174 protein-coding genes, 2 tRNA genes and 1 riboswitch (1 of these 177 only partly in view) are annotated in these 176,627 nt (G+C 66.3%); of the genes, 82 read left to right on the top strand and 94 right to left on the bottom strand.

The window, feature by feature from the left end:
- Window positions 1–318: 318 nt before the first annotated feature.
- Both ACU0DV_RS02185 and ACU0DV_RS02180 read right to left on the bottom strand, forming a co-directional pair.
- Window positions 319–1,575 (bottom strand): ABC transporter substrate-binding protein, encoded by a 1,257-nt coding sequence (locus ACU0DV_RS02185; RefSeq protein WP_283982804.1) that lies wholly within the window; start codon window positions 1,573–1,575, stop codon window positions 319–321.
- Window positions 1,576–1,599: 24 nt separating this feature from the next.
- The gene (locus ACU0DV_RS02180; protein ID WP_100927286.1) at window positions 1,600–2,586 is read right to left on the bottom strand and encodes an ABC transporter ATP-binding protein; all 987 of its coding nucleotides are present in this window, start codon (window positions 2,584–2,586) and stop codon (window positions 1,600–1,602) included.
- 270 nt (window positions 2,587–2,856) lie between these two features.
- Here ACU0DV_RS02180 and ACU0DV_RS02175 point away from each other — a divergent pair, with 270 nt between their 5' ends.
- The gene (locus tag ACU0DV_RS02175; RefSeq protein ID WP_370312396.1) at window positions 2,857–3,534 is read left to right on the top strand and encodes a GntR family transcriptional regulator; all 678 of its coding nucleotides are present in this window, start codon (window positions 2,857–2,859) and stop codon (window positions 3,532–3,534) included.
- On the top strand, window positions 3,531–4,346 hold the full coding sequence (locus tag ACU0DV_RS02170) for a GNAT family N-acetyltransferase (RefSeq protein ID WP_446241991.1): 816 nt from the start codon (window positions 3,531–3,533) through the stop codon (window positions 4,344–4,346). The genes ACU0DV_RS02175 and ACU0DV_RS02170 overlap by 4 nt, the downstream gene beginning before the upstream one ends.
- 3 nt (window positions 4,347–4,349) lie before the next feature.
- Here the strand turns inward: ACU0DV_RS02170 and ACU0DV_RS02165 are convergent, their stop codons facing one another.
- The 12 genes from ACU0DV_RS02165 to ACU0DV_RS02110 all read right to left on the bottom strand — a co-directional run bounded on the left by ACU0DV_RS02165 (window position 4,350) and on the right by ACU0DV_RS02110 (window position 18,946).
- Window positions 4,350–6,161 (bottom strand): AMP-binding protein, encoded by a 1,812-nt coding sequence (locus ACU0DV_RS02165; protein WP_446241992.1) that lies wholly within the window; start codon window positions 6,159–6,161, stop codon window positions 4,350–4,352.
- A gap of 13 nt (window positions 6,162–6,174) precedes the next feature.
- The gene (locus tag ACU0DV_RS02160) at window positions 6,175–7,467 is read right to left on the bottom strand and encodes a TRAP transporter large permease (RefSeq protein WP_100927290.1); all 1,293 of its coding nucleotides are present in this window, start codon (window positions 7,465–7,467) and stop codon (window positions 6,175–6,177) included.
- Complete coding sequence (locus tag ACU0DV_RS02155) at window positions 7,457–8,023, bottom strand: TRAP transporter small permease (RefSeq protein WP_446241993.1); 567 nt, start codon at window positions 8,021–8,023, stop codon at window positions 7,457–7,459. The genes ACU0DV_RS02160 and ACU0DV_RS02155 overlap by 11 nt, the downstream gene beginning before the upstream one ends.
- A gap of 68 nt (window positions 8,024–8,091) precedes the next feature.
- The gene (locus ACU0DV_RS02150; protein ID WP_100927292.1) at window positions 8,092–9,111 is read right to left on the bottom strand and encodes a TRAP transporter substrate-binding protein; all 1,020 of its coding nucleotides are present in this window, start codon (window positions 9,109–9,111) and stop codon (window positions 8,092–8,094) included.
- 183 nt (window positions 9,112–9,294) lie between these two features.
- Complete coding sequence (locus ACU0DV_RS02145) at window positions 9,295–10,308, bottom strand: ABC transporter ATP-binding protein (RefSeq protein WP_446241994.1); 1,014 nt, start codon at window positions 10,306–10,308, stop codon at window positions 9,295–9,297.
- On the bottom strand, window positions 10,296–11,552 hold the full coding sequence (locus ACU0DV_RS02140) for an MGH1-like glycoside hydrolase domain-containing protein (RefSeq protein ID WP_446241995.1): 1,257 nt from the start codon (window positions 11,550–11,552) through the stop codon (window positions 10,296–10,298). The genes ACU0DV_RS02145 and ACU0DV_RS02140 overlap by 13 nt, the downstream gene beginning before the upstream one ends.
- 58 nt (window positions 11,553–11,610) lie before the next feature.
- A complete protein-coding gene (locus ACU0DV_RS02135) occupies window positions 11,611–12,825 on the bottom strand; it encodes a carbohydrate ABC transporter permease (protein WP_446241996.1) in 1,215 nt (404 codons plus the stop codon).
- A gap of 79 nt (window positions 12,826–12,904) precedes the next feature.
- Window positions 12,905–14,152 (bottom strand): ABC transporter permease subunit, encoded by a 1,248-nt coding sequence (locus tag ACU0DV_RS02130; RefSeq protein ID WP_446241997.1) that lies wholly within the window; start codon window positions 14,150–14,152, stop codon window positions 12,905–12,907.
- Between the two features lie 58 nt (window positions 14,153–14,210).
- Window positions 14,211–15,557: an ABC transporter substrate-binding protein gene (locus ACU0DV_RS02125; protein WP_100927297.1), complete on the bottom strand. Its 1,347-nt coding sequence runs from the start codon at window positions 15,555–15,557 to the stop codon at window positions 14,211–14,213.
- Between the two features lie 347 nt (window positions 15,558–15,904).
- Window positions 15,905–17,443 (bottom strand): tripartite tricarboxylate transporter permease, encoded by a 1,539-nt coding sequence (locus tag ACU0DV_RS02120; protein WP_446273469.1) that lies wholly within the window; start codon window positions 17,441–17,443, stop codon window positions 15,905–15,907.
- Window positions 17,444–17,446: 3 nt separating this feature from the next.
- Entirely contained in the window at window positions 17,447–17,878 is a 432-nt protein-coding gene (locus ACU0DV_RS02115; protein WP_100927299.1) for a tripartite tricarboxylate transporter TctB family protein, read from the bottom strand.
- Window positions 17,879–17,971: 93 nt separating this feature from the next.
- Window positions 17,972–18,946: a Bug family tripartite tricarboxylate transporter substrate binding protein gene (locus ACU0DV_RS02110; protein ID WP_446241998.1), complete on the bottom strand. Its 975-nt coding sequence runs from the start codon at window positions 18,944–18,946 to the stop codon at window positions 17,972–17,974.
- 185 nt (window positions 18,947–19,131) lie between these two features.
- Here ACU0DV_RS02110 and ACU0DV_RS02105 point away from each other — a divergent pair, with 185 nt between their 5' ends.
- The 3 genes from ACU0DV_RS02105 to ACU0DV_RS02095 are packed head-to-tail and all read left to right on the top strand — an operon-like array spanning window position 19,132 to window position 22,230.
- Entirely contained in the window at window positions 19,132–19,803 is a 672-nt protein-coding gene (locus ACU0DV_RS02105) for a response regulator transcription factor (RefSeq protein WP_283982796.1), read from the top strand.
- Window positions 19,796–21,196, top strand: coding sequence for a sensor histidine kinase (locus ACU0DV_RS02100; RefSeq protein ID WP_446241999.1), 1,401 nt, complete (start codon window positions 19,796–19,798; stop codon window positions 21,194–21,196). The genes ACU0DV_RS02105 and ACU0DV_RS02100 overlap by 8 nt, the downstream gene beginning before the upstream one ends.
- Window positions 21,193–22,230: an ABC transporter substrate-binding protein gene (locus ACU0DV_RS02095; protein WP_446242000.1), complete on the top strand. Its 1,038-nt coding sequence runs from the start codon at window positions 21,193–21,195 to the stop codon at window positions 22,228–22,230. Before ACU0DV_RS02100 ends, ACU0DV_RS02095 begins: the two co-directional genes overlap by 4 nt.
- Window positions 22,231–22,277: 47 nt before the next feature.
- On the opposite strand, the gene ACU0DV_RS02090 is transcribed toward ACU0DV_RS02095, so the two are convergent.
- The 6 genes from ACU0DV_RS02090 to glpK all read right to left on the bottom strand — a co-directional run bounded on the left by ACU0DV_RS02090 (window position 22,278) and on the right by glpK (window position 29,982).
- Window positions 22,278–23,069, bottom strand: coding sequence for an amino acid ABC transporter ATP-binding protein (locus ACU0DV_RS02090; RefSeq protein ID WP_283982793.1), 792 nt, complete (start codon window positions 23,067–23,069; stop codon window positions 22,278–22,280).
- A 10-nt stretch (window positions 23,070–23,079) separates the two neighbouring features.
- Window positions 23,080–24,465, bottom strand: a complete 1,386-nt coding sequence (locus ACU0DV_RS02085; protein WP_446242001.1) for an amino acid ABC transporter permease — start codon at window positions 24,463–24,465, stop codon at window positions 23,080–23,082.
- 13 nt (window positions 24,466–24,478) lie between these two features.
- Complete coding sequence (locus ACU0DV_RS02080; protein WP_446242002.1) at window positions 24,479–25,732, bottom strand: amino acid ABC transporter permease; 1,254 nt, start codon at window positions 25,730–25,732, stop codon at window positions 24,479–24,481.
- A gap of 123 nt (window positions 25,733–25,855) precedes the next feature.
- Window positions 25,856–26,869, bottom strand: coding sequence for an amino acid ABC transporter substrate-binding protein (locus tag ACU0DV_RS02075; RefSeq protein ID WP_100927306.1), 1,014 nt, complete (start codon window positions 26,867–26,869; stop codon window positions 25,856–25,858).
- A 501-nt stretch (window positions 26,870–27,370) separates the two neighbouring features.
- Window positions 27,371–28,492, bottom strand: a complete 1,122-nt coding sequence (locus ACU0DV_RS02070) for an iron-containing alcohol dehydrogenase (RefSeq protein WP_446242003.1) — start codon at window positions 28,490–28,492, stop codon at window positions 27,371–27,373.
- Window positions 28,489–29,982, bottom strand: a complete 1,494-nt coding sequence (glpK, locus tag ACU0DV_RS02065; protein WP_446242004.1) for a glycerol kinase GlpK — start codon at window positions 29,980–29,982, stop codon at window positions 28,489–28,491. The genes ACU0DV_RS02070 and glpK overlap by 4 nt, the downstream gene beginning before the upstream one ends.
- 311 nt (window positions 29,983–30,293) lie before the next feature.
- Here glpK and ACU0DV_RS02060 point away from each other — a divergent pair, with 311 nt between their 5' ends.
- On the top strand, window positions 30,294–31,196 hold the full coding sequence (locus ACU0DV_RS02060) for a 5-dehydro-4-deoxyglucarate dehydratase (protein WP_446242140.1): 903 nt from the start codon (window positions 30,294–30,296) through the stop codon (window positions 31,194–31,196).
- 24 nt (window positions 31,197–31,220) lie between these two features.
- On the opposite strand, the gene ACU0DV_RS02055 is transcribed toward ACU0DV_RS02060, so the two are convergent.
- A complete protein-coding gene (locus ACU0DV_RS02055; protein WP_446242005.1) occupies window positions 31,221–31,739 on the bottom strand; it encodes an N-acetyltransferase family protein in 519 nt (172 codons plus the stop codon).
- 11 nt (window positions 31,740–31,750) lie between these two features.
- Window positions 31,751–32,311, bottom strand: coding sequence for a helix-turn-helix domain-containing protein (locus tag ACU0DV_RS02050; protein WP_283982787.1), 561 nt, complete (start codon window positions 32,309–32,311; stop codon window positions 31,751–31,753).
- A gap of 530 nt (window positions 32,312–32,841) precedes the next feature.
- Between ACU0DV_RS02050 and ACU0DV_RS02045 the strand changes: the two genes are divergently transcribed.
- Genes ACU0DV_RS02045 through ACU0DV_RS02030 form a run of 4 tightly spaced genes read left to right on the top strand, consistent with a single transcriptional unit; the run spans window position 32,842 to window position 36,837 of the window.
- Window positions 32,842–34,263 (top strand): aminotransferase, encoded by a 1,422-nt coding sequence (locus ACU0DV_RS02045; protein WP_446273468.1) that lies wholly within the window; start codon window positions 32,842–32,844, stop codon window positions 34,261–34,263.
- Window positions 34,264–34,321: 58 nt separating this feature from the next.
- A complete protein-coding gene (locus ACU0DV_RS02040; RefSeq protein WP_446242007.1) occupies window positions 34,322–34,600 on the top strand; it encodes a hypothetical protein in 279 nt (92 codons plus the stop codon).
- A complete protein-coding gene (locus ACU0DV_RS02035) occupies window positions 34,593–35,861 on the top strand; it encodes a hypothetical protein (RefSeq protein WP_446242008.1) in 1,269 nt (422 codons plus the stop codon). The genes ACU0DV_RS02040 and ACU0DV_RS02035 overlap by 8 nt, the downstream gene beginning before the upstream one ends.
- Window positions 35,862–35,916: 55 nt before the next feature.
- Window positions 35,917–36,837, top strand: a complete 921-nt coding sequence (locus ACU0DV_RS02030; protein WP_446242009.1) for a hypothetical protein — start codon at window positions 35,917–35,919, stop codon at window positions 36,835–36,837.
- 55 nt (window positions 36,838–36,892) lie between these two features.
- Here ACU0DV_RS02030 and ACU0DV_RS02025 read toward each other — a convergent pair whose 3' ends face one another.
- The 4 genes from ACU0DV_RS02025 to ACU0DV_RS02010 all read right to left on the bottom strand — a co-directional run bounded on the left by ACU0DV_RS02025 (window position 36,893) and on the right by ACU0DV_RS02010 (window position 40,489).
- Entirely contained in the window at window positions 36,893–37,966 is a 1,074-nt protein-coding gene (locus ACU0DV_RS02025; protein WP_446242010.1) for a 4-oxalomesaconate tautomerase, read from the bottom strand.
- A 37-nt stretch (window positions 37,967–38,003) separates the two neighbouring features.
- Window positions 38,004–38,675, bottom strand: a complete 672-nt coding sequence (locus ACU0DV_RS02020; protein ID WP_446242011.1) for a 4-carboxy-4-hydroxy-2-oxoadipate aldolase/oxaloacetate decarboxylase — start codon at window positions 38,673–38,675, stop codon at window positions 38,004–38,006.
- 93 nt (window positions 38,676–38,768) lie between these two features.
- On the bottom strand, window positions 38,769–39,737 hold the full coding sequence (locus tag ACU0DV_RS02015) for a VOC family protein (protein ID WP_446242012.1): 969 nt from the start codon (window positions 39,735–39,737) through the stop codon (window positions 38,769–38,771).
- A gap of 17 nt (window positions 39,738–39,754) precedes the next feature.
- Complete coding sequence (locus ACU0DV_RS02010) at window positions 39,755–40,489, bottom strand: PIG-L deacetylase family protein (protein ID WP_446242013.1); 735 nt, start codon at window positions 40,487–40,489, stop codon at window positions 39,755–39,757.
- A gap of 241 nt (window positions 40,490–40,730) precedes the next feature.
- Here ACU0DV_RS02010 and ACU0DV_RS02005 point away from each other — a divergent pair, with 241 nt between their 5' ends.
- The 3 genes from ACU0DV_RS02005 (at window position 40,731) to ACU0DV_RS01995 (ending at window position 44,099) form a co-directional block, all read left to right on the top strand.
- Entirely contained in the window at window positions 40,731–41,726 is a 996-nt protein-coding gene (locus tag ACU0DV_RS02005) for an SLAC1 anion channel family protein (RefSeq protein ID WP_446242014.1), read from the top strand.
- A gap of 317 nt (window positions 41,727–42,043) precedes the next feature.
- A tRNA-Ser gene (locus tag ACU0DV_RS02000) sits at window positions 42,044–42,133 on the top strand.
- A 346-nt stretch (window positions 42,134–42,479) separates the two neighbouring features.
- Window positions 42,480–44,099, top strand: a complete 1,620-nt coding sequence (locus ACU0DV_RS01995) for an FAD/NAD(P)-binding protein (RefSeq protein ID WP_446242015.1) — start codon at window positions 42,480–42,482, stop codon at window positions 44,097–44,099.
- Window positions 44,100–44,279: 180 nt separating this feature from the next.
- On the opposite strand, the gene ACU0DV_RS01990 is transcribed toward ACU0DV_RS01995, so the two are convergent.
- Window positions 44,280–45,677 (bottom strand): NAD-dependent succinate-semialdehyde dehydrogenase, encoded by a 1,398-nt coding sequence (locus tag ACU0DV_RS01990; RefSeq protein WP_446242016.1) that lies wholly within the window; start codon window positions 45,675–45,677, stop codon window positions 44,280–44,282.
- A 413-nt stretch (window positions 45,678–46,090) separates the two neighbouring features.
- Here ACU0DV_RS01990 and ACU0DV_RS01985 point away from each other — a divergent pair, with 413 nt between their 5' ends.
- Window positions 46,091–46,636, top strand: a complete 546-nt coding sequence (locus tag ACU0DV_RS01985) for a YaeQ family protein (protein WP_446242017.1) — start codon at window positions 46,091–46,093, stop codon at window positions 46,634–46,636.
- 90 nt (window positions 46,637–46,726) lie between these two features.
- On the opposite strand, the gene ACU0DV_RS01980 is transcribed toward ACU0DV_RS01985, so the two are convergent.
- Genes ACU0DV_RS01980 through ACU0DV_RS01950 form a run of 7 tightly spaced genes read right to left on the bottom strand, consistent with a single transcriptional unit; the run spans window position 46,727 to window position 52,648 of the window.
- Window positions 46,727–47,938 carry a hypothetical protein gene (locus ACU0DV_RS01980; protein WP_446242018.1) on the bottom strand — a complete coding sequence of 404 codons (1,212 nt, stop codon included), beginning with the start codon at window positions 47,936–47,938 and terminating at the stop codon, window positions 46,727–46,729.
- Window positions 47,932–48,579 carry a hypothetical protein gene (locus ACU0DV_RS01975; protein WP_446242019.1) on the bottom strand — a complete coding sequence of 216 codons (648 nt, stop codon included), beginning with the start codon at window positions 48,577–48,579 and terminating at the stop codon, window positions 47,932–47,934. The genes ACU0DV_RS01980 and ACU0DV_RS01975 overlap by 7 nt, the downstream gene beginning before the upstream one ends.
- Window positions 48,576–49,505 carry a vWA domain-containing protein gene (locus ACU0DV_RS01970; RefSeq protein ID WP_446242020.1) on the bottom strand — a complete coding sequence of 310 codons (930 nt, stop codon included), beginning with the start codon at window positions 49,503–49,505 and terminating at the stop codon, window positions 48,576–48,578. The genes ACU0DV_RS01975 and ACU0DV_RS01970 overlap by 4 nt, the downstream gene beginning before the upstream one ends.
- Window positions 49,502–50,458: a VWA domain-containing protein gene (locus ACU0DV_RS01965; protein WP_446242021.1), complete on the bottom strand. Its 957-nt coding sequence runs from the start codon at window positions 50,456–50,458 to the stop codon at window positions 49,502–49,504. The genes ACU0DV_RS01970 and ACU0DV_RS01965 overlap by 4 nt, the downstream gene beginning before the upstream one ends.
- Window positions 50,455–50,823 carry a hypothetical protein gene (locus ACU0DV_RS01960; RefSeq protein WP_446242022.1) on the bottom strand — a complete coding sequence of 123 codons (369 nt, stop codon included), beginning with the start codon at window positions 50,821–50,823 and terminating at the stop codon, window positions 50,455–50,457. The genes ACU0DV_RS01965 and ACU0DV_RS01960 overlap by 4 nt, the downstream gene beginning before the upstream one ends.
- The gene (locus ACU0DV_RS01955; RefSeq protein WP_446242023.1) at window positions 50,820–51,674 is read right to left on the bottom strand and encodes a DUF58 domain-containing protein; all 855 of its coding nucleotides are present in this window, start codon (window positions 51,672–51,674) and stop codon (window positions 50,820–50,822) included. Before ACU0DV_RS01955 ends, ACU0DV_RS01960 begins: the two co-directional genes overlap by 4 nt.
- Complete coding sequence (locus ACU0DV_RS01950; protein ID WP_446242024.1) at window positions 51,671–52,648, bottom strand: AAA family ATPase; 978 nt, start codon at window positions 52,646–52,648, stop codon at window positions 51,671–51,673. Before ACU0DV_RS01950 ends, ACU0DV_RS01955 begins: the two co-directional genes overlap by 4 nt.
- A gap of 153 nt (window positions 52,649–52,801) precedes the next feature.
- Between ACU0DV_RS01950 and ACU0DV_RS01945 the strand changes: the two genes are divergently transcribed.
- The 3 genes from ACU0DV_RS01945 (at window position 52,802) to ACU0DV_RS01935 (ending at window position 56,184) form a co-directional block, all read left to right on the top strand.
- Complete coding sequence (locus ACU0DV_RS01945) at window positions 52,802–54,139, top strand: HAMP domain-containing sensor histidine kinase (protein ID WP_446242025.1); 1,338 nt, start codon at window positions 52,802–52,804, stop codon at window positions 54,137–54,139.
- Window positions 54,136–54,777: a response regulator transcription factor gene (locus ACU0DV_RS01940; protein WP_446242026.1), complete on the top strand. Its 642-nt coding sequence runs from the start codon at window positions 54,136–54,138 to the stop codon at window positions 54,775–54,777. Before ACU0DV_RS01945 ends, ACU0DV_RS01940 begins: the two co-directional genes overlap by 4 nt.
- Window positions 54,778–55,077: 300 nt before the next feature.
- Window positions 55,078–56,184, top strand: coding sequence for a hypothetical protein (locus ACU0DV_RS01935; protein WP_446242027.1), 1,107 nt, complete (start codon window positions 55,078–55,080; stop codon window positions 56,182–56,184).
- A gap of 117 nt (window positions 56,185–56,301) precedes the next feature.
- On the opposite strand, the gene ACU0DV_RS01930 is transcribed toward ACU0DV_RS01935, so the two are convergent.
- The 4 genes from ACU0DV_RS01930 to ACU0DV_RS01915 form a co-directional block, all read right to left on the bottom strand.
- A complete protein-coding gene (locus tag ACU0DV_RS01930; protein WP_446242028.1) occupies window positions 56,302–57,252 on the bottom strand; it encodes a 2-hydroxyacid dehydrogenase in 951 nt (316 codons plus the stop codon).
- Window positions 57,253–57,264: 12 nt separating this feature from the next.
- Window positions 57,265–58,776 (bottom strand): tripartite tricarboxylate transporter permease, encoded by a 1,512-nt coding sequence (locus ACU0DV_RS01925; protein ID WP_283982753.1) that lies wholly within the window; start codon window positions 58,774–58,776, stop codon window positions 57,265–57,267.
- A 7-nt stretch (window positions 58,777–58,783) separates the two neighbouring features.
- A complete protein-coding gene (locus tag ACU0DV_RS01920; RefSeq protein WP_370313808.1) occupies window positions 58,784–59,257 on the bottom strand; it encodes a tripartite tricarboxylate transporter TctB family protein in 474 nt (157 codons plus the stop codon).
- A gap of 88 nt (window positions 59,258–59,345) precedes the next feature.
- Complete coding sequence (locus tag ACU0DV_RS01915) at window positions 59,346–60,317, bottom strand: tripartite tricarboxylate transporter substrate binding protein (protein ID WP_446242029.1); 972 nt, start codon at window positions 60,315–60,317, stop codon at window positions 59,346–59,348.
- Window positions 60,318–60,590: 273 nt separating this feature from the next.
- On the opposite strand from ACU0DV_RS01915, the gene ACU0DV_RS01910 reads away from it, so the two are divergent.
- Window positions 60,591–61,523 (top strand): LysR family transcriptional regulator, encoded by a 933-nt coding sequence (locus ACU0DV_RS01910; protein WP_446242030.1) that lies wholly within the window; start codon window positions 60,591–60,593, stop codon window positions 61,521–61,523.
- Between the two features lie 80 nt (window positions 61,524–61,603).
- Here ACU0DV_RS01910 and ACU0DV_RS01905 read toward each other — a convergent pair whose 3' ends face one another.
- A complete protein-coding gene (locus ACU0DV_RS01905) occupies window positions 61,604–62,470 on the bottom strand; it encodes a MurR/RpiR family transcriptional regulator (protein ID WP_446242031.1) in 867 nt (288 codons plus the stop codon).
- A 306-nt stretch (window positions 62,471–62,776) separates the two neighbouring features.
- On the opposite strand from ACU0DV_RS01905, the gene ACU0DV_RS01900 reads away from it, so the two are divergent.
- From ACU0DV_RS01900 to ACU0DV_RS01860, 9 genes are all read left to right on the top strand, one after another.
- Entirely contained in the window at window positions 62,777–63,844 is a 1,068-nt protein-coding gene (locus ACU0DV_RS01900) for an extracellular solute-binding protein (RefSeq protein ID WP_100927337.1), read from the top strand.
- Window positions 63,844–64,875 (top strand): ABC transporter ATP-binding protein, encoded by a 1,032-nt coding sequence (locus tag ACU0DV_RS01895; protein ID WP_446242032.1) that lies wholly within the window; start codon window positions 63,844–63,846, stop codon window positions 64,873–64,875. The genes ACU0DV_RS01900 and ACU0DV_RS01895 overlap by 1 nt, the downstream gene beginning before the upstream one ends.
- Entirely contained in the window at window positions 64,872–65,723 is an 852-nt protein-coding gene (locus ACU0DV_RS01890; protein WP_370313812.1) for an ABC transporter permease, read from the top strand. Before ACU0DV_RS01895 ends, ACU0DV_RS01890 begins: the two co-directional genes overlap by 4 nt.
- Window positions 65,720–66,505 (top strand): ABC transporter permease, encoded by a 786-nt coding sequence (locus ACU0DV_RS01885; protein ID WP_446242033.1) that lies wholly within the window; start codon window positions 65,720–65,722, stop codon window positions 66,503–66,505. The genes ACU0DV_RS01890 and ACU0DV_RS01885 overlap by 4 nt, the downstream gene beginning before the upstream one ends.
- On the top strand, window positions 66,502–67,728 hold the full coding sequence (locus tag ACU0DV_RS01880; RefSeq protein ID WP_446242034.1) for a diaminopropionate ammonia-lyase: 1,227 nt from the start codon (window positions 66,502–66,504) through the stop codon (window positions 67,726–67,728). The genes ACU0DV_RS01885 and ACU0DV_RS01880 overlap by 4 nt, the downstream gene beginning before the upstream one ends.
- Window positions 67,725–68,960: a Zn-dependent hydrolase gene (locus ACU0DV_RS01875; RefSeq protein ID WP_446242035.1), complete on the top strand. Its 1,236-nt coding sequence runs from the start codon at window positions 67,725–67,727 to the stop codon at window positions 68,958–68,960. The genes ACU0DV_RS01880 and ACU0DV_RS01875 overlap by 4 nt, the downstream gene beginning before the upstream one ends.
- A complete protein-coding gene (locus tag ACU0DV_RS01870; RefSeq protein ID WP_446242036.1) occupies window positions 68,957–69,946 on the top strand; it encodes an N-carbamoyl-D-amino-acid hydrolase in 990 nt (329 codons plus the stop codon). The genes ACU0DV_RS01875 and ACU0DV_RS01870 overlap by 4 nt, the downstream gene beginning before the upstream one ends.
- 261 nt (window positions 69,947–70,207) lie before the next feature.
- Window positions 70,208–70,462 (top strand): hypothetical protein, encoded by a 255-nt coding sequence (locus ACU0DV_RS01865; RefSeq protein WP_446242141.1) that lies wholly within the window; start codon window positions 70,208–70,210, stop codon window positions 70,460–70,462.
- A 178-nt stretch (window positions 70,463–70,640) separates the two neighbouring features.
- The gene (locus ACU0DV_RS01860) at window positions 70,641–72,005 is read left to right on the top strand and encodes an amidase family protein (RefSeq protein ID WP_446242037.1); all 1,365 of its coding nucleotides are present in this window, start codon (window positions 70,641–70,643) and stop codon (window positions 72,003–72,005) included.
- 79 nt (window positions 72,006–72,084) lie between these two features.
- On the opposite strand, the gene ACU0DV_RS01855 is transcribed toward ACU0DV_RS01860, so the two are convergent.
- Genes ACU0DV_RS01855 through atpD form a run of 9 tightly spaced genes read right to left on the bottom strand, consistent with a single transcriptional unit; the run spans window position 72,085 to window position 78,591 of the window.
- Complete coding sequence (locus ACU0DV_RS01855; protein WP_446242038.1) at window positions 72,085–72,930, bottom strand: F0F1 ATP synthase subunit gamma; 846 nt, start codon at window positions 72,928–72,930, stop codon at window positions 72,085–72,087.
- On the bottom strand, window positions 72,927–74,456 hold the full coding sequence (locus ACU0DV_RS01850) for a F0F1 ATP synthase subunit alpha (RefSeq protein WP_446242039.1): 1,530 nt from the start codon (window positions 74,454–74,456) through the stop codon (window positions 72,927–72,929). The genes ACU0DV_RS01855 and ACU0DV_RS01850 overlap by 4 nt, the downstream gene beginning before the upstream one ends.
- Window positions 74,443–75,183, bottom strand: a complete 741-nt coding sequence (locus ACU0DV_RS01845) for a F0F1 ATP synthase subunit delta (protein WP_446242040.1) — start codon at window positions 75,181–75,183, stop codon at window positions 74,443–74,445. Before ACU0DV_RS01845 ends, ACU0DV_RS01850 begins: the two co-directional genes overlap by 14 nt.
- Window positions 75,184–75,195: 12 nt before the next feature.
- A complete protein-coding gene (locus ACU0DV_RS01840; RefSeq protein WP_100927348.1) occupies window positions 75,196–75,444 on the bottom strand; it encodes a F0F1 ATP synthase subunit C in 249 nt (82 codons plus the stop codon).
- Window positions 75,441–76,142 carry a F0F1 ATP synthase subunit A gene (locus ACU0DV_RS01835; protein WP_446242041.1) on the bottom strand — a complete coding sequence of 234 codons (702 nt, stop codon included), beginning with the start codon at window positions 76,140–76,142 and terminating at the stop codon, window positions 75,441–75,443. Before ACU0DV_RS01835 ends, ACU0DV_RS01840 begins: the two co-directional genes overlap by 4 nt.
- Window positions 76,139–76,426 carry an N-ATPase subunit AtpR gene (locus tag ACU0DV_RS01830; RefSeq protein ID WP_283982736.1) on the bottom strand — a complete coding sequence of 96 codons (288 nt, stop codon included), beginning with the start codon at window positions 76,424–76,426 and terminating at the stop codon, window positions 76,139–76,141. The genes ACU0DV_RS01835 and ACU0DV_RS01830 overlap by 4 nt, the downstream gene beginning before the upstream one ends.
- Window positions 76,423–76,707 carry an AtpZ/AtpI family protein gene (locus tag ACU0DV_RS01825; protein WP_446242042.1) on the bottom strand — a complete coding sequence of 95 codons (285 nt, stop codon included), beginning with the start codon at window positions 76,705–76,707 and terminating at the stop codon, window positions 76,423–76,425. The genes ACU0DV_RS01830 and ACU0DV_RS01825 overlap by 4 nt, the downstream gene beginning before the upstream one ends.
- Complete coding sequence (locus ACU0DV_RS01820; RefSeq protein ID WP_446242043.1) at window positions 76,697–77,170, bottom strand: F0F1 ATP synthase subunit epsilon; 474 nt, start codon at window positions 77,168–77,170, stop codon at window positions 76,697–76,699. The genes ACU0DV_RS01825 and ACU0DV_RS01820 overlap by 11 nt, the downstream gene beginning before the upstream one ends.
- Entirely contained in the window at window positions 77,167–78,591 is a 1,425-nt protein-coding gene (gene atpD / locus ACU0DV_RS01815; RefSeq protein ID WP_446242044.1) for a F0F1 ATP synthase subunit beta, read from the bottom strand. The genes ACU0DV_RS01820 and atpD overlap by 4 nt, the downstream gene beginning before the upstream one ends.
- Window positions 78,592–78,877: 286 nt before the next feature.
- Here atpD and ACU0DV_RS01810 point away from each other — a divergent pair, with 286 nt between their 5' ends.
- From ACU0DV_RS01810 to ACU0DV_RS01770, 9 genes are all read left to right on the top strand, one after another.
- Window positions 78,878–79,183, top strand: a complete 306-nt coding sequence (locus tag ACU0DV_RS01810) for a ribbon-helix-helix domain-containing protein (RefSeq protein WP_100927354.1) — start codon at window positions 78,878–78,880, stop codon at window positions 79,181–79,183.
- Window positions 79,184–79,290: 107 nt separating this feature from the next.
- Window positions 79,291–79,686, top strand: a complete 396-nt coding sequence (locus ACU0DV_RS01805; RefSeq protein ID WP_100927355.1) for a VOC family protein — start codon at window positions 79,291–79,293, stop codon at window positions 79,684–79,686.
- Window positions 79,687–79,722: 36 nt separating this feature from the next.
- Window positions 79,723–80,247, top strand: coding sequence for a Twin-arginine translocation pathway signal (locus tag ACU0DV_RS01800; RefSeq protein ID WP_446242045.1), 525 nt, complete (start codon window positions 79,723–79,725; stop codon window positions 80,245–80,247).
- A 114-nt stretch (window positions 80,248–80,361) separates the two neighbouring features.
- Window positions 80,362–81,933, top strand: coding sequence for a GMC family oxidoreductase (locus ACU0DV_RS01795; protein ID WP_446242046.1), 1,572 nt, complete (start codon window positions 80,362–80,364; stop codon window positions 81,931–81,933).
- 146 nt (window positions 81,934–82,079) lie between these two features.
- A riboswitch (TPP riboswitch) is annotated at window positions 82,080–82,174 on the top strand.
- A gap of 58 nt (window positions 82,175–82,232) precedes the next feature.
- Window positions 82,233–83,021, top strand: a complete 789-nt coding sequence (thiM, locus tag ACU0DV_RS01790; protein ID WP_446242047.1) for a hydroxyethylthiazole kinase — start codon at window positions 82,233–82,235, stop codon at window positions 83,019–83,021.
- Window positions 83,018–83,629, top strand: coding sequence for a thiamine phosphate synthase (gene thiE, locus ACU0DV_RS01785; protein ID WP_446242048.1), 612 nt, complete (start codon window positions 83,018–83,020; stop codon window positions 83,627–83,629). Before thiM ends, thiE begins: the two co-directional genes overlap by 4 nt.
- Entirely contained in the window at window positions 83,626–84,426 is an 801-nt protein-coding gene (gene thiD / locus ACU0DV_RS01780; protein ID WP_446242049.1) for a bifunctional hydroxymethylpyrimidine kinase/phosphomethylpyrimidine kinase, read from the top strand. Before thiE ends, thiD begins: the two co-directional genes overlap by 4 nt.
- The gene (gene tenA / locus ACU0DV_RS01775) at window positions 84,423–85,133 is read left to right on the top strand and encodes a thiaminase II (RefSeq protein WP_446242050.1); all 711 of its coding nucleotides are present in this window, start codon (window positions 84,423–84,425) and stop codon (window positions 85,131–85,133) included. Before thiD ends, tenA begins: the two co-directional genes overlap by 4 nt.
- Window positions 85,134–85,473: 340 nt before the next feature.
- On the top strand, window positions 85,474–89,991 hold the full coding sequence (locus ACU0DV_RS01770; RefSeq protein ID WP_446242051.1) for a beta strand repeat-containing protein: 4,518 nt from the start codon (window positions 85,474–85,476) through the stop codon (window positions 89,989–89,991).
- Window positions 89,992–90,023: 32 nt separating this feature from the next.
- Here ACU0DV_RS01770 and ychF read toward each other — a convergent pair whose 3' ends face one another.
- Complete coding sequence (gene ychF, locus ACU0DV_RS01765; protein ID WP_100927362.1) at window positions 90,024–91,121, bottom strand: redox-regulated ATPase YchF; 1,098 nt, start codon at window positions 91,119–91,121, stop codon at window positions 90,024–90,026.
- A 124-nt stretch (window positions 91,122–91,245) separates the two neighbouring features.
- Between ychF and ACU0DV_RS01760 the strand changes: the two genes are divergently transcribed.
- A complete protein-coding gene (locus tag ACU0DV_RS01760; RefSeq protein WP_100927363.1) occupies window positions 91,246–91,665 on the top strand; it encodes a VOC family protein in 420 nt (139 codons plus the stop codon).
- A 61-nt stretch (window positions 91,666–91,726) separates the two neighbouring features.
- On the opposite strand, the gene ACU0DV_RS01755 is transcribed toward ACU0DV_RS01760, so the two are convergent.
- Window positions 91,727–92,116: a DUF805 domain-containing protein gene (locus ACU0DV_RS01755; protein WP_100927364.1), complete on the bottom strand. Its 390-nt coding sequence runs from the start codon at window positions 92,114–92,116 to the stop codon at window positions 91,727–91,729.
- A 127-nt stretch (window positions 92,117–92,243) separates the two neighbouring features.
- Entirely contained in the window at window positions 92,244–93,593 is a 1,350-nt protein-coding gene (locus ACU0DV_RS01750) for an MATE family efflux transporter (RefSeq protein ID WP_446242052.1), read from the bottom strand.
- A gap of 134 nt (window positions 93,594–93,727) precedes the next feature.
- Between ACU0DV_RS01750 and ACU0DV_RS01745 the strand changes: the two genes are divergently transcribed.
- The gene (locus ACU0DV_RS01745; protein WP_446242053.1) at window positions 93,728–94,366 is read left to right on the top strand and encodes a TIGR02453 family protein; all 639 of its coding nucleotides are present in this window, start codon (window positions 93,728–93,730) and stop codon (window positions 94,364–94,366) included.
- A gap of 17 nt (window positions 94,367–94,383) precedes the next feature.
- Here ACU0DV_RS01745 and ACU0DV_RS01740 read toward each other — a convergent pair whose 3' ends face one another.
- On the bottom strand, window positions 94,384–95,277 hold the full coding sequence (locus tag ACU0DV_RS01740) for an NAD-dependent epimerase/dehydratase family protein (RefSeq protein ID WP_446242054.1): 894 nt from the start codon (window positions 95,275–95,277) through the stop codon (window positions 94,384–94,386).
- Window positions 95,278–95,370: 93 nt separating this feature from the next.
- Between ACU0DV_RS01740 and trpA the strand changes: the two genes are divergently transcribed.
- Window positions 95,371–96,162, top strand: a complete 792-nt coding sequence (gene trpA / locus ACU0DV_RS01735) for a tryptophan synthase subunit alpha (protein ID WP_283982720.1) — start codon at window positions 95,371–95,373, stop codon at window positions 96,160–96,162.
- A 237-nt stretch (window positions 96,163–96,399) separates the two neighbouring features.
- Here trpA and ACU0DV_RS01730 read toward each other — a convergent pair whose 3' ends face one another.
- Window positions 96,400–97,743 carry an ATP-binding protein gene (locus ACU0DV_RS01730; protein WP_446242055.1) on the bottom strand — a complete coding sequence of 448 codons (1,344 nt, stop codon included), beginning with the start codon at window positions 97,741–97,743 and terminating at the stop codon, window positions 96,400–96,402.
- A 1-nt stretch (window position 97,744) separates the two neighbouring features.
- Complete coding sequence (locus tag ACU0DV_RS01725; RefSeq protein ID WP_370312001.1) at window positions 97,745–98,278, bottom strand: heme NO-binding domain-containing protein; 534 nt, start codon at window positions 98,276–98,278, stop codon at window positions 97,745–97,747.
- Window positions 98,279–98,404: 126 nt separating this feature from the next.
- On the opposite strand from ACU0DV_RS01725, the gene ACU0DV_RS01720 reads away from it, so the two are divergent.
- Together ACU0DV_RS01720 and ACU0DV_RS01715 are read left to right on the top strand one after the other, a co-directional pair.
- The gene (locus tag ACU0DV_RS01720; RefSeq protein WP_100927371.1) at window positions 98,405–99,568 is read left to right on the top strand and encodes an alpha-hydroxy acid oxidase; all 1,164 of its coding nucleotides are present in this window, start codon (window positions 98,405–98,407) and stop codon (window positions 99,566–99,568) included.
- Window positions 99,569–99,825: 257 nt separating this feature from the next.
- Window positions 99,826–100,725: a hypothetical protein gene (locus ACU0DV_RS01715; RefSeq protein ID WP_446242056.1), complete on the top strand. Its 900-nt coding sequence runs from the start codon at window positions 99,826–99,828 to the stop codon at window positions 100,723–100,725.
- Between the two features lie 138 nt (window positions 100,726–100,863).
- Here the strand turns inward: ACU0DV_RS01715 and ACU0DV_RS01710 are convergent, their stop codons facing one another.
- Window positions 100,864–101,115 carry a hypothetical protein gene (locus tag ACU0DV_RS01710; RefSeq protein WP_100927373.1) on the bottom strand — a complete coding sequence of 84 codons (252 nt, stop codon included), beginning with the start codon at window positions 101,113–101,115 and terminating at the stop codon, window positions 100,864–100,866.
- The gene (locus ACU0DV_RS01705) at window positions 101,112–101,318 is read right to left on the bottom strand and encodes a cold-shock protein (RefSeq protein ID WP_100927374.1); all 207 of its coding nucleotides are present in this window, start codon (window positions 101,316–101,318) and stop codon (window positions 101,112–101,114) included. Before ACU0DV_RS01705 ends, ACU0DV_RS01710 begins: the two co-directional genes overlap by 4 nt.
- Before the next feature lie 490 nt (window positions 101,319–101,808).
- Between ACU0DV_RS01705 and ACU0DV_RS01700 the strand changes: the two genes are divergently transcribed.
- Together ACU0DV_RS01700 and ACU0DV_RS01695 are read left to right on the top strand one after the other, a co-directional pair.
- The gene (locus ACU0DV_RS01700) at window positions 101,809–103,710 is read left to right on the top strand and encodes an NACHT domain-containing protein (protein WP_446242057.1); all 1,902 of its coding nucleotides are present in this window, start codon (window positions 101,809–101,811) and stop codon (window positions 103,708–103,710) included.
- 265 nt (window positions 103,711–103,975) lie between these two features.
- Entirely contained in the window at window positions 103,976–104,605 is a 630-nt protein-coding gene (locus ACU0DV_RS01695; RefSeq protein WP_446242058.1) for a 50S ribosomal protein L25/general stress protein Ctc, read from the top strand.
- Window positions 104,606–104,683: 78 nt separating this feature from the next.
- Here the strand turns inward: ACU0DV_RS01695 and ACU0DV_RS01690 are convergent, their stop codons facing one another.
- Window positions 104,684–104,995, bottom strand: coding sequence for an antibiotic biosynthesis monooxygenase family protein (locus ACU0DV_RS01690; RefSeq protein WP_100927377.1), 312 nt, complete (start codon window positions 104,993–104,995; stop codon window positions 104,684–104,686).
- 71 nt (window positions 104,996–105,066) lie between these two features.
- Between ACU0DV_RS01690 and pth the strand changes: the two genes are divergently transcribed.
- From pth to ACU0DV_RS01675, 3 genes are read left to right on the top strand one after another with little or no spacing between them, the layout of a single operon-like run.
- Entirely contained in the window at window positions 105,067–105,753 is a 687-nt protein-coding gene (gene pth, locus ACU0DV_RS01685; protein WP_446242059.1) for an aminoacyl-tRNA hydrolase, read from the top strand.
- Window positions 105,753–106,916, top strand: coding sequence for a serine hydrolase domain-containing protein (locus ACU0DV_RS01680; protein WP_446242060.1), 1,164 nt, complete (start codon window positions 105,753–105,755; stop codon window positions 106,914–106,916). Before pth ends, ACU0DV_RS01680 begins: the two co-directional genes overlap by 1 nt.
- Window positions 106,913–107,302, top strand: a complete 390-nt coding sequence (locus ACU0DV_RS01675; RefSeq protein WP_100927380.1) for a DUF2237 family protein — start codon at window positions 106,913–106,915, stop codon at window positions 107,300–107,302. The genes ACU0DV_RS01680 and ACU0DV_RS01675 overlap by 4 nt, the downstream gene beginning before the upstream one ends.
- Window positions 107,303–107,478: 176 nt before the next feature.
- Here ACU0DV_RS01675 and ACU0DV_RS01670 read toward each other — a convergent pair whose 3' ends face one another.
- From ACU0DV_RS01670 to ACU0DV_RS01645, 6 genes are all read right to left on the bottom strand, one after another.
- The gene (locus ACU0DV_RS01670; RefSeq protein WP_306418221.1) at window positions 107,479–108,006 is read right to left on the bottom strand and encodes a helix-turn-helix transcriptional regulator; all 528 of its coding nucleotides are present in this window, start codon (window positions 108,004–108,006) and stop codon (window positions 107,479–107,481) included.
- Window positions 108,003–108,542, bottom strand: a complete 540-nt coding sequence (locus tag ACU0DV_RS01665; protein WP_446242061.1) for a hypothetical protein — start codon at window positions 108,540–108,542, stop codon at window positions 108,003–108,005. Before ACU0DV_RS01665 ends, ACU0DV_RS01670 begins: the two co-directional genes overlap by 4 nt.
- 292 nt (window positions 108,543–108,834) lie before the next feature.
- The gene (gene trpB / locus ACU0DV_RS01660; RefSeq protein ID WP_100927383.1) at window positions 108,835–110,055 is read right to left on the bottom strand and encodes a tryptophan synthase subunit beta; all 1,221 of its coding nucleotides are present in this window, start codon (window positions 110,053–110,055) and stop codon (window positions 108,835–108,837) included.
- A gap of 64 nt (window positions 110,056–110,119) precedes the next feature.
- A complete protein-coding gene (locus ACU0DV_RS01655) occupies window positions 110,120–111,445 on the bottom strand; it encodes an MATE family efflux transporter (protein ID WP_446242062.1) in 1,326 nt (441 codons plus the stop codon).
- 88 nt (window positions 111,446–111,533) lie between these two features.
- Window positions 111,534–112,046 carry a PaaI family thioesterase gene (locus ACU0DV_RS01650; protein WP_100927385.1) on the bottom strand — a complete coding sequence of 171 codons (513 nt, stop codon included), beginning with the start codon at window positions 112,044–112,046 and terminating at the stop codon, window positions 111,534–111,536.
- Entirely contained in the window at window positions 112,043–112,495 is a 453-nt protein-coding gene (locus tag ACU0DV_RS01645) for a PaaI family thioesterase (RefSeq protein WP_100927386.1), read from the bottom strand. The genes ACU0DV_RS01650 and ACU0DV_RS01645 overlap by 4 nt, the downstream gene beginning before the upstream one ends.
- A 128-nt stretch (window positions 112,496–112,623) precedes the next feature.
- Between ACU0DV_RS01645 and ACU0DV_RS01640 the strand changes: the two genes are divergently transcribed.
- From ACU0DV_RS01640 to ACU0DV_RS01600, 9 genes are all read left to right on the top strand, one after another.
- On the top strand, window positions 112,624–112,995 hold the full coding sequence (locus tag ACU0DV_RS01640) for a MerR family transcriptional regulator (protein ID WP_283982709.1): 372 nt from the start codon (window positions 112,624–112,626) through the stop codon (window positions 112,993–112,995).
- A gap of 239 nt (window positions 112,996–113,234) precedes the next feature.
- Entirely contained in the window at window positions 113,235–113,639 is a 405-nt protein-coding gene (locus ACU0DV_RS01635) for a MerR family transcriptional regulator (protein ID WP_100927388.1), read from the top strand.
- Between the two features lie 56 nt (window positions 113,640–113,695).
- Window positions 113,696–115,477 (top strand): acyl-CoA dehydrogenase C-terminal domain-containing protein, encoded by a 1,782-nt coding sequence (locus tag ACU0DV_RS01630; protein ID WP_446242063.1) that lies wholly within the window; start codon window positions 113,696–113,698, stop codon window positions 115,475–115,477.
- Window positions 115,478–115,519: 42 nt separating this feature from the next.
- Entirely contained in the window at window positions 115,520–115,732 is a 213-nt protein-coding gene (locus ACU0DV_RS01625) for a hypothetical protein (protein WP_446242064.1), read from the top strand.
- Between the two features lie 81 nt (window positions 115,733–115,813).
- Window positions 115,814–116,947, top strand: coding sequence for an acyl-CoA dehydrogenase family protein (locus ACU0DV_RS01620; RefSeq protein ID WP_446242065.1), 1,134 nt, complete (start codon window positions 115,814–115,816; stop codon window positions 116,945–116,947).
- A gap of 320 nt (window positions 116,948–117,267) precedes the next feature.
- Window positions 117,268–117,906, top strand: a complete 639-nt coding sequence (locus ACU0DV_RS01615; protein ID WP_446242066.1) for a glutathione S-transferase family protein — start codon at window positions 117,268–117,270, stop codon at window positions 117,904–117,906.
- A 146-nt stretch (window positions 117,907–118,052) separates the two neighbouring features.
- A complete protein-coding gene (locus tag ACU0DV_RS01610) occupies window positions 118,053–119,264 on the top strand; it encodes an acetyl-CoA C-acetyltransferase (protein WP_446242067.1) in 1,212 nt (403 codons plus the stop codon).
- Between the two features lie 113 nt (window positions 119,265–119,377).
- Window positions 119,378–120,304 (top strand): cupin domain-containing protein, encoded by a 927-nt coding sequence (locus ACU0DV_RS01605; protein WP_100927394.1) that lies wholly within the window; start codon window positions 119,378–119,380, stop codon window positions 120,302–120,304.
- A 60-nt stretch (window positions 120,305–120,364) separates the two neighbouring features.
- Entirely contained in the window at window positions 120,365–122,563 is a 2,199-nt protein-coding gene (locus ACU0DV_RS01600; protein WP_446242068.1) for a 3-hydroxyacyl-CoA dehydrogenase NAD-binding domain-containing protein, read from the top strand.
- 64 nt (window positions 122,564–122,627) lie between these two features.
- Here ACU0DV_RS01600 and ACU0DV_RS01595 read toward each other — a convergent pair whose 3' ends face one another.
- Window positions 122,628–122,822, bottom strand: coding sequence for a hypothetical protein (locus tag ACU0DV_RS01595; RefSeq protein ID WP_446242069.1), 195 nt, complete (start codon window positions 122,820–122,822; stop codon window positions 122,628–122,630).
- A 329-nt stretch (window positions 122,823–123,151) separates the two neighbouring features.
- Here ACU0DV_RS01595 and ACU0DV_RS01590 point away from each other — a divergent pair, with 329 nt between their 5' ends.
- The 11 genes from ACU0DV_RS01590 to selD all read left to right on the top strand — a co-directional run bounded on the left by ACU0DV_RS01590 (window position 123,152) and on the right by selD (window position 132,784).
- Entirely contained in the window at window positions 123,152–123,640 is a 489-nt protein-coding gene (locus ACU0DV_RS01590; RefSeq protein WP_370323390.1) for a tetratricopeptide repeat protein, read from the top strand.
- Window positions 123,641–123,924: 284 nt separating this feature from the next.
- Window positions 123,925–124,209, top strand: coding sequence for an STAS domain-containing protein (locus ACU0DV_RS01585; RefSeq protein ID WP_198521808.1), 285 nt, complete (start codon window positions 123,925–123,927; stop codon window positions 124,207–124,209).
- A complete protein-coding gene (locus ACU0DV_RS01580) occupies window positions 124,206–124,580 on the top strand; it encodes a response regulator (RefSeq protein ID WP_100927399.1) in 375 nt (124 codons plus the stop codon). The genes ACU0DV_RS01585 and ACU0DV_RS01580 overlap by 4 nt, the downstream gene beginning before the upstream one ends.
- Window positions 124,580–126,700 carry a chemotaxis protein CheA gene (locus ACU0DV_RS01575; RefSeq protein WP_370312016.1) on the top strand — a complete coding sequence of 707 codons (2,121 nt, stop codon included), beginning with the start codon at window positions 124,580–124,582 and terminating at the stop codon, window positions 126,698–126,700. Before ACU0DV_RS01580 ends, ACU0DV_RS01575 begins: the two co-directional genes overlap by 1 nt.
- Window positions 126,693–127,160: a chemotaxis protein CheW gene (locus ACU0DV_RS01570; protein ID WP_254698309.1), complete on the top strand. Its 468-nt coding sequence runs from the start codon at window positions 126,693–126,695 to the stop codon at window positions 127,158–127,160. Before ACU0DV_RS01575 ends, ACU0DV_RS01570 begins: the two co-directional genes overlap by 8 nt.
- Complete coding sequence (locus ACU0DV_RS01565; protein ID WP_446242070.1) at window positions 127,157–128,029, top strand: CheR family methyltransferase; 873 nt, start codon at window positions 127,157–127,159, stop codon at window positions 128,027–128,029. The genes ACU0DV_RS01570 and ACU0DV_RS01565 overlap by 4 nt, the downstream gene beginning before the upstream one ends.
- Before the next feature lie 12 nt (window positions 128,030–128,041).
- The gene (locus ACU0DV_RS01560; RefSeq protein WP_100927402.1) at window positions 128,042–128,428 is read left to right on the top strand and encodes a response regulator; all 387 of its coding nucleotides are present in this window, start codon (window positions 128,042–128,044) and stop codon (window positions 128,426–128,428) included.
- 5 nt (window positions 128,429–128,433) lie between these two features.
- Entirely contained in the window at window positions 128,434–128,784 is a 351-nt protein-coding gene (locus tag ACU0DV_RS01555; RefSeq protein ID WP_446273467.1) for a chemotaxis protein, read from the top strand.
- 61 nt (window positions 128,785–128,845) lie between these two features.
- Window positions 128,846–129,949 (top strand): CheB methylesterase domain-containing protein, encoded by a 1,104-nt coding sequence (locus ACU0DV_RS01550; RefSeq protein WP_446242072.1) that lies wholly within the window; start codon window positions 128,846–128,848, stop codon window positions 129,947–129,949.
- A complete protein-coding gene (locus ACU0DV_RS01545) occupies window positions 129,946–130,479 on the top strand; it encodes a chemotaxis protein CheD (RefSeq protein ID WP_100927405.1) in 534 nt (177 codons plus the stop codon). The genes ACU0DV_RS01550 and ACU0DV_RS01545 overlap by 4 nt, the downstream gene beginning before the upstream one ends.
- Window positions 130,480–130,645: 166 nt before the next feature.
- Window positions 130,646–132,784 (top strand): selenide, water dikinase SelD, encoded by a 2,139-nt coding sequence (gene selD, locus ACU0DV_RS01540; RefSeq protein ID WP_446242073.1) that lies wholly within the window; start codon window positions 130,646–130,648, stop codon window positions 132,782–132,784.
- On the opposite strand, the gene mnmH is transcribed toward selD, so the two are convergent.
- On the bottom strand, window positions 132,766–133,824 hold the full coding sequence (mnmH, locus tag ACU0DV_RS01535) for a tRNA 2-selenouridine(34) synthase MnmH (protein ID WP_446242074.1): 1,059 nt from the start codon (window positions 133,822–133,824) through the stop codon (window positions 132,766–132,768). The genes selD and mnmH overlap by 19 nt on opposite strands.
- A 153-nt stretch (window positions 133,825–133,977) precedes the next feature.
- On the opposite strand from mnmH, the gene ACU0DV_RS01530 reads away from it, so the two are divergent.
- Together ACU0DV_RS01530 and ACU0DV_RS01525 are read left to right on the top strand one after the other, a co-directional pair.
- Window positions 133,978–134,052 (top strand) — tRNA-Phe (locus ACU0DV_RS01530).
- A 153-nt stretch (window positions 134,053–134,205) separates the two neighbouring features.
- Window positions 134,206–134,652, top strand: coding sequence for a hypothetical protein (locus ACU0DV_RS01525; RefSeq protein ID WP_446242075.1), 447 nt, complete (start codon window positions 134,206–134,208; stop codon window positions 134,650–134,652).
- A 362-nt stretch (window positions 134,653–135,014) separates the two neighbouring features.
- On the opposite strand, the gene ACU0DV_RS01520 is transcribed toward ACU0DV_RS01525, so the two are convergent.
- The 20 genes from ACU0DV_RS01520 to ACU0DV_RS01425 all read right to left on the bottom strand — a co-directional run bounded on the left by ACU0DV_RS01520 (window position 135,015) and on the right by ACU0DV_RS01425 (window position 150,845).
- Window positions 135,015–135,908, bottom strand: coding sequence for a hypothetical protein (locus tag ACU0DV_RS01520; protein ID WP_446242076.1), 894 nt, complete (start codon window positions 135,906–135,908; stop codon window positions 135,015–135,017).
- A gap of 104 nt (window positions 135,909–136,012) precedes the next feature.
- The gene (locus tag ACU0DV_RS01515) at window positions 136,013–136,438 is read right to left on the bottom strand and encodes a helix-turn-helix domain-containing protein (protein ID WP_446242077.1); all 426 of its coding nucleotides are present in this window, start codon (window positions 136,436–136,438) and stop codon (window positions 136,013–136,015) included.
- Window positions 136,435–136,827: a hypothetical protein gene (locus ACU0DV_RS01510; RefSeq protein ID WP_446242078.1), complete on the bottom strand. Its 393-nt coding sequence runs from the start codon at window positions 136,825–136,827 to the stop codon at window positions 136,435–136,437. The genes ACU0DV_RS01515 and ACU0DV_RS01510 overlap by 4 nt, the downstream gene beginning before the upstream one ends.
- Window positions 136,824–137,819 carry a hypothetical protein gene (locus ACU0DV_RS01505; RefSeq protein WP_446242079.1) on the bottom strand — a complete coding sequence of 332 codons (996 nt, stop codon included), beginning with the start codon at window positions 137,817–137,819 and terminating at the stop codon, window positions 136,824–136,826. Before ACU0DV_RS01505 ends, ACU0DV_RS01510 begins: the two co-directional genes overlap by 4 nt.
- Window positions 137,820–137,848: 29 nt before the next feature.
- A complete protein-coding gene (locus ACU0DV_RS01500) occupies window positions 137,849–138,403 on the bottom strand; it encodes a hypothetical protein (protein ID WP_446242080.1) in 555 nt (184 codons plus the stop codon).
- On the bottom strand, window positions 138,400–138,987 hold the full coding sequence (locus ACU0DV_RS01495; RefSeq protein WP_446242081.1) for an HK97 family phage prohead protease: 588 nt from the start codon (window positions 138,985–138,987) through the stop codon (window positions 138,400–138,402). The genes ACU0DV_RS01500 and ACU0DV_RS01495 overlap by 4 nt, the downstream gene beginning before the upstream one ends.
- A 1-nt stretch (window position 138,988) precedes the next feature.
- On the bottom strand, window positions 138,989–140,248 hold the full coding sequence (locus tag ACU0DV_RS01490; RefSeq protein WP_446242082.1) for a phage major capsid protein: 1,260 nt from the start codon (window positions 140,246–140,248) through the stop codon (window positions 138,989–138,991).
- Window positions 140,242–140,595, bottom strand: coding sequence for an HNH endonuclease (locus tag ACU0DV_RS01485; protein WP_446242083.1), 354 nt, complete (start codon window positions 140,593–140,595; stop codon window positions 140,242–140,244). Before ACU0DV_RS01485 ends, ACU0DV_RS01490 begins: the two co-directional genes overlap by 7 nt.
- The gene (locus tag ACU0DV_RS01480; protein WP_446242084.1) at window positions 140,595–142,151 is read right to left on the bottom strand and encodes a terminase TerL endonuclease subunit; all 1,557 of its coding nucleotides are present in this window, start codon (window positions 142,149–142,151) and stop codon (window positions 140,595–140,597) included. Before ACU0DV_RS01480 ends, ACU0DV_RS01485 begins: the two co-directional genes overlap by 1 nt.
- A gap of 141 nt (window positions 142,152–142,292) precedes the next feature.
- On the bottom strand, window positions 142,293–142,901 hold the full coding sequence (locus ACU0DV_RS01475; protein WP_446242085.1) for a hypothetical protein: 609 nt from the start codon (window positions 142,899–142,901) through the stop codon (window positions 142,293–142,295).
- A gap of 3 nt (window positions 142,902–142,904) precedes the next feature.
- Window positions 142,905–143,387, bottom strand: coding sequence for a hypothetical protein (locus tag ACU0DV_RS01470; protein WP_446242086.1), 483 nt, complete (start codon window positions 143,385–143,387; stop codon window positions 142,905–142,907).
- Window positions 143,384–143,599, bottom strand: coding sequence for a helix-turn-helix transcriptional regulator (locus ACU0DV_RS01465; RefSeq protein WP_446242087.1), 216 nt, complete (start codon window positions 143,597–143,599; stop codon window positions 143,384–143,386). The genes ACU0DV_RS01470 and ACU0DV_RS01465 overlap by 4 nt, the downstream gene beginning before the upstream one ends.
- 101 nt (window positions 143,600–143,700) lie before the next feature.
- Window positions 143,701–144,888 carry a tyrosine-type recombinase/integrase gene (locus ACU0DV_RS01460; RefSeq protein WP_446242088.1) on the bottom strand — a complete coding sequence of 396 codons (1,188 nt, stop codon included), beginning with the start codon at window positions 144,886–144,888 and terminating at the stop codon, window positions 143,701–143,703.
- Window positions 144,889–145,087: 199 nt separating this feature from the next.
- Complete coding sequence (locus ACU0DV_RS01455) at window positions 145,088–146,170, bottom strand: tyrosine-type recombinase/integrase (RefSeq protein ID WP_446273466.1); 1,083 nt, start codon at window positions 146,168–146,170, stop codon at window positions 145,088–145,090.
- A 292-nt stretch (window positions 146,171–146,462) separates the two neighbouring features.
- Window positions 146,463–146,792: a DUF2190 family protein gene (locus tag ACU0DV_RS01450; RefSeq protein ID WP_446242090.1), complete on the bottom strand. Its 330-nt coding sequence runs from the start codon at window positions 146,790–146,792 to the stop codon at window positions 146,463–146,465.
- 1 nt (window position 146,793) lies between these two features.
- Entirely contained in the window at window positions 146,794–147,015 is a 222-nt protein-coding gene (locus ACU0DV_RS01445) for a phage head-tail joining protein (protein WP_446242091.1), read from the bottom strand.
- The gene (locus ACU0DV_RS01440; RefSeq protein WP_446242092.1) at window positions 147,015–148,778 is read right to left on the bottom strand and encodes a prohead protease/major capsid protein fusion protein; all 1,764 of its coding nucleotides are present in this window, start codon (window positions 148,776–148,778) and stop codon (window positions 147,015–147,017) included. Before ACU0DV_RS01440 ends, ACU0DV_RS01445 begins: the two co-directional genes overlap by 1 nt.
- A complete protein-coding gene (locus tag ACU0DV_RS01435; protein WP_446242093.1) occupies window positions 148,765–148,950 on the bottom strand; it encodes a hypothetical protein in 186 nt (61 codons plus the stop codon). The genes ACU0DV_RS01440 and ACU0DV_RS01435 overlap by 14 nt, the downstream gene beginning before the upstream one ends.
- A complete protein-coding gene (locus ACU0DV_RS01430) occupies window positions 148,940–150,322 on the bottom strand; it encodes a phage portal protein (RefSeq protein WP_446242094.1) in 1,383 nt (460 codons plus the stop codon). Before ACU0DV_RS01430 ends, ACU0DV_RS01435 begins: the two co-directional genes overlap by 11 nt.
- Window positions 150,323–150,326: 4 nt before the next feature.
- Window positions 150,327–150,845: a hypothetical protein gene (locus tag ACU0DV_RS01425; protein ID WP_446242095.1), complete on the bottom strand. Its 519-nt coding sequence runs from the start codon at window positions 150,843–150,845 to the stop codon at window positions 150,327–150,329.
- A gap of 534 nt (window positions 150,846–151,379) precedes the next feature.
- On the opposite strand from ACU0DV_RS01425, the gene ACU0DV_RS01420 reads away from it, so the two are divergent.
- Complete coding sequence (locus ACU0DV_RS01420; protein WP_446242096.1) at window positions 151,380–151,928, top strand: YfbU family protein; 549 nt, start codon at window positions 151,380–151,382, stop codon at window positions 151,926–151,928.
- Between the two features lies 1 nt (window position 151,929).
- Here the strand turns inward: ACU0DV_RS01420 and ACU0DV_RS01415 are convergent, their stop codons facing one another.
- Together ACU0DV_RS01415 and ACU0DV_RS01410 are read right to left on the bottom strand one after the other, a co-directional pair.
- Window positions 151,930–153,702: a phage terminase large subunit family protein gene (locus tag ACU0DV_RS01415; RefSeq protein ID WP_446242097.1), complete on the bottom strand. Its 1,773-nt coding sequence runs from the start codon at window positions 153,700–153,702 to the stop codon at window positions 151,930–151,932.
- The gene (locus ACU0DV_RS01410; protein WP_446242098.1) at window positions 153,695–154,243 is read right to left on the bottom strand and encodes a DNA packaging protein; all 549 of its coding nucleotides are present in this window, start codon (window positions 154,241–154,243) and stop codon (window positions 153,695–153,697) included. The genes ACU0DV_RS01415 and ACU0DV_RS01410 overlap by 8 nt, the downstream gene beginning before the upstream one ends.
- Window position 154,244: 1 nt before the next feature.
- Between ACU0DV_RS01410 and ACU0DV_RS01405 the strand changes: the two genes are divergently transcribed.
- On the top strand, window positions 154,245–154,562 hold the full coding sequence (locus ACU0DV_RS01405) for a hypothetical protein (protein WP_446242099.1): 318 nt from the start codon (window positions 154,245–154,247) through the stop codon (window positions 154,560–154,562).
- A gap of 271 nt (window positions 154,563–154,833) precedes the next feature.
- On the opposite strand, the gene ACU0DV_RS01400 is transcribed toward ACU0DV_RS01405, so the two are convergent.
- The 6 genes from ACU0DV_RS01400 to ACU0DV_RS01375 form a co-directional block, all read right to left on the bottom strand.
- Complete coding sequence (locus ACU0DV_RS01400) at window positions 154,834–156,915, bottom strand: AAA family ATPase (RefSeq protein ID WP_446242100.1); 2,082 nt, start codon at window positions 156,913–156,915, stop codon at window positions 154,834–154,836.
- Between the two features lie 334 nt (window positions 156,916–157,249).
- Window positions 157,250–157,726, bottom strand: a complete 477-nt coding sequence (tsaA, locus tag ACU0DV_RS01395) for a tRNA (N6-threonylcarbamoyladenosine(37)-N6)-methyltransferase TrmO (RefSeq protein ID WP_446242101.1) — start codon at window positions 157,724–157,726, stop codon at window positions 157,250–157,252.
- Between the two features lie 81 nt (window positions 157,727–157,807).
- On the bottom strand, window positions 157,808–159,196 hold the full coding sequence (cysG, locus tag ACU0DV_RS01390) for a siroheme synthase CysG (protein WP_446242102.1): 1,389 nt from the start codon (window positions 159,194–159,196) through the stop codon (window positions 157,808–157,810).
- Window positions 159,197–159,461: 265 nt separating this feature from the next.
- Window positions 159,462–160,262 (bottom strand): TIM barrel protein, encoded by an 801-nt coding sequence (locus ACU0DV_RS01385; RefSeq protein WP_446242103.1) that lies wholly within the window; start codon window positions 160,260–160,262, stop codon window positions 159,462–159,464.
- Between the two features lie 82 nt (window positions 160,263–160,344).
- The gene (locus ACU0DV_RS01380; RefSeq protein WP_446242104.1) at window positions 160,345–161,595 is read right to left on the bottom strand and encodes a Tm-1-like ATP-binding domain-containing protein; all 1,251 of its coding nucleotides are present in this window, start codon (window positions 161,593–161,595) and stop codon (window positions 160,345–160,347) included.
- Between the two features lies 1 nt (window position 161,596).
- Complete coding sequence (locus ACU0DV_RS01375; RefSeq protein ID WP_446242105.1) at window positions 161,597–163,084, bottom strand: aldehyde dehydrogenase; 1,488 nt, start codon at window positions 163,082–163,084, stop codon at window positions 161,597–161,599.
- Window positions 163,085–163,266: 182 nt separating this feature from the next.
- Here ACU0DV_RS01375 and ACU0DV_RS01370 point away from each other — a divergent pair, with 182 nt between their 5' ends.
- From ACU0DV_RS01370 to ACU0DV_RS01335, 8 genes are all read left to right on the top strand, one after another.
- The gene (locus ACU0DV_RS01370; RefSeq protein ID WP_100927412.1) at window positions 163,267–164,202 is read left to right on the top strand and encodes a tripartite tricarboxylate transporter substrate binding protein; all 936 of its coding nucleotides are present in this window, start codon (window positions 163,267–163,269) and stop codon (window positions 164,200–164,202) included.
- A gap of 69 nt (window positions 164,203–164,271) precedes the next feature.
- On the top strand, window positions 164,272–164,805 hold the full coding sequence (locus ACU0DV_RS01365; RefSeq protein ID WP_370311951.1) for a tripartite tricarboxylate transporter TctB family protein: 534 nt from the start codon (window positions 164,272–164,274) through the stop codon (window positions 164,803–164,805).
- Entirely contained in the window at window positions 164,805–166,409 is a 1,605-nt protein-coding gene (locus ACU0DV_RS01360; RefSeq protein ID WP_446242106.1) for a tripartite tricarboxylate transporter permease, read from the top strand. The genes ACU0DV_RS01365 and ACU0DV_RS01360 overlap by 1 nt, the downstream gene beginning before the upstream one ends.
- The gene (locus ACU0DV_RS01355; RefSeq protein WP_446242107.1) at window positions 166,390–167,646 is read left to right on the top strand and encodes a cytochrome P450; all 1,257 of its coding nucleotides are present in this window, start codon (window positions 166,390–166,392) and stop codon (window positions 167,644–167,646) included. The genes ACU0DV_RS01360 and ACU0DV_RS01355 overlap by 20 nt, the downstream gene beginning before the upstream one ends.
- 143 nt (window positions 167,647–167,789) lie before the next feature.
- Window positions 167,790–169,079, top strand: coding sequence for a glutamine synthetase (locus ACU0DV_RS01350; RefSeq protein ID WP_446242108.1), 1,290 nt, complete (start codon window positions 167,790–167,792; stop codon window positions 169,077–169,079).
- Entirely contained in the window at window positions 169,079–169,783 is a 705-nt protein-coding gene (locus tag ACU0DV_RS01345; protein WP_446242109.1) for a type 1 glutamine amidotransferase, read from the top strand. Before ACU0DV_RS01350 ends, ACU0DV_RS01345 begins: the two co-directional genes overlap by 1 nt.
- Window positions 169,783–170,574, top strand: a complete 792-nt coding sequence (locus ACU0DV_RS01340; RefSeq protein WP_446242110.1) for an IclR family transcriptional regulator — start codon at window positions 169,783–169,785, stop codon at window positions 170,572–170,574. Before ACU0DV_RS01345 ends, ACU0DV_RS01340 begins: the two co-directional genes overlap by 1 nt.
- 10 nt (window positions 170,575–170,584) lie before the next feature.
- Window positions 170,585–171,940: an aminotransferase class III-fold pyridoxal phosphate-dependent enzyme gene (locus ACU0DV_RS01335; RefSeq protein WP_446242111.1), complete on the top strand. Its 1,356-nt coding sequence runs from the start codon at window positions 170,585–170,587 to the stop codon at window positions 171,938–171,940.
- A 42-nt stretch (window positions 171,941–171,982) separates the two neighbouring features.
- On the opposite strand, the gene uxuA is transcribed toward ACU0DV_RS01335, so the two are convergent.
- Window positions 171,983–173,155, bottom strand: coding sequence for a mannonate dehydratase (gene uxuA / locus ACU0DV_RS01330; RefSeq protein WP_446242112.1), 1,173 nt, complete (start codon window positions 173,153–173,155; stop codon window positions 171,983–171,985).
- 227 nt (window positions 173,156–173,382) lie between these two features.
- Between uxuA and ACU0DV_RS01325 the strand changes: the two genes are divergently transcribed.
- The 4 genes from ACU0DV_RS01325 to ACU0DV_RS01310 form a co-directional block, all read left to right on the top strand.
- Entirely contained in the window at window positions 173,383–174,411 is a 1,029-nt protein-coding gene (locus ACU0DV_RS01325) for an iron ABC transporter substrate-binding protein (RefSeq protein ID WP_446242113.1), read from the top strand.
- Entirely contained in the window at window positions 174,384–175,430 is a 1,047-nt protein-coding gene (locus ACU0DV_RS01320) for a FecCD family ABC transporter permease (RefSeq protein WP_446242114.1), read from the top strand. The genes ACU0DV_RS01325 and ACU0DV_RS01320 overlap by 28 nt, the downstream gene beginning before the upstream one ends.
- Window positions 175,430–176,254, top strand: coding sequence for an ABC transporter ATP-binding protein (locus ACU0DV_RS01315; RefSeq protein ID WP_446242115.1), 825 nt, complete (start codon window positions 175,430–175,432; stop codon window positions 176,252–176,254). The genes ACU0DV_RS01320 and ACU0DV_RS01315 overlap by 1 nt, the downstream gene beginning before the upstream one ends.
- Before the next feature lie 369 nt (window positions 176,255–176,623).
- On the top strand, window positions 176,624–176,627 hold the start of the coding sequence (locus ACU0DV_RS01310) for an FGGY-family carbohydrate kinase (RefSeq protein ID WP_446242116.1). The gene runs 1,565 nt beyond the window's last position; the window shows 4 of its 1,569 coding nt (coding positions 1–4); its start codon is at window positions 176,624–176,626; its stop codon lies off the right edge, out of view.

The raw sequence follows: 176,627 nt of genomic DNA, 5'->3' as shown, positions 1-176,627 counted from the left end.
TGGTGGTGTTGGTCCTGACCATCAATACAGCACCCCCCCCCCCGCCGCGCGCCGTGCGGTGTTTGTTTTTTTTGTTTGTGGGGGTGTGGGGGGTGGTGTGTGGGTGGTGGGGGGGGGGGGGGGCGGGGGGGGGGCCCCCCCCCACCCCCCCCACCGGCCGGGGGGGGGTTGGGGGGGGGCGCCCCGGGGGGGGGGCGCCCCCCCCCCCCGCCCCCCACCCCCCCCCCCCCGGGGGGCGGGGGGGGGCGGGGGGGGGGGCCCCCCCCCCCCCCCCCCCCCCCCCCCGCCGGTCGCCGCCCGCAGGGGCGGCGAAACCGTTTACGAGGCGATGAACTCGTTCCACTTGCGAACCATGTACTGGTTCTCGTCCATGACGGCATTCCAGCAGGCGACGGCACCCATGCGGTCCTCGAACGATCCGCCGTCGCGGATCTCCCCGGCCTGCGCCATGACATCGCCGAAGGGGTTGGTGATCGGCTCGGCCGCTTCCTTGCCTTCGAACCAGTAGCCCCACTCGTTCTCGGACATGTGGTCCTTGGAGGTTTCCGGCACCGCCGAGTAGTAGCCCTGGCGCATCAGGAACCCGCCGACCCAGCCGGAGAGGTACCAGTTGATGTATTCGTATGCCGCGTCCAGCTCGAGGCCCGACAGCGACTTCGACAGGCCGATGCCGCCGCCCCAGGACCGGTAGCCTTCCTTCAGCGGCTGGTAGACGCAGGGGATGCCCTTCGACTTCACCGCGGTGATCGCCGGCGACCACATCGACTGGATCACCACCTCTCCCGAGGCCATCAGGTTCACGCTCTCGTCGAAGGACTTCCAGAAGGCGCGGAACTGGCCGTTCTGCTTCGCCTCGGTGAAGATCGCCATGGTCTTGTCGATCTCCTCGCGGGTCATGTTGCCCTTGTCGCCGTACTGGATCTCGCCCATGGCCTCGCAGACCATGGCCATGTCCATGATCCCGATGGAGGAAATGTCGAGGATCGAGGCCTTGCCCTTGAACTCCGGGTTCAGCAGCTCGGCCCAGGTGTCGATGGGACGGCCGATCAGGTCGGGGCGGATGCCCAGCGTGTCGGCGTTGTAGATCGTCGGGATGAGCGTCATCCAGTTGGTCTGCTCGTCCGCAAAATCGGTGCCGTCCGGGCCGGTGGTGAAGCCCACGGTGTGCGGCGCCGTGCCCTGCGCGATCACCGACTCGGGCGTCAGCTTGCCGTCCTTGAAGATGCCGACGATCTTGTCGTAGTTGGCAATCTTCGACACGTCCATCGCCTGCAGGTTGCCGGTCGGCCAGACCTTCTTGCAGATCCAGTACTCGATGTCGGCGATGTCGAAGCTGTCGGGCTGGGTCGCCGCGCGCTGCGTCACGCTGTCGGAATCGAGCGCCGTCATCTCGAGCGTGAAGCCGAGGTCTTCCTTCACCTTCTGCGCCACCTCGTTCAGGTTCGACACGCCGGTGCCGAACTGGCGCAGCGTCACGTCCTTGATGTTCTGCGCCCAGATCATCGGTGCGCCAAGCGTGCTGGCCGCGGCGGCGGCCGTGCCGGTCTTCAGAAGCTGTCGTCTGGAAATGGTCATTCTGTTGGTCTCCCTATTGTCAGGTCAGGCCTGCAGCGGGTGCTGCTGGTCGTTTTCCCAGGTCAGGCCGACAGGCTCGCCCGGGTGTCTTGGTTGCGCGAAGTACAGCGCGTCGGGCAGGAGTGCGGTCACCTCCTGCTCCCCCGCCACGGCGGCGGTGACGTTCACATGTGTGCCCTGGTACTCGACCGCGGTGATCTGCGCGGGCATCCGTCCGGCGCCCGCATCGGTCATGCGCACCGCGTCCGAGCGCACGGCAACCTTGCCCTCGGGCAGAGCGATGACGTTGTGCCCGCCAAGGAAGCGCGCGACGAAGGCGGTCCGCGGCGCGTTGAAGACGTCCCGCGCCGACCCGGCCTGCTCGATGACGGCGTTGTTCATGACAACGATCTCGTCGGCCAGCGCCAGCGCCTCGTCCTGCCCGTGGGTCACGTGGATGAAGGAGATCCCCAGCTCGCGTTGCAGCTTCTTCAGCTCTGCCCGCATGCGGATGCGCAGGAACGGGTCGAGCGCCGAGAGCGGCTCGTCCAGCAGCAGGACCTGCGGGCGGGTGATGAGCGCCCGGGCCAGCGCCACGCGCTGCTGCTGCCCGCCCGACAGTTGATCGGGAAAGCGGTCGGCAAGCCGCGACAGGTCGACAAGCTCCAGCATCTCGCCCGCGCGCTTCAGGCGTTCGGGCCTGTCCACGCCCTTCATCTTCAGGCTGAAGGCGACGTTCTCGGCCACCGAGAGGTGCGGGAACAGCGCGTAGCTCTGGAACATCATCGCGGTGCCGCGCTTTGCCGGCGGCAGGTGGGACACGTCCGTTCCGCCCAGCACGATGGAGCCATCCGACACCGTCTCGTGGCCCGCGATCATCCGCAGGGTCGAGCTCTTGCCGCAGCCCGACGGCCCCAGAAGGCAGGCGTAGGTGCCGGGCGCGAAATGGTGATTGATGGCATCCACCGCCACGGTCTCACCGTAGCGCTTGGTCACGTTCACCAGTTCCAGGTCCTTGCCGGTCGCGCCCATGTCCGTCCCTCGTCCGTTATTGGGTCATCAGTGCGGCGAGACCCTTGATCGGGGAAGCATTCACCCTGTCGGGGACGGGCATTTTCTTTTTCTGCCGCCAAATGAGGCTGACGGAAGAGGGCGCGGATCAGATATTGGGCACAAAGTTGTATACAATCACCATTCCACACCCATACAACACCGGCGAATCTTGAGCACGTTCTCCCGACCTGCGACAACCGAGTCGCCATGAACGCTGAATTCGAGAAAACACCATCGGGCGCGTCTGCCATGCAGCCCCGCCTGCCCCAGTCGGACCGCATAGCCGGTGCGCTGACGCTGGCCATCCACCAGCGGCGGCTGGAACCGGGCACAAAGCTGGGCGAGGACGAGCTGGCAGAGATCTACGGCGTGTCGCGCACGATCATCCGCGCCGCCCTGCAATCGCTCGCGCATCACCAGCTGGTCGAGATCAGGCGCAACCGCGGCGCCTTCGTCGCGCAGCCCTCCACCCGCGAAGCGCACGAGGTCTTCGAGGCACGCGCCCTGCTGGAACCCTTCATGGCCCGGCGCGCGGCGCTTCGCATCACGGATGCGCACCTCGCAACGCTGGAACGGCACATCCACGAAGAGCACGCGGCGCTGGCCGATGGCGACCACGGCAAGGCCCTGCACCTCTCGGGACAGTTCCATATCGAGATCGCCCGCATCGCCGACCATGGCACCATTGCGGATGTCATCACCGCGCTCATCGCCCGGTCGTCGCTGATCATCGCGCTCTACTGGCGCCGCGAAAGCGCCCTGTGCGAGAAACACGCGCATCACGCGTTGCTCGACGCGCTGGAAAAAGGCGATGGCCCGCGGGCGGAGGAGCTGATGAAAAGCCACCTCGTCGACCTGCATTCGCAACTCGACCTGCGCGACCGTCAGGCCTCGTCGCGGTCCCTGAAAGAGGCATTGGCGCCGTGAAGATCAAAGCGATGACCGAGGGCGAGCTGGCGATGGTGCTGGACTGGGCACAGGCAGAGGGCTGGAACCCCGGCCTCGACGACGCCCCGGCCTTCCATGCCGCCGATCCCGGGGGCTTCTTCCTGGCGGAGATCGGAGGCGCCCCGGTGGCGGCGATCTCGGTGGTGAACCACGACGACGCCTACGCCTTCCTCGGGCTCTACATCTGCCGGCCGGAGTACCGCGGACAGGGCTACGGCTTTGCGCTGTGGCAGGCGGCGCTGGCACATGCGGGCGGCAGGACGGTCACACTGGACGGCGTGGCCGAACAGCAGGCGAATTATGCCCGCTCCGGCTTTGTCTTTGCCGGACGCACCCTGCGCCATTGCCTTGAGGCCGTCCCGCAGGGGAACGGCACCGCGCGCCCCGCGCAGGCGGCGGACATGGCTGCGCTGATGCAGATGGACCGCGCCGCCTGCGGACACGCCCGCGACGGCTTTGCCAAGGCGTGGTTCGAGGGGGCGGAGACGCGCCGGACTTGGGTCATCGGTCCCGAAGGGGCACCCGCCGCATTCGCGACCCATCGCCTCTGCCACTCCGGCACGAAGATCGGGCCGCTTCTTGCGCAGACGGAGGCAGAGGTCCGCACCCTGCTCTCCTGCGCGCCGCGCGGGCCGGTGTTCATCGACGTGCCGGAGGGGTCGGCGCTTGAGACTCTGGTCCGCACCATCGGGTTCGAGCCGGTCTTCCAGACCGCGCGGATGCACTGCGGCCCTGCCCCGCAAGGCACAGCGCCCGCCTATTACGCCGTCGCCACGCTGGAGCTTGGCTGACGCTCAGCCCGCCTCCACCGTGAAGGTGATCGGCATGCCCGCCAGTGCGTCGGACAACCGTTCCACATCGCCCGCCGAGGTGGTGATGCGCGTCTCCAGCGTCGGGGAGACGTCGACCTTGGCAACGATGCCCAGCCTCTCGGCGACGGCGGCAATCGCCCAGCGGATCGCCTCCGCCCGGAGCGACGGCTTGAAGATCTTGCCGATGGGTGTCAGCGGCAGCGCCTCGACCACCGCGATGCGTTTCGGCAGCGCCACCGGGTCCTCTATCCGCTGCCCGAGGAAGGCGATCACCGCGGCCTCTGTCACCGTGCCGGTGACGAAGGCGACCGGCAGTTCGCCCGCGTAGGCGTCCGGCATCCCCACGGCAGCGGCATTCGTGACCTCCGGGTGCGCCAGCAGCGCGTCCTCGATCATCTGCGGGTCGATGTTGTGCGCCCCGCGGATGATCATGTCCTTCTTGCGCCCGGTAACGAACAGGCGCCCCTCGGCATCCAGCCGTCCCAGATCGCCCGACACCAGCCAGCCCCCCGGCAGGAAGGTGCCCGCGTTGCGCGACGGATCGGAATAGCCCGCCGCGACGTTCGGTCCGCGCGTGGCGACGATGCCGGTTTCGCCCGTGGGCAGGGGGTGCGCGGGATCTGCCTCACCCTCCGTCTCGCCAAGGATCGCCATTTCGGTGAACGGCAGGCGCAGCCCGCAGGACAGCGGCGTGCGCCCGCCGTGCACCGGCTCAACCGCGATGGCCCCGGCGCTTTCGGTCATCCCGAGGATGTTGCGCACCGGAACTCCCGTGTGGCCTTCGACGGCCTCGGCCAGTTCCGTCGGCAGCGGCGAGCCGCCGGTCAGCAGCCAGCGGAGCGAGGAGATGTCGGCATTCACCGGCCGCGCCCTGAGGGCCGAGAGGACCGTGGGCACCGCCCCGATGACGGTAACCCCGAGCCGCTCCACCTGCCCCCAGATATCCGCCATGAAGGCCGGGTTGCGCATCCCCAGACGACCCGGCGCGACCAGCGTGCCCCCTGCCGACAGAACCGACAGGCCGTAGACGAAGGCGCCGGCGACATGGAACAACGGGAAGCCGTTCACCATCACGTCCGACGGCGACAGATCGTGCATGACCGCGCAGGACCGGGCGACATGCGCCTCGTTCAGTCGGCTGTGACAGACCAGCTTGGGCTGCCCCGTGGTCCCGCCGGTGTGGTAGAAGGCGGCGATGGCACTCTCGTCGCCCGCAGGCGTCACCTCAGGCCCGCCCATGGCGATCAGCGTCTCGAACGTCCCGTCCGAGCCGGGACTGGCGTGATCGGCGTCACAGGCAAAGATCGGCAGGTCCATGCCCTCGGCGCGCAGGGCCGGGACAAGCTGCGCCCAGACCGCCATCTCGTCGCTCATCCCGGCGATCACCACGGCTGCGGCGTTGGACGCGCGGATCAGGGCGGCCACGTGGTCGGGCTTCAGCATCGGGTTGATCGGGCAGGCCCGCCCGGCGACCTGCGCGCCCCAGAGCGCCACCTGCCCCGACACGCTGTGCGGGGTCAGAAGGGCGACGGAGCGGTCGGGCGTGACCCCGTGCTGCCGGAACAGCCGCGCCGCGCCCATGATGCGCCCGGCGAGGTCGGCATAGCTCACCACCTCGTCGCGTGACGGGTCCGCCGCATCATGCAGGTAGCGGATCGCGGTGGCGCCCGGCTGCCGCTCCGCCTGTGCGCGCAGGATATCCCACGGGCTGCGGCGCGGCAGGAAGGCGTCGAGACCATGGGCCTCCAGCGCCTCCAGATCGGCAATCGTCCGGATGCGCCCCTGCCCTGTCATCCCTGCCCCGCCATCAGTTCATGCTGGCCGGCAGCGCCAGCACGATGAATGGAAAGGCGATCAGCAGGGCCAGCCGCAGCACATCCGCCACGACGAACGGCAGCACGCCCTTGAAAATCGTCGTCAGGCTGACCTTCTGCGCGATGGAGTTGATGACATAGACGTTCATCCCCACCGGCGGCGTGATCAGGCCAAGCTCGACGGTCATCACGATGATGATGCCGAACCAGATCGGGTCGAAGCCAAGCTGCTGGATCACCGGAAAGACGATGGGGATCATCAGGATGATCATCGCCATCGCGTCGAGGAAACAGCCCATGACAAGGAACAGGAGCAGGATCAGCAGCAGCGTGCCGTACTTGCCCGCCCCCAGCGTCGTGAGGAAAGAAGTCAGTTCCTGCGGGACCTGCGTGATCGCCAGGAAATAGCCAAAGAGTGTCGCGCCGATCAGCACCACGTAGATCGAGACGGAGGTGCGCAGCGCCTCCACAAGGCTGTCGAGCAGCGTGGTCATGGTCAGCTTGCGCCGGGCCAAACCGATCAGCGCGGTCAGGAGCGCACCGACAGCGGCGGCCTCCGTCGCTGTGACGATGCCGAAGTAGATCGACAGGATGACCGCGACGAACAGCAGACCCACGGCCCAGACGCCCCTCAGCGCGGCCAGCCCTTCGGACAGGGTGAACTTGTCGGCGGCGGGCAGGTCGCGCCCGTACCACAGGCGCACGGTCGCCATGTACATCACCACGGCGAGGATGCCCGGAACGACCCCGGCGATGAACAGCTCGCCGATGTCCGTCTCGGTCATGAAGCCGTAGATCGCCAGCACCACGGAGGGCGGGATCAGGATGCCCACGGTGCCGCCCGCCGCGATGATGCCGGTTGCGGCGGCGTCCGAATAGCCCGCCTGCTTCATCTCCGGGTAGGCGATCTTGGTCATCGTGGCGGCGGTCGCCACCGACGATCCGCAGATCGCCGCAAAGCCGCCGCATGCCCCGACAGAGGCAAGGCCAAGCCCGCCCTTGAACCCGCCCAGCCACGCCCGGCCCGCGCGGAACAGTTCCGACGACATGCCGGAGTTGGTGGCCAGCACCCCCATCAGCACGAAGAACGGGATGAGCGTCAGGTTGAAATCGGTGATGGTGGCGATGGGCGACTGCGACAGCAGGTTCAGCGCGGGACGCCAGCCCACGACACCCGCGAAACCGCCGATGCCGACCAGTCCCATGGCGATGCCGATGGGCACCCGCACGGCCATCAGTCCGAAGAGGGCGACAAAGCCCAGCGTGGCGATCAGTTCACCGCTCATTGTTGCGTTCCCCGACCGTCTGGTCCTTCAGAAGTTGTTCATCGATACCGTCGAATTCGCCCAGGTCGCTGCCGAAGCGCACGATCCGCCAGAGCCGCACGGCCGTGGCGAAGAAGGCCGCGACGGTGCCCAGCCAGATGGCGCCGAAGAACGGCCAGTGCGGCAGGCGCAGGTCCATGGTGGCGTCCCCGCCCGACATCGCAGCCATTGTCCGTTCACCGATCTTCCACACCAGAAGCGCGGTGAAGACCAGCAGCACGAACCAGGCAAAGCCGTTGACGGCCGTCCGTGCGCGCGGCGACAGCGCCTGAGCCAGCAGGTCCACCTTGATGTGGGTGCCGTGCCAGGCGACCGACGCCAGCCCCCAGGCCACGGCGACGCCCAGCACCAGCCGCGACAGGTCGAAGGCATCCGGAACCGGCCGTGCAAAGCCGTAGCGCCCGATGGCAGACGCCACGATCAGGATCGTGACCAGCCCGAGAACGATGCCCGCGATGCGTTCAATGACCGAGATGACCCGGCGGACCGGCCGCCCGGATGGATGACGTTCGTACATGGGGTCTCCGGAGAAAAGGCTTGGCTGGGGCGGGCGCGCAGATGGAGCGCCCTGCCCCGTCAGTCAGGTCAGTAGTCCGCGTCGTACTTCTGCAGCGCGGCCTTGTAGGCCTCGAGGATGGCATCGGCGTCGCCCCCCTTGGCAGAGACGGCCTGCTTCCACTCCTCGACCAGCGGCTGAGCGGCCTCGCGCCACGCCGCGACCTCTTCCTCGGTCGGGGTGTTGAAGGACTGGGTGTCGTCCGCCTTCAGCTTGTCCTTGGCGGCCATGTCGTCCTCGGCCCAGCCCGCCGACACCTTGCCCGACCATTCCGGCGTGCAGTGGGAGTCGATCACGGCCTTGTTCTCGTCCGAGAGGCCCTCGTAGCTGTTCTTGTTCATCACGAGGACCTGTGCGGACAGGTAGAACGGCATGTCGAGGTGAACCGGCACTTCCTCGGTCAGCTTGAAGTCGTACATGGCGCCCCACGGGAAGGTCACGGCCTCCGCGGTGCCCTTGGACAGCGCTTCACGCACTTCCGGCGCGGGCACCTGCACGGGGCCGCCGCCCAGCAGAGAGATGAAGCGCGCGATGGTGGCATGTGCCGGGCGCACGTTCATGCCCTTCACCTGCTCGGGGCTGGTGACCGGCACCTTGGAGTGGAAGGCACCCGGCGCGTGGGAATGCACGAAGCAGACCTTCACGTCGGACATCTCCGTCTCGGCGCCGTTCGCGAGGTACCACTCGTGGATGGCCTTCGTGCCGTTGACGTTGTCGTCGGACATGAACGGCAGTTCGGTGGCAGAGTAGATCGGGAATCGGCCGGCGGTGTAGCCAGGGTTCACCCAAGCGAGATCGACGATGCCCTGCGCGGCCATGTCGTAGTGATCGGGCGCCTTGCCAAGCTGCTGCGCCGGGAAGACCTGGATCGCGATGCGACCCTCGGAGGCTTCCTGCACGGAGGCCACCCACGGGTCGACGCCCTTCGTGGCGGGCGCGATGGTCGGCGGAATCCAGTGCGACAGGCGCAGCGTGACTTCCTGGGCTTGCGCCGAAAGCGGACCCACGACGGCGAGAATCGCGGCAAGCGCGACGGACGTTCTTTTCATGATGTTCCTCCCTTGGGCCGGATTTCCCGTCCGGCCTCATGAAGGAATGCGTATCAAACGAAGGGCGAAAATCAAATAAAATGTTTACGAATGAACGAAACCGGGCGTGATCGGCAGCACCCCTCCGCCGCGTTCCAAGGGTCGCGTCAGGCGCAGGACCATAGCCCGCCAAGGCATTCGCAGTCAGATCGCCAGCCCCTCGGCGTCAAAGGCATGGACCTTGCCGGGCGCGAAGTGCAGGCCCACCGGGTCGCCCGGGCTGCGTGCCGACTCGCCGTCCGTGCGCACGGTGATCCGTCCCGCATCGCCACAGTCGACGATCAGGAAGGTGTCGGCGCCCAGATACTCGATCACATCCACCGTCCCGTCCATGTGCCCGTCGGCGGGTTCCACCAGCGTGATGTGCTCGGGCCTGATGCCGATCTGCGCGGCCCGCGCGCCCTCGTCTATCCCGCGCGCGAGGCTGGCGGAAAAGACGTTCATCTTCGGGCTGCCGATGAACTGCGCGACGAACAGGTTCGCAGGGTGTTCGTACAGCTCCCGCGGGGCACCGATCTGCGCGATCCGCCCGCCTTCCAGCACCACGATCCGGTCGGCCAGCGTCATCGCCTCCACCTGGTCGTGGGTGACATAGATCATCGTGGCGCTCAGCGACTGGTGCAGCTTGGCGATCTCGTACCGCATCTCGACACGCAGCGCGGCGTCGAGGTTCGACAGCGGCTCGTCGAAGAGGAACGCGGTCGGGTCGCGCACGATGGACCGGCCTATGGCCACCCGCTGCCGCTGCCCGCCCGAGAGGTCCTTTGGCCGCCGGTCGAGATAGGCGTCCAGCTTCAGCACATCCGCCGCGTGGTCGACCTTGGCCGCGATCTCCTCCTTCGGCACGCCCGCCGCCTTCAGCGAAAACCCCATGTTGTCGCGCACCGACATGTGCGGATAAAGCGCGTAGCTCTGGAACACCATGGTCAATCCGCGCTGCGAGGGCGCCTCGGCGGTGGCGTCGCGCCCGTCGATCAGGATCTGCCCGCGCGAGGTTTCCTCCAGCCCCGCGATCATCCTGAGCAGGGTCGACTTCCCGCAGCCCGAGGGGCCTACGAAGATGATGAACTCGCCCTCCTCAATGGCGAGGTCCACGCCCTTGATGACCTGCACGTTGCCGAACCATTTCTCGACGGCCTTCAGCTCTATGCTTGCCATGGGAATCCTTTCGCAGTCGGTGAGGCCCAGGCCAGCCAGGTGGCCGCGGTCCAGGTGAAATCGCGCCCGCCCGCCGGCGACGCGTCGCGCGGGTCGAAATACTCGGCAAACCCGCCGGTCGAAATCATGCTCCGCGTGGTGTCACAGAGCGCGGTGGCGCGGCCGTCGTGGCCCGCGTCGCGCAGCCCGAGGGCGATCAGCCAGTTCATCATTGCCCAGACCGGCCCCCGCCAGTAGCGCTTTGGCTCGAACCCCGGCTGCTGCGGGTCCGCCGAAGGCACGCCGTAGGGCAAGACGCCGGCGATCCGGTCAAAGTGGTCCAGCATCCGTTCGGGCCTGACACCCGCATACCAGTTCAGGAAGGACGCGTTGGAGATGACGCCGGAGTGCTTGCCCGCCCGCATGTCGACGGTGTCGTAGGCGCCGATCTCCGCATTCCACAGCCGTTCAGATCCGGCTTCGATGGCGGCGATCCAGCCCTCGATCTCTGCCGTCTCCGCCCCGAACCGCTGTGCCAGGGCCAGGAGGTCCCGGTTGGCGCGCAGCAGGGTGAAGGTCATCGTCGGATCGGCCACCCGGAAGGGAGAGACTTCCCGCAGGTGCGCCTCGTCCCAGCCGCAGTCGTGCCCCCGCTTCACCAGAGTCAGGTAACGGTCGTAATCCCAGCGGCGCGGGCGTTCGTCCTCTGCCACATGGGTGGTGTCGCGCCGGTAGTAGGCGTCGAGGTTGGCGGGCTCGATGGCGGCAAAGGGCGCGTCCCAGTCCGGGGAATTGTCGCGCCCCGTCTCCCAAGGGTGGCTGACGCAGATCGCGCCGTCCTCCCCCCGCCAGTCGAAGAACCAGCGGTGCCAGTCGGTGAGCGGACCGACCATCGCCTTCGCCCGATCCGCGCCCGACGGGTCCAGATCGGCCAGGTACCGGATGAAGGTGGCGGCGATCGGCGGCTGCGATATCCCCGAGGACGGCACAGGACCAACCCCACCCCAGACGTCCGGGCCCGGGAAATACGTGGGCTCCACCTTGTGGAACAGGATGTGCGGAACCATGCCGTTCGGCCACTGTCCAAACAGCAGCGTCTCCACCTCCTGCCAGGCGCGGTCGGTGTCGAAGGTGGCGAACCCCATGGCGGCAAAGACGCTGTCCCAGTTCCACTGGTAGGGATAAAGCCCCGCCGTGGGCACGGTGTACCCGCCCCGGTCGTTGCCCTGCAGGATGCGGCGCGCGGTGGTGTCGAGGTCGGTCATGCCGCCCCCCTCATCCCGGTCACGCACCCCGCACCCCTTATGCCCCGATGCACACCGCTCATCCCTTCACGCTCCCCGCCGTCAGGCCCTTGGTCATGAACCGCTCCAGCCCGAGGAACAGCGCCATGATCGGCACCGTGGCGATCACCGATCCGGCCATCAGGTGCTGGCGCGGGATCTCCGACGAATTGAGCGAGGCGATGCCGCGTGTCAGCGTGAACTTCGATGGATCGTCGAGCAGCATGAAGGCCAGCAGGAACTCGTTCCACGCGATCATGAAGACATAGAGCGACACGGAGGCCAGCGCCGGCAGCGACAGCGGCAGCGTGATCTTCCAGATGACCATCAGCCGCGACAACCCGTCCATCAGCCCCGCCTCCTCGATCTCCGCCGGCAGGCCGCGGAAGTAGCCCTGCAGCATGTAAAGCGCCACGGGAATGGTCGTGACCGGGTAGATCATCACGATCCCGGCGATGGAGTTCCTGAGCCCGGTCATGGAAAAGGCGATGTAGATCGGCAGGGCGAGGACGATCATCGGCACCATGTAGATCAGCAGGATCGAGCGCGAGAACATCGCCCGCCCCGCGAACCTCAGCCGCGCCACGGCGTAGGCGCCAGGAATGGCGAAGGCCAGCGTGATCAGCACCGTCAGCACCGAGATGTAGAACGAGGTCCAGAGATAGCGGCCGAAGTTGAAGTCCCGGATCAGCTCGACGTAGGACCGGAACAGCCCCCAGCCCTGCGACAGGTCGATGGAGAAGTCGAGCGGGTTGGCGATCAGCTCCGCCTGGTTCTTCAGCGAGGTCATCACCATCACGTAGAAGGGAATGACCACGATGGCGGTGAAGAAGACGTAGCCGAACCCCATTAGCGCCCGGATCACCGCCCCCTCGAACTGGTGCCGGGTCAGCGCGCCCGGGGGCAGCCCGTCAAGGTAGCGCACCAGCGGAATGCCCGTGGCCGCCGCCCCGAAGATCAGCGCCGCCGCCCTCAGGCCCATCGCCGTATCATCGCCGAAGCGCAGCGCACCCACCCCCACGGCCGCCAGCATCAGTGCCGCAGCCAGCGCCGCGCCGTCGGTCAGCCAGCGGTTCTGCCAGCGCACGGCCACCAGCCCGGCAATCGCACCCACCAGCACCGCGCCCGAGCCCGAGGGCCGCACGCTTTCTCCGGTGGCAAAGCTCATGACCACGGCCACGGTGATGAAGGCCACCACCGCCCAGAGCGCGCCCAGAAGCGCGCCGGTCACGTATCCGACCCTCAACGCCTTCATGCGCCCGCTCCTTCATCTTGGCAGAAATACCTGAACGGCGCCGCAGGCGCCCGGGGCGCAGCCCCGCCTGTTGCGCAGCTCATAACCCTTCCTCCCGGCTGATGAACTTGAAGAAGAAGACCGAGAAGATCAGCAGGCAGCCGAAGACCACCACCGCCACCGCAGCGCCCGCCCCGATGTTCGACAGGGCAAAGGCCTGCTCGTAGACGTTCACCGTCAGGGTCCGCGTGCCCGCGTTGCCCCCCGTCAGCAGGAAGATGTCGTCGAACTTGTTGAAGGTCCAGATGAAGCGCAGCAGGAACAGCACGCTCAGGATGCCCAGGAGCATCGGCAGCGAGAGATACCAGAACTGCTGGAAGGGCGAGGCCCCGTCCATCTCGGCGGCCTCGTACATGTCGCTGTCGATCGACTGCATCCGCGCGAGGATGAACAGGAAGGACAATGGGAAGTACCGCCAGACCTCGAAGGCGGTGACCATGATCAGCGCCAGCGGCTTCTGCCCGAAGAAGTTGATCGACTGCTCGGTCACGCCCATCTGCACCAGAAGCGCGTTGGCCGAACCCGAGAACGGGTCGAAGAGCAGGATCCACGCAAAGGCGACGGCGATCACCGGCGCCACGTAGGGAAAGAGGTAGAGCCCCCGCAACAGCCCCTGTCCCTTGAACGAATGGTTCAGAAGCTGCGCCGCGAAGAGTCCCATCACCAGCGCACCGATGGTGCCGAAGACGGTGTAGAACAGCGTGACGCCAAAGACCGACAGGAACTCCTCGCCGTCGAAGACGCGGGCGAAGTTCTCCAGCGTGAAATTGCCCGATGTCAGCACCGATTGCGCCCGGCCGGTCATCACCGGGTCGGTCTCTTCGATGTCGGTTTCCTGCGCGAGGAAATCGGCGGAGACGGTCACCGGGATCTCCAGCCGCTCGCTGTAGCCGGCCTCCCAGTCGCCCAGGTCGCAGAAGAAGTCGGCCCCCTCCAGCGTGCAGCGCGGATCGAGGTCGCCGATAACGGTCAGCCCGTCCGGCCATGTGTCGGTCAGTGTGACGCCGGTGATAGACTGGTCCTGAGAGGAATTCCGCAGGCGGTAGCGCACCGTGGCCTCGTCGCCCGCGGCCTCGGGCTTGCCGCGCAGATCCTCGCGGATGACCACCTCGGGCGCCCGCAGGTCGCCCAGTTCCACGGGTTTGAAGCTGATCCAGAACACCGCCAGAAGCGGCAGGACGACCACCGCCGCAACGGCGAAGAGCGTCGGGAACAGGAGCGACCACGCCAGCCGCGCCTCGCGCCGGGCGAGCGGGCCGGTTCCGGTCGGCGGAATCGCCTGTGACATGGCCGTGATCCTCCGTGGCGCAGGCGGGCGGACCACCGGGGCCCGCCCGCCCGTGACGTCATTCGATCTTCGAAAGCTCGTCGTTCATCGCCGCAACGGCGTCGGCCACCTCGATCTGGCCGTCGATGTACTGCCGCACGATCCGGTTGATCGCCTGGCTGTTGATCATCTTCGAGGCCAGCGCCAGCTGCCCCTCGGTCACGCCCCAGCGCTGCGCCACGTCGAGGCCGCTGACGATCTCGTCGATCTTCGACTGGTCGTAGAGGTCCCCGAGCGGCGCCTTCCGGTCGACGCCCACCGGCAGCTCGGCCCATGCCTTCTGGAAGGCAGTCGGGTCGTCGGCGGTGCCGCGGCGGGTCGGGAACTTGCCCTCCGGCGCGATGGCCAGCGTCTGGGTGTAGCCCTGGTCCATGGAGTAGGCGACGAACTCTTCCGCGATGTCGGTATCCGCGTCGGAGGTGATCCCGAAGTACCGCATGTCGCCCCAGGCCGCGCCGTCCGGGTTGGACGGACCGGCAAAGGTCGTCACGATGCCCGTCTTCGACGCCAGCTCGGGCGAGGTCGGGTCGTCGTTGATTGTCGGCGGGGCACTGTCGCGCAGGCCAGCAAGCTCATCGAGGATGAAGGGCGACCAGATGATCATCGCCGCGTTGCCCGAGAAATAGAGCGAGCGCGACTGGTCCCAGTAGAGGTCACCCGGCGGCGAGGCGTCGGCCAGTTTCTTGTAGAACTCCAGCACCTCGGTGGTTTTCGCCTCGTCGAGCGGCGCGAACCCGTCCTCCCCCACCGGCGTCACGCCGTTGGCGAGGAAGACATGCTCCAGCACCTGGCTCATGAAGGGTTCGTCGACCTTGGTGGCGGCAACGAAACCGTACATCTCGGGCGGGTTGTGCAGCTTGTCCAGCGCGGCCTCGACCGCGGCATAGGTGGTCGGCGCCTCCAGCCCTGCCTCGTCGAACAGGTCCTTGCGGTAGAGGATCATCTGCGTCCAGCCGTCCACGGGGACCGCCGCGTAGCCCTCCCCGAAGGCGGCCATCTTCAGGGCACCCTCGGCAAAGGTGTCCTCGCCCAGGTCCTCAATCACGTCGGTCGCGGCCTCGGGGTCGAGGATGCCTTCCTCCGCCCAGGGCAGGGACCATTGCAATGTGTGGTAGATCACGTCCGGCAGGTCGCCCGCCGCGAAGGCCGCCGTCGCCCGTGTGCCGAGGTCGCTCTCTTCGACAGGGATGACCTCGACCTCGTTGCCAGTCGCCTCGGTGAAGTCGGCGGCCATCTGTTCCTGCCGGGCCAGCCGTTCGGGCTGCGTTTCTGTCGTCCAGAACCGTATCGTGTCGGCCTGCGCCGCACCCGCGATTGTCAGCGCAAGCGCCGTCCCGGCCAGCAGCCGGGCTTTGTTCGTCGCCATGGTATCCTCCTGTTGAACACGGGAGGCATCGTGCGGGGCAAGGCGCCCCTCCGGACCCTCTGGCCGGCTTGCCGCGCGGGCACCTCGCGGTGTCCGGCAGCCGTGGCTTTGTGCGCGAAATGCTGCACTGCCACATTTATCACTTCGAAAATCGACAACGATTCCCTCCCCCTGCAAGGTTGAGTTAACGCGCACGACAAGCCAAGTTTAAATAAAAGGCACTTTGTGAACGCCGGTATCCGGCTGTCGGGGCGGTTTCGGACGCCCGGCACCGCTTTCCAGAAGCCAAAAAAGAACCCGGCGCGGGGGGCGCCGGGTTCGGTGTTTCGCAGGCTCGTGGCTCAGGTTCAGTCGCGGAGCGACCCTTCTTCGTCGCCCTGCCGCCGCATGCCGGCCTTGACCCGTGCGCCGATGATCAGCGGGAGGATGAACCCGACGATGGCAACCGTCCAGAGACCGATGGCGAGCGGGCTGTCGATCAGCGTCCACCAGTTGCCGTTGTCGATGGTGATGGCACGGCGCAGGTTGTTCTCCATCGCGTTGCCCAGCAGCGTGCCGAGGATGATGGGCACCAGCGGCACGTCGAACTTGCGCAGCACCCAGCCCATGACGCCGAAGCCGATCATCACCATCAGGTCGAAAGACGACCCGGAGATGCCGTAGATCCCGACAAAGCTGACCATCGCCACGATGGGCATCAGGATGCGCGACGGGATCATCAGCACGCGGGTAAAGATGCCGACCATCGGGATGTTCATCGCCAGCAGCATGAAGTTCGCGATGAAGAGGGCCGCGATCAGGCCCCAGACCACGTCCGGGTTCTGGGTGAACAGCAGCGGTCCGGGCGTGATGTTCAGCGCCAGGAGCACCGCCAGCAGGACCGCGGTCGTGCCGGAACCGGGCACGCCAAGCGCCAGCATCGGCACCAGCGCTCCGCCCGCGGCGGCGTTGTTGCCCGCCTCGGGGGCCGCGACACCGCGCGGGGCGCCCTGGCCGAAGGTGCCTTCCTTGTCGACCAGCCGCTTTTCGAACGAATACGAGATGAACGACCCCAGCGAGGCCCCTGCCCCCGGCAGCACCCCGGCGAGGAAGCCCAGGAACGAGGTCCGCAGCATCGTGGGTATGCACTGCTTGATCATCGACATCGGCGGGTAGAGTTTGCCGATCTTCAGCTTGGTCTCGTCCGCGTCCGCCCCGCCGTGGCGGTGTTCGAGGAAGATGAAGACCTCGGACAGCGCGAACAGGCCCACGATGGCCACGAGGAAATCGAGGCCGTCATAAAGGTGCACCTCGCCGAAGGTGAAGCGCGGCACGCCGGTCTGGGTGTCGACGCCGATCATCGCAAGGCCAAGCCCCAGCGCCGCGGCAAATGCCGACTTCGCCTGGTTGGTGGAGGACACGCCGCCAAGCGTCATGAACGCAAGGGCGAACAGCGCGAAGTACTCTGCCGGGCCGAAGAGCAGCGCGATCTTCACGAGCTGCGGCGCGAGGAAGATCAGGCCCCAGGTCGCAAAGAACGCGCCTACAAAGGAAGCAATCCCCGAAAGCGAGAGAGCTTCACCGGCGAGCCCCTTCTTGGCCATGGGATGCCCGTCGAGACAGGTCATCATCGCCGGTTCGTCGCCGGGAATGTTCAGCAGGATCGACGAGATCCGCCCGCCGTACATCGCGCCGTAGTAGACGGACGTGAGCAGGATCAGCGAGGGCGTGGCGCCCAGGCCAAGGGTAAAGGCCAGCGGGATCAGTATCGCCACGCCGTTCGACGGGCCGAGGCCGGGCAAGGCGCCCATGATCGTGCCGAGGAAACAGCCCAGCAGCGCCAGCAGGATGTTCTGCCACGTCAGTGCGATGGCAAAGCCGTCGGCGAGATTGGAAAAGGTCTCCATGGTTCAGAACCCCCAGGGGCCGCGTGCGAGGGAGAGGCCCAGCACGAGGTGGAAGATGACGTAGATGCCGACCGAAGTGCCGACGCCGGTCAGCACGGCCTCGACCGGGCCGGAGCCAAGGCGCCACGCTAGGTATCCTGCGGCAAAGGCGGTGGCGAGGACGAAGCCCGCGACGGGCAGCAACTCGGCGTAAAGGATCATCACGACGATGGCGGCGCCGATCTCGACCAGGCGGCCAAGCGCGGGCCACTGCGGTTCGGGATCGGGACGGAAGGCTATCACGGCGCTCGAAATGCCGAGGATAGCGGCAATGATCAGGGGGAAGGCCTTGGGACCCACGGCATCGGAGAGAAAGCTTTCCTCGATATACAGCGCCGAAATGGCGAAACCGATGGCGAGGAGAATGCCGAAGACCCCGAAGATGCGATCACTCATGGGGATCTCCAGTTCGGGATGTCAGGGGGTATCGGGTAAGGATCGGGCGCCGCCTCGTGCGGCGGCGCCCTGTAGGAAGCGCGCGGGGGACGCTTACTTGATGATGCCGATTTCCTTGGAGATCGACTGGATCTTGGCCACGGATTCCTCGACGAAGGCCTGGAAGTCAGCACCCTGCAGGTCCAGCGGCGCGAGGCCGTTGGTCTCCATCACGGCTTTCCATTCGTCGGAGGCATAGAGCTCGCCGATCTTGGAAACCCATGCGTCATATGCCTCGTCGGACATGCCGCCCGGGGCGTAGAAGCCGCGCCAGTTGGCACCGATGGCGTCGACGCCCTGCTCTTTCGCGGTCGGCATCTCGGAGAACTCGCCGCCCAGACGCTCGGGCGCGAGGACCGCGATCACCTTGATGTCGCCCGAGTCGACAAAGCCCTTCGCTTCGGAGATGTCGCCGGTGAAGGCCTGGACAGAGCCCGCCAGAAGTTGGGTCACCGCCTCGCCACCGCCGTCGAAGGCGATGTACTTGATCGAACGCACGTCATCGATGCCATAGGCGTTGGCCGCGATCAGGACCTTCAGGTGGTCCCAGCCGCCCACGGCCGAACCGCCCGCAACGGAGATCGTGGTCGGGTTCGCCTTGATCTGGTCGAGCAGCGCGGGGAGCGTGTCGATCTCGGAGTCGGCGGCGACGGCGATCACGCCGTAATCCGCGCCGACCGACGCGAGCCAGCGCACCTGGTCCATTGTGTTGCCCGGATACGCGCCCTGCGCGAGGCGGGTCGCGGTGGCCGAGGATGCCGCGACGATCAGGTCGTTGCTGTCGTTACGCTTGTTAACCACTTCGGCGTAGGCCACGCCACCGCCGCCACCGGCGAGGTTGACGACCTGCATGGTCTTGTCGATCAGGCCAAGGTCCTGCAGCGACTTGCCCACCTGACGGCAGGTGAAGTCCCAGCCACCGCCCGGGTTGGCCGGTGCGATACATTCCGGGTTTTCCTGCGCGCTGGCGGCAAGGGCGGATACGCCCACGAGTGCCGCGGCCACGACGAGCCGGGTTGCTTTGATCATGTCATTTTCCTCCACATTGGCAGCCGCGAGAGGCGGCCGCCCGACATTCCCCGTAGTCACGACTGCCTTTGCAGCCTCCCTCGTTACGGGTTAGACAAAGGACGTAGCGAAGGAAGCTGTCGTGAAGCTGTCAAAGGCCGGAAAGCGGCGCGGAATTCGGCAGAAATGAAAGGGACGTCCCGGACATGCGGGTGCTGATGGTCGAAGACGCCACGGACCTTGCCGAAGGGGTCATCGCGCGCCTGAGCCAGGCCGGCATCGTGGGCGACCATGCCGTCGACCTCGAAGGCGCACGCGACCACCGGGCGGTCCAGACCTACGATGCCGTGATCCTCGACATCAACCTGCCGGATGGCTCCGGACTGGCGCTGCTGCGCGAGATGCGGGCGGGCGGCGACCGGACGCCGGTGCTGATGCTCACGGCGCTCGGGACGGTGGACGACCGGGTCGACGCGCTGGACATCGGCGCCGACGACTACCTCGTGAAACCCTTCGAACAACGCGAACTGGAGGCGCGGCTGCGGGCCATCGTCCGGCGCGAGACGGGGCCGAAGGCCGACCTGATCCAGCTTGCGAACCTCGGTTTCTCTCCGTCCGAGATGACCGCGACCATCGGCGACCGCCGGCTCGACCTGACGCGGCGCGAGGCGACCGTGCTGGCCACATTCCTGCGGCATCCCGGTCAGGTCCTGTCCAAGCAGCGCCTCTACGACTCGCTTTTCGGGTTCGACGACGCGGACGTCGGGATCAACGCCATCGAGTTGTATGTCGCCCGGCTGCGCAAGAAGCTGACCGGCAGCGGCGTGTCGATCTCGACCCAGCGCGGCGTCGGCTATCGGATCGGGACGGATGATTGACCTGCACCACCCGATCCGCAGCCTGACCGGCCGCGTACTGTCCGCGGTCATCCTGCTGCTGCTGCTGGGTGGCATGCTGGTCTCGGTCTGGACGTGGATCAACGGTCGCTCGGCGGCGCGGCAGACCTACGACCGCCTGCTGTTGGGCGCAGCGAACGACATCGCGGAATCGATCCGCATTCAGGACGGCAAGGCGGTGGTTGACTTGCCCGTCTCCGCCTTCGAGCTGCTGGCCCAGGCACCCGACGACCGCATCCACTACGACGTGCGCGGCCCCGACGGGCAAATCGTGACCGGCCTCTCCGACAGGTTCGAACCGTCGGAAAGCTCGGATCGTGCCGCGCTCCTCCAGTTCTTCGACGACCGCATGCAGGGCGAGGCCGCGCGCTTTGTCCGTGTCGTCCGCCGCTTTGCCGAGCGCGACTTTTCCGGCAACGTGTCGGTCACCGTAGGGCAGACGCTCTCGGCACGGCAGGCAATGACCTTGGATCTTGCGCTCGACGCGCTGGTGCCGCTGGCCTTTGCCGGGATCGCGCTGCTGGTCATCGCCTGGTTTGCCGTCCGCTCGGCCGTGCGGCCGCTGGAGGCACTGGCCTCCGACCTCGCGCGCCGCGACCCCTACGACCTGACGCCGATGCCGGTAGAGGGGCGTCCGCAGGAACTGCGCGTGATGCTGGAGTCCCTCAACCGTTTCATGCAGCGCCTCGACAAGCAGATCGACGGGATGCGCAACCTGATCTCGGACACGGCGCACCAGTTGCGCACGCCCGTCGCCGCGATCCGGGTGCAGGCAGAGACCATGGCGGGCGACGGCACACCGCCCAGCCGTCCGCTTGGCATGCTGCTGGCGCGGACGCGGTCGCTGGGCGACCTGCTGGACCAACTGTTGTCCCGGGCCATGGTCATCCACCGCGGCGACAGCGTGCCCCGCGTGGCCTTCGACCTGCGCGAGGTGGCGCTGGACCTGATCGAGCGGCGCGACCACGAACTTCTCTCCCCGGGGGCGGAGGTCCGGCTGGCCATCGGAGAGGACCCCGTCATCGCCGTGGCGGACCCTTTTTCCGTGGGTCAGGCGGCGAAGAACCTCCTGTCGAACGCGCTGAAACATGGCAAGCCGCCAGTCACCGTCGGCACCGAACTCAGCGGGGCAGAGGCCGTGATCTGGGTGGAAGACACCGGCACCGGCCCGCACGAAGCGGTCATCGCCTCCCTCGGCGCGCGGTTCGAACGGACCAAGACATCGCGGGAGGACAGCGTGGGTCTGGGGCTTTCCATCGTGGCTGCCGTGGCGACGGCCTCCGGCGGGCGGGTGGACATGAATCGCACCGATCAAGGGTTCCGCGTGGCGCTTGTCCTGCCCGCAGACGACACCGCGCGGGAGGATCCGGCATGACGCGCTTGCTCTGCCTCATCCTGATGTGCGCGCTGTTCCCCCGGGCCGCGGCCGCTCAGGAAGACCGGACCACCTTCGGCACCGGGGCAAGCCGTCTGGACGTCCGGTCGACGACGGACATCGACATCATCCGGCCTGTGATGGAGCGGTTCGTCGAGGCCAATCCCGATCTGTCGGTGAACTACGAACAGTGGGGCTCCAACAACCTGTTCCGCAACAGCCGCGACGCCTGCGCGGGCAAGATCCCCGCCGCAGATGCGGTCCTGTCCTCCGGCGTGCATCAGCTTGTCTGGCTGGTGAACGCCGCCTGCGGACACACCTATCGGTCAGAGAGCACCGCCGCCCTGCCCGCCTCCCGCCGGTGGCGCGACGAGCTTTGGGGCATCACCGAGGAACCGGCGGTCATCATCTACAACCTCGACGCGTTCAAGGGGGACGACGTGCCGCGCAGCCGGTTCGCCCTGCTCGACATGATGCGCAACCGCCCCGACCTCCTGCAGCGACGCATCGCGACCTACGACATCGCGGCCTCAGGGCTTGGCTATCTCTTCGCCCATGCCGACAGCCTCGAGGCCACGACCTTCGGCGCCATGCTCGAAGGGTTCGCCCGCGTGCAGGCGGTGGCCACCTGCTGCTCGTCCGAGATCATCGACGCTGTGGCGGAGGGGCGGTTCCTGATCGCCTACAACGTCCTCGGGTCCTACGTCGCAAGCGACAGTACGCCCAACGTGGGCGTGATCCAGCCGGAGGATTACACCCTGATCCTGTCGCGCGGTTTCATGATCCCGCGCACCGCGCCCAACAAGGCCGCCGCCGTGCGTCTGCTGGACTTCCTGCTGTCGCCGCAGGCGCGCGACGCCCTGCGCGCCGCCGGGCTGGTGATGGAGCATGACCCGTCCGAGACCGCGCTGCTGCAAAGCGCCCGCCGCCCGATCCCCCTGTCGCCGCCGCTGCTGGTGGCGCTGGACCAGCAGCGGCGCGAGACCCTGCTGTCGCTCTGGCAGGGCGCGTTCAACCTCGGCGTTCTGCCATAGGAAAAGGGCGGCCCCTGGACCGCCCTTCCCTGTCGTGTCCGCCGCAGTCAGTGGCCGATGATCTGGCTCAGGAACTGCTTGGTGCGTTCGCTCTGCGGGTTGTTGAAGAAGCGCGTGGGTTCGTTCTGTTCGACGATCTGGCCGTCGGCCATGAAGATCACACGGTTCGCCACCGCCTGCGCAAAGCCCATCTCGTGGGTCACGCAGAGCATGGTCATCCCCTCCTCGGCCAGTTCGATCATGGTGTCGAGCACCTCCTTGATCATCTCCGGGTCGAGCGCCGAGGTCGGTTCGTCGAACAGCATGATGCGCGGCTTCATGCAGAGCGAGCGGGCGATGGCCACACGCTGCTGCTGACCGCCCGAAAGCTGCCCGGGGTACTTGCCCGCCTGATCGGGGATCTTGACCTTGTGCAGGAAGTGCATCGCGGTCTCGATGGCCTCTTTCTTCGGCGTCTTGCGGACATGGATCGGGGCCAGCGTGCAGTTCTCGAGGATCGTCAGATGCGGGAAGAGGTTGAAGTGCTGAAAGCACATGCCGACCTCGGACCGGATCTTGTCGATGTTCTTGAGATCGGACGTCAGCCGCGTGCCGTCCACCACGATGGAGCCCTTCTGGTGTTCCTCCAGCGCGTTGATGCAGCGGATCAGCGTGGACTTGCCGGACCCGGAGGGCCCGCAGATCACGATCCGCTCGCCGCGGAAGACCGTCAGGTCGATGTCGCGCAGGACGTGGAACTGGCCGTACCACTTGTTCATGCCGCGGATTTCGATGGCCACCTCGTCGGAGACTTCCAGCTTCCTGGCCGCCGGGGCCTCCATTGTCATTGGTTCTGTCATGATGTGTTCCTCAGCGGTTCGAGCGGTCGAGCTTGCGTTCCATGTGGACCGAGTACCGGGACATGCCGAAGCAGAAGACCCAGTAGATCAGCGCGATGGTGAGATAGCCGGTATAGGCCGTCGTGGGCGTGGACCATTCGGGGTCCTTCAGGGTGTTGTTCAGGATGCCCAGCAGGTCGAAGATCGAGATGATCAGAACCAGCGTGGTGTCCTTGAACAGGCCGATGAAGGTGTTCACGATCCCCGGGATCACCGTGGTCAGCGCCTGCGGCATGATGATCAGCCGCATCTGCTGCCAGAAACTCAGCCCCAGCGACATGCCGCCTTCGTACTGGCCCTTCGGAATGGCCTGAAGACCGCCCCGGATGACCTCTGCCATGTAGGCGGAGGCAAACAGCACCACGCCGATCATGGCGCGCAGCAGCTTGTTGAAGTCCACTCCCGGTTCGAGGAAGTAGGGCAGCATCGCCGAGGCGAAGAACAGCACCGAGATCAGCGGGATGCCCCGCACCACCTCGATGAAGATCACCGAGGTGTACTTGATGATCGGTGCGTTCGACCGCCGACCAAGTGCCAGCAGCATCCCCACCGGCAGCGAGATCACGATGCCGAAGATCGCCACCACCAGCGTGATGGTCAGGCCGCCCCACTTGTTGGTCTCGACCACTTCGGTGCCGAGCGCCAGGTCGATGGCCATTGTCACCAGCGGCAAGCCGCCCCAAAGCGCCAGCCCGCTCGCCGCGATCAGCAGCGCCGGAGCAAAGGCCGACCCCACGTCCCCGAAGCGTCCGGAATTGGCCAGCCACCATGCGGCGAAGATCACCGCCGCCAGCACCAGCGGGAACCATGCACCGGCAAAGATGTGGCCGAGGTCGCCGTCTTCCTCGACCGGCATGCCGTTGAGCAGGACGAAGGCGAGGACCGGAAACCCGGTCAGCATGAAGGCCGCCACCTTGCCGCGATGCGGCAGCGGGAAGATCAGCCACGCGATGCCGACCGCGAGGATCAGCATCGACAGCTTCACCCGCCAGACGTTCTCCTCCGGGTAGAAGCCGAACATGAACTGGTACCACTTCGCCTGGACGAACGGCCAGCAGGCCCCGGTCGGGTTGACGAAGCAGGCCTCGCGCTTCAGCCCCTCCGGGTCGGAGAAGGTCGCGTTGAAGACGGCGAAGTCCAGCAGCGTCCATGTCATCCACACCAGCGAATACGCGGCGAAGACGGTGATCAGGATCATCATGACCGAGCCCACGGCCTTGCCGGGGCTGGTGAAGTCCGACATCGAGGCGAAGATGTTCCGCCACAGCCAGCCGCGAAGACCGACCTCGGTCGGCGGAGCAGGCAGAACGGGCGCTTCGTGGGTGCGGACCCAGTGATCTGTTTCGTGTTCTTGCATCAGATCGTCCCCCTTACCGTTCGACCAGCGCGACGCGGTTGTTGAACCAGTTCATGAAGGCCGACGTCAGCAGCGAGATCGTGAGGTACACGAGGATCACCACGGCGATAATCTCGATCGCGCGTCCCACCTGGTTCAGGATCGTTCCCGCGAAGGCTGCGACCAGTTCCGGGTAGCCGATGGCGGCCGCCAGAGAGCTGTTCTTGGTCAGGTTCAGGTACTGGGAGGTCAGCGGCGGCACGATCACGCGGAACGCCTGCGGCAGAACCACCTTGCGCATCGTCAGACCGTCCGGCAGACCCAGCGCGCCTGCGGCCTCGGACTGGCCCTCCGGCACGGCCTGGATCCCGGCGCGGACGATTTCCGCGATGAAGGCCGCCGTATAGGTGAAGAGCGCGAGGAAGAGCGCCATGAACTCCGGCGCAATGTAGCTGCCGACACCCATCTCGAAGCCCTGGCGGAAGATCGGCCCCTCGGTCACGTAGTTCGGCCACTCGATGGTGACCGGGCGCCCGGAGACCAGGTAGACCAGCGTCGGGACGACGACGATCAGGCCCAGCGTCACAAGGAGGACCGGGGACGGCTGACCCGTCTTGTCCTGCCTCTTCTTGGCCCATCTGGCGTAGGCCCAGGCCCCGACGCATGCGGCGATGAAGGCCAGCAGCGTGAAGATGAACCCGTCCTCGACGATGGGGAACGGACCGTAGATGCCCTTCGCGTCGAACTGGAGCAGGCCGGGCACGAGCGTGTAGTAGACGCCGCGCTCGGAGGGCGCCACGATCCGCATCACCGCCGTCCAGAAGAAGATCTGGAGCAGCAGAGGCACGTTGCGCAGAAGCTCGATGTAGACGGTGGCAAAGCCGCGCAGCACGAAGTTGCTCGACAGCCGGAAGATCCCGAGCAGGAAGCCCCAGATCGTCGCAAAGAAGATGCCGGCAATCGCCACGATCAGCGTGTTGGCGATGGACAGGAGGAACACGTCGAAGATCGTGCTCTGCCCCGGTTCGTAATCCAGAAGCCAAGTCCCGAAGGTGGTCAGGATCTGGATATCGGACGGCCTGTCGAAGAAGTCGAAGCCGAATTCCTTGTTCTGATCGGCCAGGTTCTGCGCGGCGTTCTGCAGCGCGAGCCAGATCAGCCCGATGATGATGAGGGCGAGCACGCCCTGGAAGAAAAGCGATCTCGCGCGGCTGTCGAAGACCAGCGCCGCAAGACCCCTGCGTTCCTCTGTCCCCTGCTGGCCGTCGCTGTCGGTCACAGATGTCATGGATGTTCCCCGCTTGTTTTATTGGAAAAGGGGCAGAGGCATGCCTCCGCCCCTTTCCGTTCTTGATGGGTCGCGGTTCAGTTCAGGCCGGTCGGTGGACGACCGGCCGTTCGCCTCGTCCGATCAGCGGATCGGCGGTGCGTACATGAAGCCGCCGTTGTTCCACAGGTTGTTCACGCCGCGGTCCAGCTTCAGCGGGGTGTCGGGGCCGACGTTGCGCTCGTACATCTCGCCGTAGTTGCCGACCTGCTCGACGGCCTTCTTGATGAAGTCCGCTTCGAGGCCGAGCGACGCGCCGTAGTTGTTGTCGCCAACACCCAGGATGCGCTGCACGGACGGGTTCTCGGAGCTCATCATCTCTTCGACGTTCTCGGAGGTGATGCCGTACTCTTCGGCTTCGATCACGCCGAACAGCACCCACTTGGCGATCTTCATCCACTGCTCGTCACCGGCGCGGACGGACGGCCCGAGCGGCTCCTTCGAGATGGTTTCCGGCAGCACGACGTGCGCTTCCGGATCCGCCAGCTTCAGACGCTCTGCGGCCACACCCGAACGGTCGGTGGTGAAGACGTCGCAACGGCCCGCGCCGTAGGCCGCGATCACCTCGTCCGAGTTCTCCAGCGCGACCAGTTCGAAGGTCATGTCGTGCTGCTGGAAGTAGTCGGTGATGTTCAGCTCGGTGGTGGTGCCGGTGTTGGTGCAGATGGTCGCGCCATCCAGTTCCAGCGCCGACTTGATGCCCAGACCGGCCGGAACCATCATGCCCTGACCGTCGTAGTAGTTCACGCCGACGAAGGTGATGCCGAGGTCGGTGTCACGGGTGATGGTCCAGGTGGTGTTGCGCGACAGCACGTCGATCTCGCCGGAGGACAGCGCGGTGAAGCGGTCCTTCGCGGAGAGCGAGACATACTCGACGGCATTCGCATCGCCCAGAACCGCAGCGGCCAGCGCCTTGCAGTAGTCGACGTCGATGCCGGTCCATTCGCCCGCGTCGTTGGTGGCAGAGAAGCCCGGAAGGCCTTGGCTCACGCCGCATTTCAGAGAGCCTGCTGCCTTCACGTCGTCGAGCGTGGCAGCGCCGGCGGCACCGGCGGCCATGGCTGTTGCGACAGCGACGGTCATCAGTTTGGTTTTCATGTGGTCCTCGCTTGTTGGATTGTCGATGCATGCCCCGTTAGCCGGGGATCGGTCTTTGAAGGTTTTCCTTTGCCCCGGTTTCCGGTCACCGAACGGCCACGTGCAGCACAGCCAAGGACGGCTTGCGACACGGCCCGCTCACGGCGGCTTGGAAGCGGAGTTTCGATCTGCATCATCAAAATCGGTAAACCATTTGACTGCCGGGTGTAAATTGCAACTTGTTTCATCGCGGGGACCGCAACTGGTGGAACCCGTCTGCGGATTTCAAGTATCTCCTGCAGTATGTTGATTTTACTATTAAAATTACGCGGCACCGCGAATAGCCATCCAATCGGACTTGTTCACGAGCATGAGAATATGATCATTTTTTCATCACGGAGGCGCATTTACAGGATTTAACAGTGTACTATTAAGCCCTATTCCGGTCGCAATTGCGCGCGCGGCAACCTTGAGTTGAATCCGGATTCGACCGCGGAAAATGCTAACGGTAACAGGGCTGTCTCAGGCCGCAGATCCGAGAACGGAAACCAGTTGCGGTACAGTCAGTTGGACCGGGTTCCCCTTCATGGAGGAAGATTGCAGCGACTCCTCGGCCACCGCCTCCGCATCGAAGGCGCCAAGGCCCGGGATATCCGTTCCCGACATCAATTCGCGCAACAGGTCCGCAGCGGTTTCGCCCGGCCGCCGCATGCCACGCGCCACCATCTCGTCGACCTCGTCGAAGCGCCCGGTGTCGAGACCCGCAGCCAGGCAGGCCTCCCGGTTGACCTTCAGCACAGGGGGCAGGAGCCGCGCGCATATCGCCCCGTGCGGCGCCTTCGTGCGTCCGCCCAACACCCCGGCCAGCCCGTGCACCGCGCCCAATCCAGCGTTCGCGAGGGCTATGCCGCTCAGATGAGCGGCGACAAGCATCGTCTGCCGGGCGTCCGGGTCTTCTCCCTTCGAAAGGCGGGACATGGCGCCTGCCGCCAACGGGATGGCCGCACGGCACAGGACATCGGTTTCGGGCGTGGCCCTGATGGACACGAACGCTTCGATCAGTTGCGTCAGCGCGTCCATGCCGGTGCTCAGCGTCACCGGCCAGGGCGCCCTCTCCGTCAGATCGGCGTCGAGCACCGCCAGCCCCGGCACCATGCGCGGATCGCGCAGGCTGACCTTGCGGCGGTGGTCCGGCACGTCGATCACCGCGTTCTTCGTGGCCTCTGCGCCGGTGCCCGCCGTGGTGGGGACCGCGATCAGCGGCAAGGGAGGCTCAGCCAGCGGTTGCCCGGCACCGACCACTTCGAGATGGTCGAGAACCCCGCCCGGCGCGGGCACCAGTGCCGCCAAGGCCTTGCCCAGGTCGATGACCGAACCGCCGCCGATCGCCACCACGATCCCCGCCCCCGACTCGCGCAACTCGGAGACCAGTGCCTCGACCCGAGGCAGAGAGGGCTCGCCCGTTGCGATCACCGGAAACACCGGCCGGCCCGCCGCCATCAGTTCCGCGAGCAGCACGTCGACCCAGGGGACCGACTGCCCGCGCACAACGATGATGGCGCCCCGCAGCGGCGTGACGGCCTCGAGTACCGCACTGCGGCTGCCGCGGCCCGAGACGGTTCTGGCCGGGACGATCAAGCTCAAGACGCGAAGCCGATGGTGGCCTCCACCGCCCTCTTCCACGCGGCATAGCTGGCGCTGCGCCGATCCTCCGCCATGTCGGGTTCGAAGCGTTTCTCGGCGCTCCAGCCCGCCGCGAAACTCTCCATGTCGGGCAGGATGCCGACCGCGGTGCCGGCGAGCCACGCCGCGCCGGTGGCCGTCGTCTCCAGCACCGGGGGCCGCTCCACCGGTGCGCCGATGATGTCCGACAGGAACTGCATCGCGTAGTCCGAGGCGCTCATGCCGCCGTCGATGCGCAGCGCGGTGTCGTCGCCGCCCGACGACCAGTCGGCTTTCATCGCCTCCAGCAGGTCGCGGGTCTGGAAGCCCACCGACTGCAGCGCGGCGCGGGCGAACTCCTCCGGTCCCGAGTTGCGCGTCAGGCCGAACACGGCGCCCCGGCACTCGGCGTTCCAGTAGGGCGCGCCAAGCCCGGTGAAGGCGGGCACGAGGATGACCTCCTGCGCATCGTCGGCGCGTTCGGCCAGCGGTTGCGTCTCGGCGGCGTTGCGCACGATCTTCAGCCCGTCGCGCAGCCATTGCACCACGGCCCCGGCGATGAAGATCGACCCTTCGAGCGCATATGTCGGCTTGCCGTCCAGCTGGTAGGCGATGGTCGTCAGAAGGCGGTTGTTCGACCGGACGGGTTCGTCCCCGGTGTTCAGCAGGGCAAAGCAGCCAGTGCCGTAGGTCGACTTCAGCATCCCCGGCTTGAAACACGCCTGCCCGATGGTCGCCGCCTGCTGATCGCCCGCGATGCCGCGGATCGGGATCGGCTGACCGAACAGGTCCGCGCGGGTCTCGCCGAAATCGGCGGCGCAGTCGCGCACCTCGGGCAGCATCGACATGGGGATGCCCAGCTTGTCGCAGATCGTCTTCGACCAGCGGCCCTTGCGGATGTCATATAGCATCGTCCGTGCGGCATTGGTCGCGTCGGTCAGATGCTCCGCCCCGCCGGTCAGGTGCCAGACCAGCCAGGTATCGACCGTGCCGAAAACAAGTTCGCCCGCCTCTGCCCGTTCGCGCGCGCCTTCGACGTTGTCGAGCAGCCAGGCCAGTTTCGTGCCTGAGAAATAGGGGTCGAGCAGAAGCCCGGTGCGGTCGGTAACAGTGTCCTCGAAACCCTCCGCCTTCAGTCCCTTGCAGAACTCGGACGTGCGGCGGTCCTGCCAGACGATGGCGTTGTGAATGGGTTTTCCGGTCTTGCGGTCCCAGACGAGTGTCGTTTCGCGCTGGTTGGTGATACCGATGGCGGCAATGTCCCCGGCGCGCACGCCTGCCTTTTCCATCACGCCGCGACAGGTCGCTGCCGTCGTCGTCCAGAGGTCGGAACAGTCGTGCTCCACCCAGCCGGACGCGGGATAGTGCTGGTCGAATTCCTCCTGTGACGTCGCCACGATCTTCAGATCGGTGTCGAAGAGGATCGAGCGGGTGGACGTGGTGCCTTGGTCGATGGCCAGGATGAGGGTCATGGAACCTCGCTGTTTGTTGGGGCGGGGGGCCGCAGCCGGACCCGTCATTTCCGCCAGAAGACAGGCCTTGGCCCCGGAAATCAAGGGATGCAGGCCGGAACCTGTCACACAGGCCGTGTGGCGCCGGAGGCCGGGAACGCGTCTCGTCCTGCCCCGGCGGTCCAATCGCCCGGTGGCCTTTGGCGGACCCGGCATCTTGCAATCGCGCCAAGCGGGGTGCAGCCTGCGACCAACCTGATCCCGGCCCATGATCCTGCCCGCCACCGGCGGCGGATGCCATTTTGCGCCCTGCCAAGAAAGTTCGTCCCATGATCGCCCCCAGCGCGCTGCGCGACATCATCCGCTCCGGTCTCCTGTCCTTCCCCGTCACGCCGTTCGACGCGGACGACGCTTTCAACCCCAAAGCCTTTGCCGCGCATCTCGAGTGGCTGGCGCCGCATCCGATCGCCGGGCTGATCGTTGCCGGCGGCACCGGAGAGATGTTCTCCCTCACCCCGTCCGAGATCGTGGAGGTCGTCCGCACCGCCCGCGCGGCACAGCCAAACGATCCCATCATCGCGGGTTGCGGCTATGGCACACGGATGGCCTGCGACCTCGCCCGAGAAATCGAGGCGGCGGGCGGCGACGGGATCCTCTTGCTGCCGCACTACCTGATCGGTGCGCCGCAGGACGGGATCGAGGCGCACATCCGCGCCGTCTGCAAGGCGACGCGCATGGGAGTGATCGTCTACAATCGCGGTCAGTCGGTGGTGTCGGCAGAGACGCTGGCGCGGCTGGCCGAGGACTGCCCCAACCTGATCGGCTTCAAGGACGGGACCGGCGACATAGACACGGTCAAGCGCATCACCGTCGGACTGGGCGACCGGCTGGCCTACATCGGCGGCATGCCCACGCATGAGCTCTTTGCACAGGCCTATCGCGGCGCGGGCGTGGACACCTATTCCTCTGCCGTCTTCAATTTCGTCCCCGAGACCGCATTGAAGTTTCACAACGCGTTCCTGGCGGGCGACGATGCCACCTGCGAGGCGATGCTGCGCGACTTCTACTATCCGTTCGCCAGGGTCCGCGACCGCAAGACCGGCTATGCCGTATCTGCCATCAAGGCGGGCGTCGCCCTGCGCGGGTTCGAAACGGGGCCTGTCCGGTCTCCGCTCACCGACCTGACGGGCGAAGAGCGCGAGATGCTGCGCGCCGTCATCGGCGACCGGACCTGAGCGGCGATGCGGTGGCCCCGAACCTCACAGCTTCATGTACATGTAGGTCGTCGGGTGCAGCGCGCCGCCATCGGGATCGAAGGCGAAGTCGGGGATAACCCCGGCCACCTCGAACCCGACCGAGGCATAAAGCGGCTCTGCCCGGTCGCCGGTCCGCGTGTCGAGCGTCACAAGCGTCTTCTTCCGCGCCCGGGCTTCCTCCAGTGCCGCCAGCATGAGCCTGCGCCCGATGCCCTGACGGCGGCTGCCGGGATGCACGATCATCTTCGCGATCTCGGCCCGGTGCGGCTGGTTCGGGGGCATGGCGACCAACAATTGCACGGTCCCCACCACCTCGCCGTCCTTCAGCGCGCCGAACAGGACGCGCCCCCCGGCGGCCACGTCCGGGAAGACCGAGGTCTCGAACCAGCGCGCGCCTTCCTGTGCCGTGAAGGGCTGCATGAAGCTGATGGCCGCCCCGTCGGTCACGCTGTCGGCCAGCACCCGCCCCAGCCCGGAGGCGTACCGATGCATTTCCGTTATCTTGGCGATCTCCAGTGTCACGGTCGTCTGTCCTATCTGATGCAGAGGATGTACCGGGCGCCGTCTTCCCCGGCTTCGAAAAGCGTCGCACCGTAGAGCGCGTAGCGCAGGCAGTCCCGGGGGCGCAGGTCATGCGCCTCCCCCCCGACCGTCAGCCTCAGCCGCCCTTCGAGCAGGACGAGGTGATGCTCCTGCCCCGCCACGGACGGGCTGTCATAGGAAATCCGCGCGGACGGCTTCAACGTGCCTTCGATCACCTCGAAACTCAGCGCCCCGGTGCGCGGAGAAACGACGCGGCGCGTGAAGCCTGCCTCCGCGTCCGTCCAGACCGTCTGCATCTCTCCCTTGACCAGCGGCACGAAGACATCGTCGAGCGGCGCGATCAGCCGGGATATCGGAACCGAAAAGGCGGTGGCCAGCTTGCCCAGCGTCTCGGCGGTCGGGCTGGCCTCGGCGTTTTCGATCCGCGACAGCGTGGCCCGGCTGACGCCCGACCGCGCTTCGAGATCGTTCAGGGTCATCCCGCGGTCCACCCGCATGGACTTCAGGTGCGAGGCGAGACTGACCGAGTCGGATTGAAGCGCGATTCCCATATTCGGGACAATTCCCAAATCTGACAAATGCGTCAATCGGGAAGTTGCACCGTTTCACCAAACTCTGCGTTCGCGCAGCAAGCGGCGGCGCGGAACGTGGTCCCGGCAGTTCGGCATATGCGGGAAAAAGACACAGGCAAATGGACCCGCGGCGTATCCTGACCTGCGCCGACGGGACAATTCCTGCCTAAAGATCGTGCAGGAGCGTGGATATTGCGGCCAATCGGGCCGCTTGCCGAAAAACCTTGGCGCGGCGGGTTCAGTTCTCGCCTCAGACGGGTAGTCTGAACGCACGGCAGGAAGGCCCGCGCGGGACACTGATCCCGCACATGAGAGGCCTCTCATGCAGCGGTGACACGCGCGGCACGCCTTTCGGCACCCGGCCCGCGCAATGCAGCGAAGACGCGAACGCGCGCCTGCGGAACCGCATCACAGCGAAGAGGCCGTTCAAGGCCGACGATGGAACGAGGCGGTCCGGCAGGGCCGGCGAGAGGGCGTTCGCGCGCCCCAACGAGAGGCGAAACCGCACCATGGAGACACTGGCCCATTCACCGTCCGAAATGGAGACCGCCGAGACGACACCGGCAGAGACGGCCTCCGAGGCCGACGCACGGCACGTCCTGCATCCCTGGGCCGATCTGAGCGGGTTGGGCGAACAGACCTCACTGGTGATCAGCCAGGCCAAGGGCGTGCGCGTCCGCGACAGTTCAGGCAAGACCTACCTCGACGCGATCGGCGGCATGTGGTGCATGACGCTGGGCTATGGGCGCGAGGAACTGGCGGAGGCAATGGCCGACCAGGCCCGCCGCATGGCCTATTACACCCCCTTCGGCGATCTTTCGAGCGAACCCGCCGCGCGGCTGGCCGAACGGCTCTCGCAGCTTGCGCCCGGCGACCTGAACCGCGTGCATTTCACCACCTGCGGCTCGACGGCAGTGGAGTCGGCGATCCGCATCGCTCATTACCACTTCGCTGCACAGGGACGGCCCGAAAAGCGGCATGTCCTGTCGCGCATCAACGCCTACCACGGCGGCACCTACCTGACGCAGTCGCTCTCCGGCAAGGACGCCGACCGCACCCATTTCCAGTACGAGACCGACTTCGTCCACCACCTGTCGAGCCCGGGACACGACCTGGACCGGTCCAACCTGTCCGGGGCGGAGAAGCTGCAGCAACTTCTGGACGAGATGGAGGCAATGATCGCCCGCATCGGCGCCGACAACATCGCCTGTTTCATCGCGGAGCCGATCCTCGCCTCGGGCGGCGTGCTGACCCCGCCCGAGGGCTACCAGAAGGCGACCTTCGATCTCTGCCGGAAGCACGACATCCTCTATATCTCGGACGAGGTGGTGACCGGCTTCGGACGTCTGGGGCACTTCTTTGCGTCCGAGGCCCGCTTCGGCATCCAGCCCGACATGATCATCACCGCGAAGGGCCTGACCTCCGGCTACCAGCCGCTTGGTGCCGTGCTGATCTCCGACCGGATTTCCGACGCGCTGGCCGAGGCCGCGCCGAAGGACAAGCCGGTCTTTTCCAACGGGTTCACCTATTCCGGTCACCCGGTGGCCTGCGCCGTGGCACTCGCCAACATCGAGATCATGGAGCAGGAGGACATCTGCGGCCACGTGCGCGACGTCGGCCCCTACTTCATCCAGCGACTGCGCGAACTGCGCGACAATCCCATCGTCTACACGGTGCGCGGCGATCACCTGATGGCCTGCGTCGAATGCTGGACCGGAGAGGAGGCCGGACCCAACGCCGCCAACATCGCGCTTGCCCAGAAGGTCGACGCCTATTGTCAGAAGGCCGGGCTGTTGGTGCGCCCCTACGAGAACCTCTGCATCCTGGCGCCGCCGCTGATCATCGACCGGCCCGATATCGACCGCATCATCGCGACACTGTCGGACGCCCTTGCACAGGCGAAGGCCGACCTCGCTGCAGGCGACATCTGAGACTACCACCCCTCATTTCCATCGCGGCCAGTGCCGCACAACGTATCAGGGACACCACATGACACAACAACCGACCAGCTTCATCGATTGCCGTGGCCTCTCCGCTCCGCTGACCGTTCTCCGCATCAAGCAGGCCGTTGTCGGCCGCAGCGACTGCGGGCTGCCGCTGGACGTGCTTGTCGATGGCGATTTCACCGACAGCGACCGCGTGACCGCCTGCCTGACCGGCGAAAGCACCGACATCCGCCTGCTCTACTCCTCGCCCGACCTGCGCGAATTCGCCCTCGTGGCCGCGGTCTTCGCGAAAGGACCCGAGCAGAGCGCGACGCATGTCTGAAACCACCGTTGCGACACCCGCGACCGGGGCAACCACGAAGACGGCGGCGCCCCCTGCCCCGTGGTGGCAGCGCGAAGACCTGGCCTACCGTCACGGGCGCCTGCACCTCGGGACCGCAGACCTTGACGCGCTGGCCCGCAAGACCGGCACGCCCGCCTACGTGATCCGGGCGCCGCGGGTGATCGACAAGCTGCGCAGCCTGCACCGGGCGATGGACGCGGCCCTTGCGCCCGCCGGTCTGGGCCACCGCTTCTACTACGCGATCAAAGCCAACCGCACCCCGCAGTATCTGTCCTACCTCGCGGCGCAGGACCTGTGCGGGGCCGACATCTGCTCGCCGGAAGAGCTGCTGCATGCCTTGTCCTGCGGCTTTCGTGAAGAGGACATCTCCTTCACCGGAACGTCGCTCGGCACGGAGGACATCGCCTTCCTGTCCCGCTTCGACGCGATCAACGTGAACTTCGACAGCCTGTCGGCCCTGCGGAAGTACGCGCGCGCCTGCCCGGGACGAAAGGTCGGCCTGCGCATCAACCCGGATCGCGGCATCGGCTACGGCGGCAGCGACATGCTGCAATACAGCGGGATCGAGGCGACGAAGTTCGGCATCTACCTCGACCGCCTGCCCGAGGCCATCGCCATCGCAGAGGAGCACGGCCTGCAGATCACCCGCCTGCATTTCCACGCGGGCTGCGGCTATCTCGACCGGGAGATGGAGCAGTTCGCCGCGGTGCTCGACGCCAGCCGCGCCTTCATCGACCGACTGCCCGGCCTGACCGAGGTGAACATCGGCGGCGGCCTCGGCGTGCCGCATCGCTCGGGCGACGCCCCGCTGGACCTGAACCGCTGGGCCGCGACCATCGCTGAGGCGTATGGCGGCTACGACTTCACCGTGGCTGTGGAGCCGGGCGATTTCCTGATCAAGGACGCGGGCGTCCTGTTGACCCGCGTGACCTATCGCGAACGCCGCAAGGAGGTCGAGTTCCTCGGCCTCGACGCCGGGTTCAACCTCGCCATGGAGCCGGCCTTCTACGGCCTGCCGTGCGAGCCGGTGCCCGCCGCGCCGCGCAGCGCGCCCGAAGGACGGTTCACCGTGGTCGGCAACGTCAACGAGGCCCTGGACAAATGGGCCGTCGACCATGCGATGCCCGCCCCCGAAGAGGACGACGTGATCGTGCTGCTGAACGCCGGGGGATACGCCGCCTCCATGCGGTCGGACCACTGCCTGCGCGGCGCGGCCCGCACGGTTCTCTTGCTCGAATGATCCGGCGCGGCGCCGTCCCGGCCCCGTGCACCACGACGAAGCTACGGAAAAGCCCATGACCGACACAGACTTGTCCGGCGCCCGTCAGGTGTCGGAAACGGACACCGGCGTCACACCGCATTCACCGGAGTACGCCTTCGACCCGTCCGACCCGTGGACGCAGACCTTTCAGATCGCGCTGGAGCGTGCCGGGCTCGAGGACAGGACCGTCTACGAGGTGGGCATGGGCACCGGCGTCAACGCGGCCTTCCTGTTGCGGATGTGCGGTGCCAAGCGCGTCGCGGGCAGCGACCTCGACCCGCGCATGGCGGCGCTGGCCGAACGCAACGTCGGCAGCCTTGCCCCGCAGGAGGCCCATCGGTTCCATCCCATCGAGGGCGCCGTCAGCCTGATCGACGCCCCCGCCGCCCTGAGCGAGGTGCAGAAGGCGGATGTGGTCATCGGGTGTCTGCCGCAGGTGGCCGATCCCGGCGACCCGCGCTTCGGCGCCTTCCGCAAGGCCAGCAAGACCGACCTGCCCGACGGCGCCGACGTGCAGGAGGACGACCACATCGCCCACTACTATCCGTGGAGCGCCTTCGAGGATTTCCCTTTCAATGCCGTGGGTCTTGGTCTGAACGAGGCGCTGCTTCGCCGTCTGCGGTCCTGCGCCCCCTCTGCCGACGTGATCCTGAACTTCGGCGCACGGATCGGCGTGCCGGTTCTTTTCGACCTCTTCGCGGCCAACGGCTATCGTCCCGAAAAACTGCACGCCCAGATCGTCAGGCAGCACGCCGGGACGGACATCTCCTTCTTTGTCGCGCTCGAAAGGTCGCTTGGCGGCACCGGGTTCGACAAGGACTTTGCCTGCGCCTTCTACACCGACGCCGGGGGCAAGTCGCATATCTCCGCGACCGAAGCCCAGGCGCTGATCGAGGCGGACCCGGACGCGGCGATATATCACGAAGTCTGCACGATCCGGGGCCGGCCCGTCTGATCGGCGCGCATAGCCGGGAGGGTCCGTGGCCGTGCGTCCGGCGCACTCCGCCGCGTCATTCCTGCCTCGGCCGCGGAAACACCCGCCCGTCGAACAGGAGCCGCGCCGTCCTCACGGAGCCGCCCCGGAACCCGTCCTCGACCGAGCCTTGCAGCAGGACCTCCGTCACGCCGGACGGATGGCCGATGCGGAACCTGCCATCCGGTGCAGGGCGCGCAATGGCCTGAGCCGGTGTGCCTGCGATCATGCAGGCCGTTGCCACGGTCTGGGCCGCGAACACCCCGATGCTTGCATGACAGCGGTGCGGAATGAAGGACCGCGTGTCTATGGTGGCCCCCGCAGCCGAGGGCGACACCAGCGTCATCTTCGGCACGCTCTTCGATGCCACGTCACCGAGGTTCATCATGGGGCCAGCCTTCAGCCGGATCGCCTCAAGCCGCGCCTTGAGGCCTTGGTTTTCGTCCAGTTCCGCGCGTGTTTCGGCCCCCGTGATCCCCAGTGCCTCTGCCTGCAGGATCACACAGGGCATCCCGTTGTCGATCAGCGTGCAGGCCACACCGTCTATGTGGTCGACGGCGCGGCCCGTGGGCAGCAGGCGCCCGCACATCGACCCGGCCACATCCCCGAACATCAGCCGGACCGGGGCGTGCCTGCCCGGCACGCCGTCGATCTGCGCCTCTCCGGCGTAGCTGACCCGCCCTCCCGGCGTCGAGACGAATGCGGTCGCCGTCTCGCCGGTGTTGACCATGCGGATGCGGACCGGTGTCTCATCTCCCGCCACGGCAACCAGTTCGCGTTCGATGGCAGCCGGTCCGACACCCGCAAGGATGTTCCCGCAGCCCTGCGCGTCGCTGACCACCGCCCGGTCCACGAAGACCTGCAGGAACAGGTAGTCGACATCGGCATCCGCGCGCGATGACGGCGACAGGACCGCGACCTTGGAGGTCAGCGGATCGCCCCCGCCGATGCCGTCGATCTGGGCCGGGTCCGGCGACCCCATGATCCGCAGCAACAGGTCGTCCCTCTCAGCCGCCCCGTGCGGCAGGTCCTTCGCCATGAAGTACGCCCCCTTCGACGTCCCGCCCCGCATCCACAGGCAGGGAATGCCGCGGCTTTCGTCCATCCTCATGCCGGCCCCGTTGGCCCGGATCGCGATGCTCTGGCCATCAGACGTATTTCAGCCCCTTCTGCGCAAGCCGCCCCCGCATGTCGTAGAGGTCGAGCCCGCATTCCCCCGCCGCCAGCCGCGCGCGCTTGTCCTCCTCCGCCGCAAGGCGGGCGCGGGCCTTTTCGAGCACGTCCGGAGCCGAGGCACGCGGCACGACGCAGACACCGTCGTCATCGGCGACGATCACGTCCCCCGCCTCGATCGCCTGCCCCGCGCAGACGATCGGCACGTTCACCGAACCGAGCGTCTCCTTGACCGTGCCCTCGGCCGAGACCGCCTTCGACCAGACCGGAAATCCCATGGCGGCCAGGTCGCGCACGTCGCGCACGCCCGCCTCGATCACCAGGCCCCGGCAGCCGCGCGCCATGGCCGAGGTCGCCAGCAGGTCCCCGAAATAGCCGTTGTCGCAGGGTGATGTGGGTGCCAGCACCAGCACGTCCCCCTCCTGCAGTTGTTCGATGGCCACGTGCAGCATCCAGTTGTCGCCCGGCGGCGCGCTGATGGTGACGGCAGAGCCCGCGATCTGCGCGCCCGGCCAGATGGGCCGCATGTACGGACGCAGACACCCCTTGCGGCCCTGCGCCTCGTGCACCGTCGCGACACCCGCCGCCCCCAGCGCCGCGATCACCTCGGCCGAGGCGCGTTCGATATTCTGTCTGACAATGTTCATCGCGGTCTCCCTTCGTATCGCATCGCGGCCCGGCGCGCCCTGCAAATGCCGGTCAACGACACCCGCTCCCTGCTGTCCCGTCGTATTCCGCCTTCACTGCCCCTGTCGCTTCACCGGCGGGGTGCCGTGGGTGTGGAAGGTGTCGATGGTCTTCAAACCCCAGGCCTGCCCCTTCCTGCGGTCGGCTTCGGTCCACTTCACCGGCTCCCAGTCCGGGGCGAGGATCAGTCGGGCGCCCGCATTGGCCAGTTCCACCCGGTTGCCCGCAGGTTCCCAGACATACAGGAAGAACGTCCCCTGTATGGCGTGCTTGTGCGGCCCGGTCTCGATGTGGACGCCGTTCTGCAGGAAGACGTCGGCGGCGCGCAGGATGTCCTCCCGCTGGTCGGTGGCGTAGGTCACGTGGTGCAGGCGCCCGTCGCCGCCGCCGTGCTCTTCCGTGCAGGCAAGGTCGTAGGTCTTGTTGTTCACCGTGAACCAGCATCCGCCGATCCGGCCGTTGTCGAGCTGGATGTACTCCGTCACCCGGGCGCCCAGACAGGTCTGCATGAAGTCCCTGAAGGCGGCCACGTCCGCGGCCAGCAGGTTCACGTGGTCGATGCGGCGCGGCGCGGCCCCGGTGAAGGCACTGGCGGTGTTCTTCAGCACCGGACGGTCGGCGTCATCCGTCGGGACGTAGCGCCGCGTCTCGTAGTAGAGCTCGAAGACATGGCCGAACGGATCTTCGAAGCGGAAGGCGGACCCGTGGCCCATGTCGCCCTCGACCCAGCCCTGCGTCCTGTAACCGGACGCCTCGATTGCCGCGACCCTCCGCGCCAGCGCCTCCGGCGAGGCACAGCGATAGCCGATATGGCCGACGCCGGTCGTCTCCGCCCGGGTCAGTTTCAGCGAGTGGAATTCGTAGTCGTCCCATGCCCGGAGGTAGGCGGAAGTTGCGTCCACACCCGACAGCTTCAGCCCGTAGACCCGGGTGAAGAAGTCGAGGCTCTCCTCGTACCTGTCGGTCAGCATCTCGACGTGGCCTAGGTGGGCAACATCGAACACCGGCTGCGTGATGGTCATGGCGGGCGTCTCTCCTGTCACAGGCTGTCCACGCAGCGCGGGAAGATGCTCTGGAACCCTTCGGCATAGCGGCAGTCCCGCCCGCCAGACTGGCCGCCGGAGTTGCGCTTGAAGTGGTTGGCCCGCTGCTCGGCGACCCGCGTGTAGTAGGCCCACAGATGTTCCTGCCCCTCCATGCACTCGATGGCGGCGCGCTTTCTGTCCCAGACCGGCGTGATGTCGAGGAAGGTGTCCGGTTTCCAGCCCATCTGCTCAGTCTGGTGCGGCTCGAACAGGTAAAGCTGCGGCGCTCCCAGAACCTTTGCGCCCGGATCGTGGCCCCAGGCCTGCGCGATCATCCGGCATTCCAGGACCGCCTGCGTCGTGTTCATGTGATCGGTGTTGTACGGATCGTATTGCGAATGGCTCAGCATGAAGGACGGCTGCACGCGGCGGATCACGTCGACGATCTTCATCTTGTTGTCTTTCGACAGGTCGAGCGGGTAGTCCCCGAGGTCGAGGCAGACGAGATCATGTACCCCCAGCGCGTCTGCCGCGGCCTCTGCCTCCATCCGGCGCACCGCCTTCACCCTGTCGAGGGTCATCCCCTCCTGCTTCCAAAGCTTGGCACTTTCGCCGCGCTCCCCGAAAGACAGGCACAGCACCGTGACCTCGACGCCCTGCGCGGCATGCAGCGCGATGGCACCCCCGCAGCGCCAGACAAAATCCGCGGCATGCGCCGAAACGACCAGCGCCGTCCTGTGTCCCGCCATCCGGTATCTCCTACGCTCCGGGCGCTGGTCCAGCCGTGCCGTCCCGACGCTCCTCTCCGCGAGTCACGCTAATCCAGCCGCCGCCCGAACGCACGCGTCTTGGCAATGCACCTGAATGGCGGGAACGGCCCGGCAGGCGCGGCGTCCTTGCAAAGCTGATCCCGGGACGCCTCTTGATCCACGTCAACGCGCCGCGCCGAAATATATTCCAAATGCAAAATGCATATTCGGGAGACGGATCATGACGGACAACGCCACACCACAGCTGCACGATACGCCCCATAACAGCACACGGCTCGAGAACCTGCCCGTGACCTTCTTCGCCAGTGTCATGGGCCTCGCCGGTGTCGCGCTGTCCCTGCACCTTGCCGAGACGCGCTTCGGCTGGGGTCACATGGCCAGCCGCGCCGCTCTCGCCCTGACCATCGCGGTCTTCATCGGCGTGTCCCTCGCTTATGCGCTGAAAGCCCTGCGCCATCCCGGCGCCGTCGGCGAAGAGTGGCACCACCCTGTCAAGCTCGCCTTCTTCCCGGCCATTTCCATTTCCCTGCTGCTGATGGCAACCGCCCTGCGCCCCGAGGCCCCGGCCGCGGCCCTCGCCCTCTGGCTGCCGGGCGTGGCACTTCAGGGCGCGCTGACGCTGGCGGTCATATCGGGCTGGATCGGCCGCCGTCCCTTCCAGCCGATGCACATCTCTCCGGCCTGGTTCATCCCGGCGGTGGGCAACGTGGTGGTGCCGGTTGCGGGCGTGCCCATGGGCTTCCCCGAGATTTCCTGGATGTTCTTCTCGGTCGGTGTGATCTTCTGGCTCCTGCTCCTGACGCTGGTCATGAACCGGCTGACCTTCCACGACCCGTTGCCCGGCCGCCTGCTGCCGACGCTGGTCATCCTGATCGCACCTCCGGCGGTCGGCTTCCTCGCCTGGCTGCAATTGAACGGAGGCGTGCTCGATGCCTTCGCCCGGGTCCTCTACAACGCCGCCCTCTGGTTCGCCGCCATTGCCCTGATACAGGTGAAAGGCGTGCTGCGCATACCCTTCGCCCTGTCCTTCTGGGCGCTGAGCTTCCCCGTCGCCGCGCTGACCCTCGCCACCATGCGCTACGCCGACCTGAGCGGCTCGGTCGTGCATGACCGGGCCGGTACAGCGTTGCTGTGCGTGCTTCTGGTGGTGGTTGCCGCCCTCGTGTTCCGCACCATCAAGGCCATCTCCCGCGCCGAAATCTGCCTGCCGGAATGAGCCTTCCGCTCTCGGGTGCACATGAAGGAGGCGGCAAGTTGCAGTCCCCCCAGTGCTTGTACACTTGATGCCTTTGACCACGTTCCTCTCGCGCGCCTTGGTCGTGGCGTCAGAAGAAAACACTGCCGATATGCAGACGGGCAGCCAGCTTCGCACCATCGAGGAAATGCAAAGGGCCATCTTTGCCCACGCTTCCAGGGAGTTTTCCCGTTGCATGACGGCCCAGGCGCCCCACCGTTAAGGCATCAATTGGAACCTGACCAAAGACAGACAAAAAGCCCTTGTTTCCCCTTCCCGGGACCTCTAAACGGGTCGGCGGAGACGTGGCCGAGTGGTCGAAGGCGCTCCCCTGCTAAGGGAGTAGGCGGGAAACCGTCTCGAGGGTTCGAATCCCTTCGTCTCCGCCACCCACACAAATTCCCCCTTTAATTCAGGGGCTTCTTGGTACTTTGGCGAATCTTTTTCGTCGGTGCGCTAGTGTCTTGATCGCCGAACGCTCTACTCCAGACGCGTAATTGAATCTTGAAGCCGTCGTTCGTCTGCGCTCCGCTAAGAGCCAAGGAGGCCAACCGGAAAACCCACGTTTCGCACCTTATGGCTGTCAGCAAGCAGACCAGACGGTTCCTTGCGGGCGGCGGCAACTTGCCGTCGGCGAGCCTGTTCCCAAGAGCCATGGAACCAATCCGCGCTGATCCGGTTGTCGTCATGGTTGAGACGAATGGATCGCGAAACCGCCCTTCGAGAAAGCCTCCGATGACCCATGTTCCTCCGCTTCAGGCGTTGCGCTCCGCGCATGCCGTCCCGGTCGTGCCGGCAAGGCGCCCGAGCGTCGCACTCGTGGGTGGCGGGCCAACGACGCTCTATGCGCTGCAGGTCCTGTCGGAGCACGTCGTGCCCTTCGATATCCATGTCTTCGAGAAGGACGGCCATGCGGGACCGGGCATGCCGTACCGCGAAGGCATCAACCATCCGCAGATGCTGGCGAACATCGGCGGACGGGAACTGCCGCCGCTGCTGGAGCCGCTGCACGACTGGCTCGCCCGGTGCGACGCAGAGGCGTTGCAGGCCATGGGGATCGAACGTGCCGAGATCGGGCCGGACGCATTCTATCCGCGCGTGGTGCTCGGCCGCTATTTCACCGCGCAACTGGCAGGCCTCGTGGCGCGGGCGCGGTCGAAGGGCCACGCGGTGACCTTGCGGGCGCGGCACAGGGTTCTGGATATCAGGCCGGAGCGGCAGATCGAGATAGACTGGGAGTCGCCGTCCGGACGCGACAGTGCAACCTTCGATCATGTGGTGCTGGCAACCGGCCACCACTGGCGAAGCGACGTTACCGATCTGGGCATCCGGATGCAAAGGCCCTGGCCCGTCGAAGATCTTCGGCGGTTCATCGGGGAGAGCGTCGCGATCCTCGGCACTTCGCTGACGGCGATAGATGCGGCGGTGGCGCTGGCCGGGTTTCACGGCCGGTTCGTCGAGGACGGGAGCGCCGCGCGCTGGGAGGCGAATGGCCCGGCAGAGGGGTTCCACCTGACGATGATGTCCCGCAAGGGACTGCTGCCGCCCGCGGACTGGTACTACACACTGCCGCTGCCCGAGCTGGTGCATCTGTCCGGCATGTCGGCGCAACGTGCCATTTCGGCTGGCGCCGACGGGCTTCTGGACCGCTGCCATGAGCTGCTGGTCAGGGATCTGGAGAGTATCGACAGCGCGCTGGCAAAGAGGCTGCAACTGTTCTGCCTCGACGGTCTGGCAGAGCGTTTCTTCGCCGATCGCATGGCCATGGATACTTGGGAAGCCACACGGCTCGACCTCGGGATCGCCGAGGCGGACCGTGGCCTGCACAGGGCCGATCCCTGGCGCATGGCCCTGCTCAGGGCGCACGAGGTGCTGGAAGAAGTCATCCCCCACATGACGGAAGCGGACCGGGAGCGGCTGAACCGGGAACTGACACCGATCTTCACCGATTGTTATGCCTCGGTCCCGCATCGCTCTGTCCGGCGGATGATGGCCCTGCATGAAGCCGGGGTGCTGGACGTGGTGCGCCTGAACGCGGACTACCATATGGCCGACCATGGCCGGGGTGTAGAGATCACGTATGCGTCGGGCAAATTGCAGGTCGCCGGAGTGATCGACGCGCGCGGGCAGCAGTCGGCGGATCTGGTATCGCTCTTCCCCGGCCTCGCGGCGCAGGCATCCGGTCTGTCGTTCGACCCCGTGTCCTGCGCGGTCACTTTGCCTGAGGACTGTCAAGGCACGCTCACCTGCGTCTCCATCCCGGTTCTGCTGCCGACCGATCCCTTTGTGCAAGGTCTGGAACGCGCCCGCGATCTTGGCCACATGGCGGCGCGACGTATCGTGGCATCGGTCTGATCCCCGCCATTGAAAGCCGAGGGCTGTACGCGCCGGACATGCGCCGCCTGTCAGAGGCGACAGCCGTCACCGATGTTCGGAAGGCAAAAAAGGGGGCAATATCTTCGTGGGCGTCGCGGCTGCCCCATCCATGCGACTGTGCATTCGAAAAGCGGGGGCCGAACCGGCCCCCGCATCGCCTTAACCCGGCAGGGTCACGGCCTTGGCATTGATGAACTCCGTCATGCCGAAGCCGCCGTGCTCGCGGCCGTAGCCGCTGTCCTTGACGCCGCCGAAGGGCATCTCGGGCGTGGCGAGGTTGAACTGGTTGATGAACACCATCCCGGTGTCGAACCGCGTCTTTGCAAGCTCCAGCGCACGGTCCTCGTCACGGCTGAAGATCCCGCCGCCGAGGCCGAAACGGCTGTCGTTTGCAATCCGCATGGCGTCCTCGTCGTCCTTCGCACGGATCACGGAGGCGACCGGGCCGAACAGCTCCTCGTCATAAGCGGGCTGGCCAGGCTCGACATCGGTCAGCACCGTGGCCGGGTAGTAGTATCCCTTGCCTTCAGGCAGTTTGCCGCCTGCTGCGATCCTCGCGCCCTTGGCCACGCTTTTCTCCACCTGGTCGTGCAGCGTCTCGCGCAGGTCCTTGCGGGCCATCGGGCCAAGGTCGGTGTCCTCAGCGGTGGGCTCGCCCAAGGTCACGTCGGCCATGGCCTTCACGTAGGCGTCGACAAAGGCGTCATAGACCTTGTCCGTGACGACAAAGCGCTTGGCGTTCACGCAGGTCTGGCCGTTGTTGTAGATCCGGCCCGCGACACAGGTCTTCACCGCGAGGTCGATGTCGGCGTCTTCCAGCACCAGGTAGGCGTCGTTGGACCCCAGTTCCATCACGGTCTTTTTCAGGTGCTCACCGGCCTTTGCGGCGATGATGCTGCCGGACTTGGCGCTGCCTGTCATCGTCACACCGCGCACCAGCTTGTGTCCGATGAGCTCGTCCGACTGGTCGTGGTCGATCAGCATCACCGTGAAGAGGTTCTTGGGCAGGCCCGCCTCTTCGAAGATGTCGCGCAGCATCAGGCCCGATCCGGTGCAGATCTCGGCGTGTTTCAGCAGCACGCCGTTGCCGGCCATCAGGTTCGCGATGGTGTAGCGCACCGCCTGGTACGCCGGGAAGTTCCACGGCTGGATGCCATAAATCACGCCGATGGGCGCCTTGGTGATGATGCCCCTGCGGCCGTCCTGCAGGCTGCGTTCCTCGTCGGCCAGCACGTCTGGGCCGTTCTCGGCAGTCCAGTCGCAGATCGCCGCACAGAGGTCGATCTCGTCGTGGCTGTCCGTCAGGCGCTTGCCCATCTCGCGGGTCATCAGCTTGGCGAACTCTTCCTTCCGGTCGCGCAGCTTCTGGCCGATGGCCTTCAGAACCTCGGCGCGCTCCTTGTGAGACTTGAGCCGCCAGTCCGTGAAGGACTCGTGGCAGGCTTCCAGCGCCGCGACCATCTCGTCGTTGCTCATCATCTGGTAGGTCTCGATGACCTCTTCCGTCGCCGGGTTGGTGGTGGTGAGTGTGCGCTCCGGGCTGTGGGAGTCTTTCATCTCGTGTCCTTTCGCATAAGCTTCGGAAAGAAAACGTGTCCCGAAGGCCGTCGTTCCTCCCCGAACCGGCCTTACGTCCGGGCACCCCGGGGTTTTGACGCAGACGTGATGCCGGGTGTGCGAGACGGGAGCGGTTCGAGGAAATGGCCGCGGGACACGTTCATCGGCGAAACGACCAGCCTCCTGTCCCGCGAGGTCATTCCCGACGACATGCTTGTCCGGAGCGTGAATCTCCCGCGCCGGCCGAGACGGAAGGCAGGTACGCAGAGACCTTCACCGCCACCTTCGGCTGAGCGGTTCCAGAAGGCGCCCTCAACGCATCCTCCCACAAGGCGCTGCCACCCGCGTGCTTTCCATTCCCCCCGGCACGGGGTAGGCATCGCCAATCTTCACGGACCCGGGACACTGGTATCATGGCGCTGAACGCCACCATCTACAAAGTCGAGCTGTCCGTGTCGGACATGGACCGCCACTACTACGAGACCCACAAGCTGACCATTGCCCGCCATCCATCCGAGACGGATGAACGGCTGATGCTCCGCCTTGTCGCCTTCGCGCTGAATGCGCATGAGCACCTCGAGATGACCAAGGGGCTCTCGACAGATGATGAGCCGGACATCTGGCAGAAGAGCCTGAGCGGCGAGATCGACCTCTGGGTGGCGCTCGGCCTGCCGAGCGAGAAGGTGATCCGCCAGTCCTGCAACAAGTCGGGCAGGATGGTCGTCTATCCCTACGGCGGCCGCGCGGCAGAGATCTGGTGGGACAAGGTCAAGGGCAGCACCACGCGCTTCGACAACCTCGAGGTCACGGCCTTCCCGGAAGCCGAAGCCAAGGCCCTGGCCGCGCTTGCCAGCCGGGCGATGAAGATCCAGGTCAACATCCAGGATGGCGAGGTGATGGTCAGCGTCGACGACCAGATCGCCTACATCACCCCGGTGACTTGGAAGAGCGCTTCGTAACGGGGCATTGCCTGCGCCGGACAGGCATTGGATGCTGGCGCGGCTTCCACCCCGCCACCACGACGTTCCGAGCCGGCCCAATCGCAGGGGCTATGTGGTCGGAACCCGCTCTTCGCACGACCGCCTCTCCGTCATCCCTGAGACGACGTTCTCTGTCAGGGCACGGAGCGGCGGCGCATACCCGGCGGCCCCGAAGAGCGCCTTGTCGGCGGGCATGAGGCAGGCCAGGCGTTCGGTTTCGCCAAGGGCCGAAAAGTCCTCCAGCAGGCGTGAGGCCAGCTTGCGGGCGGCTGCGGTCTCTCCCGCGCGAACGAGGCGGCGCAATCTCGACAACAGCACCCGCCTGCGCCACCGGCGGCGCACCCTTCGGAACATGTCGCGTGCCGGGGCGCGGTGCCTTGATGTGACCGCAGCGGTGGCCACGGCTGCGAGGCCCGCCAGTCCCCAGAAGGCCCAGCCCGGTGACCCGATGGGTTGCCAGCCGGACGCAGCATGTGCGCTGAAGCTGGCGTACCCGATGGGCGACGCGGGGATCGTCGCCGACCGCGCTGTCCGCTCGCCGGTATCGAACCACGGCAGGCTGATCGCCGGAATGACCCCCGGTTCACCCGTGACGGGCCGCAACTTCCATGTCCAGACGACCGTGGACACCGGCCCTTCCGGCGTGACCTGGAAGTTGCGCTCCTCCGGCGGGGTGAAGCTGATGAGCCACGGCTGCCTGAGGGTCGGCTGCGGGGGCATCATCTCCGGCGTGGCGCCGAAGGCGCGCAGCACGACGCGGCGCGTGGCCCCCTGCCCGTCCGCCAGCTGCGCCGGATCGACATCCCAGCTGTCCGACACCTCGAGCGTGCGGAGCGGCAGCCAATCATCCCCGACACCGGAAGGTTTCGGCTGCACCGTGAGGGTGACGGGCTCTGACCGGACGAGGATGTCCTGGCGCCCGCCATCCGCGCCGAGGACCTGCAAAGCATGGGTGATCGGCAGTATCTCCAGCGCGCCCGCCCTGCGCGGGTAGAAGGCGATCCGCCGCTCGAACACCCGCGCCGTCAGCCCGTCGACGCGCTCGTCGGTCCATCGGTCCATCCCGAGCCGCACCCAGTCGAAATCGCTCATTGGGCGCAGCTTCACCTCTTCGCGGGTGATGCTCTGCCGGTAGGTGCCGCGCAGGGTGGCAAGGACCATCTCACCCTCAAACGGGGCGGTGTCGCGCGGATCGAGGATCAGTTCGAGCCGGGGCGCGTCGCGATCCTGGGCAAAGGCGGGCAAGGCAGTCAGCAGCAACAGGAACAGCCATCTCACCATCTCTCGGCCTCCTCCTCGTGGGCCTCGCCCTCGGTCACGCGGCGGTCCATCTCGGCGGCGAGCCGGGCCTTGAGGTAGGCGCCGGGGGCATCTTCGAGCGTGTCGAGCCAGGCGCCATCGGCGGCCGCCGTGCGTTCGCTTTCGACCGGGCGCCTGTTGGACTCGCGCTGCGGATCGACCGCGCGTTTCAGGATCGACTGGTCCGGTGCGTCGGGATCGAAGGGCGCGGTGCCGACGCCGGCCTCCGCCAGCATCGCCTCGATCCGCCCGTGCCCCATGGCCTCGCCGATGACCGGGGGCACCAGGGCGTTCACCGTGTCGCGGTTGTGGCGCGCCTCGGCATCGTAGCGGTCGCCGAACAGCACCGCGTCGAAATAGGCCACCGACAGCGCGTAGTCCCCGGTCGCCGCCAGCGTCAGCCCCCGGTCGTAGGTGGCACTGCGCCCAATGGCTGCAAAGGCCGCATCGGCCTCCGCGAAACGTCCGGCGTCATAGAGCACGGCGGCCTGGGCCTCGGGGTCGCCGATGGCCGGGACCGCCAGCGCCGGAAACCCTGCCCGCCACGCGAGCTTGCCCCAGGCCCCGGGACCGGCAGCGAGGGCGCAGGCGATGGCCGCGGCTGTCGCGTAGCGCAGCCTCATGTCTGCCGCCGCCGGAACAGGAGCGCCAGCGGAACCAGCGCCAGCGCGGCCAGCCACGGCCCGAGATCGCGGTATTGCAGGGCGCGCAGGTCGGGAACATCGCGTTGCGGGTCGCGCCGGTCGGGCAAAAGGGTGCCGAGCGCGCTCAGCTCGGTCGCCTCGACCATCCGGCCCCCGCCCGCCTCTGCAACTGCGGCGAGCGTTTCGGGGGCAGCGGCGGGCATGCCGTAGGGAGCCGCGTCCTGCGGGACGAAGATGCCAGACACGCGCACACGCTCGGCCGCCATCTGGCGGGCGATGTCCACGGCCTCCGGCCCCATGCCGCCGCCGTCCGAGACGATGACCACATCGGGCGCCATGGCCCCGGCGTCCTGCAGGGCGCCCCTCGCCATGATCAGCGCGCGGTCGGGGCGGCTGCCGCCCACGGGCATCGTCGCGCTGTCGGCCACCGCGATCAGGCCCCGGACGACACCGGGATCCTCGGCAGGAACGCTGGCAAGGAAGCTCTCTCCCGCATAGACGATCAGGCCGGTGGGCCGGTCGCCTTCGAGGTCGACAAGGCGGGCAAGGGCAGCCTGCGCATCGTCGAAGCCGCCGCCCTCGGTCACAGACGGCGACAGGTCGAGCAGGATCATCAGCGTGTTGGTGTTGCGCAGCACGGGCGCTTGGCTGTCGCGGCTGGCCGGTCCCGCCAGCCCGGCGCAGATTAACGCCACGGCGATCGCCAAAAGCCAGGGGTCGGCGCCGACGCGGGGGGCAGAAACCCAGCCGCGCCCGCGCATGGCGTCCAGCAGGTCGGCGTCGACCACGGCGCGCCACGCGGCAATCCCATCCGCGCGGCGCGCGATCAGCACACCGGCGACCAGCGCCAGCGGCAGACCGATCAGCCACAGAGGACGAAGCAGGATGAACTCCGGCCCGGTCACGCCGTTTCCCTCGCCTGGAGGAACATGGCGACCCCGAGGCACAACGCCGCCAAGGCGGCCAGCCACGGCCAATATGACCGCCACGTTCGCACCGGCGGCATGGCCGCAAGGCTCGGCTCCAGTTGATCGATGGCGGCGGTCACGGCCTGCAGATCGTCGGTGGTGCGGACGCGGAAGGTCTCGCCGCCCGCGGCCTCCGCGATACGGCGCAGGGTTTCGGCGTCCACGGCATCGCGCGCTTTCGGATCGTCCGCCAGGTCGGCCGGCCCCAAAGCTATGGTATAGACCCGCATCCCGAGGTCCCGCGCCGCCTGCGCCGCGGCCACCGGGTCGACCATCCCCGTCGTGTCCTGCCCGTCTGACAGCAGCAGGATCACCCGGCTCCTCGCGTCGCGCTCACGCAGGCGGCGGATGGCGAGGCCCAGACCGTCGGCAATCGCGGTGGCCTTGCCCGAGACCCCGATCTGCAACCCGTCGATCACCTGCGCCACCGAAGTGACGTCATGCGTCGGCGAAGCCGCGACGTAGGCCCGGTCTCCGAACACGACGAGCCCCACCCGGTCCCCTGCGCGGCCCCGGACGAAATCCGCGGCGACCCCCTGCACCGCCGCCAGCCGTGACACGGTCTGCCCGTTCATCGAGAAATCCTCGCGTTCCATCGACCCCGAGAGGTCCAGCGCCAGCACGATATCGCGTCCGGAGGCGGGGACGATGTCGAGGACCCGCTCCTGCCGCGGACCCGCCAGCGCGGCGACCAGAGCGATCCACGCCACACCCAGCGCGATCAGCCGGGCATGGCGGCGCACCGGCGCGGCTTCGGCGGTCTGGAACGCCGCAGCGATGGCTGGCGGAAGATAGAGCGCCCCGCCCCCCACACGCCGCGGCGGCAGCAGGCGCAACAGCACGAGCGGCAAAGGCAGCAGGATCAGCAGCCACGGGGCAGCGAGGGTCATCGGCGGGCCCTCCGGGCGGCGGCCAGAACGGCTTCTTCCAGCGGCGCGGGATCGGTTGTGGCATTCGGGTCGTAAAGAGCGTTGCTCATCGCGGATGGCACGGTCCCGCCCATGTCCCGCAAAAGCCCGGCAAGCCCGGCCACGCGCGCCTGCGGCGGCAGGTGCGTCAGGTCTGCGATCCGGGCGCGCACGTCTTCCACGGTGCGGGCACGTGGCGCCGTCAGCGCACGCAGCAGCACGGAAAGGACGACGCCCGCCAGCAGACCCAGCGCAACGGCGACAAGCGCGTCCTGCAGCCCGAAACGGGCGAAGTCCGCCGGGACACGTACCGGAGCCAGACGGGAGACAAGCTCTTCGGGTGTCATGCCGGCAGGACCTCGTCCGCCTCGGCCCGGACGATCCGGGCCGCTATCCCGCGCTCCGACAGGACCGCCGCCGTGGGCGACGCGCTGAAGCATCCGCGGGACAGGATGTCGCCGATGCGCGCGGTGAACCGGCCCGGAGGCGGCGCCGTTTCCACCGCATCCTGCACCAGCAGGATCTCGAAGCGGTTGCGGCGCATCAGGTCCGTGGCGATGTCGGCAAAGTCTTCGCCGGGCGTGTCCATCCCAGTGGCCAGCAAGACCGCCGCGCCGGAGGGTACACGTGCGGCGATCTCGATCAGTCCGTCGGACAGCGGCGCCACCTCTTCGGGGTGAGCACCCATCGTCGCCGCGTGCGTACGGGCCAGGACCCCGGCAATTTCCAGCATTGCGGCTTCCCTCGGACGGGCGGGCAGCCGGTCGATACCGTCGTCGCGCAGGATCGCCAGACCGACCCGGCCCCCGGCCAGTACGCAGGCCCATCCTTCGAGCACCGCCGCCTCCGCCGCGGCGACGGAGCGGAACCGCCCCCGCGTGCCCCAGAACATCGGCGCGCGGAAGTCGACGACCAGCAGCAGGCTGCGCTCGACCTCCTCGTGGCGGCGGCGGAGCTGCGGGCGTCCGCTGCGCGCGCTGGCGGCGGGGTCGACAAGGCGCGGGTCGTCCCCGTCGATGAATGGCCGCAGATCGTAGAGGTCGCCGCCCTCGCCCCGGCGCGGACCGGACAGGCCCGCGACCCGCCCGTGCGACAGGCCCGCCACGGGCGCCGGGCCGACCTGACCCGCCAGCGCCACCAGCCGTTCCAGCGACAGCACCGCGCCCGATCCCGCCCCCTTGGCCGCCACGTCCCTCACAGCGGCTTCACCACGTTCAGGATCTCTGCCATGATACCGCGCGAGGTCTCGCCCGCGGCGCGGGCGCGCCATGTCGGTGCCATGCGGTGGCACAGTACGTCCGGCGCCAGCGCCGTCACGTCCTCGGGCACCGCGTAGTCGCGCCCGTTCAGCCAGGCCCGCGCCCGCGCCGCGGCGGCCAGCCACAGGGTTCCGCGCGGGCTGACCGCGTGCTGGATGCGGTCGGTGACCGAGAGGCCATCCGTGCCCGTTCGTGTCGCCATCACCAGCCCCACGATGTAGCGCCGGAGCGCCGTGGACAGGTGCACCTGCGCCACCTCCGCCTTCATCGCGGCAAGCGTCTGAAGGTCGAGGCAGGACACCGCCTGCCCGGCGGGCGCGCGCAACTCCCCCTCGACCAGATCGAGGATCGCCAGTTCGGTGTCCTCGTCCGGCAGGTCGAGCAGGACGTGGAACAGGAACCGGTCGAGCTGCGCCTCCGGCAGGGGGAAGGTGCCTTCCTGTTCGAGCGGGTTCTGCGTCGCCACGACCATGAAGGGCTCCGGCAGCGCGCGCGCGATGCCGCCGCTGGTCACCTGCCCCTCCGCCATGGCCTCGAGCAGCGCGGACTGCACCTTGGGCGGGGCGCGGTTGATCTCGTCCACCAGCACGAGCGACTGGAAGACCGGCCCGGGGAGAAAGACCATCTCGCTGGTTTCCTGCCGCCACGCCTGCGTGCCCGTCACGTCGGAGGGCATCAGGTCGGGGGTGCACTGGATGCGGGCGAAGCTGCCCTCCACCGCATCGGACAGCCGCCGGACAGAGCGCGTCTTGGCCAGCCCCGGCGGCCCCTCGATCAGGATGTGACCGCCGGTCAGCAGGCAGATCACCAGCCGTTCGACCAGCGTCGACTGTCCGATCAGCCCGGATTCCATGCGCTGCGTCAGCCGCCGCGCCGCATCCGTCAGCGTGCCTGCAGGTGCCAGATCTTCCATGCGCTCCTCCCATAGGTGCCGGCGCAGGAAGGCACGAACCCGCGGAAGGACAAAGCTTTTCCGGCGAAATCCGGGAATGTCGGGCAATTTGCCCGCGACAAGACGGCACGATTGCCCGATCCTCGGGAACGGGGAGATCGGGGAGGACACACCATGAGTCTGAGGCTGCGGCTGGTTCTGACGCTCTGGCTGGTGACCCTGCTGGCCGGGGTGATCACCATAGGGTTTGCCGCGGCGGGCGCCTACGACGCCGCCGACCGTGCAACCCGCAACACCCTGACGCGCGCGGGCTACGTCCTCGAACGCAACTACCACATGGAGCCGCGCGCAGGCGATCCGCTCTATGCCGAGATGACGTCGATCAAGCTACTGGGGCTGATGGCTCCGGGCACCTGCATCCGGTTCGAACAGCGTCTGATCTCGGAGCGGCGGCTCTGTTCGAGCTGGCAGATGTTCGGGCCGGTCGCGCCGGATCGGTTCCGCAAGACCGTCACGCGCATCTTCGGCGCGATCGAACCGGCGAAGGGCAATGGCAGCGCCTCGCAGGACAGCGTCTTCGGGATCGAGGTGACCTTCGATCCGGTGGCCGCCGCGACGCTGGCGTGGCAGCGGGTGAAGCTGGCGCTCTGGCAGACGCTTGGGATGGCGGCGGGTGTGCTGTGCCTTGGTACGCTGGCGATCTATTCCCGGCTGGAACCCGTCGGTCCGATCGTCCGCGGACTGGATCGCCTGAGCGCCGGTGACCTCGACACCCGCGTGCCCCCCTCCGGCGCGCCGGAGTTCCGCAAGATCGCCGAAGCGGTCAACCGCCTCGCGCAGCAGCTGAAGACCGGCACCGAAGCGCGGCGCCTCCTGACCCGCCGGCTGATCGAGGTCGAGGATGTGGAGCGGCGGCAACTTGCCCGCGACCTGCACGACGAGTTCGGCCAGATGCTGACGGCGACCGCGGCGCTGGCCGCCTCCATCAGCCTTGCCGCGCCCCCATCGAACCCGGCGCTCGCCCGCGATGCCGATGCCATCGGCGCCAACATCCGCGCCATGATGACCTGCCTGCGCGGCGCCTTTGCACGGCTTCGGCCGCCGGACCTCGACGAGGTAGGCCTGATCGCCAGCCTGCGCGGCATGCTGGGGGGATGGCAGGCGCAAAGCGGGGCACGGCTGACGCTGGACAGCACGCTGGACGAGGACGGCCTGAGCGGCGCCGTGGCGCTGGACCTCTACCGGATCGTGCAGGAATGCGTCACGAATGCCATGCGGCACGGCGCGCCGTCCCACGTGGCGGTCGCGCTGCACTCCAGCGGTGACGCCATCGTCCTGACGGTGGCGGACGACGGCGGCGGCGGTATCGACGGGCGCGCGCCTGGCCACGGGTTGATCGGTATGTCGGAGAGGACGGAGGCGATGGGAGGCACGCTGCGGCTCGAGGATACGGGCAGCGGTGTGCGGATCCGCGTGACCCTCCCGGACACACGGGGGCGCTGCGCGGCATGAAGGACTACAGCGTCATCATCATCGACGACCACCCGGTCGTGCGCGAGGGCTACCGCCGCCTGATCGACCTGCAGCCGGGGCTGAAGATCGTGGGCGAGGCGGAGGACGCCCGCTCTGCCTATGCGGCCTTCCGCGACCTGCGCCCCGACGTCGTGGTCATGGACGTGACCCTGCCCGGGGCCAGCGGGATCGAGGCGATCCGCCACATCCGCCAGTACGACGACACCGCGCGCATCGTGGTCTTCACCATGCACCTCAGCGCCGCCTTCGCGCTGAAGGCCATCAAGGCGGGCGCCACCAGCTACATCACGAAAAGCAGCGATCCCAAGGTGCTGATCGAGGCGATCTTCGGCGCGCTGCGCGGGCAGACGGTGATCTCGCCTGACGTGATCGAGGCCATCGCCCGCGACCGCATCTCCGGCGTGGGGACCGGGCTCACCGATCTCAGCCCGCGCCAGACAGAGATCCTCTGCCTCCTGGCCCGGGGATGGTCAGCCGAGCGCATCGCCGGGGAACTGTCGATCAGCCAGAAGACCGTCCGCAACAACCATTACCAGATCAAGAGCATACTGGGCATGGAGACGGACACCCAGCTGGTCTGGTTCGCGCTGGAGACAGGGCTGCTGCAAGCGGTCTGAGATATCCCGGCAATCGTGTTACTGCCATGTGTGGGGGCGCCATTTTTGTGGCTGTCAGGCGGGTTGGCATGTCGCATGACCGGGACGTGATAATCCTGCAGTAAACGTCGATCATCGCGCGCCTTGGGGCCGATCGGACCTCAACCACAAATGCCGGGATTCGCGCCTTTCTCGGCAGTCTCTCATGCCGCTTTCGGGGCCGACCAGACACCGGATAGGAGGCGCTCCGCCTATGCCCGCGGCGGAGGGGAACGCCAAGCATGATTGACGCGTTCACTTACTAAATGAAAGGCTTCTGACATGAACAAGTTCTTGATCGGCAGCGCCGTGGCGCTTGCTTTGACGACAACCTCCCTTTCCGCGGCCCCGATCCATGCAAAGGGCGGCGCCGGAGGTTTCACCGTCGCCCAGGGCGAGCAGGTCTGGCTCGCCAAAGGACCGCAGGGCAACGGTAACGGCAAAGGCAATGGTGGCGGCAACGCCAAGTTGCTGAAAAAGGGCAACGGCAACGGCAATGCCGGGAAGGGTAACCCGGGCAACGGAAACGCCCAGGCCGACAACGGCAAGGGCAAGGACAAGCCCGGCAAGGGCAACGCCCAGGGCAACAAGGGCAATGGAAACGGCAAGGGCAAGCCGGAGAATGCCGGCGGCCCGAAGAACAACGGAAACGGTGTCGCGCAGGCTGCGAACGGCAACGGCAAGGCAGGCAAGGGTCGCAAGGCCTACACCGCCGCCGAGCGTGAGGAAGTGGTGAAGCGCATAGTCTCCACCCCGGCGCCCGCAGGCCGTGACATGACCCGCGTCATCGGTGCCACCGCGCTGGTCCTTGCGACACCGCAGCTTCTCTGGTCCGACGTGACCGACGACGAACTCATCACCTACACCAACTGCCCGCCGGGGCTGGCCAAGAAGGATCCGCCGTGCGTGCCGCCGGGCCTCGCCAAGAAGGGCGTGACCTATGACGAATGGGTGTCCTACGACCGCGACCGCTACGAGGAAATCTGGCTTGAGCGCCGCGACGAATGGCTTGGTCGCGGTGTGGACGTCGACCCGGACCCGGACCTGCTGCTCTTGCAGTCGGACCAGATCGCCCAGCTCTTCAACCTCGCGCCCGCACCGGACGGCCAGCGGTACGCCCTGATCGACGGCCTGCCCGTGCTGCTCGGCGAAGAGGACTACACCTCGCTGCTGCTGGTCAACCAGACGGCACAGGCGGCCGACCTGCTGAACGGAGTGCCGATCGCACCGACGGCGGCTTTGACTCAGGAGGAACTCATCAACCTCTACCGCCTGCCGCAGCTTGGCGCGGACGAGAACTATGCCGTGGTGAACGGTCAGCTCGTGCAGTTGAACGACTCGGAATACGAGCTTCTTCAGATGATCCGCATCGCGCGGGCCGTGCTGTAAACCATGCGTCGCCGCACCCGTACGGTGCGGACGCAACCGGAAATGAAGCAGCCGCCGGGTGACCGGCGGCTGTTTTCTTGTCGGCGGAGGTGGCCGTCCTGCCAGCCCCGCCCGTCGTCAGACCACCGGCGTCAGGACCGGCTCTCCGCGCAGGTGGGCGCGCAGGTTCTTCACCACGAGGTCGCCCATCGCCGCGCGGGTCTTGTGCGTGGCGCTGCCGATGTGCGGCAGCAAGACGACGTTCTCCTGTGTCCGGAGCGCCTCCGGCACATGCGGTTCCTGCGCAAAGACGTCGAGCGCCGCACCCGCGATGGTGCCCTTCGACAGCGCGTCGATCAGCGCCTCTTCGTCCACCAGATCGCCGCGGGCGACGTTCACCAGCCGCCCGTCGGAGCCCAGTGCCTCCAGCACCTCGGCGCTGACGATGCCGCGCGTCTGCGGCGTGCTGGGGGCGATCACCACCAGCCAGTCGACATCCCGCGCCATGGAGACCGGGTCGGCGTAATACTGGTAGGGCTGGTGCGCCTGTTCGGACCGGCCGTGATAGACGACGCGCATGGAGAAGGCCTGCGCCAGCCGGGCGATGGCCTTGCCGATCCGCCCCAGCCCGATGATCCCCACCGTCGCGCCGGTCAGCTCGGCGGTCAGGGGCATGGCGCCCTCGCTCTCCCACCGGCCTGCGCGGACGTATTCGTGGCTGTCGGGCACCCGGTGCGCCAGCGCCAGCATCAGGGCAAGCGTCACCTCCGCCACGCAGTCGTTCAGCACGTCCGGCGTGTTGGTCACGCGGACGCCGTGCTCCTTCGCCGCCTCGACGTCGACCGCATCGTAACCCACCCCGAAGGAGGAGATGATCTCCAGGTCTGGCAGCGCCTCGATGATTTCGCGCGAACAGCCCGTGCCGCCGCCGGTGGCGATGAAGCGGACGCCGTCAGGCAAGGCGGCAAGGAAGGCCGCCTTGTCCTCTGCGTCGCAATAGCGGTGCAGGGTGAAATCCTGGTCGAGCTGGTCGACCACGCGCGGCGTGAGGTTCGCAACAAGGAGAAGATCGGGTTTGGTCATGGTCATATCGGTCTTTGGTCAGTTGGATGTGTCGGTGGCCGCCGTCCCGGGTCCCTTGCGGCGCAGCAGCAGCAAGACGAGCGGCAGCATCCAGACGGCGATGGTGAACAGCCCCAGCCCGGCAGAGATGGGCCGTTCAAAGAAGGCAAGGAAGCTTCCGTCGGACTTGATCATCGAGGTGACGAAGTTCTGCTCCAGCATCGGTCCGAGCACCAGCCCGAGGATCGCGGGCGCGATGGGGATGTCGTTCTCCTCCATCAGGAAACCGATGATGCCGAAGACGAACATCAGCCAGATCCCGAAGACGGAGTTGTTGATGGCGAAGGACCCAACCATGCAGAACATCAGGATGATCGGCATCAGCACACGCTGCGGGATGGACAACACCTGCCGCGCGCCCTTGATCGCCAGCCAGCCCAGCGGCAGCATCAACAGGTTGGCGACGAGGAAGACGATGAACACGGCGTAGATCATCTGCGGCTGGGTGATGAAGACCATCGGGCCGGGGTTGATGCCCTTGATGTAGAGCACGCCGATGACGATGGCGGTGATGGAGTCGCCGGGAATACCGAACACCAGTGCCGGGATCCACGCCCCGGACATGGCGCCGTTGTTGGCCGATCCGGCCTCTACCAGACCCTCCACGTGGCCCTTGCCGAACTTCTCGGGCGTCTTGGAGAACTTCTTGGACACCGCGTAGCTGATCCATGCGGCGATGTCGGCCCCTGCACCGGGCAATGCACCGATGGCGGTGCCAAGCGCACTGCCGCGCAGCGCCTGCACCGGGTACTTGCGCATGTTCTTGAATTGCTCGCGGAAGATCCCGCGGTTGCCGGTCGGGGGCGGCTTCTCGTCGCTGCCACGGTGGATGAAGGCGCGGATGACCTCCGATACGGCGAACAGGCCGATCATCGCGGGAATGAACTGCACGCCGCCCATCAGCTCGACGTTGCCGAAAGTGTAGCGCGGCTCGCCGGCCGGGTTCTCCAGCCCCACCGTGGCGGCGAAGAGCCCGATAAAGAGCGAGATCAGCCCGCGCGCCGGAGAGCCCGGCGAGATGAACACCGCGCAGGAGAGGCCCAGTACGACCAGCCAGAAGTACTCGAAGGACGAGAACTTCAGCGCCACCTCGGCCAGTACCGGCGAGGCGGTGATCAGCACCAGCGTCCCGAAGATGCCGCCCAGAGAGGAAAAGACCAGCGACGCACCGAGCGCCGCCTCGGGCCTGCCCTGCTTGGTCAGGGCGTAGGCGTCCTGCACGTAGGCGGCGCTGGCGGGTGTGCCGGGCATCCTGAGCAAGGTGCCCGGAATGTCGCCTGCAAAGATCGCCATGGCGGTGGCCGTGACAATGGCGGCGATGGCGGGCACCGGCTCCATGAAGAAGGTGACGGGCACAAGGAGCGCCGTGGCCATGGTGGCCGTGAGCCCCGGGATCGCGCCGACGAACATGCCGAAGGCGGCTGCGGCAAGGATGACCAGCAGGACGTATGGCTGAAAGACAAGACCGGCGGCTTCGGCGACTACGGACATGACGGCCTCACCAAAGGAACGGCAGGAAGGGGCTGCGCGGCAGCGGCACCAGCAGCAGCTTGCCGAAGCTCTGCTGGATCGCCAGCGCGGCGATCAGAGCGACCGGCACGGCGATCACAAGGCGCACGCCCAGAACGAGCATCGCCAGCACCATCACCGCAAGCGCCGTCGGCAGGAACCCCAGCACCGGCGACAGCAGGATGTAGGCGAGGATCAGCAGCAGGACGCAGGCCATGCGGATCAGCGAGGCGGTGTTGCCCGTCCATTCTGCCAGTTGCAGGCCCGGCAGCCGTTCGCCCGCCATGACCGCCTTGACGATCAGGAAGAGCCCGGTCAGCACCGTCACCAGCGCGATGGCGCGCGGCATGGTGCCTGCGCCGTAGGCCTGTCCGGGGATTGCCTTGAAGTTCCAGGCCGAGATGTAGATCGCGATGCCCCCCAGCAGGGTCAACAGCCCAAGGGTCAGATCGGTGACGCGCATTCTGCTGTCCTCGTTGATTGGTCCCGGAAGACGGGAAAAGGGCCGGAGGTGATGCCATCATCCCCCGGCCCCCGCTGTCGGTCGGACCTTACTCGGCCGCCAGACCGGCCTTCTTCATGACCTCGCCGAAGGCGGCATCGTCGTCCGCGACGATCTGCGTGGCCTCGTCGCCGCGCGCCCACCGCAGGCCGAAGCCCCGGTCCTTCATGAAGGTCTGGTACTCTTCCGAGTTGTAGGCGGTTTCGATGGCGTCCATCAGCTTGGTCTTCACGTCGTCGGGCAGACCGTCCGGCGCGGCAACGGAGCGCCACACGGCGACCGTCCAGTCAGACCCGGTGGATTCCGCCAGCGTCGGCACGTCGGGGAAGGCGTTCTGCCGTTCCGCCGACATGGTGGCCAGTGCCACGACCCGGTTCGCGTCGATCATCGAACGGCCCTCGGCCAGCGACGACGGCACGATGTCCACGCCGCCCGCGACCATGTCGGTCAGGCCGGGCGCGGCGCCCTGGCTGGGCACGAAGGTCACGTGGTCGGGCGCCAGCCCCTCGGACAGGAGCCACCCGGCGAGGCCTACGTGCCAGATGCCGCCCTGCCCGGTGCCGGACGCCTTGTAGGTGCCCGCAGGCTCGCTCTTTATGCTCTCCAGCAGCGCCTCGACGCTGTCGAAGCCCGAGTCGGCCGAAACCATGACGCCGCCCGGATCGGCGTTGACGATGGCGAGGATGTCGAAGTCCTCGTAGGTCAGCTCGGTCAGGCCCTGCCAGTGCATCATGTCGATCTCGATGGTCATGATGCCGATGGTGTAGCCGTCGGGCTCGGCGTTCGCGATGGCGCTGTGGCCCACCACGCCCGAGCCGCCGGTGCGGTTCACCACGTTGACCGGCACGCCCAGCTCCTTCTGGATCTCGGCGCCCAGCAGACGGCCGACGGCATCGGTGCCGCCGCCCGCGCCCCACGGCACGATCAGCTGGATCGGCCGCTCGGGGTACTCTGCCCAGGCGGCGCCGGTCACGGCGGCAAGTGTCACGGCCGCGGCGGCGGCGATTTTCATGAAGTTCATGGTAATCCTCCTCTTTTCCCTGTTTCCGGCTGCGGGGCAAACGTGCCCGCGCCGCGAATCTGCGAGGGGTCGGAAGTGGATCGGCACGCCCGCGCGGCACATGTCCGCATGGCGCCGATGCTGTCCGTGGTCCCCCCGTAGTCTCCTCCACCGTTGACGCTATCCAGCGCAGTGATAACGTTCCAATGAAACAATCCACTTCTGCGATCGCGAAAAGCGATTGCTTGTCCGGGGAGGCACAGGCTGGACAGGGACATCACCGCCAACCTCAAGGTGCGGCATCTTTCGCTGATCGTGGCGCTTGCCGATCACGGCACGACCCACAGCGCGGCGGACGCGCTCAACATGACGCAATCGACCGCGTCCAAGATGCTGCGGGACGTCGAGGAGATCTTTCAGGCCTCCCTGTTCGAGCGCAGCCCGCGCGGCATGGTCCTGACGCCGCTGGGCCAGTTCGCCGTGGACAACGCGCGGGCGCAACTTTCGCGGCTGCAACGGTTTTCCGAGGAATTCTCCGCGCGGCGCGCCGGCGGTTACGGGACGCTGGCCATCGGCGCCATCACCGGGGCGGCGCCCGATCTGGTGGCCCGCGCCGTGGCCGAGATCAAGGCCCGCCGCCCGCAGCTCTCCGTGGCTCTGCACGGAGAGACCAGCGACGGCATCCTGTCGGCACTGGAGGCCGGGCGGCTCGACTTGGCCGTCGGGCGGTTCAGCGCAGAACGGCACAGGACCGTGTTCTCCTTCGAACCGCTGGCGGAGGAACGGCTGGTCGTGGTGGCGCGCTCCGGTCACAGGCTGGCCAGCGGCGCGCGGCGGCTCGACGACCTCCAGGACTGCGCCTGGGCACTGCAGCCGGAAAGCAACCCCTCACGCCAGGTGCTCGACGCGGCCTTCGACCGGGCGGGCCTGCGGCGTCCGCGGGACACCATCGAATGCTCGTCGATCCTGCTGATCCTGAACCTCGTGCAGGAGTCCGAGGCCGTGGCCCTGCTGCCCGCGGCGGTGGTTCAGGCGCATGTGAAGGCAGGGTTGTTCACCGTTCTGGACATACGGCCGGAGATCCGGCTGTCGGGCTTCGGCCTCGTCACGCGCCGCAAGGAACCGCTGGAGCCCGTCGCGCTGGAGTTCTGCGACATCCTGCGCGCCCGCGCCCGCGGGGACAGCCAGCGCCGGACGACCGGGCGCGCCGGGTCTTCCAGAACCTAGATGGCAGCGCGGTCGGGCATGGCCCTGCCCCGACCCCGCTCTTGCACAGTCCTCGACCGGATCGGGCAGACCGGGCGCTCTCAGCGCGCCTGTTCCAGTTCGGACAGGGCGTCGCGCAGGGTCTCGACCTCGTTGAGGTGGTGCAGCGCGGCGTCGCCCAGGGCTTCGGCGGTATCGGCGGCCAGCAGGCGCAGAACCGTCATCACCCCCACGTAGCTGTCCAGCGGCAAGGCGGTCTCCACCGCGCAGGTCAGCGTCCACGTGGCAAAGGCGGGCGCTTCGCGAAGCCCCTTGTCCGCCACCAGGACAAGCCGCGCGCCGCGCCCGGCCAGCAGCCGCACGAGGTGCCCGAACCGCGCCGGGCGGCGGCGGAGGCCGATCACCACGACCACGTCGCCCGGGCCGACCCCGGCAATGCCCTCCGCCAGCGTCTGCCCTTCCAGCGCAAGGGGCGCGACATCGGCGCGCAACTGCGCAAGCTGGGCGGTCAGGTAATCGGCGAGGAAACGGCTGTTCCGGAACCCGATAAGGCGCACCTGACGCGCCTCCGCCAGCGCCCCGGCGATCTCGACCAACATGCGCGGGTCGATCTGGGCCAGCGTCGCCTCGATCACGCCTGCCTCCGCGCGCAGCAGGTCGGCGTGGCTCGACGCCATCTGCATGTCGCCCTTCATGAACAGCGGAGAGCCGGTCTCGCGCAGGGTGCGGGCGTCCTGGCGCGCGTCCTCGAAACTGCGATAGCCGAGCCGTTGCACGAAGCGGCTGACCGTCGCGTTGGACACCCCCGCCAGCCCGGCCAGTTCCGAGGCGGTCCAGACCGGCATCTCGGAGGGCGCATTCAGGATCGTGTCCGCCACGCGCGTCTCGCGGTCGGGCAGGCTGGCATAGGTCTCGTGGATTCGCCGCAGCAGGGAGCCACGCGCATCGGAAGGGGCGTCAGCGTTCATGTCCCATGACATTTACCCCTTTTCATCGACATGCAAACTCATTTTCACCGCCACCTGCCCCGTCATGCCGACCCCTCTCCCCATATCGAAAACGACCATTTCCCGGGCGCCGGCACGCCCGATCTGCCGCATTTCCGGGCAATCCGCGGCCGCAATTATCTTTTCACCATTTTAACTTATACGAAAATCAGTTTTCATGTCACCCTCGGCACATGGCCCTTCCCGGCAGGAACCGACCCGCCGGCACGGCCCTGCACAACAAGAATGACAAAGACCCGCCCGACAGATCCAACAGAGAGGAAGACCATGCACCGCCGAACCCTCCTTCAATCCGCACTGGCCGGCACCGCGCTTGGCGCCCTGGCCCCCGCCACGCGAGCCTTTGCCGCCACCGACATCCTCTGGATGACATGGGAGAACCTGGCCAAGGACGAGTACCTCGCGCCCTTCCTGTCCGCCCATGACGTGACGCTCACCAAGACCTTCATCGGCACCGACGACGAACAGTTCGCCAAACTGCGCGCCGGCGGCGCCTCGTCGGTCGACCTCATCACGCCCGGGCTCGACAAGGTGGAGTTCTACACCGCCTCCGACCTGCTCCAGCCGATCGACTTCGAGAAGGTGCCGAACGCAGCCCTGCTCTACGACACGTTCAAGCAGACCCCGCTGGGCAAGGTCGATGGCGAGACCTACGGCATCCCGTTCTACTGGGGCATCAACCCCATCGTCTACCGCGCCGACCTGATGGACGAGGAACCCGACTGGTCGGTGTTCTTCGAAGGCGACAAGTACGACGGCAAGCTCGCCATGCGGGACTATGCGCTCGAAGGCATCATGATCGCGGCCATGTACCTCGGCATCCCGGAGTCCGAGATGTTCGACATGGACGACACCCAACTGGCCGAGATCAAGCGCGTGCTGATGATCCAGAAGTCCAAGCTCCGGACCTACTGGAACTCCATTGGCGACCTGACCAACCTGTTTGCCACCGGCGAAGTGGTCTGCGCCTTCTCCTGGGTGCCGCCCTACTACGACCTGCGCGCGCAGGGCATCGACATGGGAATGGCAAAGCCCGAGGCCGGCGTGATCGGCTGGTGCGACACCATCGCCGTGCCGAAGGGCGTCGAGGGCGAGCGGCTGGACGCCACCTTCGCGCTGGTGAACTACCTGCTCGGACCCGAGTACGGCAAGATGCTGGCCACGGGCGGCCCCTATGCGCAATCGACCAGCGCCGCGCGCGACATGCTGAGCCCGGAAGAGCAGTCGAAGATCTTCGTCGACGACCTGTCGGTGATGGACAGCTTCGTCTGGAAGAAGAACCCGCCGCGCTACAACGAGTGGGTCGCGCTCTGGAACGAGGTCAAGGCAAGCTGATGCCGGCCCTCCTGGAAGCGTCCGCGCTGACAAAGACCTACGGTCGCGTGACGGCCGTGGCCGGGGTGGATTTCACCCTGGCCGAAAACAGCTACGTGACGCTTCTGGGACCCTCCGGCTGCGGCAAGACGTCGATCCTGCGGATGATCGGCGGGTTCGAGGACGTGAGCTCCGGCGCCCTGCGCCTTGACGGCAAGCGGCTGGACCAAGTGCCTGCCGCAAAGCGCCCGATCAACACCGTCTTCCAGAACTACGCGCTTTTCCCGCATCTCACGGTGCTGGAGAACGCGGGCTTCGGTCTGGCATACGCGGGCCTCTCGCGGGCCGAGATCGCCACCCGCGCCCATGACGTCCTGAAGACCGTGCAGATGGAAGGGTTTGCCGAGCGCCGCCCCTCGCAACTCTCCGGCGGGCAGCAGCAGCGCGTGGCGCTGGCCCGCGCCATCGTCAACCGGCCGCGCCTGCTGCTGCTGGACGAGCCGCTCTCCGCGCTCGACCGGCGCATGCGCAAGGACATGCAGATCGAGCTGAAGGATCTGCAAAGGCGGCTCGGAATGACCTTCCTGCATGTGACCCACGACCAGGAGGAGGCCTTCGCCCTCTCCGACAGCATCGTCGTCATGCGCGATGGCCGCATCGAGCAGCAGGGCCGCCCGCAGGACATCTATGCCCGACCGCGCACCGCCTGGGTCGCCGATTTCATCGGTGGCGCCACCTGCGTGCCCGGAGAGGTCCGCGCCCGGACCGGCGAGACTGCTACGCTGGACACCCCCCTTGGCACCTTCACCTGCCCGGCGGCGGCAGAGGCCAAGGGCGGCGCGGTGCTCTGCCTGCGCCCCGAGCAGGTGGGGCTGGCGGACGAGGGCATCCCCGCGACCGTCACCCACTGCGTCTTCCGCGGCGCGGACTGGCTGATCGAGTGTCGCGCGGGGAACCTGACCGTGCAGGCGACCCATGCGGGCACCCCTCCCGATCCCGGCGCGACCGTGGCGCTGGCCTTCGATCCGTCCCGCGCGTGGATCGCCGCATGACCCGGCTGGGCACCATATTGGCGAGCCCCGTGGTGGCGGCCCTTCTGGCGCTCTGCCTCGCGCCGCTGGCGATCCTTTTCGTCTACAGCTTCTACCAGGTGGATTTCGTCGCCATCTCGCGCGAACCGACCCTGGCCAACTACGCCAAGATCGCCGGGTCCGCGACCTATCGCAGCCTGATCGCCCGCGCCTTCGGCTCTGCCGCGCTTGTGGTCGTCATCACAGCCGTGATCGCCTACCCGGTGGCGTGGTTCCTGGCCAAGCGGGTGGGCGCGGCGAAGTCGACGCTGCTCACGCTCCTCCTTGTGCCGCTCTACTCCGGGGACCTTGTCCGCATCTTCGCATGGCGCGTTCTGCTCGGGGCCGAAGGCGTCATCAACCGCAGCCTGATGTGGCTCGGCATCATCGAGACACCGCTGCAGAGCCTGCTGTTCAGTCCCCTCGCCACCCATATCGCCCTCGTCTACAACTACCTGCCCTTCATGGTCATCGGGCTCTGGCTGGCGTTCGAGGCGCTGGACGACGCCTGGCTCGAAGCCGCCGCCGACCTTGGCGCCCCGGCCCGGGGCAGGTTCCGCCGCGTGGTGCTGCCGCTGACCCTGCCCGGACTGATCGCCGGCGGGCTGATGGTCTTCCTCATGGTGGCGGGCGACTACCTGACGCCGCAACTGCTGGGCGGCGCGTCGGGCATCACCATCATCTCGGCCATCAACGACCTCTTCGGAACGGCCTTCGACTGGCCGCTCGGGTCGGCCATCGCCTGGACCATGCTCGCGATCCTGATGATGGCCTTCGCCGCCGGGGCGCTTGCGATCCGCCGGTCGAGCCTCGTGGAGGGCCGCACATGACCCGAGCCGCCCAAAGCTGGACCCTGCTGGTCTTCGGCTTCATGTACCTGCCCATCGCGGTTATCCTGATGTTCTCGCTCAACGCGTCGGACATCATGGCCCTGCCGCTGCGCGGCTTCACGATGGAGTGGTACGACGCCATCCTGCACGACGGGCGCCTGGGTCAAGGCTTCCTGACGACGCTGAAGACCGCCTTCCCCGTCGCCATCCTCGCCACCCTCTTCGGGGCGCTCGCGGCACTGGCGCTGACGGTCTACCCGATGCGGTTCCGCGGTCTGATGTTGGTCATCCTCCTCCTGCCGTTCCTCGTGCCCAAGCTGATCCTCGCGGTCAGCCAGTTGATCCTGCTGAAGGAACTCGGGCTCAAACGCGGCCTCTGGACGGTGATCGCCGGACAATCGGTCATCGTGCTGCCGTTCTGCACGATCATCATCGCCTCCGTCCTGATCCGCATCGACCTGCGCCTCGTCGAGGCAGCCGAGGACCTCGGCGCCTCCCGTTTCGAAAGCTTTCGCCGCGTGATCCTGCCGTTGATGCGCAACGGGCTGATGGCTTCCTGGGTGATCGCCTTCGTGCTGTCCTCGGCGGAATACGTGCTCACCGCCTTCCTGGGCGGCCGGGAACAACCGCTGTCGGTGCTGGTGGCCTCCGACTTCCGCTTCAACCTTTCCCCCAGTCTCAACGCCCTCGCCGTGCTGATCGTGCTGGGCAACATCGCGCTCGTGGTGCTGGCAGAGTCGATCCGCCGCCGCTCCGGGCGCGCGAACCGAGGACTTTCATGAAATACGACACGCCTTTCGGGACCTCTGCCGAACTGATCCTGAACCCGCATTTCGACGCAGCGGCAGACTATGGCGCCACGCAGCAGGCGGTGCTGAACGACGCGGCCTTCGACACGGCGCGGGCCACGATTTCCGCCTGGCCCGGTTATGCGCCGACGCCGCTCCACGCATTGCCGGGTCTGGCGGCCGAGGCCGGTGTCGCCGCGATCCACTACAAGGACGAAAGCGCGCGCTTCGGCCTCGGCAGTTTCAAGGCGCTCGGCGGGGCCTATGCCGTACTGCGCCTGCTGGTGCGGACCATCGCCGAGGAAAAGGGGGTGGAAGCCACGGTGGCCGAGATCCTCGCCGGCACGCACGACGACGTGGTGAACGGCATCACCGTCTGCTGCGCGACCGACGGCAACCATGGCCGGTCCGTCGCGTGGGGGGCGCAGACCTTCGGCTGTCACTGCGTGATCTTCATCCACGCCACCGTCTCGGACGGGCGCAAGCAGGCCATCGAGGGCTACGGGGCAGAGGTCCGGCGCTGCGCCGGCAACTACGACGACAGCGTGCGCGAAGCCGACCGCACCGCCCGCGAAGAGGGTTGGACGGTTGTCTCCGACACCTCCTACCCCGGTTATACCGAGATCCCCAAGGACGTGATGCAGGGCTACGAACTCATGGCTGCCGAGGCCGCCCAGGCGCTGCCCCGGCCGCCCACACACGTCTTCATCCAGACCGGCGTCGGCGGCGTGGCGGCGGCGGTCGCAGCGCAGTTCCGGCGGCGGTACGGGACGCAGGCGCCCAAGGTGATCCTCGCCGATCCGGAAAAGTCCGCCTGCTGGCTGGAAACGCTGCGCCACGGCGAACCGACCCCGGTGCACGGCGACCTCGACACCCTCATGGCCGGGCTGGCCTGCGGCGAGATCTCCCTTCTGGCGTGGGACGTGCTGAAGCCGCTGGCCTTCGCCGCCGTGTCCGTCGCCGACGACGATGCCGTGGCCCTGATGCGCCGCCTCGCCGATCCGCACCCGGGCGATCCGGCCATCGTCGCCGGGGAAAGCGCGGTTGCCGGGCTGTCCGCGCTCATGGCCGCCGCCGCCCATGCCCCGGCCCGAACGGCGTTGGGGCTGGACGAAACCGCGCGCGTGCTGGTCTTCGGCACGGAGGGCGACACCGACCCGGCGCTATACACCGAACTGGTGGGCCGCCCCGCCGATGCCGTCCGGGGCGCCGCATGATCGACCTCGACCGGCTCCTCGCGCGCATCGAACACCTCGGACAGGTCGGCGCCCTCCCCGGCGGAGGGTGCAAGCGGCTCGCGCTCTCGCCCGAGGACGCCGCCGGTCGCGCATTGGTCACCGCATGGTTCCGCGACCTGGGGCTCGAGGTGACGACCGACGTGATCGGCAACACCTGGGCCATCCGTCCCGGCCTGCGCGACCTGCCGCCCGTGGTCATGGGATCGCACATCGACACCGTCGCCACCGGCGGGCTGTATGACGGCACGCTCGGCGTGCTGGCGGGGCTCGAAGTGATCCAAAGCGCCATCGAGGCGGGCATCGAGACCGATCACCCGCTGGCCGTCGCCTTCTTCACCAACGAGGAAGGCGCCCGCTTTGCCCCCGACATGATGGGCTCAGGCGTGGCGACGGGGGCGTTGCCGCTCGACGCGATGCTGGCCAGCCGTGGCATCGACGGTGTGACCGTCGGCGACGCACTGACCGCCATCGGTGCCCGCGGCGACGCCCCGGTCGGCGCGCTGTCCCCGGCGGCCTACCTCGAACTGCACATCGAACAAGGCCCGGTGCTGGAAGCCGAAGGGCTGCAGATCGGTGTAGTGACCGGCGTGCAGGGCATCTCGTGGACCGAATTCACCGTAAAGGGCCGCTCGGCGCACGCGGGCACGACCCCGATGCCCATGCGCCGGGATGCGGGCCACGTGGCCGCCGCCATCGCCATGGAGGCGCGCGCCATCGCGACCGACTTCGGCCCGCCGCAGGTGGCCACCGTGGGCCGTCTGTCGTTCTCCCCGGACCTCGTCAACGTGGTGCCCGAACGCGCCACGCTGAACGTCGACATGCGCAACACCGACGAGGACCGCCTGGCCGAGGCCGAGGCGCGGCTCTTCGCCTTCGCCGAGGCCGCGGCGCAGAACGAGGGCTGCACCCTGACCCGCCGCGCGCTGGCCCGCTTCGAACCCGTCGCCTTCGACCCGGCGCTGGTGGACGAGATCGCCACCGAAGCCGGCAGGCTGGGCTACAGCCACCGCCGGATGCCCTCCGGCGCGGGACATGACGCGCAGATGTTTGCGCCGGTCTGCCCTTCTGCCATGATCTTCGTCCCGTCCCGCGACGGCATCAGCCACAACATCGAGGAATACACCGCGCCCGAGGACCTGGCACGCGGCGCACGGCTTCTGGCCCACGTCGCCCTCGCCCGGGCGGGTCAAACGAAAGGACCCCGCGCATGAGCCGCAAGATCGTCGCCGCCACCGCCCAGCTTGGCCCCATCGCCCGGGACGAACCGCGCGCCTCTGCCGTCGCCCGCATGATCGCCCTGATGCGGGAAGCGCATGCCCGCGGCGCGCGTCTGGTGGTGTTCCCGGAACTGGCGCTGACCACCTTCTTCCCGCGCTGGCTGCTGGAAGAGCCGGAGCTCGACAGGTTCTACGAGACGGAGATGCCCAGCCCCGAAACCATGCCGCTGTTCGAGGCCGCGATGGAGATGGGCATCGGATTCTACCTGGGCTTTGCCGAACTGCTGTTCGACGGCGAAAGGGAACGCCGCTTCAACACCTCGATCTTCGTGACGCCCGATGGACAGATCGCGGGCAAGTACCGCAAGGTTCACCTGCCCGGCCACTACAACTACGAGGACTGGCGCGCCTTCCAGCACCTCGAAAAGCGGTACTTCGAACACGGCGATCTCGGGTTTCCGGTGTTCGAGGCGATGGGCGGCACCATGGGCATGTGCCTGTGCAACGACCGCCGCTGGCCCGAGACATTCCGCGTGCTCGGCCTGCGTGGCGCGGAACTCATCATGCTGGGCTACAACACGCCGCAGCACTATCCGCAGGCACCCGAACACGATCATCTGCAGGACTTCCACAACCACCTGTCGATGCAGCACGGCGCCTATGCCAACGGCGCGTGGGTGATCGGCACCGCCAAGGCCGGGCTGGAGGAAGGCTGCGAGCTGATCGGCGGCTCCTGCATCATCGCGCCGACCGGAGAGATCATCGCCCGCACGCAAGGCCGGGGCGACGAGGTGGCGGTGGCGGAGATCGACCTCGACCGCTGTCGCGAGCTGCGGGAAAACGTGTTCAACTTCACCCTGCACCGCGAACCGGGCGACTACGGACCGATCTGCGAAGGCGCGGCCGACCGTGACCGGACGCGGGCCGAGACCACCCGCAACAGCCACTTCACCGGCACGGGACCCGCGACCTCGGAGTGACCATTCCGGGCGGCTCTGCCGGGGTGCGGCGGGACGCCAGACCCGCCCCGCCCGTCCATTTTGCCACCGTTCGATGTACCGGAGACAGCGAAAGGCGCCTTGTCCGGGCCGGGCCGCGCGCCCCTGTCGAGATTGACAATTCTCCGGTTTGAGCCACCTGTTGTGCACGTCGAGCCAGAAGCAGAGCCGGTCAGGCCCCGGGAGACGCCCCATACGACGGTCATGTCCGCCTGCTCCGAACAGACCGAAAAGGAGCGCGCCATCGAAGCTCAAGTGATCGCTATAATCATCGTGTTGCCGTTCGCCCTCGCCTTCATCTACGCGGGGGTTCACGAATACATGCGCTTCAAGTCCGATGGCCGGGCCAACTACGGGCTTGTCTACAACGAAGAGACAGGCACCACCCACATCACCGGCATACCCGAGGACGAAGAAGCCTTCGACCCCGACGAATTCGACCCCAACAACTACAGGGATCTGGAACTCCGGCGCGGGCCCGACGAAGAGAAGTCGTGACCCTGTTCCGCCCGGTCGCCTGACCGGGACCCCGGCAGGTCGCAGATGCGCCCCGGTCCCGCGGATCGCCGCCATCTCGGACCGCCGACACAGCCAGCCAGGCGTGATAGACTGTCGTTGCACGTGGGGCCGGAAGCTCATGGACCTGACACAGATATTGCTTGTCGCAGCAGCGGGGATGATCCGTTCCGGACGGATGTCCTGCCGTGAGTATGTCGAGACGCTGATCCTGCACGCCGAGGAACACGCCGGCCTCAATGCCTTCACCCTGTTCGACGCGGAGGAGGTTCGCCGCGCCGCGCGTGAAGCGGACAGGCTTCAACGGGCCGGTGGTGACTTGGGCGCCTTGCATGGCATACCCGTGGCCATAAAGGACTGCATCGACATCGCAGGCATGGCCACGACCGCGGCGACACCGGCCCTGAAGGACCATGTCGTCGGCCGCACCGCATCCGTCGTACGATCCCTGCAGTCGGCCGGCGCCATCGTCTTCGGCAAGACCAACATGTACGAACTGGCGTTCGGCATCACGGGCAACAACGACCACACCGGCCCGGCGCTGAACCCGCACGACCGGTCCCGCTCTGCCGGGGGCAGCAGCAGCGGATCGGCTGTGGCCGTGGCGGCAGGAATCGTCCCGGCCTCCGTCGGTACGGACACGGCAGGTTCGGTCCGCATTCCGGCGTCGTGCTGCGGCGTGTTCGGCTTTCGCCCCTCAACCGGCCGTTACGGCAGCGACGGGGTCATGCCGGTGTTTCCGACGCGCGACGTTCCCGGCCTGTTTGCCCGCTCGGCCGAAGATCTTTTGCTGCTGGATGCCGTCCTGGCCGATGAAGAGGAGGTTCCCGACATCCCGCTTGAGGACGTCAGGCTCGGCCTGCCCGGTGGCTATTTCCTGTCCGATCTGGAAAGCGGTGTCGCGGCAGCATTCGAAGAAACCCTTGCACAGCTGGTTTCCGGCGGTGTCGAGATCGTCGATGCGGCGATGCCCTACGTCCCGCATTGGCTGAAGGAAATGGCCGGTCCGATCCGCGCGTGGGAGCTGCCGAGATCGCTGGAGGACTACCTGAAGGCGTCGGGCGCGCCTGTCGACTTCCGTTCATTGATCTCCGGCGTTGCAGGCTCATACGTGCGGGAGGAGTTCGAAGAGGCGATGCTAGGCGCCGATGACGCCGACCTGGGCGAAAGATACAGGCACGTGATCTCCGCCGCCCTCCCCGAATACCGGAAAAGGTACGTCGAACACCTCAGGCACAACGGACTGGACGCCATCGTCTTTCCCACGACACCGATTGCAGCGACGCCCTTGGGTCAGGAAAAGGACGTCATCATCGATGGTCAGCAGGTCTCCGTCTGGAAGACCTTGCGGAACACCGAACCGGCGACATTCTTCGGCGCACCCGGGGTGACGATGCCGATGTCACGCAAGGTTCACGGCGTTCCGGTGGCATTCGAACTCGACGGGCTGCCGGGAGAGGACCGAAGACTGCTGGCTGTTGCGGCAAGGATTTCAGAGGGGCTTCGAGGGCTCGACACCGGCTGAAGACCACGCAGGGTCATTGATTGGCCTTGGCAGAACCGGCTTTGTCTCGCGGCACGATGCGAAGCAGACAGGCGCCCGGTCACGTCCTCGCCCGGCCAGCGGCCAGTTCGGCGATCTCCTCCGTGATCTCGTCCTGCCGCAGCCGCCGTGACGTGGCGACCAGGCTGTCCAGCTTGTCGGCCACGTTCTCGTGTGCGGCCACCATCGCACGCATCCGGGCGATGTTCTCGGCGGCAAAGGCAAGCACGACCGACTCGATGAGTTCGGCGACGATGTATTCCTCGGTCAGGGACGCCAGCAGCCTGTCCGGCGGGAGCGTGATCCGCGGCTCACCGGACCGGGCCCCATGGGCAAAGCGCGCATAGTCGAAGGGCACCAGCCGCTTCGTCACGACTTCGAGACCGCCGGCGCTGACCGGGGCGGCGTGGACCACCCGGACCTGTGCCACGGACGCCTCCGCCAGCATGGCAAAGAGCGCGTCGGTCATCCGCGTGACCAGCGCCACCGCCTGCGCCGGATGCACGATCATCTCGCCGCTCCAGCGCACGTGCCGGTGCGCCTCCGCCGCGAGGATCGCGCCCCTGTGACCCACGAGAAGCAGATCGTTGGCGCCTGTCAGCAGCGGGTCCGCCGCTGCGAAGACCTGTTCGTTGTAGGTCCCGACAAAGCCCTGCTCTGCCGCGATGAGGATGACGGCGCCGCGCTTGTCCTGCCCAGGGGCCGTGTCGGCCTCCGGCACCGGAAACATCGCCAGCGCCTCGGCAATCGCCTCGCCGATGGTCCCGGCATAGGCGCGGATGGCGGCGGCATGGTCCCGCGCCTCCTGCACCCGGGCGGTGGCAATCCCGCGCATCGCACCGACGACGGCCCCCAGCTTCTCGACCGAACCGATGCGGCCCTCCAGTTCGGCGAGGCGCCCGGTCATGACGCGCCCACCTTCCCGTCCATGTCGCGGACCAATGCAACCACAGCCTCAGACAGGGCCGCGCGTGTCTGCGCGTCCAGCTGCCGGGTGTCGCGCAGGCTGTCCATCGCGCTCGCCGCATGGCTGCGCAACCACCCCGGCAGACGCGCCCGCAGCGTGACCATGCGCTCAGGCGGCATCCCGTCCAGCGCGCCATCGGCGTGGGCCGCAAGAAGCGCCACCTGCACCGCCATCCCGAGACCCCCGAACTTCGGCTGGGTCAGCAGCGACCGGATGCGCCGCCCGCGATCCAGTTGCTGCCGCACCCGGTCGTTGGTTACACCGCCGAAACGGCTGAACATCTCCAGCTCCTGGAACTGCGCGTAGTCCAGCCGCACCCGGCCCGAAACCTGCCGAAGGGCGGGCCATTGCGCCTTGCCGCCGACCCGGCTCACCGACAGCCCCACGTCCACCGCGGGCCGGTGGTTCGCCGCGAACAGCGCGGTGTCGAGCACGATCTGCCCGTCGGTGATCGAGATCAGGTTGGTCGGGATATAGGCCGACAGGCTGCCCGCGTCGGTCTCGGCAATCGGCAGCGCGGTGAGGGACCCGCCCCCCCGTTCCGGCGCCAGCTTCGCCGCCCGCTCAAGGAGCCGCGCGTGCAGGTAGAAGATGTCGCCCGGATAGGCCTCCCGCCCCGGCGGCTCATGGGTGAGGAGCGCAAGTTCGCGGTGGGTCGCCGCATGGCGCGTCAGGTCGTCGATCACGATCAGCGCATGCCGGCCCGCGTCGCGGAAATGCTCGGCCATGGTCATGCCCGCGAAGGGCGCGATCCACTGCAGGCCCGGGCTGGCAGAGGCTCCGCCGACGACGAAAATGCAGCGCTCCGGCGCGCCATGGCTGCGCACCGCCTCGATCACCCGCTGGACCGCGGCGGCCGGCTGGCCCACGGCGACATAGACGCAGATCACGTCGCTGTCCTTCTGGTTGACGATCGCATCCACGGCGAGGGACGTCTTGCCGGTGGCGCGGTCGCCGACGATCAGCTCCCGCTGCCCCCGCCCCAGAGAGAAGAGGCTGTCCACCACCAGGACGCCCGTCTCCAGCGGTTCCGTCACCTCCGCGCGGTCGATGATGGCGGGGGCCGGCCGTTCTACCGGGAGCCGCATCTCCGCCTCCGGATCGTCGCCACCGTCGAGCGGCCGGCCCAGCGGATCGACAACCCGCCCCAGAAGCGCATCGCCCACCGGCACCTCGAGCACGCCGCCGGTGTCCGTCACCCGCTGCCCTGCCCCTATGCGACTGCCGTCGTCGCAGATCACCACGTCGATCTCCTCCGGCCCGAGGCTGTGGGCAAAGCCCAGCTCGCCGCCCTCGAACTGCAGGAGCGCCCCTATCGCCGCGTCCGGCAGGCCCGACACCTGCGCGATGCCGTCGGCGATGCGCTCGACCCGCCCGACCGCCAGCGCCTCCGGCGCTAGGCGCGCGCGATCCAAGGCGGCACGGCTGCGGGCCAGCCAGTAGGACGGTGCGTCAGGCGTGGTCATCGGCTGCGATCCTCTCCGCCATCCCGTCCAGATCGGCGCGGAGCGTATTGCGGACAACGGCGTGCGGCGTGTGCAACTCCAGCCCGGCGATCAGGCTCTCGTCCGTCTCCACCCGCACGTTCACAGGGTGGCCCAGCACTGCTGCCAGACGCTCCGCCACCTCTGCCTGCTCCCCCGTCGCAAGGTCGCGCGCCGCGCGCAGCACCACCGGACCGTCCGTCCCGATCCGCGCCTGCGCCGCATCTGGCAGCGTCCTCACCGCCTCGGCCAGACCGTCGGCGAAGGCCGCCGCCCGCGCGCCATCGGGCAGGCGATCAAGCAGCCGTTCGGTCATGTCCACCGCCAATGCCGCCGCCTCCGCCCGCCAGCGGTGCGCCTCCGCCTTGTGCAGCCGGGCGAGGTCGGCGCGGGCTTCGGCCTGCGTCCTCTCGGCCTCGGCCCGGGCATCGTCCAGCATCTGCCGCTTGCGGGTCGCGGCCTCCGCCTCCGCTGCAGCGATCAGGTCCGCGCGATCCCGTGCCACCGCGTCCTTCCGGGCCTCAGCCTCCGCCAGCGCCGCCTCTGCCGCCGCGCGCGTCGCCTCGGCCTCGTCCAGCACGGCATGCGCCGCCGCCTGCCGCTCGGCGATGATCCGGCTGACCGGGCGGAACAGGAAGCGCGCCAGAAGCCAGACCAGGACGAGCGCGTTCACCGTCTGCAGGCCGAAGGTCCACCAGTCGAAATCCAAGGTGCTGTCCGATCAGACGAAGGGGTTGGCAAAGAGCAGAAGCAGCGCGACGACCAGCGTGTAGATCGCCATCGTCTCGATCATCGCCAGCCCGACAAAGAGCGTCCGGCTGAGCGTGCCTGCCGCTTCGGGCTGGCGGGCGATGGCGTCCATGGCGGCGGCGACGGCGCGCCCCTCGGCCAGCGCCGGACCGATGGCGCCGAAACTCACGGCGAGCGCCGCCGCGAGGATCGAGACGATTTCGACGAGATTGCCTGTCATTGCGGAATGTCCTTCGGGTTGAGGCGGGGTTCGGGGCGGTCCTCACCGACCGCGGCCCCGATGAAGACGGTTGCGAGAACCGCGAAGATGTAGGCCTGCACGGCCCCGGTCAGCAGGTCGAGCGCCATGAGCGGGATCGGCACGATCAGCCCGGCTAGCGACAGCACGATGCCGACCACGAAGACGCCGCTCATCACGTTGCCGAACAGTCGGACGACAAGCGAGAAGGTGCGCGTGATCTGCTCGACGATGTTCAGCGGGATCATCACCCACGAGGGTTCGGCGAAGGTGGCGAGATAGCCCTTCACGCCGCGCCCGCGGATGCCGAACACGACCGTCGCGACCAGCACCACGACCGCCAGCGCCGCGTCCGTTTCGAGATGTGCGGTCGGCGGCTCCACCTCCGGGATCAGCGCGGACCAGTTGGCGGTCAGCACGAACAGGAAGAGCGTCCCGATCAGCGCGCGGAACGGCGCCGGGTCGCGGCGCATCGTGTCGCCGACCTGATCGTCCACGACGCCCACGAAAAGCTCCAGCACGGTCTGTGTCCGGCCGGGCCGCAAACGGAGATTGCGGGTGGCGAGGAAGGCAAAGAGGCCAAGCGCCGCCATGATCCCCCATGTCACCACCACCGGGGCGCTGATGCCCACGGGTCCCAGGTGGAACAGGATGTCGAGGTCGAGCGGGTTCTCCATCACGGCGCCCCCCTTGTGCGGCGCAGGACGATGGTGCGCCCCGCAAAAAGCCCGAGACTGCCCGCCAGAAGCGGCAGCGCCCCCGCCAGCGCAAGCGCCACGAGCCCGCCCGCCAGCACCGCGAGCCTCACGAGTTGCAGCGTCAGCGCCCGCAGCGCGTTGTCCGCCGAGAGGTACAACGCCGTGACCCTTCGCAGCGTCGCGAAATGGATCAGGCCAAGCACCAGCCCGGCCAGGAAGGCCGTGATGGCGACCGGCACGGGGTTGGCGGCGATCAGGTCGGTCATTGGCGATGCATCCATGTCCAGGCGGAATAGAACCCTATCGCGGCACCGATCAGGATCGCGGGGGCGGTGAAGAAGATGCCGGTCTCGAAATGCCGGTCCGCCGCCCGGCCCAGCAGGATGCCCAGCAGGATCGGCATGAGAATGGCCCATCCGAGGATGCCGATCTGGCCCATGCGCCTGCCGAAGGACGGTTCCGGCACGTCCCGGGCCAGCTTCTCGCGGTCCGCGGAGCGGCGGGCGGCCTCTGCCGTGCGGTCGGGGATGGAGGGGTCAGGCGCCATCGGCACGCCCTCCGTCATCGGGGCCCACCTGGGGCGGATGGTCGAAGGCGCCGGGCCGGTCGGGCCGCAGGTAGCGCATGATCTGCCGCACGGCGCGCGAATGCAGCCGGGTCTGTTCGACGCGCGCGCCGCGCCCTGCGTCCTCCTCCTCGCGGCGCAGCCGCGCCACCCGGGCAATCAGATCGTCGAGGTCGTCGCCCAGAACCCCCTCGCGGCAGGCAATCGCCACGTCCGCACCGCCGGTCACCGTCAACACCCCGGCCCGCAGCGCGCAGTAGCCCTTCCGCCCCGCCCCGTCGCGCCAGCGCACGACGGAGGCCGGCAAGGCCGTCAGGTAGTCCGAATGCCCGGGCAGGATGCCGAAATGGCCGCTCTCGTCCTCCGCCCGGACGGACCGCACGTCCGCCGCATCGACCAGCACCGCCATCGGCGTGGTGATCGTCAGGTGCAGCGCCCCCCTCATGCGACCGCCCGGGCCCCGCGCCCGGCCTCCTCCTTGGCGCGGGCCTCCTCGAAGGTGCCCACCATGTAGAGCGACCCTTCGTCCCAGTCGTCCGCCTCACCGGCGAGGATCGCCTTGCACCCGGCGATTGTGTCGCCGATGTCGACCGACCGCCCCTCGATGCCGGTGAAGGCCTCCGTCACCGTGAAGGGCTGCGTCAGGAACCGTTGCAGGCGCCGCGCCCTGGCCACCGCATCGCGGTCCTCCCGCCCCAGTTCCTCCACCCCCAGCAGCGAGATCACGTCCTGCAGTTCCCGGTAATGCTCGATGGTGCGGCGGACCCGGTTGGCCGTGGCGACATGGTCTTCGCCCAGCACCAGCGGGTCGAGCAGGACAGAGGTCGACGCGATGGGATCAACCGCCGGGTACATGCCCTCCGCCGCCATCGCCCGGCTCAGCACCACCGTGCTGTCCACATGCGACGCGATGGTGGTGACGGCAGGATCGGTGAAGTCGTCCGCCGGCACGTAGACCGCCTGGATGGCCGTGACCGACGCCGACCCGCGTGCCGCGATCCGCTCCTGCAACTCGGCCACCTCGGTCGCCAATGTGGGCTGGTAGCCGACGCGGCTGGACATGCGGCCCAGCACGCCCGACACCTCCGCCCCCGCCTGGACGAAACGGAACACGTTGTCCATCAGCAGAAGCACGTTGCGGTGCCGATCGTCCCGGAAGTGCTCGGCAATGGCCATGGCGGCCAGCGGCACCCGCCAGCGCGCGCCCGGCGGTTCGTTCATCTGGCCATAGACCAGCACCGTCCGGCCAAGCACGCCCGCGCGGGTCATGTCCGACAGCATCTCGTGGCCCTCGCGCGACCGCTCCCCCACGCCGCAGAAGACCGAGATCCCCTCGTAATGCGCGACCATGGCCTGGATCAGCTCCATGACGAGGACCGTCTTGCCGACACCGGCACCGCCGAACATCGCCGCCTTGCCGCCGCGCGACAGCGGGGCCAGCAGGTCCACAACCTTGATCCCGGTACGGAACACGTCGTGACGGCCCGCCTGCTCCGACAGCGGCGGCGGCGCGTTGTGGATCGGCCGACGGGGCATGTCTTCGGGCAACGGCGCGCCCCGGTCCCGCGCCACCCCGGTGACATCCAGAAGCCGACCGAGCACGGCCTCCCCCACCGGCACCCGGACCGGGCCGCCGGTGCGCCGCACGGCCATGCCGCGCCGCAACCCGTTGGTGGGCTTCAGCGCGATGGCGCGCACGGTCGTGGCATCCAGATGCGACTGGACCTCGGCGACAAAGGCCTCGCCCTCCGTGCCGTCTACCTCGACCGCGTCATGGATCGCCGGCAGGTCCTCCGCCCGGAAGACGATGTCCAGAAGCGCCCCGCGGATGGCGAGGATGCGACCGTGATCCGGATGTACCGCCATGCGAAGAAGGGCCCCCTGAACCGATGTGCAACTGCAGCAATCATAGCGGGCCGGTCGAACCGTCACACGATCCAGATCAAATGGCGCCGCATTTCCGGCATCGCTGCCCGCAACTCCGGCTTTCGGGGCCAGCGGGTGACAAGCGGTCCTCTGTCCCCCCGGGGCCATTCGGCCCCGATCCGCAGACACCCGATGACGCAGATCATACCTCTCCGATACTTTTTCATTATGGACGGTCGCGGGCCTCCTTCTCTATCCTGTCGGACACCGATGAAAGGAGAGCACGATGTGCCAAGTTTTTGCCGGCCAGGATCCTGCGCGATACACCTCGACGACGCGGCGTTTGCGGCTGAACGGGCAAAGCACCAGCATCCGGCTTGAAAATGCCTTCTGGGACATTCTCGACCAGATCGCCGAGGCCGACGACATGTCGACACCGGCCTTCGTCTCGCGTCTGCACTCGGAAGTGCTTGAAACCCGGGGCGAACCCGTCAATTTCACGTCGCTTCTGCGCACTGCATGCCTCGTCTTCGTGGGCCAGTCGGGCAAGACCGCCCACCACGACAGAACCACACCGATGGCGGCCGAATAGGCGGTCAGATCACAAAACGTGCATGTAGTACGTCCCTACTACCCGCACGCGCCGAATATCCTTCATCCTGAATTGGTCAATAATTCGAACCGATTCAGGAGGCCCCGTTGGCCAAAGCCATCCACAGCATGATCCGCGTCCTCGACGAGGACCGCTCCGTCACGTTCTACCGCAAGGCCTTCGGGCTGGAAATCGCCGACCGGCTGGATTTCCCGGAGTTCACGCTCGTCTACCTGAGCAACGACGAAACCGGCTTCGAGGTCGAACTCACCGTCAACAAGGGCCGGACAGAGCCCTACGACCTCGGCGACGGCTACGGCCACCTCGCCGTGTCGGTCGACGATCTCGATGCCGAACATGCCCGTTTCGAGGCCGAGGGCCTCGCCCCCCGCAAGCTTGTCGAATTCGCGCCCGCCGGTGAACTGGTCGGCCGCTTCTTCTTTGTCGCCGATCCCGACGGCTACCAGATCGAAGTGCTCGAACGCTCGGGGCGCTTCAAGTGACGCACTGACCCAGATTTTTTCAAGGGAGGAGACCACATGAACACCAACAGCAGCCCCAGGGGGCTCACACGCCGGCAGTTGCTGTCCCGCGCCAGCGCCGCCGGTGCCGCCTTTGTCGCGGGGGCGGGCTTCATCGCCGCGCCGGACGCGGCCTGGGCCTACGAGACCACGCATCTCGACTCCCAGGTCTTCGCGACGCTGGTGCAGATGGCGCGCGACATCTACCCGCACGACCGCATCCCCGACGCCAACTACGTCGAGGCGGTGAAGGGCTATGACACGCCGGAAACCGCGGTGGCGATCACGGCGGGCATCGCGGCGCTGGATGCGGCCGCCCGGGGCAAGGGCTTTGCGTCCTACATCGACACCGGCTGGGAACGCGACCGCGTGGATATCCTGCGCGGCATGGAGGAGAGCGCGTTCTTCCAGCAGGTCCGGGGTGGGCTCGTGACCGGGCTCTACAACCAGAAATCGGTCTGGCCGATCTTTGGCTACGAGGGGGAGAGCTACTCGCAGGGTGGCTACATCGACCGCGGCTTCGACGACATCAACTGGTTGTAATCGGCGGCCATCCTCCCGCCCCGCCTCTCCCGCCGAACGCCGTGCCAGATGCGCAGGGCCCCTTCGACGGATGCAGAAGCGAGACGAGAGGCCGGCTCCGGGAGGAGAATGAACATGACTGCACCCTTTGATCTCAACGACGATAGCGTTGTCGTCATCATCGGCACGGGGGCCGGTGGCGGCACGCTGGCCAACGAACTGGCCCAGAAGGGCATCAGCGTCGTCGCGCTGGAAGCGGGCGGCCGCTACCTGCCCGAGGACTATGTCAACGACGAGTGGGAAAGCTTCGGCCAACTCGCCTGGACCGATCCGCGCACCACGTCCGGCGACTGGCGCGTGGCGAAGGACTTCAGCGGCCTGCCCGCGTGGATCGTCAAGGCCGTGGGCGGCACGACGACCCACTGGGCCGGCGCCTCGCTGCGGTTCCAGGATCACGAGTGGAAGGCCAGGACCACCTACGGCGACGTGACCGGCGCCAACCTGCTCGACTGGCCGATCGACGCCGCCGAAATGGCGCCGTGGTACGACAAGGCCGAGGAGAAGATGGGCGTGACCCGCACGGGCAACCGCCCCGGCCTACCCGGCAACAACAACTACAAGGTGTTCGAGGCGGGCGCCAGGGCGCTTGGCTACACCGAGGTCCACACCGGCCGCATGGCGATCCAGACCCGTGACGACGGCGACCGCATCCCCTGCCAGCAGACCGGCTTCTGCTTTCAGGGCTGCAAGTGGGGCGCCAAGTGGTCGACGGCCTACACCGAGGTCCCGGCAGGCGAGGACACCGGCAACCTCGAAGTGCGCGAGCGCGCCCATGTGGCCCGCATTCTGCACGACGACAGCGGCAAGGTGACGGGCGTCGAGTACTTCGACGCGGACGGCAACCTGCAGATGCAGAAGGCACGGATCGTCTGCGTCGCGGGCAACTCCTTCGAAAGCCCGCGCCTGCTGCTGAACTCCGCCTCGTCGATGTTCCCGGACGGCCTCGCCAACAGCTCTGGCCAGGTGGGGCGCAACTACATGCGGCACATGACCGGATCGGTCTATGCGACCTTCGACAAGCCGGTGCGCATGTGGCGCGGCACCACCATGGCGGGCATCGTGCAGGACGAGGCGCGGCACGATCCGTCGCGCGGCTTCGTCGGCGGCTACGAGCTGGAAACCCTGTCGCTCGGCATTCCGTTCATGGCCGCCTTCCTCGACCCCGGCGCCTGGGGGCGGGAGTTCACCTCGGCCCTCGACAGCTACGAGAACATGGCCGGGATGTGGATCGTCGGCGAGGACATGCCGCAGGAGACCAACCGCGTCACCCTGAACCACGATGTCACCGACCAGCACGGTCTGCCGGTGGCCAACGTCCACTTCAGCGACCACGCCAACGACAAGGCGATGCGCGCCCATGCTTACAAGCAGGGCATCGCCATGTACGAGGCCGTGGGCGCGACCCGCGTGTTCCCGACGCCGCCCTACCCGTCCACGCACAACCTCGGCACCAACCGGATGTCCGAGAACCCGCGTGACGGCGTGGTGAACAAGCACGGTCAGACCCACGACATCGCGAACCTGTTCATCTCGGACGGCTCGCAGTTCACCACCGGCGCGGCAGAAAACCCGACGCTGACGATCGTGGCGCTGGCGATCCGGCAGGCGGATCACATCGCCGCCGAGATGTCGCGCGGCACGCTCTGACGCAAAGCTGATCCCCGGACCGGGCGCGGCCCTGCTGCGCCCGGTTCTGTTTTTCCGGCCCCGCCCGGATGCCTCCTTCCCCTGCCACCCGCAGAAAATCCGATCCGGGCGATTGACGCGCACCGTGACGGATGCAAGTGTCCCCGCACTAGCGACAGGGGCGCTCGGGAAACCGGGCTGAGACGTACCCTTCGAACCTGAACCGGATAATGCCGGCGGAGGGAGGCGCAGCGGAACGTCCGGGCTCTGCCCTGTCCTTCGTCCGATGTCTTCCATGCCGTCCGGCAAAGGAGGACACGATGCAGACACCGGACACATACCTCGACCACATGCGCGCCACCGCACCGCTGGTGCAGAACATCACCAACTTCGTCGCGATGAACGTCATGGCGAACGTCATGCTCGCCGCCGGCGCGTCGCCCGCCATGGTGCACGCACAGGAGGAGGCGGCCGAATTCGCCGCCATCGCCAGCGCCCTGACCGTCAACATCGGGACACTGTCGCCCGCATGGACAGACGCCATGCAGACCGCCGCCAAGGCCGCCAACGACCGTGGCAAACCATGGGTGCTCGATCCTGTCGCCGTCGGCGCAACCACCTACCGGCGGGAGGTCGGCGCAAAGCTCCTCGCCCTGAACCCCACCGTCATCCGCGGCAACGCCTCCGAGATCATCGCCCTCGCCGGTGAGGGCGCCTCCGGCAAGGGGGTGGATGCGGGCGACGCGGTCTCGCAGGCCTCGGACGCAGCCGTCCGCCTCGCGCGCCGGACCGGGGGCGTGGTGGCCGTGACGGGGGCTGCGGACCTCGTGACCGACGGCACCCGCTTTGCAGAGGTCGAGAACGGCCACCCGCTCATGCCGCGCATCACCGCGCTGGGATGTTCCCTGACCGGCATCGTCGGCGCCTTCATCGCCGGTCAGGACCCGTTCGAGGCGACGGTGGCCGCGCTGGCCTACTACGGCCTCGCCGGAGAGAGGGCGGGCGAAAAGGCGAAAGGCCCGGGATCGTTCCAGGTGGCCTTCCTCGACGCGCTCTACACGCTCGACGGGCAGGACCTGGCGCGCGGCGCGCGGATCATCCGGCCATGATCCCGCCGCTCTGTTTCGTCACCGACGCCACGGCCCCTGCCCCAGTCCCAGCGCAGGCAATCGCGGCGGCACAGGGCGGCGCGGGCTGGATCCAGCTCCGCGACAAGACCCGGTCCGACGCCGATCTCCTGCCGCTCGCCCGTGAGCTGAAGGCGGCACTCCTGCCCCTCGGCGCCCGGCTGATCGTCAACGACCGGGTGGAGGTGGCCGTCGCCGCCGGCGCCCACGGCCTGCACATCGGTCAGGGCGACGGCGACCCCGCCGCCATCCGGGCGCGCATCGGGCCGGACATGATCCTCGGGCTGTCGGTCGAGCACGCGGACCAACTGGCGGCCGTTCCGGAGTGCGTCGATTACCTCGGCGTCGGGCCGGTCTACGCCACCGGGTCGAAGCCCGATCACGCCACCCCCATCGGCATCGACGGCTTTGCAGCCATCGCCGCCCGCACCGCGCTGCCCTGCATCGCCATCGGCGGCCTGACCGCCCGAGACGCCGCCGCGCTGAAGGCGGCGGGCGGGCACGGCATGGCCGTCGTCTCCGCCATATCGCGGGCCGCCGACATGACCGGCGCGGCCCGCGCCCTCTGCGACGCATGGAGGACGACATGATCCCCAACATCCTCTCCATCGCGGGCTCTGACCCCTCCGGCGGCGCGGGCATACAGGCCGACATCAAGGCGATCTCCGCCATGGGCGGCTATGCCATGACCGCGATCACCGCGCTGACCGTGCAGAACACAAGGGGCGTCACCGGCGTCAGCCTCTGCGACACGGGGCTGATCGCCGCCCAGATCGCCGCCATCCGCGCGGACATCCACATCCACGCCGTCAAGATCGGGATGCTCGGCGACGCCGCCATCATCGAGACGGTGACCAAGGGCATCGACGGGCTCGACTGCCCCGTGGTGCTGGACCCGGTGATGGTCGCCAAGGGCGGCGACCGGCTGCTGCAGGAACCGGCGGTCAAGGCGCTGTGCGCCATGCTGCCCTGCGCCACGGTCATCACCCCGAACCTGCCGGAGGCCGCCGACCTCCTCGACTGGCCGGAGGCCACGACCCGCGCGGAGATGGTCGCACACGCCCGCGCCCTCCTCGACCTCGGGCCGCGCGCCGTGCTGCTGAAGGGCGGCCACCTGCCCGGCGACACCAGCCCGGACCTGCTGGCCACCCGCGAGGGGGAGACCTGGTTCGACGCCCCGCGCAGCCCGACCCGCAACACCCACGGCACCGGCTGCACCTACGCCTCCGCGCTGGCCACGGCGCTTGGCGCGGGCCTGCCGCTCGACCGGGCGGTGGACCGGGCCAAGCGCTACATCGGCGCGGCCATCGCTGCGGCGGACAGGCTGCGCGTCGGCTCCGGCCACGGGCCGGTCAATCACTTCTACCATATGGATACCTCGAAATGACCTTCACAGACGACCTTGCCGCACAGACCCTCTCGCTCCGGCAGCAGATCCACGACATGCCCTTCAACACGGAAATGGCGACCGGACACCTGCGCCGGGATGTCTTTCAGGGCTACATCGTGCAGGACGCGCTCTACCTCGAAGGGTTCGCCCGGGCGCTGTCGCTTGCCGCCGCCAAGGCGCCCGACTCCGCCGCCGTCGCGCAGCTTGCCGGGTCCGCCGCCGGTGCCATCGCGGTGGAGCGCGAACTCCACACGCATTACATGGACCGTTTCGGCGTGACAGAGGCGATGCTGGCCCGGATGGCCCCCTCTGCCGCCTGCGACCACTACGTGTCCTTCCTGCTGAGAACAGCGGCCCTCGGCCCCTTTGCGGAGGCGGTGGCCGCCCTCCTGCCCTGCTTCTGGATCTATCGCGACGTGGGCCGCGACATCGCGACCCGCAGCGCGCCGGACAATCCCTATGCGGCGTGGATCGACACCTATTCCGGCGAGGCCTTCGACGAAAGCGTCGCCCGGATGATGGCCCTGACCGACCGGCTGGGCGCAGAGGCGGACGGCCCCGCCCGGGCGCGCATGTCGGAGGCCTTCGAACGGGCGTGCTGGCACGAATGGCGGTTCTGGGACAGCGCCTACCGGATGGACGGCTGGACGCAGCCCGCAGACATGCCCGCGCCCGGCCAGCGGGCCGCTGCCCCGACGGCCTGAACGCCACGGGGCGGAGCGTTTCGCCCGCTCCGCCCCACCCGCTTTCCGCGCGGTGCAGACCGCCACCCCGCGAATCCACGCCTCCGCCACGCAGGTCGACGTACCGCCGGGCAGCGCCGCAAGGAACGTCTTCCGCGGCAGCGGGACGACATAATACCCCGATATGAAAACGAAACATTAATTAACGCATTCACAATAAAGCTGATAACCTTTTCACGAGAATAAAATCCCGCCTCGCCCCTGCCGAGGCATTTCAGAACAGCCTTGAATTCCGTCTGTTTCCCGCAACCGGGCAACTTGAGCATTTACCCGCACCCTCCACCGGAAGGTTCATTTCAGCATGGCGTACACCACCCCCCCGGCCCCGATCGATTTCCAGACCATGCTCGAGGCCGGAACCACCTTCGATACAGTCAACCGGATCGGAGACGATGTCTCCCAGGTCGTCGCCGTGAACGACAATGGCGATTTCGTCGTGGCGTGGTCCTACATTTATTCCGCGTCGGATTCCGACGTCGTGTTCCAGGAATACAACGCCGACGGTACGCCCAAGGGGGTGGCTCATACGGTCGCCGACAGCGCGGGTGCCGAAACGGTCACCGACATCGCCTATGCCCCTGACGGAACGGTCCTTGTCGTCTACAGCTCGGTGACGAGCGGTATCGAGAACGTCTTCGTCCAGCGGGTCACAACCACCGGCACCCGCATCGGATCCGCGATCCAGGTGGAAAGCGACGCGGCGACGGTGGCCAACAAGGACCAGTCGAACGGCAAGATCGCGGTATTCGACAACGGCGATTACGCGGTGGTGTACCAGAACGCGTTCTCCAGCACCGACAAGGATGTCCGCCTGCGCCTGTTCAATGCCGACGACACGGCAAAGGCTGCGTCGCAGTACGTCTCCACGGCAGCGTCCGACCAGTCTGATCCGGACATCGCCGCGCTCGCCAGCAAGGACACGGGCGACGGCAGCTTTGCCTTCGCGGTGACCCTGACACAGGAAGAGGTGGACAACACCGGGTCGCCCAACGATGTCTCGCTCTACCGGTACGATTTCGACGGGACGCTTCTCGGCAACACGACCGTGAACACCGTCACGAACCGGTCGGAGGGCAACTCTGCCGTCGCCGTGGACGCGGACGGGCGGATCTACGTGGCCTTCGGCTCCACCGACGGCGCGACCGGAGGTCAGGTCTTCTATCGGCGCTTCGAATCGAACGGGACCGCCGTGGACGCAAGCCAGGTCTTCGTCACGTCGACACAACTGCCGCTGCCGAACACCGATATCGACGTCAGTGACGACGGACGCTTCGTCCTCGCCTTTGACGGTTTCACCACCCAGAACGTCACCGTCAAGATGTATGCGGCCGACGGGACCGCCGACACCACCCGCGGCTTCGACGGTACCGGCAGCGAGCTTGGCCCGTCGGTCGCCATCACCGCCGACGGCGCGCGGACGGTCGTGGCGGCGCTGAGCGACATCGGACTGACGTACGACGAAGCCCGCTTTTCCGTCTACGAGGGCATAGGCTTCCAGGCCGGCACCGGCGGCAGCGACACTCTGGTCGGCACGGACCTCGGCATAGACCAGAAGGATCACCTCGTCGGGGGAAGCGGCGACGACACCCTGACCGGCGGAGAAGGCGCAGACACCCTGGACGGCGGCGGCGACGACGACAGCGTGGCCGGCGGCGCCGGTGACGACCTGATCATCGGCGGGACGGGCTCCGACATGATCGATGGCGGTGCCGACACCGATACGCTCGACTACTCCGCTCTGTCCGGCTCTGTGATCGTGGATGCCAACTCCGGCGAGAGCCAACATTCCCTCGGGGACCTCGACAATTTCACAAGCATCGAACGCTTCATCCTGACCGGTTCCGGCGACGTGTTTTTCGGCGATTCCGGCGATATGTTCGTCAGCGCACTCGGCGGCAACGATCACCTGACAAATGGCCCGGGACGCGACACCCTTCTCGGCGGGTCCGGGAACGACACCATCAATTTCATATATGGCGACGGCCAGTCGGGGCAGAGCTTAGATGGCGGTCCGGACACCGACACGTTGTTCTTCGACGGTAATCTTCCCTACAGCAGCTTCAACCTGCGCGATGACACCGTGGTCGGCTTCGAAGTCATTACGGTCGATCAGAATTTCGGGTATCCCGGCGCGCCGACCCGCATTTCAATGACGGCAGCGCAGATCAGCACGATCAACACGGTCGAGGTCCTCAAGATCGGTAGCGATCTCGTCGGCCTCGACCTCCATATCTACATGGAGGACACCACGGCGCTCGATCTCTCGGCCGTCTCGATCTCGACCATGTCAGACGCGGACGGCACCGGCTTCTCCATCTTTGGCGATGACGACGCCGAAAGCGTGACCGGGACGGCTCTGGGCGACAACATCCGGACCCAGGGCGGCGAGGACACGATCGACGCCCTGGGCGGCGACGACACGATCGAGCTCGGCGGCGGCGGGTCCTACTCGGGCGGAGACGACGACGATCTCTTCATCCTGCTCGACGGGCTTCCCATCGGTGACGGCGTCGGCGACATCGTCAACGGCGGCCCCGGCAACGACACGCTCGACATGAGCGGCGTCACCGGCACCGGCATGAAGGTCAACCGGCCCGGTTTCAGCCTCGACACGAACGTGTCGTCCCTCGACGACCCGGCCCAATCCACCGAAATGATCAGGGTAGAACACTACATCGGCACCGACCAGGGCGACGATTTCCTGATGTACGCCGCAGACGTCTCAATCGAAGGCCGTGGCGGCAACGATACCATCCTGGCTGGCTTCAATTCACAGACGATCAGCGGCGGCGACGGCGATGACGTGATCGACAGCGACTTCGAGCTGGTGTCCAGCATCAGCGACAATCTGAGCGGTGACGCAGGCAACGACACCCTGAGGGGCTCGGAGTCCGGTTCGGACACGATCGACGGCGGCGCCGACAACGACGAGATCGACGGCCGGGGCGGTGAGGACCGCCTGATCGGCGGGCTCGGCGACGACACGATAGATGGCGGCGCGGCCACGGATACAGCGGTCTATGCCGGGGCGCGGGGGGATTTCGCGGTGTCGGTGACGCGGGACGGGACCGTGTTCGTCGAGGACCTGAACCCCGACGACGGCGACGAAGGTCGCGATGTGCTGCAACGGGTCGAGAGGCTGGAATTCGCAGACGGCATCGTGAACGTCAGCACGCTTGCAAGCGGCGCCTTCGGCGAGACCGGGACGGTCGTGCTGACCCACCAGAAGACCACCCTGACCCTGCAGCGCACCTACATCGACCCGGTGGTGATCGCCTTCGTCGCCTCCGACACCGGCGCGCATGAGGTCAACGCGCGCATCCAGCAGGTCTCCGGCAACACGCTGCGGATGTTCGTGCAGGAGCCCGATTACCTCGACGGGATACACCCTACGGGCGAAACGGTGCATTACATGGTGGTCGAGTCCGGAAGCTGGATCCTGCCCGACGGCACGCTCATCGAGGCCGGGACGCTGACCTCCGGCACGCTCGCGGAGGCGGGCTTCGACCAGGTCGCCTTCGACAGCGAGTTCGACAGCGCGCCGGTGGTCATCAGCCAGGTCCAGACGACCAACGGCCCGGCCTTCGTCACCACCCGGCAGAACGGCACAAGCGCCGAGGGCTTCGGCGTGAGCATGCAGGAGGAGGAGGCCGCGACAGACGGCGTGCACAACGCAGAGAAGATCGGCTGGATCGCCATCGAGGGCGGCAGCGGCTCCGTCGCGGGGTTCACATGGGAGGCCGGACAGGTCTCCGCCGTGCAGGCGTCGAACACCGCGGCACAGCTCTCGTTCGCGGCGGGCGTCGTGGTCGCGGGGCTGTCGAGCTACGGCGGCAGCGACCCGGCCTGGGCCGGCGGCACCGGGCTGAACGGCACCACCTTCAACGTCCGGGTCGAGGAGGACAAGAGCGCCGACGGCGAGACGGCGCACGGCCCGGAAACCGTTGATTACTTTGCCTTCTCCGGATCACAGACACTGGCCGCCGCACCGCGTCAGGAGATCCTGGAAACCGACAGCGCGACCCTCACCCACCAGCAGACGACCCTGACCCTCGGCCGCACCTACGACAACCCGGTGGCGCTGGCCTACGTCGAGACCGACAACGGCCTGCAAGAGGTCAATGCGCGCATCACGCAGGTCACCGGCAACAGCGTGACCCTGCGCGTGCAGGAGCCCGACTACCTCGACGGCCTGCATCCTGTGGGCGAGCGGGTGCATTACATGGTGGTCGAGGCGGGCACTTGGGTCCTGCCCGACGGCACGGTGATCGAGGCCGGCACGCTGAACACCGCCAATCTCACGGCGGACGGGTTCGAGCAGGTCAGCTTCGCCGCCGACTTCGACGCGGCGCCGGTTGTGCTGAGCCAGGTGCAGGGCACCAACGGCCCCTCCTTCGTCACCACGCGGCAGCAGGGCTCGACCGTGGACGGCTTCGAGGTGGCGATGCAGGAGGAGGAGGCCTCGACCGACGGCGTGCACAACGCAGAGACGATCGGCTGGGTCGCGATCGAGGCGGGCACAGGCCAATTCGGAGGCTTCTCGTGGGAGGCAGGGCGCCTTTCCGGCGTGCAGGGCTCCGTCACCGCGGCGCCTTTGTCGCTGGCGGCGGACGGCGTGCTGGCGGGCCTCTCGACCTACGGCGGCAGCGACCCGGCCTGGGCGGGCGGCCCGGGCCTCGACGGCACGACCTTCAACGTGCGCGTCGAGGAGGACAAGAGCCTCGACAGCGAAACCGCCCACGGCAACGAAACCGTCGACTACTTCGCCTTCGCGGGCAGCGGCATCGTCTCTGCCTACGACTACGACCTCTTCGTGTAGGGAGGTCGAGGGGCGGCGGCCACCGCGCGGCGTCAGGTGTTGAAGAGGAAATGCAGCACGTCGCCGTCCTGCACCACGTAACCCTTGCCCTCGGCCCGCATCTTGCCGGCCTCTTTCGCCGGACCTTCTCCGCCGAGCGCAACGTAATCGTCGTAGGCGATGGTCTCGGCCCGGATGAAGCCCTTCTCGAAATCGCCGTGGATCACGCCCGCGGCCTGCGGTGCGCCGGTGCCCTTGCGGATCGTCCAGGCGCGCGCCTCCTTCGGCCCCACGGTAAAGTAGGTCTGCAGGCCCAGAAGCTCGTAGCCCGCCTTGATGAGACGGTCGAGACCGGCCTCTTCCAGACCCAGCTCGCCCAGGAATTCCTGCGCTTCCTCGGCGTCGAGCTGGCTGATCTCTTCCTCGATCTTGGCCGAGATCACCACCGCCGAATTGCCCTGCGCCGCCGCCATCTCGAAGACCTTGGCCGACAGGGCGTTGCCTTCCGAGGCGTCGCCCTCGTCGACATTGCAGACGTAAAGCACCGGCTTCGCGGTCAGAAGCTGCATCATCCGCCACGCCTTCATGTCCTCGGCGTCGACCTCGACCACGCGCGCGGGCTTGCCCTGCTCCAGCACCTCCAGCGCCATCTTCATCAGGCGCTCCTGCTGGACCGCCTCCTTGTCGCCGCCGCGCACCTTGCGGACGATGTTCTGCAGGCGCTTCTCCAGCGATTCCATGTCGGCGATGATCAGCTCGGTCTCGATGGTCTCCGCGTCGGACACCGGATCGACCCGGCCGTCGACGTGGGTCACGTCATCGTCCTCGAAGCAGCGCAGCACATGCGCAATGGCGTCGACCTCGCGGATGTTGGCAAGGAACTGGTTGCCCAGGCCCTCCCCCTTCGACGCGCCCTTCACGAGGCCCGCGATGTCCACGAAGGTCATCCGCGTCGGGATGATCTGCTTGGACCCGGCGATCCCGGCCAGCTTGTCCAGCCGCGGGTCCGGCACCGCCACGTCGCCCACGTTGGGTTCGATCGTGCAGAAGGGAAAGTTCGCCGCCTGCGCCGCGGCGGTCTTCGTCAACGCGTTGAACAGCGTGGACTTGCCCACGTTCGGCAGTCCAACGATCCCCATCCGAAATCCCATCACATCGCTCCAAGCCAAGGGTCCGGGGCCTTCTAGGCAGAGCGTCGCCCAAACGCAAGGCGAGGCATTGACCCGGAGGCCCTCCACCGATTACGTTGATATCAAATTAATGAAGGAGACGACCATGCAGATCACCCCGTACCTGTTCTTCAAGGGCAACTGCCGCGCGGCCTTTACCCGCTACGCGGAAATCCTCGACCTGCCCGCGCCGCAGATCATGGACTTCTCCCAGTTGCCGGAGGCGGACAAGGCGAACATGGCCGGTGCGCCCGAGGACGCGGTGATGCACGCCATGCTCATGCTGCCCTCGGGCGCGCTGATGGGCTCCGACGACATCGGCCCGGATGTCCAGCCGATGGCCGGCTGCTCCGTCAACCTGACGGTCGCAACCGCGCAGGAAGCCAACCGCATCTTCGACGCGCTCGCCGAAGGCGGCGAGATTCGCATGCCTCTGGCCGAGACGTTCTGGACCCCCGCCTTCGGCACGCTCACCGACGCCTTCGGCATCCGCTGGATGGTCATGGCCGAAGCGCCGCAGGGCTGACGCAGACGCAAAAGGCGCGGGACACCTGCCCCGCGCCTCCGGTCATGTCCCTTGAAAGGTCTCAGCCGAAACGGTTCGGCGCGTTCTCCGGTGCCTTGGCGAACCAGACGATCAGGATGATGAAACCGATGAGCGGGATGAACACCAGCAGCTGCCACCAGCCGGACCGGTCGATGTCGTGCAGACGGCGGGCACCGATGGCGATCTGCGGCACGATGATGGCCAGCGACCACAGGCCGCCAAGGATCGGCACGCCGATGATCGCGTCGATGATGTTCGCCACGATCGACACGACGAAGCAGGCCAGCCACGCCTTCCAGAATTCGCCGCGGTTCGAGCGGCCCTCGAAGTTGATGTAATTCTTGAAGAACCGGCTCAGCGCCTCGCCGAAAGCCACGTCCTCGCGGTAGTTGCCGCCCCCCGCCGGGGCATGCGCCATGGTGGTGTCCATCAATCTGTCTCCTGTAAATGCATATTCTTGTAAGTGTTTCGCGTTTCCGGCGCCCGCGCGGGGGCCTTCCCCCAGTAAATCACCGGCAGGGGTTTTCGATCAATGGTGAAATACCCCCACCCGGGCCTCAGACCGGCATGGCGATCAGTCCGCGGCCCCGGGTCCAGAAGCGCGTCATCAACAGCACCGCCGCCACCGCCAGCCCGCAGACCAGCCCCAGCCAGACGCCCACGGCGCCGAGGCCCAGCGAGAAGCCGAAGACCAGGGCGGCGGGCATGCCCACGCCCCAGTAGGCCAGCGTCGCCATGATCATCGGCACGCGCGTGTCGTGCAACCCGCGCAGAAGGCCCACGTGGATCACCTGCAGCGCGTCCATCAGCTGGAACAGCGCCGCCATCAGCAGCAGCAGGCGGCCCACGCGCAGGATCTCGTCGCGCAGCGGGGACAGCGGGTCGATGAAGGCGCTCAGCAGCAGGTTCGGCACCGACACGAACAGCAGCACCGACAGCGCCACCGCGACCAGCCCCATCCACAGCGCCACCTTGGCGCCGCGCATCAGGTGGTCGCTGTCGCCCCGGCCAAGCGCATTGCCCGCGCGCACCGTCGCGGCGTTCGACAGGCCAAGCTGCACCATGAAGGTCGCGGTCGAGATCTGCAGCGCAATACCATGCGCCGCCAGCGCCACGGCGCCCAGCCAGCCCATCAGCACCGAGGACCCGGCAAACAGCGCCACTTCGGCCAGCGTGGTCAGCCCGATGGGCCATCCCAGCGCGAAGACGCGGAAGAACATCTCGCGGTCGGGGCGCCACATCCGCACGAACAGCGTGTGCTCCGGCAGCACCCGCACGGCGTAGATCACGATCAGCACCAGCGACAGAATCTGCACGCCGAGCGAGGCGATGGCCGCACCCGCGATGCCCAGCTCGGGCAGGCCCCACTTGCCGAAGACCAGCGCGTAGTTGGCCACGCCGTTGGCCACCGCCGCCGCCACCGTGACCCAGAGCACGACGCGCGTCCGCTCCAGCCCGGCGAGGTAGTTCTTCAGCACCATCACGCCAAGCGCCGGCAGCATGCCCCAGCCCGCGATCCGCAGGTAGTCCTGCGCCAGCCGCGCGATCTCCTCCGCCTGCCCCATCGCCCGCAGCAACGGGTCCGAGAACCACAGGAGCGGCATGACCAGCACGAAGTACATGGTCGAGATCCACAGCGCCATGCGCGTGGACCGGCGGATCATCACCTCGTCGCCCTTGGCGGCGAAGGTCGCAACCATCGGCAGGATCGCCCAGGCGAAACCGGCGCCGAACAGGAACAGCGTGAAGAACAGCGAGGTCGCCAGCGTCAGCGCCGCCAGTTCCGGCACGCCGTACCAGCCCAGCACCACCGTATCGGTCAGCCCGATGGCGAATTGCGCAAGGTGCCCGCCGACAAGCGGCAGGCCAAGGCTCAGCAACGCTTTCGCGTGCTGAGGATATGTCATCACCGTCCGGGTCATGATGTGGCGATTACGTGGGCATTCGTCCCGCCGCAAGCATGTGTTTCCGCACGCTCCAGGTGCGGATATGAGAATTGTGTGTTAACGTAGCGGAAATTACTCCTCGCATTGACACCCGAATGGCCGATCCGATTGACCTCGATCACCTCTTTCAGGATGCGCGCGCCTTTCTCGGGGAGCTGGCGCAGTCCAACTCGCGTGAGTGGTTCCAGATCCAGAAAACCCGCTACGACACGGAGCTGAAGCGCCCCTCCGAGAAGCTGCTGGCCGAAACCGCCGCGTGGCTCGAGGCCGAGACCGGGCAGCAGCCCCGCACCAAGCTCTTCCGCCCCTACCGCGACGTGCGCTTCTCGCCGGACAAGACGCCCTACCACACGCACCTGCACATGATGTGGTCGCTGCGCGACGGGCGGGCGTGGATGCTGGGCATCGCGCCCGACTATGCCACGATGGGCGTGGGCATCATGGCCTTCGGCCCGGCGCAGGCCGACCGCTTCCGCACCGCCATAGCCGGCCCCGAAGGCGAGACGCTGGAAGACCTGCTCGCCCAGGGCTGGCGCATCGATCCCCCGGCGCTGAAACGTGTACCCGCGCCCTACCCCGCCGACCACCCCCGCGCCGATCTTCTGCGGCACAAGGGGCTGGTGGCCTGGGCGGACGGCCTCGACGACGCGCTGACCGGCGACATAGGCACGGGCGTCCGCGACGTCATGATCCGCGCGCAGCCCATCATGGGCTGGCTCGCCACCGTCGCCTGACCGACCGGCCGTCCCACTCAAACCTCGGTCAGAACGTCCCGCCAGGAATGCGCGGGCTGGTAGCCCAGCATCTCCTTGGCCTTGCGGTTCGAATAGAAAGTCTCCCGCTCGCCCATCTCGCGCTTGACCGGCACACCGTCGTAGAAGCGTTTGCGCACCTCTGCGTTGCTCAGTGCCACGGACAGATCGTCGTTCGAGACGTTGAACACCTCGTAGCCCAACCCGTCGGTCTTCAGGCAGCACTCCACCATCTGGCCCAGATCCCGCACGTCGATATAGGCAAAGATGTTGCGCCGCCGGAGCGACGGGTCCGCCACGAAGGACGGGAACATCTCGGCGTATTCGTGCGGCTCGATCACGTTGTTGATCCTGAGCCCATAGATGTCGCGGCCCCAGCGCGCGTGAAAGCTGCGCCCCGTCGCCTCGTTGCAGACCTTCGAACAGGCATAGGCGTCCTGCGGCACGGTGGGATGTTCCTCGTCGACCGGCACGTACTCCGGCTTCACCTCGCCATCGGCAAAGCAGACGCCGTAGGTCGTCTCCGACGAGGCAAAGATCACCTTGGGAACGCCCGCCTTCATCGCCGCCTCCAGCACGTTGTAGGTCGACAGCGTGTTGACGCGGAAGGTCTCGCAGTCGGGCTTGATGAGGATGCGCGGGATCGCCGCGAAATGCACCACGGCGTCGAAGGACGGCAGCCCGGTGCCGGGTTCCAGTTCGTCGAGGTCGGCATAGCTCTGCATGGCAGAGAACACCTGCCCCGGATCGGTCAGGTCGCAGATCATGTTGTCCACGCCCTCCGCCTCGAGCGGCACGAGGTCGAGGTTCAGGACCCGGTGCCCCTGTTTCACGAGGTAGGGCACCACGTGCCGCCCCGCCTTGCCCGCTCCGCCGGTGAACAGAATACGCATGTTGCCTCCCTTGCAGTCCTGTCGCGATGGCGGGGCCATTGATTTTCCCCGCCCGTTCCGGCAACAGACCTAGAACGCTGACCGGAGAGAACCATGACCCGCATCGAATCCAAGTTCGCCCAACTTCGCGAGGAAGGAAAGAAAGCCTTTGTCGCCTACATCATGGCGGGCGATCCGGATGTGGACAGCTCGCTGGCGGTGATGAAGGGCCTGCCCGAGGCCGGGGTCGACGTGATCGAGCTGGGTCTGCCCTTCACCGACCCCATGGCCGACGGCGAGACGATCCAGCTTGCCGGGCAGCGCGCGCTCGAAGGCGGGATGACGCTGGTGAAGACGCTCGACATGGTGCGCGCCTTCCGCGCGGGCGACAACACCACGCCGATCGTGCTCATGGGCTACTACAACCCGATCTATTCGCGCGGGGTGGACCGCTTTCTTGCAGAGGCGAAGGAGGCCGGGATCGACGGGCTGATCATCGTCGACCTGCCGCCCGAGGAGGACGAGGAGCTCTGCCTGCCCGCGCAGGCGGCGGGCCTGAACTTCATCCGCCTTGCCACGCCCACCACCGACGACAAGCGCCTGCCGAAGGTCATGCAGAACACCTCCGGCTTCGTGTATTACGTGTCGATCACCGGGATCACCGGCGCCGCCGCCGCCGAGGCGGGCGACGTGGGCCCCGAGGTCGCCCGCATCAAGGCGGTGAGCGACCTGCCGGTGATCGTGGGCTTCGGCATCCGCACGCCGGAACGCGCCAAGGCCATCGCCGAGGTCGCCGACGGCTGCGTCGTCGGCACCGCCATCGTCGGCCAGATCGCCGAGGGCAAGTCCACGGCGGAGGTGCTGTCCTTCGTGAAGACGCTGTCCGACGGCGCACACAGCGCCTGACGGTCCCTCCCGGACAGTTCCCGGTTTCGCCACAGGTGTCGTCCCGGCTGCGCCTGAAGGATCCGTCGATTGTCGTGCTCCGCACGACCGGGGGCGCCGCCCCCGGACCCCCGAGGTATTGTTGCCAAGATGAAAGGGGGCGACGTGACGACGGGTCCGATCGGGAAGTAGGACGGGTCGGGATGCCGCTGGCCGGGTCGGAGGAATGGCCTGTGAGGGGGACGGCCGAGCCCGGGGTCAGGAGGGGCTGCGCAGGAGGCGGGCCATTTCCTGCACCAGTTCCTCGCGACGGAAGGGTTTGCCCACATGGGCGTCGATGCCCTGCGCGGCATAGTCGGAAACCTGGTGCGTCATCACGTTGGCGGTCAGCGCCATGATCGGCACGCGCGGCCGCCCCGCCCCCGCCTCCCACGCGCGGATCTCGGCGGCGGCGGCGAGGCCGTCCATCACCGGCATGTTCACGTCCATCAGGACGAGGTCGAAGGGCCGCGCCCTGCAAAGCGCCACCGCCTGTGCGCCGTCGGTCACCATCCGCAGGTCGAGGTCGAAGGGCTTCAGCACCAGCCGCAGCACCTTCTGGTTGGTCTGGCTGTCCTCCGCCACGAGAACCCGCCAGCGCCGGGCGTGCAGGATCTGCTCGGCCTCGTACCCCTCGGACCGGTCGACCCGCCGGTCGGCCACGGGCGCCGCGCCAAGTGCCACGGTTGCCACGAAGCACGCGCCGCCGCCGGGGGCGTGTTCGTGCACGAGGTCGCCCCCCAGCAGCCGGCAGAAGCGGCGCGAGATCGCAAGCCCCAGCCCCGTGCCGCCATGGGTGCGCGACACGCTCGGGTCGCCCTGCGTGAAGGGATGGAACAGCCTGCGGCGCTGCGCCTCCGACACGCCGGGCCCGCTGTCGGTCACCCGCATCTCCAGCCGGCCGTCCCGCACCGTCAGCCGGGCAGAGACCGCGCCCTCCCGGGTGAACTTGAAGGCGTTCGACAGGAGGTTCGACAGCACCTGCCGCAGCCGGGTCGGATCGCTGACCACCAGCGCCTGCTCCGCCGTCACCTCCACCGTGAACGCCAGCCCGCGCGAGGCCGCCGTCTCTGCAAAGAGGGCCCGCTCGTCCGCCGCGAAGGCGCGCAGGTCGAAGGGGCGCATCTCCACCTCCATCCGGCCCGCCTCGATCTTCGACAGGTCGAGCAGGTCGTTCAGCAGGTCCAGCAGCACCCGGCCCGACGACAGGATCACCTGCGCCATCTCGTGCTGTTCCGGCGGCAGCGCGCTTTCCTCCAGCCCGGCGGCCATGCCGAGGATCGCGTTCATCGGCGTGCGGATCTCGTGGCTGATGACCGCGAGAAAGCCGCTTTTGGCGTCGTTGGCCGCCTCCGCCTCCGCCCGGGCGCGTTCCAGTTCCTCCGTCCGGCTGCGGACCGCCTCCTCCAGCGCCTCCGCCTGTTCGCGCAGCGCCTTGTTGGCCTCCCACAGGGCGCGGCTCTTCTCTTCCAGCAGGGCTTCGGCCTCTGCGCGGGCCTTCAGCGCGCGTTCGTAGCGGGCGCGGGACACCATGTCGCCCGGCAGGGATGACGGCTCCCCCAAGCTACCGCTCCACCGCCACGTCGAACACCGCCTCGCCGTCCGAGACCCGCGCCACGCCGACCCTCAGCGGTGTGCCGTAATGCGCCCCGCAGGCGTGGATCATCCCCTCGCAGAAGGCCACCAGCGGGCGCGGCGAGACGTAGCGCATCCGCAGCCCCTCCCCCTGCCAGGTAGTTTCGAACCGCGGCAGTTCCGCGTCCGGGTATAGCTTGCGCACCTCGACGTGCACCTCCGTCTCCACTGACTGAAGCAGGTCCAGCGGGCCGTCCTTCGCCGCGAAGACGTCGGGATAAAGCTCCGTGAAGCGGGTGTGCATCCACGCCCCGAAACGCCGCTGGAGGTCCTCCGCCGCAAGACCCGTCCGCCCCGACAGCGCCGTGACGATCGCCAGAAGCTCCGAACAGGGGTAGTTGCCCACGCGGCTGTAGGCCCCGCCCGAGGCGAGCGCCAGTTCGTCCAGAACCTCGTCCACCGCCGCCTCTCCGACGACGCCCTCTGCCATGGCCAGCAGTTCCGTGAACACGATCCCCTTCATCCGATCCTCCCGGCATCACGCGGGCGGAGCCTAGCTGCGGCCGGTGAAGACGGGCTTAAGCCCCTTGCCACGCAATTCCCCGATTGGTAACCAACTCTTACCAAAATCAGCGGAAAAGAGGTCCCCATGCCCGTCATCACCAACATCGAGGACCTCAAGCGCGTCTACCGCCGCCGCGTGCCGAAGATGTTCTATGACTACTGCGAATCCGGGTCGTGGTCGGAACAGACCTTCCGCGAGAACGTCTCGGACTTCGACGACATCTACCTGCGCCAGCGCGTCGCCATCGACATGGCCAACCGTTCGACAAAGACGCAGATGATCGGGCAGGACGTGGCGATGCCCGTGGCGCTCGCCCCGGTCGGGCTGACCGGCATGCAGAACGCCGACGGCGAGATCAAGGCGGCCCGCGCCGCCGAGGCCTTCGGGGTGCCCTACTGCCTGTCCACCATGTCGATCTGTTCCATCGAGGACGTGGCCTCGCACACCTCGAAACCCTTCTGGATGCAGGTCTACACCCTGAAGGACGACGACTACATGCAGCGGCTCTTCGACCGGGCGAAGGCGGCGAAATGTTCGGCCGCCGTCATCACCGTCGACCTGCAGCTTCTGGGCCAGCGCCACAAGGACCTGAAGAACGGCCTCTCGGCCCCGCCGAAGCTGACGCCGAAGTCCGTGGCCAACATGATGACCAAGGTGCCGTGGGGGCTGGAAATGCTCCAGACCAAGCGCCGCTTCTTCGGCAACATCGTGGGCCACGCCAAGGGGGTCACCGATCCCTCGTCGCTGACCACCTGGACCGCCGAAAGCTTCGACCAGTCGCTGAACTGGGACCGTATCCGCGAATTCCGCAAGATGTGGGACGGGCCGCTCATCATCAAGGGCATCATCGACCCGCGCGATGCGCTGGAGGCCTGCAACGTCGGGGCCGACGCCATCGTGGTGTCGAACCACGGCGGCCGGCAGCTTGACGGCGCGCTCTCCTCCATCCGCGCGCTGGAACCGATCCTCGACGCCGTGGGCGACCGGATCGAGGTGCATCTCGATTCAGGTGTCCGCTCCGGCCAGGACGTGCTGAAGGCAGTGGCCATGGGCGCCAAGGGCTGCTGGATCGGCCGCGCCTACGTCTATGGGCTCGGCGCCATGGGCCAGGCCGGCGTCACCAAGGCGCTGGAGGTCATCCACAAGGAACTCGACACCTCCATGGCGCTCTGCGGGCACCGCGACATCAACACCGTCGACCGCGACATCCTCATGGTGCCGCGCGGCTTCTCCGGCGACTGGGCCTGACCTTTGGTCTGCGGCGGCGGCGCGTCACGGGCGCGCCGCCCCGGCCATTGTTTCCCGCCTCACACCAGTCCCGCGGCGGAACATCGTTAACCGCCGAAGTTGGCATCGAAACAATCCGTTTCCAAATGCGCCGCCTTGGTTTTGCCTCAATCTGACGTAATTGCCGAATTGCTGCCGTATTCTCCCCTGCGCGAGCCGCATCTAGCCGCGCTTTCGCCAGAATGTGCCCATTCCGGCCATATTTCAGGGAGACTTCAATGCCAGACCCCAAGGTATTCAACTACACGATGGACGGCCTGTCCTATTCGGTCACCGTCTACGAAGAGGACGGAAAGATCCTCGCCGACATCGAGATGCTCGAAGGCTCGATGGACGTGAACGCCGTCTACTTCGGTGACGACGACTATTCCGGCTCCAGCACATCGCTTGGCGGCCCGCTCAACATGAACGGCGCCCAGTACGACGGCGAGAAGGTGCAGTGGGACGGCGCCTCCTACGTCAGCGACCCCGGCCTCGGGCCCGACGCCGACGAGAAGGAAAGCTACATCCACGCCGGTGACACGCTGACCCTCGAACTCGACGCCGACAGCCTCGACGACATCGACATCTTCGGCATCCGCGCCACCTCCACCACGACCGACGCCGGCTCCATCAAGGCCGTCTCCGGCGATCCGGAGGAACCGGAAGAGCCCGAGGACCCCGATGAGCCGACCTTCGACAAGGTCCTCTTCGGCACCGAGGTCGACGAATCCGGCAACGTGATCGACGGCATCACCCTCACCGCGCTCGACGATCCGGCCTACGGCATCCAGCTCCCCGAGGGGACCGAGCCCACCTTCGACAACTACCTCGCCTTCTTCGACGAGGAGGTCGAGGGCTACGACGTGGAGTCCCTCGAAACCATCCGCTTCTTCACCACCAGCCCCGAAGGCTGGGCGGTCCAGGTCGGAGAGCTCCCCGCCCCCGAGGACGGCTGGACCAGCGTCGACGACGTGCTCGAGGACTACGACGCCCTGGTCGATTCCGGCGCCTTCGATACCGAAGACCCCGGCGCCGAGGGCCTGAGCCTGATCGCCGCGCTCAGCACCGGCGACGAGGAAGAGGACGCCCCCGTCGAAGAAGAGCCCGAACCCGAAGCGGAGATGGACCTCGTCTGACCGCCGCGCGGCCCGGGGCGGCGCAACACCCCCGCCCCCAACACGGACCCGCAAACGAAAAAACCCCGGCCAGCGCCGCAACGCTCCGGCCGGGGCACGTGCCCCCTGACGCATCCGCCCGCGAACGCGGGCCCCGGATCAGCCCTTGCCGCCCGTGCCGTCCGTTCCGCCATCGCTCTCCTGGGCAAGGCGCGCGGCCCGCAGCGCGGCGGTCTTCTCGTCCCGCTTCCGCGTCTCCGTGTCGATCAGCTCCTTGGCGACCTCCGAGGTCTTCTCCATCGCGGTCTTCGGATGCGGCTTCACCGCCTTGAACGCCGATTCAAGACGTGTGCGGCGCGCGTCGGCCGTTTCCGCGCGCGCCTTCATCATGTCTCCGAACGTCGGCTTCACGCCAGTTCCACGTCCTTGGCGGATTCGCGACCGTCGCGACCCTCCTCGATCTCGAACGTCAGAGCCTGGCCGTCTTCCACGGTCCGCAGCCCCGCCCGTTCGAGCGCCGAGATGTGCAGGAACACGTCCTTGCTCCCGCCCTCAGGCTGGATGAAGCCGAAGCCCTTGTTTGCATTGAACCATTTCACGGTGCCTTTGGCCATCGTGGGTCTCCTTCATGTGTGCTGCCCGCAGAATGCGACAGCCCGGCCGGTCAGATCGAGAAGCAGACTGAGGCCGGTGAAGGAGACAGGTGCGGTCGGAATAACGTAGCCTTCTACAGATAAGGCTCCGAGTCTAGATTACAATGGGAGGCGATGTGACGGCGACGAGTAAAAGCGTCCAAGGATCGTTTTGGGCGCCACCATCGACGTTCGAACGAGCTCAAATTCAAGTCGTGCCGAATGTTCTATTGGAAGTCCGCAGGCGACTTGGAGAGGACCCGTTCGACGATGAAACCGAGTCCGAACACGAAACCAACATGAACGGCCACTAGGAACAATGCCCGAGCGCCAGTCATCTCTCGCGACGTGCGAGTTTTGGTGAGCTTTGGCGGCTGCTCAAGCCAAAGTTCAAGTTGAACAATAAGTACAGCATTGCAATAATACTTCAAATTTATCAAACTTCCTGCGAGCTTTCGAAACGAGGTAAAGAATGAACGACGCAAGCACAGAAGTTGCCGCGCACGTAGCCACACAGCTTATAAAAGATACCTTAGCGGCCGCATATGCTCCGATATCAGGCTACTTATCCGTCAAGCAGGGCCAATTTATAGAAAAGTTCTCATCATATTGCGGATTAGTTCACAATCGTAGCAGCCTAGTACGCACGCTTTACTCGAAGAACAAAGCCGTTCCGCTTGAGGAAGTATATGTCAAAACTCGTTTTCTACAGGGACCCAGAGAATTTAGCGACAATGACATAATAAACAGATTTGCTTCGGGACGAAGAATCATCATCAAAGGCAACGGCGGCTCTGGAAAAACCGTATTCCTAAAATACCTTTGGATTTCTAGATTTCTAAATATAGATGGGAAAATACCAATCCTAATTGAACTTCGGAGACTCAACGACCTTCAAAGCATCGACCTAATTTCCTTTTGCCGAAACGAACTGCAATCCGATATGTCATTTGGGAAAGGGGTGTTTGAAAAACTATGCGAAGCAGGGAGATTTGAGTTTATTTTCGACGGATTTGACGAAGTCAACAAAAGCTCTAGAAAGGCAATTGAGCGACAAATCATCCTCATATCCGAGAAATATCGTGACTGCTGTATATTGGTTTCCGGACGGGAGGACGACCGCTTCTCTTCGTGGAGTGATTTTGAGATTTTCTCGGTGTCACCGATGAACTACACAGACGTTAGAGAATTGATTGAAAAAGTTCCATTCGACAAGAAAGTTAAGAAAAAGTTTCTAGAAACCCTAAAAGAGGAATTCTACAATCAACATCGTAGTTTTCTTTCCAGCCCCCTACTGGCGATAATGATGTTAATGACTTTCAATGAAAACGCCGTCATACCCAGCAAACTCACTGAGTTCTACAAAAGCGCCTTCCAGACTCTCCTTACATGGCACGACGCAACGAAAGACTCTTTCGAACGAGACAGGGCTTTATCTGTCGACAACTTTCGGCGAGTCTTCGCCACATTTTGTTTGATTACTTATTACGAGCAAAACTACGAATTTGACGAACATAGTTTCCGAGACTATTTAAAGAAGGCACTGGCCTACCATAGCCTCTCAGTTGAGATTGACGACGTTTTAAATGACATCTGTGAATCCGCAAATCTAATGCAGAAAGATGGATTAAAGTACATATTTGTACATCGATCTTTCCAAGAGTACTTTGCAGCGGAATGCGCGATGCAAGTCATTTCTGGAAAAGCGGAGGACTTTCTTGAAACTTTTTCCAGAAGAGATCGAGACTCAGTATTCGCGATGTGCTATGAAATCCATCCAGAACTTGTTTTTGATAAGTTCTTTGAACGTTCGATAAAGTCAGCAAGATCTAGCGGATTTCTAGACCAGTCCAGCGGGGGAGGCGATAAAGATTTTTGGCTTTGCGAGTCTTGCCAAGTGAACTTTAGAAATTCAGAGGATCATGGGCTATACGCCTTTAGCGCGCGAATGCAGTCAAATGAATGTCACAACGAATTCGCCAGAACTGTTGACCTCGCCAGACGAGTTTCTGGAAAACCTTGGGACGAAAATCCAACGAGTTGGATTTTTGATGCGATGCTTCATAGCACCCGAAGGGCAGCACAAAACACTCGAATGAAAAGAGGGGATGAAGAAGAGCTAAAAGTCGTCGTCAATATTAAACCCAAAGGATACTCCTTTAGCATTAGAAATACAGGCTCAACAAACTTCTCCAAGGAAGATACCAAAAAATTCCGCGCCAAACTACAAAGCTTCTTCAGCGAGGATCTCAAAGCAAGAAAACCGGAAGTGGAAAAATACTACAAGGAGGCCGCCGAAATTTTCGACAGGCTCGAAAATGATAGACGTCAAAAAGAAAGGTCAATTGATGACATCCTTGGGATCAGTTCGTAGAGGCTGGCCAGTACTGTACATCATCATTCCCGCCACCGTCCGCCATTTGCACCAAATCTCAATCTCCACATGAATGAACAAGCAACAACCCATTGTTAACAAAGGGAGGTTTCGCCGCGAAACCTCCCTCCCGGCACCGAGCCTTCATCCGGGGCCCCGTGGGCTCCAGATAAGCCTTGCCAAATCCCCCGATCCGCGCTACCCGCACGACCTCACGCGGGGTGACAGCCTTGGAGGCACCCCGCCCTAACTTATGGAGAAACAAATGGCTGGTGAGATTCCGGATCTTCAGGCCCAGGAACGCACGGGGACGGGCAAGGGCGCCGCTCGCGCCGCACGCCGTGACGGCATGGTTCCTGGCATCGTGTTTGGTGGCGACAAAGAGCCCCTGCCGATCAACATCCCCTTCAACGTGCTGCTGAAGCGCCTGCGTCAGGGCCGCTTCAAGTCGACCCTCTTCAACCTTCAGGTCGAAGGCCACGAGGACGTCCGCGTCATCTGCCGCGACGTGCAGCGCGATATCGTGAAGGACCTTCCGACCCACGTCGACTTCATGCGCCTGCGCCGCACCTCGAAGGTGAACCTCTTCATTCCCGTCGAGTTCCTCAACGAAGAGACCGCCCCCGGCATCCGCAAGGGCGGCGTTCTGACCGTCGTGCGTCCGGAAGTCGAGCTGGTCGTGACCGCCGGCGAGATCCCGGAGAAGGTCGTGGTCGACCTCGGCGGCATGCAGATCGGCGACATCGTTCACATCAACGACGTCACCCTCCCCGAAGGCACGAAGGCCACCATCGACCGGAACTTCGTCATCGCCAACATCTCGGCACCGTCGGGCCTCAAGGCCTCCGACGACGCGGATGAAGCGGCCGAAGAGACCGAAGAAGCCGAAGCCTGACACCGGCCCCGCGGCGACCCGTTTCGCCGCGAACCCGAACGCCAGAGCCCCCGCCCGCAAGCGGGGGCTTTTTCGTGCCTATTCCAGCACCTGCACCGCCTCGAAGATCTCCAGCTCCGGCGGCCCGAGGTACATCCCCGTCGACGCCTTCGCCCCGCCGTGCGCCTTGCGGAAGGCCTCCGACTTCGTCCACGCCACAAAGCTCGCCTCGTCCTCCCACACCGTGTGCGAGGCATAGAGGACATGGTCCTCCCGCTCCGGCCCCTTCATCAGCGCGAAGCTCCGGAAACCCGGCACCTCCTTCAGATGGCTGTCGCGGCTGGTCCACATCTCCTCGAACGCCGCGGCCTGCGCGGGCACGACCTTGAACCGGTTCATCGTCAGATACATCGCTCAACCCCTTGGTAATTCAACGCTCATTGGTCTAGATAGGGTCAGCGAACCAGCCTGCGGAGGGGCACGTGCAGATTTTCGTTGGCCTCGGCAACCCCGGGGCGAAATACGCCGCCAACCGGCACAACATCGGCTTCATGGCGATGGACCGGATCGCCGGGGACCATGGCTTCGGCCCGTGGAAGTCGAAGTTTCAGGGCCAGATCGCCGAAGGGCGGCTGGGCGGCGACAAGGTGATCCTGCTGAAGCCCGAGACCTTCATGAACCTCTCCGGCCAGTCGGTGGGCGAGGCCATGCGGTTCTACAAGCTGGAACCGGGCGACATCACGGTGTTCCACGACGAACTGGACCTCGCCCCTGGTAAATGCCGGGTTAAGATGGCGGGCGGTCATGCCGGGCACAACGGCCTGCGCTCGATCCACGGCCATATCGGCGAGGCCTACCGCCGCGTCCGGCTGGGCATCGGGCACCCGGGCCGCAAGGAGCTGGTCGCCGCCTACGTGCTGCACGATTTCCACAAGGCCGACCAGGAGTGGCTGGACGACCTGCTGCGCGGCATCTCGGACGGGGCGCCGCAACTGGCCGATGGCGACGCGGGCAAGTTCCAGAACGCCGTGGCGCTCAGGACGGCGCCGCCGCGGTCCTCCGGGGGTGCCGCCAAGAAGGATGAAGCGCCCGCCGCAAAGCCCGATCCCGACACGGAAAAACCCGACGCGCGCAGCCCCCTGCAGCGGCTGGCCGACAAGTTCCGGTGATGCGCCGGGTCATCAGACGCACCGGGCAGATCCTGGCGGTGCTGCTGCTGATCCTCGCCGCCCTCGTGGCGTGGAAACACGAAGAGATCAAACGTCTGCGCGCGGTCACCACGCTCTTCGACGAGGACAGGATCGTCCATAATTTCAGCCACATGGATGCGCTTTTCGAAAGCACCCCCATGCCGGTCCCTGCCCCGCCGGAGCCCCTGCCGCGCGGCCCTGCGCTGACCATGCCTGCCGACTGGGACGACTGGCTGGCGCGCCGTGCCGTGACCGGCGTCGTGGTGCTGAAGGACGGCAAGCGTGTGCACGAGGACTACCGGCTGGGCACGCAGCAGTCGGACCAGCGCATTTCCTGGTCTGTGGCCAAATCCTATTTGTCCGGGCTTTTCGGCATCCTGCTGGCCGAGGGTCATGTGGACAGCCTGGACGACCTCGTGACGCGCTACGTGCCCGAACTGGAGGGCAGCGCCTATGAGGGCGTGACGATCCGCAACGTGTTGCAGATGACCTCCGGCGTGACCTTCGACGAGGATTACCTCGATTTCTGGAGCGACATCAACAAGATGGGGCGCGTTCTTGCGCTTGGCGGCTCGATGGACGATTTTGCCGCCGGGTTGTCGGAGCGTGACGGCCCCGCAGGCGAGCGATGGCACTACGTGTCGATCGACACCCATGTGCTGGGCATGGTGGTGCGCGGCGCGACGGGGCGGTCTCTGCCCGACCTGATGGCGGAAAAGCTGCTGGTGCCGATGGGGACGTACGGCACGCCTTTTTACCTGACGGACGGTTACGGCGTGGCCTTCGCGTTGGGTGGCCTGAACGTCACCACCCGCGACTACGCCCGCATGGGCGAGATGTTCCGCCTTGGCGGCGCCCTGCAGGGCCGTCAGATCGTGCCGCAGGATTGGGTCGAGGAGAGCACGGCCCCCTCTGCCCCGACCGAGGCAGGCAAGCTGCGCTACGGCTATCAGTGGTGGATCCCGGCGGACGCACGCAAAGGTGAATTCATGGCGCGTGGCGTTTACGGCCAATACGTCTATGTCGACCGTCAGAGCCTGACCGTCGTGGCCATCAACGCCGCCGACAGGAATTTTCGCGACGCCGATGCCTTCGACGACGCGCTGGCCATGTTCCGACAAATCGCGGGAGGGACGAGATGATTCAGAAAGACAAGGAAATCAACGTACTGGGGGAGCCTCTGGCGGCCTGCTCCAACGAACCGCTGACCGGCTTCTTCCGTGACGGGCACTGCAACACCTGCGCGGAGGACCGCGGCAGCCACACCGTCTGCGCCGTGATGACGGCGGAATTCCTCGCCTATTCGAAATACGTGGGCAACGACCTGTCTACCCCGCGCCCCGAATTCCGCTTTGCGGGCCTGAAGCCCGGCGACGCCTGGTGCCTCTGCGCGGGGCGGTTCTTGCAAGCCCATGACGAGGGTTGCGCGCCGAAGGTCAACCTGGCCGCTACACACGCCCGCGCACTGGACATCGTGCCGCTGGACGTGCTGGAAGCGCACCGCACCGATGGTCCGGAAAAGGGTTGAGGATAACCTCTCAACCCCTTGGCATTGCTGTGGGAAGCCTTGGTTTCGACGGGTGTGCCGCGGCGTTGACCTGAAGATCTTGCTTTTTGGCGATGTTATCGGGGCCGGTCTCGTCATTCCCCGGGGCCGTCCTGTCGTATACACGATCAATCCCCAGAGTTACCCACAGGGTATGCTCAGGCGGCTTTCGGTGTCTGTTCCACGAAAAGCTCCTCGATGAACAGGCTGAGGAGCTGCGCCCTGCCCGACACGGAGGCCTTGCGGTAGATCGCATTGGTCTGCGCCTTTACGGTGCCCTCGGACGTCTGGCGCATCGCGGCGATTTCCCCGGTCGACAGCCCCTTGATCAGGAACATCGCAACGTCACGCTCTGCCGGAGAGAGCGACCATTCGGTGAAGCGTTCCTCGATCACTTCCATGAGCGCGCCCGAGGCCAGCCTGAGCCGCGATTCCGCGTCGGCCTGGCGCAGCATCGCGCTGCGCAGGAGCACACCGCTGGCGATCACCCCGAGCAGCAGGCCGAGAATGGCGCCGATCTCGATCAGCTCCATGAGTGCCCAGGAGACGGGGTTGTACTGCAGGCCGAGGAGCGAGGCGAGCACGTCCCACAGCAGAAAGCTGCCGCAAACGAGTTGCAGCAGCAGGAGCAGAGCGAAGACGGGCCAGACCTTCACGAGGCGCGGAATGCGTGTATGAGCATTCACGCAGTTTGGCGCTTGCTCGTCGAATGGTCGAGAGAAGACTGATCGTCTTTGCCGCCGCCGTTGGATTTGCCGGACGAATTCCCCTTGTCGGACTTGTCCTTGCCGTTTCCGGACCCGCCAGACGAATTGCCGCCGGAAGAATTCCCGCCGGAGTTGTTGTTGCCGGAAGAGTTGGAGGATTTGCCGGAGCTGTTGCCCGATCCGCCGCTGGCGGAGGACGAGCTGCCGGCACCCGATGAATTGTTGGCGGCCTGCGGCGTGGTGGTGCGGGACTTCGGCGCGGCGCTGTCTTCGCGGCCGCTGTGGTAGTCGCGCAGGATCGCCCCGGTGGAGGGGTTCAGCACGATTTCCCGGTCGCCGGACTTGCCCGTGGCGGTCACCCTGATCCGCCCGAGCAGCGTGCGCTGGACGCGGATTTCCCCGTAGTTCTCGGCGCGCAGGCGCTCGACGATCTGATCGACCGCCGACTGGGCCAGTGCCGCCGTGCCGGACAGGAGCATGGCGGCGATGAGCGGGGCGAGGACGAGGCGTTTCACGAACGGTCTCCAGAAATTGCAGTCCGTGTCGGTACGGACGGACATGTCTGCGCCGACATCGCGGATGTTCTGAAAGTCGACACGGCGGGGCGCCGCAAACACTGCCATCTTACCGAGCTTGCCGCACGCGGAGCAGGTGTTGGGGACATTACTTCGCGTCACGATAAGACAACATGCGCCCCGCCGTATCTGCATCCGACATGGAACAGAGCGGGCGGAATGGCAATAAACTCCCGGAAAAGCGGCATAAACCTGAGTTTAGCACCGCTTTTCCGAAAGGCTTCGCAAAGTGTTATCCCATATCAACGCCAAGATGCTTGGCGACGGTGAAGATGTCCTTGTCGCCGCGGCCACAGAGGTTCATGCAGATGATGTGATCCTTAGGAAGCTCCGGCGCGATCTTCATCACATGGGCCAAGGCGTGGGACGGTTCGAGCGCGGGGATGATTCCCTCCGTCTCGCAGCACAGCTGGAACGCCTCCAGCGCCTCCTTGTCGGTGATCGCGACGTATTGCGCGCGGCCGATCTCGTGCAGCCAGGCGTGTTCCGGCCCGATGCCCGGGTAATCGAGACCCGCGGAGATCGAGAACCCTTCGAGGATCTGCCCGTCGTCGTCCTGAAGCAGGTAGGTGCGGTTGCCGTGCAGAACGCCCGGACGTCCGCCCGTCAGGGAGGCGCAGTGCTCCATCTTGTCGTTCACGCCCTTGCCGCCGGCCTCGACCCCGATGATCGAGACCTCCTTGTCGTCGAGGAACGGGTAGAACAGCCCCATGGCGTTGGAGCCGCCGCCGATGGCGGCGATGATGGTGTCGGGCAGACGGCCCTCGGCCTCCATCATCTGTTCCTTGGCTTCCTTGCCGATGATCGCCTGGAAGTCGCGGACCATCGCCGGATACGGGTGCGGGCCGGCCACGGTGCCGATGCAGTAGAAGGTGTCGCGCACGTTGGTCACCCAGTCGCGCAGCGCGTCGTTCATCGCGTCCTTCAGCGTGCCGCGGCCGGAGGTCACGGGAATCACCTCGGCGCCCAGCAACTTCATCCGGAAGACGTTGGGCTGCTGGCGTTCGACGTCATGCGCGCCCATGTAGACCACGCATTTCAGACCGAACTTGGCGCAGACGGTGGCGGTGGCCACGCCGTGCTGCCCTGCCCCGGTTTCCGCGATGATCCGGGTCTTGCCCATGCGGCGGGCAAGGATGATCTGACCCAGCACGTTGTTGATCTTATGCGCGCCGGTGTGGTTCAGCTCGTCGCGCTTCATGTAGACCTTGGCGCCGCCAAGACGCTCGGTCATCCGTTCCGCGAAGTAGAGAGGCGACGGACGGCCGACGTAATGCTTCCAGAGGAAGTCCATCTCGGACCAGAAGCTGTCGTCGGTCTTGGCCTTCTCGTACTCTTCCTCAAGCGAGAGGATGAGCGGCATAAGCGTTTCCGACACGAAGCGCCCGCCGAAGATGCCGAAGCGGCCCTTCTCGTCCGGGCCGGTCATGAAACTGTTAACGAGATCGTCCATAACGCCTCTCCTCATGTGTGTGCATGGGCTGAATAGGGCATTTGGACGGCCTTGGCGAGAGCGGTCAGGCGCGCGCGGCGGCCCTTTCCAGCGCCGGATAGCGCAGTCCGAGGGTCAGCCCCCGAGCGGCAAAGGCCACGAGCAGCGACAGCCACAGCCCGTGATTCTCCATCGGTCCGATCAGGAGGAAGACGCTGGCGAAATAGCATGCCGCCGAGATCACCATCATGTTGCGCATGTCGCCGGTGCGGGTGGCACCGATGAAGATCCCGTCGAGCATCCAGGACGCCAGACCGACCAGCGGCGCGGCGACCATCCACGGCAGGTAGGAGCGCGCGGCCTCGCGCACCGCGGGGTCCGCGGCCATGGCGTCGATGATGAACCCGCCGAGCAGCGCGAAGCCCAAGGCGAAGATGACGTTGCAGATCAGCCCCCAGAGGCTGGTCATCAGCGCGGCGCGGCGGACGCGGTCGATGGCCCGGGCGCCCACCGCCTGCCCCACCAGCGCCTCGGCCGCGAAGGCAAAGCCGTCGAGCGCATAGGCCATGATGTGCAGGAACTGCAGCAGCACCTGATTGGCGGCGAGCGTCACGTCGCCGAAGCGCCCGCCCAGCAACAGGAAGGAGACGAAGATCGATTCCAGCATCAGCGAGCGGATCAGGATGTCGGTGTTGACCACCGCCATGCGCTTCAGCTTCACGCGATCGAAGACGCGGTCCCAGTCGCGCCATGACGGCACCCGGAAGGCGGCGCGGCAGAGGAAAAGTCCCATTGCGAGACCGGACCATTCGGCGATGAAGGTCGCGGTGGCCACGCCGGTGACGCCCCAGCCCAGAGACAGCACGAACCACAGATCGAGGGCGACGTTGATGCCGTTCATCCAGAGCTGCAGCAGGAAGACGTCGCGGGTCCGCTCCTGCGCGATCAACCAGCCGTTGATACCGTAAATGGCGATGGCGGCGGGCGCGGACCAGATGCGGATGCTCATGTAGTCGCGGGCAAGCGCCTCGACCTCGGCGCTGGCGGGCGAGACGGCGAAGGCCACCCGGTAGACCAGCGCCTGCAGCACGATCAGCGCGAGCCCCCCGGCGAGGCCGATCATCAGGGCGCGGGTCAGGAGGGCGGCGACCTCGGCGCGGTTGCCCTCTCCGGCGGCCTGCGCGGTCAGCCCGGCGGTGCCCATCCGGAGGAAGCCGAAGAGCCAGTAGATGGCGGTCAGGACGACGCTGCCGACACCCACGGCGGCGATCGGTTCGGGCGACGGGATCTGCCCGACGACGCCGGTGTCGACCGCGCCCAGCAGCGGCACGGTGACGTTGGCCAGAAGGATCGGCAGGGCAATCTTCAGGACCCGCCCATTGGTGATCGGTGCAAAAGCGGGTGAGGTCATGCCGTGTTCCTTCGGGACTTGCACCGCTGTTTGAAACGATGCCGCCGGGAGGTCAAGGCGGTGGGGGGCGCGTGCCGGGGCGCGCGGGTCAGCCCTGCTGGCCGCGCGGCATCAGGAAATGCGCGGTGGCCTGCGCGAAGGGCCGGTCGCGGTTGTCCTGCCATGCCTCGGCCTGGACAGAGGCGTAGCGCCGGCCGGAGCGGGTGACGCGGGCGCGGCCGTAGGCGTCGCGCGGCAGGCCCGAGCGCAGGTAATCGACGGTGAAGTCGATGGTCTTGGGCAGGCGCGGCAACTGGCCCGAGGCCATGGCGTCGAGGTCCAGCGCGCCGGATTCGAGGTCGCCCCAGAGCCAGGTCCAGTTGAGCGTGACCATGGCGGTGACTTCGAGGAAGGCCGCCGTCACGCCGCCGTGGATCGCCTGCAGGAAGGGGTTGCCGATCAGGTCCTCGCGGAAGGGCAGCACGGCGGTCAGCTCGTCGCCGCGGCGGTCGAAGGTGACGCCGAGGTAGGCGATGTAGGGCACGCCGGAGACCAGCGCAGAAAGGGCTGCGTCGCGGCGCTGCTTGACCACCTGGACGGGTTCGGGGGCGGCACGGTTCATGTCATGTCTCCGCGGTCTTTGGTGTTGGGCGCCTGTTCGACGGTGAAGGTCCCCGTGGCGGCGGCCACCGGGCGGTCGGTGTCGTCGTCGCAGGCGGTGGCGCGGATGAAGGCGACGGAGCGCGTGATATGGTAACACTCGGCCCGCGCTGTGATGGTCTGGCCCGGGGTCGCGGGGCGCATGTAGTCGATGCGCAGGCTGATCGTGGCGGTGCCCGCGGGGGCGCGCGGATGGCTCATGACGGCGGCGCCCGAGCAGGTGTCCATCAGCGCCGAGACCGCCCCGCCGTGGATCACCCCGCTTTCCGGATCGCCGATGAAGCGGCTGTCGTAGGGCATCTCGATCACCGCGACGCCTTCGCCGATGTCGACGATATGCATGCCGAGCGCCTTCGAATGGGGGATCGTCTCGATGAATTGCCGCGCGATGCGGGCCTTGTCGACGGTCATGCTGGGACTCCTGCGGCGGGTTGGGGCGGACGGTGCCATGCCGCTCAAAAAGGGTCAATCGGCGGGCCAATCTTGCCAGACGCAACGCTGCGGCATAGCTTTTCCCGGTACGAGCTGGAGAGAGTGGGATGGGCAACGTGCGATTGAGCTTCAAGGAGATGTGCGCGAAGTTCGATGTCACGCCGCGTACCCTGCGGTATTACGAGTACATCGAACTGCTCTCGCCGGAGCGCGAAGGGCGCTCGCGTTTCTACGGTGCGCGGGAAATCGCCCGCATGACGCTGATCCTGCGCGGGCGCAAGTTCGGCTTCCCGCTGGAGGACATCCGGCAGTGGCTGACCATCTACGAGCAGGACGGAAACCAGGCGCAGATGCGCGCATGGGTTGTACTGGCGGACAAGCAGCTCAAGGAACTCGAAGAGCAGAAACAGCAGATCGAGGAAGCGCTCACCGAACTCAAAGCGCTTCGGGACGAAACTGCGCAGTCGCTCGATTCGTGACAAACTCCTTTGTCCGGGCGCTTTGAGCGTTCTTCTTATGCGGGTAAGGTTTACCTTACCCAACGTCCGCGTGATCCATGTAACAAAATTGCTATGTGTACGCCGGGCCCGTGCAGGAAGTTACGTCAGTTACCATGTGACGCAGCGTATGAGTTACGTCACCGAAATTTCCCATTGTAAGAATGGATCGAAATCCGCACCTCGGGCGTCTCTTCTATGAGAAACCGAGGAAAGCGGACATGACCGAAGACAAACTGATGACCATTAGGGAGATGTGCGACGCCTACGAGGTGACCCCCCGGACCCTGCGTTTCTATGAGCAGAAAGAGCTTCTGGCCCCCATCCGGGAAGGACAGAAGCGGCTCTACACGAAACGCGAACGGGCACGCCTTGTGCTGATTCTGCGCGGCAAGCGCTTCGGATTCAGCCTTGAGGACATTCGCCAGCTCCTGGACCTGTACGAACTGGGCGACCAGCAGCGCACGCAGCTGGAAAAGGCCTACGAAATTGCCGAAGCGCGGCTGGACGAGATGATCCGGCAACGCGACGACCTCGACAGCGCGATCGTCGAGCTGAAGGAACAGATGAAGTGGGGCGAGAAGATGCTCGGCTCCATGGAAGAGAAGAAGGCGGCGGCAGAGTAGATGTCCCGCTGAACCACCGGCGCGCCGGCACGCGCGCAGGATCAAGGGAGAGAGACATGCCGACATACAATGCCCCCGTGAAGGACCAGATGTTCGTTCTGAACGACGTCCTGAAGATCGGCACGGCGGACATACCGGGATACGAGGACCTGGACAGGGATACTGTCCAAGCGATCCTGGACGAGGCGGGAAAGGTCGCACGCGACGTGCTGGCTCCGCTGAACGTGGTCGGCGATACAGAAGGATGCGTCCTCGAAAACGGCGTGGTGCGCACGCCGAAGGGTTTCAAGGACGCGTTCGACCAGGTGCGGGAGGGCGGCTGGACGGCGCTCGACTGCGATCCGGAATTCGGTGGCCAGGGCCTGCCCTACGTGGTCGCCACGGCAGTGGGCGAGCAGTTCTCGGCCGCGAACATGGCTTTCAACATGTACCAGGGGCTCACTCACGGCGCCTATTCGGCCATCCACACTCACGGGACCGACGACCAGAAAGCCACGTTCCTGCCGCGCATGGTGACCTGTGAATGGACAGGCACCATGAACCTGACGGAGCCGCATTGCGGCACCGACCTCGGCCTGATGCGCACCAAGGCGGAACCGGAGGACGACGGCACCTACAGGATCACCGGGCAGAAGATCTTCATCTCTGCCGGCGACCACGACATGTCCGACAACGTCGTGCACCTCGTGCTGGCGAAGATCCCCGGCGGCCCCGACGGCATCAAGGGCGTGTCGCTGTTCATCGTGCCGAAGTTCCTCGTGAACGACGACGGCAGCCTCGGCGACCGCAACGAGGTCTCGGTCGGCAAGATCGAGGAGAAGATGGGCATCCACGGCAACTCCACCTGCGTCATGAACTACGACGGCGCGACGGGCTACCTGCTGGGTGAGGCGCACAAGGGGATGCGCGCCATGTTCACCATGATGAACGAGGCGCGGATGGGCGTGGGCCTGCAGGGCTATGCGCAGGCCGACGTGGCCTACCAGAACGCGCTGGAGTACGCCAAGGACCGGCTTCAGGGCCGCGACGTGACGGGGGCAAAGAACCCGGACGGCCCCGCCGATCCGCTGATCGTGCACCCCGACATCCGGCGTTCGCTGATGGACCAGAAGTCCTTTGTCGAGGGCGCGCGCGCCTTCGTCTACTGGGGCGCGTCGATGATCGACCGCGCGCACCGCAACTCGGACAAGGACGCGGACGGGCTGATCTCGCTGATGACGCCGGTCATCAAGGGCTTCCTGACCGACCGCGGCTTCGACATGTGCATCCAGGCGCAGCAGGTCTACGGCGGCCACGGCTACATCGAGGAATGGGGCATGTCGCAGTTCGCCCGCGACGCCCGGATCGCGATGATCTACGAAGGTGCGAACGGCGTGCAGGCGCTGGACCTCGTGGGCCGCAAGCTGGCGCAGGACGGCGGCAAGCACGTCATGGCCTTCTTCGACATGGTGAAGTCCTACATCGCCGAGGCGAAGGGCAAGGACGAGGCCTTCGACAAGGCCTTCCTGGAGCCGCTGAAGGCCGCCTCGAAGGACCTGCAGGGTGCGGGGATGTACTTCATGCAGAACGGCATGAAGAACCCGAACGCTGCGCTGTCGGGGTCCTATGACTTCATGCACCTCTTCGGGCATGTCTGCCTTGGTCTGATGTGGGCGAAGATGGCGGAGGCCGCGACCGAGGTGCTGGCCTCGGGCGCCGGGGATGCCGAATTCCTCAAGGCGAAGATCGACACGGGTCGCTACTACATGGCGCGGCAGCTGCCGATGACCGCGACGCACCTGAAGCGGATCGAGAGCGGCGCGGACCCGGTGATGGCGCTTGAGGCGGACGCCTTTTGAGAGGAAGGTGGGGTATAACCCCACCCTACTCCGGAGGAGCCCGTGCCCAAACGCTTTCGCCTGACCCGACGCTTCCCGGTGGCCATGACGGAAGACGGCTACCGCAAGCTGAGGGCCATCGCGCAGGAGGCCGGGCTGGATGAGGGAGAGGCGCTGTCCTTTCTCTTCGAACACTTCGAGAGCGTCACGGACGAACATGCGCTGGCCCATCGCCTGCGCCTGTTCAACGCCGAGCTGGAGGCCCGCAAGCGATGAGCCCCGCGCGGCGTCCGTGCCTTGGCGGGCGGCCCGTCCGCGGACCGCGCCGCACCGCCTGAACAGGATGGAAGACTGCTGATGACCTGGATGACCGACGAACACGCCATGCTGGCGGAGATGACGCGAAAGTTCATCGAGACCGAGTGGCAGCCGCTGTACGACAAGTGGCGCAAACAGGGCCAGATGGACCGCGAGACCTGGACGCAGGCGGGCGAGCTTGGCCTGCTCTGCCCCTCGGTGCCGGAGGAATACGGCGGCGCGGGCGGCGACTTCGGCCACGAGGCGGTGATCCTGATCGAGGCGGCGCGCGCCAACCTCGCCTCCTGGGGGCATGGCATCCACTCGGGCATCGTGGCGCATTACATCCTCGCATACGGCACGGAAGAGCAGAAGGCGCGCTGGCTGCCGAAGATGGTGACCGGCGAGCTGGTGGGCGCGCTGGCGATGACCGAACCCTCGGGCGGCTCGGACGTGCAGAACCTGAAGACGCGGGCGGTGCGCGACGGCAACGCCTACCGGCTGTCGGGGCAGAAGACCTTCATCACCAACGGCCAGCACGCCAACCTGATCGTGGTGGCGGCCAAGACCGACCCGTCGCAGGGGTCGAAGGGCACCTCGCTGATGGTGGTGGAGACCGATGGCGCGGAGGGCTTCACCCGCGGCCGCAACCTCGAGAAGATCGGCTGCCATGCGGCGGACACCTCGGAGCTGTTCTTCGACGACGTGGAACTGCCACCCGAGAACCTGCTGGGCGACGAAGAAGGCCAGGGGTTCTACCAGATGATGAAGCAGCTCCCGCAGGAGCGGCTGATCATCGGCTGCGGCGCGGTGGGCGCGATGGAGGGCGCGGTGGCCCGTACCATCGCCTACTGCAAGGAACGCGAGGCCTTCGGCGGCCCGCTGACCCAGTTCCAGAACACCCGCTTCAAGCTGGCGGAATGCGCCACCAAGACGAAGGTGGCGCGCGCCTTCCTCGACAGCTGCATGGCCCAGCACCTGAAGGGCGAACTGACGGTCGAAACGGCTGCCATGGCGAAATACTGGCTGTCGGACACGCAGGGCGAGGTGCTGGACGAATGCCTGCAACTGCACGGCGGCTACGGCTACATGCAGGAATACGCGGTGGCCGAGATGTGGACGGACGCCCGGGTGCAGCGCATCTACGGCGGCACGAACGAGATCATGAAGGAACTGATCGCGCGCGCCCTCTGACGGAGGGGCGCGTGGCGAGGGAGGAATTCGAGTATTTGGAAAGCAGAGAAACAGGAAGGTCGCACATCGGAACCCCGCTCCGGGGCGGCGGTCGACCTTCCTGCCTTGCCTGCGCCTTTGGCGAGATGCAGGGCTTCTCCGCTTGCGGTCATCGGCTCTCCAGCCTGTACCGCCACATGAGGATCGGGCATCGGAGTTAACGCCCGCTTACCAGGGAAGCGCCCTTGTGCTTCTTTGCTTCGAAAATACTCCACGGGGGTCCGGGGGTGTGAAACCCCCGGTCCTGCAAGGGACACAGGCGCTTTGGGAGGTGCTGCGATATGACGATGACACTCTACTGCTTTGGCGAGTCGGGCCATTCCTACAAGGCGGCGCTGGCGCTGCAGCTGGCGGGGCTGGACTGGCGGCCGCAGCAGGTCGATTTTTTTGGCGGCGAGACGCGCGGGGCGGCCTACCGCGCCGAGGTCAACGAGATGGGCGAATGCCCGGTGCTGGTGGACGGCGACGTGAAGCTGAGCCAGTCGGGGGTGATCCAGCAGTATCTCTCGGACACCTACGGGCATTTCGGCGGCACGACGCCGGAGGAGAAGCGCGAGGTGCTGCGGTGGGTCTTGTGGGACAACCACAAGCTGTCCTCCATGGCCGGGATGACGCGGTTCCTGATGAACTTCCTGCCCGAGGACAAGCGCCCGGCGGAGGTGATCGCCTTCAACCAGGGGCGGCTCAAGTCGGCCTATGGCATCCTCGACGCGCATCTGAAGGGGCGTGACTGGATCGCGGGCGACGGGCCGACCAATGCGGACCTCACCTGCTGCGGTTACCTCTATTACCCGGAGCCCTTCGGCTTCGACCGGGGCGACTGGCCGGAGATCGACCGCTGGCTGGGCAACATCCAGGGCCTCGACGGCTGGAAGGCGCCTTACGACCTGATGCCGGGTTCTCCGGCGGACCGGGCCTGAGCGATGCGCCGGGCGGCGGGGATGGCAGGCCGGCAGGGCCGTGCGGGCCGGGATCTCCCGGTCTGTACGGGCAGGACCTGCCTGACGCCGCCGGCCGCCCTGGTGGCACGAAATTCGAAATACACGACGATGAAAGGACGGGTCTCATGACCGAAGCCTATATCTATGACGCCGTGCGCACGCCGCGCGGCAAGGGACGCAAGGACGGCGCGCTGCACGAGGTGACCTCGCTGCGTCTTTCCGCGCAAGTGCTGAACGCGGTGAAGGAGCGCAACGGGCTCGACGGCCATGCCGTTGAGGACGTGATCTGGGGCAACGTCACGCAGGTCGGCGAACAGGGCGGTTGCCTCGCACGCTCGGCGGTGCTGGCCTCCGATCTTGACGAGTCGATCCCCGGCCTCGCCATCAACCGCTTCTGCGCCAGCGGGCTGGAGGCGGTGAACCTCGCCGCCAACCAGGTCAAGGGAGGCGCGGGTTCGGCCTATATCGCCGGCGGCGTGGAGATGATGGGCCGCGTGGCCATGGGCTCGGACGGGGCGGCGATTGCCGTCGATCCCAGCCTTGCCATGGACCGCTACTTCGTCCCGCAGGGCATCAGTGCCGACATCATCGCGACGGAATACGGCTTCTCGCGCGACGACGCCGATGCGCTGGCGGTGGAAAGCCAGCGGCGCGCGGCGGCGGCCTGGGAGGACAATCGCTTCGAAAAGTCCGTGGTGACGGTGCGCGACGTCAACGGCCTGCCGATCCTCGACCGGGACGAGTACATGCGCCCCGGCACCGACATGCAGAGCCTCGGCGCGCTGAAGCCGTCGTTCAAGGACATGGGCGAGGTCATGCCCGGCTTCGACGCGGTTGCGCTGATGAAGTACCCGCACCTGGAGCGGATCAACCACATCCACCACGCGGGCAACTCCTCGGGGATCGTCGACGGCTCGGCCGCAATTCTGATCGGCAACAAGGCGTTCGGCGAACAGTACGGGCTGAAGCCGCGGGCAAAGATCCGGGCGACCTGCAAGATCGGCACCGATCCGACCATCATGCTGACCGGCCCGGTTCCGGCGACGGAGAAGATCCTCAAGGACGCGGGCATGTCGATCGGCGACATCGACCTCTTCGAGGTGAACGAGGCCTTCGCCAGCGTGGTGCTGCGCTTCATGCAGGCGTTCGACGTGTCGGACGACAAGGTGAACGTGAACGGCGGCTCCATCGCCATGGGCCACCCGCTGGGCGCGACCGGGGCGATCATTCTGGGCACCCTGCTGGACGAGCTCGAGCGCACCGGCAAGGGCACCGGGCTGGCCACGCTGTGCATCGCCTCGGGCATGGGGGCGGCGACGATCATCGAACGGGTGTGATCGCTTCGCTTTGCGCGAACCGGGTTTCCGTTGCGCCACCGGGCCGTGTATGACGGCTGCAGGATGTCCCGCCGGCACAGGCGGGACGGCAAGACTGGAAGAAGGAAGGCAGAATGCCGAAGATCAACTTGGAGAGCGTTCCTGCGCGGACCGGGTCGGGGTATCCCGCGCCCTACGACGCGCAGGTGGCCGGCCGCAGCGTGCAGCGGCTGGGCGATGCCGGCGGCCTGTCGCAGTTCGGCGCGAACCTCGTGCGGCTGGCGCCCGGGTCGATGTCCTCGCTGCGTCACTGGCACGTCCGCCAGGACGAGTTCATGATGATGACCGAGGGCGAGCTGGTGCTGGTCGAGGACAACGGCGAGACGGTGTTGCATCCGGGCGACTGCTGCGCCTTCCCCGCCGGGGTCGAGAACGGCCATCACCTGGTGAACCGTTCGGACAGCGAGGCGGCCTTCCTCGTGATCGGCACCCGGACGGAGCGGGAGACCGGCTGGTATACGGACGTCGATCTGAAGGTCGAGGTCACGGACGGCCAGATGCGTTTCACCCGTCGCGACGGGTCGTCGCTCGGGCAGGATGCGGGCACCCCGCAGCCGGTGAAGGGAGAGATCTTCGCCGAGCTGGGCAGGCGGCTGACCAAGGCGCTGCTGACCGGGGATTTCGAGCTGTACAAGACGGTCTTCCACCTGCCGCTGAGCGTCTACCCGCGTGCGGGCGACCCTTACACGCTGAGCACGGAGGCGGAGCTGCGACAGGATTTCGACCTCTACCACGCGGCGGTCAAGGAGCAGGGCATCGACGACATCCGGCGCGACGTGGTCCGCATCCTGCGGCCCGATCCGGAAAGCAAGGTGGTCGAGGCGGAGATGCACTTTGTGAGCGGTACGGAAGAGATCGTGGAGCCCTTCGTGACCACCTTCCGGCTGGAGAAGCACGGTCCCGGCTGGCGGATCGCGCGGATCATCAGCTCGCTCGGACACATCAGCTGGACCCGGGGACAGTCCCGGATCCGCGAGAACCTGAAATTCGAACTGGACTGAAGGCGCGGGCGTCCTGCCCGGCCCGGTCCCTACACTGACTAGACAAGAGGCGGAGACAACATGACCGATTTCACCAGTGCGACGGACGCCGACGGCGTCGCGGTCATCACATGGGACGTGCCCGGCAAGTCGATGAACGTGCTGAGCCTTGAAGGGCTGGAGGAACTTGACGGGCTGGTGGATGCCGCCCTCGCCGACGAGGCCGTGAAGGGCATCGTCATCACCTCCGGCAAGGACACCTTTGCCGGCGGCATGGACCTCAACATCATTGCCAAGATGAAGGACATGGTGGGCGACGACCCGGCCAAGGGCCTTTTCGAGGGCGTGATGCGGATGCATGGCGTGCTGCGCAAGATCGAACGCGCGGGCATGGAGGCGAAGACCAACAAGGGCGGCAAGCCGATCGCGGCCGCCCTGCCCGGCACGGCGCTGGGGATCGGGCTCGAACTGCCGCTCGCCACGCACCGGATCTTTGCCGCCGACAACCCGAAGGCCAAGATCGGCCTGCCGGAGATCATGGTCGGCATCTTCCCCGGCGCGGGCGGCACGACGCGGCTGGTCCGCAAGATGGGCGCGATGGCGGCCTCTCCCTTCCTGCTGGAGGGCAAGCTGTCCGCCCCGGCCAAGGCGAAATCGGCAGGCATCATCGACGAGGTGGTCGAGGATCCGCTGGCCGCGGCGAAAGAGTGGGTGCTGAACGCCAAGGACGCCGACATCCTGAAGCCCTGGGACGCGAAGGGCTACAAGATGCCCGGCGGCGCGCCCTATCACCCGGCGGGCTTCATGACCTTCGTCGGTGCCTCGGCCATGGTGAACGGCAAGACCAAGGGCGTCTACCCGGCGGCCAAGGCGCTGCTGTCGGCGGTCTACGAAGGCGCGCTGGTGCCATTCGACACCGCGCTGAAGATCGAGGCGCGCTGGTTCACCAACGTCCTGATGAACCCGTCCTCGGGCGCGATGATCCGGTCGCTCTTCATCAACAAGGAAGCGCTTGAGAAGGGCGCGGTGCGTCCCGAGGGCGTGCCGGACCAGCGGGTGAAGAAGGTCGGCGTGCTGGGCGCGGGCATGATGGGCGCGGGCATCGCGCTGGTCAGCGCGCAGGCAGGTATCGAGGTGGTGCTGATCGACCAGAAGCAGGAGGCCGCCGACCGCGGCAAGGCCTACACCGAGAGCTTCATGGACAAGGGCATCGCGAAGAAGAAGGCGACGCCCGAGAAGAAGGAAGAGGTGCTGGGCCGGATCACCGCGACCACGGATTATTCCGCTTTGGCCGATGCCGACCTGATCATCGAAGCGGTCTTCGAGGACCCGAAGGTCAAGGCCGAGGTGACGAAGGCGGTCGATGCGGTGACCTCCGATGACTGCATCTTTGCCACCAACACCTCGACCCTGCCGATCTCGGAGTTGGCGAAGGCGTCGAAGAACCCGGAGCAGTTCATCGGCATCCACTTCTTCTCTCCGGTGGAGAAGATGATGCTGGTGGAGATCATCCGGGGCAAGGAAACCGGCGACCGCGCCGTGGCCAAGGCGCTGGACTACGTTCGCCAGATCCGCAAGACGCCGATCGTCGTGAACGACGCACGCTTCTTCTACGCCAACCGCTGCATCATCCCCTACATCAACGAGGGCATCCGGATGGTGAAGGAGGGTGTCTCCCCTGCCCTGATCGAGAATGCCGCGAAGCTGGTGGGCATGCCTCTGGGGCCGCTGCAACTGGTGGACGAGACCTCCATCGACCTCGGTGCCAAGATCGCGCGGGCGACGCGGGCGGCGATGGGCGACGCCTATCCCGATGGCGAAGTCGACGAGGTCATCTTCTGGATGGAGGAACAGGGCCGTCTGGGCCGCAAGGCCAAGGCCGGGTTCTACGACTACGACGACTCGGGCAAGCGGCAGGGCCTGTCGGAGACCGTGAAGGCGAAGTACCCTGAGGCGGAGGACCAGCCTTCCCTGACCGACGTCCAGCATCGTCTGCTGTTCGTGCAGTCGCTCGAGGCCGTCCGCGCGCTGGAAGACGGCGTGCTGATGGACATCCGCGAGGGCGACGTGGGCGCGATCCTCGGCTGGGGCTTTGCGCCCTGGTCGGGCGGCCCGCTGAGCTGGCTCGACATGCTGGGCGCGGCCTATGCGGCCGAACGCTGCGACGGCCTGGAAGAGGCCTACGGTCCCCGGTTCCACTGCCCGGACCTGCTGCGCGACATGGCGTCCAAGGGCCAGAGCTTCTACGGCCGTTTCGGAACGCAGGCCGACGCCGCTTGATGCGTGTTCCCGCCCGCGCCCTGCAACCGGGGCGCGGGCGATTTTCGCGTGGCGCCCCTGCCCGTCAGTCGGCGTGCAGCGCGGCGAAACGTTCGGCCCGGTCGATCTGCGGGGCCAGCGTGCACCAGCGGCCGCCGGTCTCCACCCAATGCGCCGCACGGGCATCGGCCCCGATCACGATTCGGTCGGGCGCGGTGGTCACGATGTCGAAGGGCAGCAGGTTCAGGAAAAGGACAAGCGCTTCGGTGGTCAGGCACATGGGAGGCAACTCCGTTTCTGGTTCGGTCTGCGGCGTCCTCCCACTGGCGCCGCGATGAGCCTAGCATCGGTTCTCACTTGCATGCTGCAGCGCAGCGCAAGTTCGGGACACGTGCGGCGGTCGTGCCCAATCGGTCCGCCAACTTCCTCAGAAAGACTGTTTTTTCATCGCGGCTCATGTGTCACGATGCCGTGAAGCAACGCCGACGGATGTGTTTTGCACCTCTCCGGTTTGCCTCTGCCTGGAGGCTGGGATCGTCGCAACGCTGCTGTTAACCTGTAATGTGCACACCCTGTGCGTGCGCACACTTTCCCGAAGAGGGCTGTCAGATGGTCGATCTCACCCCTTTGCCCGCGCTCCTGGCCACCGAGGACTGGCCCGAGGCCGAGCGTCTCCTGCGGTCTGCCGCAGCCGAGGAAGAAGCCACCGCGCCGGTCTGTTACAATCTGGCCAAGGTTCTGGAAAAGCAGGAGAAACATGCCTCCCGCGAGGACTGGTTGCGCCGCGCGCTGGCGCGCGATCCGGCGCATGGCAAGGCGTGGTTCGAACTGGGGCGCCTGCGGCTCGCCGCTGACAACCTGGAGGAGGCGGAGGCGGCCTTTTCACGCGCGGCCGAGCACATGCCGCAGGATATGGAAAGCTGGCGTATGGTGATGCGCGTGCGGCTGCGCCTGGGGCTGTGGGACGGCGTGCGCGATGCGCTGATGTACCTGCCAAGCGATGCCGAGACGCGCAGCGTTGCACGCAGTGTCGCGGACGAGATCAAGCGCCAGACGCGCGGCCTTTGCCGGCCCACTGTGCAGCCCCGCCCGGCCTGACCCCAGCATCCACGGCTGCCCGTCGCGCACTTCCTCAAATTGAAACTTCTCGCATTCGCCCGAACTGGCTTCGGTGCGGCCAGGCCCCTTGTTTTCCTGACTATCCGCATAGCGGCGCGCCGGTGCGCGTGAGATCATCCGCACATTCCGGCGCCTCGCAGCGCAATGTGGCGTCCTTTCCATGAAACTCGGAACTCTTTGTTAAGACAGCGTGCGTATTCCTGCTGAGCGTCAAACGCGCCGCACGACAGGCGCACGAAGTGCCACGAGGGATGCTGTTCGCGATGCCAGACATAAATTTCCATGCGCTCGGGCCACACCGCGCCCGTTCCGGTGAAGACCCGCTCGTTTCGTTTCTGCTGAACGCGCGGAAGGCCCCGGTGACGGTATCGGCGCGCGACGTGGCGCGGCTCGATTCCCACCGGCTGCAACTGCTTCTGGTGGCGCAGAAACAGTGGGAGGCCGACGCGGTGAAGTTCGAAGTCACCGAGATGTCGCCCTCCTTCCGCGAAGGGCTCGAACGGCTTGGGCTCACATCCGACCATTTCGACAGGGAGTTGCCCCAATGACGACCAAGGTCCTGGCGATCGACGATTCGCGTACCATCCGCAACCTGCTTCGCGTCTCCCTGGAGGGGGCCGGGTTCGAGTTTCACTCCGCCTGCGACGGTCAGGAAGGAGTGGACATCTTTCCCGAGGTCGATCCGGACGTCGTGATCACCGACATCAACATGCCGAAGATGGACGGCTTCGGCGTGATCGACACGCTGCGGGGCGGACCGAACCGGACAAACGTGCCGATTCTGGTCCTCACCACGGAGAGTTCGGACGATCTGAAGGCGCGCGCCCGCAATGCCGGCGCGACCGGATGGATCGTGAAACCTTTCGATGACGCATCGCTGGTCTCGGTGCTGCGCCGACTGACGGGACACATGGGCTGATGAGCGGGAATTCGATCAGGGACACCTTCTTCGAGGAATGCGAAGAGCTTCTCGAAGCGCTGGTGGAAGGTCTGGCCTCCATGGAGGAGAGCCCGGACGACATGGAAATCATCAACGCGGTCTTCCGCGCGGTGCATTCGATCAAGGGCGGCGCGGGGGCCTTCGGTCTCGAACGGCTGGTCAGCTTCGCCCACGCCTTCGAGACGGTGCTCGACAAGGTCCGCGACAAGGAACTCGGCATCGACGAGAAGCTGATGTCGGTGGCGCACCGCTCCGGAGACCAGCTGTCGGATCTCGTGGCCTCCGCCCGCGACGACAGCCCGCTGGACGAGGCGGCGGAAGACGAACTCAAGAAGGAGCTGGAAAGCTACCTCGGCGGCAGCGCCGATGCCGAGGAGTTCTCCTTCGACGCGCTGACGCTGGACTTCGGCGGGGGCGGCGCGACCGCCGCCGTGGAAGAGGCCGAGGCAACCGGGCAGCGGGTGTTCTCCATCCGGTTCAAGCCGATGAAGGCGCTCTATGAAAACGGCCACGAGCCGCTGCTGATCTTCGATGCCCTGGCAGAGTTCGGCACGCTCAGCGTGACGGCCGACCTGTCCGGCCTGCCGGCCTTCGACGCCTTCGATCCGAACGACGCGGTGATCTCCTGGACGCTGACGCTCACGACCGGGGAAAGCGAGACGACCCTGCACGAGGTCTTCGAGTTCGTCGAAGGGCTGTGCGAACTGGACGTCAGCGTGGAGGAAGGCGCGGCCCCCCCGGTCATGGTGGCCGCCCCACCGCCAGCCGCCTCCGCCCCTATAGCGGATGACTTGCATGACGACGACCACGACGAGGTACACGCCCCGTCCAGCAGCGCAAAGACGCCCTCTGCGTCGGCCTCCAAGGAAGCGCGCGGCCCGAAGCCCACGCTGCGCGTCGATCTCGACCGGGTGGACCGGCTGATCAACACGGTGGGCGAGCTGATCATCAATCAGGCCATGATCTCGCAGCGGATCGAGGAACTGGATCTGCCGACCGTGGCGCACCTGACCAACGAACTGGAGGCCTACAAGCTTCTGGCGCGCGACATCCAGGAAGGCGTCATGGCGATCCGCGCCCAGCCGGTGAAACCCCTCTTCCAACGCATGTCGCGCATCGTCCGCGAAGCGTCCGATGCCACTGGCAAGAAGTCGAAACTGGTGACGGTGGGCGACTCGACCGAGGTCGACAAGACGGTGATCGAACGGCTCGCCGATCCGTTGACGCACATGATCCGCAACGCCGTGGACCACGGGCTCGAAAAGCCAGATGTGCGCGAAGCTGCGGGAAAGGACGTGGTCGGCACGATCCGCCTTTCGGCTGCGCATCGCTCCGGCAGCGTCTTCATCGAGATCTCCGACGACGGCGCCGGCCTGAACCGCGAACGCATCCTCGAAAAGGCGATCGAGAAGAACCTCGTCGCGCCGGAGGCGGAGCTTTCCGACCCGGAGATCGACAACCTTCTGTTCCTGCCCGGTTTTTCGACCGCGGGCCAGGTGTCGAGCCTCTCGGGCCGCGGCGTCGGGATGGACGTGGTCAAGAACGCTGTCCAGGCGCTTGGCGGCCGGGTCTCCATCACCTCGACCCAAGGAAAGGGCACCACGTTCACCATCGTCCTGCCCCTGACGCTGGCCGTGATGGACGGGTTCGTCATCTCCGTCTCGGACCAGACGATGGTCATCCCGATCTCCTCGATCCTGGAGACGATCCGCCCCAATCCGCGCGACATTCACACCGTCGGAACGGACAGCGAGGTCGTCAGCGTGCGCGGCTCCTACGTGCCGATTGTCGATGTCGCCGAGAGCCTCGGCCTCGAACACGCCGGCGCGCGCAACAACACCGGCATCCTGCTGCTGGTCACGACCGAGATGCAGGGGCTGACCGCGCTCCGGGTCACGGCCATCCACGATCAGCGTCAGGTCGTCATCAAGAGTCTCGAAAGCAACTATGCGGCGATCCCGGGTGTCTCGGCAGCCACCATTCTCGGCGACGGCAAGATTGCCCTGATCCTCGACCCGGAAGAAATCATCAGGCTTGGCCATTCTTCCGGACCAGACCTTTTTGCTCAGCACACCAGAATGGAGCTTCGTCATGTCTGAACCAGCAGAAATGCGCGCGGATACGCAGTTCGAATTCATCACCTTCTCGGCCGGCGGTCAGAACTACTGCCTGGAGATCACGCAGATCCGGGAGATCCGGCGCTGGACCCCGGTGACCGCCCTGCCCCACACCCCCAAGGACGTGCTGGGCGTGATGAACCTGCGGGGGGCGGTCATTCCCATCTTCGACCTGGCGGCACGGTTCGGCCTGGGATCGACGCCCGCAAACGAACGCAACGTGGTGATCGTGGCCGCCATGGAAGGCACGACCATCGGCCTGCTGGTGGAATCAGTCTCGGAAATCCTCTCGGTGGAGAAAAGCGCCATCCAGGAGACGCCGGACATCAAGTCCGAAGCGACGCGGCACAGCATCCTCGGGATGATCTCCGTCGACGACACCATGGTCCGGGTCGTCAACCTCGAAGCCGTGCTGGAATCGGGCAAGGGCGTCACCTCATGACACAAGCGGAAGTTGGCAGCACACTCAGGGAGATCCCGTTCAGCGATGCCGACTTCCGGGCAATCGCGGATCTGGCCCTGGCGGAGTTCGGTCTCAACCTTGCCGAAAGCAAAAAGCCGCTGGTCTATTCCCGCCTTTCCAAGCGGTTGAAGGCACGCGACGTGCCGAGCTTTCCGCTTTACCTGGCACTGCTGGAACGCAAGGAAGAGAACGACGAACGGCTGGAGCTGATCTCGGCCCTTACGACCAACGTCACCAGTTTCTTCCGCGAGAAGCACCATTTCGACATGCTGCGCGACGAACGCGTGCCGGCGATGATCGAAAAGATCAGGGCGGGCGAACGCATACGCATCTGGTCGGCAGGTTGTTCGTCCGGCCAGGAGCCTTACTCGATCGCCATGACCATCCTAGACAAGATCCCGGACGCGGCCAGTCAGAACGTGAAGATCCTCGCCACCGACATCGATCCGAAGATCGTGGAGCGTGCCCGCAACGGACAGTACCCGGAAAGGGAAGGCACGGGCATACCGCCCGCTTTCCTTCAGAAGTGGACGCAAAAGACCCCGCCGAACGAGATCCGAATGTCGAACGAGATACGCTCGCTGATCACCTTTGCGGAACTGAACCTGATGAGCGAATGGCCTTTCCAGGGGCCGTTCGACGCGATCTTCTGCCGCAACGTCGCCATCTATTTCAACCAGGAGACGCAGCAGCGCCTCTGGTCCCGTTTCGCGGAAAAGCTCGCACCGGACGCACTGTTCTGCATCGGCCATTCGGAACGGGTCACCGGGCCCGCCACCCAGCAACTGGCGGCAACCGGCATCACCAGCTATCGCAAGACCGGGTGCACCGGTCGGCACGCATCATAACAGGAGACTGAGATGAGCTTGAAGGACTCGCTGAGAATCATGGTGGTCGACGACATGGCCACCAGCCGTGGGCTCATTACCCAAGCCTTGGACGACATCGGCATCAAGAATTACATCACCGAAAACGACGGGCGCAAGGCACTGGAGCGCCTCGGCGCCAACCCGGTCCATCTGGTCCTGTCGGACTACAACATGCCCGGGCTCGACGGTCTGGGACTGCTCAAGGCGGTGCGCAGCTCTGCCGCCACGCAGAAGATCGGGTTCATCCTCGTGACCGGACGCCCCACACCCGAGATCGTTGCACAGGCGAAACAGCTTGGCCTGAACAACATGATCAAGAAGCCTTTCACCTCGGACACCATGAAGCAGTGCATCGAAAGTGTCGTGGGACGGTTGTGATGCGCATGGAGCCGCCCCCCCTGCCCCTCAGACTGGCGGCTGAACGCGTGTCGGCCGAGCTTGAAGCGTTGTATGACCGGCTCGAACGGCTGGAGTACGGGCTGGACATGGTGTTCATGCACACCACCGAAGCCCTCGACGGCCAGACGATCAGCATGCTTCAGGAACTGGACATGCTCCGGCAATCGCTGGGCGCGCTTGCCGATTTCCTCGTGCACCTGGCGAGGGATACGGACGAGTGCGGTCTCGTCAACCCTGAAGAGGCGCTGAGGTCGGTGCCGCTCAGGGACATGGCGGTCAGGCTCGGCGGCAAGACGAAGGCCGAGCCGGTCAGCGGCCACGCGGAACTGTTCTGAGCGCCGCCGCCTACACGTAACGCCAGCGCCGGCATCTCCGCCGGCTTGCAGAGGTCGAGGAATGGTTACCCACAGCGTCATCGTTGCGACACCCGACGGACTTCAGCGCAACCGTCTGGCGCGGATCGTCGACACTGCGCCGGAGTTCGAAGTGATCGCCTGTACGAGCGATCTCATGAACACCTACAACGAGGTGGAAGAACGGCTGCCCAACGCCGTTCTGATCGCCGAAGTGCTTGCGAACCTGCCGGAGTTCGAGGTGATGCACGCGCTGTTCTCGACTCTGGACATACGCTGGCTGGTGATCACCGGGCGGGGCGCCGCCAGCGCGAACCTCGCGCGCGCGCACAAGCCGCGGCGCAGCAGTGCCGACCTGTTCTCGATCCCCATGGATTCACCGGCGGACACGGTCATCGAACAGCTGAAAAGCCTGACGCGCACCGCGGCCTCCAGACGGCCCGCAGCCAAGAAGCCGGTCCATATACCGCCTCCAGCACCACGCCCGACAGCTAGAACGCCGCCCCCGGACCTGCCGAGGCGGCCGCAACCCGGCGTGCCCAGAGGACAGGGCAGTCCGCTGATCCTGATCGGCGCCAGCACGGGCGGCGTGGACGCCTTGCTGAGCGTGCTGGACAGTTTCCCGTCCGATTGCCCGCCCACCTTGATCGTGCAGCACACCGGTTCAGGCTTCGGCGAAAGCCTTGTCAGCCTGCTGGACCGGCAATGTCGTGCCCACGTCGAACTGGCGACAGGCAGCCGTCCGCTGCGGCCCGGGGTCATTACGGTCGGAGCCGGAGTCCGCAGGCACCTCGTCATCGAGGATGCAGCGGCCCGCACCTGCGGCTTGGGCGACGAGGCCCCGGTCTCCGGCCATGTGCCGTCGGTCGACGCGCTGTTTCATTCGGCGGTGCCGCTCGCGCCCTGCATTGCCGCCGCCCTGCTGACAGGCATGGGGCGGGACGGCGCCGCCGGGCTCAAGGCGTTGCGCGATGCGGGCGCAATGACCGTCGCGCAGGATCAGGCAACAGCGGTCGTCTACGGCATGCCGCGCGCCGCGGCAGAGATTGACGCCGCGGTGCGTATCATGCCGCTCGACAAGATCGGACCGGCTTTGCTGCAGTACGCGGCGGGCACAAGACAGGAACGCAGGGAGGTCATGCGATGATGGCGAAACCGGAGAAGCTGATCAACGTCATCCAAGGCGACTACGTGATATCGGAGGACTCCGACGCGGTGCTGACGACGGTGCTCGGGTCCTGCATCGCGGTCTGTTTCGTTGATCCTGTCCGCAAGATCGGCGGCATGAACCACTTTCTCCTGCCAAGCCGCGAAGGGCTTGAGGGGGCGAACGTGCGTTACGGGGCCTACGCGATGGAGCTTCTGATCAACGGCCTCCTCAAACGCGGCGCGGACCGGTCGCGCCTTCAGGCGAAGATGTTCGGCGGGGCCAGCATGATGGGCAACCTGCGCGACATCGGCGCCTCCAACGCGGCCTTTGCCCGGAAGTTCCTCAAGGACGAGGACATACCGATCACGGCAGAAAGCACCGGCGGCACCTCGGCGCGGCGGATCCGCTTCTGGCCGACGGACGGGCGGGTGCGCCAATTGCTTGTCAGTGCCGACGTGGAGCCGCTGCCGGTGGAAAAGCCCGCACCGGTCCCGCGCCCTGTCAAGGACGACATCACGCTTTTCTGAGAAGGGTGTGGGGCTGCAATGGCCGCATGTTCGTCCCCTGCGCGATCTGCTAGGCAGGCCCGGACGACGAAGCCCGGCCGGATCGCGGCAAGGGGCGCGCGCGCCGGTAGCCTGAACGGCCCCCTCGGGTCGCGGCAGCGGTGGCGCAGATCCGGAAGGCCAAGCGATGCAGGACAAACCCCTGCCCTATACCCGCGACCTGCTGCTGATCGGCGGCGGCCACACTCATGCCCTCGTGCTGCGCATGTGGGGCATGTCGGCCCTGCCCGGCGCCAGGGTGACGGTGATCAACCCGGAGCCCACCGCGCCCTACTCGGGCATGTTGCCGGGGCATCTGGCAGGGCACTACGACCGCCGCGCACTGGACATCGACCTCGTGCAATTGGGGCGGTTCGCCGGAGCACGGGTGATCGTCGGCCGGGTGACGGGCCTCGATACGGACGCGCGGGTGGCCAAGCTGGAAGACGGGCGGCAGATCGCTTTCGACGTGGCGTCGGTCGACGTGGGCATCACGAGCGACATGCCGGCCCTGCCCGGCTTCGCCGCCAACGCCGTACCGGCAAAGCCGCTCGGCCCCTTTGCCTCGGCCTGGGGGCGATACCTGGAGGGCAACGGCCCCGCGAAAGTGGCTGTGATCGGCGGCGGTGTCGCGGGCGCGGAGATCGCGCTGGCCATGGCGCATGCCCTCGGCGCCCGCGGGCGCAGCGCGGAAGTCCACCTGATTGAACGCGACACGGCGCTCTCTGCCCTGCCCCCGCGCAGTGCTGCCCGCCTGCGGACGGCCTTCGCGGGCATGGGCGTGACGGTGCACGAAGGCGCCGACGTCAGCGCAGTGACCGAAGACGGCGTCATGATCGGCGACCGTCTGCTGGAGGCGGGTTTTGTCTGTGGCGCCGCGGGCGCGCGCCCCCAGGCCTGGCTCAACGAGACCGGGCTGGCCCTTCACGACGGTTTCGTCGCGGTGGGGCCGACTTTGGAAACTTCCGTCACCGGGACATTTGCAACCGGAGATTGCGCCCACATGACCGCGTCGCCCCGGCCCAAGGCGGGCGTTTATGCCGTGCGGCAGGCGCCCGTGCTGCTGCACAACCTGCGCGCGCGGCTGTCCGGTCAGGATCGGCTGAAACGCTACCGCCCGCAGCGCGACTACCTGAAGTTGATCTCGCTGGGGGAGAAGGCGGCTCTTGGCGACCGCTTCGGGATGACCTTCCAGGGCAAGTGGGTCTGGCGGTGGAAGGACCTTATCGACCGTACGTTCATGGACAAGTTCCGCAACCTGCCCGCCATGACGCAGCCGGCGCTGCCGCGCGACCATGCGGATGGTCTGGCCGATCTGCTCGCCGGCAAACCGCTGTGCGGCGGCTGCGGCGCCAAGGTCGGACAGGAGGCGCTGATGGCCGCGCTGGCAGAGACCGGCGGCACCGCCCTGCCCGGCGACGATGCGGCCGTCTTGACCATGGGCGCGGAACGCATGGTGCTGAGCACGGACCACCTGCGCGAGATGGTGCGCGATCCGGAGGTCATGACCCGCCTCGCCGCGCATCACGCCCTCGGCGACATCTGGGCCATGGGGGCGGAACCGCAAAGCGCGACAGCCAACATCGTCCTGCCGCAGATGGCACCGCGCCTCGCGGGCCGCACCCTGCGCGAAATCATGTCGGCGGCGCATGAGGTCATGGCCGAGGCCGGCGCGACCATCGTCGGCGGCCACACCTCGCAGGGGGCCGAGATGACCATCGGCTTCACGATCCTCGGCCGCGCGCCCGGGACGCCGATCACGCTGGACGGCGCCCTCCCCGGCGACATCCTTGTGCTGACGAAGCCCATCGGCTCGGGCCTGATCATGGCGGCAGAGATGCAGGGGCTGGCCGAAGGCGATTGGGTGGTCGGCGCGCTGCGTCAGATGACCCGGTCCCAGGGCGCGGCCTCCCGCCTCCTGCGCGTGGCGCATGCGATGACGGATGTCACGGGCTTCGGCCTTGCCGGGCACCTGCGCAACATCTGCCTGAACTCCGCCGTGGGGGCAGAGCTGCGGCTCGACGATGTGCCCCTGCTGGAGGGTGCGCTGGAACTGGCGCAAACCGACCTGCGCGCCTCGCTCTTCGCCGAGAATCGCGCGCTTCTGCCCGACGCGCCTTCCGGTCCGCGCGCCGATCTGCTGTTCGATCCGCAGACCGCCGGGGGCCTGATGGCCGCCGTCCCCGAAGCGGAACGCGGCGTCCTCGCCCGGCTGCGCGAGGCCGGCTATCCCGTGGCCGAGATCGGGCGGATCACCGACCGCGTCGGTCAGATCTCGATCGTCTGAAGCCGCTCCGCGATGCGATCCGCGAGGTCGTCCTGCGCCGCCTCGGTCAGCGCATCGGCATGGAAGACCTCCAGCACGCGGCGCGTCAGCGCCGACATGGACTTGCGGTAGGCCGGGTCATAGTGGTCGGCGGCGAGCGAATGGCAGAGCGTTTCAAGCCGCCCTTCCCCGACGAGTTCCCCCCAGTGGTCGACCAGCGCGTGGCCCCGGTGGTAACGCAGGGGCGCGAGTTTCTCCATCAGCGCCGCGCCATCGGCCAGGATGTCGGCGTAGGCCTCCGCCAGGTAACGGGCGCGCACTTCCACCGGGATCTCGACCTCCAGCCACGGCGCGGCCTTCATCCCCTCCCACAGCGACGGCGGCAGGTTGATGTCGCCGATCTTGCTGCTTTCGGCCTCGACGATTACCGGGCGGTCCGGCGACAGCGCCAGAAGCCGCTGTGCCAGTTCCGTCTCGAACGCCTTCTGGCTGGGCTGCCCGCCGGCCATGCCGCCCAGAAGCGAGCCGCGGTGGTTCGCCAGCCCCTCGAGGTCAAGCACTTGCACCCCGCGCCGCCCCAGCCGGTGCAGGAGTTCGGTCTTGGCGCTGCCGGTGTAGCCGCCGAGCTGGATGAACCGATGCGGCAGGGTGTTGTCGTAAAGGTATCCGCTCACCAGCCGGCGAAAGGTCCGGTAGCCGCCATCGATCAGCCCGGGCCGCCAGCCGATCTCGCCCAGCATCCACGCGAAACTGCCCGAGCGCTGCCCGCCACGCCAGCAATAGACCAGCGGCCGCCAGTTGCCCTCGTGGTGCGACAGCGAGGTGCGCAGATGGCGGGCGGCGTTCTCGAACACCAGCGCGGCGCCGATCTTGCGGGCCTTGAACGGGCTCTCCTGCTTGTACATCGTGCCGACGCGCGCCCGCTCCTCATTGTCGAGGACCGGCAGGTTGATGGCGCCGGGCACGTGGTCCTCGGCAAATTCCGCCGGGCTGCGCACATCGATGACCGTGTCGAAGCCGTGATCCAGCAACTCGGGAAGGGTTTTCGGAGAGAGTTTCATCCCCGCGATTTAGCCTTGCACGCGCCGCGAGGGAAGAGGCTGCGGCCTGTTGGAAAAAAGCGTCGATTTTCCGCTGGACACCGGTTTCGGCCTCGACTAAACCGCCTCCACCCGAAGGCGGTGCCCTCTGAGAGAGGACAGGCCTTGACCCGTGCCCGGGTAGCTCAGGGGTAGAGCAGTGGATTGAAAATCCTCGTGTCGGTGGTTCGATTCCGCCCCCGGGCACCACAAATCTCAATTAATGCGTTATTTATCAAAGCGTTGTATTGGGCCTGTGGCGGGTCATCCCCACAATGTTTCCCACAAACGTCACGCTGGATTTTTACCATGAGTTGAATAGTGTTTTGTTGAGACATCCTGTTTCGATGAAAGGTGAAAGCCATGAGTATTAAGGCACTCTACGAGATCAAGCGACAAACCTTCCTCCAAGGTTACATCGCCAACCCAGACCGTTTCGACGACGCGCTCGCGTTCGCCCACATGCACCGCCTCGCGCCAATCTTTCATGAAGTGAGTGTGCGCGAAGAACACGGCGAAGACCCCTTTGCAGAGGCATATTGGATCGACGCAGAGTTTGCCGGGTCGGTGACAAGCCATCTAGACAAACTCTGGAAGGCCGAAAACTACGAAGACATGGCCTTCTATAAGCTCGAAGACAAGTTTGGTGGCTATCACAATAAGCGCATGGAGTTGGTGTTCGTCCTCGAATACACGCGCATTTCAGGCCGTTTCAATGACAAGACGTTCGAAGCAATCGAAGCGGACGCCCCGTCGGAAGCCAATAATCTCGACAGCACCTTTTCCCCTGAAGAAGTCTACTTCGACTAAGCTCGGCGCCACGGAGAGGCCCGCAGGAGGGCCTTTTGGGGTCTCGGGTGGGGTAGCCTACCAAATGTAGCGAAAGGCCCCTGTAGGGCGCTCTCTGGCGCTCATAGGCATATGGGGCCTGCGGCCCCTTGGTCTGTCCATAGGGCAAGCCCGCGCCCTTGGCCTTCTGTAGGGAGATGGGAAAGGGAATCCCCTCTGCCCATGGCAAAGGTCCGGCAAGCAAGGCAGTGACGCGCCCCCGGCGCGGCGCTGCGGTAGTAGCTCCACCTCTTTTGACCGAATTAACATCTTCTCTGGAATCATAAGAAGAGGAGTAACTACTACCAAGAGAGATACTCAGAGAAGATAATTCGGTCATTTCTTCACGCAGCATCAGGAAGCCCCCTATTTTCAAGGTACATGCGCAGGGCCACGTGGGCGTAACGCCGCAGGAGAGACAAGTGCGGCTTGCGCCATGTCCACCAGTTGTGCGTCCGGCCCGGAAGCCCCGCCTTGCGCTCTATCCGCGTGATGCCGGTGCGCGGGTCCTTCACCTTCACGCGCTTGGCCACGCGCTGGTACTGCAACAGGTCCGCGTCCCTGAGGAGATAGGCCGTCATCAACTCGTGGCTTCCCTCTAGCGCCTCCGCAAGGCCGACCACTACGCCCGCCTGCCGCAGGTGCCATGCAACGTCCAAATCCGCTTTCACCCTGTCCATGAACTCGGGCCAGTTGGTGACAGCGTGATGGAACACCTCCGCCTGCGGCATGCCGCGCCAATCCTCCATCATGCCCCGGATGCGCCCATAGTCCTCACGGGGCAGCACCTTCCACCGCGCCACCACCTGCGCCCGCTCTGCCTCGGGCAGGCCCGCGCTCTCAATCTTGGTCATGACCGTGCGGAACGTCTTGGCCATGATATTGGCCACGTGCTTTTCCTCGGCCTTGCGCGCCGCATCCGGGTCCGGGGCGCCCACCCGCAGCAAAGCCACCTTGTCCCCTTTGAACCCTCGGGTGGCAAACTGGAGCGGGGGCTTCTTTTGGAGGCGCCGCAGTGTGCTGACACTCACACCGGCACGGGCGGCCCACTCGGGCTGTGGCAGCGGCTCCGCCCATGTGAACCCGTCCCAGTCGTGCCCATGCTCTTGCATGGACTGCCAGACCAGACGGCACAGCGCCTCGTGGTTCCGGCTCACACAGGCGGAGAAGTCCGGCTCAGTGGAGTATAAACCGTCAAGGGGCGTGGACCGCTTGCGCCTGCGAACGCCGTTTGTCATGCTGTGGTCGTCCTTCGTGCTTGCTCGTGCGATTGACTTCTAGCCTCTGGGGGGTGGTGCCCCCAAGGAAGCCCCCAGCCCTTTTCGGGATGGGGGCTTTTACTTTAGGCGGCCTTGGGCCGGTCCGTCGAACCTGAAAATCCGGCAGGCCTTTTTCGTTTCCTTACAGGCGGTTGTACGGGTTTTCGTTCCGCACCCGGTGCGGGGTCTCTCAGAGGGCGGATGTCCCCCAGCGCCGTGCACAGCACCAACCACAGCGGCAGGCCATAGCCGTCTGCCAAAGCGGTCAGGCTCCGCAGGCCGGGGTTCTTGCTATGCTTATTTTCGTAGTAGGAAATCTGGGACCGGCTCAGCCCGCCACGGAAATGGATGGTTTCCCGCTGCAGGCCCATCGCCTCGCGTGACGTGCGCAACAGGTTCGACAGGCTGTCCGGTGTGTAGGCGTCCGGCTTGTCCGCAACCAGTTCCGCCACCTCATCACGAATACCGTACACATTGGCCACGGCTAGAAGCATCTCCTTGGGTGTCATGGGGCTGTTTCCCTCAACTCTGGCGCGGAGCCGGTGCGGCGCTGCACGCGGAATTTCTGTGTGAGGCCCAGCGTGTCCGCCCCGAGGGCTTCCCGCACCGTGAGCCACGTGCCGTCCGGGGCTTGCACCAGATCGGGCACCACCCCGTCCGGTACCTGCATAAGCGTCAGCACGCCCCGGTCTGTGGTGCCGTCGCCCCCGGCGTCCGCCCACCGCAAAGTGCCATAGCAGGACGCCGCCCAGTCAAAGACAACCCGCTTGCAGGCGGCGGCAAAGCGCCCGTCCTGTGCAGGGTCCGGGTCCAGCTCGACCTTTAGGTACAGCAAGTGCACCCGCCACAGGGCGGACTGTTTCGCGGCCCGCAGGAAGGTGTCCGCAATCTGGGTCATGCCTCGTCCCCCCAGCCCACCAGCCGCATGGCCCGCTCAAGCGGCACCCCGGCGCCGGTCAGAACGCCTACGGCCCGCGCGCGCCCGGCAACGTCCGCCGACATCATGCTGGCATTGGACAGCTTGGTGACACCCACCTTGGCAAACTCGGGCAGAAGCTGCCGCGCCATCGGCTCCACCGTCTGCAGCACGAAAAGCCTGTAGGCTTCCCGCATGGCGCCAGCATTGCCGCTGGCCGTGGTCAGAGCCGGGGGAATGCCCGCCGCCGCCAGCACACGGGCGTGCAGGCTGTCCACTGCCGGGTTGAGGTCCGCCTGCCGTAGATCGGGGCCAAGCTCAACGCGCCGAAACTCATTGCCGCGCGGCTGCCCCGTGTTCATGGCAAAATCCGCCCTGGACTTGATTGCCGCCAGCGTGCCGCCCCCCTTGAGGCCCCGCAGGGCAGCCGCCTGTTGCTCCTCCGGCACGGTATCCGGGAAGGGTAGCACGCCCTTGCCCAGCCATTCCGTGGCGCTGGAAATTGCGCCCTCAATCTCGGCCATCAGCCGGGGGCTGCCACCCATCAGCAGGAAGGGACTGCGACCGCGCCACGGCTGGGCCGCATCGCTGTTGATGGTCAGCCGCAGCACCTCGCCCTCAATGGCGCGCACGCTCTCTGTCTCCGCAGGCCGCGCGATATGCAGATGATACCGGCCCCGCCCCAGCTCATCCCAGTAGGCGGCCCGATGCAGGGTCAGGTCGTTTGCCTCCACGCGGATGTGCCACACGCTTTCGCCCCGCAGGCACAGGTCCAGCCCGATTGCCGCCAGCACGTCCGCCCGGAGCGGCCCCGCGTCCGGCGTGGGGTCGAGCATGGCGAAGGCCCGCGACCAGTAGGAGGCCGCCGTGCCGATGGTGGCGGACAGCGCCGCGCTGCCATCACTCCGCAGCCCGTCCCGCCGCGCGGACAGGTATTCCGCCGTCACGCTGGGGAAGGCCGCGCGCTGTTCCATGTCGGTGGTTTTCTTCCGGAATGGCCACATTACCAGCGCACCTCCCCAGCCAAGAGCAAGCCCGCGCCCGATGCCTTGAACAGGCCCGCCAGCGCCTCGCGCGTCATGGTGCTGTCCCCAGCCGTGATACTGCGGAACTCGCGCCGTGCCGGGCTGTGAATGAGCTGGTAGAGGGCCAGCGCCCGGCAAGCCTCGGACACGTTCTCCGCAGGGGTGCCGGGGTCCACAGCGCCCGCCGTAAGGCGATAGCGCCCGGCGGGGAGGTCCAGCACCGCGCCGAACTCGGGCACGTACTCCGCCACCACAGCGGCCCAAGCGCCGCCGCTCCACTGCTCTACGGTCAGGCTGTCCGGGTAAGGCTGCCGGGGCCACTGTGCGTCCCCCTGCGCGTCCAGCACCGCCACAGCGGTGGCCGCCGTGGCAGGCCAGTACAGGCGCCCCGTGTAGCTCTCCACCATACGCCAGCTCGCGGCAATCATGGCGGTGGCCCGCTCATTGGTGGTGGAGGCCTCCAAGGCAACGTCCACCGCCGTGGGCGTGCTGGGCAGGCTGCCCCGTGTCATCGTGATGTCTGTGGTGGTCATGGCAGGATGATCCTTTCCGTGCGCACCGGGTGCGCCGTGTTCTGCATCGCGCGCAGCTCTGCTTGGCTGGCCTCATAAGCGGGCCGGGTCACCAAGCTCAGCTCGTAGAGGACAAGCTGCAGGATGGTCCGGATGAAGACGCCGGGATTGCCGGGCTCCGGGTCCAGCCGCTCCGCATCAGGCACCGCCTCTCGGGGCGGCACGCGGAAGCCGGGCGAGATGCCCTTAACCAGCCCGCTGGCCAGAAGCGCCAGCGCATCCCGCACGTGGCTCACATCCTCCAAGGCCGGATCAATCGCCGCCTCAAAGCTCAGCGCCGTATCATCGGCGCGCAGCGTCAGGCTGCCATTGCGGCGGCTGGCCAAGGGTCTGTCAAAGCTGTGCCCCAGCAGCAGGGACACCTCCCGGTCTTCGTTCTCCAGCGTCCAATTGAACGCCCCGGGCGCGATGCGCTCCTTACGGACGCGGCCCCGGTCTGCGATGGTGGCCAGCGCGTTGAAAGGAAAGGCCCCGGCAATCACCGGCTGTTTCCCTTGGCGGCGAAGCTCAAGCCCCGCCGCCACCCATGTTGCCCGGTGCTCCATATTATGCGCGGTCCTGCACGCCGGTCAGTTTGAAGTAGTGGGTGGCCGTGCGCTGGATCAGCACATCAAGGAAGGCGAACATGGTGAGCGCCACCTTGCCCGACTTGCTTTCGCTGTACGGGTCCACGATCAGCTCCGGACTGCCCCACGTGGGCACATAGGCATTATTGCTGCCCGCCCCGAAGTACACGGTGGACGCGCCCTTGTCGGTGGCGTCCCGTGCACCGCGTGCCGACACCTGCGAACTCCACAGCGTCGAGAACCCGGCGGACTTGAGCCGGTCCATCTCGGACACAGCCGTGCCGGAAATGAGCGTATCCAGCAGCGTCTGGGCAACGATCGGTGCCCCGGCAATGCGCACCTGCGACGGGTCGGACAGCTTGGCGGTTTCCTGAATTTCCGTGGCCCGCAGGAGGAAGTCCGAGAAGCTGGCCACGTCCGTGAGCGCCGCCGTGCGCCCGCCGGTCAGCACAGTCTCGAACCCGGCGGGCTGCTCATCGGCCCCCGTTCCTCGGAAAATAGCAAGGTCGATACCCTCGCGCAGCACCTCGGACAGGTCACGCCGCAGGATTTGCTGCAGGGCACTGTTCTGCCGGATCGCCTGCCGGGTCAGCAGGTAGCGGGCCGTTGCGGTCTTGATCGCCGGGGACGTGGCCGTGGTGGTGATGGTGCCAGCATCCGCGCCCGCACCCTCCGCCACCCACGACAGACCGGTGCCGCTGGTGATCTCGGGGAAGCTGGGCGCACCGGACACCTGCAGCACGTTCACGCCAAACCGGCCCGCCGCAGAGGTCTCGAAGAACCGCTCCAGAGCATTCATGGTCGGACGGCTGGCCAGTTCGCCGGACGTGCCCGCGCTCGCGTCGGTCACCGCGTCGGCACGCTGCTCCAGCGCTTCCCACGGGAACCGGACGCCTTTCTGTCCCACACCGTGGCGCTGCTCCAGCTCTTCGTTCACCTCCGCCTCGCGGCCCGACAGCGGTTTCCCGTCCACCAGCGCGCCGACAACGGCGGTCAGGTCGAAGGACCGGCATTCGCGCTCGAACTCACGGCCAGCGTTATCCGGCTCCTTGATCTGGGCGCGCTCTGCATCCTCCAGAATGACCGCTGCCCGGTACTCGGTTTCAGCGTTCTGGTAAGCATCGGTCAGGCTGCGCAGTTCGGTGCGGCCATCGTCGTTGATTTCATCGGCCTTCTGGATTTCGGCCATGCGCTCGCGCCGCTTCGACTGCGCAAGCTGGATTTCCTGAGATTTCAGCATGTGTGCTCCTTTTGATTTTCAGGAATGCCCGCCGCGTTGAGGAAGTCATCGCGACCTTTGACGCGGCTCCGCTTGGGCTTGCGGTCGCGTTTCTCATGCCCTGCCCAACGCTCCCGGTTGGTCTTCGCGCTGTGGCAGGACGTGCAGAGATATTGCAGATTGCTGGGGTCATAGACGCCAATGCCCACGTCTTCGCAGTGGGCGCGCGGCACCACGTGGTCCGCCTGTCCGGTAAGGCCCAGGAACGTGAAGCAATGTTCACAGCGCAGTCCCGCGCGGTGGGCAACAAAGGCACGGACAGCGGCCCAGCGGTCCGTTTTCAGAGGTCGGGTATCGGTACGGGCCATTACAGCACCTCCACTTCGTAGGTGGGCCTCACGGCTTCGCGGGCCTGCAACAGCGAGGCACAGGCCAGAACAAGGGACTGAGCCACGTCGATACGGCTGGTCTGGGTGTTGGACTTCACAAGCTGGCACGCGCCCGTTGGGGACACTTTCACATCCGCCTCCGCCATGCCGTGTTCGATCAGCAGTGAACGCTTGAGCATGACCGCCCCGGCTAGGAACAGCTTGCGGGTGGCGCGAATGTCCTTGTCCCCGTCAATCGGACCCTGCCCGCGATACACCACCGGCCAACCCAGCCGCGCCCGCGCCATGGCTGTGGCCATCTCTTCTCGGCGGTATCGGTCACACGCGACAGAGGCGACAGGGTGCGGCCCGATCAGCTCGACAAGCCGGGGCAGAAACTCTGCAATGTCTGTGACGCTGCCGCTCGTTTCGATCAGCTCACCTCGCGCTGCCGCCCGCACGTAGAAATCGTCTACATGATCGCGCTTGCCGCGCGCCAAGAGGTCCATCGCGCCTCCGGGGAACGCCCCGAGCACGCGAAGGGCACCGGACTGATACGCCACCACCGCCGCCGACATGCTCGCCGCACCCCCAAGGTCCAGCCCCACAAAACACGGCTCGCCCGGCACAGGCTGAACGTCATCCCGGTACGCTTTTTTCAGCGTCTCATAGTCCAGCAAAAGTTCGCGGGTGGCAGAGACAGGGACGTTAAGGGACCAGTTCAGGAAGGGGGCCATGGACCCTGACGCCTCTGCCTTGTCGTGGGCGTCCCTGAGAAACCGGCGCGGCTTGATCTTACCGCCGTCAGGATTGGCCTTGTCCCAAGTCGCGGGGTCGCTCGGATCGTCCTCTTTGCTGGCCCCGTAGAGGCACACGAACGTCCTCTTGTCGGGTCGCTCGATCATCTCGTTATACTCGGGACTCGTGCCCCGCGTGCCGGTCAGGATCAAACGCCCGTTCTTGGTTGCGAGGGCGTCATAGAAGCCCTGCACCAGCTCATCTTTGTGCCCCGGCATGAGGCCGGTTTCGTCAATCACAGCCACGTCCAAGTCCGCCCCATGGCCGGATATGTTCGTGCCGGTGTTCAGCAGCACCGTACCTGTGCCCATATGGATTACACCCGGCCTCGGGTTGGCCTTGGTGACGAATTCCTCCTCACGGCCCGCGCCCTCCATCAGCGTGGCCATGGCCTTGGCGATGAAGGTACAGTGCTTTTCGGTCGGTGCCGCAATCGCGCCAGAGAAGCCGGGGAGGTGAATAGGGCTATCCGGGCAAAGGTGCCCAAGCATCACCGCCCCCAGAAAGGTGGACTTGCCCAGCTTGCGAGGCGTCGAAAAAATGTGGTTCCTATAGCGAGGCCCGTCGGGATCGCTGGCCAGATACCCGCGCAGGAATTCAAGCTGGAATTCGTGAAGCTCGAAAGGCTGGCCAGCAGAAATGCCCGCCGGGATCACAAAATTCGCAGACAGCCAATGAGCGAACCGCCGTTCAATCGGCGGTCGCTTTCTTCTTCTCGCGCTCCGCACCGGGCGCGGAAAGGTTCCAGTTCCATCCATCCTCAATTCCGTGTGCGGCACAAAGAGAGGTCCGCCCCTGCTCCGTATCTGTCCCCTCCAAGAGGGTTTCGGGCAGGGTTCCCTTTAAGGGCATTTCTAGCACTGGATTGAAAATCAGGCGTGGCCGAAAAACCGGCAGGATCACGAAGTGATTAGTATTCGTATTCCGTCTACGACAGCCTTTTGCAATTTCGGCCTTTGCTTTCTCAATTCAGATCGCAAGCCAAGACGTTTCGGAATGCGCACACTCTCTTTCAGAGCATACAGGGGAGTGATTACCCTGCCGCGCCGCCGCACGATTAGCAGATTGCCCGACCGGCTCTTGATCACGAAGGCGTCACGCCATTGCCGGGCGCTCAGGCGCTTGGGCGTGCCGTCCCCGTTGAGGGCAGCCGGTAGCGGCACAGTCAGATACGCGCCACTTCCCGCTTGGATCGTGCCGCCGAACTCGTGTCGAACCATGTAAGGCAGGAGGGGGACTACCCCCTCCACCTCGCCACTGTCTTGGCGCACGTCGAAGTCCTGCAAACGGGCGATACCCTCGCCGGTGATGCTGGCCAGCCTGCGGTTGCCGGTCGATCCGTGGGGAAGGCTGTGCCGCTTGGCCAGCGCGTCCGTGGTGACCTTGAGATAGGCCTGCATGGCCTTCTCACCCACCTGCATCACGCGGTAGGCGGTGAGCTTGGACAGCCCGCTTTGAAGGTTTCCGGGCGCGATGGTCTGGCCGTTCTTTCTTACTTCCAGCTCCATGACTTACGGCCCCACGCTAAAGGGGTCACGGGCGCGGTGCCGGTATAGCAGGGCGAACTCAACGGTGGCCGCAGCCAAGGCGCGTTCATCCCCCTCATACTCAGGCTGCACAGCCTCGGCCACGAAGATACACCCCAGCTTGGTGCCACCAGAGCCGTCTCCCCCTTCCTCCAGCGTGTGCTGCCCGGACAGCGCCTTGATGATGGTGCCCGCCACGTTGTTGGCGACGGTCTGGGCTTCCTGCTCTTGCGGCACCGGCATGACGAAGGAGAAGAACACGGGCAGAGCGCACTCTGCCTTGGTGCCCGTCGCGTTCATCACCTCCCGGCCCTCCAGCACTGCAAGCACGGCACCGCTTGCCGGGTCATAGTCGTCGGGAATTTCCTCCCGGCGGATGTCGTCAAAGGCGGTGGCGATTTCGTTCGCGCGCAGCCGCCGGACGATCTCCTGTATAAGCCGCTCGCGGATGGTGTTTTGCACGCTCATACCGAAACCCTCCGCCGCTTACGCACCGCCGACACCGGCTGTGCGTTTTCAATGAGTGCGGTGATTTCGTTTCTCCGCCAGCGCGTAGCGCCACCCAATTTAACAGGTTGCGGCACGACGCCATTCGACACCCAGCGCCAAAAAGTTGATCGGCCACAGCCTAGCAATTCGGCCGCCTCCGTATCCCGAATTAATTTCACTGCGCTTTCCATTCCCGGTTCCTTTTCCAAATCGGATACCGAGATTGATTGAGAAAGCGCGCCTTGTCAAATTACTGATTTTACTGTGCTTCTCCGCACCCGGGTGCGCCAATTCAACGCTCAATTCCAAGAGCATAGGCGCCCCACGCATTCATTAGCGGTATGCGCCGATCAAACAAATCGCTCCTCGCGTAAGCCTTCTTCACCTTATCCTTTTCAACATGGGCCAGCGCCTTATCCGCGAGAATGCTCTCAAACACGCCGTTATCATCTGTCCAGTCTTGGAACACACTGCGGAAGCCGTGAGTGGTAATGCCCTCGCGCTTCATCCGGTTGAACAAGGCCCCAAAGGCGTTGACACTCAGCTCCTTGGCGCTGCCGTCCTTGCCGCGCTTCTCGCTGGGGAAGATCAAGACACTATCCAGCCCCTTCACTTTGGCCAGTACCGCCAATGCCTCCGGAGAGAGGGGCACCCGGTGCGCCCGACGCTTGTCAATTGGACCCTTCATGCGTTCGGCGGGAATCGTCCAGACACCTGCTTTGAAGTCGATCTCAGACCAGCGTGCGCCCCGCGCCTCAATAGACCGGGTGGCCGTGAGTATCAGGAACTCCAAGCACCGTGCCGCTGTCCCGTCGCGTGCACTGATATCCTGCATGAAGCCGGGCAACTCCTTCCAAGGCAGCGCGGCATGGTGCTGCGTGTCTCGGCTGTTATCGGTCAGGCCCAGCTCCACGCCGGGCACCGGGTTTGCGTTGGGATAGTGCCCCTCCACAATGGACCACGTGAATAGCTGGTTTAGGCGCGCCCGCACCCGGTGCGCAGTGTCGGGGGCGCGGTTCCAGATCGGCTCTAGCACTCGCTTCACTTCGCGTGGCGTGATTTCCTCCAGCTTAAGATGACCGATGACCGGAAACACGTAAGCTTCCAAGCGGTTCAGCCACGTGTCCCGCGTCCGCTCTGCCATTCCCTTGGAGAACTCGGCGAAGTGCATCCGCGCGGCCCGCTCCACCGTCATGACGCCCGCCGCTTGCTCGCGCCTCTGCCGGATGTAGGTTTCCACATCGCCGCCCCGCTTGGCGTGCATCCGGATTTCCTCAGCAAGCTCGCGGGCCTCCGCCAATGTCGTGAAGTGCGCGGAGCCAAGCCCGATGTCGTGGCGCTTCCCCCGCTGCATGATGCGCATCACCCATGAGCGCGCGTCACCTTTGCCCACCGCAAGATATAGGCCGCCGCCATCCGCATAGCGCCCCGGCTCCTTGAGCGCCTGCACCTTCTTCACCGTCAACAGATACCTTGCCATGCCTTTTCCCTACCCGGAACGTTACCAAATTTTCCCACAAAAGATGTGGGAAAGGGCGAGACGCCCAGAGATTGGTAGAGACGGCTACTAGAATAAAATCAAGTAAAACAGGACAAAGCTGGACACATCGGGACAGGTTGAGAAGGTAGTTTGATGCCGCCCCCGGGCACCATCCTTCTTTAGAAGCGTTTAATATCAGCTACTTAGGTTGCGATTTTGTCCCACCGGGAACAACCGCCGCCAAAAGTGGGACACTTTCGTCCGGGGTTTGTTCTCGGGAAAGACGGCGAAGCGCGCTTTCCGCACGGGTCTTCTGACTGGCCGCGCGGGTGTAGCGGGTAACTTCCTTGCTGGTCCGGTGCCCGGTGATGGACATGATTTCCTGTTCCGTGCATCCCAGTTCGGCCAGCCGGGCGGCGGCGGCCTTGCGAAGCCCGTGGACGGAGCACTGCGGAAGTCCGGCATCGTCGCACCACTTGCGGAAGCGATTGCCGAATCCGTTGGACGTGAAGGGCCGATTGAACGCGGTAACAAGGAAGGTCAGATCGCCCGTGGGCGTGGCGTCGATAATCTGTTGCAGCTCCGGGATCACGGGGATTTCCATCCGCACCGGCTTCCGGTTCCTGCCCTTGTGCTGGGTGAAGATCAGCCATCCGTCGCGGACGTGTTGCTTGCCCAGCACCACAAGATCGGCGCGGCGCTGGCCGGTGTAGAGGGCAAGCGCCAAGGCGAGACGCGCGGGCGTGCCAATCGGGTGCGCCTCTTCGTATTTCTCAATCTCGGCCAGCGTCCAAGAATGGAAGCCGTCGGGGTTGCCCTTGAGGTATTCGACCTTCTCCGCCGGGTTGTCGGCGTGGTGGTCATAGCGAAGCGCGTAGCGGTAGAGCTGACGCACGGCCTTTACCATGCCGTTGGCGGCCTCGGGCCGGTCGGCCATCTCATCGCGGCGGACGCGGATATGGCGGGGCAGCAATTGAGCGAAGGGCTTGTCCCCGTCGCCCTTGTGCTCGCAGAAGCGTTCAAGGATAGACCGGCGGACCTTCTGAGTCCGGGGGTCCAGCTCTTGAAACATGGCGCTCTTGAAGTATTGGACGCAAAGCCACCTGAAACTCTTCGGCACGACGCGCCCGGTCTTGTCGGTCTTGGCCTCCTTCGGGTCAGCGGCGGCGGCGCGGTAGTCGGCCAAGAACTCAGGCGAACCGGCGGGGCCGCGTAGGCGAATCTTCCGCCCGTTGCGGCGGTAGTAGAGGCGGACGTTGCCGTGGCGGTCCACGTCCTCCACCACGTATTTCAATCTGAATTTCATCGAATCCTCGGGCATCTATTTGTCCCAAGGATTGTGGTCGGAGTCGTCGCCACCGGGCAAGGCGTCAAAAAATCGGTCCAAAGCACGGACGTCCCAGACCCGCCGCCCGTCGATTTTCTTGGCCTTGGGCATCCGCCCGTCGCCTACCATCGAGTCAAATTTCGACGCGCTCACGCCGATGTATTCCGCCGCCTCCACGCGCGACAGCCCCCGCCGCGTGGGCGGCGGAAGAGCGGTGCGCGTATGTTCGGAGACGGCGGGCACGGCTTCAGAACGCCCCGTTGAGGCGAACGCGAACGGACCCGGACGGGTTGCCCGCTGCCGAGACGGCCACGCCGATCTTGGTGTTGCCGCTGGCGGTGCTGGTCACTGCCCCGTCGGACGTGCGGAAATAGACCGCATCGCCCACGGCCAGTTCGTCGGTGGAGACTTTGGGCATCTCGAAGACGCCTTCCGTCACCAGCACCAGAGGTTCGCCAATGGCGGCGTCCCCCGATGCAATGCCGAAGAGATTGCCGAGCTTGATGCCATCGCCAGAGCTGGCGGCGGCCACGGCGGTCACGGTGAGGTTGTCACCGGGTTGCACAAAGTTGCGCATTTCAGGTTACTTTCGAGGTTCGGAAATGAAGGGTGATCGGCGTCCGACGCCCGGCCAGCTCGGCAATTTGCCGGTCCAGTGACGCCAGAGCGGCGGCCATCTGGGCGTCGGACTTGTATTCGACTTCCTCGCCATTCTGGTCGCGGAAGCGCCGCACGCCGCCCGCACGCGCCGTCAGAAGCGCGTCACGGGCTTGCGTGAGCTGGTCGAGCGTCAGGGCCATCAGGAAGTCGCCACGCGCTGCGCGCCGCGCCAGTCGAGCCAGCCCGCGCCGAAGTCGAGGAAGCCCCGGAAGGACAGCCCCAGCGTGTCCCAGCTTTCGCGGCGCTGGACTTGGACGCCCTCGGCCCCGCTCAGGTAGGCGTAGCGCAGGCAGGCCAGACGGGCCGGGTCCGCGAACAGATACCACGTGCCCGATGGCAGGCGCGGTTCCACCAGCAGCTTCAGCTTGCCCGCGAAGGGGTTCACGTCCGCCGTGGTGCCGGGCTGGGTCGCGGCAAGGATTTCCTCGGCCTCGGTTTCCAGATCGGCGGGCACCAGCAGGTAGCGCGGCGGGGCGTCGATGATGGTCTTGCCATCGGTGCCGGTGCGCAGGCGCATGGCTTCGCGGTTCTCGGTCAAGGTCGCCTTGGACGGCAGCCCGACGGTATCCCCGATGTTGCCCCGGCTGGCGTCGAAGACGGGCGTGCCGTCGCGCATGTCCGGGTTGCCGGTCAGCATCGCCACCATGATCGCCGCTTCCGTCTGGGCAGCCGCCTCGCCAAAAGCGCGCACGGTGTCGCTCAGAAGGTTCAGGTCATCGTTGATGATGAGATTCCGGGTCAGGTCGATCCGGCGGCCAAAGGTCTTGAGGTTGATGGACTCGCCCTCTTCGGCCCGGCTGGTGGCGGTGAACTCGCCATTCTCGGCCATCTCTTCCAGTTCGCCCATTTCGCCAAGGCGGATTGCCGTGCTGGTCTTGAAGTCCCGGAGCGTCTGCTTGCGGCAAAGCGCCTTGAGGGGGCTTTCGGCGGCCCGATAGGACGCCATTGCGGTCTTGCCGGTCGCGTCCATGACGGTCAGGGCGAAGTCGCTGGTGCCGTGCGCGGCGGCGCGGTGCAGCACTTCGTCCCGGCTCATGCCGCGCGTGCTGGTGCCCATGCGCTCCACGGCTTCGCGGGCCATGTCTATCAGGCTCACGTCGGCATAGGTGCGCGACGCCTCGGGCAGCTCTTCCAGCCCGCCCATGCGATAGGCCAGCGCCTCGGCCTGCCGGGTGCGGATGGTGGCCGGGTCTTCGTTCGAGCCATGCACGCGGACCACGGGGGCCGAGCGGCGGGTTTGTTGGGCGTCGAAGACGGCAGCCTTGGCGGCGGTCATGTCGGCTTCGTCGTCAATGAGCTGGTCGGCCAGCTCCGGGCCAAGCCCGGCAGCGCGGACAAGCCCCCGGATGTCGCTCCGGCGTTGCGCTTCCGCCTCTTGCGGCGAAAGGGTTTCGATAGTCTCGGGCATGGGTTCCTCTTTCTGCCGTAGACGGGCGGACGGGTCCGCCGGGTTGGAGGTCAACGTGACCTCGGTGAGACGCCACCCGGTCGGGCTCTTCACCCGGCCTTCCGGCGTATTCCGTTCGGTCCAGCCCGAAACGCGGTAGCCGATACTGACTCCGCTCACGGTGCCGTCCGCGATCCGCTGGACCACGGGGGCCGCGTCTTCGGCGCTGGTGATTTCAAGCACGGCCACCACGGCGTCGCCTTCCACGGCGATGGACCGGACGCGGCCAAGCTGGTCGCGGACAGAGGCGGTGCGGTGCGAGTCCAGGACGGGCAGCCCGTCAGCGCCCGACAGGTCCAGCGTGTCAGCGGTCAGCACTTCCAGAAACGGCCCGCGGGCGTCGCGCCGGGTCACGGGCGACGGCGTGGCGATCACGGCGGACACGGTGCGCGTCTCCGGGTCATAGCTGTTGGGGCGGGTCTGGGCGGCCCGCGTCAGGGCGTTATCGAGGGGCAAGGCGGGCCTCCATACGTTTGAAGGTGTCGGTGTCGCGGGTCATGAGCTTGCCCGAACGGGGACAGCGCACGGCACTGGCGCGGGCGAGGTTCATGGTCAGCTTCGGGCCATAGCGGTCGGTGCGCGCGCCAGTCTCAGTCACCAGCTTTCGCCACGTGATGTCATTGGTCATTGGCCGCCCCCTTCGCGCTGAAGGTCAAACCAAGCTCGGCTTCCCGGGCGCGGTCGTCGGCAATTTCGCGGTCCAGCTCGGCCACGTTCCAGCCGAGTTGCGCGACGGCTTGGCGGCGGCTGGTCAGCCCCATTTCGAGGGCAGCGCGGGCCGCCTCCATGTCCTTTTGCGGGTCCACCTGCATCGGGCGCGGCGGCAACCATTCAGCTTTGCGCGCGGCGGCAAGGTCGGCCACGTCCAGACGCCCGGCCACGTATTCGTCGGTGACGAAGCGTTGGAAGATCGGATTCAAAAATTGGGGGACAAGCGTGTGGTAAACGTATTGCTCCACCTTGGCCCGGAACGGCAGCAGCCCGGCCCGCAGGCTGGAATAGTTCGCTTGGCTCAGGTCGCCGTCCACAAGGTGCTGGGGCACGCCAAGCCCGGCGGCAATCTGGCCGAGCGTCAGCTTTGCGAAGGCGATGGACTCCTTGGCTTGCTCGGGTGCGGCGAACTTGATGTCAGTGCCGCCCGGCAGGACGCGCACCACGCCGGGTTCAAGGGAAATGTCCCCGCCATCGGCTTCGGGGAAGGCTTCACCGGCCCCGCCCATGTTCGTGGTGTCGGTGACGAAGCCCGCGAACATGGAAGAGATTTTCAGCCCGACAAGCATGGCATCAAGGGCTTGGTCCAGCTCATTGACGGTCAGCAGGATCGGGGCGAGCTGGGAAATGCCGCGCACTTGGCCCGGGCCGAGCTGGCGGAAAATATGGATCACGTCTTCAGCCGGAACGCGGATGGACTCTTGCGCGGTCGGGAAAAGATCGGTCGGGCGTTGCGGGCGGAAGTGATAGGCGCGGCGCGTGCCATTGGCGGCGAACTCCACGCCCGCCACCACATAGCCGCCGCCGCTCAGCTCGCGGGTGTCGGACTCGTCCAGCGCCTCGGCAGGGTATTGCCGCCAGACGGTGCGCCCGTCGCGGTTCTCGGCCACGAAGAGTGCTTCCCCGTCCACGATCTCGGCCAACACGGCGGCGGCGGTCATGCCCCGGAAGTCGGTGCGGCCTTCGGCGTCCAGTTCGGCGTCAGAAAACGCCTTGTCGATCAGCGCGGCCACGTCCTTGTCGGGATAGGCCGAATTGGCTTCGATGCCCGCCCCCACGGCCTCGGCCACAATCGCGTCAACGGCGTTGCGGATATAGCCGTTGTTGGCATAGGCGTGCCGAGCCCGGGCGCGCACCGGAATGGCGGCGGCCAGCGTCTCGGTGCCATGCGAGCCAAAGTGCCGCCCGAATCCCGCGCCGCGACGGCCACCGGCAGCCGCGTCAAAAGATCGGACGGCCACCGGGGCGGCTTCGCGCTTGAAGGGATTGAGGCGGGACAGCAGGGACATGGGATCAGCCCACCAGCGGCTTCAGAACGTGGTGGAGCGGAATAACGATCCATGCGCGGCGGGGCATGATCGCGGAGTCTTTCGGCGTCGGGTCATTGGTGAGCCAACCGGAGACTTCGCGGTCTTCCTCGCCTTCTTCGGGCCACATGGAAAATTCGAGGTGCAGGAACATGGGTTCGCCGTTGCGGATGCGAGCCACGGCCAGTTCCATGCCGTCAGGCTCCACCACGTCGTCCCTCCGGGCGCGAGGGTCCACGGTTTCCATGATCGTGGCGACGGCTTTGAGCGTGCCCATTTCCTGCTTCACGCTGGCAAGGGCGTGAAGGACAAGCGCACGGCAAAGGCCGATTTCGTCGAAGAGTGCCGGTGCGGTCGCGCCAGAGCCGCCGCGCAAGGACGGCTTCAGCGCCCCTTCCCGAATTTGCGCACGAAGCTGGCGGGCGTGAAATGCTTCAGAGTTGCCAGTGATCGGCGCGAGGCGTTGCGCAAGATCGCCAACAGAAAGATGCGAAGGGTTGGTCATAGTGCCTCCAGAGAGTTTCTGAAGGCAATTCCTACATTAAAAAATGAGCTTGTCAATCAAATGTAGAGCGGTTACACATGCGGTGTTGGCGCGAGCCAGCAGTCGAGTGCCCGAAGTGACCGGGCGGGGCATCCTCGCCCGCCCGGTCACACCCGACAAAAGGAAAATCAAATGCACGCACCGCACCAAAAGCGACTCGGCTTGGCCGGGATCGCCACCATGAACGGTTCTCGCAGACGGGGTAGTAACTCTGTGCTTCGTTCGGCTCGGCAACGTCGGAAAGGCTTTGAGAGAGAGGCTGGGCCGGTCATCCGCGCATTTGAAGTGCGCTACCCGGACTTTCCGAAACCACAAACAGCAGAGGAACGGGACGCCTTGCGTGAATCGCACCCCCATTTTGCGACGTTTTGCGACCAGCTAGACGCGCTGGCCGCCAAGTGGCGTGTGTAGCTGAGCCGAAAAGCCCCCCGAAACTCTTGAAAAATTGAGAAACTGTTACCTTATGGTTCTCATAGGCAACCAAAGGGTGACAGATTGAAACTTTCAGACGGCGAGAAAATCATTATCGGCATGTTGGCCGACATTCACAAAGCGATGGACATAGACGGCGAAACCGATGTGAAGCGTCTAATGTCCTGTATTTACGGTGGTCATTTGTGGTCTCTGAAATGGGACTGGCAAGGGCTTCTCCATGACCACGAGGATGACCCGCAGGTTGTAAAAGAAACCTGTGACATTATGGACATGTGGAGTCTCATCGAGCGGTCGTTTGGCCTCTTGGAGGACGCCGAAAAACAAAAGGTTCGAGACGCGAACCACGGTCACGATCCGCAGTTCAACGGCTTCGATGGAAACAATGAAGGGCACTTCAGCGTCGCGAAGCACTTGGTAGATGACATGGGGCGCTTTGAAGATTTCAAAGGGCGCTACATGAACTCGCATTCGCAAGTTGTGCCACATTATCTGAGGATGTATCGCGTCTTTGAACCGATCCGCGATCAACTCGGCATGCGCCCGAATGTGGCTTTGACAGCCGACGAGCTTGTCACCATCCTTGAGGCAAAATACCCGGCAAAAACCTAAGTCACTTCCCGCTTATCCACCTAGAGTGAACGACGGCGCGGCGCTTCGGTGCCCCCGTCACCGCTTGAACCTCTTCGGCGCGACGGTCCACATTGGCGTTGACCAGATTCCTCACTGCCATGGCGTATACCACGGAATCGAGGGATTCCGCCCGGCGGCCCGGGGTGCGTTCCCATTGCCGGATCGGTGCGCCCTTGCGGTAGCGAACCACCAGCCGTTCGGACGCCAACTCTTCATAGAAGCGCCCTTCCAGCGTGTCAGAGAAGCGGACAGAGCGGCCACGGGTCAGCCGGTTGATAAGCTGCCCCTTGAGCCCGTCCACGCCCACAATGAAGAGCCGCGCGCCCCGGGTGTCGCTGGCCTTGATCGCCTGACGGTCGCCCGATGCGCCCTTCACGGCATAGATGCGGCGGCTCATTCGGGGGCGGCAGAAGCCAAGCACGCGGTCCATCGTCACGCCGTCGCCCGCGTCAATGCCCGTGGCGTCTACCCGCAGGAAGCCGCCCTTGGGGTGCTTCCAGACGGTGCGCAGGGCGTCGTCCAGCTCGGCCCACACGTCGTCCGCCATCGGGTCGCCATAGATCACGTCTTGCGCCAAGATGAAGACTTCATCCCGCCCCCAGCCCACGAAGACCATTTCCAGCCGGTCCCGCTGCACGTCCACGCCACAGGTGACAAAGAGCACGTCCCCCGGGATCGCATCCGGCAGCCCGAAAGGCTCGGCCCGGGCGGCCAGCGCCGCGTCGTCGATCTCTTCGGCGGCCTCACGCCAGCCTTGGCCCATGAGGGTGTTGGTCCAGACTTGCAGCTTGTCCGGGTGCGCCTTCGATTCAAGGAACTCTTGAGCGATCTTGCCCCAAGAGGCGTTCGCCAGCGTGGACACCAGCGCGTTGAGCCGGAAACCGGCGTGGCCTTCCACCTCGGGCCGCGTGATCCGCCAGCGCCCGGCGGCCACCATCGCGGGCTTGTGCCGCTCTTCGGTCACGGCCCCGCAGCTCGGGCAGACATAGGCGGCCTTCAGAGGTTCGCCCTCGGGCCATTGGATGTCCGCCCACGTGATTTCGTGGAAGTCGCCACAGTGCGGGCACGGGCACTCATACACACGGGAGTCGCTGTTGGCGTAGCTCCGCAGCACGTTGGACGTGGCCTCAAGCGTCGGGGTGCTGCCCAGCACGATCTTGCGGTTGGGGAAGCTCAAGGTGCGGCGCTCGGCCAGCGTGAGGGGCGAGCCCTCGGCCCCCGGCTCCATCGCGTCGGCTTCGTCGATCAGCAGGACGCGGACATTGTGGCGGCGCAGGTTGCGGGGGCTCTTGGCGGCCACCACCTTGAGGCTGCCACCGGGGAAGCGGCGGGACAGCAGCGTGTTGCGCCCGGCTTCGTCGGTCTCGGCAGACATAAGCCCCTTCAGCTCCGGCGTGGCAGAGAAGATCGGTTCCAGATCGCTCACCACGTAGTCGCGGGCGTCCGCCTCGGTCGGCTGCAAGACCATGATCGGCGCGGGCTCATTGGCGATGTATGCGGCCACGGTGCCCGAAAGCAGCGTGGTCAGCCCGACGCGCACCGGCTTCACCACAGTCACGCGCTCAATCAGCGGGTCGGAAATGGCTTCCGCGATGCCCCGTTGATACGGCCAGAGTGTGACGCGCCCCGGGGTGGCCGAGACGCCTTCAGGCAGCCGCATGGTGCCTTCGATCCAATCGGGCAGGCTCAGGCGCGGCGGCGGCTTCAGCGCGGCCATAGCGTTGCAGCGGGTTCGGGTCAGGGTGTCATTCATGTTCGGCCAGCTCCATCAGCACGTCGCGGACTTCGGCGTCCAGCGCGGCAAGGTCATGCGGGGTCAGGTGGCCGAGCTTGCCAGCGGCCCGACTCGGCAGAGCGAGGAAGGCGGCGCGCACATCCCGCAGCACGCCAGCCCATTCGCGTCCCACCTCGGCGGCGGCGATCAGCTCGCCACGGGCTCGGGCGTTCTGGAAGGCGAGCTTGTCCGCGTTCTCTTTCGCCAGCCGGAGCTTTTCGGCGGCCAGCTCGGCGTCGGCCCGGCGGCCAGTTGCCCCGACGCGGGCGTGGTCGCAATAGGCGCGGATCGCGGCCCGGAGCGGAAACCGCTTGTCAGCGTTCCGAGGGATCACGCCTTCCCGGGCGAGGGCCGAGACGCGGTTGGCGGTCAGCCCAAGCCATTCAGCCAACTCGCCTGCGGTGATGGTCACCGGGTCGGATGGTGGCGGCCCCACCAGCGCGTCAATCTCAGCCAGCTCTTCAACGGTGATGAGCGTCGTGCTAATGGGAGTGAAGGACAGGCTACTACAGGCACACATTATGGAATTCCTTTTCGATAGCCGCGGAACGCACATCGCAAATTTTGTGCGAGGTCAGCTTCATGCACCTACTGGACAAAACATCGGCCACTTCATGGAGCAGCAGAAAATTTTCATCGACATGAATGGGAGATACCTTGGCGAAATCGTTTCCAAGAACCGCCTGCTGTTCCGAACCAATTCCCCCTATCGCAGCACGAATTTTGGAAACTATGGGAACTACGGAAACGTAGGAAATTACGGGAATCCGGGCAACTACGGTTCTATTGGTATGATTGGAGGGTTCGTCGATATTCCGCCGGAACGATTGAAGCCGTAGTTGAGTTTTCCGTCTGATTTTTTCTGTGCAGCGGGAAATGCCGGGGCTCCGCGTCCCCCGCGCTGCGACCAGACGGGAAGGACCCACGCGGGAACGGCGGGAACGCCGGTAACGCTGGTAATCTTCCCCAACTCTCCACTGTCCGGGGCATGGGCGGACCGGACAACCGGACACCCCTAAAGGGGTGTGTCCGTGTCTGTCCGACCTCGCGCCCACCTCTGCCCGGCGGACAAGTCTGGACATGTCCGGCAATGTCCGTGTCTGTCCGGGCCTACACATCGTCGAAGTCCTCGGTGAATTGTTCGTGGTCGCGATACCGCTCGACGAATTTGCCCTCTGCGAAAATGACCACTCCTTCCCGGTACAGTATTCCAACGGCCCGCCGGAACGCCTTCTTACGGGACTCGGGGTCTTCCGACGGGGATACTTTGCGCCCCTGAACGCAGGCGTCCCGCCACGTGTCTTCCGGCACAAACTGTCCTTTCCCCAGATCGCGAAGAATGGTCAGAGCGGCTTGGGCGCTGGGGGGCAAATTCGGACTACGGGCACGGTTAGCGCTGTCCGCCTCTTCACAGATAGCCGCCGTGATCGCGTCGCCGTCTTCGTCGGTGCCGATTTCCCGGACACCCACGGTAAAGGCCAGGTCTTGCTCGGTTGTGCCGTTGCGGTTCTTGGACGGCTTCACGCTCACCACGCCGTCTTCCCGCTTCAGGTAAAGCGCCACGTCCAGCGCGCCGTTCAAGAGGCTATGCCCACGGGGCAGCCCGTCGCCCGCTTTGGTGTCGTGGTGGATCAGCACGACAGCCGCCCCCCACTTGGTAAGGGAACGGGCAGCCGCCACAACCTGCCCCATGCCCTTCGCGTCATTCTCTTCCAGCCCCGGGAACGCCACGGCCAACGTGTCGATGACGACAAGCGCGGGCCGCCGCTCCTTAACCGCCTGTTGCAGCGCCTTGAGCTGGCCTTGCTTGCTCAGAAGATCGGTGACGCCTTCCACCACCTTGAAGTCGGGTGCGTCGCCATGCTCGGCCTCCATCGCCTGCACGCGCCCGCGCATCCCGTGTCCGTCTTCCGCTGCCACGTAGAAGACGCCGCCAGCCTTCACGCGCCGCCCGAAGACCTCGGCTCCTTGGGCCACGGCGTAGCCAAGGCGCGGCGCGAAGAGGCTCTTACCCGCCCCCGGAGCGCCCACAATGGCCGCCACGTCGCCTTGGGCAAGGAGACCTTTGATGACATAGGGGCGGGCAGCGGTGGCCGCGCAATCGCTCGGGCTCAGGAAGGTCGGGCCGCCAGAACGGTCAGACGGGCCGCCCACCAACTCGGCAATCTCGGCTTCTTCCTCGGGCGGCACGTCATAGACCGGCTGCCAGCCCATGAGCTGATACAGCTCGTCGAAGTCTGCCATTGCCTCTTCGCGGTTTTGCATCGCCCGAAGATCGGCCACGGTATCGTCGCGCCATTGGTGCCGCTCGGCTTCATGGATGATGTGCCAGCCGGTCAGCCCACGGTCGGCTTTGCACGAGGCCCAAACCGCGTCCGTGTGGTCCGAGCCATAGTTGTGATGTTGCTTGCTCCATTCGTGGACCAGCTCGCGCCCCTCTTCGCTGCCCTCGGTTTCGCAATGCACGGCCATGACCATGTGCAGCCAATCATCCCGGCTGGCATAGGCGTCCCCGTCGTTCGGGCACGCCATGAGGGCGTCGCGGATCACGTGGAAGGGAAGGCCCGTGGGCTCGCCTTGTCCGGGCTCAGAGGGCCGCTTGCGGATCGGCAGGGCCTCGGGCCACGCGGGCAGCTCGCGCGTCAGGCGGCCCGTATAGATGCCCTTGCCGTTGATCGCGCCGGGGGCCACCACGAAGCCCCCTTCGCCGCGCACGTCCAGCCCAGCGGGCAGCCCGGCGGCGCTGTTCCCTTGGCCGTCCCACCGGAAATAGACGTGCCGCCCGCCACTGGCGGTTTCGACTTGGCAGGGCGACATGGCGTCCACGTCCAGCCCCAGCGCCTTCAGCTCGGCAAAGCCGTCTTTCCCGTTCTTCTGGTCAATATCCAAGACGGTGAAGCCGTTGCGCTCGCCAGACGGCAGCCCGGGCATAACGTCGAGCCACTTGGCCCACCAGCGACCAATCTGCCGGGCGTCGTCGGTGGCCTTGTCTTGCCAGCCTTTGACCAGCGGGCGCTTGTTCGGCCCCAACGGGATCACGTGCCAGCCTTCAGCAGCAAGGGCCAGAGCGGCGCGGCGGTTGTCAGAGACTTGGCCTTTGGGGGCTTTGGTGCTATCTTTTGCGGGCATCGTATCTTCCTCTTTCGGTGCCGCGACACGGGGACTTAGCCGGTCCCACAAGTCGAATTTCATGGCCCCCACTGGTCGCAGCCGGTGGGGGTTTTTGATTCCGAAGGATTGGATTCCGTTGACCGTAAAGCGCCGAATTGGTGGGACAAAAATCCTGAAAAACCTAATGAAACTATGGGAAGATTCAGTGTCCCACTTTCATGTAAGTTGTTGATTCAGGTTATTTTTTGCACTCCGCCCCCGGGCACCATTTTTCAAACGTCAATGTTGAATGGACCGCTCTCTGTGAGCGGCCTTTTTGATCGTCCTCCCGTTCGGACCGACATTCCCCAGAAGTACGTGGGTTTATGCAAAACCCCCACTTGGCTTGCGGATAATTGTTGAGGATCGGCGCACGTCACACGCCCGGTTTGGGCAGAGCTTTCGGGATGAAGAGGGCGCGGTCCGGTTTAATGTCCAGCAACGGCGTTCCGTCGAGGCAATCGAGGCCGCGCACGGTGAGGGTGCCGTGCTCGATCCGGTCGAGGTGGACAATGGATGTGCCGATGGGATTGGGCCGGACGGGAGAGCGGAGCGCGAAGGTGCCGAAGGTCGTGCCGTCGGCGCGGGGCGACTGGGTGAGGAGGTCTCGCCTGGACCGGTCGAGCCAGTAGAGCACCTCGATCGTGGCGTAGGCCTCGAGGCCCGCGAGCGCCGGGTGCCAGGCCTCGTCCACGACGAGCGTGCATTCCGGCCCGTCCTCGCTGCCCTGCCGCGGACAGTCGCGCCGGTCGGTCCAGGGCGTCCGGATGAGGCCGATGAAAGTCAGCCGGGCGTCGTCTGCCGGAGCATCAGCGACCGTCGCTTCCCCTGCGCGGATGTTCTTGTCGGTCATGCTCCACCCTCCCCCTGGTGCCACATTGCCCGCTTCTCATGCTGGCGCGGGGCGCGGGGAAAGGCCAGAGCCGGAGAAGGGTTACTCTGCCGCGACGAGCGTGGCGGGATGCGACGTGGCCGCCATGGACTTCGGGTAGCGCACAAAAAGGATCGCCGGGCTGCGCACGCCTTCGGCGCGGATCGTGTCGGGCAGCGTATCGAGCGTGCAGGCCACATGCCGCTCGGCCTCCGTGCTGACCGAGGCCACGATGTCCACCGGGCAGGCCCCGGGGGCACCGGCCTCCATGAGGTCGCGGCGCACCGCGCCGGCCTTCTCCACCGCCATGTAGAAGGCCACCGCTGTTCCCGGATGTGCAAGGCGCGCGCGCGCCGGATCGGCCTCGCCGGGTTGGCAGGTGCCGGTCGTGATGGCAAATGTGTCGATCTCTCCGCGCTCGGTCAGCGGTGTCTTCAGGCGGGCGGCGGCGGCAGAGGCGGCGGTGATGCCGGGGACGATCTCCACCTCGATGCCGGCGGCTTCGGCGGCGGCCAGTTCCTCTGCCGCGCGGCCGAAGACCGAAGGGTCGCCGGATTTCAGGCGGACGACGCGGCGCCCCTTACCAGCTTCGGCGACGATCAGCCGGTCGATGTGATCCTGCGGCCAGGCGCAGGCGCCCACCTCTTTGCCGACGTAGACGCGGTCGGCGTCGCGGCGGGCAAGCTCCAGCACCTCCGGGTCGACCAGGCGGTCGTAGAAGATGACGTCTGCCTGTTGCAGCCGCTGGACCGCGCGCAGGGTCAGCAGGTCGCGCGCGCCCGGACCCGCGCCGACCAGCGCGATGTGCCCCTTGGCTTCGGGCGCGGCGCCCGCGTTCACCGCGTCCTTCAACAGGCGTGCGGCCTCGCGTTCCCGCCCGTCGAGGTGGGCGCGGAAGGGTTCGCCGTCGAAGGCCCATTCCCAGAAGCCGCGGCGGCGTTGCGGGGTGACACGTTCGGCGACCGCGCCGCGCAGGCGGCCCACCAGCGCCACGAAGGGCCCGAGGCGCGGCGGCAGCATGGTTTCGATGTCGGTCTTGATGCGGCGGCCCAGGACGGGGGCCGCGCCTTCGGTGCCGATGGCGACGACAACCGGGTCGCGGTCGACGATGGAGGGCGTGAAGGCATCGCACATCTCGGGCCGGTCGACGACGTTGACCACCGCCCCGGCCGCCCGCGCGAGGCAGGCCAGCGAGGCGTCATGCGCGGGGCAGCCGGTGGCGATGAAGGTCAGCGCCGCGCCGTCGAAAGTGCGTGCGTCCGGGGCGGCCTCATGGCGCACCCGGCCAGAGGCGATGAGGCCGTCCAGCTCAGGATCCCCGATGGGGCCGGTGACGACGATCTCGGCCTCGGTCTTCAGCACGAGCCGGCATTTGCGAGCCGCCTCCTCTCCGCCGCCACAGATGACCACACGGCGTCCGTCCATGCGCAGGAACATCGGAAAATTCTTCATGTCCAGTCTCCAGACTTGTCTCCAGAACGCGAAAAAGGCCGCCGACACGGTCACGACCCATGTCGTGACGCATCGAGCAGCCTTGCTCATTTCACCCGTTTTCGGGAACAGCGACGCCGTTGCCGCTGATCGAAGCCTTAACGGCGGCCCGCGATTCGGCGCAAGCCAAACATGCCGCGCTGCCGCATGTTTGCCTTTGCAGCCGTTGAGACGCCCAAAACAGCGGCATTTAGTGCGGGATTGGCGCCCACGAATGGCAACGGGATCAGCCGGTGACTGTGCGCAGCAGGTCGAAGGAGGCCATGAGAAGGCCCTCCGCCTTGTCGGCGGGCAGATTGTGGAACTCCGGCGCGAAGGCCTCCATCGACACCGGACCGGTGTAGCCCGCCGCCTTCAGCGCCGAGAGCTGGCCCAGGTTGTCCATCCGGTCGTCCTCCGTCACCACACCGCGGTCGCGGTCCGCTATGGTGACCAGCGAAATGTCGGGATCGGTCACGCCCGAGACATGCACCATGCCGGTCCAGTCGGCGAAGATCTCCGTCTCGCCGGACAGGAAGTGGTGGAATGTGTCGTGCACCAGCCTGAAGCGGCCCGCGCCGCCCACCGCTTCGATGGCCTCGATGGCCTCGGCCTTTGTGCGCAGCGAGGACTGGACGAAGCCCAATGGCTCTACCAGCGCGGTCATGTCGGCCTCTTCCAGAAGCGGCAGGATCTCCCTCAGGGCGGTCTTCACCGCGTCGAGATCGTCGAGCCCGGTGCCGTCGTTGCGCGGGATCAGGCTGATGGTCTCGGCCTCAAGATCCTGCGCGATGGTGATGAGCGAGGCCACCTCCTGCGCTTTTGCATCGGACCAGTCGTTGAACATGCCGACCTGGCTCAGCCCGAAGGTGCGCAGCCCCAATGCCTGAGCCTCCTCGCAGACGGTTTCGGCGGTGAAGCCTTCGAACAGCGGGCGGCCCAGGTCGTTGCGGAATTCCACGCCCGCGCAGCCGGTGCGCTTCGCCAGCATCAAAAGCGCCCTCCAGTCGAGGCGCGGCGTCGTCATGTGGTTGAGCGCAAGCTGCATCGGTCCCTCCCCTGCCCGCGATCCGTGGCGCGGCACCATTGAGAGACGACCACGGCCCGGCGCGCCGCACAAGCGTTTCCGCTCAGGCGGCGGGCCTGACGATGCCGGAGGTCACCCAGGCATCGAAGGTCTCGAGCACCGCATTGGTGAAGGCGGTGTCGTTGATGTGGGCGTCCAGCTCGCGCAGCGTGACGTTCGACGGGCAGGCCTTGCGGACCTCGTCGATGAAGGCGGCGAGCCCTTCGGCGTCATGCAGCGGTCCGCCCGGGCGATCCCATTCGTTGCCGCCCTTGAGGGGGAGGAAGAAGACCGTCTCGCCCTCGGCCTTCGCCAGCTTGGCGCAGAGGGCCTGCGCCACCTCCCTGCGCTGAGCGGCGTCCAGCAGGACGGAGGACAGGAGGCGGTTGTGGGCGTGGACTTCCTGATCCGCCAGCCGCGCGGGCGCCGCCTGCCAGCCGACGAAGTCTACGAGGTCGTAGCACCCCGGCGCCACCATCTGCGGCACGCCGCGCCGTCCGGCGTTGGTCATGCGGTCCGCTCCGGCGCTGATCGTCGAGCCCATGAGGTGGTTTCCCACCTCCTGCGGCGCGAAGTCCATGACGCAGGCAAAGGCGCCCTCGGCGGCCAGCGACTCGAAGGCGCGCCCGCCCATGCCGGTGGCGTGGAAGACGGCGACCTCGAAGCCGCGCGCCTCCAGCGCCGGTTTCAGGGCCACCATGTAGCGCAGCACGGTCTTGCCAAAGGAGCTCATGCCGATCAGCGGGCGGTCGCGGTCGGGGCGCTCGACCGCACGGGCGGCGCCCAGCACCGCGCCCGCGGCCTGCGACAACGACGCCTTGCAGACGGAGTTCAGGCCATAGAGACCGCCCGCCCAGAGGATCATCTGGATGTCCGCCGCGAGCCGTTCCGCCGGAATCAGCGGCGAGAAGGAGACGGTCGAGACCACGTATTTCGGCACACCCAGCGGCAGTGCCGCGCAGACGTCCAGCGCGAGGTCCGTGCCCATGGTGCCGCCCAGCACGATCACCCCGTCGATCCGCCCTTCGGAATGGAGCCGGAGCGCCACTGCAGAGGCCCCCGCCGCCATGATCTGCATCGCGGCGTTTTCATCTTCCGTGGCGATGGCCGCTGCGATGGACGATCCGCCCGCTTCCGCCACATCGTGCTTGGAAACGTCGCAGGGGCGTTCGGGATCGCCCAGCACGCTCACGTCCATGGTCAGCACGCCGCCGCCCTGCCCCCGGATCACCCCGGCGATGTAGTCCAGTTCGTCGTTTTTGGTGTCGTAGGTGCCCACGACGAGGATGGTGCGGTCCGGCGCGGCGTCGGTCATCTCAGGGCTCCAGTTTGATCCAGGCGGTCTTCAGGTCGAGGTACTTGTCGAAGGCGTGCAGGGACTTATCGTGGCCGTTGCCGGACTGCTTCACCCCGCCGAGGGGCACGGTCAGGTCCGTGCCGCCATAGGTGTTCACATGCACGACACCGGCCCGGATGCGGCGCACCATGCGGTGCGCGCGCGACAGGTCGGAGGTCCAGACCGCCGCCGCCAGCCCGAAGTCCGTGCCGTTCGCCAGCGCCACCGCCTCCTCCTCCGTATCGAAGGGCATGACGGCGAGGACCGGGCCGAAGACCTCTTCCTGCGCGAGCCGGTCGGTGGGCGCGACACCCGTGACGATGGTCGGCTCCATGTAGTAGCCGCCCGTGTCTTCGAGAATGCGACGCCCGCCCAGCACGGTGCGTCCCAGCCCGCGCGCCTCCTCGACGAAGGCGAGGTTCTGCTGGAGTTGCCGCAGCGAATTGACCGCGCCCGCGTTGGTCGCCGGGTCGAGCGGATCGCCGACCTTCATGCCCTGCGCCACATCGGCCAGCAGCGCCGTGAATTCTTCGGCGATGGTGCGTTCGACCAGCAGGCGGGAGCCCGCGACGCAGACCTGCCCGGCATTGCGGAAGATCCCGGCGGCAGAGACCTTGGCGGCTTCGCGCAGGTCGGGGGCGTCGGCGAAGACCACGTTCGGGGACTTGCCCCCGAGTTCGAGGTAGACGCGCTTCATGTTCGACCGGGCGGAGGCTTCGAGCAGGCGGCGCCCGGTGGGGCCCGAGCCGGTGAAGACCAGCACATCCACGTCCATGGAATGCGCCAGCGCGTCGCCGACCACGGCGCCCTCGCCGCAGACCACGTTCAGCACGCCCGGCGGCAGCCCGGCCTCCAGCGCCAGTTCCGCGATCCGCACCAGCGTGAGGGAGGCGGTTTCGGCGGGTTTGAGGACGACCGAACAGCCCGCCGCCAACGCCGGTCCCAGCTTCCACGCGCCGATCATAAGGGGGAAGTTCCACGGCACGATGGCGGCGACGACGCCCGCCGGTTCGCGGTGAACGAGGCCGAGGATGCCGTCGGCGGTCGGTGCGATCTCTCCGCCGATCTTGTCTATGGCTTCGGCGTAGTAGCGGATCGTGGCGGCGGCGGAGAGCGGTTCCGCCTTTAGCGCCATGCCGATCTCCGTCCCGTTGTCGCGCACGCCCAAGACAGCGAGGTCGAGCGCCTGCGCCTCGATCAGGGCGGCCCATTTCAGCAGGACCTTCTTTCGGTCGGCGGGGGCACGTCCTGCCCAGCGGCGGTCCTCGAAGGCGGCACGCGCCGCGGTGACGGCGCGGTCGGCATCGTCCCGCGTGCCCTTGGCCATGGTGGTCAGGACGCGCCCGTCCAGCGGAGAGATCACCTCCATCTCGGCGCCATCGGAGGCAGCACAGGACGCGCCGTCGATGACGTGGCGCGCGGGCGGAACCTCTGCAATCCTCAGTTCGGATAGTCGTGACATGTCCATAGGTGCGCCCCTTGTCGGTTCATTATTCAAACCCGTGGTGGTGATATATTGGGCGGCGGTTGCGGCAGCTGTCAATCCGGCCCTTATCGCAAAGAAGACGATTGACAGGTTGCGGATCGCGTCTGATGATATTTTTCACACCGATGGTTCAAATAATGATCCACAACACCAGGGAGACGACCATGAAATCCATCTTCACCGCCTCTGTCGCGGCGCTGGCTCTGACCGCCGGTGCGGCGCTGGCCGAGTATCCCGAGAAGCCGGTCACCTTCATCGTGCCGTGGCCCCCGGGCGACCTCGAGGACGTGCTGACCCGCATGATCGCCGAGGACTTCCAGGAGGAATACGGCGTCGCGGCTGCGGTCGTGAACAAGCCCGGCGGCGGCGGCGGCCCCTTCCCCGGCGCCATCGAGGTGGCGAACGCGCCCGCCGACGGCTACACCATCGGATCGTTTGTCCCGGCCGTCGCGCTGATCGGCCACGAGATCGACATCCCGGAACTGGCGCCGGAGAAGTTCGACCCCATCGGCATCTTCCTGACCTACCCCTTCGTGATCGCGGCGGGCGGCAACGCCCCCTACTCCAGCATGGAAGAACTGGCCGAGTACGCCAGGGAAAACGACGTGGTGCTGGGCCACTTCGGAGACGTGCTGACGCCGACGCAGGTGACCAAGGCGCTGGCCGCGAACATGGATTTCGAATGGGCCTCCGACGCGGCGTTCGACGCGCTGGACTGCAACACGCTGGCCTCCGGCGACGCGGACGTCATCAACACCACGCTGCAACTGGTCCTGCCCTGCCTCGACCAGGTGAAGGTGCTGGTGTCGATCACCGGCGAGCGTATCTCGAAGGTTCCGGACACGCCGACCATCGGCGAGGTGGACCCGTCACTGAACATCTCGCTCTGGAACGGGCTGTTCGTCGGAAAGGACACGCCGCAGGACGTGCGCGACAAGATCGCCGCCGTTGCCGAGAAGACCGTGATGTCCGAGCGCGCGCAGAAGGTGGCCGAGGAAACCGGCGCACTGGTCTACTGGAAAAACGCCGAGGAAAGCGCGGAGATCATCGCCAAGGACAAGGAGACGCTTGGCGCGATTTCCGAGGCGCTCGGCCAATAATACCCCCTATCGGAGGGGCCGCGCAGTGGCCCCTCCCTTCCCCACACCCGCTGGCAAGGGCCACCCATCGTGAGCACGGAATCCGAACTTCAGGCGCGCACCCGCGTCTCTGGCCAGATCGTCTTTGTCGGCGCGGCGCTGCTGGTGTCGCTCGTGCTGCTGGTGCAGATCCCGACGCAGACCACATGGATCGAGGACGCCAAGAGTTTTGCCGCGCAGCCGCGTTTCTGGCCCGGGGTCGCCATCGTGACCATGGTGGTCACCTTCGGGCTGCACCTATGGCTGATGAAGCGCCGCCGCCCCGTCGGCGCCGACTGGGCGGAAGCCAAGCGCTGGCTCGAGCCGATGGAGTACGCCGTCTGGTTCATGGTCTATGTCTTCGCCGTGCCGTGGATCGGCTTCCTGCCGATGAGCATCGCCTTCGCCGCTGCGCTGACGTGGCGGCTGGGATATCGCACCCCCCTGTACCTGTGGCTTGCCGTGGTCTTTGCCGTGGGGACCGTCCTGCTGTTCAAGGGGTTCCTCGGCGTGAAGATCCCCGGTGCCGCGCTATATGAACTGCTGCCGGACGCGCTCCGCAGCTTTGCCCTGCAGTACCTCTGATGGACGTGTTTTTCGCAGCCCTCGACGTTCTGGCCCGCTGGGACGTGATGCTGGCCCTGGTGGTCGGCTCCATCGGCGGTGTGGCCATCGGTGCGATCCCCGGCGTGGGCCCTGCCGTCGCCATCGCCATCCTTCTGCCCGCCACCTTCAGCATGGACCCGATCGTCGGCCTGACCATGCTGCTGGGCATCTACGGGTCGTCGATGTACGGCGGCGCGATCCCGGCGATCCTGATCAACACCCCTGGCACGGCGGTCAATGCGCTGACCACCTACGACGGCTTCCCCATGACCCTGCGCGGAGAGGGCCGCCGCGCCCTGTCACTGGCCTATTCCGCAAGTTTCTTCGGCGGCATCTTCTCTGTCCTTTGCCTTATCCTGCTGTCGCCCGTGCTGGCGAAGGTCGCGCCGATGTTCGGCTCGCGCGAGATCTTCCTCGCGGCACTTCTGGGGATCATCCTCGTGGTGACCGCGCACAAGGGCCAGATGCTGATCGCCGCGGCACTGTCGGGTTTCGGCATCCTGCTGTCGACGGTGGGGCTTGAGCCGGTCAAGTACACCCGCCGCTTCACCTTCGAGCAGACATGGCTGGCCTCCGGCGTCGACCTGATCGTGGTCGTGCTGGGGCTGTTCGCGCTGAGCCAGGCCTTCCTCCTGCTGACCATGGACGACGAGAAGATCCGCATGCCCCGGTCGCGAGGCTCGCTGTTCCAGGGCTTCCGGGAGCTGATGCGGCATCCGCGCGTCGCCGGAATCTCCGCCTCTTTCGGGGTGCTGATGGGCATGATCCCCGGCGTGGGCGAATTCACCGCGCAGTTCATGTCCTACACCTCGGCCCGCAAGCTGTCGAAGTCGCCCGAGGCCTTCGGCCATGGGTCGTCCGAAGGGCTGATCGCGTCGGAGACCGCGAACAACGCCGTGCCCGCCGCCGCGATGATCCCGCTCCTGGCGCTTGGCATCCCCGGAGAGGCGCTGACCGCCATGATGCTGTCGGTTTTCTACGTGCACAACGTGGTACCGGGGCCGGGCCTGTTCCTCTACCAGATGGACTTCGTCGTGGCGCTCTACCTCGCGCTGCTGATCCTGAACGTGCTGGTGGTGGCCTTCCTGCTGGTCTCGACCGGGGCGCTGGTGAAGCTGACGCAGATCCCCAACCGCTTCCTCGGCATGTGCATCCTGCTCCTGTCCTTCGTCGGCGTCTACTCGATCCGCAACTCGGCGGTCGACTGCGCCATTGCCGCCGTCTTCGGCCTGTTCGGCTACGTGCTGAAGCGGCTGAACCTGCCCATCGTTCCCATCGTGCTGGGCATGGTGCTGGGCAACATCATGGAGGTGAAGCTGCGCGCCGCGATGAACCGGGTGAACACGCCTTGGGACTTCATCGACCGGCCCATCGCCTTCGTGCTGTTCGCGGTGATCGTGCTGATCGTTATCAGCACGATCTGGAAGACGTGGCGCGACTGGCGGCCGGTGGACCGCCGCAGCCTTGCGCGCAAGTCTTCGGCCCGCTTCGCGAAACGCATCTCGGGGCGCAAGAGCCGCCACTTCGACGACCGCCTGAAAATCCAACGCAGAAAGCGCACCTATGACCATCTGGGTTCCTGAAGACGACGGGCACGCCGATCTCGGCTCCCACGATTCCTTTGCGGACGGTGCGCCGTACAACACCTTCGCCCGCATGCGGTCCGAGGCACCGTGTGCCTGGTCGGACTTCGCGCATGGCAAGGGGTACTGGTCGATCACGCGGCACGAGGACGTGGTGCAGATGATCCGCGACACGGAGACCTTTACCTCCGCCCGCGGCATCCGGATGGAGGATCAGACCCACGAGGAATACATGGCCCGCCGCACCTTCCAGGAGACCGACGGGCGCGAGCACCGCAAGGTCCGCATGAAGGTGGCCAAGGCATTCTCCGCCCCCGTGGTGGCAGGCTTCGAAGGGCAGATCCGCGACCTTTGCGGGCCGATCCTCGACCGCGCGCTGGAGATGGGCACCTTCGACGCCACGCGCGAGATCGCCCGCGAACTGCCGATGCGGATGCTGGGCCAGATCCTCGGCACACCCGAAGTGGACCTGCCCTGGCTGGTCGAGAAGGGCGATGCGCTGATGGCCAATTCGGACCCCGACTTCACCGAGCACGTGGTCGACCGGATGGACACCGACGCCTACCGGATGATGCCGTTCAACTCCCCCGCCGGGGCGGAGCTTTACGAATACGCTCGCGACCTTATGGACCGGAAGAACGCCGCCGGGGAAACGGATGGCGTGCTGCACATGGTCCTCCAGCCCGACGAGAACGGCGAGACCATCTCGGAGACCGAGTTCCGCAACTTCTTCTGCCTGCTGGTGGCGGCGGGCAACGACACCACCCGCTATTCCATCGCCGCGGGCATACAGGCGCTGGCCCGTCAGCCCGGCCTGCTCAAACAGTTCCAGTCCGGCGAGGTCTGGGCCACCGGCACCGACGAGATCGTCCGCTGGGCCTCCCCCGCCACCTACTTCCGCCGCACGGCGACGAAGGACGTGGAAGTGCACGGCCAGACCATCCGCGCAGGCGACAAGGTGCTTTACTGGTTCGCCTCCGCCAACCGCGACGACACGGTGTTCGACGATCCCTACAGGCTCGACCTGACGCGCAAGCCCAACCGGCAGCTCGCATGGGGTCAGGGCGGCCCGCATGTCTGCCTCGGGATGCACCTCGCCCGGCTGGAGGTGCGCGTGCTGTTCCAGGAGCTCTGCGCCCGGATCAGGGCCATCGCCCCCGCCGGGCCGGAGGCCTTCGTCCGATCCAACTTCGTCAACGGTATCAAACGTCTGCCCGTGACAGTAACCCCCGCCTAGGGCGCCTGCCCGGTGCCTGCCGCTTCGCTATTTGAGGACAGTTCGTGTCCTACCGCTTCGCTACTTGAGGACAGTTCGTGTCCTACCGCTTCGCTACTTGAGGACAGGTTCCTTGTCCTAACGCTTCGCTACTTGAGGACCATATGCAAGATCGCCTGCGCGCCATGTTCTGCGACCACCTCTCGATCTGCCGGGGGAAGTACCTGCCGGGATCGAAGATCGGCGACGAAAGCAGCCGTTTCGCCCGTGCGACCTTTGGCGTGCACTATGACCGCGACCTGCTGCTGGACGCGCCGCACGCCAAGGTGCGCGAGGGCATGCCCGACATGGAACTGCGCTGGCAGGCCTCCGACATCCGCGAGGGGTGGGAACCGTCGACCCGCGTGGTTCTGGGGGACCTCTACGACGAGGACGGCCCCCTGCCCCTATGCCCCCGCGGCGCGCTGAAACGCGCCATCGCGGACTGGGAGAAGCTGGGCCTCAAACCAAAGCTCGGGATCGAGCTGGAGGCTTTCGCCCTCCAGGGAGACGAGACCGGGCGCCTGCGGCCCTACGATGCGCCGGGCGGCGTGGTCTACGGCACCGGCCCCTTCGCCGATCCGATGCACATCAACGACATGATCTGGGCCAAGGCCGAGGCGCTCGGGTTCCGGCTGGACATGATCACCGCCGAATATGACAGCCCGCAGTACGAATACACTCTGACCTTTGACGACGCGCTGAAGGCGGTGGACGATATCGTGCTGTTCCGCCAGATGGCCCGGGAGATCGCGCTGAACCACGGCGTCGTGCTGACCTTCCTGCCGAAGCCCATCCCCGAACTGGGCGGTTCGGGGATGCACATCAACTTCTCCTTCACGGACGAGGGCGGCCGGAACGCGCTGTCGACCGGGCCGAAAGGCGGCCCCGACCACCTGAACGACCTGTCGCGCGGTTGCCTTGCCGGGCTGGTGCGCCACCACAAGGGGTTGGCCGCGCTGGTGGCCCCGACGACCGGCAGCTACCTGCGCCTGCAACCCGGCGCGATGTCGGGCTACTGGAGGAACTGGGGCGGTGACCATCGCGGCGTGACCACGCGCATCTCGACCGAGGGCGGCGCCAAGGCACGGCTGGAACACCGGATGGCCGATGCTTCCGCCAATCCCTACACCGCCGCCGCCGCCGTGCTTCAGGCCGCGCGTCTGGGGGTAGAGGGCAAGTACGATCTGCCACCGATGGAGACGGGCGACGGCTTCGACCGCATCGATGCCAAGGAGAGCACGGCGCAGAACCTGCGGCAGGCGGTGCGTGATCTGTCCGCCGACACCGCGCTGGCAGAGGCCGTGGGACCGGAGCTTTGCGCGCATCAGGTCTTCATGAAGGAGCGCGAGTTCCGAAAGACCCGCGACCTTGAACCGAACGCCCTTCTCGATTTCTACGTGTGGTTCGTGTGATGCACATTGCCATCCTCATAACCAACACCGATTTCAGCGACTTCGCCGCGGCCCGCCCCGACGACGGCGAGAAGTTCGCGACCCTGCTGGGCACCGCCCGGCCGGACTGGCGGTTCTCTCCTTCTTGGGTGTGCAAGGACGACTTTCCCGAGGACGTGTCGGCGTTCGACGGGCTGGTGATCACCGGAAGCCCGGCCAGCGTGACGGAGGATGCCCCGTGGATGCTGCGCCTGAAGAAGCTGGTGCTGGCGGCCATCGACCGGCGGCAAAAGGTGTACGGCGCCTGTTTCGGCCACCAGCTGATCGCGCGCGCGCTCGGCGCCCGGATCGTCCGCAATCCGGGTGGCTGGGGGCATGGCCTTCTGCCGCTGCACCGTGTCACGCCGATGCCATGGGCCATCGGTCCGGAGCAGATGCGGTTCTACGGCTCGCACATCGAGCAGGTGGCCGAGGCGCCCAAAGGCACTGACATCGTGTACGAGGGCGACGGTCTGCCGGTGGCCGGGCTGATGATGTGCGATCACCTGTTCACCGTGCAGCACCATCCGGAGATGTCGCACGGGTTCATCTGCGACCTGGTGGAGGAATACGCGGACGTGGTCGGCCCGGAGGTCACCGCGCGCGCCCGGGAGAGCCTTCAAGAACCGGCCGACCGGAGCTTCATCGGCGAGGAGATCGCCCGATTCTTCGAGTGGGGGCGCTGATGGGCACGATCACCAAGGCGCTGGACCTGCTGAACCATTTCACCGCCGCGCGGGCGGAGATCGGGCTGGGCGAGTTCGCCCGCCTCGCCGGGCGCGACAAGGCGACGGTGCACCGTCACCTGACCGAGCTGACGGAGAACGGGTTCCTGGAACAGCATCCCGTCACGCGCGCCTATCGGCTCGGTCCTGCGCTCTTGCGGCTGGCCGGGGTGCGCGAGGCCGCCTTCCCGGTGCGCAAGCTGCTCCGGCCCATCGTGTCGTCGCTGGCCGAGGCGACGGGAGAGTTGGCCCACGCCTCGATCCTGCAGGGCGACGCGCTGTCAACGGTGGTTCATGCCGATCCGCACCTGCACGGCATCCAGGTTCATTTCGACGAGGCCGAGGTGCTGCCGCTGCACGCCACCTCCTCCGGGCTGGCGGTGCTGGCCTTCGGTCCGGAAGATCTGCGCGCGCGCGTCCTGTCGCGGCCGCTGACGCATCACACGGGCAAGACGGTCACCGATCCGGCCCGCCTGAAGGCCATGATCGAAGAGGTCCGGCAAAGCGGGCTCGCCCAGTCGGACGGCACCTTCGACGCGGAGGTCGCCTCTCAGGGGGTGCCGATCTATGGCGAGGGCGGACGGGTGATCGGTGCGCTTTCGGTCGCCGTTCCGGCGGTCCGCGCCCACCCGGACCGACTGGTCGAGATCGCAGACAAACTGCGCCATGCCGCCCGCGACGCCTCGCGCTCGCTGGGCGGGGCATGGCCCGAGACACATGACACACGCCGGCCCACTCCGGCGGAACGATAAGAGGCCCCCGATGAAAGACAGCAACTTCCTCAAGGAAAACAACGCGCGCCACCTGTGGCACCCGATGGCACATCCCGCCGACAGCCTCGCCAACCCGCCCGACATCATCGTCGGTGGCGAAGGGGTCGAGATCACCGATGTCGACGGCTTCCGCTCTGTCGATGCGGTAGGGGGCCTTTGGAACGTGAACCTCGGCTATTCCTGCCGGCCGGTAAAGGACGCCATCACCGAGCAGCTCGACCGGCTGCCGTACTACTCGATCTTCCGGGGCACATCGAACGACGCGGTGATCGAGCTGTCGTGGATGCTGAAGGAGTTCTTTGCGCCCGACGGGCTGAGCCGCGCCTTCTTCACCTCCGGCGGGTCGGATTCGGTCGAGGTGTCGCTGCGCCTCGCCCGGCAGTACCACAAGCTGCGCGGAGAGGCCGGGCGGACCAAGTTCCTGAGCCTCAAGAAGGGCTACCACGGCACGCATACGCTGGGCGCCTCGGTCAACGGCAACGCGAACTTCCGCACGCAGTACGAACCGCTGATGGCGGGCTGTTTCCACATCCCCGCGCCCTACACCTACCGCAACCCGTTCAACGAGACCGACCCGGAGCGGCTGGCGCAGATGTGCCTTGCCGCGCTGGAGGACGAGATCGCCTTCCAGGGCGCAGGCACCATCGCCGCCTTCATCATGGAGCCGGTGCTGGGCGCAGGCGGGGTCATCCCGCCGCACACAAGTTTCATGCCCGGCGTGCGCGAGATCTGCGACCGCAACGGCATCCTCCTGATCGCGGACGAGGTCATCACCGCCTTCGGCCGCACCGGCGACTGGACCGGCTCGCGCCATTGGGGCGTGCAGCCCGACATGGCCTGCACCGCGAAGGCGATCACCAACGGCTACTTCCCCTTCGGCGCGGTCATGCTGTCGGACAAGATCGTGGAGGTCTTCGAATCCGACACCTCCGGCAAGGGCTCCATCGGGTCTGGTTACACCTATTCGGGCCACCCGGTCGGCGCGGCCGCGGCCATCGCCTGCCTGAAGGAGACGGAACGCCTGTCGGTCAAGGACAACGCGGCTGCGCGGGGGGCGCAGCTTTTCGAGGGGCTGAACGCGCTGAAGGAGAAGTTCGAGCTGATCGGCGACGTGCGCGGCGGACATGGCCTGATGTGCGCGCTCGAGCTGGTGTCTGACCGGGGCTCCAAGACCGCGATCGACAAGAAGACCATCGGCCGGATCCACCGCGCCACCTATGAGGCAGGCGCGATGGTGCGGGTTTCCGGGCCGAATATCATCCTCTCGCCGCCGCTGATCCTGACAGCCGCGCATGTGGACACGATCCTCTCGGCGCTCGACGCCGGGTTCGCCTCGGTCGCATGACTCTTTGGCGCGTCCCGCAACCGGGGCGCGCCGCGGCGGGGATCAGGCCGCCTTCAGCGCGGTGATGACGCCGCGTATCTCGGCCATGCCACGCATCCGCCCGATCAGCGGATAGCCGGGGAAATTGTCGCGGGTGAGGTCGTCGAGCAGATCGTGACCATGATCCGGCCGCCACGGGATGTTCGCATCCGCACGGCCCTCTGCCCGCCTCCGCGCCTCCTCGTCCAGCAGGACGCGCGCGAGGTCCACCATGTCGGTATCGCCTTCCAGATGCGCCGCCTCCTCGAACGACCCGTCGGGTTCCTTCCGGACGTTGCGCAGGTGGGCGAAGTGGATGCGGTCGGCGTGGGTCCGGGCGATGGCGACCGGATCGTTGGCCGGCCCCGCCCCCAGCGACCCGGAGCAGAGCGTCAGGCCGTTGGCGACGCTGTCGACCGCGCCCATGACCCAGGCCACGTCCTCGGCGCCCGAGACGAGCCTCGGCAGGCCCAGGATGTTGCGCGGCGGATCGTCCGGGTGCACGCAGAGCCGCACGCCAAGTTCTTCGGCGGTGGGCACCACCTCTTCGAGGAACCGTTTGAAGTTCGCGCGGATGTCGTCGCGGGTCATCCCGTCGTAACGCGCCAGCGCCGCGCGGAGCTGTTCGATGTCGTAGCGGTCGTAAGCGCCCGGCAGGCCGCACATGATCGCGTTCAGCAGTGCGGCACGGTCGTCTTCGGAAGACTCCGCATGCCATGCCGCCGCCTTCGTCACGACCTCGGCGGAATAGTCGTCCTCTGCCGCCGCGCGGCCCAGCATGTGCAGCTCGAACGCCGCCATCTTCACCGCGTCGAAGCGCAGGCAGGTCCCGCCCGAGGCCACCGGCGCGGCAAGGTCCGTCCGGGTCCAGTCGATGAGGGGCATGAAGTTGTAGCAGATTGCGGTGACGCCCTCGGCGGCGAGGTTGGCCATCGACTGACGGTAATTCGCGAACAGCGTCCCGAGATCGCCGGTGCCCAGCTTGATGTCTTCGTGCAGCGGCAGGCTTTCGCAGACGACCCATTCCATGCCCGCCGCGCGGATGCGGGAGGTGCGTTCGGCAACCGCCTCCCGCGACCACACTTCGCCATAGGGGATCTCGTGCAGCGCGGTCACGATGCCGGATGCGCCTGTCTGGAGGATCTGGTTCAGCGAGATCGTGTCGAGATCCCCATACCACCGCCAGCTTTCGATCATGTCGTTCTCTTCCCTGCCAACCCGCCACCCGCGTGGCACGGGATTCTGGTATACCATTCGCCGCGATTTGCAAACGCCGGGTGAAAAAGGGCGGGTCCGCGCGCCGAAATCAACCTTACGTCAACTTTTGCCCGACAACCCTTCCATTACCGCGCCCGTCATTGCAGTTTGCCGCAAAGGCACGGCGACGGTCGCCGGCCACGCAGCGAAGAAGGTCTTGCCCCCAGATGCGCGCGTTCTGTCTCTTTGTCCTGCTGCTTGCGGGTCCCGTTGCCGCGCGGAGCGTGACCGACAGCGCAGGGCGCGTCGTCGAGATTCCCGACGAGGTGCAGACGGTCTTTGCCGCCGGTCCGACCGCAGCGGTGCTCACCTACATCGTGAAGCCCGACACCCTGCCCGGCTGGCCGCGCGCTCTGCGTCCCGAGGAACGGACCTACATCGCCGCGCCCTACCGCGATCTGCCGGAGACCGGGCGGCTCACCGGACGCGGCGGTGAGGCAAACCTCGAGCGGGTGCTGTCCCTGCGGCCCGACCTGATCATCGACTTCGGTTCTGTCCTCGACACCTACATCGATCTCGCGGACCGGGTGCAGGAACAGACAGGCATTCCCTACATCCTCGTCGATGGCCGGTTCGAGGCAACGCCGGACGCGCTGCGCCTCGTCGGGGACATCCTCGGCGTGCCCGACCGCGGAGAGACGCTGGCCGCAGATGTCGAAGACACCTTTGCCCGGATCGACGCGATCCTGTCCGGCATCCCCGAAGAGGACCGGCCGCGCGTCTACCTGGCGCGGGGACCGGACGGGCTGGAGACCGGGATGAAAGGCTCCATCAACACCGAGATCATCGAGCGCGCCGGGGGCCGCAACGTGGCCGACGACGGCGGTGCGACACGCGGGCTGGTGAACGCCTCGATGGAGCAGGTCATCGTCGCCAATCCGGACACCATCGTCACCTGGGACGACACTTTCTATCCAGGCGTCTTCGACGATCCGCTGTGGGCCGGGATCGACGCGGTGCAGAGCGGGCGCGTGTACCTTTCGCCGGTCGAGCCCTTTGGCTGGATCGATGGCCCGCCCTCCGTCAACCGGATGATCGGGCTGATCTGGATGGCGGGGCTGCTGTATCCGGATCAATGGACGTCGGACCTGCGCGACGACACGCGCGCGTTCTACCGGCGTTACTATCACGTGGACCTCGACGAGGACGAACTGGACAGGCTTCTGGAATGGACGGACGGGCGACCCCCGAGGTAGGCAACCCGCCAAGGGACCGCGCGACACGCATCCTGACGGGGGCGACGCTGACCGGCGTGTTGATCGCGCTGGTCTGCGCGACGGCCTTTGCCGCGATCATGATCGGCCCCTACGCCCTTTCCCCGGGCGAGGTGCTGGCCACGCTCGCGGGCCGGGGGGACACGCAATCCACCATCGTGGTCTGGAGGATCCGCCTGCCGCGCGTCGCCGCAGCCCTTATGGTGGGTGCGGCACTGGCGGCGGCGGGGGCCAGTTACCAGGCGCTGTTCCGCAACCCGCTGGTGTCGCCGGACATCCTCGGAGTATCCGCCGGGGCCGGGCTGGGCGCCGTCGCAGGGATCTTCCTGTCGCTGCCGGTCGCCGCGATCCAGGGCTCGGCCTTCGTCGGCGGCATGGTCGCGGTAGGTATCGTCATGCTCGTGGCCTCGGCGGTGCGCGGTACGGACCGGACCCTTTCGCTTGTGCTGATCGGCGTGGTGATCGGCGCGCTCGCGGGGGCGGTGACGTCGCTTCTGAAGGTCATGGCGGACCCCTACGACCAGCTTCCGGCGATCACCTTCTGGCTGCTGGGATCGCTGGCGGCGACCACCTCCGACGATATCATGCCCGCGCTGCCCCTCGTCCTGCTCGGTCTGGTGCCGCTGTGGCTGTTGCGCTGGCGGATCAACGTGCTCTCCCTCGGCGACGAGGAGGCCCGGTCGCTCGGCATCGACGCCGGCCGAACCCGGTTCCTCGTCATCACCGCAGCCACGCTTGTCACCGCGAGCGTGACCGCGCTGGCGGGCGTGGTCGGTTGGGTCGGGTTGGTGATCCCGCATATCGCGAGGATGATTGCCGGGCCGGGGTTTGGCAGGCTGCTGCCCACATCGGTGCTGATCGGCGCACTCTACCTGCTGGTGGTGGACACCGCCGCCCGCTCCCTTGCCGCCGCAGAGATCCCGCTTGGCATCCTCACCGCCGTCATCGGCGCGCCTTTCTTCGTCTGGCTCCTCGCCCGCGGGCGGCGGGGCTGGTCCTGATGCTGGTCGCACGCGATCTGTCCATCGGCTACGGACAGCAGGTGATCGGTTCCGGCCTTGGCCTAGAGTTGGCACCGGGCGACGTGCTGTGCCTGCTCGGTCCGAACGGCTGCGGGAAGACGACGCTGTTCCGCACGCTTCTGGGATTGCTGCCGCCGCTCTCGGGCGAGGTCCTGCTTTCTGGCAAGCCCATCACCGCGCAGCGCCGGGCAGAGGTTGCACGGCAGATCTCCTACGTGCCGCAGGCACACGCCCCGCCCTTCCCGTTCGAGGCGCTGGACGTCGTCCTGATGGGCCGGACCGCGCGCCTCGGCGCCTTCGGCCAGCCCTCCCGCACTGACCGGGAGGCGGCCTTTGCCGCCATGGCGCAACTGGGGATCGGAGACCTCGCCGCCGCCGACTATTCCCGCCTGTCCGGCGGCCAGCGGCAACTGGTGCTGATCGCCCGCGCGCTTGCGCAGGAGGCGCCGTTGATGGTCATGGACGAACCGACCGCCAGCCTCGACTTCGGCAACGAGGCGCAGGTGCTGACACGGATTTCCGCGCTGGCCCGCGCCGCCGCGCATGGCGGTCATGGAGTCGTTCTGTCCACCCACAACCCCGACCACGCCTTCCAGCTTGGCGCGCGCGTCCTGTTGATGAAGGCCGGGCAACGGGTGGCCGAGGGCCCCTGCGACGAGGTGCTGACCACGCAGACCCTGAGCGCGGTCTACGGCATCGGCGTCTCGGTGGAAACCACGCCTTCGGGCCGCAAAGTCTGCCTGCCGGGCCTGCCCGCGGCACCTTCCGGCGGCGCGCGGCGTGTGGGGGATGCGGGCCTGTGACGCCCTGACCATGCGATCTGACGTTGACGAGTTTACATGGCGGCGGACATGCTGCATCGATTGCTCAATCGATTGAGCGGCCCGATCAGGCGCGCCGGAGATGATCAAGCCCTCAAGCGAAACCGGGCTCATGTCCTGCAGCGGGGTGTCCCGGGCGTGGCGCGCCGGACCTGACTTGGAGGAGGAACCGGATGTCCCAGACACGAAATCGCGCCGCCTGCGCAGCGGCAAGGACAGGTCAAGGCTCGGGCGGAATTAATGCGTGGTGCGGGAAGGAACAGGCCTGCGGTTGGCCACACGGCTCAGGCGGCTCGGACATGACGATGACACGGCACATGGCTTTCCCGCCCGAAAGAGAGGTTGATTGAGATGA

This window comes from Sagittula sp., from assembly GCF_052825245.1.
This window is presented reverse-complemented; position numbering and strand designations above follow the sequence as displayed.

Coding starts and splice junctions, on each gene's coding strand:
- ACU0DV_RS02140 (WP_446241995.1), bottom strand. CDS start 11,552: ATGACCGACCTCGACACCACCGCGCGCCGCATCCTGCAGGGCAACGAC.
- ACU0DV_RS02130 (WP_446241997.1), bottom strand. CDS start 14,152: ATGTCACAGGCGATTCCGCCGACCGGAACCGGCCCGCTCGCCCGGCGC.
- ACU0DV_RS01715 (WP_446242056.1), top strand. CDS start 99,826: ATGCCAGACCCCAAGGTATTCAACTACACGATGGACGGCCTGTCCTAT.
- ACU0DV_RS01795 (WP_446242046.1), top strand. CDS start 80,362: ATGACTGCACCCTTTGATCTCAACGACGATAGCGTTGTCGTCATCATC.
- ACU0DV_RS01515 (WP_446242077.1), bottom strand. CDS start 136,438: ATGACACCCAAGGAGATGCTTCTAGCCGTGGCCAATGTGTACGGTATT.
- ACU0DV_RS01545 (WP_100927405.1), top strand. CDS start 129,946: ATGATGGCGAAACCGGAGAAGCTGATCAACGTCATCCAAGGCGACTAC.
- ACU0DV_RS01635 (WP_100927388.1), top strand. CDS start 113,235: ATGACCGAAGACAAACTGATGACCATTAGGGAGATGTGCGACGCCTAC.
- ACU0DV_RS02135 (WP_446241996.1), bottom strand. CDS start 12,825: ATGAAGGCGTTGAGGGTCGGATACGTGACCGGCGCGCTTCTGGGCGCG.
- ACU0DV_RS01550 (WP_446242072.1), top strand. CDS start 128,846: ATGGTTACCCACAGCGTCATCGTTGCGACACCCGACGGACTTCAGCGC.
- ACU0DV_RS01740 (WP_446242054.1), bottom strand. CDS start 95,277: ATGCGTATTCTGTTCACCGGCGGAGCGGGCAAGGCGGGGCGGCACGTG.
- ACU0DV_RS01770 (WP_446242051.1), top strand. CDS start 85,474: ATGGCGTACACCACCCCCCCGGCCCCGATCGATTTCCAGACCATGCTC.
- ACU0DV_RS01480 (WP_446242084.1), bottom strand. CDS start 142,151: ATGGATGGAACTGGAACCTTTCCGCGCCCGGTGCGGAGCGCGAGAAGA.
- ACU0DV_RS01350 (WP_446242108.1), top strand. CDS start 167,790: ATGCAAGATCGCCTGCGCGCCATGTTCTGCGACCACCTCTCGATCTGC.
- ACU0DV_RS02115 (WP_100927299.1), bottom strand. CDS start 17,878: ATGAGTGATCGCATCTTCGGGGTCTTCGGCATTCTCCTCGCCATCGGT.
- ACU0DV_RS01620 (WP_446242065.1), top strand. CDS start 115,814: ATGACCTGGATGACCGACGAACACGCCATGCTGGCGGAGATGACGCGA.
- ACU0DV_RS01995 (WP_446242015.1), top strand. CDS start 42,480: ATGACCCATGTTCCTCCGCTTCAGGCGTTGCGCTCCGCGCATGCCGTC.
- ACU0DV_RS01610 (WP_446242067.1), top strand. CDS start 118,053: ATGACCGAAGCCTATATCTATGACGCCGTGCGCACGCCGCGCGGCAAG.
- ACU0DV_RS02185 (WP_283982804.1), bottom strand. CDS start 1,575: ATGACCATTTCCAGACGACAGCTTCTGAAGACCGGCACGGCCGCCGCC.
- ACU0DV_RS01930 (WP_446242028.1), bottom strand. CDS start 57,252: ATGACCATGACCAAACCCGATCTTCTCCTTGTTGCGAACCTCACGCCG.
- ACU0DV_RS01645 (WP_100927386.1), bottom strand. CDS start 112,495: ATGACCGTCGACAAGGCCCGCATCGCGCGGCAATTCATCGAGACGATC.
- ACU0DV_RS02155 (WP_446241993.1), bottom strand. CDS start 8,023: ATGTACGAACGTCATCCATCCGGGCGGCCGGTCCGCCGGGTCATCTCG.
- ACU0DV_RS01380 (WP_446242104.1), bottom strand. CDS start 161,595: ATGACCGACGCCGCGCCGGACCGCACCATCCTCGTCGTGGGCACCTAC.
- ACU0DV_RS01965 (WP_446242021.1), bottom strand. CDS start 50,458: ATGACCCTCGCTGCCCCGTGGCTGCTGATCCTGCTGCCTTTGCCGCTC.
- ACU0DV_RS02175 (WP_370312396.1), top strand. CDS start 2,857: ATGCAGCCCCGCCTGCCCCAGTCGGACCGCATAGCCGGTGCGCTGACG.
- ACU0DV_RS01680 (WP_446242060.1), top strand. CDS start 105,753: ATGCGCCGGGTCATCAGACGCACCGGGCAGATCCTGGCGGTGCTGCTG.
- ACU0DV_RS01940 (WP_446242026.1), top strand. CDS start 54,136: ATGAAGGACTACAGCGTCATCATCATCGACGACCACCCGGTCGTGCGC.
- thiD (WP_446242049.1), top strand. CDS start 83,626: ATGATCCCCAACATCCTCTCCATCGCGGGCTCTGACCCCTCCGGCGGC.
- ACU0DV_RS01605 (WP_100927394.1), top strand. CDS start 119,378: ATGCCGAAGATCAACTTGGAGAGCGTTCCTGCGCGGACCGGGTCGGGG.
- ACU0DV_RS01525 (WP_446242075.1), top strand. CDS start 134,206: ATGAGTATTAAGGCACTCTACGAGATCAAGCGACAAACCTTCCTCCAA.
- ACU0DV_RS02085 (WP_446242001.1), bottom strand. CDS start 24,465: ATGCAAGAACACGAAACAGATCACTGGGTCCGCACCCACGAAGCGCCC.
- ACU0DV_RS01360 (WP_446242106.1), top strand. CDS start 164,805: ATGGACGTGTTTTTCGCAGCCCTCGACGTTCTGGCCCGCTGGGACGTG.
- ACU0DV_RS01800 (WP_446242045.1), top strand. CDS start 79,723: ATGAACACCAACAGCAGCCCCAGGGGGCTCACACGCCGGCAGTTGCTG.
- ACU0DV_RS01760 (WP_100927363.1), top strand. CDS start 91,246: ATGCAGATCACCCCGTACCTGTTCTTCAAGGGCAACTGCCGCGCGGCC.
- ACU0DV_RS02015 (WP_446242012.1), bottom strand. CDS start 39,737: ATGACCATCACGCAGCCGGTGTTCGATGTTGCCCACCTAGGCCACGTC.
- ACU0DV_RS02005 (WP_446242014.1), top strand. CDS start 40,731: ATGACGGACAACGCCACACCACAGCTGCACGATACGCCCCATAACAGC.
- ACU0DV_RS01690 (WP_100927377.1), bottom strand. CDS start 104,995: ATGTATCTGACGATGAACCGGTTCAAGGTCGTGCCCGCGCAGGCCGCG.
- ACU0DV_RS02110 (WP_446241998.1), bottom strand. CDS start 18,946: ATGATCAAAGCAACCCGGCTCGTCGTGGCCGCGGCACTCGTGGGCGTA.
- ACU0DV_RS01750 (WP_446242052.1), bottom strand. CDS start 93,593: ATGACATATCCTCAGCACGCGAAAGCGTTGCTGAGCCTTGGCCTGCCG.
- ACU0DV_RS01460 (WP_446242088.1), bottom strand. CDS start 144,888: ATGGCAAGGTATCTGTTGACGGTGAAGAAGGTGCAGGCGCTCAAGGAG.
- ACU0DV_RS01630 (WP_446242063.1), top strand. CDS start 113,696: ATGCCGACATACAATGCCCCCGTGAAGGACCAGATGTTCGTTCTGAAC.
- ACU0DV_RS01655 (WP_446242062.1), bottom strand. CDS start 111,445: ATGACCTCACCCGCTTTTGCACCGATCACCAATGGGCGGGTCCTGAAG.
- ACU0DV_RS01415 (WP_446242097.1), bottom strand. CDS start 153,702: ATGAATGACACCCTGACCCGAACCCGCTGCAACGCTATGGCCGCGCTG.
- ACU0DV_RS01600 (WP_446242068.1), top strand. CDS start 120,365: ATGACCGATTTCACCAGTGCGACGGACGCCGACGGCGTCGCGGTCATC.
- ACU0DV_RS01855 (WP_446242038.1), bottom strand. CDS start 72,930: ATGACCGGGCGCCTCGCCGAACTGGAGGGCCGCATCGGTTCGGTCGAG.
- ACU0DV_RS01860 (WP_446242037.1), top strand. CDS start 70,641: ATGATCCGTTCCGGACGGATGTCCTGCCGTGAGTATGTCGAGACGCTG.
- ACU0DV_RS01830 (WP_283982736.1), bottom strand. CDS start 76,426: ATGACCGACCTGATCGCCGCCAACCCCGTGCCGGTCGCCATCACGGCC.
- ACU0DV_RS01565 (WP_446242070.1), top strand. CDS start 127,157: ATGACACAAGCGGAAGTTGGCAGCACACTCAGGGAGATCCCGTTCAGC.
- ACU0DV_RS01885 (WP_446242033.1), top strand. CDS start 65,720: ATGACCCGAGCCGCCCAAAGCTGGACCCTGCTGGTCTTCGGCTTCATG.
- ACU0DV_RS01870 (WP_446242036.1), top strand. CDS start 68,957: ATGAGCCGCAAGATCGTCGCCGCCACCGCCCAGCTTGGCCCCATCGCC.
- ACU0DV_RS01510 (WP_446242078.1), bottom strand. CDS start 136,827: ATGACCCAGATTGCGGACACCTTCCTGCGGGCCGCGAAACAGTCCGCC.
- ACU0DV_RS01520 (WP_446242076.1), bottom strand. CDS start 135,908: ATGACAAACGGCGTTCGCAGGCGCAAGCGGTCCACGCCCCTTGACGGT.
- ACU0DV_RS01320 (WP_446242114.1), top strand. CDS start 174,384: ATGGACGGACGGGCGACCCCCGAGGTAGGCAACCCGCCAAGGGACCGC.
- ACU0DV_RS01500 (WP_446242080.1), bottom strand. CDS start 138,403: ATGACCACCACAGACATCACGATGACACGGGGCAGCCTGCCCAGCACG.
- ACU0DV_RS01490 (WP_446242082.1), bottom strand. CDS start 140,248: ATGCTGAAATCTCAGGAAATCCAGCTTGCGCAGTCGAAGCGGCGCGAG.
- ACU0DV_RS01445 (WP_446242091.1), bottom strand. CDS start 147,015: ATGGCCCTGACGCTCGACCAGCTCACGCAAGCCCGTGACGCGCTTCTG.
- ACU0DV_RS01820 (WP_446242043.1), bottom strand. CDS start 77,170: ATGAGGGGGGCGCTGCACCTGACGATCACCACGCCGATGGCGGTGCTG.
- tsaA (WP_446242101.1), bottom strand. CDS start 157,726: ATGACCGACAAGAACATCCGCGCAGGGGAAGCGACGGTCGCTGATGCT.
- cysG (WP_446242102.1), bottom strand. CDS start 159,196: ATGAAGAATTTTCCGATGTTCCTGCGCATGGACGGACGCCGTGTGGTC.
- trpA (WP_283982720.1), top strand. CDS start 95,371: ATGACCCGCATCGAATCCAAGTTCGCCCAACTTCGCGAGGAAGGAAAG.
- ACU0DV_RS01950 (WP_446242024.1), bottom strand. CDS start 52,648: ATGGAAGATCTGGCACCTGCAGGCACGCTGACGGATGCGGCGCGGCGG.
- ACU0DV_RS01705 (WP_100927374.1), bottom strand. CDS start 101,318: ATGGCCAAAGGCACCGTGAAATGGTTCAATGCAAACAAGGGCTTCGGC.
- ACU0DV_RS01725 (WP_370312001.1), bottom strand. CDS start 98,278: ATGAAGGGGATCGTGTTCACGGAACTGCTGGCCATGGCAGAGGGCGTC.
- ACU0DV_RS01880 (WP_446242034.1), top strand. CDS start 66,502: ATGAAATACGACACGCCTTTCGGGACCTCTGCCGAACTGATCCTGAAC.
- ACU0DV_RS01840 (WP_100927348.1), bottom strand. CDS start 75,444: ATGACAGGCAATCTCGTCGAAATCGTCTCGATCCTCGCGGCGGCGCTC.
- ACU0DV_RS01335 (WP_446242111.1), top strand. CDS start 170,585: ATGAAAGACAGCAACTTCCTCAAGGAAAACAACGCGCGCCACCTGTGG.
- ACU0DV_RS01475 (WP_446242085.1), bottom strand. CDS start 142,901: ATGGAGCTGGAAGTAAGAAAGAACGGCCAGACCATCGCGCCCGGAAAC.
- ACU0DV_RS01960 (WP_446242022.1), bottom strand. CDS start 50,823: ATGACACCCGAAGAGCTTGTCTCCCGTCTGGCTCCGGTACGTGTCCCG.
- glpK (WP_446242004.1), bottom strand. CDS start 29,982: ATGACCCTCATCCTGGCCATCGACCAAGGCACCACGTCCACCCGCTCG.
- ACU0DV_RS01640 (WP_283982709.1), top strand. CDS start 112,624: ATGGGCAACGTGCGATTGAGCTTCAAGGAGATGTGCGCGAAGTTCGAT.
- ACU0DV_RS01615 (WP_446242066.1), top strand. CDS start 117,268: ATGACGATGACACTCTACTGCTTTGGCGAGTCGGGCCATTCCTACAAG.
- ACU0DV_RS01875 (WP_446242035.1), top strand. CDS start 67,725: ATGATCGACCTCGACCGGCTCCTCGCGCGCATCGAACACCTCGGACAG.
- ACU0DV_RS01980 (WP_446242018.1), bottom strand. CDS start 47,938: ATGGTGAGATGGCTGTTCCTGTTGCTGCTGACTGCCTTGCCCGCCTTT.
- ACU0DV_RS01920 (WP_370313808.1), bottom strand. CDS start 59,257: ATGCGCGTCACCGATCTGACCCTTGGGCTGTTGACCCTGCTGGGGGGC.
- ACU0DV_RS02025 (WP_446242010.1), bottom strand. CDS start 37,966: ATGAGGATGGACGAAAGCCGCGGCATTCCCTGCCTGTGGATGCGGGGC.
- trpB (WP_100927383.1), bottom strand. CDS start 110,055: ATGGACGATCTCGTTAACAGTTTCATGACCGGCCCGGACGAGAAGGGC.
- ACU0DV_RS01675 (WP_100927380.1), top strand. CDS start 106,913: ATGATTCAGAAAGACAAGGAAATCAACGTACTGGGGGAGCCTCTGGCG.
- tenA (WP_446242050.1), top strand. CDS start 84,423: ATGACCTTCACAGACGACCTTGCCGCACAGACCCTCTCGCTCCGGCAG.
- ACU0DV_RS02030 (WP_446242009.1), top strand. CDS start 35,917: ATGACCGACACAGACTTGTCCGGCGCCCGTCAGGTGTCGGAAACGGAC.
- ACU0DV_RS02160 (WP_100927290.1), bottom strand. CDS start 7,467: ATGAGCGGTGAACTGATCGCCACGCTGGGCTTTGTCGCCCTCTTCGGA.
- ACU0DV_RS01985 (WP_446242017.1), top strand. CDS start 46,091: ATGGCGCTGAACGCCACCATCTACAAAGTCGAGCTGTCCGTGTCGGAC.
- ACU0DV_RS02045 (WP_446273468.1), top strand. CDS start 32,842: ATGGAGACACTGGCCCATTCACCGTCCGAAATGGAGACCGCCGAGACG.
- ACU0DV_RS01340 (WP_446242110.1), top strand. CDS start 169,783: ATGGGCACGATCACCAAGGCGCTGGACCTGCTGAACCATTTCACCGCC.
- ACU0DV_RS01495 (WP_446242081.1), bottom strand. CDS start 138,987: ATGGAGCACCGGGCAACATGGGTGGCGGCGGGGCTTGAGCTTCGCCGC.
- ACU0DV_RS01945 (WP_446242025.1), top strand. CDS start 52,802: ATGAGTCTGAGGCTGCGGCTGGTTCTGACGCTCTGGCTGGTGACCCTG.
- ACU0DV_RS01580 (WP_100927399.1), top strand. CDS start 124,206: ATGACGACCAAGGTCCTGGCGATCGACGATTCGCGTACCATCCGCAAC.
- selD (WP_446242073.1), top strand. CDS start 130,646: ATGCAGGACAAACCCCTGCCCTATACCCGCGACCTGCTGCTGATCGGC.
- ACU0DV_RS01450 (WP_446242090.1), bottom strand. CDS start 146,792: ATGCGCAACTTTGTGCAACCCGGTGACAACCTCACCGTGACCGCCGTG.
- ACU0DV_RS02035 (WP_446242008.1), top strand. CDS start 34,593: ATGTCTGAAACCACCGTTGCGACACCCGCGACCGGGGCAACCACGAAG.
- ACU0DV_RS01650 (WP_100927385.1), bottom strand. CDS start 112,046: ATGAACCGTGCCGCCCCCGAACCCGTCCAGGTGGTCAAGCAGCGCCGC.
- ACU0DV_RS01585 (WP_198521808.1), top strand. CDS start 123,925: ATGCCAGACATAAATTTCCATGCGCTCGGGCCACACCGCGCCCGTTCC.
- ACU0DV_RS01560 (WP_100927402.1), top strand. CDS start 128,042: ATGAGCTTGAAGGACTCGCTGAGAATCATGGTGGTCGACGACATGGCC.
- ACU0DV_RS01505 (WP_446242079.1), bottom strand. CDS start 137,819: ATGGAACAGCGCGCGGCCTTCCCCAGCGTGACGGCGGAATACCTGTCC.
- ACU0DV_RS01385 (WP_446242103.1), bottom strand. CDS start 160,262: ATGCAGCTTGCGCTCAACCACATGACGACGCCGCGCCTCGACTGGAGG.
- ACU0DV_RS02165 (WP_446241992.1), bottom strand. CDS start 6,161: ATGACAGGGCAGGGGCGCATCCGGACGATTGCCGATCTGGAGGCGCTG.
- ACU0DV_RS01555 (WP_446273467.1), top strand. CDS start 128,434: ATGGAGCCGCCCCCCCTGCCCCTCAGACTGGCGGCTGAACGCGTGTCG.
- ACU0DV_RS01755 (WP_100927364.1), bottom strand. CDS start 92,116: ATGGACACCACCATGGCGCATGCCCCGGCGGGGGGCGGCAACTACCGC.
- ACU0DV_RS01400 (WP_446242100.1), bottom strand. CDS start 156,915: ATGAAATTCGACTTGTGGGACCGGCTAAGTCCCCGTGTCGCGGCACCG.
- ACU0DV_RS02050 (WP_283982787.1), bottom strand. CDS start 32,311: ATGGGAATCGCGCTTCAATCCGACTCGGTCAGTCTCGCCTCGCACCTG.
- ACU0DV_RS02090 (WP_283982793.1), bottom strand. CDS start 23,069: ATGACAGAACCAATGACAATGGAGGCCCCGGCGGCCAGGAAGCTGGAA.
- ychF (WP_100927362.1), bottom strand. CDS start 91,121: ATGGGATTTCGGATGGGGATCGTTGGACTGCCGAACGTGGGCAAGTCC.
- ACU0DV_RS01590 (WP_370323390.1), top strand. CDS start 123,152: ATGGTCGATCTCACCCCTTTGCCCGCGCTCCTGGCCACCGAGGACTGG.
- ACU0DV_RS02105 (WP_283982796.1), top strand. CDS start 19,132: ATGCGGGTGCTGATGGTCGAAGACGCCACGGACCTTGCCGAAGGGGTC.
- ACU0DV_RS02120 (WP_446273469.1), bottom strand. CDS start 17,443: ATGGAGACCTTTTCCAATCTCGCCGACGGCTTTGCCATCGCACTGACG.
- ACU0DV_RS01410 (WP_446242098.1), bottom strand. CDS start 154,243: ATGTGTGCCTGTAGTAGCCTGTCCTTCACTCCCATTAGCACGACGCTC.
- ACU0DV_RS02020 (WP_446242011.1), bottom strand. CDS start 38,675: ATGAACATTGTCAGACAGAATATCGAACGCGCCTCGGCCGAGGTGATC.
- ACU0DV_RS01915 (WP_446242029.1), bottom strand. CDS start 60,317: ATGAACTTCATGAAAATCGCCGCCGCCGCGGCCGTGACACTTGCCGCC.
- ACU0DV_RS01925 (WP_283982753.1), bottom strand. CDS start 58,776: ATGTCCGTAGTCGCCGAAGCCGCCGGTCTTGTCTTTCAGCCATACGTC.
- ACU0DV_RS01430 (WP_446242094.1), bottom strand. CDS start 150,322: ATGTCCCTGCTGTCCCGCCTCAATCCCTTCAAGCGCGAAGCCGCCCCG.
- ACU0DV_RS01405 (WP_446242099.1), top strand. CDS start 154,245: ATGGAATTCCTTTTCGATAGCCGCGGAACGCACATCGCAAATTTTGTG.
- ACU0DV_RS01470 (WP_446242086.1), bottom strand. CDS start 143,387: ATGAGCGTGCAAAACACCATCCGCGAGCGGCTTATACAGGAGATCGTC.
- ACU0DV_RS01810 (WP_100927354.1), top strand. CDS start 78,878: ATGTGCCAAGTTTTTGCCGGCCAGGATCCTGCGCGATACACCTCGACG.
- ACU0DV_RS01695 (WP_446242058.1), top strand. CDS start 103,976: ATGGCTGGTGAGATTCCGGATCTTCAGGCCCAGGAACGCACGGGGACG.
- atpD (WP_446242044.1), bottom strand. CDS start 78,591: ATGGCGGTACATCCGGATCACGGTCGCATCCTCGCCATCCGCGGGGCG.
- ACU0DV_RS01575 (WP_370312016.1), top strand. CDS start 124,580: ATGAGCGGGAATTCGATCAGGGACACCTTCTTCGAGGAATGCGAAGAG.
- ACU0DV_RS01745 (WP_446242053.1), top strand. CDS start 93,728: ATGGCCGATCCGATTGACCTCGATCACCTCTTTCAGGATGCGCGCGCC.
- ACU0DV_RS01570 (WP_254698309.1), top strand. CDS start 126,693: ATGTCTGAACCAGCAGAAATGCGCGCGGATACGCAGTTCGAATTCATC.
- ACU0DV_RS02180 (WP_100927286.1), bottom strand. CDS start 2,586: ATGGGCGCGACCGGCAAGGACCTGGAACTGGTGAACGTGACCAAGCGC.
- ACU0DV_RS01345 (WP_446242109.1), top strand. CDS start 169,079: ATGCACATTGCCATCCTCATAACCAACACCGATTTCAGCGACTTCGCC.
- ACU0DV_RS02100 (WP_446241999.1), top strand. CDS start 19,796: ATGATTGACCTGCACCACCCGATCCGCAGCCTGACCGGCCGCGTACTG.
- ACU0DV_RS01375 (WP_446242105.1), bottom strand. CDS start 163,084: ATGGACATGTCACGACTATCCGAACTGAGGATTGCAGAGGTTCCGCCC.
- ACU0DV_RS01700 (WP_446242057.1), top strand. CDS start 101,809: ATGAACGACGCAAGCACAGAAGTTGCCGCGCACGTAGCCACACAGCTT.
- ACU0DV_RS02010 (WP_446242013.1), bottom strand. CDS start 40,489: ATGGCGGGACACAGGACGGCGCTGGTCGTTTCGGCGCATGCCGCGGAT.
- ACU0DV_RS01370 (WP_100927412.1), top strand. CDS start 163,267: ATGAAATCCATCTTCACCGCCTCTGTCGCGGCGCTGGCTCTGACCGCC.
- ACU0DV_RS02095 (WP_446242000.1), top strand. CDS start 21,193: ATGACGCGCTTGCTCTGCCTCATCCTGATGTGCGCGCTGTTCCCCCGG.
- ACU0DV_RS01355 (WP_446242107.1), top strand. CDS start 166,390: ATGACCATCTGGGTTCCTGAAGACGACGGGCACGCCGATCTCGGCTCC.
- ACU0DV_RS01895 (WP_446242032.1), top strand. CDS start 63,844: ATGCCGGCCCTCCTGGAAGCGTCCGCGCTGACAAAGACCTACGGTCGC.
- ACU0DV_RS01465 (WP_446242087.1), bottom strand. CDS start 143,599: ATGGAAAGCGCAGTGAAATTAATTCGGGATACGGAGGCGGCCGAATTG.
- ACU0DV_RS02125 (WP_100927297.1), bottom strand. CDS start 15,557: ATGGCGACGAACAAAGCCCGGCTGCTGGCCGGGACGGCGCTTGCGCTG.
- ACU0DV_RS01485 (WP_446242083.1), bottom strand. CDS start 140,595: ATGGCCCGTACCGATACCCGACCTCTGAAAACGGACCGCTGGGCCGCT.
- mnmH (WP_446242074.1), bottom strand. CDS start 133,824: ATGAAACTCTCTCCGAAAACCCTTCCCGAGTTGCTGGATCACGGCTTC.
- ACU0DV_RS02075 (WP_100927306.1), bottom strand. CDS start 26,869: ATGAAAACCAAACTGATGACCGTCGCTGTCGCAACAGCCATGGCCGCC.
- thiM (WP_446242047.1), top strand. CDS start 82,233: ATGCAGACACCGGACACATACCTCGACCACATGCGCGCCACCGCACCG.
- ACU0DV_RS01595 (WP_446242069.1), bottom strand. CDS start 122,822: ATGTGCCTGACCACCGAAGCGCTTGTCCTTTTCCTGAACCTGCTGCCC.
- ACU0DV_RS01435 (WP_446242093.1), bottom strand. CDS start 148,950: ATGACCAATGACATCACGTGGCGAAAGCTGGTGACTGAGACTGGCGCG.
- ACU0DV_RS02145 (WP_446241994.1), bottom strand. CDS start 10,308: ATGGCAAGCATAGAGCTGAAGGCCGTCGAGAAATGGTTCGGCAACGTG.
- ACU0DV_RS01900 (WP_100927337.1), top strand. CDS start 62,777: ATGCACCGCCGAACCCTCCTTCAATCCGCACTGGCCGGCACCGCGCTT.
- ACU0DV_RS02080 (WP_446242002.1), bottom strand. CDS start 25,732: ATGACATCTGTGACCGACAGCGACGGCCAGCAGGGGACAGAGGAACGC.
- ACU0DV_RS01425 (WP_446242095.1), bottom strand. CDS start 150,845: ATGACCAACCCTTCGCATCTTTCTGTTGGCGATCTTGCGCAACGCCTC.
- ACU0DV_RS02040 (WP_446242007.1), top strand. CDS start 34,322: ATGACACAACAACCGACCAGCTTCATCGATTGCCGTGGCCTCTCCGCT.
- ACU0DV_RS01720 (WP_100927371.1), top strand. CDS start 98,405: ATGCCCGTCATCACCAACATCGAGGACCTCAAGCGCGTCTACCGCCGC.
- ACU0DV_RS01990 (WP_446242016.1), bottom strand. CDS start 45,677: ATGAAAGACTCCCACAGCCCGGAGCGCACACTCACCACCACCAACCCG.
- ACU0DV_RS01325 (WP_446242113.1), top strand. CDS start 173,383: ATGCGCGCGTTCTGTCTCTTTGTCCTGCTGCTTGCGGGTCCCGTTGCC.
- ACU0DV_RS01315 (WP_446242115.1), top strand. CDS start 175,430: ATGCTGGTCGCACGCGATCTGTCCATCGGCTACGGACAGCAGGTGATC.
- ACU0DV_RS01975 (WP_446242019.1), bottom strand. CDS start 48,579: ATGAGGCTGCGCTACGCGACAGCCGCGGCCATCGCCTGCGCCCTCGCT.
- uxuA (WP_446242112.1), bottom strand. CDS start 173,155: ATGATCGAAAGCTGGCGGTGGTATGGGGATCTCGACACGATCTCGCTG.
- ACU0DV_RS01850 (WP_446242039.1), bottom strand. CDS start 74,456: ATGACCACGCCTGACGCACCGTCCTACTGGCTGGCCCGCAGCCGTGCC.
- ACU0DV_RS01905 (WP_446242031.1), bottom strand. CDS start 62,470: ATGAACGCTGACGCCCCTTCCGATGCGCGTGGCTCCCTGCTGCGGCGA.
- ACU0DV_RS01825 (WP_446242042.1), bottom strand. CDS start 76,707: ATGGCGCCTGACCCCTCCATCCCCGACCGCACGGCAGAGGCCGCCCGC.
- ACU0DV_RS01890 (WP_370313812.1), top strand. CDS start 64,872: ATGACCCGGCTGGGCACCATATTGGCGAGCCCCGTGGTGGCGGCCCTT.
- ACU0DV_RS01935 (WP_446242027.1), top strand. CDS start 55,078: ATGAACAAGTTCTTGATCGGCAGCGCCGTGGCGCTTGCTTTGACGACA.
- ACU0DV_RS02150 (WP_100927292.1), bottom strand. CDS start 9,111: ATGAAAAGAACGTCCGTCGCGCTTGCCGCGATTCTCGCCGTCGTGGGT.
- thiE (WP_446242048.1), top strand. CDS start 83,018: ATGATCCCGCCGCTCTGTTTCGTCACCGACGCCACGGCCCCTGCCCCA.